The sequence below is a fragment of the Isoptericola halotolerans genome, assembly GCF_013149785.1.
Taxonomy (GTDB): Bacteria; Actinomycetota; Actinomycetes; order Actinomycetales; family Cellulomonadaceae; genus Isoptericola; species Isoptericola halotolerans.
On the sequence record NZ_JABEZU010000001.1, the window covers coordinates 1 to 221732 of the forward strand.

The 221732-nt window shown below is 73.0% G+C and carries 222 protein-coding genes and 5 pseudogenes (1 of these 227 running past the window's edge); 113 read left to right on the forward strand and 114 right to left on the reverse strand.

Going from position 1 to position 221732, the window contains the following annotated elements; all coding sequences use genetic code 11:
- Nucleotides 1–95: pseudogene (locus HDG69_RS18755) on the forward strand (superoxide dismutase); the annotation flags it as partial.
- Nucleotides 96–119: 24 nt separating this feature from the next.
- Here HDG69_RS18755 and HDG69_RS00010 read toward each other — a convergent pair.
- The 6 genes from HDG69_RS00010 to HDG69_RS00035 are packed head-to-tail and all read right to left on the reverse strand — an operon-like array spanning nucleotide 120 to nucleotide 6507.
- Nucleotides 120–1127: a bile acid:sodium symporter family protein gene (locus HDG69_RS00010; protein ID WP_343036181.1), complete on the reverse strand. Its 1008-nt coding sequence runs from the start codon at nucleotides 1125–1127 to the stop codon at nucleotides 120–122.
- Nucleotides 1124–2719 carry an AtzH-like domain-containing protein gene (locus tag HDG69_RS00015; protein WP_171781750.1) on the reverse strand — a complete coding sequence of 532 codons (1596 nt, stop codon included), beginning with the start codon at nucleotides 2717–2719 and terminating at the stop codon, nucleotides 1124–1126. The genes HDG69_RS00010 and HDG69_RS00015 overlap by 4 nt, the downstream gene beginning before the upstream one ends.
- Nucleotides 2716–3843: an acetamidase/formamidase family protein gene (locus HDG69_RS00020; RefSeq protein WP_171781751.1), complete on the reverse strand. Its 1128-nt coding sequence runs from the start codon at nucleotides 3841–3843 to the stop codon at nucleotides 2716–2718. Before HDG69_RS00020 ends, HDG69_RS00015 begins: the two co-directional genes overlap by 4 nt.
- Nucleotides 3840–4628: an ABC transporter ATP-binding protein gene (locus HDG69_RS00025; protein ID WP_171781752.1), complete on the reverse strand. Its 789-nt coding sequence runs from the start codon at nucleotides 4626–4628 to the stop codon at nucleotides 3840–3842. Before HDG69_RS00025 ends, HDG69_RS00020 begins: the two co-directional genes overlap by 4 nt.
- The gene (locus HDG69_RS18760; RefSeq protein ID WP_216645119.1) at nucleotides 4625–5557 is read right to left on the reverse strand and encodes an ABC transporter permease subunit; all 933 of its coding nucleotides are present in this window, start codon (nucleotides 5555–5557) and stop codon (nucleotides 4625–4627) included. Before HDG69_RS18760 ends, HDG69_RS00025 begins: the two co-directional genes overlap by 4 nt.
- Nucleotides 5554–6507 carry an ABC transporter substrate-binding protein gene (locus HDG69_RS00035; protein ID WP_171781753.1) on the reverse strand — a complete coding sequence of 318 codons (954 nt, stop codon included), beginning with the start codon at nucleotides 6505–6507 and terminating at the stop codon, nucleotides 5554–5556. Before HDG69_RS00035 ends, HDG69_RS18760 begins: the two co-directional genes overlap by 4 nt.
- Before the next feature lie 217 nt (nucleotides 6508–6724).
- On the opposite strand from HDG69_RS00035, the gene HDG69_RS00040 reads away from it, so the two are divergent.
- The 3 genes from HDG69_RS00040 to HDG69_RS00050 all read left to right on the forward strand — a co-directional run bounded on the left by HDG69_RS00040 (nucleotide 6725) and on the right by HDG69_RS00050 (nucleotide 9041).
- Complete coding sequence (locus HDG69_RS00040; RefSeq protein ID WP_171781754.1) at nucleotides 6725–7429, forward strand: FadR/GntR family transcriptional regulator; 705 nt, start codon at nucleotides 6725–6727, stop codon at nucleotides 7427–7429.
- 229 nt (nucleotides 7430–7658) lie between these two features.
- A complete protein-coding gene (locus HDG69_RS00045; protein ID WP_216645120.1) occupies nucleotides 7659–8273 on the forward strand; it encodes a TetR/AcrR family transcriptional regulator in 615 nt (204 codons plus the stop codon).
- A 60-nt stretch (nucleotides 8274–8333) separates the two neighbouring features.
- Nucleotides 8334–9041, forward strand: coding sequence for an NADPH-dependent F420 reductase (locus HDG69_RS00050; protein ID WP_171781755.1), 708 nt, complete (start codon nucleotides 8334–8336; stop codon nucleotides 9039–9041).
- 150 nt (nucleotides 9042–9191) lie between these two features.
- Here HDG69_RS00050 and HDG69_RS00055 read toward each other — a convergent pair whose 3' ends face one another.
- The 6 genes from HDG69_RS00055 to HDG69_RS00080 all read right to left on the reverse strand — a co-directional run bounded on the left by HDG69_RS00055 (nucleotide 9192) and on the right by HDG69_RS00080 (nucleotide 14530).
- The gene (locus HDG69_RS00055; protein ID WP_171781756.1) at nucleotides 9192–10349 is read right to left on the reverse strand and encodes a ThuA domain-containing protein; all 1158 of its coding nucleotides are present in this window, start codon (nucleotides 10347–10349) and stop codon (nucleotides 9192–9194) included.
- Between the two features lie 109 nt (nucleotides 10350–10458).
- Complete coding sequence (locus tag HDG69_RS00060; protein ID WP_171781757.1) at nucleotides 10459–11220, reverse strand: ABC transporter permease; 762 nt, start codon at nucleotides 11218–11220, stop codon at nucleotides 10459–10461.
- Nucleotides 11220–12002 (reverse strand): ABC transporter ATP-binding protein, encoded by a 783-nt coding sequence (locus HDG69_RS00065; RefSeq protein WP_171781758.1) that lies wholly within the window; start codon nucleotides 12000–12002, stop codon nucleotides 11220–11222. Before HDG69_RS00065 ends, HDG69_RS00060 begins: the two co-directional genes overlap by 1 nt.
- Before the next feature lie 28 nt (nucleotides 12003–12030).
- Nucleotides 12031–12873, reverse strand: a complete 843-nt coding sequence (locus HDG69_RS00070) for a DUF4097 family beta strand repeat-containing protein (protein ID WP_171781759.1) — start codon at nucleotides 12871–12873, stop codon at nucleotides 12031–12033.
- A 73-nt stretch (nucleotides 12874–12946) separates the two neighbouring features.
- Nucleotides 12947–13450, reverse strand: a complete 504-nt coding sequence (locus tag HDG69_RS00075) for a toxin-antitoxin system HicB family antitoxin (RefSeq protein WP_171781760.1) — start codon at nucleotides 13448–13450, stop codon at nucleotides 12947–12949.
- A 69-nt stretch (nucleotides 13451–13519) separates the two neighbouring features.
- A complete protein-coding gene (locus HDG69_RS00080; RefSeq protein ID WP_171781761.1) occupies nucleotides 13520–14530 on the reverse strand; it encodes a LacI family DNA-binding transcriptional regulator in 1011 nt (336 codons plus the stop codon).
- 122 nt (nucleotides 14531–14652) lie between these two features.
- On the opposite strand from HDG69_RS00080, the gene HDG69_RS00085 reads away from it, so the two are divergent.
- The 5 genes from HDG69_RS00085 to HDG69_RS00105 are packed head-to-tail and all read left to right on the forward strand — an operon-like array spanning nucleotide 14653 to nucleotide 22028.
- Nucleotides 14653–16701 (forward strand): beta-galactosidase, encoded by a 2049-nt coding sequence (locus HDG69_RS00085; RefSeq protein WP_343036182.1) that lies wholly within the window; start codon nucleotides 14653–14655, stop codon nucleotides 16699–16701.
- Nucleotides 16698–17621, forward strand: a complete 924-nt coding sequence (locus HDG69_RS00090; RefSeq protein ID WP_246255931.1) for a carbohydrate ABC transporter permease — start codon at nucleotides 16698–16700, stop codon at nucleotides 17619–17621. Before HDG69_RS00085 ends, HDG69_RS00090 begins: the two co-directional genes overlap by 4 nt.
- On the forward strand, nucleotides 17618–18520 hold the full coding sequence (locus HDG69_RS00095; protein WP_425483996.1) for a carbohydrate ABC transporter permease: 903 nt from the start codon (nucleotides 17618–17620) through the stop codon (nucleotides 18518–18520). Before HDG69_RS00090 ends, HDG69_RS00095 begins: the two co-directional genes overlap by 4 nt.
- Before the next feature lie 50 nt (nucleotides 18521–18570).
- A complete protein-coding gene (locus tag HDG69_RS00100; RefSeq protein ID WP_171781762.1) occupies nucleotides 18571–19908 on the forward strand; it encodes an ABC transporter substrate-binding protein in 1338 nt (445 codons plus the stop codon).
- Nucleotides 19909–19919: 11 nt separating this feature from the next.
- Entirely contained in the window at nucleotides 19920–22028 is a 2109-nt protein-coding gene (locus HDG69_RS00105; protein WP_343036183.1) for an alpha-galactosidase, read from the forward strand.
- A 3-nt stretch (nucleotides 22029–22031) separates the two neighbouring features.
- On the opposite strand, the gene HDG69_RS00110 is transcribed toward HDG69_RS00105, so the two are convergent.
- From HDG69_RS00110 to HDG69_RS00130, 5 genes and pseudogenes are all read right to left on the reverse strand, one after another.
- On the reverse strand, nucleotides 22032–22493 hold the full coding sequence (locus tag HDG69_RS00110; RefSeq protein ID WP_171781763.1) for a PIN domain-containing protein: 462 nt from the start codon (nucleotides 22491–22493) through the stop codon (nucleotides 22032–22034).
- Nucleotides 22490–22759, reverse strand: coding sequence for a hypothetical protein (locus HDG69_RS00115; RefSeq protein WP_171781764.1), 270 nt, complete (start codon nucleotides 22757–22759; stop codon nucleotides 22490–22492). The genes HDG69_RS00110 and HDG69_RS00115 overlap by 4 nt, the downstream gene beginning before the upstream one ends.
- A gap of 95 nt (nucleotides 22760–22854) precedes the next feature.
- Nucleotides 22855–23180, reverse strand: a pseudogene (locus HDG69_RS19260) (response regulator transcription factor); the annotation flags it as partial.
- A gap of 362 nt (nucleotides 23181–23542) precedes the next feature.
- Nucleotides 23543–24091 carry a hypothetical protein gene (locus HDG69_RS00125; protein ID WP_171781765.1) on the reverse strand — a complete coding sequence of 183 codons (549 nt, stop codon included), beginning with the start codon at nucleotides 24089–24091 and terminating at the stop codon, nucleotides 23543–23545.
- Between the two features lie 11 nt (nucleotides 24092–24102).
- The gene (locus tag HDG69_RS00130) at nucleotides 24103–25239 is read right to left on the reverse strand and encodes a hypothetical protein (RefSeq protein WP_171781766.1); all 1137 of its coding nucleotides are present in this window, start codon (nucleotides 25237–25239) and stop codon (nucleotides 24103–24105) included.
- Nucleotides 25240–25925: 686 nt separating this feature from the next.
- Here HDG69_RS00130 and HDG69_RS00135 point away from each other — a divergent pair.
- The 3 genes from HDG69_RS00135 to HDG69_RS18765 are packed head-to-tail and all read left to right on the forward strand — an operon-like array spanning nucleotide 25926 to nucleotide 28624.
- Complete coding sequence (locus HDG69_RS00135) at nucleotides 25926–26726, forward strand: SDR family oxidoreductase (RefSeq protein ID WP_171781767.1); 801 nt, start codon at nucleotides 25926–25928, stop codon at nucleotides 26724–26726.
- Nucleotides 26727–26736: 10 nt separating this feature from the next.
- Nucleotides 26737–28011, forward strand: a complete 1275-nt coding sequence (locus HDG69_RS00140; protein WP_171781768.1) for an NAD(P)/FAD-dependent oxidoreductase — start codon at nucleotides 26737–26739, stop codon at nucleotides 28009–28011.
- Between the two features lie 43 nt (nucleotides 28012–28054).
- Entirely contained in the window at nucleotides 28055–28624 is a 570-nt protein-coding gene (locus HDG69_RS18765) for a DUF2087 domain-containing protein (protein WP_246255932.1), read from the forward strand.
- Between the two features lie 24 nt (nucleotides 28625–28648).
- Here the strand turns inward: HDG69_RS18765 and rbsD are convergent, their stop codons facing one another.
- The 8 genes from rbsD to HDG69_RS00185 form a co-directional block, all read right to left on the reverse strand.
- Complete coding sequence (rbsD, locus tag HDG69_RS00150) at nucleotides 28649–29032, reverse strand: D-ribose pyranase (RefSeq protein ID WP_171781769.1); 384 nt, start codon at nucleotides 29030–29032, stop codon at nucleotides 28649–28651.
- On the reverse strand, nucleotides 29029–30012 hold the full coding sequence (locus HDG69_RS00155; RefSeq protein WP_343036184.1) for a ribokinase: 984 nt from the start codon (nucleotides 30010–30012) through the stop codon (nucleotides 29029–29031). Before HDG69_RS00155 ends, rbsD begins: the two co-directional genes overlap by 4 nt.
- Entirely contained in the window at nucleotides 30009–30965 is a 957-nt protein-coding gene (locus HDG69_RS00160) for a substrate-binding domain-containing protein (protein ID WP_171781770.1), read from the reverse strand. The genes HDG69_RS00155 and HDG69_RS00160 overlap by 4 nt, the downstream gene beginning before the upstream one ends.
- Nucleotides 30966–31024: 59 nt before the next feature.
- Entirely contained in the window at nucleotides 31025–32014 is a 990-nt protein-coding gene (locus HDG69_RS00165) for an ABC transporter permease (protein ID WP_171781771.1), read from the reverse strand.
- On the reverse strand, nucleotides 32011–33555 hold the full coding sequence (locus HDG69_RS00170) for a sugar ABC transporter ATP-binding protein (protein WP_171781772.1): 1545 nt from the start codon (nucleotides 33553–33555) through the stop codon (nucleotides 32011–32013). The genes HDG69_RS00165 and HDG69_RS00170 overlap by 4 nt, the downstream gene beginning before the upstream one ends.
- Nucleotides 33552–34568 carry a LacI family DNA-binding transcriptional regulator gene (locus HDG69_RS00175; protein ID WP_171781773.1) on the reverse strand — a complete coding sequence of 339 codons (1017 nt, stop codon included), beginning with the start codon at nucleotides 34566–34568 and terminating at the stop codon, nucleotides 33552–33554. Before HDG69_RS00175 ends, HDG69_RS00170 begins: the two co-directional genes overlap by 4 nt.
- A gap of 166 nt (nucleotides 34569–34734) precedes the next feature.
- Entirely contained in the window at nucleotides 34735–35880 is a 1146-nt protein-coding gene (locus HDG69_RS00180; RefSeq protein WP_171781774.1) for an RDD family protein, read from the reverse strand.
- 67 nt (nucleotides 35881–35947) lie between these two features.
- Nucleotides 35948–36532, reverse strand: a complete 585-nt coding sequence (locus HDG69_RS00185) for a TetR family transcriptional regulator (RefSeq protein ID WP_171781775.1) — start codon at nucleotides 36530–36532, stop codon at nucleotides 35948–35950.
- A gap of 80 nt (nucleotides 36533–36612) precedes the next feature.
- Here HDG69_RS00185 and HDG69_RS00190 point away from each other — a divergent pair, with 80 nt between their 5' ends.
- Nucleotides 36613–37803 (forward strand): MFS transporter, encoded by a 1191-nt coding sequence (locus HDG69_RS00190; protein ID WP_171781776.1) that lies wholly within the window; start codon nucleotides 36613–36615, stop codon nucleotides 37801–37803.
- Nucleotides 37804–37833: 30 nt separating this feature from the next.
- Here HDG69_RS00190 and HDG69_RS00195 read toward each other — a convergent pair whose 3' ends face one another.
- Entirely contained in the window at nucleotides 37834–38907 is a 1074-nt protein-coding gene (locus tag HDG69_RS00195; RefSeq protein WP_171781777.1) for a YihY/virulence factor BrkB family protein, read from the reverse strand.
- A gap of 282 nt (nucleotides 38908–39189) precedes the next feature.
- On the opposite strand from HDG69_RS00195, the gene HDG69_RS19480 reads away from it, so the two are divergent.
- Nucleotides 39190–40851, forward strand: a complete 1662-nt coding sequence (locus tag HDG69_RS19480) for an ATP-binding cassette domain-containing protein (protein WP_171781778.1) — start codon at nucleotides 39190–39192, stop codon at nucleotides 40849–40851.
- Here HDG69_RS19480 and HDG69_RS00205 read toward each other — a convergent pair.
- On the reverse strand, nucleotides 40790–41386 hold the full coding sequence (locus tag HDG69_RS00205) for a MarR family winged helix-turn-helix transcriptional regulator (RefSeq protein ID WP_171781779.1): 597 nt from the start codon (nucleotides 41384–41386) through the stop codon (nucleotides 40790–40792). The two genes, HDG69_RS19480 and HDG69_RS00205, sit on opposite strands and share 62 nt — an antisense overlap.
- A gap of 60 nt (nucleotides 41387–41446) precedes the next feature.
- Between HDG69_RS00205 and HDG69_RS00210 the strand changes: the two genes are divergently transcribed.
- Nucleotides 41447–41902, forward strand: coding sequence for an SRPBCC family protein (locus tag HDG69_RS00210; RefSeq protein ID WP_171781780.1), 456 nt, complete (start codon nucleotides 41447–41449; stop codon nucleotides 41900–41902).
- Here HDG69_RS00210 and HDG69_RS00215 read toward each other — a convergent pair.
- A complete protein-coding gene (locus HDG69_RS00215) occupies nucleotides 41886–42236 on the reverse strand; it encodes a VOC family protein (RefSeq protein WP_171781781.1) in 351 nt (116 codons plus the stop codon). The two genes, HDG69_RS00210 and HDG69_RS00215, sit on opposite strands and share 17 nt — an antisense overlap.
- A 46-nt stretch (nucleotides 42237–42282) precedes the next feature.
- The gene (locus HDG69_RS00220) at nucleotides 42283–43071 is read right to left on the reverse strand and encodes an AraC family transcriptional regulator (RefSeq protein ID WP_171781782.1); all 789 of its coding nucleotides are present in this window, start codon (nucleotides 43069–43071) and stop codon (nucleotides 42283–42285) included.
- A gap of 169 nt (nucleotides 43072–43240) precedes the next feature.
- On the opposite strand from HDG69_RS00220, the gene helR reads away from it, so the two are divergent.
- A complete protein-coding gene (gene helR / locus HDG69_RS00225) occupies nucleotides 43241–45532 on the forward strand; it encodes an RNA polymerase recycling motor ATPase HelR (protein ID WP_171781783.1) in 2292 nt (763 codons plus the stop codon).
- On the opposite strand, the gene HDG69_RS00230 is transcribed toward helR, so the two are convergent.
- Both HDG69_RS00230 and HDG69_RS00235 read right to left on the reverse strand, forming a co-directional pair.
- On the reverse strand, nucleotides 45522–46742 hold the full coding sequence (locus HDG69_RS00230; protein WP_171781784.1) for an alkaline phosphatase family protein: 1221 nt from the start codon (nucleotides 46740–46742) through the stop codon (nucleotides 45522–45524). The two genes, helR and HDG69_RS00230, sit on opposite strands and share 11 nt — an antisense overlap.
- A gap of 42 nt (nucleotides 46743–46784) precedes the next feature.
- On the reverse strand, nucleotides 46785–47195 hold the full coding sequence (locus tag HDG69_RS00235) for a hypothetical protein (RefSeq protein ID WP_171781785.1): 411 nt from the start codon (nucleotides 47193–47195) through the stop codon (nucleotides 46785–46787).
- 97 nt (nucleotides 47196–47292) lie between these two features.
- On the opposite strand from HDG69_RS00235, the gene HDG69_RS00240 reads away from it, so the two are divergent.
- Both HDG69_RS00240 and HDG69_RS00245 read left to right on the forward strand, forming a co-directional pair.
- Nucleotides 47293–47850, forward strand: a complete 558-nt coding sequence (locus tag HDG69_RS00240) for a TetR/AcrR family transcriptional regulator (protein ID WP_171781786.1) — start codon at nucleotides 47293–47295, stop codon at nucleotides 47848–47850.
- 73 nt (nucleotides 47851–47923) lie between these two features.
- A complete protein-coding gene (locus tag HDG69_RS00245) occupies nucleotides 47924–48556 on the forward strand; it encodes a hypothetical protein (protein WP_171781787.1) in 633 nt (210 codons plus the stop codon).
- Between the two features lie 49 nt (nucleotides 48557–48605).
- On the opposite strand, the gene HDG69_RS00250 is transcribed toward HDG69_RS00245, so the two are convergent.
- Together HDG69_RS00250 and HDG69_RS00255 are read right to left on the reverse strand one after the other, a co-directional pair.
- Nucleotides 48606–49346: a cation efflux transmembrane domain-containing protein gene (locus HDG69_RS00250; protein ID WP_171781788.1), complete on the reverse strand. Its 741-nt coding sequence runs from the start codon at nucleotides 49344–49346 to the stop codon at nucleotides 48606–48608.
- Nucleotides 49343–49675, reverse strand: coding sequence for an ArsR/SmtB family transcription factor (locus HDG69_RS00255; protein ID WP_171781789.1), 333 nt, complete (start codon nucleotides 49673–49675; stop codon nucleotides 49343–49345). The genes HDG69_RS00250 and HDG69_RS00255 overlap by 4 nt, the downstream gene beginning before the upstream one ends.
- A 129-nt stretch (nucleotides 49676–49804) precedes the next feature.
- Here HDG69_RS00255 and HDG69_RS00260 point away from each other — a divergent pair, with 129 nt between their 5' ends.
- The 3 genes from HDG69_RS00260 (at nucleotide 49805) to HDG69_RS00270 (ending at nucleotide 51718) form a co-directional block, all read left to right on the forward strand.
- Nucleotides 49805–50824: a CobW family GTP-binding protein gene (locus HDG69_RS00260; RefSeq protein ID WP_171781790.1), complete on the forward strand. Its 1020-nt coding sequence runs from the start codon at nucleotides 49805–49807 to the stop codon at nucleotides 50822–50824.
- Nucleotides 50825–50927: 103 nt separating this feature from the next.
- On the forward strand, nucleotides 50928–51242 hold the full coding sequence (locus tag HDG69_RS00265) for an STAS domain-containing protein (RefSeq protein WP_171781791.1): 315 nt from the start codon (nucleotides 50928–50930) through the stop codon (nucleotides 51240–51242).
- 62 nt (nucleotides 51243–51304) lie between these two features.
- Nucleotides 51305–51718, forward strand: a complete 414-nt coding sequence (locus tag HDG69_RS00270; RefSeq protein WP_171781792.1) for an ATP-binding protein — start codon at nucleotides 51305–51307, stop codon at nucleotides 51716–51718.
- Nucleotides 51719–51730: 12 nt separating this feature from the next.
- Here HDG69_RS00270 and HDG69_RS00275 read toward each other — a convergent pair whose 3' ends face one another.
- Together HDG69_RS00275 and HDG69_RS00280 are read right to left on the reverse strand one after the other, a co-directional pair.
- Nucleotides 51731–53983 carry a SpoIIE family protein phosphatase gene (locus HDG69_RS00275; protein WP_171781793.1) on the reverse strand — a complete coding sequence of 751 codons (2253 nt, stop codon included), beginning with the start codon at nucleotides 53981–53983 and terminating at the stop codon, nucleotides 51731–51733.
- A gap of 104 nt (nucleotides 53984–54087) precedes the next feature.
- Entirely contained in the window at nucleotides 54088–55032 is a 945-nt protein-coding gene (locus HDG69_RS00280) for an alpha/beta hydrolase family protein (protein WP_171781794.1), read from the reverse strand.
- Nucleotides 55033–55152: 120 nt separating this feature from the next.
- On the opposite strand from HDG69_RS00280, the gene HDG69_RS00285 reads away from it, so the two are divergent.
- From HDG69_RS00285 to HDG69_RS00295, 3 genes are read left to right on the forward strand one after another with little or no spacing between them, the layout of a single operon-like run.
- Nucleotides 55153–55749 carry a TetR/AcrR family transcriptional regulator gene (locus tag HDG69_RS00285; RefSeq protein WP_216645122.1) on the forward strand — a complete coding sequence of 199 codons (597 nt, stop codon included), beginning with the start codon at nucleotides 55153–55155 and terminating at the stop codon, nucleotides 55747–55749.
- Between the two features lie 55 nt (nucleotides 55750–55804).
- Entirely contained in the window at nucleotides 55805–56122 is a 318-nt protein-coding gene (locus HDG69_RS00290) for a DUF4235 domain-containing protein (protein ID WP_171781796.1), read from the forward strand.
- Nucleotides 56123–56169: 47 nt separating this feature from the next.
- The gene (locus tag HDG69_RS00295) at nucleotides 56170–57393 is read left to right on the forward strand and encodes an MFS transporter (protein ID WP_171781797.1); all 1224 of its coding nucleotides are present in this window, start codon (nucleotides 56170–56172) and stop codon (nucleotides 57391–57393) included.
- Nucleotides 57394–57411: 18 nt separating this feature from the next.
- Here HDG69_RS00295 and HDG69_RS00300 read toward each other — a convergent pair whose 3' ends face one another.
- Nucleotides 57412–58158, reverse strand: a complete 747-nt coding sequence (locus HDG69_RS00300) for a class I SAM-dependent methyltransferase (protein ID WP_171781798.1) — start codon at nucleotides 58156–58158, stop codon at nucleotides 57412–57414.
- Nucleotides 58159–58219: 61 nt separating this feature from the next.
- Nucleotides 58220–59368, reverse strand: coding sequence for a GTP-binding protein (locus HDG69_RS00305; protein ID WP_343036186.1), 1149 nt, complete (start codon nucleotides 59366–59368; stop codon nucleotides 58220–58222).
- 112 nt (nucleotides 59369–59480) lie between these two features.
- Between HDG69_RS00305 and rpmB the strand changes: the two genes are divergently transcribed.
- From rpmB to HDG69_RS00340, 7 genes and pseudogenes are all read left to right on the forward strand, one after another.
- On the forward strand, nucleotides 59481–59717 hold the full coding sequence (gene rpmB, locus HDG69_RS00310) for a 50S ribosomal protein L28 (protein ID WP_171781800.1): 237 nt from the start codon (nucleotides 59481–59483) through the stop codon (nucleotides 59715–59717).
- Entirely contained in the window at nucleotides 59717–59884 is a 168-nt protein-coding gene (rpmG, locus tag HDG69_RS00315; RefSeq protein WP_171781801.1) for a 50S ribosomal protein L33, read from the forward strand. The genes rpmB and rpmG overlap by 1 nt, the downstream gene beginning before the upstream one ends.
- Entirely contained in the window at nucleotides 59884–60189 is a 306-nt protein-coding gene (rpsN, locus tag HDG69_RS00320; protein ID WP_171781802.1) for a 30S ribosomal protein S14, read from the forward strand. Before rpmG ends, rpsN begins: the two co-directional genes overlap by 1 nt.
- A gap of 7 nt (nucleotides 60190–60196) precedes the next feature.
- Nucleotides 60197–60523 (forward strand): type B 50S ribosomal protein L31, encoded by a 327-nt coding sequence (locus HDG69_RS00325; RefSeq protein ID WP_171781803.1) that lies wholly within the window; start codon nucleotides 60197–60199, stop codon nucleotides 60521–60523.
- A complete protein-coding gene (gene ykgO / locus HDG69_RS00330; protein ID WP_171781804.1) occupies nucleotides 60520–60642 on the forward strand; it encodes a type B 50S ribosomal protein L36 in 123 nt (40 codons plus the stop codon). Before HDG69_RS00325 ends, ykgO begins: the two co-directional genes overlap by 4 nt.
- Nucleotides 60643–60651: 9 nt before the next feature.
- Complete coding sequence (gene rpmF, locus HDG69_RS00335; protein WP_171781805.1) at nucleotides 60652–60819, forward strand: 50S ribosomal protein L32; 168 nt, start codon at nucleotides 60652–60654, stop codon at nucleotides 60817–60819.
- A gap of 119 nt (nucleotides 60820–60938) precedes the next feature.
- A pseudogene (locus tag HDG69_RS00340) lies at nucleotides 60939–61280 on the forward strand (SRPBCC domain-containing protein); the annotation flags it as partial.
- A gap of 63 nt (nucleotides 61281–61343) precedes the next feature.
- Here HDG69_RS00340 and HDG69_RS00345 read toward each other — a convergent pair.
- The 8 genes from HDG69_RS00345 to HDG69_RS00380 form a co-directional block, all read right to left on the reverse strand.
- Complete coding sequence (locus tag HDG69_RS00345; RefSeq protein WP_171781806.1) at nucleotides 61344–62006, reverse strand: hypothetical protein; 663 nt, start codon at nucleotides 62004–62006, stop codon at nucleotides 61344–61346.
- 75 nt (nucleotides 62007–62081) lie between these two features.
- Nucleotides 62082–62612, reverse strand: a complete 531-nt coding sequence (locus tag HDG69_RS00350) for a hypothetical protein (protein WP_171781807.1) — start codon at nucleotides 62610–62612, stop codon at nucleotides 62082–62084.
- 134 nt (nucleotides 62613–62746) lie between these two features.
- Entirely contained in the window at nucleotides 62747–63427 is a 681-nt protein-coding gene (locus HDG69_RS00355; RefSeq protein WP_171781808.1) for an HAD family hydrolase, read from the reverse strand.
- A gap of 88 nt (nucleotides 63428–63515) precedes the next feature.
- Entirely contained in the window at nucleotides 63516–64004 is a 489-nt protein-coding gene (locus HDG69_RS00360) for a P-loop nucleotide/nucleoside kinase family protein (RefSeq protein ID WP_171781809.1), read from the reverse strand.
- A gap of 37 nt (nucleotides 64005–64041) precedes the next feature.
- Nucleotides 64042–65577 carry an HNH endonuclease signature motif containing protein gene (locus HDG69_RS00365; protein ID WP_216645123.1) on the reverse strand — a complete coding sequence of 512 codons (1536 nt, stop codon included), beginning with the start codon at nucleotides 65575–65577 and terminating at the stop codon, nucleotides 64042–64044.
- Nucleotides 65578–65821: 244 nt separating this feature from the next.
- A complete protein-coding gene (locus tag HDG69_RS00370; protein WP_171781810.1) occupies nucleotides 65822–66274 on the reverse strand; it encodes a nitroreductase/quinone reductase family protein in 453 nt (150 codons plus the stop codon).
- 70 nt (nucleotides 66275–66344) lie between these two features.
- A complete protein-coding gene (locus tag HDG69_RS00375) occupies nucleotides 66345–67241 on the reverse strand; it encodes an SDR family oxidoreductase (protein ID WP_171781811.1) in 897 nt (298 codons plus the stop codon).
- A 94-nt stretch (nucleotides 67242–67335) separates the two neighbouring features.
- Nucleotides 67336–68313, reverse strand: a complete 978-nt coding sequence (locus HDG69_RS00380; RefSeq protein ID WP_171781812.1) for a DUF5937 family protein — start codon at nucleotides 68311–68313, stop codon at nucleotides 67336–67338.
- Between the two features lie 88 nt (nucleotides 68314–68401).
- Between HDG69_RS00380 and HDG69_RS00385 the strand changes: the two genes are divergently transcribed.
- Nucleotides 68402–68737: a cupin domain-containing protein gene (locus HDG69_RS00385; protein ID WP_171781813.1), complete on the forward strand. Its 336-nt coding sequence runs from the start codon at nucleotides 68402–68404 to the stop codon at nucleotides 68735–68737.
- Nucleotides 68737–69030, forward strand: coding sequence for a DUF4287 domain-containing protein (locus HDG69_RS00390; RefSeq protein ID WP_171781814.1), 294 nt, complete (start codon nucleotides 68737–68739; stop codon nucleotides 69028–69030). The genes HDG69_RS00385 and HDG69_RS00390 overlap by 1 nt, the downstream gene beginning before the upstream one ends.
- A 62-nt stretch (nucleotides 69031–69092) precedes the next feature.
- Here the strand turns inward: HDG69_RS00390 and HDG69_RS00395 are convergent, their stop codons facing one another.
- Genes HDG69_RS00395 through HDG69_RS00405 form a run of 3 tightly spaced genes read right to left on the reverse strand, consistent with a single transcriptional unit; the run spans nucleotide 69093 to nucleotide 70937 of the window.
- Nucleotides 69093–70256 carry an NAD(P)/FAD-dependent oxidoreductase gene (locus tag HDG69_RS00395; protein ID WP_171781815.1) on the reverse strand — a complete coding sequence of 388 codons (1164 nt, stop codon included), beginning with the start codon at nucleotides 70254–70256 and terminating at the stop codon, nucleotides 69093–69095.
- A complete protein-coding gene (locus HDG69_RS00400) occupies nucleotides 70246–70458 on the reverse strand; it encodes a helix-turn-helix domain-containing protein (protein WP_171781816.1) in 213 nt (70 codons plus the stop codon). The genes HDG69_RS00395 and HDG69_RS00400 overlap by 11 nt, the downstream gene beginning before the upstream one ends.
- Entirely contained in the window at nucleotides 70458–70937 is a 480-nt protein-coding gene (locus HDG69_RS00405; RefSeq protein ID WP_171781817.1) for a DUF2975 domain-containing protein, read from the reverse strand. Before HDG69_RS00405 ends, HDG69_RS00400 begins: the two co-directional genes overlap by 1 nt.
- Nucleotides 70938–71104: 167 nt before the next feature.
- Here HDG69_RS00405 and HDG69_RS00410 point away from each other — a divergent pair, with 167 nt between their 5' ends.
- The 4 genes and pseudogenes from HDG69_RS00410 to HDG69_RS00420 all read left to right on the forward strand — a co-directional run bounded on the left by HDG69_RS00410 (nucleotide 71105) and on the right by HDG69_RS00420 (nucleotide 73352).
- Complete coding sequence (locus tag HDG69_RS00410) at nucleotides 71105–71566, forward strand: DUF6653 family protein (RefSeq protein WP_171781818.1); 462 nt, start codon at nucleotides 71105–71107, stop codon at nucleotides 71564–71566.
- 92 nt (nucleotides 71567–71658) lie between these two features.
- Complete coding sequence (locus tag HDG69_RS00415) at nucleotides 71659–72435, forward strand: tetratricopeptide repeat protein (protein WP_171781819.1); 777 nt, start codon at nucleotides 71659–71661, stop codon at nucleotides 72433–72435.
- 57 nt (nucleotides 72436–72492) lie between these two features.
- Nucleotides 72493–72702, forward strand: a pseudogene (locus HDG69_RS19485) (PhzF family phenazine biosynthesis protein); the annotation flags it as partial.
- 89 nt (nucleotides 72703–72791) lie between these two features.
- Nucleotides 72792–73352: a PhzF family phenazine biosynthesis protein gene (locus HDG69_RS00420; RefSeq protein ID WP_343036187.1), complete on the forward strand. Its 561-nt coding sequence runs from the start codon at nucleotides 72792–72794 to the stop codon at nucleotides 73350–73352.
- 331 nt (nucleotides 73353–73683) lie between these two features.
- On the opposite strand, the gene HDG69_RS00425 is transcribed toward HDG69_RS00420, so the two are convergent.
- Both HDG69_RS00425 and HDG69_RS00430 read right to left on the reverse strand, forming a co-directional pair.
- On the reverse strand, nucleotides 73684–74334 hold the full coding sequence (locus tag HDG69_RS00425; RefSeq protein ID WP_171781820.1) for an NAD(P)-dependent oxidoreductase: 651 nt from the start codon (nucleotides 74332–74334) through the stop codon (nucleotides 73684–73686).
- Between the two features lie 47 nt (nucleotides 74335–74381).
- The gene (locus HDG69_RS00430; RefSeq protein ID WP_171781821.1) at nucleotides 74382–75014 is read right to left on the reverse strand and encodes a DsbA family protein; all 633 of its coding nucleotides are present in this window, start codon (nucleotides 75012–75014) and stop codon (nucleotides 74382–74384) included.
- Nucleotides 75015–75232: 218 nt separating this feature from the next.
- Here HDG69_RS00430 and HDG69_RS00435 point away from each other — a divergent pair, with 218 nt between their 5' ends.
- Complete coding sequence (locus HDG69_RS00435; RefSeq protein WP_216645124.1) at nucleotides 75233–76111, forward strand: helix-turn-helix domain-containing protein; 879 nt, start codon at nucleotides 75233–75235, stop codon at nucleotides 76109–76111.
- Between the two features lie 436 nt (nucleotides 76112–76547).
- Here HDG69_RS00435 and HDG69_RS18770 read toward each other — a convergent pair.
- The 4 genes and pseudogenes from HDG69_RS18770 to HDG69_RS00455 all read right to left on the reverse strand — a co-directional run.
- Nucleotides 76548–76904, reverse strand: a pseudogene (locus tag HDG69_RS18770) (TraG/TraD/VirD4 family protein); the annotation flags it as partial.
- A gap of 29 nt (nucleotides 76905–76933) precedes the next feature.
- Nucleotides 76934–77893 carry an LLM class flavin-dependent oxidoreductase gene (locus tag HDG69_RS00445; protein ID WP_171781823.1) on the reverse strand — a complete coding sequence of 320 codons (960 nt, stop codon included), beginning with the start codon at nucleotides 77891–77893 and terminating at the stop codon, nucleotides 76934–76936.
- Nucleotides 77894–77936: 43 nt separating this feature from the next.
- Complete coding sequence (locus HDG69_RS00450; RefSeq protein ID WP_171781824.1) at nucleotides 77937–78767, reverse strand: aldo/keto reductase; 831 nt, start codon at nucleotides 78765–78767, stop codon at nucleotides 77937–77939.
- Between the two features lie 71 nt (nucleotides 78768–78838).
- Entirely contained in the window at nucleotides 78839–79612 is a 774-nt protein-coding gene (locus tag HDG69_RS00455) for a thioesterase family protein (RefSeq protein WP_171781825.1), read from the reverse strand.
- Nucleotides 79613–79711: 99 nt separating this feature from the next.
- On the opposite strand from HDG69_RS00455, the gene HDG69_RS00460 reads away from it, so the two are divergent.
- Nucleotides 79712–80797 (forward strand): PQQ-dependent sugar dehydrogenase, encoded by a 1086-nt coding sequence (locus HDG69_RS00460; protein ID WP_171781826.1) that lies wholly within the window; start codon nucleotides 79712–79714, stop codon nucleotides 80795–80797.
- A 4-nt stretch (nucleotides 80798–80801) separates the two neighbouring features.
- On the opposite strand, the gene HDG69_RS00465 is transcribed toward HDG69_RS00460, so the two are convergent.
- Both HDG69_RS00465 and HDG69_RS00470 read right to left on the reverse strand, forming a co-directional pair.
- Nucleotides 80802–82397, reverse strand: a complete 1596-nt coding sequence (locus tag HDG69_RS00465; protein ID WP_171781827.1) for a LuxR family transcriptional regulator — start codon at nucleotides 82395–82397, stop codon at nucleotides 80802–80804.
- 38 nt (nucleotides 82398–82435) lie between these two features.
- Complete coding sequence (locus HDG69_RS00470; RefSeq protein ID WP_171781828.1) at nucleotides 82436–82666, reverse strand: tautomerase family protein; 231 nt, start codon at nucleotides 82664–82666, stop codon at nucleotides 82436–82438.
- A 172-nt stretch (nucleotides 82667–82838) separates the two neighbouring features.
- Between HDG69_RS00470 and HDG69_RS00475 the strand changes: the two genes are divergently transcribed.
- Nucleotides 82839–85166 carry a beta-galactosidase gene (locus HDG69_RS00475; RefSeq protein ID WP_171781829.1) on the forward strand — a complete coding sequence of 776 codons (2328 nt, stop codon included), beginning with the start codon at nucleotides 82839–82841 and terminating at the stop codon, nucleotides 85164–85166.
- Here the strand turns inward: HDG69_RS00475 and HDG69_RS00480 are convergent.
- Entirely contained in the window at nucleotides 85123–86127 is a 1005-nt protein-coding gene (locus HDG69_RS00480) for a LacI family DNA-binding transcriptional regulator (protein ID WP_171781830.1), read from the reverse strand. The genes HDG69_RS00475 and HDG69_RS00480 overlap by 44 nt on opposite strands.
- A gap of 84 nt (nucleotides 86128–86211) precedes the next feature.
- Here HDG69_RS00480 and HDG69_RS00485 point away from each other — a divergent pair, with 84 nt between their 5' ends.
- A complete protein-coding gene (locus tag HDG69_RS00485) occupies nucleotides 86212–87411 on the forward strand; it encodes a Gfo/Idh/MocA family protein (RefSeq protein WP_171781831.1) in 1200 nt (399 codons plus the stop codon).
- Nucleotides 87408–88481 (forward strand): Gfo/Idh/MocA family protein, encoded by a 1074-nt coding sequence (locus tag HDG69_RS00490; protein WP_171781832.1) that lies wholly within the window; start codon nucleotides 87408–87410, stop codon nucleotides 88479–88481. The genes HDG69_RS00485 and HDG69_RS00490 overlap by 4 nt, the downstream gene beginning before the upstream one ends.
- A 27-nt stretch (nucleotides 88482–88508) precedes the next feature.
- Here HDG69_RS00490 and HDG69_RS00495 read toward each other — a convergent pair whose 3' ends face one another.
- The 5 genes from HDG69_RS00495 to HDG69_RS00515 all read right to left on the reverse strand — a co-directional run bounded on the left by HDG69_RS00495 (nucleotide 88509) and on the right by HDG69_RS00515 (nucleotide 92911).
- On the reverse strand, nucleotides 88509–89075 hold the full coding sequence (locus tag HDG69_RS00495; protein WP_171781833.1) for a DJ-1/PfpI/YhbO family deglycase/protease: 567 nt from the start codon (nucleotides 89073–89075) through the stop codon (nucleotides 88509–88511).
- A 92-nt stretch (nucleotides 89076–89167) separates the two neighbouring features.
- Nucleotides 89168–89782, reverse strand: a complete 615-nt coding sequence (locus tag HDG69_RS00500; protein ID WP_171781834.1) for a DUF1775 domain-containing protein — start codon at nucleotides 89780–89782, stop codon at nucleotides 89168–89170.
- A complete protein-coding gene (locus tag HDG69_RS00505; RefSeq protein ID WP_171781835.1) occupies nucleotides 89779–91497 on the reverse strand; it encodes a copper resistance CopC/CopD family protein in 1719 nt (572 codons plus the stop codon). Before HDG69_RS00505 ends, HDG69_RS00500 begins: the two co-directional genes overlap by 4 nt.
- Before the next feature lie 7 nt (nucleotides 91498–91504).
- Complete coding sequence (locus HDG69_RS00510; protein ID WP_171781836.1) at nucleotides 91505–92263, reverse strand: YcnI family copper-binding membrane protein; 759 nt, start codon at nucleotides 92261–92263, stop codon at nucleotides 91505–91507.
- Between the two features lie 99 nt (nucleotides 92264–92362).
- Nucleotides 92363–92911: a hypothetical protein gene (locus tag HDG69_RS00515; RefSeq protein WP_171781837.1), complete on the reverse strand. Its 549-nt coding sequence runs from the start codon at nucleotides 92909–92911 to the stop codon at nucleotides 92363–92365.
- A gap of 122 nt (nucleotides 92912–93033) precedes the next feature.
- Here HDG69_RS00515 and HDG69_RS00520 point away from each other — a divergent pair, with 122 nt between their 5' ends.
- Complete coding sequence (locus HDG69_RS00520) at nucleotides 93034–93342, forward strand: DUF5808 domain-containing protein (protein WP_171781838.1); 309 nt, start codon at nucleotides 93034–93036, stop codon at nucleotides 93340–93342.
- Nucleotides 93343–93382: 40 nt separating this feature from the next.
- A complete protein-coding gene (locus tag HDG69_RS00525; protein WP_216645125.1) occupies nucleotides 93383–94918 on the forward strand; it encodes an L-lactate permease in 1536 nt (511 codons plus the stop codon).
- Nucleotides 94919–94945: 27 nt separating this feature from the next.
- On the opposite strand, the gene HDG69_RS00530 is transcribed toward HDG69_RS00525, so the two are convergent.
- Complete coding sequence (locus tag HDG69_RS00530; protein ID WP_171781839.1) at nucleotides 94946–95374, reverse strand: hypothetical protein; 429 nt, start codon at nucleotides 95372–95374, stop codon at nucleotides 94946–94948.
- Nucleotides 95375–95461: 87 nt separating this feature from the next.
- Between HDG69_RS00530 and uxuA the strand changes: the two genes are divergently transcribed.
- The gene (gene uxuA / locus HDG69_RS00535; protein WP_246255936.1) at nucleotides 95462–96688 is read left to right on the forward strand and encodes a mannonate dehydratase; all 1227 of its coding nucleotides are present in this window, start codon (nucleotides 95462–95464) and stop codon (nucleotides 96686–96688) included.
- Between the two features lie 9 nt (nucleotides 96689–96697).
- Here the strand turns inward: uxuA and HDG69_RS00540 are convergent, their stop codons facing one another.
- The gene (locus HDG69_RS00540) at nucleotides 96698–98209 is read right to left on the reverse strand and encodes a carboxylesterase/lipase family protein (protein WP_171781840.1); all 1512 of its coding nucleotides are present in this window, start codon (nucleotides 98207–98209) and stop codon (nucleotides 96698–96700) included.
- Nucleotides 98210–98317: 108 nt separating this feature from the next.
- On the opposite strand from HDG69_RS00540, the gene HDG69_RS00545 reads away from it, so the two are divergent.
- Together HDG69_RS00545 and HDG69_RS00550 are read left to right on the forward strand one after the other, a co-directional pair.
- Nucleotides 98318–99559, forward strand: a complete 1242-nt coding sequence (locus HDG69_RS00545; RefSeq protein WP_171781841.1) for an MFS transporter — start codon at nucleotides 98318–98320, stop codon at nucleotides 99557–99559.
- Nucleotides 99556–100542: an adenosine deaminase gene (locus HDG69_RS00550; protein WP_171781842.1), complete on the forward strand. Its 987-nt coding sequence runs from the start codon at nucleotides 99556–99558 to the stop codon at nucleotides 100540–100542. The genes HDG69_RS00545 and HDG69_RS00550 overlap by 4 nt, the downstream gene beginning before the upstream one ends.
- A 12-nt stretch (nucleotides 100543–100554) precedes the next feature.
- Here HDG69_RS00550 and HDG69_RS00555 read toward each other — a convergent pair whose 3' ends face one another.
- The 5 genes from HDG69_RS00555 to HDG69_RS00575 are packed head-to-tail and all read right to left on the reverse strand — an operon-like array spanning nucleotide 100555 to nucleotide 104227.
- Complete coding sequence (locus HDG69_RS00555) at nucleotides 100555–100716, reverse strand: hypothetical protein (RefSeq protein WP_171781843.1); 162 nt, start codon at nucleotides 100714–100716, stop codon at nucleotides 100555–100557.
- A gap of 15 nt (nucleotides 100717–100731) precedes the next feature.
- On the reverse strand, nucleotides 100732–101004 hold the full coding sequence (locus HDG69_RS00560; RefSeq protein WP_171781844.1) for a metal-sensitive transcriptional regulator: 273 nt from the start codon (nucleotides 101002–101004) through the stop codon (nucleotides 100732–100734).
- Between the two features lie 20 nt (nucleotides 101005–101024).
- On the reverse strand, nucleotides 101025–102716 hold the full coding sequence (locus HDG69_RS00565; RefSeq protein WP_171781845.1) for an FAD-dependent oxidoreductase: 1692 nt from the start codon (nucleotides 102714–102716) through the stop codon (nucleotides 101025–101027).
- A 45-nt stretch (nucleotides 102717–102761) separates the two neighbouring features.
- The gene (locus HDG69_RS00570) at nucleotides 102762–103778 is read right to left on the reverse strand and encodes an NADP-dependent oxidoreductase (RefSeq protein WP_171781846.1); all 1017 of its coding nucleotides are present in this window, start codon (nucleotides 103776–103778) and stop codon (nucleotides 102762–102764) included.
- A 50-nt stretch (nucleotides 103779–103828) separates the two neighbouring features.
- Nucleotides 103829–104227 carry a DUF1304 family protein gene (locus tag HDG69_RS00575; protein ID WP_171781847.1) on the reverse strand — a complete coding sequence of 133 codons (399 nt, stop codon included), beginning with the start codon at nucleotides 104225–104227 and terminating at the stop codon, nucleotides 103829–103831.
- Between the two features lie 86 nt (nucleotides 104228–104313).
- On the opposite strand from HDG69_RS00575, the gene HDG69_RS00580 reads away from it, so the two are divergent.
- From HDG69_RS00580 to HDG69_RS00605, 6 genes are all read left to right on the forward strand, one after another.
- Nucleotides 104314–104892, forward strand: coding sequence for a TetR/AcrR family transcriptional regulator (locus tag HDG69_RS00580; RefSeq protein WP_171781848.1), 579 nt, complete (start codon nucleotides 104314–104316; stop codon nucleotides 104890–104892).
- Between the two features lie 178 nt (nucleotides 104893–105070).
- A complete protein-coding gene (locus HDG69_RS00585) occupies nucleotides 105071–105331 on the forward strand; it encodes a hypothetical protein (protein WP_171781849.1) in 261 nt (86 codons plus the stop codon).
- 66 nt (nucleotides 105332–105397) lie between these two features.
- Nucleotides 105398–107236: a glutamine--fructose-6-phosphate transaminase (isomerizing) gene (gene glmS / locus HDG69_RS00590; protein WP_171781850.1), complete on the forward strand. Its 1839-nt coding sequence runs from the start codon at nucleotides 105398–105400 to the stop codon at nucleotides 107234–107236.
- A gap of 79 nt (nucleotides 107237–107315) precedes the next feature.
- On the forward strand, nucleotides 107316–108260 hold the full coding sequence (locus tag HDG69_RS00595; protein ID WP_171781851.1) for a metal ABC transporter substrate-binding protein: 945 nt from the start codon (nucleotides 107316–107318) through the stop codon (nucleotides 108258–108260).
- Nucleotides 108257–109024: a metal ABC transporter ATP-binding protein gene (locus HDG69_RS00600; protein WP_343036188.1), complete on the forward strand. Its 768-nt coding sequence runs from the start codon at nucleotides 108257–108259 to the stop codon at nucleotides 109022–109024. The genes HDG69_RS00595 and HDG69_RS00600 overlap by 4 nt, the downstream gene beginning before the upstream one ends.
- Before the next feature lie 41 nt (nucleotides 109025–109065).
- Nucleotides 109066–109875: a metal ABC transporter permease gene (locus HDG69_RS00605; RefSeq protein ID WP_216645185.1), complete on the forward strand. Its 810-nt coding sequence runs from the start codon at nucleotides 109066–109068 to the stop codon at nucleotides 109873–109875.
- Here the strand turns inward: HDG69_RS00605 and HDG69_RS00610 are convergent.
- On the reverse strand, nucleotides 109872–110420 hold the full coding sequence (locus tag HDG69_RS00610; RefSeq protein WP_171781853.1) for a TetR/AcrR family transcriptional regulator: 549 nt from the start codon (nucleotides 110418–110420) through the stop codon (nucleotides 109872–109874). The genes HDG69_RS00605 and HDG69_RS00610 overlap by 4 nt on opposite strands.
- Nucleotides 110421–110494: 74 nt before the next feature.
- On the opposite strand from HDG69_RS00610, the gene HDG69_RS00615 reads away from it, so the two are divergent.
- The 3 genes from HDG69_RS00615 to HDG69_RS00625 all read left to right on the forward strand — a co-directional run bounded on the left by HDG69_RS00615 (nucleotide 110495) and on the right by HDG69_RS00625 (nucleotide 113708).
- Nucleotides 110495–110902 carry a hypothetical protein gene (locus HDG69_RS00615; RefSeq protein ID WP_171781854.1) on the forward strand — a complete coding sequence of 136 codons (408 nt, stop codon included), beginning with the start codon at nucleotides 110495–110497 and terminating at the stop codon, nucleotides 110900–110902.
- A 93-nt stretch (nucleotides 110903–110995) separates the two neighbouring features.
- Entirely contained in the window at nucleotides 110996–112441 is a 1446-nt protein-coding gene (locus HDG69_RS00620) for a basic amino acid/polyamine antiporter (protein WP_171781855.1), read from the forward strand.
- A 13-nt stretch (nucleotides 112442–112454) separates the two neighbouring features.
- A complete protein-coding gene (locus HDG69_RS00625; RefSeq protein ID WP_171781856.1) occupies nucleotides 112455–113708 on the forward strand; it encodes an arginine deiminase in 1254 nt (417 codons plus the stop codon).
- A 16-nt stretch (nucleotides 113709–113724) separates the two neighbouring features.
- On the opposite strand, the gene HDG69_RS00630 is transcribed toward HDG69_RS00625, so the two are convergent.
- On the reverse strand, nucleotides 113725–114129 hold the full coding sequence (locus HDG69_RS00630; RefSeq protein ID WP_171781857.1) for a VOC family protein: 405 nt from the start codon (nucleotides 114127–114129) through the stop codon (nucleotides 113725–113727).
- Nucleotides 114130–114219: 90 nt separating this feature from the next.
- Between HDG69_RS00630 and HDG69_RS00635 the strand changes: the two genes are divergently transcribed.
- The 10 genes from HDG69_RS00635 (at nucleotide 114220) to HDG69_RS00680 (ending at nucleotide 124137) form a co-directional block, all read left to right on the forward strand.
- Entirely contained in the window at nucleotides 114220–114795 is a 576-nt protein-coding gene (locus HDG69_RS00635; RefSeq protein WP_171781858.1) for a TetR/AcrR family transcriptional regulator, read from the forward strand.
- Nucleotides 114796–115008: 213 nt separating this feature from the next.
- Nucleotides 115009–116298, forward strand: a complete 1290-nt coding sequence (locus tag HDG69_RS00640) for a hypothetical protein (RefSeq protein ID WP_171781859.1) — start codon at nucleotides 115009–115011, stop codon at nucleotides 116296–116298.
- Nucleotides 116299–116342: 44 nt separating this feature from the next.
- Nucleotides 116343–116528, forward strand: coding sequence for a hypothetical protein (locus HDG69_RS00645; RefSeq protein ID WP_171781860.1), 186 nt, complete (start codon nucleotides 116343–116345; stop codon nucleotides 116526–116528).
- Nucleotides 116529–117042: 514 nt separating this feature from the next.
- Nucleotides 117043–118233 (forward strand): inositol-3-phosphate synthase, encoded by a 1191-nt coding sequence (locus HDG69_RS00650; protein WP_171781861.1) that lies wholly within the window; start codon nucleotides 117043–117045, stop codon nucleotides 118231–118233.
- Nucleotides 118230–119117 (forward strand): SCO3242 family prenyltransferase, encoded by an 888-nt coding sequence (locus HDG69_RS00655; RefSeq protein WP_171781862.1) that lies wholly within the window; start codon nucleotides 118230–118232, stop codon nucleotides 119115–119117. The genes HDG69_RS00650 and HDG69_RS00655 overlap by 4 nt, the downstream gene beginning before the upstream one ends.
- Nucleotides 119114–119992, forward strand: a complete 879-nt coding sequence (locus tag HDG69_RS00660) for a sugar phosphate isomerase/epimerase family protein (RefSeq protein WP_343036189.1) — start codon at nucleotides 119114–119116, stop codon at nucleotides 119990–119992. Before HDG69_RS00655 ends, HDG69_RS00660 begins: the two co-directional genes overlap by 4 nt.
- Complete coding sequence (locus tag HDG69_RS00665) at nucleotides 119989–120597, forward strand: EboA domain-containing protein (protein WP_171781863.1); 609 nt, start codon at nucleotides 119989–119991, stop codon at nucleotides 120595–120597. Before HDG69_RS00660 ends, HDG69_RS00665 begins: the two co-directional genes overlap by 4 nt.
- A 77-nt stretch (nucleotides 120598–120674) precedes the next feature.
- Nucleotides 120675–121556, forward strand: coding sequence for a TatD family hydrolase (locus tag HDG69_RS00670; protein ID WP_171781864.1), 882 nt, complete (start codon nucleotides 120675–120677; stop codon nucleotides 121554–121556).
- Nucleotides 121556–122758 carry a metabolite traffic protein EboE gene (eboE, locus tag HDG69_RS00675; RefSeq protein WP_171781865.1) on the forward strand — a complete coding sequence of 401 codons (1203 nt, stop codon included), beginning with the start codon at nucleotides 121556–121558 and terminating at the stop codon, nucleotides 122756–122758. Before HDG69_RS00670 ends, eboE begins: the two co-directional genes overlap by 1 nt.
- A 5-nt stretch (nucleotides 122759–122763) precedes the next feature.
- The gene (locus HDG69_RS00680; RefSeq protein ID WP_171783106.1) at nucleotides 122764–124137 is read left to right on the forward strand and encodes an alkaline phosphatase family protein; all 1374 of its coding nucleotides are present in this window, start codon (nucleotides 122764–122766) and stop codon (nucleotides 124135–124137) included.
- Here the strand turns inward: HDG69_RS00680 and HDG69_RS00685 are convergent.
- A complete protein-coding gene (locus tag HDG69_RS00685) occupies nucleotides 124103–125320 on the reverse strand; it encodes an ROK family transcriptional regulator (RefSeq protein ID WP_171781866.1) in 1218 nt (405 codons plus the stop codon). The genes HDG69_RS00680 and HDG69_RS00685 overlap by 35 nt on opposite strands.
- A gap of 411 nt (nucleotides 125321–125731) precedes the next feature.
- Between HDG69_RS00685 and HDG69_RS00690 the strand changes: the two genes are divergently transcribed.
- The 3 genes from HDG69_RS00690 to HDG69_RS00700 all read left to right on the forward strand — a co-directional run bounded on the left by HDG69_RS00690 (nucleotide 125732) and on the right by HDG69_RS00700 (nucleotide 130765).
- Nucleotides 125732–129049, forward strand: coding sequence for a PQQ-dependent sugar dehydrogenase (locus HDG69_RS00690; RefSeq protein ID WP_171781867.1), 3318 nt, complete (start codon nucleotides 125732–125734; stop codon nucleotides 129047–129049).
- A gap of 99 nt (nucleotides 129050–129148) precedes the next feature.
- A complete protein-coding gene (locus HDG69_RS00695) occupies nucleotides 129149–130087 on the forward strand; it encodes a TIM barrel protein (RefSeq protein ID WP_171781868.1) in 939 nt (312 codons plus the stop codon).
- A gap of 222 nt (nucleotides 130088–130309) precedes the next feature.
- Complete coding sequence (locus HDG69_RS00700; protein WP_171781869.1) at nucleotides 130310–130765, forward strand: DUF2255 family protein; 456 nt, start codon at nucleotides 130310–130312, stop codon at nucleotides 130763–130765.
- Between the two features lie 25 nt (nucleotides 130766–130790).
- Here the strand turns inward: HDG69_RS00700 and HDG69_RS00705 are convergent, their stop codons facing one another.
- From HDG69_RS00705 to HDG69_RS00715, 3 genes are all read right to left on the reverse strand, one after another.
- A complete protein-coding gene (locus HDG69_RS00705; RefSeq protein WP_171781870.1) occupies nucleotides 130791–131936 on the reverse strand; it encodes a DNA glycosylase AlkZ-like family protein in 1146 nt (381 codons plus the stop codon).
- Between the two features lie 69 nt (nucleotides 131937–132005).
- The gene (nhaA, locus tag HDG69_RS00710) at nucleotides 132006–133829 is read right to left on the reverse strand and encodes a Na+/H+ antiporter NhaA (RefSeq protein ID WP_171781871.1); all 1824 of its coding nucleotides are present in this window, start codon (nucleotides 133827–133829) and stop codon (nucleotides 132006–132008) included.
- A gap of 57 nt (nucleotides 133830–133886) precedes the next feature.
- Nucleotides 133887–134561, reverse strand: a complete 675-nt coding sequence (locus HDG69_RS00715; protein WP_171781872.1) for a DUF6226 family protein — start codon at nucleotides 134559–134561, stop codon at nucleotides 133887–133889.
- Between the two features lie 101 nt (nucleotides 134562–134662).
- Between HDG69_RS00715 and HDG69_RS00720 the strand changes: the two genes are divergently transcribed.
- On the forward strand, nucleotides 134663–134926 hold the full coding sequence (locus HDG69_RS00720; RefSeq protein WP_171781873.1) for a GlsB/YeaQ/YmgE family stress response membrane protein: 264 nt from the start codon (nucleotides 134663–134665) through the stop codon (nucleotides 134924–134926).
- Nucleotides 134927–135050: 124 nt separating this feature from the next.
- On the opposite strand, the gene HDG69_RS00725 is transcribed toward HDG69_RS00720, so the two are convergent.
- A complete protein-coding gene (locus HDG69_RS00725; protein WP_216645126.1) occupies nucleotides 135051–135887 on the reverse strand; it encodes a Cof-type HAD-IIB family hydrolase in 837 nt (278 codons plus the stop codon).
- Between the two features lie 104 nt (nucleotides 135888–135991).
- Here HDG69_RS00725 and HDG69_RS00730 point away from each other — a divergent pair, with 104 nt between their 5' ends.
- Nucleotides 135992–138394 (forward strand): beta-L-arabinofuranosidase domain-containing protein, encoded by a 2403-nt coding sequence (locus tag HDG69_RS00730; protein WP_171781875.1) that lies wholly within the window; start codon nucleotides 135992–135994, stop codon nucleotides 138392–138394.
- A gap of 5 nt (nucleotides 138395–138399) precedes the next feature.
- On the opposite strand, the gene HDG69_RS00735 is transcribed toward HDG69_RS00730, so the two are convergent.
- The 6 genes from HDG69_RS00735 to HDG69_RS00760 form a co-directional block, all read right to left on the reverse strand.
- Nucleotides 138400–139845, reverse strand: coding sequence for a family 43 glycosylhydrolase (locus tag HDG69_RS00735; RefSeq protein ID WP_343036190.1), 1446 nt, complete (start codon nucleotides 139843–139845; stop codon nucleotides 138400–138402).
- A gap of 181 nt (nucleotides 139846–140026) precedes the next feature.
- Nucleotides 140027–141712 carry a ribonuclease J gene (locus HDG69_RS00740; protein WP_171781877.1) on the reverse strand — a complete coding sequence of 562 codons (1686 nt, stop codon included), beginning with the start codon at nucleotides 141710–141712 and terminating at the stop codon, nucleotides 140027–140029.
- A gap of 109 nt (nucleotides 141713–141821) precedes the next feature.
- On the reverse strand, nucleotides 141822–143375 hold the full coding sequence (locus HDG69_RS00745) for a SulP family inorganic anion transporter (RefSeq protein WP_171783107.1): 1554 nt from the start codon (nucleotides 143373–143375) through the stop codon (nucleotides 141822–141824).
- Nucleotides 143376–143567: 192 nt separating this feature from the next.
- The gene (locus HDG69_RS00750; protein WP_171781878.1) at nucleotides 143568–144788 is read right to left on the reverse strand and encodes an MFS transporter; all 1221 of its coding nucleotides are present in this window, start codon (nucleotides 144786–144788) and stop codon (nucleotides 143568–143570) included.
- Between the two features lie 106 nt (nucleotides 144789–144894).
- Entirely contained in the window at nucleotides 144895–146490 is a 1596-nt protein-coding gene (locus tag HDG69_RS00755; protein WP_171781879.1) for a peptide chain release factor 3, read from the reverse strand.
- Nucleotides 146487–146900 (reverse strand): MerR family transcriptional regulator, encoded by a 414-nt coding sequence (locus HDG69_RS00760; protein ID WP_171781880.1) that lies wholly within the window; start codon nucleotides 146898–146900, stop codon nucleotides 146487–146489. Before HDG69_RS00760 ends, HDG69_RS00755 begins: the two co-directional genes overlap by 4 nt.
- 93 nt (nucleotides 146901–146993) lie before the next feature.
- Between HDG69_RS00760 and HDG69_RS00765 the strand changes: the two genes are divergently transcribed.
- The 5 genes from HDG69_RS00765 to HDG69_RS00785 all read left to right on the forward strand — a co-directional run bounded on the left by HDG69_RS00765 (nucleotide 146994) and on the right by HDG69_RS00785 (nucleotide 151770).
- Nucleotides 146994–147659 carry a pentapeptide repeat-containing protein gene (locus tag HDG69_RS00765; protein WP_171781881.1) on the forward strand — a complete coding sequence of 222 codons (666 nt, stop codon included), beginning with the start codon at nucleotides 146994–146996 and terminating at the stop codon, nucleotides 147657–147659.
- 112 nt (nucleotides 147660–147771) lie between these two features.
- Entirely contained in the window at nucleotides 147772–148689 is a 918-nt protein-coding gene (locus HDG69_RS00770) for an alpha/beta hydrolase (protein WP_171781882.1), read from the forward strand.
- Nucleotides 148690–148764: 75 nt separating this feature from the next.
- Nucleotides 148765–149442 (forward strand): response regulator, encoded by a 678-nt coding sequence (locus tag HDG69_RS00775; RefSeq protein WP_171781883.1) that lies wholly within the window; start codon nucleotides 148765–148767, stop codon nucleotides 149440–149442.
- 1 nt (nucleotide 149443) lies between these two features.
- Nucleotides 149444–150802 carry a sensor histidine kinase gene (locus HDG69_RS00780; protein ID WP_171781884.1) on the forward strand — a complete coding sequence of 453 codons (1359 nt, stop codon included), beginning with the start codon at nucleotides 149444–149446 and terminating at the stop codon, nucleotides 150800–150802.
- Nucleotides 150799–151770, forward strand: coding sequence for a TAXI family TRAP transporter solute-binding subunit (locus HDG69_RS00785; protein ID WP_171781885.1), 972 nt, complete (start codon nucleotides 150799–150801; stop codon nucleotides 151768–151770). Before HDG69_RS00780 ends, HDG69_RS00785 begins: the two co-directional genes overlap by 4 nt.
- Here the strand turns inward: HDG69_RS00785 and galE are convergent.
- Nucleotides 151749–152891 (reverse strand): UDP-glucose 4-epimerase GalE, encoded by a 1143-nt coding sequence (gene galE / locus HDG69_RS00790; RefSeq protein WP_171781886.1) that lies wholly within the window; start codon nucleotides 152889–152891, stop codon nucleotides 151749–151751. The genes HDG69_RS00785 and galE overlap by 22 nt on opposite strands.
- A 128-nt stretch (nucleotides 152892–153019) precedes the next feature.
- On the opposite strand from galE, the gene HDG69_RS00795 reads away from it, so the two are divergent.
- Nucleotides 153020–153445, forward strand: coding sequence for a hypothetical protein (locus tag HDG69_RS00795; protein ID WP_171781887.1), 426 nt, complete (start codon nucleotides 153020–153022; stop codon nucleotides 153443–153445).
- 16 nt (nucleotides 153446–153461) lie between these two features.
- Here the strand turns inward: HDG69_RS00795 and HDG69_RS00800 are convergent, their stop codons facing one another.
- A complete protein-coding gene (locus HDG69_RS00800) occupies nucleotides 153462–154445 on the reverse strand; it encodes a LacI family DNA-binding transcriptional regulator (protein WP_171783108.1) in 984 nt (327 codons plus the stop codon).
- A gap of 200 nt (nucleotides 154446–154645) precedes the next feature.
- Here HDG69_RS00800 and HDG69_RS00805 point away from each other — a divergent pair, with 200 nt between their 5' ends.
- The 7 genes from HDG69_RS00805 (at nucleotide 154646) to HDG69_RS00835 (ending at nucleotide 163470) form a co-directional block, all read left to right on the forward strand.
- Nucleotides 154646–155569, forward strand: coding sequence for a carbohydrate ABC transporter permease (locus HDG69_RS00805; RefSeq protein WP_171781888.1), 924 nt, complete (start codon nucleotides 154646–154648; stop codon nucleotides 155567–155569).
- A 38-nt stretch (nucleotides 155570–155607) separates the two neighbouring features.
- Nucleotides 155608–156486 carry a carbohydrate ABC transporter permease gene (locus tag HDG69_RS00810; RefSeq protein WP_216645190.1) on the forward strand — a complete coding sequence of 293 codons (879 nt, stop codon included), beginning with the start codon at nucleotides 155608–155610 and terminating at the stop codon, nucleotides 156484–156486.
- A gap of 59 nt (nucleotides 156487–156545) precedes the next feature.
- A complete protein-coding gene (locus HDG69_RS00815; protein WP_171781890.1) occupies nucleotides 156546–157883 on the forward strand; it encodes an ABC transporter substrate-binding protein in 1338 nt (445 codons plus the stop codon).
- A gap of 115 nt (nucleotides 157884–157998) precedes the next feature.
- Nucleotides 157999–160086: a beta-galactosidase gene (locus HDG69_RS00820; protein ID WP_171781891.1), complete on the forward strand. Its 2088-nt coding sequence runs from the start codon at nucleotides 157999–158001 to the stop codon at nucleotides 160084–160086.
- Nucleotides 160087–160174: 88 nt separating this feature from the next.
- Complete coding sequence (gene lhgO, locus HDG69_RS00825; protein ID WP_343036192.1) at nucleotides 160175–161410, forward strand: L-2-hydroxyglutarate oxidase; 1236 nt, start codon at nucleotides 160175–160177, stop codon at nucleotides 161408–161410.
- A gap of 54 nt (nucleotides 161411–161464) precedes the next feature.
- Nucleotides 161465–162430 carry an FUSC family protein gene (locus tag HDG69_RS00830; protein WP_171781893.1) on the forward strand — a complete coding sequence of 322 codons (966 nt, stop codon included), beginning with the start codon at nucleotides 161465–161467 and terminating at the stop codon, nucleotides 162428–162430.
- Nucleotides 162431–162462: 32 nt separating this feature from the next.
- Nucleotides 162463–163470, forward strand: a complete 1008-nt coding sequence (locus HDG69_RS00835; RefSeq protein WP_171781894.1) for a LacI family DNA-binding transcriptional regulator — start codon at nucleotides 162463–162465, stop codon at nucleotides 163468–163470.
- 21 nt (nucleotides 163471–163491) lie between these two features.
- Here the strand turns inward: HDG69_RS00835 and HDG69_RS00840 are convergent, their stop codons facing one another.
- The 4 genes from HDG69_RS00840 to HDG69_RS00855 all read right to left on the reverse strand — a co-directional run bounded on the left by HDG69_RS00840 (nucleotide 163492) and on the right by HDG69_RS00855 (nucleotide 166364).
- Nucleotides 163492–164049, reverse strand: coding sequence for an RNA polymerase sigma factor (locus HDG69_RS00840; protein WP_171781895.1), 558 nt, complete (start codon nucleotides 164047–164049; stop codon nucleotides 163492–163494).
- 103 nt (nucleotides 164050–164152) lie between these two features.
- Complete coding sequence (locus HDG69_RS00845) at nucleotides 164153–164749, reverse strand: ScbR family autoregulator-binding transcription factor (protein ID WP_171781896.1); 597 nt, start codon at nucleotides 164747–164749, stop codon at nucleotides 164153–164155.
- 192 nt (nucleotides 164750–164941) lie between these two features.
- Nucleotides 164942–165736, reverse strand: coding sequence for a hypothetical protein (locus tag HDG69_RS00850; protein ID WP_171781897.1), 795 nt, complete (start codon nucleotides 165734–165736; stop codon nucleotides 164942–164944).
- Nucleotides 165737–165803: 67 nt separating this feature from the next.
- Complete coding sequence (locus HDG69_RS00855) at nucleotides 165804–166364, reverse strand: TetR/AcrR family transcriptional regulator (protein WP_171781898.1); 561 nt, start codon at nucleotides 166362–166364, stop codon at nucleotides 165804–165806.
- Nucleotides 166365–166475: 111 nt separating this feature from the next.
- Between HDG69_RS00855 and HDG69_RS00860 the strand changes: the two genes are divergently transcribed.
- Nucleotides 166476–167318 (forward strand): alpha/beta fold hydrolase, encoded by an 843-nt coding sequence (locus HDG69_RS00860; RefSeq protein ID WP_171781899.1) that lies wholly within the window; start codon nucleotides 166476–166478, stop codon nucleotides 167316–167318.
- Between the two features lie 102 nt (nucleotides 167319–167420).
- Here the strand turns inward: HDG69_RS00860 and HDG69_RS00865 are convergent, their stop codons facing one another.
- Nucleotides 167421–168671, reverse strand: a complete 1251-nt coding sequence (locus HDG69_RS00865) for a histidine kinase (protein ID WP_343036193.1) — start codon at nucleotides 168669–168671, stop codon at nucleotides 167421–167423.
- A gap of 366 nt (nucleotides 168672–169037) precedes the next feature.
- Here HDG69_RS00865 and HDG69_RS00870 point away from each other — a divergent pair, with 366 nt between their 5' ends.
- The gene (locus HDG69_RS00870) at nucleotides 169038–170060 is read left to right on the forward strand and encodes a 1-aminocyclopropane-1-carboxylate deaminase (protein ID WP_171781900.1); all 1023 of its coding nucleotides are present in this window, start codon (nucleotides 169038–169040) and stop codon (nucleotides 170058–170060) included.
- Nucleotides 170061–170063: 3 nt separating this feature from the next.
- Here HDG69_RS00870 and HDG69_RS00875 read toward each other — a convergent pair whose 3' ends face one another.
- From HDG69_RS00875 to HDG69_RS00890, 4 genes are all read right to left on the reverse strand, one after another.
- Entirely contained in the window at nucleotides 170064–170870 is an 807-nt protein-coding gene (locus HDG69_RS00875; RefSeq protein WP_171781901.1) for a hypothetical protein, read from the reverse strand.
- Nucleotides 170867–172990: a hypothetical protein gene (locus HDG69_RS00880; RefSeq protein WP_171781902.1), complete on the reverse strand. Its 2124-nt coding sequence runs from the start codon at nucleotides 172988–172990 to the stop codon at nucleotides 170867–170869. Before HDG69_RS00880 ends, HDG69_RS00875 begins: the two co-directional genes overlap by 4 nt.
- On the reverse strand, nucleotides 172984–173334 hold the full coding sequence (locus HDG69_RS00885) for a hypothetical protein (protein WP_171781903.1): 351 nt from the start codon (nucleotides 173332–173334) through the stop codon (nucleotides 172984–172986). Before HDG69_RS00885 ends, HDG69_RS00880 begins: the two co-directional genes overlap by 7 nt.
- 75 nt (nucleotides 173335–173409) lie before the next feature.
- Nucleotides 173410–174090 carry a hypothetical protein gene (locus tag HDG69_RS00890; RefSeq protein WP_171781904.1) on the reverse strand — a complete coding sequence of 227 codons (681 nt, stop codon included), beginning with the start codon at nucleotides 174088–174090 and terminating at the stop codon, nucleotides 173410–173412.
- A gap of 210 nt (nucleotides 174091–174300) precedes the next feature.
- Between HDG69_RS00890 and HDG69_RS00895 the strand changes: the two genes are divergently transcribed.
- Together HDG69_RS00895 and HDG69_RS00900 are read left to right on the forward strand one after the other, a co-directional pair.
- Nucleotides 174301–174789: a hypothetical protein gene (locus HDG69_RS00895; RefSeq protein WP_171781905.1), complete on the forward strand. Its 489-nt coding sequence runs from the start codon at nucleotides 174301–174303 to the stop codon at nucleotides 174787–174789.
- 35 nt (nucleotides 174790–174824) lie between these two features.
- Nucleotides 174825–175703, forward strand: a complete 879-nt coding sequence (locus HDG69_RS00900) for an alpha/beta fold hydrolase (protein ID WP_171781906.1) — start codon at nucleotides 174825–174827, stop codon at nucleotides 175701–175703.
- Between the two features lie 7 nt (nucleotides 175704–175710).
- Here the strand turns inward: HDG69_RS00900 and gad are convergent, their stop codons facing one another.
- Complete coding sequence (gene gad, locus HDG69_RS00905) at nucleotides 175711–177084, reverse strand: glutamate decarboxylase (protein ID WP_171781907.1); 1374 nt, start codon at nucleotides 177082–177084, stop codon at nucleotides 175711–175713.
- A gap of 125 nt (nucleotides 177085–177209) precedes the next feature.
- On the opposite strand from gad, the gene HDG69_RS00910 reads away from it, so the two are divergent.
- The 4 genes from HDG69_RS00910 to HDG69_RS00925 all read left to right on the forward strand — a co-directional run bounded on the left by HDG69_RS00910 (nucleotide 177210) and on the right by HDG69_RS00925 (nucleotide 181074).
- The gene (locus tag HDG69_RS00910; RefSeq protein ID WP_171781908.1) at nucleotides 177210–178112 is read left to right on the forward strand and encodes a ribokinase; all 903 of its coding nucleotides are present in this window, start codon (nucleotides 177210–177212) and stop codon (nucleotides 178110–178112) included.
- 52 nt (nucleotides 178113–178164) lie between these two features.
- Nucleotides 178165–179052 carry an oxygenase MpaB family protein gene (locus tag HDG69_RS00915; RefSeq protein ID WP_171781909.1) on the forward strand — a complete coding sequence of 296 codons (888 nt, stop codon included), beginning with the start codon at nucleotides 178165–178167 and terminating at the stop codon, nucleotides 179050–179052.
- Nucleotides 179053–179167: 115 nt separating this feature from the next.
- Nucleotides 179168–180412, forward strand: a complete 1245-nt coding sequence (locus HDG69_RS00920) for a serine hydrolase (RefSeq protein WP_171781910.1) — start codon at nucleotides 179168–179170, stop codon at nucleotides 180410–180412.
- Between the two features lie 182 nt (nucleotides 180413–180594).
- On the forward strand, nucleotides 180595–181074 hold the full coding sequence (locus HDG69_RS00925) for a ribonuclease FAU-1 family protein (RefSeq protein ID WP_171781911.1): 480 nt from the start codon (nucleotides 180595–180597) through the stop codon (nucleotides 181072–181074).
- Here HDG69_RS00925 and HDG69_RS00930 read toward each other — a convergent pair.
- The gene (locus HDG69_RS00930) at nucleotides 181026–181679 is read right to left on the reverse strand and encodes a PepSY domain-containing protein (protein ID WP_171781912.1); all 654 of its coding nucleotides are present in this window, start codon (nucleotides 181677–181679) and stop codon (nucleotides 181026–181028) included. The two genes, HDG69_RS00925 and HDG69_RS00930, sit on opposite strands and share 49 nt — an antisense overlap.
- A gap of 110 nt (nucleotides 181680–181789) precedes the next feature.
- On the opposite strand from HDG69_RS00930, the gene HDG69_RS00935 reads away from it, so the two are divergent.
- Nucleotides 181790–182548, forward strand: coding sequence for a MerR family transcriptional regulator (locus tag HDG69_RS00935; RefSeq protein WP_171781913.1), 759 nt, complete (start codon nucleotides 181790–181792; stop codon nucleotides 182546–182548).
- Here HDG69_RS00935 and HDG69_RS00940 read toward each other — a convergent pair.
- On the reverse strand, nucleotides 182479–183786 hold the full coding sequence (locus HDG69_RS00940; protein ID WP_171781914.1) for a hypothetical protein: 1308 nt from the start codon (nucleotides 183784–183786) through the stop codon (nucleotides 182479–182481). The genes HDG69_RS00935 and HDG69_RS00940 overlap by 70 nt on opposite strands.
- 62 nt (nucleotides 183787–183848) lie before the next feature.
- On the opposite strand from HDG69_RS00940, the gene HDG69_RS00945 reads away from it, so the two are divergent.
- The gene (locus HDG69_RS00945) at nucleotides 183849–184274 is read left to right on the forward strand and encodes a hypothetical protein (protein ID WP_171781915.1); all 426 of its coding nucleotides are present in this window, start codon (nucleotides 183849–183851) and stop codon (nucleotides 184272–184274) included.
- Between the two features lie 117 nt (nucleotides 184275–184391).
- Here the strand turns inward: HDG69_RS00945 and HDG69_RS00950 are convergent, their stop codons facing one another.
- The 4 genes from HDG69_RS00950 to HDG69_RS00965 form a co-directional block, all read right to left on the reverse strand.
- Complete coding sequence (locus HDG69_RS00950; RefSeq protein WP_171781916.1) at nucleotides 184392–185375, reverse strand: hypothetical protein; 984 nt, start codon at nucleotides 185373–185375, stop codon at nucleotides 184392–184394.
- A complete protein-coding gene (locus tag HDG69_RS00955; RefSeq protein WP_171781917.1) occupies nucleotides 185372–186283 on the reverse strand; it encodes an FAD-dependent oxidoreductase in 912 nt (303 codons plus the stop codon). The genes HDG69_RS00950 and HDG69_RS00955 overlap by 4 nt, the downstream gene beginning before the upstream one ends.
- A gap of 32 nt (nucleotides 186284–186315) precedes the next feature.
- Complete coding sequence (locus tag HDG69_RS00960) at nucleotides 186316–190992, reverse strand: S8 family serine peptidase (RefSeq protein ID WP_171781918.1); 4677 nt, start codon at nucleotides 190990–190992, stop codon at nucleotides 186316–186318.
- A gap of 131 nt (nucleotides 190993–191123) precedes the next feature.
- Nucleotides 191124–192125, reverse strand: a complete 1002-nt coding sequence (locus tag HDG69_RS00965; protein ID WP_171781919.1) for a LuxR C-terminal-related transcriptional regulator — start codon at nucleotides 192123–192125, stop codon at nucleotides 191124–191126.
- Between the two features lie 175 nt (nucleotides 192126–192300).
- Between HDG69_RS00965 and HDG69_RS00970 the strand changes: the two genes are divergently transcribed.
- Nucleotides 192301–193392, forward strand: coding sequence for an extracellular catalytic domain type 1 short-chain-length polyhydroxyalkanoate depolymerase (locus tag HDG69_RS00970; RefSeq protein WP_171781920.1), 1092 nt, complete (start codon nucleotides 192301–192303; stop codon nucleotides 193390–193392).
- A gap of 30 nt (nucleotides 193393–193422) precedes the next feature.
- Here the strand turns inward: HDG69_RS00970 and HDG69_RS00975 are convergent, their stop codons facing one another.
- Genes HDG69_RS00975 through HDG69_RS00990 form a run of 4 tightly spaced genes read right to left on the reverse strand, consistent with a single transcriptional unit; the run spans nucleotide 193423 to nucleotide 197706 of the window.
- Nucleotides 193423–195015, reverse strand: coding sequence for an SLC13 family permease (locus HDG69_RS00975; protein WP_216645128.1), 1593 nt, complete (start codon nucleotides 195013–195015; stop codon nucleotides 193423–193425).
- 40 nt (nucleotides 195016–195055) lie between these two features.
- The gene (locus tag HDG69_RS00980; RefSeq protein WP_171781921.1) at nucleotides 195056–196207 is read right to left on the reverse strand and encodes an NAD(P)-binding domain-containing protein; all 1152 of its coding nucleotides are present in this window, start codon (nucleotides 196205–196207) and stop codon (nucleotides 195056–195058) included.
- A 24-nt stretch (nucleotides 196208–196231) separates the two neighbouring features.
- Entirely contained in the window at nucleotides 196232–197188 is a 957-nt protein-coding gene (locus HDG69_RS00985) for an NmrA family NAD(P)-binding protein (protein ID WP_171781922.1), read from the reverse strand.
- Entirely contained in the window at nucleotides 197185–197706 is a 522-nt protein-coding gene (locus HDG69_RS00990) for a MarR family winged helix-turn-helix transcriptional regulator (RefSeq protein ID WP_171781923.1), read from the reverse strand. Before HDG69_RS00990 ends, HDG69_RS00985 begins: the two co-directional genes overlap by 4 nt.
- Nucleotides 197707–197783: 77 nt before the next feature.
- Here HDG69_RS00990 and HDG69_RS00995 point away from each other — a divergent pair, with 77 nt between their 5' ends.
- The 4 genes from HDG69_RS00995 (at nucleotide 197784) to HDG69_RS01010 (ending at nucleotide 200262) form a co-directional block, all read left to right on the forward strand.
- Nucleotides 197784–198929 carry an LLM class flavin-dependent oxidoreductase gene (locus tag HDG69_RS00995; RefSeq protein ID WP_171781924.1) on the forward strand — a complete coding sequence of 382 codons (1146 nt, stop codon included), beginning with the start codon at nucleotides 197784–197786 and terminating at the stop codon, nucleotides 198927–198929.
- Nucleotides 198930–198974: 45 nt separating this feature from the next.
- The gene (locus tag HDG69_RS01000; RefSeq protein WP_171781925.1) at nucleotides 198975–199295 is read left to right on the forward strand and encodes a MoaF-related domain-containing protein; all 321 of its coding nucleotides are present in this window, start codon (nucleotides 198975–198977) and stop codon (nucleotides 199293–199295) included.
- Between the two features lie 2 nt (nucleotides 199296–199297).
- Nucleotides 199298–199693: a nuclear transport factor 2 family protein gene (locus HDG69_RS01005; RefSeq protein WP_216645129.1), complete on the forward strand. Its 396-nt coding sequence runs from the start codon at nucleotides 199298–199300 to the stop codon at nucleotides 199691–199693.
- Between the two features lie 62 nt (nucleotides 199694–199755).
- Nucleotides 199756–200262 carry a MarR family transcriptional regulator gene (locus HDG69_RS01010; RefSeq protein ID WP_171781927.1) on the forward strand — a complete coding sequence of 169 codons (507 nt, stop codon included), beginning with the start codon at nucleotides 199756–199758 and terminating at the stop codon, nucleotides 200260–200262.
- Between the two features lie 9 nt (nucleotides 200263–200271).
- Here the strand turns inward: HDG69_RS01010 and HDG69_RS01015 are convergent, their stop codons facing one another.
- The 3 genes from HDG69_RS01015 to HDG69_RS01025 form a co-directional block, all read right to left on the reverse strand.
- Nucleotides 200272–201057, reverse strand: coding sequence for an amino acid ABC transporter ATP-binding protein (locus HDG69_RS01015; RefSeq protein WP_281360114.1), 786 nt, complete (start codon nucleotides 201055–201057; stop codon nucleotides 200272–200274).
- A complete protein-coding gene (locus HDG69_RS01020; protein WP_171781928.1) occupies nucleotides 201050–201703 on the reverse strand; it encodes an amino acid ABC transporter permease in 654 nt (217 codons plus the stop codon). Before HDG69_RS01020 ends, HDG69_RS01015 begins: the two co-directional genes overlap by 8 nt.
- 112 nt (nucleotides 201704–201815) lie before the next feature.
- The gene (locus HDG69_RS01025; RefSeq protein WP_171781929.1) at nucleotides 201816–202625 is read right to left on the reverse strand and encodes an amino acid ABC transporter substrate-binding protein; all 810 of its coding nucleotides are present in this window, start codon (nucleotides 202623–202625) and stop codon (nucleotides 201816–201818) included.
- On the opposite strand from HDG69_RS01025, the gene HDG69_RS01030 reads away from it, so the two are divergent.
- The 4 genes from HDG69_RS01030 to HDG69_RS01045 are packed head-to-tail and all read left to right on the forward strand — an operon-like array spanning nucleotide 202624 to nucleotide 205194.
- Nucleotides 202624–202770 carry a hypothetical protein gene (locus HDG69_RS01030; protein ID WP_171781930.1) on the forward strand — a complete coding sequence of 49 codons (147 nt, stop codon included), beginning with the start codon at nucleotides 202624–202626 and terminating at the stop codon, nucleotides 202768–202770. The two genes, HDG69_RS01025 and HDG69_RS01030, sit on opposite strands and share 2 nt — an antisense overlap.
- A 48-nt stretch (nucleotides 202771–202818) precedes the next feature.
- Nucleotides 202819–203298 (forward strand): heme-degrading domain-containing protein, encoded by a 480-nt coding sequence (locus HDG69_RS01035; protein WP_171781931.1) that lies wholly within the window; start codon nucleotides 202819–202821, stop codon nucleotides 203296–203298.
- A gap of 29 nt (nucleotides 203299–203327) precedes the next feature.
- Nucleotides 203328–204824 (forward strand): amidohydrolase family protein, encoded by a 1497-nt coding sequence (locus HDG69_RS01040; protein ID WP_171781932.1) that lies wholly within the window; start codon nucleotides 203328–203330, stop codon nucleotides 204822–204824.
- Complete coding sequence (locus HDG69_RS01045) at nucleotides 204814–205194, forward strand: TraR/DksA family transcriptional regulator (protein WP_425483997.1); 381 nt, start codon at nucleotides 204814–204816, stop codon at nucleotides 205192–205194. The genes HDG69_RS01040 and HDG69_RS01045 overlap by 11 nt, the downstream gene beginning before the upstream one ends.
- A gap of 13 nt (nucleotides 205195–205207) precedes the next feature.
- Here HDG69_RS01045 and HDG69_RS01050 read toward each other — a convergent pair whose 3' ends face one another.
- The 6 genes from HDG69_RS01050 to phnD all read right to left on the reverse strand — a co-directional run bounded on the left by HDG69_RS01050 (nucleotide 205208) and on the right by phnD (nucleotide 210620).
- Nucleotides 205208–206485: an ATP-binding protein gene (locus HDG69_RS01050; protein WP_171781933.1), complete on the reverse strand. Its 1278-nt coding sequence runs from the start codon at nucleotides 206483–206485 to the stop codon at nucleotides 205208–205210.
- Nucleotides 206486–206611: 126 nt separating this feature from the next.
- Complete coding sequence (locus tag HDG69_RS01055; protein ID WP_171781934.1) at nucleotides 206612–207238, reverse strand: TetR/AcrR family transcriptional regulator; 627 nt, start codon at nucleotides 207236–207238, stop codon at nucleotides 206612–206614.
- The gene (locus HDG69_RS01060; protein WP_171781935.1) at nucleotides 207235–208023 is read right to left on the reverse strand and encodes a tyrosine-protein phosphatase; all 789 of its coding nucleotides are present in this window, start codon (nucleotides 208021–208023) and stop codon (nucleotides 207235–207237) included. The genes HDG69_RS01055 and HDG69_RS01060 overlap by 4 nt, the downstream gene beginning before the upstream one ends.
- Nucleotides 208020–208859: a phosphonate ABC transporter, permease protein PhnE gene (phnE, locus tag HDG69_RS01065; RefSeq protein ID WP_171781936.1), complete on the reverse strand. Its 840-nt coding sequence runs from the start codon at nucleotides 208857–208859 to the stop codon at nucleotides 208020–208022. The genes HDG69_RS01060 and phnE overlap by 4 nt, the downstream gene beginning before the upstream one ends.
- On the reverse strand, nucleotides 208846–209679 hold the full coding sequence (phnC, locus tag HDG69_RS01070) for a phosphonate ABC transporter ATP-binding protein (RefSeq protein ID WP_171781937.1): 834 nt from the start codon (nucleotides 209677–209679) through the stop codon (nucleotides 208846–208848). The genes phnE and phnC overlap by 14 nt, the downstream gene beginning before the upstream one ends.
- A 5-nt stretch (nucleotides 209680–209684) precedes the next feature.
- Complete coding sequence (phnD, locus tag HDG69_RS01075; protein WP_171781938.1) at nucleotides 209685–210620, reverse strand: phosphate/phosphite/phosphonate ABC transporter substrate-binding protein; 936 nt, start codon at nucleotides 210618–210620, stop codon at nucleotides 209685–209687.
- Between the two features lie 159 nt (nucleotides 210621–210779).
- On the opposite strand from phnD, the gene HDG69_RS01080 reads away from it, so the two are divergent.
- From HDG69_RS01080 to HDG69_RS01090, 3 genes are all read left to right on the forward strand, one after another.
- Nucleotides 210780–211400 carry a nucleoside/nucleotide kinase family protein gene (locus HDG69_RS01080; RefSeq protein WP_171781939.1) on the forward strand — a complete coding sequence of 207 codons (621 nt, stop codon included), beginning with the start codon at nucleotides 210780–210782 and terminating at the stop codon, nucleotides 211398–211400.
- 77 nt (nucleotides 211401–211477) lie between these two features.
- Complete coding sequence (locus tag HDG69_RS01085) at nucleotides 211478–212875, forward strand: class-II fumarase/aspartase family protein (protein ID WP_171781940.1); 1398 nt, start codon at nucleotides 211478–211480, stop codon at nucleotides 212873–212875.
- An 84-nt stretch (nucleotides 212876–212959) separates the two neighbouring features.
- The gene (locus HDG69_RS01090; RefSeq protein WP_171781941.1) at nucleotides 212960–215077 is read left to right on the forward strand and encodes a prolipoprotein diacylglyceryl transferase; all 2118 of its coding nucleotides are present in this window, start codon (nucleotides 212960–212962) and stop codon (nucleotides 215075–215077) included.
- Nucleotides 215078–215497: 420 nt separating this feature from the next.
- Here HDG69_RS01090 and HDG69_RS01095 read toward each other — a convergent pair whose 3' ends face one another.
- Entirely contained in the window at nucleotides 215498–215839 is a 342-nt protein-coding gene (locus tag HDG69_RS01095; RefSeq protein ID WP_171781942.1) for an ArsR/SmtB family transcription factor, read from the reverse strand.
- A 77-nt stretch (nucleotides 215840–215916) separates the two neighbouring features.
- Here HDG69_RS01095 and HDG69_RS01100 point away from each other — a divergent pair, with 77 nt between their 5' ends.
- The 7 genes from HDG69_RS01100 to HDG69_RS01130 form a co-directional block, all read left to right on the forward strand.
- Nucleotides 215917–217320 (forward strand): FAD-dependent oxidoreductase, encoded by a 1404-nt coding sequence (locus HDG69_RS01100; protein ID WP_171781943.1) that lies wholly within the window; start codon nucleotides 215917–215919, stop codon nucleotides 217318–217320.
- Nucleotides 217321–217376: 56 nt separating this feature from the next.
- Entirely contained in the window at nucleotides 217377–217703 is a 327-nt protein-coding gene (locus HDG69_RS01105; RefSeq protein WP_171781944.1) for a hypothetical protein, read from the forward strand.
- A gap of 147 nt (nucleotides 217704–217850) precedes the next feature.
- On the forward strand, nucleotides 217851–218837 hold the full coding sequence (locus HDG69_RS01110; protein ID WP_171781945.1) for a phosphate ABC transporter substrate-binding protein PstS family protein: 987 nt from the start codon (nucleotides 217851–217853) through the stop codon (nucleotides 218835–218837).
- A gap of 87 nt (nucleotides 218838–218924) precedes the next feature.
- Nucleotides 218925–219896 carry a phosphate ABC transporter permease subunit PstC gene (gene pstC / locus HDG69_RS01115; RefSeq protein ID WP_171781946.1) on the forward strand — a complete coding sequence of 324 codons (972 nt, stop codon included), beginning with the start codon at nucleotides 218925–218927 and terminating at the stop codon, nucleotides 219894–219896.
- Nucleotides 219893–220813, forward strand: a complete 921-nt coding sequence (gene pstA / locus HDG69_RS01120) for a phosphate ABC transporter permease PstA (protein ID WP_171781947.1) — start codon at nucleotides 219893–219895, stop codon at nucleotides 220811–220813. Before pstC ends, pstA begins: the two co-directional genes overlap by 4 nt.
- 117 nt (nucleotides 220814–220930) lie before the next feature.
- Nucleotides 220931–221704 (forward strand): phosphate ABC transporter ATP-binding protein PstB, encoded by a 774-nt coding sequence (pstB, locus tag HDG69_RS01125; protein ID WP_425484016.1) that lies wholly within the window; start codon nucleotides 220931–220933, stop codon nucleotides 221702–221704.
- Between the two features lie 5 nt (nucleotides 221705–221709).
- Nucleotides 221710–221732: the beginning of a winged helix-turn-helix domain-containing protein gene (locus tag HDG69_RS01130; RefSeq protein ID WP_171781949.1), read on the forward strand. Its footprint extends 694 nt past the window's final position; the window shows 23 of its 717 coding nt (coding positions 1–23); the start codon lies at nucleotides 221710–221712; its stop codon lies off the right edge, out of view.

Consider the following 221732-nt stretch of genomic DNA (forward strand, 5'->3'; position numbering starts at 1 on the left):
TCAAGGCGTTCTGGAACATCGCCAACTGGCGCGACGTCGCCGCCCGCCTCGAGCGCGCCCGCACCCAGACCGCCGGACTCATCGTCCCGGCCTGAGGCCTCTCGTGCGGCCGGGCGGGCTCACGCCTGCCCGGCCGCCGAGCGCCGGGCGATGATCGAGCACACCACGAGCTGGAGCTGGTGGTAGATCACGATCGGCACCGCGACGAGGCCGATGGTCGCTGCGGGGAGCAGCGCGGCGACGATCGGCAGCCCGGTGGCCAGCGACTTCATGGAGCCGCACAGCAGCAGCGTGATCCTGCGCTCGCGGTCCAGGCCGAGGGCGCGACCGCCCCACCAGGTCACCGCCAGCACGGCTGCCAGCAGCACGGCGCAGGCCCCGACCAGGGCCACCACCGACCACACCCCGAGTCCGCTCCACACCCCCTGGGCCGTGGCACCGCTCACCGCGGTGAGCACGATGAGCAGGATGGTCCCGCGGTCCACGAGCTGGGTGAGCCACCGCGTGCGCCGCACCCGCTCGCCCACCCACGGCTGGAGCAGCTGCCCGACGGCGAACGGCAGCAGCAGCCGCAGCAGCACCGTCTGCACGCCGCCCACGCCCGCGCCGTCGAGCCCGATGCCCGCCGATCCGGACATCAGCCCCAGCACCAGCAGCGGCGTGAGCACCAGCCCGACGACGTTCGAGACCGTCGCCCCGCTGATCGCACCGGCGACGTCACCGCGCGCCACCGAGGTGAACGCGATGGACGAGTTCACGGTCGACGGCAGCAGCGACAGGCACAGCAGCCCGGCGGCGATCCCCGGGCCGACCAGCGGGGTGGCGAGGAACGCCACCACCACGCCGAGCAGGGGGTAGACGACGAAGGTCGCGGCGAGCAGCCCGCCCTGGAGGCGCCAGTCCCGCAACGACCGGCCGACCTCACGGGTGGGCAGGCGTGCGCCGTAGAGCAGGAACAGCAGGCTGACGGCGAGGCTGGAGGCGGTGCCGAGCACGGCCTGCACCCCGTCCGGTATCGGGACGAGCACGCCGACGAGCAGCATCGCGAGGATGGCGAGGACGAACGGGTCGACCCATCCGCGCAGGCGGCGGGGCAGCCACGAGCGGCTGCCGGGGCGGCGGGTCACGAGGGCAGGTCCATCGACAGCGCCCTCGCGGCACGCACCAGGTCCAGGTCGCTGCCGGCCGCACCGATGAGCGACACGCCCACCGACCGTCGTCGGCGGCCGTCGCCCAGCGCCAGGGCGGGCACGGACAGGGCGGGCAGACCGCCGGCCCCGGCGAGCGTCGTGAGGCGCAGGGTGGCGCTCCGGGCGGCGTCGAGCGCGCCCGGGTCGGCGGTGCGGTCCGGGGGAGGGCCGGCGGTGGTCGGCAGGACCAGCAGGTCGCCGTCGAGCAGGTCCCGCAGCCGGCGCCGGGCGTCCTCGACGACCCCGCGTGCGGCGCGCTCCTCGTCGGCGGTGACGGCGGCGGCGGCGCGGAACCGGGCGGCCACGTCCGGGCCGAGGGTGTCGCCGTGCTCGCCGACGAATGTCCCGTGCGCCCGCCAGGCCTCGGCCGCCTGGACCACCCGGAACGCCTCCTGCAGCACCGCGAGGTCACCGACGTCGACGGCGGCGGTCGCCCACCCGGGACGCGCCGCGGCCGCCCCGGTCCAGCGCTCGAAGGCCTCGCGCACCGGGGTGTCGAGCCCGGCGACGACGGCGGAGGGGACCAGGAGCCGGGGTGCTCGGTCGCGGGGCCGGCCGTGCTGTCCGGTGAGCGCCGCCGTCGTCCAGGCGACGACGCGCTCGAGCGTGGTGCCGTCACGGGTCAGCCAGCCGACGGTGTCGAAGGTCGGCGCCAGCGGGAGGACCCCGTCGCGAGGAACGAGCCCGTGGGTGGTGCGCAGCCCCCACAGCCCCTGGTAGGACGCAGGGACCCGGACCGAGCCGGCCGTGTCCGTGGCCAGTCCGACGTCGGCCTGGCCGAGAGCGACCGCCGCCCCCACGCCGGACGAGGAGCCTCCCGGTATCGCCAGCGGGTCGTGGACGTTGGGCGGCGTGCCGTGGTGCGGGTTGACGCCGCTGATCGAGTAGGCCAGCTCGTCCGACGTGGCGATCCCCTGCACGACGGCGCCTCCTGCCCGCAGGCGGGCCACGGCCCAGGCGTCCTCCGTCTCGACAGGGACGGAAGCGAGCCGTGCCGGGTTGCCGGCGCCGACGCGGTGGCCCGCGACGGCGAAGACGTCCTTGACCGCGACGCGGAGCCCGGCCAGGGGGCCGGAGCCGGCCGACCCGCCGTCGTCGGAGGGCCCGACCAGGGGGTCGCCGACGACGCGCCACACGCTGCGGTCGACGGCTCGTGGGCGAGGGCTGACGTGGGCGACGGCGATCCGCCACCGCGCCCCGGCGGACGGCCGGGCCCAGAGCTGGGTCTGCAGGCCACGACCACCGTCGCGGAACGCGGAGACGGCGGTGACGAGCCAGGCGTCGTCGGTGACGCGCCGGTGCTCGACGTGCTCCAGGACCCTGGCGGGCGCTCCTCCCCGGCCGCGCCGGAACCGGGCGATCTCGTCGCTGCCGACGAGGAGCCCGGCGTCGTCCCCGCGCAGGGTGCCGGCGTCGTCGAGGAAGAAGTCGGCGAGCGCCCCGAGGTCGTCCGCAGCCAGCGCGGCCTCGTACGCCTCGACGGCCGCGGTGAGGTCGGCGGGCGGCGCGGCTGGTCCGGGCAGGGTCATGCGGTGGGCTCCTCGAAGTCGGCGAGACGGATCCGGGCATGGACTCCCTTGACCTGGTCCACGACCTGGGATATGTCGAAGTCCGTCGCGGCCGAGAGGTAGGCGTACGCGAGATGCTCGTCCATGCCCCATCGTGCCTGCAGCAGGTTCAGCGCGGCGCGGACGCAGTGCTGCACCGCGACGTCGAGGTCGGGGTCCATCCCCGTCGGGACGAGGTGCTCGGCGGTGCGGACCACGGGCCCGGAGATCTCGCCGAGCAGGGCGAGCGCCTCGTCGTGGGGCACGAGGTCGAGCCGCACCGTGGACCGCAGCGAGGCCTCCATCGCGGTGAGGGCCACCTCCCCGTTCCCCTGGGCGAAGTGCGGGTCGCCGGCGTAGAAGAGTGCTCCCGGCACGGCCACCGGCAGGTAGACGGTGCTTCCGGCCGTCGTCAGGGTGATGTCGATGTTGCCCCCGTGCCGGCCCGGCGGCACCGAGTGCGGGCGCTGCCCGCCGGGGGTCGCGACGCCCAGCACGCCGAGGAACTCGGCGAGGGGGAACCGGGTGCGACGCCGGTCGGCCGGGTCCGTGGTGAGCGGCAGGACGCCCCGGGCGTGCTCGCCGTCGTCCTCCACGGGGGCGAAGACGCTGACGGCCTCTCCCTCGCGCGGGAGCTCGGCGGGCAGGGCGCCGCGGCCGTGCCGGTTGGAGATCACGCCGTAGGGGACCCGGCGCCGGTGCTCCAGGAGCCGGACGGCGAGGACGTCGCCGGGCTGTGCGCCGACGACCTCGATCGGTCCGGTCACGACGTGCGGGCCGTCGTCGTCCCCCCGAGGGGTGGCGGCGGCGATCTCCACGACGTCGGTCAGGACGTCCTGGGGGGCGACACCGTGCCGGCCGAACCAGCGCACCGGGTCGCTGCCCTGGTCGGGGAGCATGCCCTCGTGGCTGACGGTGTCGATGGTGACGGTGGTCCCGGGGCGGACGGACAGGACCGGTGCGTCGGTCCCCGCGGGCAGCCGGCCCCACCGGACCGTACCCGGGGTCGAGGGCAGGTACTCCTCGCCGGGGACCGGGCCGGTCCCCGGTTGGAGGACGCGCGGCTGGAGGACGCGCGGTGCCCGGACTCCTGGCGGGGTCGTCATGCTGCGTCCTCCTGCTCGGGCAGCGGGCTGTGGACGTGGTCGCCGATCTGCTGCGCGAGGCCCTGGAAGTCCGGCGCGGCGGTGTCCCGCCGGTCGCCGAGGTCCACCGGGACGACGGCGCTGACCTGTCCGGGCACGCCGTGCGACGCGCCGCCCGCCATGACCACCACCCGGTCGGCCAGGTAGACCGCCTCCTCGATCGAGTGGGTGACCAGCACGAGGGTCGTCCCGACCCGTCGGCGGATAGCCACGAGCTCGTCCTGCATCTGACGACGGGTCAGGGCGTCGAGGGCACCCAGGGGCTCGTCCATGAGCAGCACCGACGGGTGCAGGGCAAGGACCCGGGCGATGCCGACCCGCTGCTGCATCCCGCCGGACAGGGTGTGCGGGTAGGCGTCGACGAACCGGCCGAGGCCCACCAGCTCGGCGTGCTCGGTGGCCTGCCGCAGCGCCTCCCGGCGGTGGACCCCGCGCTCCCGCAGCCCGTAGGCGATGTTCTCGCGCACCGAGAGCCAGGGGAACAGCCCGTAGTCCTGGAACACCACGCCCCGGTCGGGGCCGGGTCCGGTCACGGGGCGGCCGTCCAGCAGGACCCGCCCCTCGGTCGGCGTCTCGAAACCGGCGACGAGACGCAGCAGGGTCGACTTCCCGCACCCGCTGGCCCCGACGACGGCGATCGCCTCGCCGGGCGAGACCTCCAGCGTGACGTCCCGCATGGCGAACGTGTCGCCTCCGTAGTGCTTGCCGAGGCCGTCGATCGCGAGGTGTCCCGTTCCGGTGGTCATCCGTCCTCCTTGAGCAGCGGTCGCCCGTGGGCGATGACACGGACCAGCAGGACGAGCAGCCGGTCGGTGGCGAAGCCGAGCAGCCCGATCACGACCATGCCGGCCACGATGAGATCGGTCTGGGCGATGACCTTGGCCTCGGTGATCATGGCGCCGAGGCCCAGGTTGATCCCCGTCATCTCCCCGACGACGAGCAGCGCCCAGGCCAGGCCGAGCGAGACCCGCAGCCCGGAGACGATGCCGGGCACGGCGGCCGGCACCACCACGGTCCACAACCGCCGCCAGCGCGAGGTGCCGAGCATGGCGGCGGCCTCGAGCAGCCGCGGCGGCACCTGCTGCACCGCCACGACCGTGTTGACCAGCACCGGGAAGAACGCGGCGAGGAAGACCAGGAAGATCGCCTGGCTGTCGCCGATGCCGATCATGATCAGGGCCAGGGGGGCCCAGGCGGTCACCGGGATGGGCCGGACCAGGTTGAGGGTCGGTTCGAGGAGCCGCCTCAGGTGGGCCGACCGACCCATGAGGACGCCGAGCGGGATGGCGAGGGCGGCGGCCAGCACGAAGCCGGAGACGGCGCGCACCAGGCTCGCCCAGACGTGGCGCCAGAGCTGCGCGCTGAAGGAGTCGTCGACCAGGCCGCCCACCGTGAGGTCGACCAGCCGGACGAGCACGGCTCCCGGCGTCGGCAGGGCGGCCATGCGGATCCCGCCGGGGACGTCCCAGCCCTGCGCGACGCCGGTGTGCCACAGCAGCAGGACGAGGACCGGGACGGGTAGTGCCCACAGCACCGCGCTCGCCCGGCGCCCGGCGGGACCCTGACGGCGTCGGGCCTGACCGCCTGTGCGGGGCGCGGTCGGCGAGGAAGCGGGCGGTGACGTGGTGGCGGACGGCGCGGCCTCCGTGGGCCGGGCCGAGGCGACGCCGGTCACGGCGTCTCGGGGGCGAAGCCGTCGGCCACGACGTCGTCGACGTCCGGTGCCGCGTCGATGACGGCGAGCTTCTGCATCTCGCCGGCCAGGGCGTCCACCTGGTCGAGGTAGGTGGGGGAGAGGTCGGACCGCAGCCAGATGTTGTCCGCCGCCAGACCGAGCACCTCGGGGTCGAAGGAGAACCGGTCGGCCACGCCGGACATCCAGGTGGCGGGGTCCTCGGCCAGCGCCTCGGTGGCCGCGGCGTGGATGTCGACGACCTGCTGGACCAGCTCGGGGTCCTGCTCGGCACGGGTGGCGGTGGTGGCGAGCCCGATGTTGACCGGGCCGATCGCCGTCTCGTAGATGGAGGCGACCTCGTGCGCGCCCTCGAGCTGCGCCAGGGAGACGTTGACCTCCGCACCGGCGAACGCGTCGATGTCCCCGCGCCCGAGCGCGTCCGCCATGTCGGCGTAGCCCAGGCTCACCAGCTCGGTGTCCACGTCCGGGTCGAGACCGGCGGCCTCGAGGGTCAGCCGCAGCGCCATCTCCTGCGACGAACCGGGCACGATCCCGATCCGCGCGCCGGAGAGGTCCTCGACGGAGGTGACGGACGTCGACCCGACGAGGCCCGAGCCGCCGTCGGCCCCGGAGGCCACGAGCTGCACGTCCTTGCCCTGCGCCACGCCCGAGATGACCGTCGGCACCCCGAGGAGCGCGAAGTCCACGTCGCCGGTGAGCAGGGCGTTGAGCTCGTCGGTCGAGTTCGCCATGGGGACGACCTCGATGGTGACGCCGTCGGGGGCGTGGTCGGCGTAGACGTACGGCGCGTACAGGTGCGGCTGCCGTTGGGTGGCGATGCGGACGACCTCGCCGTCCTCGCCCGACGCGGAGGCCTCGCCGGTGCAGGCGGCCAGGGTCGCGGTCAGGGCGACGAGAGCGACGGGCAGCAGGGTCCGGGAGGGGGTCACGGAGCGATCCTTCCGATGGATGCGGAGGGCGAACCAAATGGTCCGACCAAGTGACCGTCACGCTATGACGGGCTCCACGGCGAAAGATAGCCGTTCAATGACCTGGTAACGCGCATTTTACGGCCCTGGAACATGCAGATCCAATTCTTATTGGTCTGATTGGTATACCTTGAGGATGTCTGTCGGCCGAGACCCGCCCGCCCCCAGGAGGAGCCGCATGTCCACTGTCGAGAGCTCCGCGACGACCGCGAGCAGGCAACCCATCGCGGTGGCGCTCGCCGCCGAGCTCGAACGGATGATCGCCACGGGAGAGCTCGGACCCGGGGCGCGGCTCCCGGCCGAGCGCGAGCTGGCACGTCAGCGCGGCGTCTCCCGCACCACGCTGCGCGAGGCGATGAACGCGCTCGAGGAGAAAGGGCTCGTCGAGCGGCGTCAGGGCCGGGGGACCCGGGTGGTCGACCGCCCGGACGAGGCGCGTCAGATCCTGGGGCTCCACCCGCCGGACGCCACCGAGAGCGTCACCGAGCTGCGCACCCTGGTCGAACCCTCGGTGGCGGCGCTCGCGGCGACGCGCGCCACACGGGCCAACCAGCTCCAGCTCGCCGACGTGCTGGCGCGCACCACCGCGGACCTCACGGCGCAGCAGTCGCTGGAGCGTGACACCGAGTTCCACCTGCTGCTCGCGCACGCCACCCTCAACCCGCTGGTGACCGCCCTGCACGGCCTGATGACGGAGTGGACGCTGCCTCAGCGCCGTCTGTCGCACGCCTCTCCCGCGGGGCGGGCGCTGTCGCTGCGCGGTCATCAGGAGATCCTCGCCGCCGTCGAGGCGCACGACGCCGACGGCGCCCACGACGCGATGCGGCGCCACCTCACCGACGTCGGCGCCTCGTGGGACGCCGAGGCGCTCGGTGATCCCTGACGGCGTGTGCACGCCGACCGGATGAGCGCTGACGAGGTGCCGGTCCTGGGCCGGGGTGCGATACGGCTCGCCTGGTCGCCACCAGCGTGTCCCGGTCGCGGTTCGCACCGGTCGTGCCGTGGGCGACGTGCATGCAGTGCGCCCAGGCGTTGACGTGCCCGCGTAGCGGACATAGTCTCCGCTAAGAACGATACGGAGACACTCTCCGCTAGATCGGCAGAGAGACGTGATGATGCAGAGAACGACGACGGACGGAGCTCGGGCCCCCCGGGCCGATGCCCAGCGCAACAGGGACCGCATCCTCGGTGCGGCAGAGCAGTACTTCTCCGAGCACGGAGTCACCGGCTCGCTCGACGCGATCGCCAAGCGGGCCGGGGTCGGGGCGGGCACCCTCTACCGGCACTTCCCGAACCGGGAGTCGTTGCTTGCCGCCCTGCTCGCCGCTCGCGACGACGCGCTGGTGGCTCGGCGCGACGACCTCCGCAGCGGATCGGTGAACGCGGCCGATGCGCTCGACGGGTGGCTCGACGCGATCACCGCGTGGGCGGGTGCGTTCGACGGGCTGCCCGAGCCGCTGCGGGCCGCGACGGCGACCAGCTCGTCCCCGCTGGCTATGACCTGCCAGGGGTTCATCACGACCACCGAGGAGTTCCTGCGAGCCGCGCAGGACGACGGGGGCGCGCGCCGCGACGTCCGGGCCCGGGACCTCTTCCTGGCCGCTCTGGCCAGGAGCTGGGTGCGCGGTGCGGCTCTGGCCGACGACGCGTCTGCTGCCGCTCTGGCCGAACTGACCAGGAACGGGTGGGCGACGACGAGCGCCGCACGAGCCGGCGACGGCCGGTAGCGCCGACGACCTCACCCGACCGACACGACATCGACCACCACACGAACATCAGGAGAGACCATGAACCGCATCGGCATCATCGGTAGCGGAGCCATCGGCAGCGCGATCGCCCGCCTGGCCGTCGCGGCCGACCACGAAGTCCTCGTCGCGAACTCACGAGGACCGGAGTCCCTGACCGGCCTGATCGATGAGCTCGGCCCCCTCGCACGGGCCGGTGACCCTCGAGCGGCTGCGGAGTTCGGCGACATCCCGGTACTGGCCGTGCCTCTGGGCGCCTACCCGGACCTGCCCGCCGATGCCCTGGCCGGGAAGACGATCCTCTCGACGGGCAACTACTACCCCCACCGTGACGGCCGCATCGAGGCGCTCGACACCCTCGAGTACACGACGGCCGAGTACGAGCAGGCACTCCTGCCCGACTCCGTCGTCGTCAAGGCCTTCAACAACATCGTCTCCCACCACATACCCCACCTCGCCCATTCCGACCCGCGGACCGCGCTGCTGGTCGCCGGTGACGACAGCGAGGCGAAGGCACGTGTCTCCCAGATCGTGAACACCCTCGGTTTCGACGCCGTCGACGCCGGGACGCTCGCCGAGTCGTCGCTCTTCGAGCCCGAGTCCGGGGCCTACACCCCGATCTACGCCGCCGATCTCGACGGCTTCGCGAAGAGCTACCTCGACGACCCGGGTGCACCCGTCCCCGCAGCCCGCCTCCGCGAGCTGCTCGCGTCGTCGCACCGCCCGGACGTCGCCGCCCGTCGATTCTGATCACGATCATGGGGGCCGAGGAGGCCCCCCGCGAGCTCCCGGTCTCCGAGGTCGACGCACCCGGCATCCCCTGACCGCGAGCGTCTCTGTCCGTCAGGAATCAGCCGCTGATTCCTGACGGACAGAGACGCTCGCGTGGGTGGGAGTCCGTCAGTGGCCGGCCTCGGCGACCCCCTGCTGCCACTCGATGAGGTCGTCGACCTTGTCCGCCAGCACCTGACCCGCGTCGTCGTCGCGCACCAGCGCGGCGGCGAGCTTCGCCGTCGGGCGCAGGATCCGGACGGCGCCCGCCTGGTCACCGGCGTCGGCAGCGGCCTGGGCCTGCCCGAGGCGGGTCTCCAGCTGCCGGACGGCGACCTTGTCACGCGCCGTGTCCTGCGGAAGCTCCTCGACGAGGGCGTCGACCTCGTTCCAGGTCACGCAGTCCCCGCCGCCGCTGACGGTGCCCGCGGTCCACTGGATGCCGCGCAGCACGCTGGTCAGGAAGACCGGGTCGGCCCAGGACTCCTCGACGTGACCGGCGCCCTGGTGCCAGGAGCGGCCGCCCTCGAAGTTCTGGCACCAGGCGATCGGGTGGTCGTCGCCCATCGTGCCGCCCTGGTAGGTGGACTCGTCCAGGGTCTGCAGCACGTGGACGGCGCCGCGCGGGTTGAGCGTGTAGTTGTACCACTCGTCCCAGCGCTCCCACGCCAGCGGGACGCCCTCCATCGAGGGGTGTGCGGAGTTCTCGACGCGCATGGTGGCGGTCTGCTGCTGCGGGTGGTTGGCAAACCGTGCCCCGCCGCCGATGAGCTGGGTGAACCAGCCCGAGGTGTGCATGGTGTCCGTGGCCGCGTGGATCCCGACGACGCCGCCGCCGTCGTGCACGTAGCCCTGCAGCGCGGCCAGCTCGGCGTCGTCGAGCAGGCGCGGCTGCGCGGGGTTGAGGTTGTTCGTGTTGTCGACGGGGGAGACGAAGACGATCGAGTCGTACTGCGCCAGGTCGTCCGCGGAGGTGAACGGGGTGGTGTCCATCGTGAGGTCGGGCTGCCCCGGGGAGCCGGGGCCCCACCAGCCGCCCGAGCTGTTCGGCGGGTCCCACACGTCGACGTCGAAGCCGTGCTCGGCGCCGAGGTCGACGAGTGCGTGGGTCGTCTCGTCGATGTGGGAGTGGCGGAACCCCAGGGTCTTGCCGACGACGAGGATGTCCTCGAGACCGTCGTCGGAGGCGGCCGTCGCCGGTGCGGCGGCGGCGACCAGGCCGAGAGTGGCGGCCGTGGCGGTGACCAGGCCGAGTGCACAACGGGTGCTGGACGTTCGGTTGCTCATGACGCTCCTTCGCGCATGGGTCCATTCGTTGACCCGTTCAACTTAACCCTGCGGGCGCCGTTCTGGCTAGGAATCGACAGAAGTCGTCCATTGAGCAGCAGAAGCGGGTTCAGCTGATCCTGCGGCGATAGGCCGCGAGCGCCGCGACGTAGCCGACCACCAGGATGCCGACCAGCCAGGCCAGGGCGATCCAGATGTCCTGGCCGACCGGCTGCTGGTCGAACAGGGCCCGCAGGGTGTTGACGACGGACGTGACCGGCTGGTTCTCGGCGAACCAGGCGACGGGCCCGGGCATGGTGTCGGTCGGCACGAACGCCGAGCTGATGAACGGCAGGAAGATCAGCGGGTAGCTGAAGGCGCTCGCACCGTCGACGGTCTTCGCCGAGAGCCCGGCGATGACGGCGAGCCAGGTCAGCGCCAGGGTGAACAGCGCCAGGATCCCGGCCACCGCGAACCAGGCGCCGACGGAGGCACCCGTGCGGAACCCCATGGCCAGGGCGACCCCGATGACGATCGCCACCGAGGTGAGGTTCGCGACGAGGGAGGTGAGCACATGGCCCCAGAGCACGCTCGACCTGCCGATCGGCATGGACTGGAAGCGCTCGAAGATCCCTCCCTGCAGGTCGAGGAACAGCCGGTAGGCGGTGTACGCGATGCCCGAGGCGATCGTGATGAGCAGGATGCCGGGCAGCAGGTAGTCGACGTAGCTCTCGGAACCGGTGTCGATGGCTCCGCCGAACACGTAGACGAACAGCAGCATGAGCGCGATCGGGGTGACCGCGGTGGTGATGATCGTGTCGGGGCTGCGGGAGATGTGACGCAGGGAGCGGCCGGTCAGGGCTCGGGTGTCGGCCAGGGCGTGGGTGGTCATCAGGACTCCTTGCGGGCAGAGGTGCCGACGAGGGACAGGAAGACGTCCTCGAGGGTGGGCTGCTTCTCGACGTACTCGACCTGGGCCGGCGGCAGGAGGGCCTCGAGCTCGGCGAGGGTCCCGTCCTGGATGATCGTGCCCTCGTGCAGGATGGCGATGCGGTCGGCGAGCTGTTCGGCCTCGTCGAGGTACTGGGTGGTCAGCAGCACGGTCGTGCCGCTCTCGGCCAGCTTCTTGACGCCCTTCCAGACGTCGATCCGGGCCTGCGGGTCCAGGCCGTTGGTGGGTTCGTCGAGGAAGACGATCGGCGGGTCGCCGACGAGGCTCATCGCGATGTCGAGGCGGCGTCGCATGCCGCCCGAGTACGTGGCGGCCCTGCGGCCGCCGGCCTCGGTGAGCGAGAACCGGGCGAGCAGCTCGTCGGCGACGGCGCCGGGATCCTTCAGGTGGCGCAGCCGGGCGACGAGGACCAGGTTCTCCCGGCCGGTGAGGATCTCGTCGACGGCCGCGAACTGGCCCGTCAGACTGATGGACTCGCGGACGGCGCCCGGTCTGGCGGCGACGTCGTGGCCGTGGACCGTCGCGGTACCCGCGTCGGCCTTCAGCAGCGTGGACAGGATCCGCACCAGCGTGGTCTTGCCGGCGCCGTTCGAGCCGAGCAGGGCGACGATGCTCCCTGCTTCGACGTCGAGGTCGACGCCGCGCAGCACCTGCAGGTCCTGGAAGGACTTCTGGATGCCCTGCACGCGGAGGGCGGGCTGGGCGGGCTGGTCGTGGGTCATCGTCGCTCTCCTTCTTGGGTCGGTGGTCTCACGGCCGGCGCACGACGATGTCGCCGAAGCCGGTGCGGGCGTGGATCTCGGCCGTCGACTCGTCGTCGACCGGGCCCTCGGTGGGCGTGAGCTGGTTGCGGACGGAGCCGTGCTCCGAGGTGACGTCGAGGTAGGCGGCGGTGCCCTCGGGCACGCCCACCTCGATCGAGCCGTAGGACGTGGCGAGCGTGACGTCCCCGGACTCGAGGGTGCCGACACGGACGTTCCCGTGGGCGCCCTTGGCCGTGAGGCTGCCGCGCACGCGGCGCACCTCGATGTCACCGTGCGCGCCGTGCACCTCCAGGCTGCCCGTCAGCACCCCGACGGCCGTGGTGCCGTTGCTCGCGCGCAGCACCCCGGTGCCGGCGACCTGGTCGACGCGTACCGACCCGGAGCCCACCTTGACGTTCAGCGCGTCGAGGACCGTTGCCGCGGAGACCGAACCCGCGGAGACCTTCAGGTCGAGCCGCGAGACGTCGTCCAGGCGGGCGTTGCCGGCGGAGAGAGTCATGTCGACGGTGTCGAGGGTGCCCTCGGCGTAGAGCGATCCGGTCTTGCCGCGGACGGTGGAGCCGGTGGGCAGCTCGATCGTGACGTCGGCGGTCCCTGCGGCGAAGGGCAGCACGAACTGCTTCCAGGAGCCCGGGTAGGTGAGGGTGATCGCATCACCCTGGCGTTCGACGCGCACCTCCTCCGCGGCACGCACGCTGCCGGACTTCGAGGGGTCGGTGGGCAGGACGGTGACGACGACGTCGTCACGATCGGAGGCGACGGCGTGCACCTGGGCGAAGGGCACCTCCACGACGACGGTGGCGGGGTGGGGGGCGGGGAAAGTGGGCATGACGGAGCTCCCAGGGTGGTGTCAGTCTGGTGTCAGGGCGATGCTGGCGGACAGGGGTGTGGTGGGAAGCGGGTCAGCGGACCCATCCGGTGGCGCGGCTGCCGCCGCGAGACGGCCGGCCCGCCGCGGGGCGGCCGGTGGACTGCTCCAGGGCAGCGGCGACCGCTCGCACGAGCCAGGTGTTGACCGACACGCCCTCCTGGGCGGCGGCGGTCTCGGCCTGCGTCTTGAGGTGGTCCGGGAGCCGCAGGGTGGTGCGCGTCGTGGCGCCGGCGTCGGCGTCGACGACCGGCGGGGCCGTCGGTGCTGGTGCCGGTGACGTGCCGTCGGATGCCACGGGGACGTCGACGACGAACTCGGGCGACCCGGCCCGCAGCCGGATGTCCACCGAGCCCGGGGCGATCTCCGCGGAGATCTCGCCGGCCGCGTCGGAGAGCGCCTCGAGCAGCACGAGGCGTGCTGCTGAGTCGAGCGGTGCGGTGAGCCGGTCGGCGAGTTCGCGGGCCTCGTCGCTGCCGGCGGAGGCGGCGGTGCGGAGCTGCTGCTGCAGCGAGTCCACGTAACGGGTCAAGTCCATGACTTCACTATGACACCACAATGGTGTCATTGCAAGAGGTGTGACACCACCCTCTTGTGCCGGCCGCGATCAGGCCGAGTCGCGCCAGACGACGTCGGTGGGCAGCGTGACGCTCTCGGGGGTGCGGCCCTCGAGCTGTTCGAGCACGAGCCGCGCGGCGGCGCGGCCCATCTCGGCGGCAGGCTGGTGGACCGTGGACAGCGGGGGGTTGCACCGCAGTGCCCAGGCGCTGTCGTCGAAGCCGACGACGCCGACGTCGTCGGGGACCGTGCGGCCGGCGGACCGCAGCGCCTCGATCGCTCCGGCGGCCACGGCGTCGGAGGCGGCGAACACCCCGTCGACGTCCGGCGCGCGCCGCAGCAGCTCGGTCATGGTGCTGACCCCGGCGTGGTACGAGTACAGCGGGTCGGCGACGACGAGGTGCTCGTCGAACCGGGGCCCGAGGGCGTCGCGGAACCCGGCGAGCCGGTCGGCGCCGGAGTCGCGGTCGAGGGCGCTGGCCAGCATGCCGATGCGCCGGCGGCCGGTGTCGCGCAGTCGGGTGGTGAGCGTGCGGGCTGCGGCGCGGTTGTCGATGCCGACGTAGGGGATCGCGGGGCGGCCCTCGGGGTGCCCGACGAACGCGGCGGGCAGGCGGATCTCCTCGACGGCGTCGGCGACCTGGTCGTGCGAGCGGGCCGAGACGAGGACGGCGCCGTCGACGAACCCTCCGCGCAGGTAGCTCGAGACGCGGGCGGCGTCGTCGTCGGAGTCGACGACGAGCACCACGAGCTGGTGGTCGGCCTCGGCGACGACGGCGTTGGTGCCGAGGAGGATCCCGCCGATGTTGGGGTCCTCGAGGAACAGCTGGTGCGGTTCGTGGACGACGAACCCGATGGCCCACGTCTTGCGCATGACGAGGTTGCGGGCGGCGTTGTTGCGCACGTACCCGACCTCGGCGATGGCGGCCTCGATGCGGGCGCGGGCCTCGGCGGAGACGTAGCCGGTGCCGTTGAGCGCGCGGGACACGGTGCCGCGGGACACGCCGGCGTGGGCCGCGACGTCGTGCACCGTCGCTCGGACGCGCCCTGGTGAGGTCATGGGCACAGCGTATCCATCAGGACACGATTGTGTGCACGTGTACACACCGGGCGCCACATGGGGTACTCTCCCAATGTGTGCACGTGCACACACCCCTTCAAGGATGAGGATCGGTCGTCGACGTGGACCCCAGAACGAGCCGAGGGCGGCTCCCGCTCCCGCAGCGCGGCATCGCGTTCGGCGGTGACTACAACCCCGAGCAGTGGCCCCGCGAGACGTGGGCGGAGGACGTCCGCCTCATGCGCGAGGCCGGGGTCGACCTGGTCGCCGTCAACGTCTTCGGATGGGCCGAGATCGAGCGAGCCCCCGGCGAGTACCGCTTCGAGGACCTCGACCACGTCATGGACCTGCTGCACGAGCACGGCATCGCCGTGAACCTCGGCACCGGCACCTCGACCCCGCCCCCCTGGCTCACCACCCGGCACCCCGAGATCCTGCCCGTCACCCGTGACGGCGGCACCGTCAGCCCGGGCGGACGGCAGGCCTGGTGCCCCAGCTCGCCCGTGCTGCGCGACCACGCCGAACGCCTCGTGCGCACGGTCGCGGAGCGCTACGGCGAGCACCCCGCGCTCGCGCTGTGGCACGTGTCCAACGAGCTCGGCTGCCACAACGCGCTGTGCTACTGCGACGAGTCGGCCGCGGCGTTCCGCCGCTGGCTCGCCCAGCGGTACGGCACCGTCGACGCGCTCAACGCGGCCTGGGGGACCAGCTTCTGGAGCCAGCGGTACGGGTCCTTCGAGGAGGTCCTGCCACCGCGGGCGACCGCCTCGCCGGAGAACCCCACCCAGGTCCTCGACTTCCGCCGCTTCAGCTCCGACGCCCTGCTCGACTGGTACCACGCCGAGGCGGCGATCCTGCGCGCGACCACCACCACGCCGGTGACCACCAACTTCATGGTCACCGCGCACATCGCCACCCAGGACTACCGGGCCTGGGCCCCGCACATGGACGTCGTCGCGAACGATCACTACCTCGACCACCGGCTGCCCGACCCCTGGGCCGAGCTCGCCTTCGCCGCCGACGCCACCCGCGGCCTGGCCGACGGTGCCCCGTGGATGCTCATGGAGGCCTCGCACGGAGCGGTGAACTGGCAGCCGCGCAACATCGCCAAGCGTCCGGGCGAGCTCGAGCGCATGGTCCTGACCCACGTCGCCCGCGGCGCCGACGCCGTGTGCTTCTTCCAGTGGCGGGCCTCGCGCGCCGGCGCCGAGCAGTTCCACTCCGCGCTGCTGCCGCACGCCGGCACCGAGTCCACCCAGTGGCGGGCGACCCTGCGCCTCGGCGCCCTGCTGGACTCCCTCGACGACGTCGCGGGCAGCACCGTCACCAGCGACGTCGCGCTGCTGTTCGACTGGCAGGCCTGGTGGGCCACCGACGCGCCCGGCCACCCCACCCAGGACGTGCGCTACCTCGACGAGGTGCACGCGATGCACGCCGCGCTCCGCCGGAGCGGAGCTGGAGTCGACGTCGTGGCGCCGGGCGCCGACCTGTCCGGCTACCGGCTCGTCGTCGTGCCCACGCTCTTCCTCGTCGCCGACGAGGCGGCCGCGGCGCTCGAGCGGTACGTGGACGCCGGCGGGCACCTGCTGGTCACCTACTTCTCCGGGATCGTCGACGAGCACGACCACGTCCGTACCGGCGGCTACCCCGGTGCGTTCCGGGACGTGCTCGGGCTGCGCACCGACGAGTTCTTCCCGCTCGACGCCGGTCAGCGGGTCGCGCTGGACGACGGCGGCACCGGGCAGGTGTGGACCGAGCGCGTCGAGACCCGCGGCGCGACGGTCGAGAGCCGCTTCACGGACGGCCCCGTCGCCGGGCTGCCGGCCGTGACGCGGCACGAGCACGGCGCGGGCGTCGCCCGGTACGTCGCGACCCGCCTGGACACGCCGGACCGGGACGGCCTGGCGGCCCGGGCGCTCGCCGACGCAGGCGTCGAGCCGGTCCTGGCCGGCGCACCGGCGACGGTCGACGCCGTCCGGCGTCGAGACGAGGCGTCGTCCTACCTGTTCGTCGTCAACCACGGGAGCGAACCGTTCGTCGCGCACGCGCCGGGCGTGGAGCTCCTGTCGGGCCGGACGGCGGACACGCACGAGGTGCCGGGCGGCGGCGTCGCCGTCGTCCGCGAGCAGTCGACGACGGACCGACGGTCCGGGCAGGAGGCGACAGCATGAGCACGGTCACCGCAGGCAGGCGCGCACCCCGCAGGTCGGGGTCACCACCGCGCGGACGGACGCACCACGCCGGGGCGCTGGCGATCCTCGTCGTGCCGTTCTTCGTCCTGTTCACGATGTTCTACCTGGTGCCCATCGGCTACGCGGTGTTCCGGTCGTTCCGCACCGTGGAGCGCGAGGGGACCTTCGGGCCCGCCACGGAGGTGTTCGGCGGCCTGACCCAGTACGAGCAGGTCTTCGCCTCCGACGCCTTCTGGGCCTCCCTCGGCCGGGTGCTGCTCTTCGGCGCGGTGCAGGTGCCCGTCATGCTCGGCCTCGCGCTGGTGCTGGCCCTGCTCATCGACTCCCCGCTCGTGCGGGGCAAGAAGTTCTACCGGCTGGCGTTCTTCGCGCCGTACGCCGTGCCCGGCGTCATCGCCGCCATCATGTGGGGCTTCCTGTACTCGCCGAGCCTGTCGCCGTTCAGCGCCGTGACCAGCAGCGTGCCCCTCCTCGGCGGCGGGCTGGTGCTGTGGGCGATCGCGAACGTCGTCACGTGGGTCTACGCGGGCTACAACATGCTCATCATCTACTCCGCGCTGCAGGCCATCCCCGGGGAGATCTACGAGGCGGCGCGCATCGACGGCGCCGGACAGCTCCGCATCGCCTGGTCGGTGAAGATCCCGCTCGTGGTGCCCGCGCTCGTGCTGACCGGGGTGTTCTCGATCATCGGCACGCTGCAGCTGCTCACCGAGCCGCAGGTGTTCCGCACGTTCACCACCTCGGTCAGCTCCACCTTCACCCCGAACCTCGTGGTGTACACGACCTCCACGGTGCCGAACTTCAACCTGGCCGCCGCGTTCTCCGTGGTGCTGGCGCTGCTGACGTTCGTGCTGTCGTTCGTGTTCCTGCGCCTGACGCAGAGGAAGGCCTTCCAGTGAGCATCCTGACGAGGACCGACGGCTACGGCCCGACGACGGCCCGCGACGGGGGCAAGGTCCGCGAGCGCCCCATGTCCCGCCTCGTGGCGTTCGTCATCATGGGTGCCTTCACCCTGTACTTCCTGGTGCCCATCTGGTGGCTGGCGGTGGCCTCCACCAAGTCGCGCGGGCAGTTCTCCTCCACGGCCGGGCTGTGGTTCGCGGACTTCCACCTGTGGGACAACCTCACGTACCTGTTCACCTACGACGGCGGCGTCTACCTGCGCTGGCTCGGCAACGCCGTGCTCTACGCCGGGGTGGGCGCGGTGCTGGGCACGCTGCTCGCGTCGATGTGCGGGTACGCCCTGGCGAAGTACGCGTTCCGTGGCCGCGACCTGCTGTTCAACATCATCCTCGGCGGGGTGCTGGTCCCGGTCACGGCGCTCGCGCTGCCGCTGTTCCTCATCTTCAGCGCCGTGGACATGACCAACACGTACTGGTCGGTGTTCCTGCCCAGCCTCGTCAGTCCGTTCGGGGTGTACCTCGCGCGGATCTACGCCGCGGCCAGCGTGCCCGACGAGCTGCTCGAGGCGGCCCGCCTGGACGGCTCGGGCGAGGTGCGCACCTTCTTCACCGTCTCGGTGCGGCTCATGGCACCGGCCCTGGTGACGATCTTCCTGTTCCAGTTCGTCACCATCTGGAACAACTTCTTCCTGCCCCTGGTGATGCTCTCGGACGACAAGCTCTACCCCGTGACGCTCGGGCTGTACGCGTGGAACTCCCAGACGAACGCCGTCCCGGAGCTGCGCACCGCCGTCATCGTCGGCGCCTTCGTCGCGATCGTCCCCCTGATCCTCGCCTTCCTGGGGCTGCAGCGCTTCTGGCGCGGCGGCCTCGCCGCCGGCGGTGTCAAGGCATGACACCCGCCCTCCCGACCTGCTCGACCCCGCCCCGTTCAAGGAGGAACACCATGCATCGCCACACTCTCGCCCGTTCGGGCGCCGCCGTCGTCGCCGGCGCCGTCCTGCTCGCCGGTTGCTCCGGCTCGTCCGACGACGGCGCCACCGAGGGCGCCGACGCCCCGGCGTGTGCGCCGTCCGAGGGGCCCGTGGAGCTGACGTACACCGGCTGGGTCCCCGGGATGGAGGACGCCGTCGCCCTGTGGAACGAGGCCAACCCCGACATCCAGGTCACCTACAACACGGGTCCGTCCGGCAACGCCGGGACCTACCAGGACTTCTTCAACCAGCTCGAGGCCGGGCAGGCGCCGGACCTGGGCCAGATCGAGTTCGACACGCTGCCGAACTTCCGGGTGCAGGATGGTCTGGTGAACATCGCCGACTGCGAGGGCGTGCTCGAGGCCGGGGACCAGTTCGTCGACTGGACCTGGCAGCAGGTGACGTTCGGCGAGGAGGGTTCCGTCTTCGCGATCCCGCAGGACACCGGCCCGATGGCGATGTTCTACCGGGCGGACCTCTTCGAGGAGGCCGGCATCGACGTGCCCACCACCTGGGACGAGTACGCCGACGCCGCGGCCGCCATCCGCGACGAGGGCGCCTACATCACGCACTTCCCGCGCACGGACGTCAACTGGTTCGCCGGGCTCGTGTGGCAGGCGGAGGGTCGGTGGTTCGAGAACGACGGCGAGCAGTGGACGGTGGACCTCACCGGTCCGCAGTCGACCGAGGTGGCCGACTACTGGCAGGGCCTGATCGACGAGGGCCTGGTCAAGGACACCGCCGGGTTCTCCGACGAGTGGAACAACGAGCTCAACACCGGTGAGCTGTGGACCTGGGTCAGCGCCGTGTGGGGCAGCAACTCCATCTCCTCGGGCGCCCCGGACACCGCGGGTGACTGGGCCGTCGCGCCGATGCCGCAGTGGGAGCCGGGTGCCGACGCGGCCGGCAACTGGGGCGGTTCGAGCGTCGCCGTGCTGAAGGGCACCGATCACCCGTACGAGGCGGCGCAGTTCGCCCTCTGGCTCAACACCTCCGAGGAGTCGCTGACGGCGCTCAACGAGGGTGGCGGCCTGTACCCCGCGACCACCGCGGGCCTGGAGCTCCCCGCGCTGAAGGAAGGACTGGAGTTCTACGGCGACCAGCCGATCTTCGACGTCTTCGCCGAGGCCGCTGCCGCGACGGACCCCAGCTTCACCTGGGGCCCGACGATGGCGCAGACCTACAACGACGTCGCGGACGGGTTCGGCGCGGCGCTGAGCGGTTCGGGCACCCTGCTCGAGGCCCTGCAGGCCGGTCAGGACGCCACGATCCGCACCCTGGAGTCGCAGTCCATCCCGGTGGCCGAGTGACGTCGTCGTCGGTGAACCACCTCCGTGCCGCGGGCTCGAGCCTCGTGCTCGACGCCCGCGGCACGGGCGTGCCCGTGATCGTCCACTGGGGTGCCGACCTGGGGGCGCTCGGTCCGGCCGCGCTCGGGGCGCTCGCGGACAGCCAGGTCCCTGCCGTCACGGCCAGCTCCCCGGACGTGCCGGTGCGCGCCACGGTGCTGCCCCTCGCGGCGGACGGTTGGTCCGGTCGCTCCGGCCTCGCCGGCTGGCGCCCCACCCGGCCCGACGACGGCGCGGCGCGCCGCCCGGCGCCCCGACCGGTCCGCACGACGGCGGACGGCGACTCCCTGCAGGTCCTGCTGGTCGACCCGGCCGCCGGCCTGGAGGTCGTCGTGCGCCTGACGCTGCACGCGCAGGGCGTCCTCGAGAGCCGCACGGACGTCGCCAACACCGGCACCACGCCCTACGCCCTGGACCGCGTGACGTCCACGCTGCCGGTGCCCGCCCGCGCGACCGAGCTGCTCGACCTGTCGGGACGCTGGGCGGGGGAGCGGCGACCGCAGCGCGCGCCCCTGCGCGACGGGCTGTGGGAGCGCGAGACCCGGCACGGGCGACCCGGGCACGACGCCCCCTTCGCCACCGTGGTCGGCACCCCAGGTTTCGCGTTCCGTACCGGGGAGGTCTGGGCCGTCCACCACGCCTGGAGCGGCGACACCTCCGTGCGGGTCGAGCGACTGGCCTCCGGGCACGTCGTCGTCGGCGCGGGAGAGCTGTGGGGGTCGGGTGACGTCGTCCTCGCCCCCGGCGAGACCTACTCCTCGCCGCGCACTCTCGCCGGCTGGTCCGACGACGGCCTCGACGGCCTCTCTGAGCGCTTCCACGCCTGGGTGCGCGACCGTCCCGGGCGTGCCGCGCGCCCGCGCCCCGTCACGCTCAACACCTGGGAGGCGGTCTACTTCGAGCACGACCTGGACCGGCTGCGGGCGCTCGCCGACGCCGCCGCCCGCGTCGGCGTCGAGCGGTTCGTGCTCGACGACGGCTGGTTCCGCGGGCGGCGCGACGACCGCCGCGGGCTGGGCGACTGGACCGTGGACGACGGCGTCTGGCCCGACGGCCTGCACCCGCTCGTGCAGCACGTGACCGGCCTGGGCATGGAGTTCGGCCTGTGGGTGGAGCCGGAGATGGTCAACGCGGACTCCGACGTCGCGCGCCGCCACCCGGACTGGGTGCTGCGGGCGACCCCGGGCCGCGACCCGCTGCCGTGGCGCCACCAGCAGGTCCTGGACCTCGCGAACCCGGACGCGTACGCCCACGTGCGCGACGCCGTCGTCGCCCTGCTGGAGGAGTACCCGATCGGCTACCTCAAGTGGGACCAGAACCGCGACGTGCTCGACGCGCCGTCCCGCCCGCAGGTCCTCGCCACCCGGCGGCTCATGGACGAGCTGCGGGCCCGGTTCCCCGGGCTGGAGATCGAGTCGTGCTCCTCCGGCGGGGGCAAGGTCGACCTCGACGTCCTCGACCGGACGGACCGGGTGTGGGCCTCGGACACCAACGACGCCCTGGAACGGCAGGCCGTGCAGCGCTGGACGGGGCTGCTCGTGCCGCCCGAGCTGGTCGGCTCCCACGTCGGCGACGCGCGATCGCACACCACGGGTCGCACCCACGACCTGTCGCTGCGGCTCGTCACCGCGGTGTTCGGGCACAGCGGCATCGAGGCGGACCTCACTCGCATGACGGGCGGCGACCTCGAGGCCGTCACCCGGTGGGTGCGGTTCGTCCAGGAGGTCCGCCCGCTCGTCGCCACCGGCACCACCGTGCGCGCCGACACCGACGACGACTGCTGGGTCCACGGGCTCGTCGCCCCCGACGCCCGCGAGGCGATCTTCGCCGTCGTCACCCGGGCTGCCTCCGCCGCCGCGGTCCCGGCCCCCTTGCTGTTGCCGGGCCTCGACCCGGGGACCACCTACCGGGTGGAACGCGTCGACCTGGCCGGGGCTCCGCTCGTGGTCGGCGACGCCCCGCCGTCCTGGTGGGAGGCGGGGTCCGTCGAGCTGCCCGGCGCGGTGCTCGCCGAGGTGGGGCTGCCGCTGCCGCCGCTCGCCCCCGAGCAGGGGGTGCTGCTGCGGGCCACGCGGGTGTGAAGGTCAGGGAGTGGACAAGGGCATGTCGACGACGTCCATGTCCAGCGTCACCGCAGCGTTGGACAGCCGCTTGTCCAGCGTCAGCACGGCGGCTCGCGTGTGGTGGGCCAGGGCCAGGACGCACGCGTCCGGCATCTTGACGTGCTCGGCGTACCTCGCCAGGGACAACACTTCCTCGTGGCGATCCTCGACAGGCCTGGCGACGATGCCGACCTGCGGGCTCTCGACCAGCTCCAGCACCCGTTGCCGAGATGCGGCGGTGTACCCGCGCAGCACCTCGGCCATGTTCAGCGGATGCACGTACGCGATCACCGGACGCTGCGTGTGCGTCGTGGGGTCGATCGAGGTCACCGGGATGACGTGGTCCAGAGCCTGCTGCACCGCCTCGTGGTGGACGTGCGTGGGGTCCAGGAGGGCGATCAGGATGTTGGCGTCCGCGACGACCGGGCCGGGGATCGCCGTCACTCGGCCCAGTCCTGTTCCCGCACGGCGTCCAGGTAGCCCGGCCCCTGCGGCCACGGGTGCTCCTGGTGAAGCTCGGACAGCGCGCGGCGGCGCAGCTCCGCGCGAATCCTTGGGTTCTCCAGCAGTCGGTGCTGCCCCTCCACGACCAGGCGTGTCAGGAGCTTGGACGGGGACGTCTCGTTCGGCCAGGCGGCGCGCGCGATCTCCAGTGCCTCGTGCACCGTCTCGGTCTCCGTCACCTGGTGGCGAGGGTGGGTCGTGGGCATGCTCCTAGTGTTGCACCGTCGTCAAGAAGGTGCATCACCACGGTCCAGCGGCGAGGTCAGCACGACTGGTGCCAGGTCAGGGCCCCGCTGTGCCGTCAGCTGACCAGCCCGGACTCGTACGCGGCGATGACGAGCTGCACCCGGCCACGGCACGACAGCTTGCGCAGCACCTCGGACACGTGCGACTTGACCGTCTGCTCGCCGATGAACAGCGCCTCGGCGATCTCGGCGTTGGACAGCCCGCGGGCGACGGCGCGCAGGACGTCGGTCTCGCGCGGCGTCAGCGCAGCGAGCGCCGGGGAGCTCGGTGCCGCGGGCCGGCGCCGGTGACTTCCTTGAGCAGGAACCCGCTCGCACCGGCGTGCAGCGCGTCGTAGACGTACCCGTCGAGGTCGAACGTTGTGACCGCTACACCCTCAGCTGCGTTGAGCCCTTGGACCTCACCGAGACGCCGCGCTCCGAGCCTGACGCGCCATCCCCGGCCGCGACCGTCGAGGAACGCACCCACCGTTCCAGTTCTGCTTGGGCACCATCACGCAGAATCAGTGCTGGAGCAGGTTGATTCGTCATGCCCCTTGATCTCGGACATCAATCAGAAGTTATCCATCACACGCGCCACCCGTTGCCGTCGAGGGAGTTCTCGACGTGTCTTCCGGACACCCCCTCGACGGCAGAGCATCCTCCTTCGAGGCCGGAGTAGCAGATTCGGCAATCGGCGTTGAACCGGTAGCCAAGCTGTCGACCGAAGTCCAGCTGCCGAATCGATCGAAGTGCTCAGCGACGTCAGGTCGAGCGATGCTGTTCGCGTCGAAAACGTGCTCCGACCGATTCGATCCGTTCGAGAACCGGGGTCTCGTCGCTGCCGATTCGCAGGGCGACCCAAGAAAAGTAGCGCTTGGCTTCGTGGAGGACTCCTGGGATGAACTCTTCGGGATCGACGGTCACCGATTTTTCGTGCACGCGAAAGACCGCCGATCGCCCGTGAGACTTTAGTTCGATGCCGACGGGCTGGTCGGGGAACAGGTCGCTCCCTGTTCCGGTGGCCAAGAAATCGTCAATGATCTCAACCAGCGAGTGCCAGATGCCGTACACCTCGTCCCAGAGCTCCGGCGCCATCAGTTCTTGGCCGTGATACCTCAGGTCGAGGAAACCTTCACTGCCGTATGGATTGTCCCTGAGTCTTTCGTGCCACAAGGAAACGGCGCGTTCGGGCTCGGCATCGATACTGACGAGATAGCGCTCGTGGTGCGCTGAGAAGTCCTCGAGGTCGGTGACGGTATGCGGAACCAGAATGAATGATTCGGCTGTGACGGCACGTGGCGTGTTTCCCATGCTATCCCTCTTCAACGCGGGTAGAATTGGACGACTCGGCCCTTGTCAATTACCATCTTGTACTTGACGCCGTCGTAGGTTCCGCTGAGCGAAATGCGCTGATTTGTTCCGCGGCTCTTGAGCGTGGCCGGCCACTGCTTCATCGCGCCGTGCACGAGACTTCGAACCTGAGTGACCGACATGTTCGGGTTGAAGAACGTCTGCGTGGCCTTCGATCCCCCGGTCCAGTACTTCGGGTGGTGGCGTGTGAGAATATGCTTCATTCCGCTCTTGTCGAGCTTGAACGTGTGCGCACCAGTCTTGAAGGAGAGCGTCTTGTAGGACGAAAGTGCATTGGCGGCCCTTGAGGCGGGGGCCTTAGCGTACTTGACAGTCTTGGAACCCACCTTGATGGTCACGCTGGCGACGCGGAGAGCGACGACGATGGCGGGGATCCAGAACGGATCGGCAACCACGGGGTAGGCTGTGTCGACACCATGATCGACAACCTGGACCAACGACCCCCCGTCCAGTTCGTACCAGGTATCAATAGGCGTCCCGCTCGCGTCGATCGCCCACGGGGTCTCGAAGCGCCCGACCAGAACCTGTGCAGGTTCATCAGCGAAGACCTCGAACACGTCAACGCCACCGTCATCCGCTATCTCGGCGTGCGTACCCTCGCTGAAGGTGATGTCGTATGCAATTTCGCGCGGCGCTGCCGGGCCCCGGATAATGGTCTCGGCGCGGAATGAGCCGTCCTCGAATGCCGCCAGCGCATGGTCAATGTCGTCACCTTCGTAGAGGATAGTGCCGTCCTCGAGGATGCCGCTCATTTGGTCCAGAGAATGGTCCACGGCTTCAAGCGTCACTACGTCGCCGCTGACGACCGCCGTCTCATCGAGAACGTGAGCGCTACCCACGCCTGTCGCTACTTTCGTGCCAGCTTGAGCTGGCGCTGTACCGGTTGACCGGAACTGACTATCGTTAAATTCTTTAATCGCCTGTCGTGCTCGGTCGAGAACAACCTCGGCTTCGTCGGCTGATCGCTCAGTAGCGGTCGTCGAGGCAGAGGCCGTGCCGCCGATGCTCACGATGAGAGCTGTGATCACAGTGGCCGCGATCGCGGACACCGGCCGATGCAGACTTCGTGCCGATGAGGTCGGATTCATACAGAGCTCCCTGTGTAGTTGACCACTGCGGGGGCCGTAGTGATCAGCCTGATCTTGATGTCTCGTCGCGACCTCCGCGGGATGCCACGCCGACCGACGTCCGAAGTCTGCTGTCGCGTGTCCGAGTTCGTGGGAAACCGGGTCATCACACACGGGATGCTGGGTTGGCAGCCGGACGGTCGGCCCGCCACGGCGTCGAACGCCGTCTCGCTCGACCACCCACGACGACGAGCTCACGTCACCGCCACGACGTCGTCATGCTCAGCCTGCATCACCTGGACCCACCTGGAGGAGTCAGGCCCTTGGTGTGCCGGGCTGCCTCGATCACCTCGAGGATCGCGGTCCAGTTGTCCCCTGCTGTGACCGGCGGAGATCGCCCGCTCGTCGGGGGGATCGCGCGGGGGAGCACGGTGTCGACACCCATTTCCTCGCTCGCCCCGAGGAGGTGCGCGGTGGTCGCGCGCATCGTCGTGGCCGTGCTGAGGACGGGGCCAGGCCGCGCTCGTCGAGCGCGGGACCGGGTCGTGGTGCGTCATGACGGTGATCATGTCGGTCCGCCACCGCCGCCCACCACCCCCACGGGAGGGAGCCGTCCTCCCTCCCGCGGTCTCCTCGTGCGAGCCCACGGGCTCCTGGGCACGATGACGGCGCGCCGGACCTGGCGCACCGGAACGAGGGGAGCACCTGTGGACCTGGGTATCGAAGGCCGCGTCGCGGTCGTCACCGGGGCGGACTCGGGCATCGGCCTGGCGTCCGCGCTCGAGCTGTTGCGCGAGGGCGCGCGCGTCGTCCTCACCGACACCGACGAGGCGGCGGTCCGCGCGGCGGCCGAGTCGCTGGGCGCACCGGCCGGGAGCTGGGCCGCCGTCGGCGCGGACCTCACGCGGCCCGACGACGTCGCCCACCTGGTGCGTGCCACCGAGGAGGCGTTCGGTCCGGCGGGCATCCTCGTGCACGCGGCCGGGATCCACGGGGCGCAGGGCCTGTTCCACGAGATCGACGACGACGGCTGGCTCGAGACGCTGCAGGTGGACCTGCTCGCCGCGGTGCGCACGGTGCGCGCCCTGCTGCCGGGGATGCGGGCCGCCGGGTGGGGCCGCATCGTGCTGATCTCCTCGGAGAACGGCCTGCAGCCCTACGTCGACGAGCTGCCGTACAACGCGTCGAAGGCCGCGCTGCTCAACCTGACCAAGGGCCTGTCGAAGACGTACGGCAGCGAGGGTGTCCTGGTGAACGCCGTCTCGCCCGCCTTCGTCGAGACGCCCATGACCGACGAGATGATGGACGCCCGCGCCGCGGAGCTCGGCGTCGACCGTGACGAGGCGGTCCGCAGCTTCCTCGCCGAGGAGCGGCCGTTCATCGAGACGGACCGCCGTGGCAGGCCCGAGGAGGTCGCCGCGGTGGTCGCCCTGCTCTGCTCCGCCCGCGCGAGCTACGTCATCGGCTCGAACTACCGGGTCGACGGCGGCTCGGTCGCCACGATCTGAGGAGGCCTCCATGGTGAACGACCACTACGACTACCTGCTGCTCGGCGCCGGGATGGCGTCCGACGCCGCCGCGCGCGGCATCCGCGAGGTCGACCCCACCGGCAGCATCGGGATCGTCGGCCGCGAGCAGACCGAGCCCGTGACACGCCCGGCGCTGTCCAAGAAGCTGTGGACGGACCCGGACTTCACGTTCGACCAGGTGTGGACGGGGACGGCCGAGGACACCGGGGCGGACCTGCTGCTCGGCGAGACCGTCGTCGCGCTCGACACGGACCGCCGCACGGTGAGCACGGCGTCGGGCCGGGAGATCGGCTACGGCAAAGCCCTGGTGGCCACCAGCGGCACACCCGGCTCGGCCGACGTCGACGACTCGCACGGCACGGGCCGCGTCATCCCGTTCCGCAGCGTGCGCGACTACGAGCGGCTGCGCGGGCTCACCTCGCACGGCAGTCCGCACGTCGTGGTGGTGGGCGGCAGCTACATCGCCACCGAGCTGGCGGCCGGGCTCACCGAGACCGACGCGCAGGTGACCCTCGTGTTCACGCAGGACACTCTCCTGGACCAGATGCTGCCCGCCGACCTCGCCGGGCGTGTGGAGCTGCCGTTCCGCACCCACGGGGTGGAGCTCGTGCGCGGTACCGGGGCGACGGGAGGCGAGGTGCGGGGTCCCGACGGGCCGGTCCACCTGGCGCTCTCGTCGGGCGAGCAGGTCGAGGCCGACGTCGTCGTGCTGGGGCTGGGGATCTCGCTCGAGACCGGGTTCGCCGCCGAGGCCGGGCTGGAGACGGTCGACGACGGCGGCATCGTCGTGGACGAGCACCTGCGGTCGAGCGACCCCGCGGTATGGGCCGCCGGGGACGTGGCGCACTACCCGGACCGGGTGCTCGGTGCGCGGCGGGTCGAGCACGTGGACCACGCGACGTCGTCGGGCCGGGCGGCCGGGCGGGACATGGCAGGCGCCGACGAGCCGTACGCGCACACGCCCTTCTACTACTCGGTGCTGTTCGGCGTGCGCTACGAGGCGGTGGGCACTCTCGACGCCTCCCTCGAGATCGTCGAGGACCGCCAGGGCCCCGCCGACGACCCGCTCGCGCAGGTCGTGGCCTACTACGTCGAACCGGCCGACGACGGCACGGACGCGGTCCGGGTGCACGGCGTGCTGCTCTGGGGCGTCGACGAGGGCACCGAGGCGCCGGACGCGGCCCGCGAGGTGCTGGCGGCCGGTCCGACGGACCCGGCGTCGCTGCGCGGTCGGATCGTGCTGGGCGAGCTCGGCGAGGCCTGACAGCGCGTCGGCCGACCGGTCGCGTCCGTCCTACGCTCGTGCCATGAGCAACGAGTGGCGGCAGGTGGTGGCCGCGCTGGCGGACGAGGACAGGCTGCGGCTGTTCGCGCGGATCGTCGAGGGCGGCCCGGGGCGCGGTGATGCCGGTGCCCCGACGGCCGAGGTGCTGATTGTCGACGCCCTGACCGCGGACGACCGCCGCCGGCTGAGCACCCTGTGCGACGCGGGGCTCGTGTCCGTGCAGGACGGGACCCCGCGAGCGGCGCCCGGGCGGTTCCGGGAGCTCCTCACCGCCGCCGCGTCGGCCGAGCCGGCGCCACCCTCCGGCCCGGAACGTCTCCTCACCGACGGACGGCTCCAGGGGATGCCGCGGCGCCAGCGGGACCGGCAGGAGGTCGTGCGCTACCTCGCCACGCAGGTGCTGGCGCTGCACGAGCCCGTCAGCGAGCGCACGCTGACCGACCGGCTGCGCCGGCGCACGGCCGACCCGGTCGGGCTGCGCCGCGCCCTGGTCGACGCCGGGCTCGTCACCCGCACGCGCGACGGCGCGGAGTACTGGCGCACGACGGTCACCGAGTTCGACAGCGAGTCGGACGGGGCCTCGCCGCCCTGACGCGCACGGTCACCGGCCGCACCGTCAGAACGGCACACCGCAGCGCAGCACCACGTTCGCGTAAGACGTCGCCTCGCCGGTGCGCACCACGAGCGCCGCGGAGGTGAGCAGCTCCTTGAGCTCGTCGTGGGGCACGAGCTCCGGGGCGAGGCCGCGCTCGTCGAGCCAGGTGCTCACCAACGTGCCGCTGCTCTCGGTCGCGGCCACGCTGCCCTCGACGACGATCTCCTCGAGGACGGCGTCGAGCACCTGGGTGAAGCGGGGCACCCCGTGCACGACGGCGAGGTCGACCACGGGCGCCGACGGCGGCAGGGGCAGCCCGCAGTCGGCCACGACGACGAGGTGCCCGTGGCCGAGGCGGGCGAGCCCTTCGGCCAGGGCGGGGTTGAGCACTCCGGTGCGCCTCACGCGGTGACCTCGGGCAGCTCGTCCCCGAGGCCGGGGTAGGACGACTGCGCGCCGACCGACCGCACGGCGTACGCGCCCACGCGCGCCGCGAGGCGGGCGGCGGTCACGAGGTCGTCGCCGCCGGCGAGACCGTGCGCGAGCGCCCCGACGAACGCGTCGCCCGCCCCGGTCGTGTCCACGGCGTCGACGCGTGGCGTCGGCACCTGCTCCAGGAGGTCCCCGGCGCCGACGAGCGCGCCCCGCGCGCCGAGCGTCATGACGACCGACGGCACCCCGCGGGCGAGCAGTGCGGTCACGACGGCCTCGTCCGAGCCGTCCTCGGCCGCCGGAGCCGCCGCACCGTTCCCGGAGCCGTCCGCTGCGCCGAGCGCGTGCGCGACGAGCGCGGCCTCGTGCTCGTTGACCACGAGCGGGTCCGCCGCGAGGAGCACCTCGGTGTCGACGTCGATGACGGGCGCGAGGTTCACGACGAGCCGGCCGCGGGCCGCACGCGCCGCCTCCTCGATCCCTGCGCGCGGGATCTCGCCCTGCAGCACCACGACCGCGGCACGGCCGATGACGTCGTGGTGCGCCCGGACGGCGTCGGCGTCCACCGTGGCGTTGACCCCGGGGATGACGACGATCGAGTTCTCCCCGTCGGCCGAGACGGACACGAGCGCGACGCCCGTGCGGCCCGTCCGCACGGCGAGCGCCGACAGGTCCACCCCCGCCTCCCGCAGACCCGCCAGGGCAGGCTCGGCGAACGCGTCGTCCCCGACGGCCCCGACCAGGGCGGTCGGGGAACCGAGCCGCGCGGCGGCGACGGCCTGGTTGGCCCCCTTGCCGCCGGGCAGGACGTCCAGCCTCTCACCGAGGATCGTCTCGCCCGGGGCGGGGTGCGCGGCCACACGGGCGAGGAGGTCGGCGTTCGTCGAGCCGACGACGACGACGCGGGCGTGCGGGCCGTCGTGCGGCAGGGAGGAGGGGGTGGGTGCGGTCACTGCAGGAAGTCTCCGACGTTCTCGGTGGTCACGGTCTGGACGGGCACGGGGATCTCGGCGTCGACGGCCTCGCCGGCGAGCACGCGGGACATGACCTCGACGGCCTGGCGGCCGAGCTCGGTGGGCTGCTGGGCGATGGTCGCGACCAGGGTCCCGGCCTCCACCGCGGCGAGACCGTCGTCGGTGCCGTCGAAGCCGACGACCATGACGTCGTCACCGGCGCGGTCGCCGAGGGCCTGGAGCGCACCGAGCGCCATCTCGTCGTTCTCGGCGAAGATCCCCACGGTGTCCGGGTGCGACTGCAGCAGGTTGGTGGCGACGTCGAGCGCCTGCGCGCGGTCGAAGTTCGCGGTCTGGGTGGCGACGACCTCGATGTCGCCGAACTCGGCGATGCCGTCGGCGAAGCCCTGGCCGCGGTCGCGGCTCGCGGAGGTCCCGGCGACGCCCTGCAGGACGATCACCGTGCCCTCCTCGCCGATCGCGGCGGCGAGCGCCTCGGCCGCCTGGCGGCCGCCGGCGACGTTGTCGCTCGAGACCAGGGAGGTGATGTCGGCGCCCTCGACGGCCCGGTCGACGCCGACGACGGGCAGGTCGGTGGCGAGCGCCGGTTGCACGGCGGCACCCGCGGCGTCGGAGTCGACGGGGTTGATGACGACGCCGTCGGCGCCACCGGTGACGGCGTTGGCGATCTGGTTGGCCTGGGTGGTGCTGTCGTTCTGCGCGTCGACGACCTCCAGGTCGACGCCGAGCTCGTCGGCAGCCGCCTGGGCACCGTCGCGCACGTCGACGAAGAACGGGTTGTTCAGCGTCGACAGCGACAGGGTCACGCTCTGTCCGGCGGCGTCGCCGCCCTGGGGGTCGTCGCCGTCGCGTCCGCACGCGGCGGTGGTGGCGACCAGCGCGAGGCTGATCGTGACGGCGGTGGTGAGTCGTCCTCGGGTGGAGAACTTCATCGTTCGCTCCTTCGTCGTGGGCACGGTGCCCGGGGTGCCTGGGGGTCAGGCGGGGATGGTCAGTGGCGGGTGTTCTTGCGGCGCAGCACGTCGATGCCGACGGCGACGGCGATGACGAGCCCGATGACGACCTGCTGCCAGAACGAGCTGACGTTGAGCAGGTTGAGCCCGTTGCGGATGACGGCGAGGATCAGCGCGCCGACCAGCGTGCCGGACACGCGGCCGACGCCGCCGGCGAGCGACGCGCCGCCGATGACGACGGCGGCGATGGCGTCGAGCTCGTAGCCCGCCGCGGCCTGGGGCTGGGCCGAGTTGAGCCGTCCGGCCAGCAGCATCCCGGCGAGCGCGGCGTACACCCCGGCGAGGGCGAAGACGGTCACCAGCACCCGCTTGACCGGGATGCCGGAGAGGCGGGCCGCCTCGGCGTTGCCGCCGACGGCGTACATGGAGCGGCCGACGACGGTGCGGTTGAGGATGAACGCGGCGACCAGCCCGGCGACGGCGAGCACGAGGATCGGCACCGGGATGCCGAACAGGGTGCCGCCCAGGAACGACACGGCGGGCGAGGTGGCGATCGGGCGGCCGTCGGACAGCACGAGGGTGAGTCCGCGGGCGACGCTGAGCATCGCCAGGGTGGCGATGAACGACGGCAGGCGACCGAAGGCGATGGCGATGCCGCTGATCGCGCCGAGCGCGGCGCCGGTGGCGAGCCCGGCCAGCAGGGACAACCCGCCGGGCAGGCCGGCCGCCGAGTACACCCAGGCGGAGGCCATCGCGCTGAGCGCCGCGACGGAGCCGACCGACAGGTCGATCCCGCCGGCGACGATCACGAACGTCATGCCGAAGGCGAGCACCGCGATCGTGGACGCCTGGATGCCGATGTTGAGCAGGTTCGGCCCGGTGAGAAAGTTCGGGGTGGCGATGAACAGTGCCAGGCACAGGGCGACGAGCCCCACGAGGGCGCCGTTGTTCGCCAGGAACGTGCCCGCCCCGGTCCGCAGCCGCGACGCCGGCGTGGGCGAGGGGGTCGATGTGGTCGGTGTGCTCATGCGCTCGTTCCTTCGCTGTGGTCTTCGGCGTCGCGGTCGACGTCGCGCACGGCCAGGGCCATGACGCGGTCCTCGGTGGCGTCCTCGCCCTCGAGCTCCCCGGCGACGTGCCCCCCGCTCATCACGAGGATGCGGTCGCTCATGCCGAGGACCTCGGGCAGGTCGCTGGAGACCATGACGACCGCTCCGCCGTCGGCGGTGATGGCGTTGATGAACTCGTAGATCTCGACGCGGGCCCCGACGTCGACGCCGCGGGTGGGCTCGTCGAGGAGGAGGACCTGGGACCCGGCGAGCACCCAGCGGGCGAAGACGATCTTCTGCTGGTTGCCGCCGGACAGGTCGCGTGCGGTCTGGTCGATGTCGCGCATCCGGATGCGCAACCGGTCGGCGACGTCCTGGGCGCGACGGCGCTGGCCCGGGCGGTCGACGAGCCCCAGGCGGGCCGTGGACCGCAGCGTCGCGTAGCCGATGTTCTCGTTGACCGACGCCCCGAGCACGAGGCCCTGCGACTTGCGGTCCTCGGGGACGTGCCCGACGCCGGCGGCGATCGCGCTGCCGACGTCCTTCGCGGGCAGCGCGCCCCCGCGCACGGTGACGGTGCCGGCGTCATAGGGGTCGGCGCCCGCGACCGCCCGCAGCAGCTCGGTGCGCCCGGCCCCGACGAGCCCGGCGATGCCGAGGACCTCGCCGGCGCGCACCTGGAAGCTGATGTCGTCGACCACCCCGTGCCGCGACAGGTGCTGCACGTCGAGGAGCACCTCGTCAGGGCCGGTGTACTCGCGCCGGCGCGGGTGGTGGTCGGCGATGTCGCGTCCCACCATGTGCCGCACGAGCTCGTCCTCGTCGGTCGAGGCGGGCACCTCCGCCACGAGGGAGCCGTCGCGCAGCACGCTGACGTCGTCGCCGATCCGGGCGATCTCCTCCAGGTGGTGACTGATGAAGACCATGCCCACGCCGTCGGCCCGCAGGTCCTCGACGACGCCGAACAGGGCGTCGATCTCCCCGTGGGTGAGCGCCGCCGTCGGCTCGTCGAGGATCAGCATGCGGGCGTCCAGGCTGAGGGCCTTGGCGATCTCCACGAGCTGCTGGCGGGCCACACCCAGCTCGCCCACGGGCTGGTCGACGTCGACGTCGAGACCGATGCGGTCGAGGGCCCGGCGGGCCGTGGTGCGCATCGCGCGCTTGTCGAGCAGGCCGGCACGCGACGGCAGCCGACCCATGAGCACGTTCTCCGCGACCGACATGGTCGGCACGAGGTTGAGCTCCTGGTGGATCGTCGCGATGCCGTGGGACTCCGCGGCGCGCACGCCGTCGAGGACGACGGGCCCGCCGTCGACCAGGATGCGTCCGCCGTCGGGCTGGTAGATGCCCGACATCATCTTGATGAGCGTGGACTTGCCGGCGCCGTTCTCGCCGAGGAGCACCTGGACGTGCCCGCGCCGGACGTGCACCGTGACGTCGTCGATGACCCGTACGGGGCCGAACGACTTCGAGACGTTCTCCAGGGTGAGCAGCGGCGCGTCGGCCGAGGGGGTGCTCATGAGGTCCTCCGCGGGTCGGGGGAGCCGGTCGAGCCGCGCACGACGAGGGTCGTCGGGAGGACGGCCGGGGTGACGGGCTCGTCGGCGAGCACGTCGCGGATCATCTCCACCGCCAGCGAGCCCATCCGGGCGGCGTCGTGGGCGATGACGGTGAGGGCCGGGCTGACCAGGCGGAAGGCGTCGATGTCGTCGTAGCCGACGAGCGACAGCTCGGAGCCGATCTGCACCCCGCGGTCCTGGCAGACCTGCAGGACGCCGAACGTCATGAGGCTGTCCGCCGCGAGGATCGCCGTCGGCGGTTCGTCCAGGCCGAGGAGGAGCTCGGCACCCTCGACGCCGCTGGCCACCTGGAAGTCTCCCTGGTGGACGAGTCGCGGGTCGGGATCGAACCCGTGGGTGGCGACGGCGTCACGGTAGGCCTCCAGGCGCTCGCGACCGGTGGACGTCTCCTGGGGGCCGGCGACGTATCCGACCCGCCGGTGGCCCAGCTCGGCGAGGTGCCGGGCGGCGTCGGCGATGCCGGTGCGGTTGTCCGAGGTGACGCTCGGGACGTCCACGCCGTCGATGGTGCGGTCGACGAACACGACCGGCATGCCCAGGGTGAGGACCTCGCGCAGGCTGCCGCTGCCGTCGCCCTGCGGGGCGACGATCATGCCGTCGACGCGCTGGGAGACGAGCAGGTCCAGGCAGAGGTCCTGCTGGTCGGTGCTCTCGTTGGCGTTGCACAGCAGGGTGGCCATGCCGGTGGCCAGGGCGCTCTGCTCGACGGTGTGCGCGATCTCCGCGAAGAACGGGTTGCGCACGTCGGAGACGAGCACCCCGATCGTGTTGGTGCGGGTCTTGCGCAGCGAGCGGGCCTGCGCGTTGGGGCGGAAGCCGAGCTCGCGGGCGGCGTCGTCGACGCGGCGCCGGGAGTCCGCCGAGGTGGCGGGGTGGCCGGACAGCACGCGGGACGCCGTCGCCACCGACACCCCGGCTCGCGCCGCGACGTCGCGGATGGTCACCGACTGCATCGCAGCCTCCTCGCTGGGTCGAACGTCGTTGGTCTGTGTCGTGTAACCGATTCCATGGAACCGATTACACGGAGAGTACGTCGCGAGGCAGCGGCGCGCAAGGATGCGTGACGAGGGCATCTACCCACCCTGGCGAGCTCGGGTCCAGGGATCCGGTGACGCCGGGCTACGGCTCCCGCGGCCAGGCCTCGACCGCCGGGACGGCAGCCGAGCACTCGGCGACCACGGCGCCGTCGTCGCCGAGAAGGGTGGCCGTGGCCGTCCAGCCCGAGACGTCCTCCGGCGTCTCGACGCTCGCCCAGGCGAGCAGCTCCGGCACCGTCCACCACAGGTCGTCGTCGGCATCGAGGTCTGGCGCGTCGTCCCACGCGCCGTGCGCGTCGTCGTGCGACGTCGCGGTCTGCGAGGAGTAGCGCCGCCCGTCGGGCGAGCGCACGGTCAGCGTGGCGTCCGCGGCATCGAGCGGACGGTTGCCGCCGTCGTCGGCCGCGAGCCCGGTCGACCAGGCGGCGACCACCTGCCACGACTCCGTGGCCAACCGGTGGATCCCGAGCCGGGACTCCCACGAGGCCGACGCGGCGCTGTCGATCATCGCCGTCGCCACGAAGTCACCGGTGCTGGTGCAGGAGGTCCCGTCGGACGACGAGTGCCAGGCGCCGCCGCTGCTCTGCGTCAGGCTCGTCGCCGCCGCGGCAGCGCACACGACGAGCGCGACGGCGCTCGTGACGATCGGTGGCCAGCGCAGGCGTGGTGCGCGGTCGTCGCGCTGACGGCGCAGCCACGCCACCCACGGGTGCGGGGCGGGCCGGGTGCTGAGCACGGCGACGGTGCCGAGCAACGAGTCCGCGAAGGTGCGGCCCTGCGGGTGCCAGGCGGCGCGCAGGTAGCCGATCATCAGGACGGCGTCGAGCAGGTGCGCGAACCATCGCAGCACGGTCCCCGCGAACCCGATCGGTCGACCGGTCCGGTCGTCGACCACGGACACGCCCGTCACGCGCTTGCCCGGCGTCATCCCCGTGTAGGCCTGCAGCACCGCGAGCGAGACGAGGGAGCCTGCGGTCCAGACGAAGGTCGCGGAGGCTAGGGGAGGGTCCTCGCCGCCGTCCAGCAGCGGCAGCGTCGCGAACGACGGGGCCTCGCCGGTGGCGAGCCACGCGACCGAGGCCACGAGCGCCGAGTCCAGGAGCACCGCCAGTGCACGGTGGAGCCAGCCGGCCTTCGCGTGGCCTCCGACGAGCGGGTGCGGTCCGCTCGGCAGGTCGTCGGACGGCGGCGGGGTGGGGGGTGCGTGCGCCGGGACCGTCGTCGTCATGGGGGGATGGTTCCACGGACGGCAGCGCAGGTCATGCTCTCGGCTCGGCCCGCGAGAGTCCTGATCGTCACGCCCGTCCGGCCGGCGCCGCGCCTCCCAGGCCGGTCACGACGGCGTGGACCGTGGCGGCGACGAGGTCACGGTCCAGCGGCGCGTCGTCGAAGGACCGGTGCATGGGCCAGCCCTCGACGAGGGCGTCGAGGGCGCGGCAGACGTGCTCCGGGAAGTGCAGGCCCAGGCTCTCGCGGCTGCGCAGGAGCCAGGTGTGCATGGTGGAGCGCACCTCGGGGTGGTGGTTGGCGTAGGCGTACATCTCGAAGATGAGCGTCAGCTCGCGATGTGTCGCGTAGGCCTGGCCGCAGATCAGGTCGACGACGGCGGTCTCCGCCTCCGCGGTGTCGGCCGCGTCCTCCAACATCCGGCGGTACTGGAGGGACATGGTGTCGGCGAGGCGCGCGAACGCCTGGGCCAGCAGGTCGCTCATCCCGTCGAAGTAGTAGGTCATCGAGCCCAGCGGTACCTCGGCGGCCGCGGCGATCCGGCGGTGGGTGGTGCCGTGCACGCCGTCCCGCGCCACGACCTCCAGGGTCGCGTCGAGGATCCGGTCCTTGCGCCCCGGGTCGTTGGGCGCCTGACGACGTGTGCCGCTCACGGCAGCCAATCTGCCAGGGTTCCGCCGTCCAACCAAGTGTGTACGCTTGTACAACCTTCGTCCTGAACGGGAGCCCCCTTGTGACCGCCAGCCTCCGCGCGCGCCGGAACGCCCTGTTCGCGCTGTTCTTCCTGCCCGGGATCACCATCGCGTCCTGGGTGACGCGCACCCCGGACATCCGTGACCTCGTCGGCGCCTCGACCGCGCAGATGGGGCTCATCCTCTTCGGTCTCTCCGCGGGCTCGATGATCGGCATCCTGTCCTCCGGGCCGCTGGTGGCACGGTGGGGCGCACGCCCGGTGATGGCGGCCGGCACGGTCTCGGTGGCGGTGGGAGCGGCCGTCATCGGCGTCGGCGCGGCACTCGGCAACGGTGCCGTCGTCGCCCTGGGCCTGGGCCTGTTCGGCTGCGGGATGGGTGGCGGCGAGGTCGCCCTCAACGTCGAGGGCGCCGAGGTCGAGCGGCTGCTGGGGCGCTCCACACTGCCCGCCCTGCACGGGTTCTTCAGTCTCGGCACCGTGGTCGGAGCCGTCGCGGGCATGGTCCTCACGGCCGTCCGGTTCCCGGTCCTCGCTCATCTCCTGGTCGTCGCCGGGGTGGTGCTGGTGACGCTCTCCGTCGCGATCCGCGACGTGCCCGCCGCCGTGGGAAGGAGCGTCGCCGAAGCTCAGGAGCACACGGGTCCGCGCCCTGCGGTGTGGAAGGACTCCCGGCTGCTGCTCGTCGGGATCATCATCCTGGCGCTCGCGATGGCGGAGGGGACGGCGAACGACTGGCTCCCGCTCATCATGGTCGACGGCCACGGGTTCGACGCCGCCCTCGGCTCGGCCGTGTACGCGGTCTTCGCCGCGGCGATGACGGTCGGCCGGTTCCTCGGCGGAGGTCTCGTGGACCGGTTCGGCCGCGCCGCCGTGCTGGGTGCCAGCGCCGTCATCGGCGCCGTCGGTCTCGCGATGGTGAGCCTGGTCGACCACCAGTGGGTCGCGGCGGCGGCGGCGATCCTGTGGGGTCTCGGCACGTCGCTCGGGTTCCCTGTCGCTCTGTCGGCCGCCGGGGCCTCGGGTCCGAACCCGGCGGCGCGAGTCTCCCTCGCGGCGACCATCGGCTACGTGGCGTTCCTCGTCGGGCCACCGGTGCTGGGGTTCCTCGGCGAGGCCCATGGCCTGCGGTCCGCCCTGCTGGTGGTGGTCGTCCTGCTCGTCGGGGCGGCGTTCGTGACCCCTGCTGCTCGCCCGCGCGAGGTCCGGCCGGCGGTGGCCGAGCGCGTGTGACGCGCTCGGCCATGCCGACCGGTGCGGGCGCTACGTCCGGTCCGCGTGCCGAGGTTCCGGCGCGTCGGCGGGCGTGCCGGCACCCCGCAGCGCTCGCGCCTCGGCGACGGCGTCGGCCCGCTTGGCGGCCTTCTTGTCGCTGGCACGGGTGTCGCGCGGCGGGAGCTGGATCGCCTCCTCGGCGGCGATGCCGCCCTGCAGCTCGCGGCTGCGCTCCAGCTCGGCGTCGAGCTCCGCCCCGAACAGCAGCGCGAGGTTCGTGATCCACAGCCACAGCAGGAACACGATGACACCGCCGAGGGTGCCGTACGTCGACCCGTAGCTGCCGAACTGGGTGACGTAGAACCCGAACGCGGCGGAAGCCACCACCCACACGAGGATCGCCACGGCCGCCCCGATGCTGATCCACCGGAACTTCGGCTGCTTGACGTTGGGCGTGAGGTGGTAGAGCAGCGCGACGACGACCACCACGAGGAGCAGCGCGACCGGCCACTTGGCGATCTGCCAGACGGTGAGCGCGGTGCCGCCGAGCCCGACGGCGCTGCCCACGGCCTCGGCGACCGGTCCGGACAGCACCAGGTTGGCGACCACCAGGGCCGCGAGGACCACTGTGATGACGGTGACCACCAGCATGATCGGGCGCAGCTTCCAGAACGGGCGTCCCTCCTCGACCTCGTAGATGCGGTTCATCGCTCGGCTGAACGCGGTGACGTACCCGGAGGCCGACCACAGGGCGACCACCAGACCGAGGACGAGGGCCAGGCCCGCACCGGTCGAGCTCGCGGCGTTCTCGACGAGCGGTTCGATGATCGCCAGGGTCTCGGCGGGCAGGAAGTCCGAGACGGTGTCCGTCACCGAGTCGACCGCGGCCTCGGCGTCGGCGACGAGACCGAGGACGGAGATCAGAGCCAGCAGCGCCGGCGCGGACGCGAGCACGGCGAAGAACGTGAGCGCGGCGGCGAGGTCGATGCACTGGTCGTCGCCGAACTCGCGGAAGGCTCCCTTGATCGCCCGCTTCCAGTGCGGCCCGTGCAGGTCGGGCGGCGAGTCGGGCGTGGAGTCACGGTGCGTCTCGCGCGTGCGCGGCTCGTCGGTGTCAGCCATCGGCCCTCCAGGTGTCGTCGAGACCATCACCAGGCTCTGCGTGGAAGGCGATGCCCGCAACGCGAGCCGGGGCCGTCCAGAAATCCCGTGCGTCCGAGGCAAGGTGGCCGCTAGCCTCGGACGCATGGGAACACTGGTCTGAGCGCACGGGACGCCGCGTCGAGCACGCTCCGCGGCGGGTCCTTCGCACGCGTGCCGCCACGGCCCGCGTGAGACGACCATCCCTCATGCCCACCTCGGCCTGCGTCCGCACGGACGCGCCCGAGGAGATCGGAGTTCCCTGTGCGCACCTCCGCCTGTCCCGTCCAGTACCGGCTCGACGGCGTCGTCCGTCGTTTCGCCGACCGTCTCGTCCTCGACGAGGTCGACCTCACCCTGCGACCCGGCGAACGCGCCGGCGTCGTCGGTGACAACGGCTCCGGCAAGACCACCCTGCTGCGCGTCCTCGCGGGCGACCTCACCGTCGACGCGGGGGAGCGCGTCGTCGTCGCGCCCGGCGGCGTCGCCGTCGCCCACCAGCATCTCGGCCTGCCGCCGACGGCGTCGGTCGCGACGACGATCGACCACGTCCTGGCCCCGGTGCGGGCGATCGAGCGACGGCTGGGAGAGCTCGAGGCCGCGATCGGCACCGCGGGCGCCCACCGCCGGGCCGGGCTCCTCGCGGAGTACGCCGACGTGACGGCCGAGCTCGACGCCGTGGACGGCCGCACCGTCGACGTCCGCGTGGCCACCGGCCTCGCTGTCCTCGGCCTCGGCGGGCTCGACCGGTCGCGCCCGATCGGCACCCTCTCCGGCGGGGAGCGGCACCGCCTCGCCCTGGCGGCGGCCCTGGCCACGCCGTGCGACCTGCTGCTCCTGGACGAACCCACGAACGACCTCGACGACGGCGCGATCGCCTGGCTGGAGGACCGCCTCGACGCACACCGCGGCACCGTCGTCGCCGTCTCGCACGACCGCGCGTTCCTCGACCGGCTCACCTCGGTGATCCTCGAGGTCGACGACGGCCGCGTGCGGCGGTACGGCGGCGGGTACGCCGGCTACCTCGCGGCGAGGTCGGCCGAGCGGCAGCGCCGCGCGGCCGAGCACGAGCACTGGCGTGCCGAGCTGGCCCGGCAACGGCGGCTGATCGGCACGCACGCGGCACGGGTCGAGGCGGTCCCACGCAAGCTGGAGCTGGACGGGTTCGGGCACGGCGCCTTCCGGGCCCGGGCTCGTGGCCACGGCTCGATGAGCCGCGTCCGGGCGGCGAAGGAGCAGGTCGCGCGCCTGGAGGCGGCGCCGGCACCGGCACCCGCCGTGCCGCTGGCGTTCCGGCCCCGCCTCGCGGTGCCCGACGACGGCGCACCTGCCGGGGCGGGCCGCCCGCCGCGCGACGAGGTCTCGTCGCACGTGGTGAGCGTCGAGGGCCTGCGGGTCGCCGGTCGCCTCAGCCTGGAGGGCTTTCGGGTGGCGCCGGGCGAGCGGGTGCTCGTCACCGGGCCGAACGGTGCGGGCAAGAGCACCCTGCTCGGTGTGGTCGCCGGCGAGGTGACGCCCGACGCCGGGACCGTGGCGGTGCACGGGCGGGTCGCCCACCTGCGGCAGGAGGACCGCGCGGGGTCGGCGGGCGTGCCGTTGCTGCTCGCCTACGCCGAGGGCCGCGACGCGTCCCTCGACGAGCTGGCCGAGGAGCTCCTGGCGACCGGCCTGTTCCGCCCGGACGACCTGGCACGCCCGACGGGGGAGCTCTCCCAGGGTCAGCGTCGCCGGCTGGAGCTCGCCCGCGCCGTCGCGCAGCCCGCCGACCTGCTGCTCCTCGACGAGCCCACCAACCATCTGGTGCCGGAGCTGGTCGAGCAGCTGGAGGAGGCCCTCGTCGACTACCCGGGCGCCGTCGTCCTCGTCACGCACGACCGGCTGCTGCGGGCGCGCTTCCCGGGGCGCCACGTTCCGCTGGGCGGGTGACGGGCTCCCGACCCGGCGACGTGCTCCTCGCGTCGAGCCCGGCCAGCAGCTTGCGCAGGATCGTGTCGAAGGCCTGGGCCTCGCCCTCGGTGAGCAGGTCGAGGAGCCGGGTCTCGTTGCGGGCGTGGTCGGTGACGGCGGCGTCGACGACGGCGAGCCCGTCGGGGGTGAGGCCGACCAGCAGGCTCCGCCGGTCGTCGGGTGCGGAGCGTCGGGTGACGAGCCCGCGCCGCTCGAGGCGGTCGATGCGCTTGGTCATGCCGGCACGGGTGATGAGCAGGATGTCGGCGAGGTGGGACGGGCTGAGCTCGTAGGGGGCGCCCGTGCGCCGTAGCCCGGCGAGGACGTCGAACTCGCCACGGTCCAGGCCGTGGGCGGCGAACACCGCGTCCACGGCCCGGCCGCCCACGAGGTGCAGCCGGGCGAAGCGGGCCAGCGTGCCCATCGCGCGCAGGTCGAGGTCCGGACGTTCGCGCTGCCAGTGGGCGACGGCGATGTCGGCGAAGTCGGGTGTGCCGTCGGAGTGCTCGACCATGCCATCACGATACTCCACCGGTATATAGTCAACCAGGAAACCACTTGGGAGGCTGCTCTGATGAAACCTGTCCGCGTCCACACCTCGATCGACGTGGGCGTGCCTGCGGCCGTCGCGTGGGAGTACCTCAGCGTCTACGCGAACGACCTCGCCTGGCGCGCGGGCCTGGAGCAGATGACCCAGGAGCCGGCGGGACCGGTGCACGACGGCGCCCGGGTCACCGAGACCCTGCGCGTGCTCGGCCGGACCGTCGAGAGCGCGGTCGAGGTCTCCGACGTGCGCCCGGGCCGTTCGTTCCGCTGGCGGGTCGCCGACGGCACGGCCGAGGGCAGCCGGACGGTGACGCCGACAGCGGCGGGATCGTGCCGGGTCGACGTCGTCAAGGTGGTCACCCTCTCCGGGAGCGACCGTCTCCTGCGTCCGCTGGTGAGCGTCGTGATCACGCGCACCGAGCGTCAGGACCTCCGGCGGTTGCGCCGGACGCTGGAGCGTCTCGAGGTCATCGGGGCTGCTTGAGACCGATGACGACGCCGTGGGGATCCTTGACGTACCCGACCCGCCCTTCACCGGGCAGGTCGAGGATCTCGCCTGCCGAGGCTCCGCCGGCCGTCTCGACGGACGCGACCGCGGCGTCGATGTCGGGTACCTCGATCCAGACGATGGTGCTCTGCGACTGGTACCGGCTGCTCATGACGGCGGCGTCGACGCCGCTGCCGTCCCCGGTGCGGGCGACGAGGTAGTCCGGGACGTGGGGAGAGGCGGTGGACTCCCAGCCGAAGGCACGGGCGTAGAAGTCCGCGGTCTTCTCGGGGGAGGTGCTGGTCAGCTCGACGTGGATGATTGTTCCCATGCCCCCACGCTAGGGACGCCGGGGGTGCCGGGCTTGAAGGAATCGGTCAGCCTGCGGACCGTGCCATGAGACGGGCGATGCCGTCGTAGGTGTCGCGGAACGTCGTCGCCGTCATCCCTGTGAAGCGGGTGAAGTCGCGCGAGGCGTGCGACTGGTCGGCGTACCCGGCCAGCGCCGCGAGCAGGGCCGTCGGCAGGCCACCCGCCTCCGCGAGCAGCGCGTCGGTGAAGGCTCGGTGCCGCATGACCTGGAGGTACTGCTTCGGGGACAGCCCGATCCCGCGACGGAACGCCCGGTAGAGGGTCGAGGGGGCGACGGCGAGCTCGGCGGACAGCGAACCGACGTCGACGGCGGACGGCGCGGCGTCGATCCGAGCCGTCGCCTGCGCGAGGAGCTCGTGCGAGGCGGTCCGCCGCCCGGGAAGGAACCCGTCGAGCCAGCGGTCGAGCTCAGGGGCAGGATCCTCGGCGAGGGATCCCTTGCCGGGCAACGGTCCGATCGCGTCGACCACCTGCGCCGGCTGGTCCGGAGCCCGGGGGAACAGTGCGCGGCCTCCCCAGGGCGTGAACTGGATGCCGACGTAGTGGGAGGGCCCCTCCTGCGCGATGACCATCGGCGCGGTGCCGGTCGGGAGGTAGACGTCCGCGTTCTCCCGGTCGGGCCCGTCCGCGGAGAAGCGGCGCCCCGGACGGCCCAGGCAGAACTGGACGGTGCCGCGCCCGTTCGGCACGAGCACGGCACGCAGCGGCTCTGGAGGTGCGGGGGAGACCACCGACCAGTAGTGCTCGACGAGTCCCGTGAAGCGCGACGCCGGGGCGTGGCGACGGTAGTCCAACGCGGGCTCCTGTCCGGGCCGGGCCTGCGACAGCGCGGCCGCCGGAGACCGTGCACCGGCTGCCCTTTCCAAGGTATAGCGCACGGGGGGTCTTGCGGCAAGACCCCCTGCGAGGCGCAGAATCTCGAGTCTCCGCCCCTGCCGCCCCGGGGCCTCGCGACCGGAGCTGATGCCCGTGACCTCCCGTTCCTCGAGCGCCTTCGCCCTGCCCGTCTCCCGTGCCGCCAAGTCCGACGACGCCCTGATCGCCGCCGACGAGCGGCACTTCGCCGCGATCGCCGCCAGCATCGCGGCGTCGACGGCGGACCTCACCGCACGTCTCGACGTCGCCCGTCGTGCCCCGGCCGGTTCCGGCCAGGCGGCCCTCGACCGCGACCAGGAGGTCCACCGGCTCACCGCGCGCCTGCGCACCCTGCGACGCTTCGGCCTGGACCTCTGCCTCGGCCGCATGGTCCCGGCCGACGGCGGTGAGCCCGTCTACGTGGGCAGGCTCGGCCTGACCGACGGCGACGGCGCGCGCCTGCTCGTCGACTGGCGCTCGCCCGCCGCCGAGCCGTTCTTCGGGGCGACGCACGCCGACCCCATGGGCCTGGCGAGCCGCCGCCGCTTCCACTGGTCCGACGGGCGGGTGAGCGACTACTGGGACGAGGTCTTCGTCACCGACGCGCTGCGGGGCGCCCACGGGACCGACGGGCTGGACCAGCACCCGGCCCTCGACGACCAGTCCGCCTTCGTCGCGAGCCTCGGCGCCGAGCGCTCGGACCGGGTGCGAGACGTCCTCGGCACCATCCAGGCCGACCAGGACGCCATCATCCGCGCCGGGTCGCAGGGCACCCTGGTGGTCGACGGCGGTCCGGGCACCGGCAAGACGGTCGTCGCCCTGCACCGCACGGCGTACCTGCTGTACTCCGACCCGCGCCTGGGCCACCGCCGTGGGGGCGTGCTGTTCGTCGGTCCGCACCGGCCGTACCTGGCCTATGTCTCCGACGTCCTGCCGAGCCTCGGGGAGGAGGGTGTGCAGACCTGCGTCCTGGCGGACCTCGTCCCGGAGGGCGCGACCGCGGCTCCCGAGCCGGACCCGCAGGTGGCGCACCTGAAGGCCGATGCCCGCCTGGTCGGTGCGATCGAGCCCGCCGTGCGGATCTCCGAGCAGCCGCCGACCGAGGGGCTGCTCGTCGAGACGCCCTCGGCGGACGTGTGGATCGGCGCCGACGACTGGGCCGAGGCGTTCGGCGCGGCCGAGCCCGGCACCCCGCACAACGACGCGCGGGACCAGGTGTGGGAGGCGCTGCTGCGGATCGGCGTCGACAAGCTGCGCGACGAGCTCGAGGCGCCCGGTGAGCTCGACGGGCCGGACGCGCTGGACGGGGCCGACGAGCACGGCGGAGCCTGGGACGAGGACGGTCGCGAGGACGAGTTCGACGCCTACGGGCGCGCCGCCGTCGACCCGGACGCCGCCTCGCGCGAGGCGCTCGCGGGGAGCCGCGAGCTGCGGCGGGCGTTCGACCGGGCCTGGCCGCTGCTGGAGCCGGCGGACGTGGTCGCCGACCTGTGGGAGGTCCCCGCCTACCTGCGCCTGTGCGCGCCGTGGTTGGCCCCCGGGGAGGTGGCGGCGCTGCAGCGCACCGACCCGCGGGCCTGGACCGAGGCCGACCTGCCGCTGCTGGACACCGCGTACCGCCGCGTCGGGGACCCGGACGCGGCCCGCCGTCGTCGGCGGCAGGCGGCCGCCGCCGCGACCGAGCGGGCGCGGATGGCCGACGTGGTCGACGACCTGATCGCCACCGACGACTCCGACCTGGGCGTGATGTCCATGCTGCGCGGCCAGGACCTGCGGGCGGCGCTCGTGGACACCTCGGCGGTGCCGGCCGCCGAGCCGGACGCCCTGGCCGGGCCGTTCGCGCACGTGGTGGTCGACGAGGCGCAGGAGCTGACCGACGCGCAGTGGCAGATGCTGCTGGCCCGCTGTCCGTCGCGGAGCCTGACGGTGGTGGGGGACCGGGCGCAGGCCCGGCACGGCTTCACCGAGTCGTGGACGCACCGCCTGGGACGGGTCGGCCTGAACCGTGTCGACGTCGCCTCGCTGACGATCAACTACCGCACGCCCCGCGAGGTGATGGCCGAGGCCGAGCCGGTGATCCGGGCCGCGATCCCCGACGCGAACGTGCCGACCTCGGTGCGCTCCGCAGGACCGGTGCGGCACGGGACGACGGCGGAGCTCGACCGAGTGCTGGACGGCTGGCTCGCCGAGCACCTCGGCACGGCCTGCGTGGTCGGCGCGCCGGACGTCGCCCCGCGGGACCGGGTGCGGGTGCTGGACCCCGAGCTGGTCAAGGGCCTCGAGTTCGACCTGGTGGTGCTCGTGGAGCCGCAGCGGTTCGGCGACGGGATCGAAGGGGCCGTGGACCGCTACGTCGCGATGACCCGCGCGACGCAGCGGCTCGTGGTGCTCACGGGCTGAGGCCGCCGACTGCCAGGGCCTCGGTGAGCACGCGCCCCTGGCAGCCGGCCGGCGGGTCGATGCCGAGCAGCGCGGCGATGGTCGGCGCGACGTCGACGTGCCGGGGGCCCGACGGCGGACGGCCCGGAGCGACGCCGGCACCCGCCAGGAGGAAGGCGACCTCGAGCTCGGTGGACGCTCCGTGCCGACCGGCCGGGCGGCGGGGTGCCCGGCCGAAGGACCAGCCGGGCTCGGGCTCGGCGACGAGCTCGCCGAGCAGCGGGCTCATGTGCCTCGCGGCCTGCTCCTCCTTGCCGTGGACGACGCGGACCTGGGGAAGGGCCTCGATCGCCCGCCGGACCGCCCCGAGGGCCCGGGGGTCGCCGGCCGCCCGTCCCACCAGGTGCAGGCTCGCCACTCCTCCGACGACCACCACCACGTCGGTGCGCCGGCCGGGCGAATCGCCCGGACGCAGCATCTCTGCCCGGTAGCCGGCGCGGGCGATCGCCCGACGGACGGCGCGGCCGCAGCCGCGGTCGAAGGTCGTCATGCCGTGGTCGCCGAGCAGGACGAAGGCGGTGCGGTCGGTGATCCCGGCCCCCGCGACCGCGTCGACGAGGCGGCCCACCTGGGTGTCGATCTCCTGCAGGGCGGCGGGGATGCCGGGGTGCCGGTCGCCCCCGGCGTGCCCGAGCGCGTCGAGGGTGTCGCAGTACACGGCGAGCAGTCGGGGCAGGCGGCTGGTCGCGACGGGGCGGCCAGCGCTGACCACGGGCTCGCCGCGCAGCACGGCGACCGCGTCGTCCACCCGTCGTGAGCAGTCGCCACCTGGTTGGGTGTACAGGCCGTCGGGGTCCCCGAAGGAGACCCCGTGGTCCTGCAGCACCGACCACTGGGCCGAGAAGACGATGCCGCCCTGCTGCCGGACGGCCTCGGCGAGGGTGGGCACGGCGATCTCGCGCCGCTGGCCCTGCGCGGTGCGGGTCGACGGGTCGTACCAGAACGCCGTGTTGCGGTGCTGCGCGGGCCAGGCGCCGGTGGCGATCGAGGTCCACGAGGGGTTGGTGATGCTCGGCAGCACCCCGGTGCCCGTGGTCAGGCTGCCGCGGCGCGCGAGAGCGTCCAGGTGCGGGGTCGGCAGGTCCTCGAGCAGGCGGAGGTAGCCGGCGTCGAACCCGTCGAGCGCCACGAGGACGACGTGGTCGGCCGGGGGTGCGGCGTCGGGCGGCATGCTGTCCATGGTCGCCGCAGCGGCGCTCGCCGGCACGGCGGCTCAGGCGGTGAGCAGCCCGATGCCGCAGGCGGCCAGCCCGGCGACCAGGAACGCCGCCCCGCCCCAGAGCAGCACGACGAACCGGTTGGGTCGGGTGCGGCCGGCGCCGACGGCGGACAGGAAGAATCCGGCCGGCATGAGGATCGCCGCGACCAGCACCCCGGACCGGGAGAGCCACTGCCAGCCGCCGGTCAGCGAGGACGCCTCGGTGAGCAGCAGGCAGACCAGGCCGAGGATGATCAGCACCCCGGCGTGGGCGTGGCCGGCACGGAAGAACGCCTGCTGGAACGGAGTGACGGGGACGGTGCCGCTGGCGACCTTGGTGAGGAACAAGCCGCCGCTGGCGACGGCGATGGTGGCGAGCAGGACGATGCCTGCGGTGAGACGGGCGGGATCGGACAGTTCGAGCACGGGTGCCTCCGGTGGCGGGAAGGTCGTCTGCGGTTGTTTTCTAACACTGTTATCTAACAGTGTGAGGAAACTGCGCGCAAGGCCTTACGATGCCGACATGCCCCGACCGAGAGTTCACGACGAGGCCGTTCGCCGACGTCTGCTGGAGGCTGCGTCCGCCGCCGTGGCCGAGCGCGGCGCCGCCGGGCTGTCGCTGCGTTCCGTCGCGACGGCGGCGGGCACCACCACGGCCGCCGTCTACGCGCTGTTCGGCGGTCGGGACGAGCTCGTCCAGGCGGTGGTCGACGAGGGCTTCCGCCGGTTCGCCGCCCATCTGGCCGCCGTCCGCCGCACCGACGACCCGGCGGCCGACCTCCTCACCCTGGGGCAGGCCTACCGGGCCAACGCCCGGGAGAACCCGCACTACTACCGGGTGATGTTCGGCGCGCGTCCCGAGGGCGCACGGCCGGCCGAACCCACCTTCCAGGTCCTCGTGGCGGGCGTCGCGCGCGCCACGGGGTCGGCCCCCGAGGAGGCCGAGGTCCGGGCGGGGCGGCTCTGGGCCTACGTGCACGGCCTCGTCATGCTGGAGCTGGGCGGCTTCCTGCCCGGCGCCGCCGGCGACGACGCCTTCACGGCCGCGCTGCGGGCGAGCCGCTCGATCATCGAGGGCTGAGGCCGCCCTCCGGGGCGGCTCGGGGGGTCAGCGGCTCAGGCAGCCGTGCGCCGGCTGCGCTAGGTTCACGCACGTGACGGACGACGGGGTCGAGGTGAGGTGGCGGTTCCGACGCCGGACGGCGCGGATCGCGGGCGTGGGTGCCGGCGTGGTCGTGCTCGTCGGGGTGTGGTGGGCGGTCTCCTCGCAGGGCGTCGTGGAGACGGGGTCGTCCAGCTGGTCGCCCGGGTATCGCGATGAATGTGCGTACCCCGACGAGGACGTCTGGGCCCTGTACGCGGCCGACGAGGACGTCGTCGCCGTGCAGACCGTCCGGAACTCGTCGCCGTGGCCCGTCGAGGTCGTCAGCGACCGACCCGACGTGTTCCGGTTCGGAGCGATCTATGACGAGCTGGCGATGTTCCCGTCCGTCGACGGCGTGGTGCCCCCGCCCGACGGGACGACCGACCGGGCCGTCGTGCCGGCGGGGGAGGAGATCGTGATGTGGATCGTGGAACCGTTCCCCGAGGACGGGCCGATGCCCCACGGGTCGGAAGTGCTCTCCGGTCGCCAGGGCATCGGCGGTGCCGACGTCCGGATCTGGTCGCTCGGGCTCCCTCACGACGCCCACGTCGCGTTCCATGGCTCCCTCTGGCAGAGCGGGCTCACCTCCGACTCCGCCGCCTTCCAGCGCGAGCTCGGCGAGATGTGCCTCGTCGACGAGTGACGCGGGTCCAGGTGGGTCCGACCCCGCCGCCCACGACGCGGTGCGCGACCTACGGCGTCGGGGCCGGGCCGCAGCAGCCGTCGCGGCACCCGTCCGCATCGTCAACAGGGTCGGCGCCGGCCTCGGCACCGCCGTCGCCGCCCCGCAAGGCGTGCACCGGCGAGCAGCACGTGTCGCCGCGCCATGCCTCGAGGCCCTCTCGCACGGCGACGGCGGCGATGACGAGGGCGGCGAGCGGGTCGGCCCAGGTCCAGCCGAGGGTCGAGTTGAGGACGAGGCCGACGAGCAGCACGGCGGAGAGATAGGTGCACAGCAGGGTCTGCTTCGAGTCGGCGACGGCCGTCGCCGACCCCAGCTCACGGCCCGTTCGCCGCTCGAACCACGACAGGATGGGCATGGTCGCCAGGCTGACCGCCGCGAGGACGATCCCCACGGTGGAGTGGTGTGGCTCCGAGGCGCCGGCGAGGGTGCGCAGGGCGTCGACGGTGACGAACAGGGCCAGCCCGAAGAACGACACGGCGATGAGGCGGACGGCGGTGCGCTCCCGATCGCGCGGGTCGGGTGCGGCGAACTGCCAGGCCACCGCCGCGGCGGACAGCACCTCGACGAGCGAGTCGAGGCCGAAGCCGACCAGCGCCGCCGAGGAGGCGATGCGTCCCGCGGTGAGGGCGACGGCCGCCTCGACGAGGTTGTAGCTGATCGTGGCGGCGACGATCCAGCGCACCCGACGTTCCAGGACGCCGCGCCGGGCGAGGCTCAGCGGGCGGGGTCCGAGGGAGGCGGTCGTCATGAGCAGGTGCACCCCGTGGCGGAGCAGCAGGTGGGGTCCACGTCGACGACCAGCCGCAGCAGGTCGTCGAGCGCGGGGGCGAGGTGCGGGTCGGCGAGCCGGTACCAGGTACGCCGCCCCTCCGGGACGGCCGTGACCAGGCCGCAGCCGCGCAGGCATGACAGCTGGTTCGACATCACCTGCCGGGAGACGCCGAGGGCGTCGGCGAGGTCCGAGGGGAACGCGGGCGCTTCGCGGAGGGTCAGCAGGATGCGTGTCCGGGTCTCGTCGGACAGCGCGTAGCCGAGCCGTGCGAGGGCCGCGGTGTGCGACAGGGTGACGGTCTCCATGCGACGGACGATACACGAATCGCTGTACTGTCGACCGGGTTCGCGCAACGGCCGGGCCGCGGCGTGGCAGGATGAGAATCCTTCTCATTCCGGCCCCGCGCGGGTGCTACCCGACCACGAAGGGACCTGATGCGCAGCGACCCCCGCAAGGTGCCCGTCGTCGTCCTCGCCGGACACCTGGGCGCCGGCAAGACCACCCTGCTCAACCACCTGCTGACACGGCCCGGCGCGCGCGTCGGGGTGGTCGTCAACGACTTCGGGGACATCGACGTCGACGCCGGGCTGGTCACCGGTCAGATCGACGAGCCGGCGGCGATCTCCGGCGGCTGCCTGTGCTGCCTGCCGGACGCCGGCGGCCTCGACGACGCGCTGGAGGTCCTCACCGCGCCGCGGCGCGGGCTCGACGTCGTCCTCGTCGAGGCGAGCGGGATCGCCGACCCGGTGACCCTCGCCCGGCTCGTCCGCTTCAGCGGCGTCGAGCGCGTGCGCCCCGGGGGAGTGGTCGACGTGATCGACGCCGGCGAGCACTTCGAGACCGTCGACACCGGTGCGGACCCGCCGGTCCGGCACGCGGCGGCGTCCCTCGTGGTGGTCAACAAGCTCGACCTGCTGGCACCGGACGAACGGGAGGCCACGTTCGCCCGCATCGGCGAGCGGGTGCGCGGGCGCAACCCCCGGGCGCACGTGGTGGCGACGGACCACGGCCGGATCGACCCCGACCTGGTCTACGACGCCGCCCTGGACGAGGACCCGCCCGACCAGCTGCCGCTCGCTGCCCTGCTGCGCGAGGAGCGCACGCAGCACCATGTGCACGCCGACGCCGTCAGCGTCCCGGCACAGGGCCCGGTCAGCCCGAGCCGGCTCGTCGACCTGCTGGAGGATCCGCCCCCGGGGGTCTACCGGATGAAGGGGCACGTCGCGGTGCGCACGACCCGCGGCGTGCGCACCTACCTGGTGAACGTCGTCGGGCGGTCGGTGCACGTCGCGAGCGCGGCGGCGCCGCCCGCCGGGGAGGGTGTCGTCGCGATCGGCATGCACCTGGACACCACCGCCGTCCGGGAGCAGGTCGCGGATGCGCTGGCGACACGTGACGTCCCTGACGCCCGCGGCTTCTCCCGCCTGCAGCGTCACCGACGGCTGAGCCGCTGACCGACCCCTGAACCTCACGATGCTGCACCTGCTGCGCGCGTCGGGCAAGATATGACAGGTCGTGAAGCAGCCGCGACCGCTCGAGCAGGCAGCGAAGGTGATCGTGAACGACCAACTGACTCATGGCGGCGTGCGTATCGACCCGTCCCGCGCCCACTGGGCGATGTGGGGCGAGGTGGACGGCGCCGTGCAGAAGCGGGTGCAGGCCGACCTGGCCGAGCACCTCCGTCGGACGGGCGAGGAGCCCCTCACGGTGGACCTCGCCGAGGTGACCTTCATCGACTCGGGGGGCCTGCGGCTTCTCTACACCGCGGCGGAGACGAAGCCGACCCCGCCGCGCCTCGTCGACGCGCCGGGCAAGGTCCTCGACCTGCTGAGGATCAGCGGGGTCGATACGATGTTCGTCCTCGACAACTGAGGAGGACGAACTTGGTGGATCAGACGCTTCCCCAGGCGCGAGCTCCCCGAGGTTTCCGCGAGGTGCGTTCCTGGCCTCTGCTGGAGGTCGACGAGCTGGCCGTGCTCCGTGACGACCTCGGCTCCGTGATGCCGGGGCGCCCGGGCGCGAGGCTCGAGGACGTCCCGGAGTCCGTGATCCTGGTCGCCAGCGAGCTGGCGACCAACGCCCTGAGCTACGCCGGCGGACCGGCGATCGTCCGGCTGTCGGCGCGCGACGGCGAGTACCTGCTCGAGGTGGTCGACCGCGCCCCCGACCGCGTGCCCGAGCGGGTCGCCGACCGTCCCACGGGCCAGGGTGGCTTCGGCCTCCTGCTCGCGGCACGGCTCGCCGACGAGGTCGGGTGGTGCCGCACCGAGAACGCGAAGCACGTGTGGGCCCGGTTCACCGTGAGCTCCGGCGTGCACACCCGGGACCAGGCCGGCCTGGCCGTCTGACCGGCCGGGCCGTCAGTCGCGACGCAGCACCAGCAGGGTCGCGTCGTCGTCCGAGCCCGGGTCCCGCACCAGCTCCAGGAGGCGGGCGGCCCGGGTGGTCTGCCCGGTGGTGGCGCGCAGCCGCTCCAGCGAGTCGACGATCGACTCGTCGCGGCGCTCGACCAGCCCGTCGCTGTAGAGCACCAGGGCACCGCCGCGCTCGACGGTCGCCGACCCGGAGCGGTCGTCCCGGGTGCCGACCCCCAGCGGCGGCGCACCCAGCACCGGCACCGTCGAGGCGCCGTCGGGCCCGACGACGACGGGCGGCGGGTGGCCCGCTGTGACGTACTCGACCGCGCCCGACGCCGTGTCGACGACGGCGACGACCACCGTGGCGACCTGCCCCGGCAGGGTGGCGCGCACCAGCTGGTCGACCTGGCCGACGGCACGCACGGCGGGGCTGCCGGTGAGCATCAGGGCCCGCAGCGCGTTGCGGAGCTGGCCCATCGTGGCGGCTGCCGTCAGGCCGTGGCCGGAGACGTCGCCGACGACGAGCGCCAGCCGGTCGCCGTCCAGGGGCAGCGCGTCGTACCAGTCGCCGCCGGCCAGGCCGCCGCCGGTCGGCTCGTACAGCGCCTCCAGCGTCCAGCCGTCGATCTGCGGCAGCTCCGTCGGCAGCAGGCTCCGCTGCAGCGTGGCGGCTGCCCGGATGTCGCGACGACCGCGCAGCAGCAACCCCTCGGCGAGGTAGGAGCGCAGCGAGGTGGCGACGTCGACCTGGTCGTCCGTCCACGGTTCGCTCGTGCCGCGCACGACCTCCCGCCACCGTGCGAACGACTTGCGGGGGGAGAGCCGGACGGAGTCGCCCTCCCGGTGCGCGATCGCCTTGTTGTGGGGGTCTCCACCCCAGTCCACGCTCCGCACGACCTCGTCGCGCAGCCAGACCGTCACGCTGCCACCGGGCACGACGAGCGCCAGGAGTCCCGCCGAGGCCGGCACGAGGCCCGCCACGTCGGGGACGTCCCGGGCGAGCCGGTGGGAGACCAGGACCTCGTCGACCTGCGCGGCGAGCGCGCGAGCGATGCGTTCGCACGTCTCGTCGTCGGGGGCGGACCCCTCACGGCCCACGCGTCCTTCCGCGACGACGAACGCGCCGTCGGCCGGGACCAGGTCGAGCAGCCCGGGCTCACCGGTCAGGGCGTCGGCGAGCGGGACGTCGTCGTCACGCGTCAGCGCGACGAGGCGGGCGAGGACGCCGTCCGACCGGCGCGACGCCGAGGCGCGGTCGTCCTCGGCCTGCGTCACGAGCCGCCCGGACAGCGTCGATCCGAGGAACTCCGCCGCGGCGCGGGCGGCGTACGACGGCGCGTGCGGGCCGGCGTAGTGGTGGCAGGCGACGAGGCCCCACAGCCGCCCGTCACGCAGCAGGGAGATGGACATCGACGCGCGCACACCCATGTTCTGCAGGTACTCGACATGGATCGGCGAGACGCTGCGCAGCGTGCCGTAGGTGAGGTCGAGGGGCTGCGCGGTGACCGGGTCGTCGGTGGGCACGATCGGGGCGGGCACGTAGTCCACGTCCGAGATGAGCCGTATCCAGTTCTTCTCGTACAGGGCGCGCGCTTGTGGCGGGATGTCCGACGCCGGGTAGTGCAGCCCGAGGAACGGGTTGAGGTCGTCGCGGCGCGCCTCGGAGACCACCTCGCCGTTGTCCTCGGCGTCGAAGCGGTAGAGCATCACGCGGTCGAACCCGGTCAGACGGCGCACCTGTCGGACCGCGACGTCGTACAGCTCCGCGAGCGACGCGGTGCGGTCGAGCTCGGTCAGGGCGTCCCGGACCGGCTCGAAGGTGCTGGAATAGGTCAGTCGGGGGTGGCTGGAGAACGGTTCGAGCTCGACGACCAGCACCGGGGGGCGCGCGTCGGCGGCTGTGGCCGGGACGTGGTGCAGCACCGCCTCGAAGCGTTCCACGGCGCCACGCACGGTGACCTCGAGGTCGAGGGGGTTGCGCAGCCGGGGGTCGTCGACCTGTGTCACGTGGGTGAGCACCGCCGTGGCGGCGCCGTCGCCGAGCACCTCCGCGAGGGTGGAGCCGAGGACGGCCTGCGGCTCTCGGCCGAGGACCGCGAGAGTGCTCTCGGAGCACTGGGTGACGACGCCGTCGTCCGTGCGCAGCGCCAGCAGGGCCCCCCGCGGCTGGACACTGCCCGGGACGTGGATGGGCTCGCGGGCGCAGTTGTCCAGGTCGATGGCTTCCCCGGGGGCGAGGAAAGCGCTGTCGGCCATAGCGTCTCCCGGTCTGGTGTGCACGATAGGGGCAGGATACGGGCGTGATGGTGACCGAGTCGCCGTCCTCGTCGTCGTGCTCGCTGTCGGGGCCCGGCCTCGGGCTACCTGCTCTCGACGAGGCCGATCGGTGCGGCGCTCGCGTTGAAGGCCCCGCGAGCAGCGGGCCAGCTGTTCCCCTCGACGTGCAGCGCGGTGCGGAGGTACGCGGTGCTCAGCCGCTGGACGACGGCCACCCGCTCGGGGTCCTCGTCGGTGGTCTCGGCGACCTCGTACCCGACGATCCCGCCGAGCGCGTGCTCGGCACCGTGGAGGGTCAGGAGGTCGGTCGCCCCGGGGCTGAACCGGTAGGCGTCCGTGAACCAGTCGGGTCCGCGGCTCGACATCATGGACTGGTCCTGGTCGCCCGCGACCACGAGCGTCGGCGTGGTCAGCTCCTGGAACGAGGGGTGCATGAAGGGGAAGTTCTCCTGCGCGAACGGGTGCAGGTCGTCGCCGGCCACGCCGGTGGCGGCGAACAGGATGCCCGCGCCGACGCGACCGTCGGACAGGTCCTCGCCGACGCGACCCGCCTCGTCGAGGATCCGCGCGCCGAGGAGCGCCTGGGCGGTCTGCCCGCCCCAGGAGTGACCGGTGGCGGCGACGCGGCTGCGGTCGACACGGCCGGCGAGCCCCGGCACGGCGGCCTCGACGGTGTCGAGCTGGTCGAGGGTGCGTGTCAGGTCCGCGATCCGTTCGGTCCAGATCGTCGGGAACACCGGGTGGTCGAACCCGAAGCCGTTCCGGCGTGAGTCCAGGTGCGTGGGCTGGATGACGACGAACCCGCGGGAGGCCCAGAACGCCGTGAGCGGTGCGTACCCGTCGAGGTTCCACCCGTTGCCGTGGGAGAACAGCACGACGGGGAGGTTCGTGCCGGTCACCGGGGCCGAGACGCGCACCTCCAGCGGGACCGGTCGGCCGGGGGCGGTCAGCCCGACGGGAGCGACGGAGACGACCGGGGTGCCGGCCCCGACGACGTCGTCCAGCGTGCCGACGATCGATGAGCTCATGACGTTCCTTCCTGGGAGGGGTGGCGCTCTGCGATACTCGTTATCGGAGCGCTGTTCCGGTACATTACGGAACGCTGCTCCGTAATGCAAGCACGTGCCGAGGAGCTCGAGGAGAAGCGCATGGCTGAAGCCCAGGGGCAGCGCCCGCCCGGGCCGCGGTCCCCGCAGGTGGGCCGTCCACGCCGGAGTCGGCAGGCCCTGCTCGACGCCGCGGCGGAGGTCTTCGTCTCGTCCGGGGTGGACGCCCCGGTGCGGGAGATCGCGGCGCGGGCCGGCGTCGGCGTGGGGACGATCTACCGGCACTTCCCGACGCGTCCGGAGCTGGTGGTCGCGGTCTACCGTCACCAGGTCGAGGCCTGCGCGGAGGCCGGGCCGCGGCTGCTCGCGCAGTGCGCGACGCCCGAGGAGGCTCTGCGGGCCTGGGTGGAGCTGTTCGTGGAGTTCCTGGTCACCAAGCACGGGCTGGCCGACGTGCTGCGCGGAGACAGCGCCGGGTCCGACGCCCTGCACGCCTTCTTCGTCGACCGCCTGGTCCCCGTGTGCGGCTCGCTCCTCGACGCCGCGTTCGCGGAGGCGGGCACGGCTCCGCCGATCGACGCCTACAACGTGCTCAAGGGCATCGGCAACCTCTGCATCGGCGCGGAGGCCGACACCCGCTACGAGGCCGTGGGCCTCGTGCAGCTCCTCGTCACGGGCGTGCTCACCGGCAGGTCGTGACGCCCCGCTCGTCCGTGCGGCTGCGTGCTCGGGCGACCCGTCCTAGCGTCGAAGGATGAGCCAGAAGAACGACCGTGACCGTCGCGAGGCGGCGGGCAGCACCAGCGCGAAGATCCTCTACCGGCCCTTCGGCCTGGTGAGCTCGATCGTGGGCGGCGTCGTGGCGGGCCAGGTGTTCCGCCAGGTCTACAAGAGGGTCGCACCGGGCCACCCGGACGACCCGCCCAAGCCGCTCGAGTCCGAGTACGGCCTGAAGGAGATCCTGCTCGCCTCGCTGCTGCAGGGAGCGATCTTCTCCCTGGTCAAGGCGTTGATCGATCGTGGAGGCGCCCGGATGTTCCAGCGCTGGACGGGGGAGTGGCCGGGCGACTGAGCCGCATCCCGCCCCGGCCGTGGCGGCACCGGGATATGTTGCCCAGGATGCGCCGCCCCGTCCCCTCGTCCTCCGCCCCGATCACCCAGGTCCCGGGGATGTGGTCCCTGCTGACCCTGTCCGCCCTCGGGTTCGCGGGCTATGCGCTGCTGCTGCCCGTCGCGCCGCTGTGGGCGGTGCAGGGTGGTGCCGGGTCCGGCGGAGCCGGCCTGATCAACGCCGTGCTCATGCTCGCGACCGTCGTCACCCAGACCAGCATGCCGACGGTGCTGCGACGCATCGGCTGGCGGCCCACGATGGTCGCCGGGGTGCTGCTCCTGGGGCTGCCGTCGGCGCTGTTCGTGCTGACGGACGCGCTGCCCTGGCTGCTCGTGCTCTCCGCCGTCCGCGGCATGGGGTTCGCCGTGCTGACGGTGTGCGGGTCGAGCGCGGTGGCGGCGCTGGTCGACGGCCCGCGGCACGGGCGCGCGATCGGCGTGTACGGGCTCTCGATCGCCGTCCCCCAGCTCCTGCTGGTGCCGAGCGCCGCCTGGATCGCCGAGACCCTCGACTTCCGGGTGGTGTTCGCCCTGGGGGCGCTGCCGGCGCTCGCGGTGCCGTTCGCGGCCGTGCTCGGCCGCCGGCTCGACGGCATCGCGTCCGAGGACGCCCGGACCGCCCCTGACCCCACGGAGGACCGCCCGGCGCGCGGCCGGCTGCTGCTCGCGCTCGTGATGCCGTCGCTGGTGCTCCTCGTGGTCACGACGCCGGGTGGGGCGCTGCTGACGTTCACACCGCAGTTCGCCGGCAGCGCGACGCTCGCGATGGTCGCGCTGCTCGGTTTCACCGCGGCGACGGCCCTCTCGCGCTGGGCGGTGGGCGGCCCGGCCGACCGGTACGGCGCCCGGGTGTTCATGGCCCCGCTGCTGGTGCTGTGCGCCGGCGGGCTGGCGCTGAGCGCGTGGGCGATCGCCGACGGCGGCACGTGGGCGGTCGGGCTCGTGGTGGGCATGACGATCGTCGGGATCTCGTACGGCAGCCTGCAGAACCTCACGCTCGTCGAGGCGTTCGCCGCCGTGCCCCGCCGCTCGCACCCGACGGCCAGCACCGTGTGGAACATCGGGTTCGACGCCGGCACCGGGCTGGGCTCGCTGGTGGTCGGGTTCATCGCAGCGGGGGCGAGCTTCGCCGCCGGCCTGGCCACCACCGCCGTCGTCTGCGTCGTGGCGGCGGCCGCCCTGCTGGTGACGGGCCGGTTCTCGGCCGCCGGTGGCGCGGCCTCGGACCGGTAGACGGTCAGGGACAGGCCCTCAGCGGTGGGCCTCGACGAGGTGTCTCGTCGAGTGCGCGACGAAGGGTTCGCCCGCCCGCAGGCGCGCGTCGAGGTCTCGCAGGCTGCTCTCGTACCGGGCCACCGAGAAGTCGGGGACCCACCACACGCACTTGCGCAGGACCCAGACCACCGCCCCGACGTCGAAGAGCTCCACCCGGCACCGGGTCGTCCGCACCCGATCGACGGTCAGGCCGGCTGCTTCCGCGGCGGCGGCCTCCCGCCGGGGGTCGCGCTCGCTGCGCTCCGCCGTCAGGGGCCCGACGAAGTGCTCGATGAGCTCGAACGCCGACGCCGGGCCGACGTGCTGGGCGAGGTACCGACCGCCCGGCGCGAGCACCCGGCGGATCTCCTCCCAGTCCGGCCGGACCGGGTGCCGTGACGTCACCAGCTCGAACGACCCCTCCGCGAAGGGCAGTGCGCTGCTGTCCGCCTGGACCACCCGGACGCCTCGCGGGCCGAGCACCTCGCGGGCACGTCGGACGTTCGGCGGCCAGCTCTCGGTCACCACCATGCCGGCCGGGAGGACGGGCGCCTCGGCGACGACCTCGCCGCCGCCGGTGTCGACGTCGAGCGCGGAGCCCACCTGCCCCAGACGGTCGGCCAGCAGCCGCGCGTAGCCCCAGGGCGGCCGCTCCTCGGTGGCCCGTCCGTCGAGCCATCCGAAACCCCAGCCGCTGACGTCGGCGACCTCGGCCTCGCTCACCAGCTCCTCGAACGGTCTCATGAGGGCGACGCTACGCAGGGAACCGGCGGGAGTCCTCCTCATACCGGTCCCTGCGGCCACCTCACAGGGCGCGCGCGCCGAGCCAGGGCTCGAGGACGTCCTCGCTGCCGAGCCAGCGCAGGCCGCCGTCGCCGACCTCCTCTCCGGTGGCGAGCGCCTCGCCGAACGCGTCGAGGATCCGGTCGCGGATCATCCGGGACTCGTCCGGGTCGCCAGCGCCGACGACGAGGATGCGCGTGACGGGTGGCCGGTTGCCGGCGACCTCCTGCCAGGTGCCGAGGTCGGCGACGCACAGGGCGCCGCCGGCGCCGTCCCACAGGCAGACGGAGTCCGGGCGGTCGGGGACGTGGAACACGCCGCGGCTGCGGACGGGGCCGGTGCCCAGGTGCTCGATCTGCTCCAGGAGGCGCTCGGGGTGGAAGGGGCGGCGGGACTTCAGCAGCAGGCTCCAGCTGCGGTCCTGCGGGTCCTTCGCCGCCTGGCGTCCGCCGCGGGCACCGAGCGGGTGGGCCCGGCCCTCGGCGGCGACGGTGTCGTGGCTGCGGGCGGCGAGCTGGGCGACGTCGAGCTCGTGCAGGCCGTCGATGCGCTGGCTGTCGCCGGCGCGCAGGCGGTCGACCAGCCCGGCGCCGGTGGGGTCGTCGCCCGTGGTGACGACCACGTCGACCTGCTCGAGCTGGGCGGCGAGCGCCTCCCCGAGCGGGCGCTCGTCGTCGTCGGTCAGGGCGAGGCCGCGCTCGTCGACGAGGTCGTTGCCGAGGAGGTCGGACTCCACCCGGTCGAGGTCGACGACGGCGGTCGTGGCGGTGAAGCGCACCGACTCCAGGACCTCGCCGTGGGCGGTGTACGTGGCCAGCGCGCGCGCGACGGGCAGCGGTTCGGCCGTGACCGGCAGGGCGAGGACCAGGTCCGTCCAGCGACCGGTCTCGGCGAGCCGGGCGAGGGTGGGCACGGCGTCCTCGCGGACGCTGCAGGACACGCAGGCGTGCTCCAGCTCCACGGTCACGTCCTCGACCACGCCGGTCGAGTCGACGACCACGCGACGCAGCGCGCCGTCGTCGGGCAGCAGGTCGTGACGGACGACGACGGCGCCCGGCGACGTGAGCGTGAGGCTCGCGGCGGTGGTGTCGCGCAGGACGGGGTCGGTGCTGACGAGCACGCTGAGCGCGGGCAGGTGGGCGTTCGCGGGCTGGTCCGGTCGGGAATGCACAGCGCCTCCTCGTGTTGAGAATGATAATCGTCTCTGGCACACTCTAGCCCCTAGATGAGAAGTGTTCTCAAAGCGCCGCCCTGTCGCAGGACGTCGCGCCGGAAAGGAAGCCATGTCCGCCCGCTGTCAGGTGCTCGGCACCGTCCCGGGGTTCGGCCACTCGATCTCGCACTCGCACGTGCGGACCAAGCGGCGGTTCAACCCCAACATCCAGAAGAAGCGCTACTGGGTCCCGTCCCTCGGTCGCACCGTCACCCTGCGCGTGAGCGCCAAGGGCATCAAGACGATCGACCGTGACGGCATCGACGTCGTCGTCGCTCGGATCCTGGCACGAGGGGAGAAGGTCTGATGGCATCCAAGGCTGACCTGCGTCCGATCATCAAGCTGCGCTCCACCGCGGGCACCGGCTTCACCTACGTGACGCGCAAGAACCGCCGCAACAGCCCCGACCGGCTGACGCTGCGCAAGTACGACCCGGTCGTGCGCAAGCACGTCGAGTTCAAGGAGACCCGCTGATGGCCAAGAAGTCGAAGATCGCCGCGAACGAGCGCCGCCGTGAGGTCGTCGCCCGGTACGCCGAGCGTCGGGCCGAGCTGAAGCGGGTCATCGCGTCGCCGTCGTCCACCCACGAGGAGCGCGCCGGCGCCGTCCTGGAGCTGCAGCGCCAGCCCCGCGACGCCAGCGCCACCCGGGTGCGCAACCGCGACGCCGCCGACGGCCGCCCCCGCGGCTACGTCGGCAAGTTCGGGCTCTCCCGCATCCGGATGCGCCAGATGGCGCACCGCGGCGAGCTGCCCGGCGTGACGAAGTCGAGCTGGTGAGGAGATCATGAAGAAGGACATCCACCCGACCTACGGGCCGGTCGTGTTCCGTGACAACAGTGCCGGGTTCGCGTTCCTGACGCGTTCCACGTTGGCCGGCGAGACCCACTCCGGGCCCGGCCGCCCCACGCGCACCGTCGAGTGGGAGGACGGCAACACCTACCCGGTGATCGACGTCGACATCTCGAGCGCGAGCCACCCCTTCTGGACCGGCGCCGCGCGCGTCGTGGACACCGCGGGTCGCGTCGAGAAGTTCCGCCGCCGCTACGGGGCCGGTTCTGCCGCCGGTGCCGGTGCCGGTGCCGGTGCCGCTGCGAGCGGGGGAGCGCGATGAAGGTTCGTGCCTCCCTGCGGTCGCTGAAGGACAAGCCGGGCGCCAAGGTCGTCCGGCGTCGCGGCAAGACCTACGTCATCAACAAGCAGAACCCGCGCTGGAAGGCGCGCCAAGGCTGAGGAGCAACCATGGCAGTCCCCAAGCGGAAGATGTCCCGCTCGCGCACCCGCAGCCGGCGCGCGCAGTGGAAGGCCGTCGAGCCGGCCCTCGTGCCGGTCACGGTCGGCGGCGAGACCGTCCAGGTCCCGCCGCGGCTGGCCCGCGCGGTGCGCGAGGGTCGCATCGACGTCCGCTGACGACCGGCATCCCGACGGCCCCCTGACACCGGTCAGGGGGCCGTCGTCGTGTCGTCGCCGTCGACCCGGCCGCCGCCTACGCCCTCTTCGTCAGAGAACTCGGCACGTGGTGGCCGCTCGAGAGATTCAGCTGCTTCGGGGCCGGAGGCTCGGTCCGGCACGACGGCGACCGCCTCCTCGAGACCGGCCCCGACGGGCAGGCCGCCGTCTGGGGAACGATCGTCCAGCGCGACGAGCCACGCTCGCTCGCCTTCACCTGGCACCCGGGGCGCGCCCCCGAAGACGCCACCCGGGTTACCGTGACGTTCGAGCCGGCCGAGGACGACGCCGCCACCCTGGTCCCGCTCGAGCACTCCGGGTGGGAGGCGTACCCCGATCCCACGGCTGCTCGCGCCGACGACGCCGACGGCTGGGCCGACGTGCTCGGCAGGTACGCGCGGGCCACCGACGGCGAGGGCTGAGCACGTCGCACGTCGCACCGCGTACGTCGCCCGGCGCATGTGCCGCCGCCGACGGCTCCGTGCTCAGGTCTCGCCCTCGAAGAGGCCGCCGTCCAGCAACCAGTGGTAGCGCAGGCGCAGGGCGCGCTCGGTGCTGGCCAGGAGGGCGGCCATGAAGAGCCCGACGTTGAGCCACGCGGGGAGCTGGATCGGTGAGGTGAACGTGCCCACGTGCTCGGCGACCGGAGGGATCCGCGTGATCTCCTCCGCGATCTGCGGGAGGCCGAGGACGAGGGCGACGAGGAGGACGGCGAGGGATACGGCGCCGAGGGCCTGGTCTGCGGCAGGGTGGTCCCGCTCCAGGCGCGCGCGACGGCCCTCCGCGGAGGCCGGGTCCGGCACGAGCTGCCGTTCCGTCCCGTCGTCGGCGACGTAGTGGCAGCGTCGCAGACCGTATCCGCTCGCCGCCACCTCCACGGTGCCGCCGGGCACGGGGAACGCCGCCGGCAGCTTGGACGACGCGTGGTGGTGGCCGTCCCGGTAGAGGTGCGCGAGGACCTCACCGTTCGAGTCCCCCCAGAGCTTGACGTCGACCGACCAGGTGTGCAACTGACCGCCCTCGCCGTCGAGATGAAGGTGCAGCAGGGCGCGGGAGAACGGCTGCCACCACCGGAAGCGTGGGAGCGGATGCCCGGCCCCGGGCTTGACCTTGCGTGCGGCACGCCGCCGCCGTCCGTCCGAGAACACACAGGCCACCGTAGCGACCCGCGACCCGTCGTGCGCGGCACTCGATCAGGCCTTCGGGCTGCTGCAGTTCACCAGCTACAGGCTGCTGAAGATCCAGGTGGACGGCGCGTCGTATCCCGTGAGCCCACCCGGCTGGTTGCACGCCCCCAGGTCGAGCGACGCGAACGTGACCACCTGCGTGAGCGTCGAGCCCGCAAGCGCCCCGCTGGTGATCGGCCCAGTGACGGTCAGCACGTAGGTGCCGTTGACCGTCGTCGAGGTCGAGAACCACGACCAGGCGCTCGTGACGGTCGAGCCTCCGTTCCAGAAGATGGTCTGTGTCCCGCTTCCTCCGCCGAACAGCGTGGTGCGCGACTTCGTGACCTCGCCGCTGTAGTCCGCGGTGAACGACGTGAGCGTCGGGTGGGTCAGGCTCACGCAGGACGCTTGGTCGTGGCCCGTGACCTCCAGGGTCTGGACGACGTTCGTGACTCCGGGGTCGTACGTGCCGACCGAGTCGCCGACGCAGTTGACCACGGTCAGACTCGCTGCGGCTGGTGGCGCCGCGAGCAGGCCGGCGGCGGCCAGGAGTGCCGTGCTGGCGATGGCGTAGAGGTACCTCTTCATGGCTCACTCCCCAGGTGGCGAGCCGGCCCCGGTCGACACCGAGATGATGGCCCCGACTCGCCCATCCTCGGAGCGTCAGCCCGATCGCGCAGCCATGCAGTTCCCAGCATCAGGGGTCGCCGGTGCGTGCCTGCCTAGCCCGAGAAGACCGCCGCCAGCGCGCTGCCGTCCAGGTCGGCGAGGAGCTCGGCGACATCGGTGTAGGTCTCGACGGCACCGGCCTCGGTGAGCTCGTGCGCACCGACCCCGCCGCTGAGGACGCCGACGCACGGCACGCCGGCCCGCTCGGCGGCGACGGCGTCCCACACCGAGTCCCCCAGGAAGACGGCCTGCGAGGCCTCGACACCTGCGGCCTCGAGCGCCACCTGCACGAGCTCGGGTTCCGGCTTGGACTCCTCGACGTCCTGCGCCGACGTCACGGCGTGCAGCAGGTCGTCCACGTCGAGCACCTCGCGCAGGCGTTCGAGCATCTCGGGGGACGCCGACGTCGCGAGCACCGGTCGCGCACCTCGTTCGCTGATGGTGCGCACGAGCTCTCGTGCGCCGTCGAACGCTCGCAGCAGGTGGGCGGACTCCGCCGCGTGCCGGGAGTGGTGCTCCTTGACCTGCTCCGCCGTCTCGTCCGACAGCTCCGCGCCGCTGAGCTCCGCCACGCGGGTCACCAGCTGTGGCCCGGCCATGCCGAGGGTCCGGTGCACGCGCCAGGCGTCGATCTCGATCCCGACGTCGCGAAAGGCGTGGACCCACGCGTCGACCTGCATGTAGTTCGAGTCGACCAGCGTCCCGTCGACGTCCAGCAGCACCGCGCCCGTCATGCGGGCCGCCGGTGCGGGGACACGGTCTGTGCGTCAGGAGTCATCTGTCGATCCTGCGGGCAGAGCCGCTATCCCGCCACCTCGGCGCTCAGGCGGGAGCGGCCGGGCCCAGGTGGTGCTCCAGCACCTCGAGAGGACCCTCGTCCGGCGTCGGAGGCTCGAAGGCGTCGAGGTAGCGCAGCGCGGTCTCGCGGGTGACCAGCACGTCGTCGGGCCCGGAGCCGGTACGGCGGGCGAGGCGCTCGAGGACGACCTCGCGCGGCGCAGGCAGGTAGATCGTCACCGGGACCACTCCGAGGGGGCGCAGCAGGTCCCGGTACTCGTCGCGCATGGCGCGCGACCAGAACGACAGGTCGACGACGATGTCGCATCCTGCTCTCACGAGGTCCACGCACTCGCGCTGCAGCTCCGCCTTCAGCCGGTCGGTGACGTCGTCGGGCAGGGGGTGATCCCGGAAGCCCTCGCGCCAGGCGGCGACGTCGAGGGACAGGCGTGCCCAGCCCTGGGCCTCCAGTGCGCGGGCGCGCGTGGACTTGCCGAACCCGGCGGGACCGCACAGCAGGAACACCCGGCTCATGCGCCGAGGCTAGCGCGCCGGGCGCGGGCTGCCGCGATCATGCGGCTTCTCGGTGCTCTCGGTGTCCTGCACGGGCTGGCTCCCGGAGATCGTCGAACGCGTCGCCGCGGGTCCCGTCGGTGTCGCCGATCGGGTTGCCGTGCCGGTCGCGGAACTCCCAGCAACCCTCTCGCCAGCGCATCGTGACGCCCTGTCCGTCGACCCGGTCGTGGTGGTGCCAGCACAGCAGCGCCCCGTTGTCGACGCTGGTGCTTCCGCCGTCGGCCCAGTGCGTGACGGCGTGGTGGACCTCGCACCGGCTCGGTGGTTCCTGGCATCCGGGCCAGGTGCAGTACCGGTCTCGCGCGATCACGGCCCGACGCAGCTGTCCGGTGACGGTCCGGCGACTTCGACCGACGTCCAGGACCTGACTGTCCGGTCCGAAGACGATCCGGGACATCTCGCTGTCACAGGCGAGCCGGCGCAGGAGCGACGACGGCAGCGGGCCGCGTCCGTCCGCGAAGACCGGGAGGTCGTTGCCGGCGAGATGGTCGTCGTCTGTCCCGTCGCGCCTCCCGTCCTCTGTGCCATCACCGGCGTGGGCGTCAAGGACCCGGTGCGGACCGACGCCGGAGGTTCCCGCCGCCGTGCGGGCGGCGTCGGCGGCTGTCGTCGTGGAGGCGTGGTCCGTGGAGGCGAGCGCCCTGCGCAGCTCGCCGAGGCCGACGGTGACGTTCAGGTGGGGGCGGACCGACGCACCGGTGCCCACGGAGGCGTTGTCGAGGGCGATCCGGGCGAGGTCGGCGATGCCCTGGGCCCTGCGCTGCGTGGAGGTCCGGGTGTCCGCAGCAGCGGGCGCCCCGACGACGCTGTCGAGCGCGGCGCGCAGTACCTGCCCGTGCTCCTCGGTGAGGAACCCCGCCACGTGGTAGCCGTCCCAGGTGGGCGAGATCTCGAAGAACTCCTTCTCGCGGGAGCGGGCGTACCCGCGCTCGTCGGACTCGGGGTCGGCGACGTGCGCGAACCGTCGCAGCATGCGACGGAAGGGGCCGACCGGGTAGCGCGTCGCGAGACCGATCAGGAACTCCTCACCGGTCGGTGGTACCTGGTCATCGGACGTCGCAGCCGCTCCTGGCTCGTTCGCACCGGGCGCCTCCACCGGAGCCGCCAGGGCCTCACGGCGGGCCCGAGACGTCGGGGCGACGTCCACCATCGCCCGCACGTGGTCCGCGCCGACGGTCCCTCGAGCGGCCGCGAGGGCCGTGGCGGGCAGCACGTCGCGAAGGGTCTTCGCCGTTCGCACCTCGCGGCGCGCGGTGGCCAGTGTGACGTCCTGCGTCCGGGACAGCCAGTGCGCGAACGACCGGGACCCGTCGAGAGCCCACGCCCCGGCGTCGTCGAGCTCCGCGAGCCACCGCAGACGGACGGCGTCGAGTCGCTCCTCGATCGTCCGGAGCCTCGCGGTCAGCCCGGCCAGGGCGCCGACGTCGTCGCCCTGCGTTGCGGCGGCCAGGCCGTCGGCGGCCAGGCCGTCGGCTGCCAGGGCGTCGACGGCGGAGTCGAGCGCGGCGAGCGCGTCCTGCGGCGTCGTCATCGTCCCCCCTGGTCGTCGCGGCGGGCACTTCGGCTCCGCCTGCACGCCGATCTTATCGAACAGACGTTCGAACTACCAGGTCAGCAGGGGTATTCTTCGAATCTGTGGACGGCATGACGGTCCACAGGCGCGGCCGTGGCCTCCAGGCCTTGCAACGGCTGACGGGTGACCGGCGTGGGCGGGCCGCGGCGTCCGCTCGAGCGCACCCGGCGCACGCTGGAGCGCATCCGGCGGGACGACCAGGTCAGCGCCGCGTCAGCCGCACCACGGGGATCTGGCGGTCCGTCTTGCGTTCGTAGCCCGCGAACTGCTTCGCCTCGGCCTTGATCCGCTCCCACGCGACGGTGCGGCCCTCGCCCTGCAGCTCGGTGGCGGAGACGGGGATCGTCTCGCCGGCGAGCTCGATGGTGACCGCGTCGGGGTGGGCGGCCAGGTTGCGGTACCAGCCGGGGTTCGCCGCGTCGCCGCCGGAGGACGCCACGACCAGCCAGGCGTCGCCGTCGGGGAACCACGCCAGCGGGGTGGAGCGCGGCTGCCCGCTCGTGCGGCCCGTCGTGGTCAGCACCAGCAGCCTGACGCCCAGCGTGCTGCCCCGCGCGCGGCGGGCACGCCAGGACGCGATCCTGTTGGCCCACTTCATGAGCGGGCCACCGGGTATGCCGGCGCCGTACGTGCCCTGCGGGTGACTGAAGGGCATGGATGGGTTCTCCCTGGTCGGCGGTGACGTGCTGCTCCGACGAGGCTACGCGGCCGGGGCAGAGCCACCGTCACTGCAGCCCGAAGCCACCGTCCGTCGTCAGCCGCTGACCCACCATCCACGACCCGGCCGGGCTCACGAGCCAGCCGATGAGCCGGGCGGGGTCGGTCGGCTCGCCCCAGCGGCCGAACGGCGTCGCCGCGCGCAGCTCCTCGAGCTCTGCCAGGGGCCGGTCGGTGGTGCCAGGGTCGAGGTAGCCGGTGTTCACCGGTCCCGGGTTCACGGTGTTGAGGACGATGCCCAGCTCGAGCAGCTCGGCCGCCACGGTCGCGGTCACCCCGGCCAGTGCCGCCTTGGAGGTCGCGTAGGCGACCTCGCCGCGCATCGGCCCGGCCTCCTGTCCCGAGGTCATCCACACCACCTTCGGCGCGGTCGCCGGGTCCGACGGCGCAGCAGGGTCCGACGGCGCGGCGCGGCCCAGGCGTTCGCCGGGACGCGACGTCGTGCCCGGCTCGTCCCGGCGAGACTGCTGGGCGAAGCGGCGGGTCAGGAGCAGCGTGGAGCGGGTGTTCGTCGCCCAGAACGCGTCCAGGGCGGCCGCGGACATGTCGAGGATCGACCCGTCACCGCCGCTGCGGGCGTGGTTGCACACCAGGATCTCGACCGTTCCGGTGAGCGCTCGCGCATCGTCGAAGAGCTCGTCGACCTGGGCGGGGTCGCGCAGGTCCCCGCCCTGCGCACCGCAGACGGCGTCGCCCCGCAGCGCCTCGCGGACACCATGCTCGACCGCGTCGAGGTCGTCGGCGCCCCACGGCTGGTCGGCGTCGTGCGGGGCGTAGTGGTGGGTGAACACGTTCGCGCCGAGCCCTGCGAGCTCGCGGGCCACGGCGTAGCCGATGCCCTGGCGTCGCGAGACACCCGTGACGAGCGCGGTGCGGCCGGCGAGGGGAAGGTCGTGGTGGGTCATGCCGGTGACCGTAGCGACGAGGCCGCCGCGCGGCCGAGCGGATATCCGACCCGGGTGGCGCGCCGTTCGCCGCACCTCGGCCCCGCCGAGCACCTCACCCCCCGACGAGCGCCTCGCCCAGCGGGGTGCGCACGTGCACCACGCGCGCACCCTCGCGGTGGGAGTCGACGAGCCGGGCGGCGCGCAGCCGGGACAGGTGGTGGGACGCGGTGGAGATCGCGAGCCCTTCGGCGGCGGCGACCTCGCTGGTGGACAGTGGCGCTCGCAGCGCGAGGAGCACGCCGGCCCGGCCGGCGCCCAGGACGCCGGCCAGCGCGTCCGGCGTGCCGGTCGGTTCGTCCGCCCATCGTTCGGAGATCCCGAGCGCCGGGTAGAAGAGTGTCGGCTGGGCCGGAGGTTCGGTCACGACGGCGCAGCGCGGGGCCATGACCGACGGCGCCAGGACGAGGCCGCTGCCCGCGCAGTCCAGCACCTCGCCGTGCAGCCGCAGCCGCACGTGCACCGCGTCCGTCCCCCAGGTGACGGCCTCGTGCAACGTGTCGACCATCGCGCCCAGGCCGTGCGTCGTCGTGCGGCGCGAGCGCGTACCGACGTCGGCGCGCAGGAGGCGCTCGAGCTGCAGCCAGTACGGGGCCAGGACGGCGTCCCACACCTGCTGCCAGGCGTCGGCGACGGCGGCCCGTGTCCCGACCAGGTCGTCCGCCAGGGCCTGTAGGAGCCGTTGCTCGGCGCCGCTGGTGCGGGCGACGCGCTTGAGCAGGTCCACCCGCATCGGCTCCAGGGCGGTCTCACGGAGCCGTTCGACCTCCTCGTCGGGGTCGAGGTCCCAGCCGGGCGTGGAGGTGAGGAAGTCCGGGACGTACCCGTCGGGGCCGACCAGGAGCCGCAGGAGCCCGAGGGCGCGCGACGGGACGTCGTGGCGCGACCGTCGCACCCAGCCCCAGTGCAGCGGGTGGTACTCCGGGCGGCCGAGCACCCGGACCGCGTGCGCGAGCTCGTGACCGGGGGAGATCCCGAACCGGATGGCGGAGAGGTCGCCCGGCGTGAGCCGGAACTCGACGTTTCGATGCACATCGAAACTCTAGGCACCGGGCGGGGCGCTCGCCAGGCTTGTCCCACCCCGGCCGCACGGACCGGGAGCAGCAGCACCTGGAGGAGCCATGACCTCGGTCGTCACCGCGGACGCGATCCGCATCCCGGGCTCGCGCACCCTGCGCTTCGAGGGGCGTGACCACGGGTCGGAGGTCTCGTTCTTCCTCGTCACGAACGAGCCGGGGCAGGGACCAGGGCCGCACCGTCACCCCTATACCGAGACGTGGTCCGTGCTCGAGGGCGAGGCCACGATCACCGTCGGCGACGAGACCGTCGTCGCCCGGGCCGGGGACACCGCCGTCGTGCAGCCCGGCGTCTGGCACGGCTTCACCAGCACCGGGGCCGGCACCCTGCGCATGATCTGCATCCACGCGTCCGCCACCATGATCCAGGAGAACCGCTGATGTCCTTCCAGGCCTACCTCGACGCCGTCGAGACCAAGACCGGGCTCACCCCGCGCCAGCTCGTCGACGCCGCCACCGAGCAGGGGTTCGGCACCGGCAGCAAGGCGACCCCCGTGGCGACGTGGCTCAAGGAGACGTACGGGATCGGCCACGGCCACGCGATGGCCATGACCCACGTGATCACCAAGGGTGACCGGATCAGCAGCAAGCACGTCGGCTCCGACGGCGCGCACCGCGACGCGAGCGACCGGCTGTGGCTCGACGGGAAGGACTCGCGGCCCGACGACTGGTGAGGGACCGGTCAGGCGTCGGCCCCGAGCCGGTCCTCCACCTCGAGCCCCGCGCTGTGCGGCAGTCACGGGTCGGGGAACGACCCGCTCCCGAACAGGATCCGGCGCGCGGCGGCCCGCCCGGGCGGCGTCCGCAGCAGCGCGATCCCCGCCGCCGCGGCCGCCGGCGTGCGCACCATCGACAGCCCCCGCCGCATCGTCAGCCGGCCGCGGAAGCGTGCCCGCAGCGCGGCGCCGTCGTAGCGACGCAGCACGTCCCGGCGTCCCGTGCGCAGGGCGTCGTCGAGGACGTCGACGGCGTGCTCGGACAGCCGCAGGCACGGGTCCAGCCCGCCGGCGGTCAGCGGCGAGACGGCCCCCGCCGCGTCCCCGACGAGCAGCCCGTGCGGGCTCGCGATCCGGCGCAGCAGCCCGCCGACGGGGATCGGTCCGCCCCGGCGCTCCAGCTGCGCCCCCGGCCCGACGGCGGCAGGCCCGGTACCGTCACCTGCCGTCGCGGCGTGGCCCGGACGCGGCACGCCGTCGAGACCCGGTGCCGTGGCCGCGAACTCCCGCAGCGCCCGCCTCATCCCGCGGGGGTAGCGCTCGGCGTAGCCGGCGACGCCCACGTGGACCTGGTGGCCGTCGTCGAGCACCCAGGCGAGGTAGCCCGGCGCGAGGCGGGGGTCGACGACGCAGTGGAACGCGGGCACGACGTCTCGGCGGGGCGCGGCGTAGACCTCTTCGGCCCCGACGAGCATCTCGGTGTTGCGGCCCAGGCCGAGCTCACGGGCGACCGCCGACCGTGCGCCGTCGGCCCCCACGACGAACCGTGCGTGCACCCCCGCCGGGCCGTCCGGGCCGTGCAGCACGTGGCGCCCGTCGCGGCGTCCGGCGTACCGGGTGCCGAGCAGGATGCGCACGCCGGCCGCCGCTGCCGCGCGCGCCTGGGTGACGTAGAGCGGTGCCATGTCACCCACGCGGTACTCGTCGTGGGCGCTGTCGAGGACGACGGGGCGACGGTGCGACGGCGGGTAGAGCACCATGCGGCGGATCGGCGGGCCGAGATGCTCGGGCGGCAGGTCGAAGTCCTCCAGGGTGCGGCGCACGAAGATCCCCGTCGTCCGCACGGTGCCGTCGAGGCGGGTGCGGCGCTCGGCGAGCACGACGTCGTGGCCGCGCCGGGCGAGCGCGGTGGCGGTGTGCAGCCCGGCCAGGCCGGCACCGACGACGAGCACGTCAGTCCGCATCCTCGACCCACTCGAGCAGGTCACCGGGCTGGCAGTCGAGCACGCGGCACATGGCCTCGAGCGTGGAGAAGCGCACGGCCTTCGCGCGGCCGTTCTTCAGCACGGCCACGTTCGCGGGGGTGAGGCCGACGCGTTCGGCGAACTCGCCGACGCTCATCTTGCGGCGGGCGAGCTCGACGTCGAGGCGGACGACGATCGGCATCAGATCACCCCGTCCAGGTCGGTGCGCAGCGCGGTCGCCTGCACGAGCAGGGCGCGCAGCACCACCATGAGCAGCCCGACGGCGGCGCCCACGAGCAGCGCCACCAGGAGCAGGGCGGCGGTGCCGGACAGGCCTTCGGCGGCGGCGACCAGCGCGCACGCGACGAGGACCAGCACCCAGGCCAGACCGACCGCCGCGAGGATGGCGTCGACCCAACGTCGCGAGCGTTCGGAGAAGATCTCGTCGTCGCGGACCATCGTCAGCAACCGCCAGGTGCACACGAGCACCACCTGCACGCAGGCGAGGACGACGACGGCGAGGGCCAGCAGGGGCCACCGGTACGGGGCGAGGTCGGGGTTCTGCTCGGCCGTGCGACCGAGGATCGCCGGGAGCGCGGCGACCTGCGTCGTGACCAGGGTGGCGAGCACGGCGGCGAGCAGGACGCGGAGCGGGACCACGAGGCGGGATGTGCGGGACATAGAGGGAGACTTGCGGGCTCGACTATCGAAAGTCAATAGGTAGTGACCGTTTCTCGATATCTTCACGAGGGTGACACCGGACCCGTCGCTCCCGATCAGCTCTGCGAAGAGACGCAGAGGGAGCAGAATCGAGAGGAGTGCGTTCAGCAGAGGCGAAGGAGCCGTCGATGGAGGACTGGCGCAAGGTCAAGCGGCTGGTGTTTGCGCGCCACAGCAACCCGTGGAGCATGTGGACGAGGTGGGCGAGCACCCCGCTGATGCTCGTCCCGGTGTGGCGACGCAGCCCGCGCGACGCCGCGCTGGTCGGCCTGTGGATGGCGGTCAACCCGGTGGTGTTCCGCGAACCCGCGCACGACCGGGCATGGGCGACCCGGGCGGCGCTCGGCGAGGAGCAGTGGATCGCCGAGCGCCCGATGGACACCGCGATGGCGGTCGACGTCGCCGCGACCGCCGCCTTGCTGGCCGCGATGGTCGCCGCCCATCGACGCCGCGCGGTGCCGGCCGCGGCCGCGACAGCACTGGGGATGGGGCTGCTGATGGCGTACTGGGAGCTGATGGCCCGCTACTACGACCGTCTGCTCGATGAGAAGGCCGCCGGCATGGAGGAGCACCTGGACCCGGCCACCTGACGACGACCCCGCTGTGCTTCTCCGGCGAGGGCCACCCGGGGACCGTGGCTGGGTAGCATGGCGCCCCGCACGAGATCGACAGGACCGGGACGATGACCGACGAACCAGAGCACCTCGTGCGGGACATCCGGGAGGCGTTGGAGGGCCTGCCTTCCCAGCTCGCCGCCGCGCTCTTCGACGTCGCCAACGACCTGAGACGGCTCGACGTGCGCCCCGACGTGGTGGAAGCCTTCTACCTGGCCGCCATCCACCACGGGGAGAACGACTCGTACCTCAATCTCGGCAACCTCTACGCGGAGAACGACGACCACGCGAAGGCGCTGGAGGCGTATCGGGCGTCGTGGCGGCACGGCGACGCCAAGGGCGCCTTCATGGCGGCGCAGGCGCTGGAGTCGGAGGGCTCGCTCGAGGAAGCGCGAGATGCCTACACCTTCGCGGCAGTTCAGTTTCCCGAGGCGAGCTACCGGCTGGCGCGGGTTCTCGACGCGATGGGTGAGCACGAGCGGGCGGCCGAGGTGCTCGAAGGCTCCGCGGAGAGCAGCTGGGAGTCGGCGGTGGACCTGGCCCTGGGCGCCTCGAAGCCGGTCGAGGAGGCGATCGCCCTGCTGGAACGGCACCGTGACCGGGGTGAGTCGGAGGTCGCCGTCACGCTCGGGCTGCTGTACGAGCGCGCCGGTCGCGACGCCGACGCCAGGGAGACGTGGCGCCGCGCCGCCGAGACAGGAGATGCTTTCGCGGCGACCAACCTGGGACTGGCTCTCGACGACGACGGTGACCGTACCGAGGCGGTCACCTGGTGGAGGTTCGCGGCGCAGCGCGGGGACGAGAAGGCCGCTGAGCTCTTGGAGGACCTCGCCACGACCGACTGATGCTGTCTCCGCCGCCGCCGGGCCCGACCCCGGTGGCACCCGGGCTACTCTGCGCGGATGGAGCGCAGATTCCGGCAGGTGGACGTCTTCGGCCAGGCCCCGTGCACGGGCAACCCCGTCGCGGTGGTGCTCGACGCCGACGGCCTCGACGACGAGGCGCTGCGACGGTTCTCGGTGTGGACGAACCTCTCGGAGTGCACGTTCGTGCTGCCACCGACGGTGCCCGGTGCCGACTACCGGGTGCGGATCTTCAGCCTGCGCACCGAGCTGCCGTTCGCCGGGCACCCCACCCTGGGCACCGCGCGGGCCTGGCTGGACGCCGGCGGCACCCCGGCGGCACCCCGGCGGCACCCGGCGTGGTGGTCCAGGAGTGCGGTGCGGGACTGGTGCCGGTGCGTCTCGACGGCGACCGGCTGGCCTTCGCCGCGCCACCGCGGCTGCACTCCGGCTCGGTCGACCCCGAGCTGCTCGACACGCTGGTGCAGATCCTCGGGATCGGGCGTGAGCAGGTGTTGGACGCCGAACGGCTCGACAACGGGCCCGGCTGGGTGGGCCTGCTGCTCGACGGCGCGAGCACCGTCCTCGACCTGCACCCGGACGCCTCCGCGCACCCGGGAAGGTGGGACATCGGGGTGATCGGTGCGCACGACCCGGGCTCTGAGTCGGCGTTCGAGCTGCGGGCGTTCTTCACCGAGGGGGACGAACCCCTGCGTGAGGACCCCGTGACGGGCAGCCTGAACGCGGCAGCGGCACAGTGGCTCCTCGCGACCGGGCGTGCGAGGGCGCCCTACGTCGCCGCCCAGGGCACCGCGATGGGACGCCGGGGCCGCGTCCACGTCGACACCGAGGACGGGCGGATCTGGGTCGGCGGCCGCGCCGAGGTGGTCCTGTCCGGCACGGCCGCGCTGCCGGCCTGAGCCTGCCGCTGGTTGCCGAATCCAGCGCGAGCACCCGATGCACGATGCTGTCGGAACTGACTGCTGCCAACAGCTGTCCGCGGTCGACGGGCAGGCCGACGCGTGCGTAGCTGATCTGCATCGAGGGGGCGGCCCCGGTGGAAGCGGGAGACGTGGAGCGCCCGGCTGCTCGGTCCAGCAGATCGCTGCCTCCATCAGCTCCGGCGAGCGATCCGACCACAGCTTCAGAAACGATCGTTTCTGGCGCGGTGCCGGGATCTGGCTGGAGTTGTCAGCGATCCCCGACATCCGCCCTGTGGCACCGGGCAGGTCGCCCTGCCCGGTAGCCGCGTCAGTAAGCGACGGCGAAGCGCTGCATCCGGTGCCGGGGCGTCTCGATCTCGTCGACGATCGCCAAGGCGTAGTCCTCGACCGAGATGGTGCTCTCGCCCTCGTCGTCGACGAGGAGGTCGTCGAGGGAGGTGCGGTAGGCGCCCGTGCGCTCACCGGGAGCGATGCTCGCGGCCGGGCTGACGTTGACCCAGTCCAGGTCGGTCACGGAGCGGTAGTGCTCCAGAGCGGCGCCGTGGGCGTGCATGATCTTCAGGAGGTCCTCCGGCAGCCCGGGGTTGTCCTGGACGAGCGCGCCGTCCGGGGTGCGCAGGGTGCCGGCGCCGCCCACGGCGATGAGCCGCGGTGCCTGGCCCCCGAGCGCCCGCAGGCCTTCGGTGAGAGCCTTGGCGGAGGGCTCGATCGTCGCGAGGTGGCCCTGGCCGTCGCGGCCGCCGACCGCGCTGACGAGCACGTCCTGGCCGGTTGCGGCCGAGCTGACCGACTGCGGATCCAGGACGTCACCGGGGGTGACGCTCAGGCGGGGGTGCTGGACGGTGACCTTCGCGGGATCGCGGACGACGGCGGTGACAGTGTGGCCCCGCTCGAGGGCCTCGCGGACGATGGCGGAGCCGAGGGTGCCGTTGGCGCCGAAGACGGTGATGTCTGACAAGGTGTAACTCCTTGGAGTGGTGGGGTCAGTGGTGGGTGTGAGGTGGGTCAGGCGGCGCGGTCGAGGTGCCGATCGAGCGCCTCGGTGAGCGCGGCGGCGCTGGAGACGGGACCGCCGAGACGGTGGGTGCCCGTCTCCGTGTGCAGCAGCAGGGTCGGGTAACCCTCGACGCCGAGGCGGCGGAGCTCGCGGAATTCCTCTTCAGCCTCGGCACGGGCGTCCGTCGAGCGGAACGCCTCGACGGCCGCGTCGGCATCCAGCCCGTGCTCCTCGGCGATGTCGCGGACGACCTCGACGTCGGAGAGGCTACGGCCGTCGATGTACCAGGCACGCTGCAGCGCGCTGGCGAGCACGAGAGCATTCTCCGGGGCCTGGCGGCGCAGTGCGACGAGCGCGGTGGCGGCGTCGGCCGAGTCCATGTGGGTCGTGCCCCCCTCCAGCATGCGCTGGTAGTCCTCGCCGAAGGTCACGCCGGTGAGATCGGCGATGCGCTGGTTGGCCCCCGGGATGTGGGGGTAGGCGCTGATCGGGCCCGCCTTGGCACCGGTGAACAGCCCGCCGGAGCGGACCTCGAGCGTGATGCGGTTGATGTTGTCGGCGGCGAACTGCCGCACGGCGGGGCCGAAGCCGTAGCACCAGCCGCAGTAGGCGTCGAACGCGTAGGTGAGCTTGGTGGTCATCGCTTCTCTTCTGGTCGAAGTCGGTCACGGTGGGTGTCGCCGGGTGTGGAAGAACTGTTGGCCCGTTCCTCACTGGCTGCTCCGTGATGACAACTACTCTGTGCCGGTCCGCGATGCTGGGAAAGGTGAGCTACGGTCCGGTTATGGTGAAAAACGGTCATGAGGCGGTGGTGCCGGTCCGTTATGCGCCACCGGGGACCGAGGCAGCCGGGGTCGAAGTGCTCTCGCTCGGCGTGCTGCACGACCGCCTGCGCAATCTTCACCGCGACAGCGGGACCGCGGGCCCCGGGCGAGGGGGACGCGTCGAGCGCCTGGAGTTCCACCTCCTACTCGCGCTCGACACGGGACTGCTGTGGCACATGGTCGACTTCTCCGACTTCGCCCTCGCCCCGGGGACCTGGCTCTGGGTTAGGCCGGGGCAGGTGCAGCAGTTCAGCGACTTGAGCGAGGCGCAGGGCACGGCCGTACTGTTCCAGGCCGACCTCCTCGACCGCATCGTCGCCGCGCAGGTACGGCTCGACGACCCCTTCGCGCCGACCGTGTGGCCGGTGGCAGGAGCCTCCGGAGCCGCGGTGACCCGCATCCTGAACGAGCTGGGACGCGCCCACCGCGACGTCGGTCTGACCGCGTCGACCCGGTCGGCGATCCTCCGGCACTTGCTGAGCGCGCTCCTCCTCCGCCTCACCGATCGCAACGTGCCGGTGGGCACGGTCGCCCCGGAGCACACCGAGACCTTCCAGCGCTTCCGTGCCGCCGTCGAGAAGGACTTCGCGCGGGCCCGCGACGTCGGCCACTACGCCCATCACCTGGGGTACGCGCCGCGCACCCTGACCCGGGCGTCCCAGGCGGCCGCGGGGGTGGGGGCGAAGGCGTTCATCGACCGCCGGGTCATCCTGGAGGCGAGGCGCCTCCTCGCACATGGGGAGGATCCCGTCGTCGTCATCGCGTATCGACTGGGATTCCCGGACGCGAGCAGCTTCGGGAAGTTCTTCACCCAGCGCACGGGCAGCACGCCCGCCGCCTTCCGCCACCGGTTCCGTACCGGCCGCCGCCCTCGGCCACGGCGCGGAGGGGGCACCGAGACGGCCGGCGAATAGGCGCGATGTTCTCGGAAGCCCGGAGCGACGCCCGTGACTCGTCACGGTGTGAGCCCGGCACCCCCACCGCGGTCGTGGTCATAGAAGCTAGGAGTGCGAGCCAGGGTGCGAGCGCTTCGCCCGTGGCAAGAGGGTTCCTCCTGCGAAGCATGCCGGCAGGTGTTCTCGGGGACTTCCGCCATGTGGCGGAGCACCCCCGCTCCGCCCGAGAAGCGTGAGTGCCCGATGGACGCCCAGCGGAAAGGCGTGAGGGGAACAGGCCCACCATCGCCGTCCGTGCCATTCGTCACGAACAAGACCCGCACACCTCGAAGTTACCTCGCTCACCGATCCCCATTCGGACGCGGCGACAGCCCTATGCAGAGGACTTCGACCACCCGTGCAGCCGACTTCGGACCTTGACAGGGGTGGCCGCGTGCGGGCCGGCCATCCACGGCACGGTGCGCTGCCCGCGCCCGTAGGAGGTCGAGGACGACAGCCGGTCGTAGTCCCCGATCAGCTTGGACAGAGACTAGAGGAACGCCACTTCGGAGACGCCGCCGCCGTAGACCTTGACGTTCGACGCGCTCCACAGCTTCTTCATCCCGGACTCGCCCCAGACCTCGACGCCCTGGGACCAGGACTGCAGGATCGTCATCGGCACGATCCCGCGCGAGCCGTAGTGCGAGTACAGGTTCGGCAGCTCGCGCCACCGGCAGACGTTGGCGGCCTCGTCGAGCACCCCGAGCAGCGGGGTGGCCAGGCGCCCGCCGGCAGACCGGGCGGCGAGCTCCTCAGCGGCCTCGACCACGGCGGGTCACACCGCTGGCGCGCCCCACCGGTTCACAGCACCGTCGCGAGCTGTTCCAGCGCGGCGAGCGGGTCGGGGCCGGCGGGCATCAGCACGTTCGACGTGACCCCCGCCGCCGTCAGCTCGTCGATCCGTGCACGGACCTGGGCGGGCGTCCCGGCGAGCGCGAGCTGCTGCACCCACTCCGCGGGCAGTCGCTCGGTGAACTCCTGTCGCGTGGCGCAGTCGGCGCGCAAGGCCGCGAACTCCGCCGCGAACGGCAGCGGGGCCAGGTGCGGTGCCCAGTCCGGTTCCCCGATCCACTCGAGACCCGGCCGCGCCGTGGTGACGGCGGCGTTCGGGTCCTGGTCGACGGCAGCCAGGTTGTAGGCGACGACCCGGTGCGCGCCCGGGGCCGCGATCTGCTCGCGCGCCGCGACCACGTACTCGGGGGTGACCGGCTCGGCCAGCACCGTCCCGTCCGCCACCCGCCCCGAGACTGCGAGGGACCGCGGCCCCCGGACGCCGAGCAGGAGCGGCGGCGAGGTCTCGGGCAGCGACGACGGTTCCAGCCGCAGGTCCTCGAGGCTCGCCCCCGCGACCGTGCCGGTCAGGGTGTCTCCCGCAAGGAGCGCGCGCACCCCTTGGGTGTACTCGTTCAGGAACGTCAGCGGCCGTTCCGGCCAGCACCCTGCCTGCCGCATCCAGCCCGGCATGCCGTGCCCGATCCCGACGACGACCCTCCCGGGGAAGAGCTGGCCGAGCGTCGCGATCTCCATCGCCGCGAAGGCGACGTTGCGCGACGCCGCGGGCAGGATCCCGATACCGACACCGATGCGCTCGGTGCTGGCCAGCACCGCCGCGGCCTGCGCGAAGCCACCACGGAAACCGAGGTCCTCGACGACCCACAGCTCGTCGAACCCGGTGCGCTCGGCCGTCCGGGCGTAGTCCAGCACCTGGTGCGCGGGCAGGTCACGCGGCAGCATCACACTGATGCTCGGGGTAGCAGTCATGGATAACTTCTATCAGAGTGCTGGTGGACGAGCCGCCCAGGTCTCAGAACTCCTCGTAGACCGCCGGGTCCTGGTCGTTGTTGCGCCCGTCGGGCCGGGCGAGCGCGGCGATGGCGTCGACGTCGTCGTCGGTGAGCTCCAGGTCGATCGCGGCGAGGTTCTGCCGCTGGCGTTCCGGGGCGGTGGCCTTGGGCAGCGGCACGACGTCGAGGTGGGCGTGCCACGCGAGGATCACCTCGGGGACGCTCAGGCCCCGGGCGTCGGCGATCCGCGCCAGCACCGGGTCCTGCAGCATCTCGTTCGCCCGTCCGATCGGGCTCCAGGCCTCGGTGACGATGCCGCGCTTGGCGTCGTAGGACCGTTGCTCCGCCTGCGGGAAGTACGGGTGCAGCTCGACCTGGTTGACCGCGGGCACGACGCCGGTCTCCTCCAGGAGCCGGTCGATGTGCTCCGGCAGGAAGTTCGACACGCCGATTGCGCGGACCAGGCCGCGCTCGCGCGCCTCGACGAGGGCCTGCCACGCCTCGACGTACCGGCGCTGGGCCGGGTTGGGCCAGTGGATCAGGTACAGGTCGAGGTGGTCCAGGCCCGTGCGGTAGACGCTCTCCTCGATCGCGGTGACCGCCGCGTCGTAGGTGTGGTGCCGGCCGGGCAGCTTCGAGGTGACGATCACCTCGTCGCGCGGCACGCCGCTCGCGCGGACCGCGGCGCCGACCGTGCCCTCGTTCTCATAGTTGAACGCCGAGTCGATCAGCCGGTAGCCCGCCCGCAGCGCGTTCTCGATGACCTCCGCACCGTGCCGTCCCTTGAGACTGGCGGTGCCGAACCCGATGCGGGGCAGGGTCAGGGCGCGGGTGGACGTGTACTCGGACATCGGTCCTCCTCGTGCGTGGGCGGTACGGCTCCGACAGCGACCGTACGCGCGGTCGACTCCCGTCGCTCGCCTCAGCTCAGCCGCCGCACCACCAGGGACTGCGCCAGCCGGCCGAACGACCCGGCCTCGTCGTGCAGGACGGCGGAGGTCACCCCGGCCCCGTCGGGACCGAACGTGACGGTGGTGTCCAGCCCCAGCCAGCCGCCGGCGGGCCGGCGGAACAGGTGCGCGGTGAGGTCGACGTTCGGGAAGGCCACCTCGCGCGGGTCGCTCCGCACGGTCATCCCGTTGGCCAGGTCCAGGAGACCGACGGTCCGGGCCAGCGTGCCGACGTCCTCGCCGTCGAGCAGCGGGACCCCGGTGCGTGCCCACACCCGCCCCCGGCCGGGGTTCTCCAGGGCGCGGCGGACCTCGATCGAGGCGACGAACCCGCCCGGCCAGTCCGCCGTGGGGTCCCACGCCGGGGTGTCCTGCGGGCCGGGCACGGCGGCCGGTGCGCCCGCCTCCAGCGTCGACGAGTCTCCCGTGGCCGTGAGCCAGGCCCGCAGCGTCACCACGCGGCGAGCACCGCAGTGCACCTCGGCCTCGACGAGCTCGACGCCGCGTCCCGGCCGCAGCACGCGCACCGCGGTGTCCATGACCTCCAGCGGGTAGGGGCCCCAGACGTCGAACGACAGGCGCGTCACGGCCAGGTCGTCGCGCCCCCGCGCGATCCGGTCGGTCTCGACGAGGTGGGCCAGGAGGCCGAACGTCGGCGCGACGTGCTGCTCGGCGGTGTTCCAGGCGCCGCCGACGGCGGAGGTCGGGTCGAACGTCGTGGCGCCGGTGCGTCGGAAGTAGCTCATGGCCGCCATCCTGGCAGGACGGATCCCGTGCTCGCGCGCACCCTCGCCCCGTCGTGGGAGGCTCGAGGAGCGACCGGCCCGCGACGATCGAGGAGCCTGATGACCCTGCGCCCTGCCGCTGCCCGGGTGGCGACCGCCTCCCTGGCACTGTTCCTGATGACCGGCTGCGCCGCGGACCCCGGTCCTGGACCCGCGTCCCCCGAGCCTGCCTCTCCGGCGGCAGCCGACCCGACGGGCACCCCCACCCCGGTCGCGACCGGCCTGGACGCACCCTGGTCGGTCGTCCTGCTCGACGGCACCGCCCTCGTCAGCGAGCGGGACAGCGCCCGGATCGTGGAGCTGGCCGACGACGGTTCGCACCGTGAGGTCGGCGTCGTCGCCGACGTCGAGCCCGCCGGGGAGGGAGGTCTGCTCGGCCTCGCCGTCGACGACGACCGCCGCCTCTACGTCTACTCGACCGGTCCGGGGGGCAACCGCATCGAGCGCTACGAGCTGACCGGCGAGCCGGGCGCGCTGGGCCTCGGGGCGCCCACCACCCTCCTCGACGGGCTGCCGTCGGCCCGCGTCCACGACGGTGGACGCCTCGCCGTCGGCCCGGACGGGATGCTGTACGCCGCGGTCGGCGACGCGGGAGAGCCGGGCCTCGCCCAGGACCTCGACTCCCTCGGCGGCAAGATCCTGCGGATGACGCTCGACGGCGAGGTGCCCGCCGACAACCCCTTCGAGGGGTCCCTGGTCCACAGCTACGGCCACCGCAACGTGCAGGGCATGGCGTGGGCCGACGACGGCACGATGTTCGCCACGGAGTTCGGCCAGAACACCTGGGACGAGCTCAACGTCATCACCGCGGGCGCCAACTACGGCTGGCCGGAGGTCGAGGGGATCGCCGAGCAGGAGGGGTTCGTCGACCCGGTCCAGCAGTGGGAGCCGTCGCAGGCGAGCCCGAGCGGCATGGCGCACGTCGACGGCACGCTGTTCGTCGCGAACCTGCGCGGCCAGGTCCTGCGGGCGGTCCCCGTCGACGAGCCCGGCACCTCGACCGATCTCTTCGAGGGGGAGCACGGGCGGCTGCGGGACGTCCTGCCCGGGCCGGACGGCGGGCTCTGGTTCGTCACGAACAACACCGACGGGCGGGGAGACCCGGGCGCGGACGACGACCAGGTCCTCACCGTCGACCTCCCGTGAGACGTCACCGCAGGCCCCGGCCGGCGGCGTAGGTCGCGGCGGCCGCGCGCGAGCGCAGGCCGAGGGTCAGGTAGATGTTGGCGACGTGCCGGTGGACCGTGTGCTCGCTCAGCTGCAGTGCCACGGCGATCTCGGCGTTGGTGAGCCCGCGCGCGAGCAGGCGGAGCACCTCGGACTGCCGGGGCGTGAGCGGGTCGGAGCGTGCGCCGAGGATCGCCCGTGCTCTGTCGAGCGCGGGGCCGGACTGCAGCGTCTCCAGCGTCGTCAGGGCAGCGGCGGCGTGACGGCGCGCGGCGGACGTGTCGCCGAGCGCGAGCAGGGTCTCCGCGAGGTCGAGGCGGCACTCGGCCTCGTCGAGGGGGAGCCGGGCGTCGTGGAGGTGGCGCACCGCGGCCTGCTGGTGGGGCAGCGCCTCGACGGGCTCGCAGAGCCGGGCCTCCGCCGCGGCGGAGGTGCCTCGCAGGAAGTCCGTGCCGACCGTCGCGGCGAGCGCACGGAGCCGGGCGGCGGCCTCGCGTGCCTCGTCGTGGTGGCCGGCGGCGATGCCCGCGGCCACGGCCACGGCCAGGACGTCGACCTTCTCCCACGGGTGCCCGGGCGCACGGAGCAGCTCGCTGATGATCGACCAGGCTCCGTCGGCGTCGCCGGCCGCGAGCCGGACCTGCGCGAGGCCGGTCATGGCGCCGGGGTAGGAGGACGCCTGCTGCAGCAGCATCTCGGCCTCGGCGAGCCGGCCCTGACGGCGGCGGAGCTCACCCAGCAGCCGGACCGCCTCGTCCCGGGTCTCCCGACGGGAGTGCTCGAGCCGGTCGAGCACTCGCGTCAGGCTCGCCTCGGCCTCGGAGATCTCTCCCTGGGCCAGCAGGACGGAGGCGTAGCGGGTGCGGCAGACGAGGAAGAGGGGCTCGAGGTCGCGCCGTTCGCAGATCTCCGCGACCCGGACGCACCACTCGCGGGCGCGGTCCAGGTCGTGGGCCTCCTGGCAGGCGGTGATGAGCCAGCAGCACACCTTGCCCATCCACATCAGGTCCTCGACGTCCCCCGCGGTGGCGGCCGCCGACGCCGCGTCGAGCAGCTCCATCCCGGCCGTCACCTCCCCGCGTCCGACGCGAGCGAGCCCGGCCAGCGCCTGCGCGACGACGACCAGGTCGCCGTCCGCCGTGCGCGTGCCGATCTGCTGCGCCGTCGTCGCGGCGTCGAGCGCCGCATCGGGGTCGTGGTCGAGCGCGAGCGCCAGCTCGGCCCGGCGGACCGCCAGCCAGCCGGCCTCGGGGACGTCCGTGCGGCCGCCGAGCAGGTCGGTGGCTCGCGCCAGCCATCCGCGCCCGACGGCGACGCCCGCGCCGAAGAGGACCGAGTCGTGCGCCAGGGCGGCGGCGGCGCGGGCCGCGCCCCGGACGTCGCCCGAGGTGCGGTAGCTGCGGTAGGCGGCCTCGCGCGCGCTGAGCGCGAGCTCGGCGTCGTCCAGCCACCAGGCGGCCTGCGCGAGCCCTTCGTGATCCTCGGCGGTGGCGTCCCCCGCCGTCAGCGCGGCGAAGCCGGTCGCTGCCTCGCGCCAGCGACCGGCCCTCAGCGCTGATCTGGCGCCGACGGGGTCCATCTCGTCAGCCTGTGCCCCGTCGGCGGGCTTGGCAACCCTCAGGCGTCGGCCCGGGCGCCGCGGGCGAGGGCGTGCACGTCCGCGGTCGTGAGCGGGTTGCCCGCGATGCCCCAGTCACCGCTGGTCACCTCGTGGACGACGCACCACGTGACCGGGCGCATCGCCTCGCCCTCGACGCTCACCATCGCGTCGGTGAGGCGGCTGATGATCTCCTGCTTCTGACGGGGGGTGAAGACGTCCTTGATGACGTCGACCTGGACGAGAGGCATGGTTCGTTCCTTTCTCGGGTGCCGCTCCCGGGGTGGGATCGACTGGGTCCAGGTTCTGTCGCGAGACCCTGCGGGCGCTTCGACCGGACGGGCCAACTTCGCAGGACGGTCGCGGTGGCCCGATCGGGCCACCGACGAGATCGGCACCGCCCGGACCACGTACGGTCGGTGCGTGCCACATGCAGACCACATCGACGTCGCCCTTGCCTGGATCGGACGAGCAGGCCGCCCCTGGTTCCCTGTCACGGGAGAGGTCCACTACGCCCGGCTCCCGCGCGAGCGCTGGTCCGAGGTGCTGGGCCACGCCCGCGCCGGCGGGCTGACCTCGGTGGCCACCTACGTGTTCTGGCAGGCTCACGAGCCCACGCCGGGCGAGCTCCGCTGGGACGGGAACCTGGACCTGCGCGCCTTCGTCGAGCTGGCGGGCCGGCACGGGCTCGAGGTCGTGGTCCGGCTGGGGCCGTGGGCGCACGGGGAGGCCCGCTACGGCGGGTTCCCGGACTGGCTCGTCGAGAGCGACCTCGCGCTGCGCACGGACGACCCGGGCTACCTCGCGCTGGTGCGGCGGTTCTACGGTGCGACGATCGACCAGCTCGCCGGCCTGACGCACGCGGACGGCGGCCCGGTGGTCGGTGCGCAGATCGAGAACGAGCTGTACGACCAGCCCGAGCACCTGGCCACGCTGCGCAAGATCGCCGAGGAGGCCGGCCTGCACCTGCCGCTGTGGACGGCGACAGGGTGGGGTGGCGCACTTGTACCAGAGGGCCTGCTGCCGGTGTACAGCGCGTACGCCGACGGGTTCTGGGCCGAGGCCGACGAGGAGTGGCCGTCCTGGTCGCAGGTGCACTTCCGCTACTCCCCGGTGCGCGACGACCTGGGCACCGGCGCGGACGTGCGCGAGGCCCTCGACGGAGTCGTGACGGACGGCGGCGTCACGGTGGACGACGGCGGGGCAGCGGGCGAGGTGCAGGACCCGGGCACCCCGTTCATCACCTGCGAGCTCGGCGGGGGCATGCACGTCGCCTACCACCGCCGCCCGCTCGTGCAGCCCGCGGACGTGGCCGCGCTCGCCCTGGCGAAGATCGGCAGCGGGTCCGTCTGGCAGGGCTACTACGTGTACGCCGGCGGCACGCAGCGGGTCGGGGCGCACGGCACGGAGCAGGAGTCGCAGGCCACCGGGTACCCGAACGACGTCCCGACGCTCTCCTACGACTTCGGGGCTCCCGTGGGGGAGCACGGGCAGGTGCGCCCCCACCACCACCTCCTGCGCCGCCAGCACCTGTGGCTGGCCTGCGACGGCGAGGCGCTCGCCGCGATGCCCGCCACCGTGGGCGGTGGCAGCGACGACCCGGCGGAGCTGCGGTGGGCAGTGCGGTCGGACGGACGGCGCGGCTACCTGTTCGTCACCACCTACCAACCCGCTCGTGCGCCCCTGCCGGCGCAACCTGGTGTGCAGCTCACGGTCGACCTGGACGACGGCCCGGTCATCGTCCCGACCGCGCCGGTGGACCTCCCCGCCGGGGTCTCGGTCGCCTGGCCGTTGCGCTACCCGCTCGCCGACGGGGTGGTGCTGCGCAGCGCGACGGCCCAGCTCGTCACCCGGCTCGACGACGTCGTCGTCCTCGCCGCGACCGAGGGGGTGCCGGTCGAGCTGGTCCTCGACGGCGAGGTCGCCGTCGGCGGTCCCGTCACCACGCGGGCCGCCGACGGCGCCACCGTCGTCACGCTCGACGTGCCGCCCGGCCCGGGGACGGTCGTCGAGCTGCCGGGCGTGCGGGTCATGGTGCTCGACGACGTGACCGCCGACCGGCTCTACCGGCTGGAGCTTGCCGGCCGCGAGCGCCTGGCGCTCGCCGATGCCCCGGTCTACGCGCTGGACGGAGAGCTGGTGGTGCACGGTGACCGGCCGCAGGCCGAGGTGTCACTCTTGCCCGGTACCGACGTCGCCGTGGCAGGGGCCCGCGGCGCCGCACGCGGCGGCGGCTGGGTCACCTGGGAGGTGCACCTGCCCGGGGCCGGCACGCACGAGCTGGAGGTCGACCCTCGCCCGGTGGCGCCCGCCCCGCCGGAACCGACCCGCGGCGGGCCGATGGACCGGCTGAGCGCACCCACCGACTTCTCGGGGGCGGCCCGCGTGCACCTGGAGGTCCCGGCCGAGGCGCTGGCCGGCGTCGACCGGGCGCTGCTGCGCCTGGACTGGACCGGCGACGTCGGACGTGCCCTGGTCGGCGACGAGGTGGTCGGCGACCACTTCTGGCACGGCCCGGACTGGGACGTCGACCTGACTCCCTGGCGCGAGGAGGTCGCCCGCGACGGGCTGACCCTCGAGCTGCTGCCCTGGCGGCGGGACACCGGCGTGTGGGTCGACCTGTCGGTGCGGGACGTGCCCGACGGGATCGCGGTCCGCTCGGCGAGCGTCGTGAGGGTGGCTCGGGCAGTGGTGGAGGTCGCAGCGGTCAGTCGAGCGGGGCGACAGGCCCGGTCGACTCGCGCCACATGATGCGCTGCAAGGGGGACTCGGACGCCGGCGGGTCCTCGTCGCGCAGCGTGGCGAGCAGGAGCCGCATGGCCCGGCGGCCTCCCTCGCGGAAGTCCACGTCGATCGTCGTGAGCGACGGCATCGTGTACTCCCCGAAGTCGGCGTTGTCCCAGCCCGTCAGCACCAGGTCGCCGGGCACCGTCCAGCCCCTCTCGGCCGCCCCGCGCAGCACGCCGACGGCGAGGTGGTCGTTCGCGGCGATCACCGCCAGCGGCGGCGCGTCGTCCGGCAGCGCCAGCACGGCTTGACGGCCGGTCTCCGCGGGCCACTCGCCACCGACGACGCCGAGCGACTCGACCCCGAGACGCTCGACCGCCGCGAGGTACGTCTCGCGCCGTGCGCGTGCGGAGGCGTAGTGGTCCGGCCCCGCGACGTGCAGGAACCGACGGTGCCCCGCTTCGGCCAGCGTCGACACGAAGACGTCGAGCAGGCTGGCGTCGGCGAGCTCGCCGGTGCTGTGCATGTTCTCGTCGAAGGCGGTCGCGGCGAGCACCGGCGTCGTGCTCCGGTCGCTCGAGAGGGCAGAGGGCAGCACCGGGACGAACGTGAGGATGCCCTCGTACTGGCCGCCGACCGCCAGCTCGAGCGTGCGGTCGGTGCGCTCGGCGACGGTCTCGTCGATGCTGTGGGTCTCCGTGACGTACCCGGCGGCGTGGGCGACCTCGCTCGCACCCTGCACCATCGCGAGCTGGTTGTCGAACGTCATGCCGGTGATCACCGCGAGCCGTCCGGAACGGCGCGTGCGCATGGACCGGGCGGCGAGGTTCGGCCGGTACCCGATGGACTCGGCGACCTCCATCACGCGCTGGCGGGTGCTGGCCGAGACCGCTCCCTTGCCGGTGAGGGCGTAGGACACGGTCGTCTGCGAGACGCCGGCGATGCGCGCGACGTCGCGACTGGTCGGCGGGGTCGAGCCACCCATCGTCGGCCTCCCTCTCTTGACAGTCGATGAGTCTTTCATAGACGCTGATACGTATCACTGATACGTATCAACAGTGGGGGAACCATGCTCAGGATCGGCATCATCGGCACCGGCGGGATCGCCGGTGCGCACCTCGACGGCTATCGGCGTTTCGCCGACGAGTGCGAGGTCGTCGCCCTGTGCGACGCCGTGCCCGGCAGGGCCGCCGCGGTGCGCGACGACAACGGACTCACGTCCGCCCGGGCGTACGAGCGGGTCGAGGACCTCCTCGACGCCGAGGACCTCGACCTCGTCAGCATCACCACGCCACCGTCCACGCACGCCGAGCTGACCGTCGCCGCCCTGCGGGCCGGCGTCGACGTGCTCGTGGAGAAGCCGATGGCGCCGTCGCTCGAGGAGTGCGACGCCATGCTCGCCGCGGCCGCCGAGAACGACAGGCTCCTGTCCGTCGTGGCCCAGAACCGGTTCCGTGACGACATGGCGACCCTGAAGGAGGTGCTCGAGTCGGGCCTCGTCGGCCCCGTCGCGCACGCGCAGGTCAGCTCGGCCTGGTGGCGCGGGACCGAGTACTACGACCTGTGGTGGAGGGGGACGTGGGAGTCCGAGGGTGGTGGGTGCACCCTCAACCACGCCATCCACCACCTGGACCTCACGCTGTGGATGCTCGGCGCACCTCGCGCGGTGACCTCGGTGCTGACCAACGCCCAGCACGAGAACTCCGAGGTCGAGGACCTGTCGGTGGCCGTCCTGCAGTACGAACGAGCCGTCGCCGAGGTGACCAGCTCGGTGGTGCACCACGGGGAGGAGCAGGCGATCGTCGTCCACGGGCGGCACGCCCGGGTCTCCCAGCCGTGGAAGGTCGCGGCGGACGTCGCGGGCCCCAACGGCTTCCCTCTCCCTGGCGGTGACGTCGCGCGGGTCGCCGAGATCGAGGAGCTCGCGGCGTCGCACCGCCCGTTGGATCACGTGGGGCACGCCGGACAGGTCGGAGACATGCTCGGCGCGGTGCGCGACCGCCGTCGGCCGGCCGTGGACGGCACCGACGGACGCCGCGCCGTCGAGCTGGTGACCGCGATCTACCGGGCGGGGATCGAGCGGCGCACCGTGGACCTCCCCCTCGGTCCCGACGACCCGTACTACCGCGCGGGCACGCTCGTCGAGCGCGCCCCGCACTTCTTCGAGAAGACGGCGTCGGTGGCCGACCTGCCCGGCGGGATCACCGTCGGCGCCACCGCCACCGCCACCGACGACCGACGCGACACCACGGACGAGAGGAACGGATGACGATGATCAGCGGAGCGGCCTACGCGCCGGAACCGAGACCAGCACCGGTCGTGGGACCAGGGGACTTCGTCTTCGGTGCGGCGCGACTCGACCACGGGCACATCTACGGGATGTGCGAAGGGCTTGCCGCCGCCGGCGGGACGCTGAGATGGGTGTACGACCCGGACCCGGCGAAGGTCGAGGCGTTCCGGGCACGGTTCCCCGACGTGCGTGTCGCCCGCAGCGAGGACGAGGTGCTGGACGATGACGAGGTCCGTCTCGTCGCAGGTGCGGCGGTCACCTCGGAGCGGTGCGCGCTCGGCCTGCGGGTCATCGAGGCAGGCAAGGACTACTTCACCGACAAGGCGCCGCTGACCACCCTCGAGCAGCTCGAGGCGGCTCGTGAGGCGACCGCGAGGACGGGGCTCAAGTACGCCGTCTACTACTCCGAGCGGATCCACGTCGAGGCCGCCGTCCTGGCCGGGCAGCTCATCGACGCCGGCGCGATCGGCCGCGTGCTGCAGGTCATGGGACTCGGTCCGCACCGCCTGGGTACCGGCCGCCCGGACTGGTTCTTCGAGAAGGAGAAGTACGGCGGCATCCTGTGCGACATCGGCAGCCACAACTTCGAGCAGATGCTGCACTACGCCGGCGCCCAGGACGCCGAGGTCACGCACGCGGCCGTCGCCAACTACAACAACCCCGAGCACCCTGGTCTGGACGACTTCGGCGAGGCCGGCATCGTGATGGACAACGGCGCGACCGGGTACTGCCGGGTCGACTGGTTCACCCCCGACGGCCTGAGCACCTGGGGTGACGGACGCACGTTCGTCCTGGGTACGGAGGGCTATCTGGAGATGCGCAAGTACGTCGACGTCGGCACCGGCAGGGGTGGAGGCCATGTCTTCCTCGTCGACGGCGAGGGTGAGCACCATCTCGTCACGCAGGGGGACGTGGGCTATCCGTACTTCGGCCGGCTCATCGTCGACTGCCTCGAACGCACGGAGACGGCGATGACGCAGGAGCATGCGTTCAAGGCCGCCGAGCTGAGCGTCCGGGCGCAGCAGACGGCGAGGATCCTCACGCCGTAGTCACCGGGGCAGGCCACGGTGCGGACCTCAGCCTGCGGTGAGCGCCTCGTCGATCGCGCGGCCGAAGGCGTCGAGGTCGCCCGGGTTGCGAGAGGTGATGAGCCGCCACCCCTCGGCGTCGTCGACGACGACGGCCTCGTCGCGCCAGTCCGCCGCGCCGGCGTTGCGCAGGTCGGTGCGCAGGGACGGGTACGAGGTGAGGGTCTTGCCGGCCACCACCCCGGCCTCGACCAGCGCCCACGGACCGTGGCAGATCGCCGCGACCGGGCGTCCGGAGCCGGTGAAGGACCGCACGATGCGCGAGGAGGCGTCCTGCAGCCGCAGCGTGTCGGCGTTGAGGGTGCCGCCGGGGACCAGCAGCAGGTCGAACCCGGCGGGGTCGACGTCGTCGAGCGCGACGTCCACGGGGACGGAGCGGCCAGGATCCTTGTCACCCACGAGGGTGGCGACGTCGTCGGTGGTGGTCGCGGCGATCGTCACGACGGCCCCGCGGTCACGCAGGTGCTCGACCGGGACGACGAGCTCGTCCTGCTCGACGCCGTAGTTCGTCACGATGACCAGGACGGTGCGTCCGGCGAGGTCGGTGTCAGCCATGGTCGTTCCTTTCCGTCGGGGTCTTCCGTCGGGCCGCCCACGGTAGGCACGCCCCGGGCCCGACGCACGCCGGGCCCGGGGCGGGGCATCGCTCAGGTCCGGCGCCGGTGCCGTGCCGCACCCCACGCCCCGACGCCCCCGGCGACCGCCGACACCGCGACCAGCACCGCGGCCAGCGGACCCAGCGGGACCGACGGCGGCGCCACGGGAGCAGGCGAGGCGGCGAGCACCGTCGCCGTGGCCACCAGGGTCGGCGCGGGGTAGGCCCCCGACGGGTCGGTGTCGGCCCAGGCGTACCCGTCGCCCGAGGTGCACTCCTGGACCGCCGGGAACACGAAGGACTGGCCGGGGGTGCCCACCATCTCGACGTCCACGGTGAGCTCGGTGACCTCCCCGTCCGGGATCGGTTCGCCCTCCCAACGGACCTGGTCCGACGTGACCTCGGCGGACCAGCCGTCGGGCGCACCGGCGGCGAGGGCCTCGACGCCGTCCGGCAGGGTGATCCGGACGGCGTCCGTCGGCGAGCCGTCGCAGCCGTGGTCGAAGGTGAACGTGACCGCCGCCGTACCGTCGCCGTGAGGCTCGGCCCGGTCGACGATGACGTGCGCCGCGGCCGGGCCGGCGGGTGCCAGCATCACGGCCGCCACCACGGCGGCCCACGAGGCGCGGCGCAGGACCGGGCGGGCGGTGGCGCTCGTGACGCTCATGACGTCACCTCCACGGGGATCTCGACGATCGGGTTGGAGAACTTCGAGGTCCGCACGCTCAGCTCGAGGACCCACTCGCCCTCGAGCGGCAGGTCGACCGTGGCCTCGTACGTCCCGGGGCCGGCGCCGACCAGGGTCTGCTCCAGCGGCCCCACGGACGGCTGGGTGAGCCTGGCGGACAGCTCCGGGTCGGTGTCCAGCGCCCACGGTGCCCCGTCGGCGTCGAGGAGCTCCAGCTGCACGGAGTTGACGCCCACCCGACCCGGGGTCACCTGGGCGCGGAGAGTGCCGTCCTCGAGGTCCCGGGTGACCTCGGTGGGCGAAGCGGGCGCCGTCGAGTCCGCAGCGCCTGGCGGGGCGGCGGACGAGGGCTCGGGGGACAGGGACACCAGGAGAGCCGTCACGCCCAGGACGAGCCCGAGGAGCGCGGCCTCCGCCGTGACCATCCGGCGCAGCTGGCGTCTGACGGCGTCGTCCCCGCCGTGGCCCGCGCGGTCCCGGACGATGCCCGGGACGAGCCGGTAGTGGTTCCAGGTGGCGATCATGACGACGTACAGCACGATCACCGTCTTGGTCAGCAGCGCGACGCCGTACGACGTCGTCCACAGGGCGTCGAGCGTGCCGAGGACGCGCCAGGCGAGGAGGATGCCGGTCAGGGCGACGGCGACCAGGAGGGTGGCGCCCAGGGCCGAGAAGCGGGCGACCGTCCGCGCGGCACGGCGCGGGTCCACCTGGCTGGAGGGCATCAGGACGAGGGCCAGCCCCACGACGCCACCCAGCCACACCGCCCCGGCGAGCACGTGCAGCACGTCCGCGGAGACCACGAGCCACAGCGGCGTCGCGGTCCGCGTGTGCCCGACCAGTGCCAGGGCTCCCAGTGCCAGGGTCGCTCCGCCGAGCGAGACGCCGGCGGGCCAGAGAGCCCGCCGGTCACGCCCTGCCCGGGCGGCGAAGGCCGTCGCGAGGACCAGACCTGCGACGCCGATCAGGCCCGCGACCGCCGTGTCCGACGTCGCGGAGGCGGTCCACGTGCCGGCCGTGGCCAGGGCGTCCGTCCCCGCCCCGGCCTGCCACCCCTCGGTGGCCGGGGCGAGCACCACGGCCCCGACGACGGCGGCACCCAGCGCGACGTACCGCGTGCGTTGCAGGCGACGACGCAGCACGGGGGCCGCTCCCGGCGAGACGTGCAGCACGAGCAGCTCGAAGGCGACCAGCCCCGCGACGAGGAACGTCCCGGCGTAGACCGTCACCTGGGCGGCCGTGCGGACGCCGGCCAGGTCGAGCGCGGAGGCCCGCTCGCCCGGCGCGGGCCCGACCGGTTCGGCCGTCGCGCTGGGCTCGCCGACCGAGAAGGAGAACGCGCCGGCCACCGGGTGGGTGTCCAGCGAGATGACGCGCCAGCTCACGACGTACGTGCCGTCCTCGAGCTCGGCGCCGGGGGTGACGACGAGCGTGCTGTCGGTGGCCGCGACCTCCACGTCCACGGGCAGCCCGTCCGGGGACAGCAGCGTGGTGGCCTCGGGAACCGCCTGGACGGGCTCGTTGAAGTCGAGCGTCAGGCGTTCGGGCGGGGCGTCGAGCACGGCGCCGTCCCGAGGGTCGGTCTCCTCGAGGACGGCGTGCGCCGCGGCCGGGCCGCTCGCGAGGAACGCGAGCAGGATCCCGGCCGCGGCGCCCAGCACGACCGACCGCACCCGTCGTGACGAAGGGTGCATGATCGGCTCAGGCCTGGCGGGACCGGGTGCGCAGCAGCGCGACGAGCCCGAGCACGGCGCCGACCGCGCCGAGGCCGAGCGCGGTCCACGTCACCGCCGAGGTGCCGGACGAGTCGGTCGACGACGCCGACGCCGACGAATCCGTGGAGCTCGCCGTGTCGGCCCCGGTCGTCGAGGTGTCCGCTGTGTCCTCTGCCGTCTCGTCCCCGGCCTCGTCGTGCGCGTGGTCGGGCCCGTCCCCGGCTGTCACCTCGAAGGACGGCGCCGGCAGGTCGAGGTCGTGCGGGTCCTGACCGTCCTGAGCGACCTGGACCCAGGCGCTCTCGCCCTCGGTGCACGTCTGGACCGCGGGGAAGATCAGCTCGCCGGGCTCGTCCGGGAGCTTGACCGACAGCTCGAAGGCGTCGCGCAGGTCGGCGGGCAGCGGCGAGCCCGTCGTGTAGACGACCTCGGCGACCCGCTCGGTGCGCTGGCCGCCGTGACCGTCGTCCTGCGGCTCGTCGAGGTCCTCCATGACCTTCTCGACCTCCCAGCCCGCCTGGACCGACGGGGTCACCGTGGCGATCTCCTCGGGGATCTGGATGGCGACCTCGGTGGTGGGGGAGGTGCCGCAGCCGTGCGGGACGCCGAACGTCAGCAGGGCGTACGACCCGGCCGACGTCGTGTCGGGGGTGACGGAGACGTGGGCGGACGCAGCGCCCGCACCGGCCAGGACGAGGCCGGAGGCCAGGGTGAGTGCGCCGACGGCGCGGAGGTTCTTTCGCATGTCATGCCTTTCGCCAAGAGGGGTGCGCGCCGTACGAGGGCACGACGACGTGCCGCGGGCGCGCGGGAGCGGGACGCCGGGCCGGGCGTCCGAGGGATCTCAGGCGATGACAGGCGGGGCGCGCCCCTGGGCGGGGCTGTGGCGCCGGGAGCATGCCGGGACGGGCAGGTCCCGGACGGCACGCCGGGCCGCGCCGACCACCCCGAGGACGCGGTCGGTGGTGGGGATGCGGTGGGACCACCACCGCCACCACCGCCACAGCAGCGACTCGCCGTAGCGGAGCCCGAGCGCGATCACGACGTCGGCGAGGACGTGGGCAGCGAGCATCACCAGGGGCGCCGCGGGGTCGTCGTGCACATGCCCGTGGTGGTGTGCGGGGTGCGCGGTGAGGGCGGCGCCCTGCTCGAAGCCGACGTGCAGCAGGACCTGGCCGACGCCCAGCCCGGCGAGCATCCACGGCAGGCGGACCTCACGCCGGCAGAGGGGGCGGACGATCACGGCCGTCAGGGCGAGGGCCACCAGGAGAGGGACAGCCCCCGGGATGGAGCCTCCCGCCAGCACGTGGGCGCCGAGGGAGGGCAGCACGATCGCGGCGGCGAGGAGAAGTGCCCGCACCTCGCGCAGCAGTCCCGTGCCAGGCGATCTCACGGAGGCGATCCTAGCGGCGGCGCGTCGGCCGCGGCAGAGCCGTCGTGCCGGTCCACCGGTGCTGTGGACCGCGGTGCCCGAGCACGGCAGGATGGAGAGGCACCCGACGAGCGGAGAACTTGATGGGAACACCGAAGAAGACCCGCACGAAGCGCGGGGGCCCGCCCTCGCTGTTCAAGATGGTGATGTTCGCCCTCGTCGTGGCGGCCGTCACCAAGGAGCTGCAGAAGGACCCGGAGGACCGGGAGTGGCACGGCACCGTCGCCGGGTTCGTGCCGTACGAGTTCCGCGTCCCGACCCTCCAGCGCATCAAGGAGCGCGTGTGGGACCCCGCGGGGGAGCACTTCCTGAGCCCTCACGTGTTCGGGGTCGGCTGGACGGTCAACGTCGGTCGCATCGTCGCCGTCGTGCGGGAGAAGGTGACCGACTGACGCTCGGCCCGCTGACGCCCGGCCGCCGGGCGGAGCGGCCGTGCTGACGTTCCTCGCCGCGCTGCCGATCGCCGTGATCCTCGTGCTCATGGTGGCAGCGCGGTGGTCCGCCGCGGCCGCGGGCGCGACGGCTGCCGTCGGCACGCTGGCGCTGGCGCTGACGGTGTTCGGCTACGGCGGTCAGGAGTTCCCGTTCGGGCCGGTCGAGGGTGTCGTCGGGGTGCTGGTCCGGGCCGCCTGGGTGGCCCTGACGGTCATGCTGATCATCGGCCCGGCCCTCGGCATCCATCACCTGCAGCAGCGCACCGGTGCCACCTCGGCCCTGGAGGCCGGGCTCGCGCGCATCACCCCGGACCCGCGGGTCGCCGCGCTGCTCATCGTGTGGTTCTTCTGCCTGCTCATCGAGGGCGCGGCCGGGTTCGGCACGCCCGTGGCGCTCGCGGCACCCTTCCTGGTGGCGGCGGGCTTCCGGCCGGTGACCGCCGTCGTCGGCGCGATGGTCGGGCACGCCTCGGCCGTGCCGTTCGCCGCCGTCGGGACGCCCACGCTCGCGCAGCTCGCGATCGTGGACTACCCGGCGCGCGAGCTGGCCTGGGCCGTCGCGCCGTACACGGCGGTGGCGGGGCTCGTGCTGGCGTTCGTCGTCGCGCGGCTGGTCGGGACACTGGTGCCCACGGCAGGGCCGCCGTACGGGTGGATGGCCGTCGCGTACGTCGCGTTCTTCGCACCGAACCTGCTCATCGCCCGGTTCGTCGGTCCCGAGCTGCCGTCGCTGGTCGGGGCGATCGTCGGCGCGGGGGCCTTCGTGCTCGCGGTGAGGGCCGTCGTCCGACGCCGGTCGCCCGCACCCGCGGAGACCACCGCGCCCCCCGTCGAGGTGCCCGTGCGCGCGGCACCGACGATGAGCTTCCTCGCGGCGACCGCGCCCTACCTCGTGCTCGTGGTGCTGGTGCTGCTCACCCGCCTGGTGGTGCCGGTGCGCGAGGCGGCCCGGTCCGTGGTGTGGGAGTGGGAGGTCTTCGGCCACTTCTCCGAGAGCATCGAGCCCCTCTACCACCCGGGCCTGCTGCTGGCGCTGGCCTTCGTCGCCGGGGCCCTGTGGCAGCGCGCGGCCGTCGCCGACATGGGGCTGGCCTTCCGGCGCGCGACGCTCCAGGTGGTGCCCGTCTTCGTCGCCCTGCTGGCGATGGTGACCGTGGCGTTCACGATGTCCGAGGCGGGGATGACCACCCAGCTCGCGGTCGCGGCGGCCGGCGCCGGTGCGCTGTGGCCCGTGCTCTCGCCCTTCGTCGGCGCGCTCGGCACGTTCATGACCGGCTCGGCCACGGCGTCGAACATCCTGTTCACCGAGTTCCAGGACCAGACGGCGCTCGCGGCGGACCTGGACCCCGTGCCGCTGCTCGGCGCGCAGGGCGCGGGAGCCGCGATCGGCAACATCATCTGCCCGCACAACGTGGTCGCGGCCGCAGCGACCGTGGGGCTCGGCGGGCGCGAGGGTCAGGTGCTGCAGAAGGCGCTGCCCGTCGCGGCGGTCTGCCTCGTGCTCATCGGCGCGATGGCCTGGCTGATCGTCTGAGGCCGGTCGAGCCCGCGCGGCGAGACCCTACTCGTCGATCGCGAGAGGGGCGGAGGTCAGCGTCGGGCCGTCGGTGACGGTGAGCTCAGCGGTCACCACGGTGCCGGCGGACAGGTCCGGGGGCAGGGCGACCTGCATGTCGAGGACGCCGGACTCGGACGTGAGGACGGTGCCGTCGGCGATGGCCGGGGGCGGCCCGGCGGGCTCGCCGTCGGCGAGCAGGGCGAGCCCGGTCACGTCGAGCGGCTCCATCGTCTCGCCCTGGCCGTCGTCGCAGCCGGACAGCAGGTTCTCCCCGTGCAGGGTGACGAGGTCACCGGCCGAGGCCGAGTCGACGGCCCAGCGCAGCTCGGGCGCCGCGCAGGCGGCCGAGCCTCCGGCGTCCTCGGCCGCGCACCCCGTCAGGGGCATCGCGAGGAGGGCGGCCAGGGCGAGGAAGGCTCTGCGGCGTGTCATGTCTCGAGCGTAGGAGGTCGACGCCTCGGAATGGCAAACGTTTGCTGGTTCAGCAGTGCATGGCTCCTTGACCGTTGTGCAGCAGCCATGACAACGTTTGCCATCGACGACGGAGCGACACGGAGGACGACGATGGAGCACACCTGGCGCTGGTTCGGACCCCAGGACCCGATCACGCTGGCGGACGTCCGACAGACCGGCGCGACCGGCGTCGTCACCGCCCTGCACCACGTCCCCAACGGCGAGGTGTGGACCGTCGAGGAGATCACCGAGCGCCGCGAGATGATCGAGGCGGCGGGCCTGCGCTGGTCGGTGGTGGAGAGCATCCCCGTGCACGACGACGTCAAGCGCCGTGCGCCCGGGTACGAGCGGTGGCTCGAGACCTACGCGCAGAGCGTGCGCAACGTCGCCGCGTGCGGCATCGACGTCATCTGCTACAACTTCATGCCGGTGCTGGACTGGGTGCGCACCGACCTCGCCTACCCGCTGCCGGACGGGGCGCTGGCGCTGCGGTTCGACCAGGACGCCTTCGCCGCCTTCGACCTCTTCCTGCTGGAGCGCCCCGGCGCCGAGGGCGACTACTCCGACGCGGAGATCGAGCGGGCCCGCCGCCACCTGGACGCGATGACGCCGCCCGAGGTCGACCGGCTCGTCGCCACCGTCTCCGCGGGCCTGCCCGGGTCGGAGGAGACCTGGACCCTCGACGGGCTGCGCGCCGAGCTCGCGGCCTACGCCGAGGTGGACGACGCCGCGCTGCGGTCCGCGCTGGTCGAGTTCCTCGAGGCGATCGTCCCCGTGGCCGAGGAGTGCGGCGTGCGGCTCGGCATCCACCCGGACGACCCGCCGCGCCCCGTGCTCGGGCTGCCGCGGATCATGTCCACCGCGGCCGACGCGCGCTGGCTGCTCGACGCCGTGCCCAGCCCCACCAGCGGGCTGACCTTCTGCACCGGCTCCTTCGGCGTGCTGCCGGAGAACGACCTCGTCGCGATGGTCGACGAGCTCGCGCCGCGCATCCACTTCGCGCACCTGCGCTCCACCCGTCGCGAGTCCGACCCGCGCACCTTCCACGAGGCTGCGCACCTGGGCGGCGACGTCGACATGGTGGGCGTGATCGACGCCCTCGTGCGCGAGGAGCTGCGTCGCGAGGAGCACGGCGGGGCGCGGATCCCGATGCGCCCGGACCACGGGCACCTGCTGCTCGCCGAGCAGACCTCCGAGCGGGCCTCCGCCGTCCCTGGCTACTCGCTGGTCGGGCGGCTCAAGGGGCTGGCCGAGCTGCGCGGCGTCGAGCTGGCGGTGCGGCAGCGACGCTGACCGGCGCCGTCAGCCGGACCGTCGGGGCGCGCGGACCAGCGGCTCGACGCTCGCGTAGCCGTCGTCCAGGTCGGTGGGACCGCCGGCGTCCCAGGCCCGCGTGGCGCCCGGGTCGTCGGTCCAAGCCGTCCACCCCGGGTCGAGCGTCGTGACGAACCTCGACGCCGCACCGTGCACGTCGTCCGCCAGGCGCTGCGGCGGGTCGTCCCCGGCGAGCCGACGCACCCCGGGCGCGTCGAGGACGTCGAAGAAGAACGGCACGTCGAGGCAGTGCAGCGCGATGCCGTGCGTCGGCGAGGGCCAGGTGAACCGGTACGCCCAGGTCCGGGCGGGCCCCTGCGCAGCGTCACGAGCGCTGGCGACCTCCACCACCGTGCGCCGGAAGACCATGTCGGTGACGTACCTGCCCAGCAACCGGGCGGTGCCCTGCGCGCGGAGCCCGGCGTTCGCCGCGAGGTAGGCGCGGCGACGGGAGCGCGGCACCCTGAGCGCCGCCAGCGCGAGGGTCGGCGGCACCCACCGGAGTGCTCGAGCGGCACCGTCGAGCACCATCGAGAACTCGTCGTCGGCCGTGCCGAGCACGAGCGGCTTGTCCGCGCCCGCCCCGGCGCGGAGCGACGCGACCGTCGGGCGGAGCAGCAGCTCGCCGTCGACGACGGGCCCGAGCGTCGCGCCGTGCGTCAGCTGGTCGACGGCGGCGGTGAGGCGCCCGCGTCCTGGAGGCCTGGTCGCGTCCTGCTGCAGCGCGAGCAGGCGTCCCTCGGGCACGCGTCGGAACCCGTCGACCGTGGCGTCGACGCCGGCAGCGCTCGCCAGGCGTCGCGCCACCTGGCGGGCACGGATCTCGGGAACGTCCCCGAGCGCGCCGGACAGGCACCACACGGCACGGAACAGGTGATGGGCGGCGGGCATCCCCAGCAGGGTGAGCACCGCCCCGCCGCCGGCCGACTGCCCGGCGATCGTCACCCGGTCCGGGTCGCCGCCGAACGCCGTGATGTTCTCCTGGACCCACTCCAGCGCGAGGAGCCAGTCCCGCACGCCCCGGTTCGACGGTGCGCCGTCGACCCACCCGAAGCCGTCGAAGCCCAGCCGGTACGACAGGGTGACGGTGACGACGCCGTCGCGCGCGAACGCCGCGCCGTCGTACCAGGGGCTCGCGGGCGACCCGGAGGTGTAGCCACCGCCGTGGACGTAGACGAGGACGGGAAGCCGGGCGGTGCTGACAGGTGCGGGAGTGAAGACGTTGACGTTCAGCGTCGCGTCGCCCGGGACGGACGGCTCCGGGATGAGGGTGATGCCGGCGTCGCCCCGCTGCGGCGTCGGGCCGAAGGTACCGGTGTCGCGGACGCCGTCCCACCGTGCGTGCGGCACGGGTGCGGCGAAGCGGCGATCGCCCGTGGGGGGTTCGGCATAGGGGATACCGAGGAACACCGCCGCCGACGGCGACGCGGCCGACGCCTCGCTCCAGGTGCCTCGCGCCCGGCCGGCACGAGTGCGGACCTCGGGGCGGTTGCCCTGCATCTCCGCCCACCTCCTCGGCCCGGTAGGGCAAGGGTGCACCGCGCCCTGGAGGGTCGCAACGGCGCCTGGTGCTGACCGGCGGGCACGGTTGCGCGAGGATGGCTGGCGATGAGCACCGAGATCACGCCGGGTGGCCCGGACCGGACGGCCCGCCGAGCGCGGGCCGCCGTCGCCGCGCTCTTCCTGACGAACGGCGCTCTCTTCGCCAACCTGCTGCCCCGCTACCCGGAGATCAAGGCCTCCCTCGAGCTCAGCAACACGGTCTACGGTCTCGCGGTCGTCGCCTTCCCCGCGGGCGCGATGATCTCGGGGTTCGCCACCGGTGCCGCCGTCCGCCGGTTCGGGTCGGCGCGGATCGCCGCCGTCGGCACGGTCCTGACCTCTGTGGGGGTGCTGTGCGCGGGCGCCGCCCCGGTGCTGTGGGTCTTCGTCGCCGCGCTGCTGTTCGCCGGAGCGTCGGACGCCTTCACCGACGTCGGGCAGAACGCCCACGGGCTGCGGGTCCAGCGCCGCTACGGGCGATCGATCTTCAACTCCTTCCACGCCCTGTGGTCCGTCGGCAGCGTCGTGGGCGGGGCGATGTCTGCCGGTGCGATCGCCCTCGAGGTCCCGCTCGGGGTGCACCTGGCCGTCTCGGGCACGCTGTTCTCCGCGGTGGCGCTCGTCGCGCTGCGCTTCTGTCTGCCCGGCTCCGACGGCGAGGAGCGCGCCGCGGCCCACGCTGCGGCGCCACCGGCCGGTGTCGCGTCGTCGACGGTCGGGGGTCGCCGACCGAGCGGCCGGACGGTGTTCCTGCTGGTGGCGTTCGTCGTGGTCGCGATCTCCGGGACCGTGGTGGAGGAGGCCACGAACTCCTGGGCGGCCGTCTACCTGTCCGGGTCGCTGGACACCTCGGGCGCCGTGGCCGCCACCGCGTTCATCGCGTTCATGGCCGCCGAGTTCGTCGGACGGGCCACCGGTGACCGGTTCGTCGACCGGTTCGGCCAGCGGGCCGTCGCCCGTGCCGGTGGGCTGCTGGTGGCGGCGGCGATGGGCCTGGCGCTCGCCTTCCCGTCCGTGCCGGGCACCGTCGCCGGGTTCGCCGTCGCCGGCTTCGGGGTCGCGACGGTGATCCCCGCCGCGATGCACGCGGCCGACGAGCTGCCGGGCCTGCGCCCCGGCACCGGGTTGATGGTCGTCACGTGGCTGATGCGCCTCGGGTTCCTCCTGACGCCGCCGGTCGTCGGGCTGGTCTCCGACGGGAGCAGCCTGCGCGTCGGCCTGCTGGTCGTTCCCCTGGCCGGGGTGGCGATCGTCCTGGCCGGAGTGCTCCTGCAAGGCCGCCGCACGACCCCGAGGATCGACCTATGACCCACCTGCCGTTCGCCGAGCTGCACCTGCACCTCGAGGGGACGCTGGAGCCGGAGCTCGTGATGGAGCTCGCCCGGCGCAACGACGTGACCCTCCCGTACCGCGACGTCGAGGAGCTGCGGGCGGCCTACGCGTTCCGTGACCTGCAGTCGTTCCTGGACCTCTACTACGCGAACATGGCCGTGCTGCGGACCCGGCAGGACTTCGCCGACATGACCGCCGCCTACCTCGCCCGCGCGGCGACGGCAGGGGTGCGGCACGCGGAGATCATGTTCGACCCCCAGGCGCACCTGGTCCGCGGCGTCCCGCTGGAGGTGGTCGTCGAGGGGATCGCCTCGGTGCTCGCCACCAGCGAGGACGACCACGGGGTCTCCACGCTGCTCATCGCGGCGTTCCTGCGGGACCGACCGGAGGACGAGGCGCTCGACGTGCTCGACCGGTTGCTGGCCCGGGGGGCCCCGATCGCCGGGATCGGGCTGGACTCCGCGGAGGTGGGCAACCCGCCGGCGAGGTTCGCCCGCCTCTTCGCCCGCGCGCGGGAGGCCGGGCTGCACCTCGTGGCGCACGCGGGGGAGGAGGGACCGGCGTCGTACGTCACGGACGCGCTCGACGTGCTGGGGGTGGAACGCATCGACCACGGCATCCGCTCGCTGGACGACGACGCGCTCGTGGCCCGGCTGGTCGCCGAGCAGGTGCCGATGACGGTGTGCCCGCTGTCGAACGTCGCCCTGCGGGCGGTCGACACGCTCGCCGACCACCCGGTCGTGGAGATGCTGGAGCGTGGGCTGAACGTCTCGGTGCACTCCGACGACCCCGCGTACTTCGGCGGCTACCTCGACGACAACCTCGACGCGCTCGGCTCCTCGCTCGGGCTCACGCGCGAGCAGCGGATCCGGCTCGCGGAGAACTCCGTGCGGTCGTCGTTCCTGCCCGCCGACCGGCGTGAGGAGCTGCTCGCGCAGATCGCCGCGGCGTCGGCCTGACCGCCGTCCGGCTCAGCGCCCGAACAGCCGGGCGAGGAACCCTCCGCTCGGTGCGTCGTCGTGCCCGCTGCACCACTGCGCGGCGGGGACGTGGCGGCGCACCTCCTCGACGTGCTGCCCGCAGCCGCTCCAGGTCGTCTTGCTGCAGGTCCGGCAGGTGGTGGGGTGACACATGGTGCTGCTCCTTCGTCAGGCGAGGGTGAGGAAGAGCTTCTCGAGCTCGGCGGCCGTCAGGCCGTCCTCGGTGGTCTGGTCGGGGTCGGACAGGCAGTCCTGCATCGCGGTGGAGATGACGGCGTAGCCGGCGCGGTCGAGGGCGCTGGAGACGGCCGAGAGCTGGGTGACGACGTCGCGGCAGGGCTTGCCGTCCTCGACGGCGGTGATGAGGGCGTCGAGCTGGCCGCGGGCACGCTTCAGCCGGTTGGCGATCTTGCGCTGGGCCGCGGGGTCCGGGGTGGCCATGGGGGGTCCTTCCTGAGGGTTCAGCCGGCGAGCGCCGGGTCGTGGGTCGTGAGCAGCTCGTCGGCGACGGGGCCGAGCCCGGCGCGCAGGGTGAGCATCCCGCCGGAGAGGGACGCGGAGTCGAAGCCCGCCTGGGCCAGGACGCGGTGTGCGATGTGCGACCGGACGCCCGAGCCGCACAGGGCGCGGACCGGTCGACCGGCGGCGGCCCCCCGGACCTCGGCGAGTCGCCCGCGCAGCTCGGTGTGCGGGACGTTCACGGACCCGGGGACGTGGCCGGTGGCGAACTCGGCTCGGCTACGGACGTCCAGCACGAGGGCCTGGGCCCGCAGGCTGTCGAGCTCCTCGGCGTGCCAGATCCGCAGCGTGCCGTCGAGCACGTTGCTCGCGGCCATCCCGGCGAGGTTGACCGGGTCCTTGGCGGCCCCGTACGGCGGGGCGTAGGCGAGGTCCAGGTCGATGAGGTCGCCCACCTCCATCCCGGCACGGATCGCGGTCGCGAGCACGTCGATGCGCTTGTCGACCCCGGCGCGGCCGACGGCCTGCGCGCCGAGGAGGAGGCCGTCGTCGGCCCGGAAGTGGATCACGAGGTGGATCTGCTCGGCACCGGGGAACCAGCCCGCGTGGTGGCTCGGGTGCAGGTGCAGGGTGTGGAAGGCGATGCCCCCGGCGCGCAGCGCGGCACGGTTCGCGCCCGTGGTCGCGGCGGTGAGCTCACCGACGCGCACGACGGCGGTACCGACGGTCGCCGGGACGGGACGCGCCGAGCCGGGGCGCAGGATGTCGTCGGCGACGAGGCGGCCGGCGCGGTTGGCAGGCCCGGCCAGCGCGACCGGCCGGCGTGCGCCGGTGACGGCGTCGGTGCTGATGGTCGCGTCCCCGACCGCCCAGACACCGTCGGCGCTCGTGCGCCCGTGCGCGTCGACGACGATCGCGCCGCGCTCGGTCTCGATCCCGGCCGCGGCGAAGACCTCGGTGTCAGGGCGCACCCCGACGGACAGCACCACGAGGTCGGCGGGCAGCCGGGACCCGTCGGCGAGGACCACGACGTCGTCCGTGTCCCCTGCCTCGACCGCGGTGGCGGCGACGCCCGTGCGCACGGTGACACCGAGCCGTTCGAGCTCGGCGGTGACCAGGGCCGCCACCTCGCGCTCCAGCGGGGGGAGCACGTGGTCGGCGAGCTCCACGACGGTCACCGCCAAGCCTTGCCGGGCCAGCGCCTCGGCGGCCTCCAGCCCGATGAACCCGGCGCCGAGCACGACGGCGTGACCGGCGCCGTCGTCGACCCGCTGCCGCAGCGCCGTCGCGTCGGCGACCGTGCGCAGGGTGCGCGCGCGGGGAGAGTCGAGGCCGGGGATCGGCGGCCGGACGGCCCGGGCACCGGGGGAGAGGACGAGGGCGTCGTAGCCGACGGTCTCGGTGGCCGCCGCCGACCGGACGGTGAGGGTCTGCGCGGCGGTGTCGAGGCCGATGACCTCGTGCCCGGTCCGCACGTCGAGGTCCAGGGCGGCGCGCAGGGACTCGGGAGTCTGGACGAGGAGGTCGTCGGCTTCTTCGATCTCCCCGCCGAGGTGGTACGGCAGCCCGCACCCGGCGAACGACACGTGCTCACCCCGGTCGAGGACGATGATCTCGGCGCTCTCGTCGAGCCGCCGTGCCCGGGCGGCGGCGCTCATGCCGCCGCCGACCCCACCCACGATGACGATTCTCATGCGGCCGACGCTAATACCCCCGGGGGTATTTGTCGAACCGCGTGGTCAGGCCCCGGTGCGCACCACCATCTTGCCGACGTTGCCGCCCCGCATCATGTCCAGGAAGGCCTGCGGGGTGTTCTCGATGCCGTCGACGACGGTCTCGTCGTAGGCGATCTCGCCCGCGGCGAACCAGCCGGTCATCAGCTCGCGGAACCGCTCGGCGTGGTCCATGTAGCTCGGCAGCGTGAAGCCCTTGAGCATCAGGCCGCGGGTCACCGCGTTGGCGAGGTTGTCCGGCCCGGGCGTGCGCTCGGTGTCGTTGTACTGGGAGATCGCCCCGCACAGGGCGATGCGCCCGCCGGTGTTCATGCGGTCCAGCGCGGCCTCCAGGTGGTCGCCACCCACGTTGTCGAAGAACACGTCGACGCCGTCGGGGGTGACCTCGCGGAGCTGGCGGCGCACGGGAGCGTCCTTGTAGTTGAACGCGGCGTCGTACCCGTACCGGTCGGTGAGCAGCGCGACCTTCTCGGCCGACCCGGCGGACCCGACGACGCGCCCCGCCCCGAGCAGGCGGGCGATCTGTCCGGTGGCGGTACCGACGGCACCGGCCGCGCCGGAGACGAACACCGTGTCGCCCTCGTGGAGGTCGGCGACGGCGGTCAGCCCGACGTAGGCGGTCAGGCCGGTCAGCCCGAAGATGCCGAGGTAGAGGGACAGGGGAGCCCCGGGGATCTCCGGCACGACCTGGAAGCCACGGGCGTCCTCCTGGGCGACGTCGCGCCAGCCGTGCTGGTGCAGGACCGCCGCGCCCACCGGGACGTCGTCGGACGCGGACTCGACGACGCGGCCGACGGCGCCGCCGGTCATGGTCTCGCCGAGCGCGAAGGGCGGCACATAGCTCTTGACGTCGTTCATGCGGCCGCGCATGTACGGGTCGACCGAGACGAACTCGTTGACGACGCGGACCTGACCGGGTGCGAGGTCGCCGTAGGTGACCTCGACGGTGCGGAACGTGTCCTCGGTGGGCCAGCCGGTGGGGCGTTCGGCGAGCTGGACCTGGGTGGAGACGACGTCGGACATGAAGGGACCTGCCTTGGTTCGGTGCGGGATCTGGATCGGTGGAGCGAGGTTCAGACGAAGAGCCCGACGACGAGGACGACGACGGCGAGCAGCGGCACGACGCCCTGCTTCAGCGCCGCGCCGCGCTTGTCGGGCGACGAGGCGAACAGCACGAGGGCGGCGGCGACCATCGAGCCGGTACCGGCGAGGGCGAGGGCGGTGCCCGCTGCGGCGAGCGCCGAGCCGGCGGTGCCGGCTGCGGTCAGGACGATGCCGATGGCCGCGACGATCGCGAGAAAGAGGTTGTAGAAGCCCTGGTTGAACGCCATCTCGCGCGTCGACTCGGCCTCCTGCTCGGTGGTGCCGAAGACGGCGCGGGCGCGCGTGGTCCAGACGACCGACTCCAGCCAGAAGATGTAGACGTGGAGCGCGGCGGCCAGGCCGGCGAGGACGAGTCCGGTGGCGATCACGGGGGCTCCAAGTGGTGGTGCGGCGTATTGCAACGGTCGTTGCACAACCTATACTGGAACGACCGTTGCAACAACTGGGGGCAGGCATGGGCAGGACGCGGACCTTCGAGGCCGACCGTGTGGTGCGGGCGGCACTCGGCGTGTTTTGGCGCTCCGGCTACGAGGGTGCCTCCGTGCCCGCCCTGGAGGCGGCGACCGGGCTGAACCGGTCGAGCATCTATCACTCGTTCGGGTCCAAGCGGGGGCTCTTCGACGCCGCCGTCCAGACCTACCTCGACGACGTCGTCCGGCCCCGGCTCCGCCCGCTGCTCGCCGAACCGGTCTCGCCCGACGCCGTCGTCGACTACCTCGCCGGGCTGCGCGACGCGCTCGCGCGCACCGGCGAGATCCAGGCCGACAGCGGGTGCCTGCTCGTCAACACTTCGGTGGCGCCGATCGCCCGGGACGAGGCCGTGCGCCAGACGGTTGCGGACTACCGGGCCGAGCTGCGCGCGGCGCTCGGCCGCGGCGTCGACGCCCGGTTCTCCGGTCGTGCGCAGGCGGAGCGGGACCAGTTGGCGGACCTGTGCACGTCGCTGGTGGTCAGCGCCTTCGCGCTGGTGCGCGTCGACCCGCCCAGTGCCGTGGGATCGCTCGACAGCGCACTGGTGCTGCTCAAGGGCTGAGTGAGAGCCGCCAGCGACTCTGTTCATCAGGAATGCGCGCCTGGATCCTGACGAACAGAGACGCTCGCATCTGTTGTCTCGTTGCGCTATCGATGCGGATCGAACTAGGGGGCGACGAGATCTGCCCGAATCCGGGCAGATTCTGGACACTCGTGCTCCTGGAGCGCATGATGAGTCGGTGACCGATGCCGACCTCGTCTCCCGCGTGGCCCTGACGACGGGCCTGAGCCCGTCCGAGGCCGCGCGCGTGGTCGACGACGTCCTCGCCTGGTACTCCGAGCCGGTGGAGGCCTACGTCCGACGCCGGCACGCCGCCCTGCAGACGGCGGGCCACCGGAACGAGGAGATCTACGGGCGCATCGTCGCCGAGCTGCGCGACCGTGTCGTCGCGGCCCCGGACCTCACCGAGCGCCAGGTCCGCCGGATCGTCTACGGCTAGAGCGCGAGCAGTCCAGTCGCGCCCCCAGCACCCTTCACCACCCTCACCCTCCAGGAGCAAGAGCCCATGTGCGGAATCGTCGGCTACGTCGGCCCCCAGCAGGCAGCACCCGTCCTCGTCGAGGGCCTGACGCGCCTGGAGTACCGCGGCTACGACTCGGCGGGCATCGCCGTGCTGAACCCGCGCTCGAAGGCCAACCCGTCGCGCGTGGTCCGCGCCCAGGGCCGTGTCCGTGAGCTCGAGGCCGCCCTCCCGGCGCGCCTCGCGGGCACCACGGGCATCGGCCACACCCGTTGGGCGACCCACGGCGAGCCGAGCGAGCGCAACGCCCACCCGCACACCTCGGGCGACGGCCGCGTGCACGTGGTGCACAACGGGATCATCGACAACTTCGCGACGCTGCGCAGCCGGCTCTCCGAGGAGGGCGTCGAGCTCACCTCCGACACCGACACCGAGGTCGTCGCGCACCTCGTCGCACGCGAGCTCGAGACCGGGTCGAGCCTGGAGGACGCGGTCCTCGCCGCCGTCGGGCAGATCGTCGGCACCTACGCCCTGGCCGTGCTCGACGTCCAGGCCCCCGGGCGCGTGGTCGTGGCGCGCAACGGTTCCCCGCTGCTGCTCGGCGTCGGCGACGGCGAGATGTTCGTCGCGTCCGACCCGGCGGCGATCGTGCGGCACACCAGCCAGGTCGTGCTGCTCGACGACGGCGACTTCGCCTCCGTCACGGCCGACGGCTTCCACAGCTTCACCGCCGGCGAGAAGAAGACGGCGCGGGCCGCGGTCACGCTCGACCTGACGGTCGAGGAGCTGGAGCTCGGCGGCCACGACCACTTCATGCACAAGGAGATCCACGAGCAGCCGGAGTCCGTGGAGCGGATGCTCACCGGGCGCCTCGACGACCGGTTCGGCACGGCCAAGCTGGCCGGGCTCAACCTCGAGCCGCGCGACCTGCGCCGCTTCGAGCGGGTCAAGGTGCTCGGGTGCGGGTCGGCCTACTACGTCGGCCAGCTCGGCGCGTCGATGATCGAGGACCTCGCGCGCATCCCCGCCGACGCCGAGCCCGCCAGCGAGTTCCGGTACCGCAACCCCATCATCGAGCCGAGCACGCTCTACGTGGTGGTCAGCCAGTCCGGGGAGACCGCGGACACGCTCTTCGCGGTCCGTGAGGTCCAGCGCAAGGGCGGCACCGTCGTCGGGCTCGTCAACGCGGTCGGGTCGTCCATCGCCCGCGAGGTCGACGGCGGCATTTACCTGCACGCCGGGCCCGAGGTGGCCGTGGCCTCCACCAAGGCGCTGACGCACATGTCGATCGGCTTCGCGCTGCTGGCGCTGGCACTCGGCCGCGTCCACGACCTGTCCTTCGCCGACGGCCAGCGCATCATCGCGGGCTTGCGGGCGCTCCCGGCGCAGATCGCCGAGATCCTCGCGGGCGAGGAGGCGCTCGCCGCCGCGGCAGAGGAGCTCGCGACCGCGCCGAGCCTGTTCTTCGTCGGCCGTGTCCGGGGCTACCCGGTCGCCCGCGAGGGCGCGCAGAAGTTCAAGGAGATCACCTACCGGCACGCTGAGGCATACCCGACCAGCGAGCTCAAGCACGGGCCGCTCGCGCTGATCAGCCCGGAGCTGCCGTCGGTGGCGATCATCCCCGAGGACGACCTGGTCGAGCGGAACATCACCGCCGCCCAGGAGATCCGTGCCCGCGGTGGTGCCGTCGTCGCGATCACGCACCCGGGCGTCGAGCTGGGGGACGCGGCGACGTCGCGCATCGAGGTGCCGCGCAACGAGGTCGAGCTCGACCCGATCCTGCTGACCATCCCCACCCAGCTCCTCGGCTACCACGCGGCCGTCGCGCTGGGCGAGGACGTCGACCGGCCGCGCAACCTCGCGAAGTCCGTCACCGTGGAGTGAGCGGGCCGGGGCGCCCTGACCTGCGGGCCAGGGCGCCCCGACCCTGGTCTTCGGGGCACTCCGCAGCTATGGTTTCGGTATGCCGAAACCTTGGACACGGATCGCCGGATCGATGCTGGCCGGCGCGCTCCTCCTCGCCGGGTGCGCGCCGTCGGCGGGTAACGAGGCCACGGACGACCGCCCCGTCGTCCTGACCACCTTCACCGTGCTGGCCGACGTCGCCGAGAACGTCGCGGGCGACCACCTGCGCGTGGAGTCGATCACCAAGGTCGGCTCGGAGATCCACGGCTACGAACCGACTCCCGGCGACGTCCGGCGTGCCGCCGACGCGGACCTCGTCCTCGACAACGGCCTGGGGCTCGAGGCGTGGTTCTCCCGGTTCGTCCAGGACTCCGGGGCCGAGCACGTGGTCGTCTCCGACGGCGTCGAGGTCATCGACATCGCCGAGGACGCGTACGCCGGGACACCGAACCCGCACGCCTGGATGAGCCCGCTGAACGTGCAGGTCTACGTGGACAACATGGTCGAGGCGTTCTCCGCGCTCGACCCCGAGCACGCCGACGACTTCGCGGCCAACGGGGAGGCCTACGCGGCCGAGCTGCAGGCCGTGCAGGACGACCTCGTCGCCGAGCTCGAGACCCTGCCCGCCGAGCAGCGAGCCCTGGTCACCTGCGAGGGGGCGTTCTCCTACCTCGCCCGCGACGCCGGACTCACCGAGCAGTACCTCTGGGCCGTCAACGCCGAGCAGCAGGCCACCCCGCAGCAGGTCGCCGGGGTGATCGCGTTCGTCGAGGAGAACACCGTGCCGGCCGTGTTCTGCGAGTCCACGGTGTCCGACGCCGCGATGCAGCAGGTCGTGGACGCCACCGGCGCGCAGTTCGGCGGCACGCTGTACGTGGACTCGCTCTCGGAGCCCGACGGCCCGGTGCCCACCTACCTGGACCTCGTCCGGCACGACGCCGACCTGATCGTCGCGGGGCTCACGGGCCGCTCGCCCGAGGTCGGGGCCGGGGCCGACCCGTGAGCGCCGACGCCTTCCGAGGCCCGGCGGTGGACCCCGCGATCGAGGCCGACGGCCTCACCGTGCGGTACGGCGAGGTGCTCGCCCTGGACGGGGTCTCCCTGAGCATCGGCGCCGGAACCGTCTGCGGGCTGGTCGGCATGAACGGCTCCGGCAAGTCCACCCTGTTCAAGGCGCTCCTCGGCCTGGTCGACGTGACCCACGGCAGCGTGCGGGTCGACGGCGGCACCCCGGCCCGCGCCCGGCGCCGCGGCACGGTGGGGTACGTCCCGCAGACCGAGACCGTCGACTGGGGCTTCCCCGTGTCGGTGCGCGACGTGGTGACGATGGGACGCTACGGCCACCTGGGCACCACCCGCCGACTGCGCCCCGCGGACCGGGACGCCGTCGACGCCGCGCTGGAGCGCGTCGGGCTCACCGACCTGGCCGACCGCCAGATCGGCAGGCTCTCCGGCGGGCAGCGCAAGCGGGCCTTCGTCGCCCGCGGGATCGCGCAGGACGCCCGCACCCTGCTGCTCGACGAGCCGTTCGCCGGGGTCGACAAGCGCTCCGAGGCCACCCTGGTCCGGCTGCTGCGTGAGCTCGCCGCCGACGGCCGCACCGTCCTGGTCTCCACCCACGACCTGCATGCGTTGCCGCAGCTCGCCGACGAGGCCGTCCTGCTGCTGCACCGCGTGCTCTTCCACGGGCCGGTCGCCGAGGCGCTGACGCCGGACAACCTGGCACGCACCTTCGGCCTGGACGTGTCCGGCGGCGATGCCGCGTGAACCTCCTCGACCTGATCCTCGAACCGTTGTCCTACGACTTCATGGTGCGCGCCTTCGTCACGACGACGATCGCCGCCGTGGTGGCCGCGCTGCTGTCCTGCTGGCTGGTGCTCATCGGCTGGTCGCTCCTGGGCGACGCCGTCTCGCACGCGGTGCTGCCCGGTGTCGTGCTCGCCTACGTGGTCGGGGCGCCGTTCGCCCTGGGCGCCCTGGTGTTCGGCGGGCTGGCCGTGGTGCTCATCGGGGCGGTGCGCGAGTCCGGGCGCGTCAAGGAGGATGCGGCGATCGGCATCGTCTTCACCACGCTCTTCGCGCTCGGGCTCGTGCTCGTCTCGGTGACCCCGAGCCAGACCGACCTCAGCCACATCATCTTCGGCAACGTCCTGGGCGTGTCGCGGGCCGAGATGGTGCAGGTGGCCGTGCTCGCCGTCGTCGGCTCCACGGTGCTGCTGGTCAAGCGTCGCGACCTCGTGCTCTTCGCCTTCGACCCCACCCACGCCCACGCCATCGGGCTGTCGACCCGACGGCTGAGCGCGCTGCTGCTGGGCGTGCTCGCGCTCACCGCTGTGGTGACGTTGCAGGTCGTCGGGGTGATCCTCGTGGTGGCGATGCTCATCATCCCGGGGGCGACGGCGTCGCTGCTGACCGACCGGTTCGGCAGGATGCTCGTGCTGGCGCCGGTGATCTCCGCCGTGTGCTCCGTCGTCGGGATCTACCTGTCGTACTGGCTCGACGCCGCGCCGGGCGGGCTGGTCGTGCTGGTGCAGGGCACCGTGTTCGCCGTCGTGCTGCTGACGAGCCCGCGGTACGGGCCGCTGCGGCGCGTCGTGCGGGCCGGCCGGTATTCCTAGTCCAGGCAGGCGCGGACGGCACGCTCGACGACGGGGCGGACCGGTGCCTCGGGGTCGACGGTGAGACGGTGGAAGACCAGCCCGTTGCCGCAGGCGAGCAGCGTGCGGGCCGCCTCGGCGGGATGGCGTGCCCCGACCTGTGCGAGGAGCGCCGTCGTCCAGGTGACGAAGGCCGCGCGCTGCTCGTGCAGGGGCGCGAGGAGCTCGTCGTCGTGCGCGGCGTCGAGGAACAGGGTGAGGCGCACGCGGGTCCGGCGGGCGTGCTCCCCGGTGAGGGCCTCGATCGTGGCGGTGAGGGTGTCGACGAGGGCGTCGGGGCTGGTGATCTGCTCGGCGGCCCGGGTCGGGGCGGTGGTGCGCTCGCTCGCGGCGATGTGCTCGACGAGCCCGGCGAGGAGGGCTGAGCGGGTACGGAACCAGTTGGACGTCGACCCGGGGGGAAGGCCGGCGCGGCGGTCCACGCGGGTGTGGGTCAGGGCGCGGATGCCGTGGTCGGCGACCTCGTCGACGGCAGCGTGCAGTGCTCGTTCCCGGGTGCTGGCCACGCGCGCACCCTAGCCGGAAACAGTCTACTACGAAAGTAGTGACACGGCACTACGTCAGTAGTACGGTGGGAGACATGGCATTCGTCGTGCTCGGTGTCTGGCTCGTGCAGACGGCGGCCGGTGCAGCGCTCGTCCTGCGGGCCCGGCGCGCGTCCCCCGGCGCGTCCGCACCGCTCACGCACGTCGCGTGCGCCGTCGTCGGCCTCGCGCTCTGGACCGGGTTCCTCGCCACCGGGGCGGTGCTCTGGGCCTGGGCGGCACTGGTGGCTCTGACCGTCGGGAACGTCCTCGGCGACCGGATGCTGATCCAGCGGCACCGGCGGATGAGCGGCACCGCTGGCCTCTGGCGGGACTACGGCGGTGCGATCGGCGATACCGTGCACGGCCGGGTGCCTCCGATCGTCGCCTTCCACGCGTGGTTCGCCGGCGTCGTCTACTTCCTGTGCCTCGGTGTCGCGCTCGCCGCGACACTCTCCGGGTAGCGGCGCGGTCGTCTCGAAGGTTCCGGGTGCGCCACCCGACGCCTGCTGCAAAGATCGCCGGGACGGCGACATCGGCGCTGGTGGAGGCGCGACATGGCGGATCAGGTCGGCTCGACGAGCCCGTCCAGAGCGCCCAAGGTCAACGTCCTGACGTTGACCGCCATGGTGGTCGGCTCGATGGTCGGCGCCGGGGTGTTCTCGCTCCCTCGGCGCTTCGCGCAAGAGACCGGCGTGGCCGGTGCGCTGGTCGCCTGGCTGATCGCGGGGAGCGGGATGCTCATGCTCGCTCTCGTCTTCCAGCGGCTGGCGGTCCGCAAGCCCGAGCTCGACGCCGGGGTGTACGCGTACGCCAAGGCCGGGTTCGGCGAGTACACGGGGTTCTTCTCGGCCGCGGGCTACTGGGCCAGCGCCTGCGTCGGGAACGTCACCTACTGGGTGCTCATCACGTCGACGCTCGGGGCCTGGGTCCCGGCTCTCGGCGAGGGGGACACGCTCGTCGCCGTCGTCGTGTCCTCGGTCGGGCTGTGGCTGTTCTTCCTGCTCGTGCGGAGAGGGATCAAGGAGGCGACGGCGATCAACCGGGTCGTCACGATCGCCAAGCTCATCCCCATCATCGTCTTCGTGCTGCTGGCACTGTTCGCGCTCGATCCCGAGGTCTTCGCCGCCAACTGGGGTGGCGAGAGCTACGGCTCGCTCTTCGACCAGGTGCGGGCCACCATGCTCATCACCGTCTTCGTGTTCCTCGGCGTCGAGGGTGCCAGCGTGTACTCCCGGCACGCCCGACGGCGGGAGGACGTCGGGCGGGCGACGGTGCTGGGGTTCCTCAGCGTCCTGGCGGTCTTCGCGTCGGTGACGATCGTGTCGTATGGCATCGTGCCTGCCGAGGACCTGGCGGACCTCCGCCAGCCGTCCATGGCGGGGGTGCTCGAGGCGGCGGTCGGCACATGGGGCTCGGCGTTCGTCAGCCTCGGGCTGATCGTCTCCGTGCTCGGCGCCTACCTCGCCTGGACGCTCATGGCGGCCGAGGTCCTGTTCGTGGCGGCCAAGGACCGGGACCTGCCGCGCTTCCTGGCCAGGTCGACGTCCGACGACGTGCCCGTGAACGCGCTGCTGCTCACCACGATGCTGTCGCAGGTCGTGCTGGTCGTGACACTGTTCTCGGCCGACGCGTTCGACTTCGCGCTCGACCTCACGGCGGCGATGTCGGTGATCCCGTTCCTGCTGGCCGCCGCCTACGCCCTCAAGCTCCGGGCGACGGGCGAGACGTACGCCGGGGCGCGGGCCGCCACGCTGCGCGGCGACCTGGCGATCACGGTCCTGGCGACGATCTACACGCTCTTCCTGGTCTTCGCGGCAGGACTGGAGTTCCTGCTCGTCTCACTCATCTTCTACGCCCCCGCCACGATCCTGTTCGCCATGACCCGTCGGGAGCAGGGCCGTCGCGTGTTCGATCCCGGCGAGCTCGTGCTGTTCGCCGCGGTCGCCGCCGGTGCGGTGGTCGGCGTCGTCGGGCTCGCCACCGGTTGGATCACCCTGTGAGAAGAGGAGAGACATGGTTGCCGACGTGACAGGGAACCCCCATGGCGTCCACTCGGAGGTGGGCCGTCTGCGCAAGGTGCTGGTGTGCTCACCCGGTCTGGCGCACGAGCGCCTCACCCCCACCAACTCGGGCGACCTGCTGTTCGACGACGTGATGTGGGTGGAGGCGGCGCAGCGCGACCATCTCGACTTCGTCAACAAGCTCGTGAACCGTGGGGTGGAGGTCGTCGAGCTGCACGACCTCCTGGCGGAGACGTTGGCGATCCCCGAGGCTCGGGACTGGCTGCTGGACCGCAAGCTCGTGCCGAACCGGGTGGGGCTGGGCCTGGTCGACGGGACACGGGCCTACCTGGACACCCTGACGCCGCGCGAGCTGGCCCGTTTCCTCGTCGGGGGACTGTCCACCGTGGACCTGCCGGGCGAGTACCGCACGGGATACCTCGCCCTGGCGCGCGAGGCGAGGGGGCAGGTCGAGTACCTGCTGCCGCCGCTGCCCAACACCCTGTACACGCGCGACACCACGTGCTGGGTCTACGGAGGGCTCACGCTCAACCCGCTGTACTGGCCGGCACGCAAGGACGAGACCCTGCTGATGAAGGCGATCTACGGGCACCACCCGGACTACGCAGGATCGACGGTGTGGTGGGGCGATCCCGAGCAGGAGTGGGGTCAGGCCAGCATCGAGGGCGGTGACGTCATGCCCGTGGGGCGCGGCGTCGTCCTGATCGGGATGAGCGAGCGCACCTCACGGCAGGGCATCACCCAGCTCGCCCGGGCCTTGTTCGACGCCGGAGCGGCTGAGCACGTCGTCGTCGGCGTGATGCCGCGCCTGCGGGCGGCGATGCACCTCGACACGGTGTTCACCTTCGCGGACCGGGACCTCGTCACCGTGCACCCGGGGATCGTGGACGGCATGCGTGCGGTGTCGCTGCGGCCGTCGGACAAGGCGCCCGGCATCGAGGTCACGGACGAGGGAGATACCCCCTTCGTGGACGTGGTCGCGCGCGCGATGGGGCTGGACCGGCTGCGCGTGGTGGAGACCGCTGGCGACGTCTACGCCTCGGAACGTCAGCAGTGGGACTCGGGCAACAACGCCGTCGCGCTGGAGCCGGGCGTCGTGTTCACCTACGACCGGAACACCCAGACGAACGCCGCGCTGCGCCGCGAGGGCGTGGAGGTCATCACCATCGTCGGCGCCGAGCTCGGCCGCGGGCGCGGGGGAGGGCACTGCATGACGTGCCCGATCGCCCGGGACCCGCTCGACTGATCGGTCCGGGCGCGCCTCACTGCTGGAAGGCCGCCGCGAACTCCGCCGAGGGCTCGATCGGCTGGATGACGTCGACGAGGACGCCGTCGGGGGCCTCGACGATGAAGTGCCGCTGCCCGAAGTCCTCGTCGCGCAGCGACAGCACGGGCTCCAGCCCGTGCTCCTCGACGAGTCGTCGGTGCTCGGCGTCGGCGTCGTCGACCTCGAGGTTGAGCAGCAGGCCCTGGACCGGTCGGCCGAACCCGGCCGGGACCGTCGGGTGCGAGGGGTCGAGCAGGGCGAGCTCGAAGGTGCCTCGGCGCAGGCTCACGTACCAGTCCGCCTCGAACGTGGTCTCGAAGCCGAGAGCCCGGCGGTAGAAGTCGGCGGCAACGCCGACGTCGGTGGACATCAGGACGGGGTAGAAGCTGGTGGCGGTCATGGTTCCTCCGTGGGCTGGTTGGCCGGCTGGGCGATACATACACTGCGTATGCCAACCACTATACATACGCTGTGTATGTCAGGAGGAGCCATGCCCCGCGCCACCGCCGAGGCCGCCGCCGAGACCGCCCGCCGCCTCGTGGAGATCGCCGCCGACCTCTTCGCCGAGCGGGGGTACGCCGCCGTCGCGCTCGACGACGTCGCCACCGCGGGCGGGGTCACCCGCGGCGCCGTCTACCACCACTACGGCAGCAAGAAGGGGCTGTTCCGGGCCGTGACCGCGCACCTGCAGCAGCAGGTCGCAGCCACCCTCGTCGCGGCCGCGGGGGCCGCAGACGGGCCGCACGACAGGCTGCGTGCCGGGAGCCATGCGTTCCTCGACGCCGTCACCTCGCCACGCACCGTGCGCATCCTGCTCGTCGACGCCCCCGCCGTCATCGGCTGGCAGGAGTGGCGTGCCCTGGACGCCGACTCCTCGGCGGTGCACCTGCGCGAGGCGCTCGCCGAGGCCGGCGTCGCCCCGGAGCTGCTCGACGCGCTGACCGCCCAGCTCTCCGGAGCCATGAACGAGGCAGCCCTGTGGATCGTCGACCGTGACGGCGAGCCCGGCGCGCGCGAGGCTGCGCACCGGGCGCTGGACGTGCTGCTGGAGGCGGTGACGGGCTAGACGTCGGTAGGCATGCTAGCGCTCAGCATCTTCGCGTGGCTCGAGATCAACGTTGCGGCGGAGACGACGAGCGTGAATGTTGCGCAGCCCAGTTCGCACTGTTGCATTGACGGTGGGCTCCACTTTCGCCCCCCAGGGTTCTTGGAGCCTCGTGCCTGCTGTGGGAGATTGGGATCAGCAAACAGCCGCGACTTCGAAGGTGTGTCGGCGCAGATGAACCTTGCAGCGAACGAAGCGGGTCTAGCCGGACTCCGCCTTCTCCTCGACTCCCAGACTTGGCGGCTGCGCAGAGTGGACAGCGTCCGGCTTGATACCGGCAACCTGGCGCGCTGGAAGGCATCGATCGACTGCCGACCGCCGTCCGATTCGGTCATCTCGTATGGCCGCGACCAAGTCGTGCTGCCGCTGACGACGATCGCCAAACAACCGATGCGCGACCTTGACGTTACGAATGCAGCCGGTGAATCGCTGGTGATCTTGACCGCGCGCGAGGACTCCGAACTTGCGACTGCGATCCTGCGTCAGGTGTTCCGCATCGAGAACGTTCCGGACGACACCGTTGGATCCCTCCGCGAGACGCTTGAGTACCTCGTGAGCGGACCTACAAAGGCGAGTGACGTCAAGCTGGGGAAGGGCGCTGCTGTGGTTGCAGAAGAGTTGCTACGCCGCCCGACGGGCCCACTTGCGGGCCTGAGCGACGCCGCGGCCGCCGTCGTCAACTTGTTTGCTCAGAATTTCATATTGGGCGTTGTAGTGCCGCGGGCGCAACTTGGGACCCGTCAGATTTTCAAACTCGGTTGGTACAGTGAGTCCTTGGTTCCGCACAACAATGTGCGCCGCGGGTGGCGCGCGGCGATTCGCGCGACTTGGCGGGGAGTGGTCTTCGAGCTTCCAGTTCCACAGGTTGGCGATGCAGGATCGTTCCACCTCGAAGCTCACCCGCCCGCGGGAATCGTCAGCAAGGGCCTGGCACTCCCGCTCGATCCGAACGATCCGAACGACAACGTTTCCCGGGTCGACCTCACGACGACGCACGTGGCCCATGCGCATGGGCGCTACCCACTGCTACCGGAAGGTAACGACGCACTGCCAGTTGCACGCCTTCGTCTTCTGCTCCCTTGGGGGCTTCAACACACGATCACGCTGATGCTCAGCGTGTACACCCTTGCGTTCCTCTCCCTCGGACTGGTCCTGCCAGGGGCCATGGGCGTGCTGCGTGGCAGCGGTGATGACGGGCCTGACCCAAGCACGCTGTTGCTCACTCTTCCCGGTGTAGTGATCGGGTTCTTGATCACCGCTCAGGAGCATGCCCTCGTCGCGAGACTCTTGTTGCCGGTGCGGTACGCGGCGGGAGCGTGTGGGGCCATGCTCCTAATTACGGCCGCCTCCCTAGCGTTCGAACTGCACACGATCCCGTTGATGGTCCTATGGGTGAGTTCCCTGGCCATCTCTCTGTTTGTAGCTGCCGCGCTGCTCATCGGCAGGCTCGTCAGGCCCGTCTAGTAGGAAGAGGGCTATCGTGGAGTCAACGCGCAAGGAGGGACGACATGACCACGGACAAGCGCTTGGTGCGCCTCCTCGAGCTTCCCGCCTACAGGCGCACCACCACGTTGCAGGGGCCCCGCCCGACCATCGTGCATCGCGAGGCGTTCGCCAAGAGCCTTGAGGCGCTGCGCGAGGGCGCGCGCAAGGCGTCCACGCCTGAGCCGCCTCCAGCACGCGCGAAGCGCTGACCAGCCCGCCAGCGGTCAAGGCGCCACGCGCCCACCAGTCTCGGCGGGACCGCACCTAACGGCCATCTCCGTGCTCGCGCGCCAGTTTGCGGGCGTGGCGGCGGGCTTTCGCGCCGCTGCCGGTGTCGTCGCGGCGGGTGTCGCGCCACCGTGTGGCTCTGATGATGAGGCAGGGAGCGCGTTGGCCTCGGCGCCGTTCCTCGAGCGTGTTTCCCGATGACTTGGTGCCGCTGCCCTCACCGAGTCCAGGTGCCACATGAGCGCGGCGACCGTGGGCGGCACGAACCGGAACGTGCCCGTGTAGGGCGTCGAGCCTCTACTGACAGCGACTTCGCGCAGGGCGGCGAACAGCCCGGGGGCCGAGAGGGTTGTGGTCAGCGTCAGCAGCACCTGTAGGGCTGGCCGTCAAGGGCAGCGCAGCGCGCCGAGCACGCCGCCCCGTCGTCTCCCCGATAGAGCAGAAGGTCCCCAACATTTGCTTGACAGCAAACAAAAGTCGCGTAGTGTGCGCGATATGGTCAATGATGACACTGCCCGTGGACCACGGCGTACCGGCATCTGGTTCATCGGCGCCCGGGGCTCGGTCGCCACCACCGCCACGATCGGCGCGCTCGCCCTGGCACGGGGCGCCGCACCCGTGACCGGTCTGGTCACCGAGCTCGACGAGATCGCCCAGGCGGACCTGCCGCCGATCGACGGCTTCGTCATCGGCGGGCACGACCTCGCCGGGAGCATGGTCGAGCGGGCCCAGGAGCTCGCGGGCTCCGGGGTGGTCCCCGCCGCGACCGTCGCCGCCGTGCTCGACGACCTCGCCGTGGTCGACTCCCGGGTCCGCCCTGGCGCCGACACCACCGACGGTCTCGCCGACCGCTCCACCACGGACCGTCTGGAGCGGGACCTGCGCGCCTTCCGCGTGGAGAACGATCTCGACCGCGTCGTCGTCGTCGACGTCTCCAGCACCGAGCCGCCGTCCCCCGAGGCCGCGCGCCTCGGCACCCTCGACGAGCTCGACCGCGCGCTCGACGCCGGGACCGCGCCGCTCCCGCCGTCGTCCCTCTACGCCTACGCCGCGTTCCGCGCGGAGTGCCCGTTCGTCGAGTTCACCCCGTCGACCGGGCCCGTCGTCCCCGCGCTGGAGGAGCTCGCCAAGTCGCAGCACCTGCCGTGGGCCGGGCGCGACGGCAAGACCGGCGAGACCCTGCTGAAGACGGCCCTCGCCCCGATGTTCGCCACGCGGGCGCTCGCGGTCCGCTCCTGGTCGGCGTTCAACATCCTCGGCGGCGGCGACGGGCGCACCCTGGCGGACCCGGCGGCAGCCGCCAGCAAGACGGCCACCAAGGCGATGGCGCTCGAGGCGATCCTCGGCTACCCGGTCGAGGGTCCGGTGCGCATCGATCACGTCGCCGACATGGGCGACTGGAAGACCGCCTGGGACCACGTGTCCTTCGAGGGGTTCCTCGGCACCCGCATGCGCATGCAGGTCACCTGGGAGGGCTGCGACTCGGCGCTCGCCGCGCCGCTGGTCCTCGACCTCGCCCGGCTCGTCGCCCGGGCGCACGAGGTCGGCCACAGCGGCCCCGTCGCTGAGCTCGGGTTCTTCTTCAAGGAGCCCCTCGGCGGCACCACCCACGCGCTGGGTGACCAGTGGCAGGCGCTGGTGCGCTGGTGCGCGACGCTGGGCGAGACCCCCGGCAGCGCCGCATGAGATGGCGTGACCTCGCCGAGCTCGTCCGGCTCCCGGCCGCCCTCACCGTGCCCGGGGACACGCTGGTCGGGGCGGCCGCCGCCGGGTGGCCGAGCGGTCGGCGCACCGCCGCGCTGCCGTTCGCCTCGGCGGCCCTGTACTGGGCGGGCATGGCCCTCAACGACTGGTCCGACCGAGAGCTGGACGCCGTGGAACGCCCGGAGCGACCCATCCCGTCGGGCCGCGTGCAGCCCGACGAGGCGCTGGCCGTCGCCGCGGGCCTCACCGGTGCCGGCCTCGCCTGCGCCGCCGTCGCCGGGCGCCGACCGCTCGCCGTCGCCACCGCGCTGGCGGCTGCCGTGTGGACGTACGACGTCGTGGCCAAGTCGACGCCGGCCGGGCCGGTCGTCATGGCCTCGACCCGGTTCCTCGACGTCATGATGGGCGCGGGCGGACGGCGTGAGGCCCTCGGACCGGCCGCGGCCCTCGGCGCTCACACCCTCGCGGTCACCGCCGTCTCCCGTGGCGAGGTGAACGGCTCGACCACCGGAACGGCCCGGGCCGCCGCAGCCACCACCGGCGCCGTCACGCTCGCCGTCGCGGCCGACGCTCTCCTGGGGGCACCGCGCCGTGCGGCACCCACCGGAGCCTGCGCCTGGCCGCAGCAGGTCGCCGGCCCGGTGCTCGCGGCGTCGTACGCGGCGGCGGTGCTGCCCGCCCAGCTCGACGTCGTCCGTGAGCCCGACGCCGGCAACGCCCGCCGTGCGACCGGCGTCGGCATCCGGGGGATGGTCCCGCTGCAGGCTGCGCTGCTCGCCGGGCGGGGCGCCGTCGTCGGCGCGCTCGGGGTGCTGGCGATCGGCCCGCTCGCCAAGCTCGGCGCCCGGGTGGTGAGCCCCACGTGATCACCCTGGCCTACGGCACCAACGGGCTCGCCGACCACCGGCTCGAGGACGCCCTCGCCCTGCTGGCCGACCACGGCTACGGCGGTGTGGCGCTGACACTCGACCACATGCACCTGGACCCGCTGGCCCCCGGGCTGGCGGCCCGCACGGCGCGGGTGCGCGGGATGCTCGAACGCCACGACCTGCAGGTGGTCGTCGAGACCGGGGCCCGCTACGTGCTCGACCCACGTCGCAAGCACGAACCCACCCTGCTGTCCGACGACGGGCACGAACGCCGCCTCGACCTGCTGCGCACCGCCGTCGACGCCGCCGTGGACCTGGGCGGGTCGGTCGTCCACCTGTGGTCCGGGGTGCTCCCTGCCGGGACGACGCCCGAGGTCGGGCGGGAACGGTTGCGGTCCGGGCTGGAGAAACTGCTCCCCGTCGCCGAGGCCGCGGGCGTGGTGCTGGCCTTCGAGCCGGAGCCCGGCATGCTCGTCGAGCGTGTCGACGACCTGGTGGACCTGCGCTGTGGGCTCGGGGACCCGGCGGCGCTGCGGCTCACCGTCGACGTGGGGCACCTGACCTGCGTGGAGGACGAGCCCGGGCCCGAGGTGATCCGACGCGTGGGTGACCTGATCGCCCACGTCCAGGTGGACGACATGGTCCGCGGCGTGCACGAGCACCTCGAGCTCGGCACCGGGACCGTCGACCTGCCCGGCGTCCTCGCTGCCCTGCACGAGACGGGCTTCGACGGTCTTGCGGCCGTGGAGCTGCCGCGCCACTCGCACGCCGGCGCGCGGCTCGTCGCCTCGAGCGCGGCGGCGATCCGTGCCGCCGCCCGCACCGCCGACATCCCCCTCGCGCCGTCGACCAGGAGGTTGGTCCCGCAATGATCGCTGATATCGACGCCAAGCTCCTGCTCGGCACCGACCAGGAGGAACGGCTCGCCCCGCTGCTGACCGAGGTCCGCCGCGACCCCGCCACGCTGACCCGGCACGTCGCCCGGGCCGCCCGCGTCGTCGGCCGCGGCCCAGGCCCGTACGGTCACCGCGTCGAGGACGTCGCCCGCGCCCGGTTGCTGCTCGCCGCCTGCGAGACGCTCGGCCCGCAGGCGGCCGCCGACGTCGTCGCGGAGCAGTACGGCAGCGGGGACGCCGACGAACGGCGTGCCGTGCTGATCGCCCTGCCCGCCCTGGACGCCGGACCCGAGGGCATCGGGGACGCCGCCGTCCCCGTCGTCCTCGACGCGCTGCGCACCAACGACACCCGTCTGGTCGCCGCGGCCATGGGGCCGTACGCCGCCGAGCACCTGCCCGACGACGCCTGGCGTCACGGGGTGCTCAAGTGCCTGTTCACCGGTGTGCCGCTGGCGGCCGTCGCCCACCTCGAGGCCCGCCGCGACGCCGAGCTCGACCGCATGGTCCGCGCCCTCGCCGACGAACGACGGGCGGCAGGTCGCGACGTCCCCGACGACGCCACCCGGCTCCTCGCCCGCTGACCCGCACCGGCTGCGCCCGACCTCGCCCGACTGAAAACCCCTCCGCACCGCCGCGGACCGACCCCGAGGAGAGCCCCGTGCGCATCTTCGACCCGCACATCCACATGACCTCCCGGACCACCGACGACTACGAGGCGATGTACGCCGCCGGGGTGCGCGCCGTCGTCGAGCCCGCGTTCTGGCTCGGCCAGCCCCGCACCTCCGTCGGGTCCTTCGTCGACTACTTCGACGGCCTGCTCGGCTGGGAGAGGTTCCGCGCGAGCCAGTTCGGCATCGCGCACCACGCCACCATCGCCCTCAACCCCAAGGAGGCGAACGACCCGCGGTGCCTCGGGGTGCTCGACGTCCTGCCGCGATACCTGGAGAAGGACGGCGTCGTGGCCGTCGGCGAGATCGGGTTCGACTCGATGACCGACGCCGAGGAGACCGTCATGGTGCGCCAGCTCGAGCTCGCCGGGGAGCACGACCTGCCGGTCATGGTGCACACCCCGCACCGCGACAAGGTGGCCGGTACGCGCCGCACCCTCGAGATCGTGCAGCAGGTCGGCCTGCCCCCCGAGCGGGTGCTCGTGGACCACCTCAACGAGAAGACCGTCGACCTGGTCGACGACGCCGGGTGCTGGGCCGGGTTCTCGGTGTACCCCGACACGAAGATGGACGAGGACCGCATGGTCGCGATCCTGGAGCGTCGCGGCCTGGACCGGGTGCTCGTCAACTCCGCCGCCGACTGGGGCCGCTCCGACCCGCTGAAGACCTACCGCACCGGGCAGGCGATGCTCGCCGGCGGGTACACCGACGACGACGTCGATCGCGTGCTGTGGCGCAACCCGGTCGCCTTCTACGGACAGAGCGGCCGGTTGCTGCTCGACGACGGCTCCCTCGATGCCACCGTCGGTGCCTCCGCCGCGGACTTCGAGGGCAACACGCTGCAGCGCGGCGAACCGGTGGGGCTGGCCTGATGCGGTTCCGTCACCCCGACGGCACCGTCCTGCACGTCTCCTACGGCACCAACGTCCACCCGGCGCAGGATGTGGACGGCCTGGTCGACCAGCTCCGCCGGTTCGCCGGCCCCGTGCGGCGGCGCCTCGGCGCGGACCGGCTCGGCCTGGGGCTGTGGCTGCCCGCCGAGGCCACGCACCGGCTCGCCGCCGACCCCTCCGCCGTCGGTCTGCTGCGCAAGGCGCTCGAGCACGAGGGCCTGGAGGTCGTCACCGTCAACGCCTTCCCCTACGGCAACTTCCACGCGCCGGTAGTGAAGAAGGCCGTCTACCGGCCGGACTGGACGCAGGACGCCCGCCTGGACTACACGCTCGACTGCGCACAGGTGCTCACCGAGCTGCTGCCCGACGACGTCGCGCGCGGCAGCATCAGCACGTTGCCGCTGGGGTGGCGCGAGCCTTGGGATGCCACCCGGTCCGCTGCCGCCCGCGACCGGCTCGACCGCCTCGCGGACGGGCTCGGGGTGCTCGAGGACCGGACCGGCCGGACGGTGCGCGTCGCGTTCGAGCCCGAGCCGGGCTGCCTCGCCGAGACGGCCACCGGCCTCGCGGACCACCTGCGCGGCGTCGACACCGACCGCCTGGGCGCCTGCGTCGACCTGTGCCACCTCGCCACGGAGTTCGAGGAGCCGACGGCGGCGCTCGCGGCGCTCCGCGGGGCCGGCCTGCCCGTGGTCAAGACGCAGGTCTCGGCCGCGCTGCACTGCGAGGACCCGCGTGACCCGGCGGCGCTGGAGGCCCTGGAGGAGTTCGCCGAGGCGCGGTTCCTGCACCAGGTGCGCGAGCGGCACGTGACCGGATCGGCCGGCACCGGTGGTACCGCCGTCGAGCGTCGCGACGACCTGCCGGACGCGCTGGGCCGGGTGGACGGCACACCCGGCCTGCCCGGAGACGGCCCCTGGCGGGTGCACGTGCACGTCCCGCTGCACGCCACCCCGCGCCCGCCGCTGCGGAGCACCCGGGACGTGCTGACCGACGCGTTGGACCTGCTCGTCGGCGGCCCGCACCCCGTGGTGGACCACCTGGAGACCGAGACGTACACCTGGTCGGTGCTGCCCGCCCACCTGCGCCCGCGGGACGACGACGGCCTCGTGGCCGGTATCGCCGCCGAGCTGGCGTGGACCCGCGGACAGCTCGTCGACCGAGGGATGGGGGCGCTGTGAACCGGATGCTGGTGCTCGACGTGGTCGGGCTGACCCCGCGCCTGCTGGCGCACATGCCGCGCCTGCGGGCGTTCGCCGACGGCGGGAGCCGGGCCGAGCTCGGCACCGTGCTGCCCGCCGTGACGTGCACGGTGCAGTCGACGTTCCTCACCGGCCTGCCGCCGTCGGAGCACGGCATCGTGGCGAACGGCTGGTTCTTCCGCGACCTGGGGGAGCCGCTGCTGTGGCGCCAGCACCACCGGCTGGTCGGCGGGGAGAAGGTGTGGGAGACGATCCGTCGCGAGCGCCCGGGGTACCGCGTGGCGAACGTGTGCTGGTGGTACGCGATGGGTTCGACGGCGGACACGACGATCACCCCGCGGCCCGTCTACCACGCCGACGGGCGCAAGGACCCGGACTGCTGGACGTGGCCCCCGGAGCTGCACGACGAGCTGGAGGCCGAGATCGGGCCGTTCCCGCTGTTCACCTACTGGGGCCCGACGGCGGGCATCGCCTCCTCGCGGTGGATCGTCGCCGCGGCACGCAGGCTCCTGCCCGAGCACGACATGACGCTCGTGTACGTGCCGCACCTGGACTACGACCTGCAGCGGTTCGGACCGGACGGCCCGGAGGCGGTGGCAGCGGCACGCGCGGTGGACGAGGTGCTGGCGCCGCTGCTGGACGACGCCGAGCGGTCGGGGACCACCGTCGTCGCGCTGAGCGAGTACGGCATCACGGCCGCGCGCCGACCGGTGGACGTGAACCGCGCACTGCGCCGGGCGGGCCTGCTGCACGTGCACACCAACGCCACGGGCGAGCTGCTGGACCCGTGGACGTCGCGGGCCTTCGCGGTGGCGGACCACCAGGTGGCGCACGTCTACGTGCACGACCCGGCCGACGTGCCCGCGGTGGCGGAGCTCCTCGGCGGTCTGCCCGGCGTCGCCGAGGTGCTGGACTCCGTAGGGAAGGCGGCCCACGACCTGGACCACGAGCGGTCCGGGGACCTGGTGCTGGTCGCGGAGCCGGACGCCTGGTTCACGTACTACTACTGGCTCGACGACGAGCGCGCACCGGACTTCGCGCGGTCGGTGGAGATCCACAAGAAGCCGGGGTTCGACCCGGCGGAGCTGTTCTGGGACCCGCAGGACCGTTGGGTGAAGGGCCGGGCGCTGCTGCACGTGCTGCGCAAGAAGACGGGGCTGCGCTCGACGATGCGGGTGGTGCCGCTGGACCCGTCCCCGGTGGGCGGGACGCACGGGCGGCTGCCGGCCGACCCGGCGGACGGTCCGGTGCTGCTGTGCTCGGAGCCGGACGCGCTGCCGGGCGAGAGCCGGGTGGAGGCGACCGAGGTGCGCGACCTGCTGCTCAGGCTGTCGCGGCAGCCGAGCCCGGTGCGGTGAGGGAGCCCGGTGCGGTGGCCTCCCTGACCAGCAGGGACGGTTCGGCGAACGCGTGCTCGACGGCGGCGTGGGCACCCCCGAGCACGCCCGCCCGTGCTCCGGCGAGGCTGGTGACGACCCGCAGGTGCTGGGTCGCCAGCGGCAGCGAGCGGGAGTAGACGACCTCGCGGATCCCGGCGATCAGGTGCTCGCCGGCCCGGGACATGGATCCGCCGATGACGATGGCGGACGGGTTGAGCAGGCTGACGCAGCCGGCCAGGACGGCGCCGATCGAGCGGCCGGCGTCGCGGACGGCTGCGGCGGCGCGCAGGTCGCCGTGGCGGACCAGCTCGACGACGTCGCTGGTGGTCCGGGCGGGGACGCCTCGCTCGGTGAGCCGGGCCGCGACGGCCGCGCCGCCGGCGATCGCCTCGAGACAGCCGGTGTTGCCGCAGGTGCACCGCACGGGCTCGGCACCGGGGACGGCGATGTGGCCGAGGTCCCCGGCGCTGCCCTGGGCGCCTCGGTGGATGCGGCCCTCGGCGACGATCCCCGAGCCGATGCCGGTCGCCACCTTGACGAACAGCAGGTGGCCGACGTCGGGCAGGGCGGTGGCGTGCTCGCCCAGGGCCATGAGGTTGACGTCGTTGTCGACCAGGACGGCGACGTCGCCGAGGCGGTGTCGGAGCGCTCCCACGACGTCGCTGCCGTCCCAGCCGGGCATGATCGGCGGTTTCGTCGGCCGCCCGGTGGCGTGGTCGACGGGGCCGGGGAGCCCGACGCCGACGCCGACGACGTCGCTCAGGGGGCGGCCGAGGTCGCCGGCGAGCCGGCTCACGAGGGCGGCGACACGGTCGAGGACGACGTCCGGCCCGTCGGCGATGCTCAGCGACTCCAGGTGTCCGGCGAGCTCTCGGCCGGCGAGGTCGGTGAGCGCGACCCGCGCGTGGGTGGCGCCGAGGTCGACACCCGCGACCAGGCGGGCGCCGGGGGAGAGCGCGAACATCGCGGCGGGGCGGCCGCCGGTGGACTCGGCGCCTCCGACGGGGGCCACCAGGCCGAGTCGCAGCAGCTCGTCGATGCGCGTCGCGATGGTGGACCGGGAGAGCCCCGCGGTCCGGGCGAGCTCCGCGCGGGTGCGATACCGCCCGTCACGCAGCAGGTGCAGGACGGCACCGAGCTCGGGTGCCGGAACGGTGGCCATCCTCCGAGTCAACCACAGTTCAGGTAGGCGCTGCAGGAAGTTGTGGCTCTGATCGCCATCTTTTGCTTGACGGATGGCAGAAGTGGGCTAGGGTCGTGCCATGGTCAGGGAGGACCCCGCAGCACTGTCGCTGCCGAACAGACATCGCGAGCCCGGATGGCCGGGTGTCGCGACTCATCGCGGGTGGACGGGCACCGTCCGCGACGCGTCGAGCCCCACGGAGCGCAGGGCGCACCCCGGTGACGGGTGTCAGGGCTCGATGCCCGTCACCACCTCCCGCAGCACGGGACGGCAGTCCGTCCGCTGCGGGTCCCGGACGTGAGGAACCCCGCCAGGACCCGGTTCCGTCGTGCCAGCGACGGGGGTGCACGGCGGGGCACTCACGCACCTCATCCACAGAAGGGAAGTGCGATGGTCAAGTCTAGACGTCCACGGTTCACCGTGGCGCTGGCGGCGGTGTTCGCGCTGGCACTGCCAGCGGTGGCCGCGGCCCACGACGGCGTCGATCACGGCGCGGAGGAGGGCGCCGACGCGGCGCTCGACTGGTCGAACTACGAGAAGATCCTGCTCACCAAGGACGTGGGCGAGCCCATCGGGCTCTCGGTCATGCCGGACGGCAGCGTGCTCCACAGCGCGCGCACCGGCGAGATCCGGCACACCGACCCGTCGACCGGCGTCACGCGCGTGACGAACACGATCGACGTGTACGCCAACTCCGAGGACGGCATGCAGGGCCTCGCCCTGGCTCCGGACTTCGAGGAGACCGGCTGGGTCTACCTCTTCTACGCACCGCGGGTGATGGAGGGCGACGCCTACCCGACCACGACGCCCACCGGCTCCGCACCCAACCAGCTGCCGGCCGGTGAGGACGAGTCCTACTGGGACCGGTGGCTCGGCTACAACCAGCTCACCCGCGCGCAGTGGGACGCCGACGCCGGTGCGCTCGACCTGAGCACCGAGCAGAAGATCCTCGAGGTCGAGGTGCAGCGCGGGCAGTGCTGCCACGTCGGCGGAGACATCGACTTCGACGCCGACGGCAACGTGTACCTCGCCACCGGGGACAACACCCCGGCAGGTACACCGGGTGCCAACGGGTACGCGCCGAACAACAACGCACCGCGCATGAACCCCGGCTTCGACGCCCGGCGCGGCGCCGGCAGCACCAACGACCTGCGCGGCGCGATCCTGCGGATCAGCGTCGAGGAGGACGGCAGCTACACCATCCCCGAGGGCAACCTCTTCGAGCCGGGGACGGAGGCGACGCGGCCCGAGATCTTCGCGATGGGCCTGCGCAACCCCTTCCGCATGAACGTCGACGAGGTCACCGGCGCGGTGAGCTGGGGCGAGTACGGCCCGGACGCGGGGACCGCCGACCCGGACCGCGGACCGATGGGCTACGTGGAGTGGCAGAGCACCACGGTGCCGCTCAACGGCGGCTGGCCGTTCTGCCACGGACCGAACACCAACTACAACGACTGGGACTTCGCGACCTCCACTCCCGGTGACTGGTTCGACTGCGACGCCGGTGCCGTGAACACCTCGACGTGGAACACCGGTCTCGAGGTCCTGCCGCCCGCGACCGCACCGCAGGTCTACTACGGCGACAACCCGGGGGACCAGCCGTTCGACGAGTTCGTGGAGTTCGAGGCGCGGGGTGGCCAGGGTCCGATGGGCGGGCCGGCCTTCCACTTCGACCCGGACGGCCCCGACTCCCAGTGGCCCGAGTACTGGGACGGCAAGACGTTCTTCTACGAGTTCTCCCAGGACTACCTCGCCGCGCTGACCGTCCCGGACCCGGACGGCCCCGTCACGCACGTCGAGCACGTGCTGCCGAACGCCGCGCTGACCGCCAACATCCAGGAGGTGACCTCCGGTCCGATCGACATGGAGTTCGGCCCGGACGGATCGATGTACCTGCTCGACTACGGCAAGGGCTTCTTCCGGCAGAACCCGGAGGCGGGTCTGTACCGCATCGACTACGCCGAGGGGAACAAGACCCCGACCGCCCGGATCGCGGTCGACCAGGACTCCTCCTCCGAGGCGCCCCTGACCGTGACGCTGGACGGCTCCGGCTCGACCGACCCCGAGGGTGAGGCGCTCACCTACGAGTGGGACCTCAACGGTGACGGCACGTTCGACGAGACCGGCGTCGAGGTCACCACCACCTACACCGAGCTCGGCCAGTACACGGTCCGGTTGCGGGTCACCGACCCTGGTGGGCGGTTCGGCCTCACGTCGCGGGCGATCACCGTCGGCAACATGGCGCCGACGCTCACCGCGGAGGCTCCGGCCGACGGCGGGTTCTTCGCGTGGGGCGACGCCGTGCCGTACACGTTCAGCACCACCGACCCCGAGGACGGGGACGAGACGGTGTGCTCGAACCTGTCGTGGACGTTCGGGCTCGGGCACGACGACCACGCCCACCCCGAGGTGCTCGGCAGCGGGTGCTCCGGTGCCTGGGCCACGCCGGTGGACGCCCCGGAGCACGGCGAGACCGAGAAGCTGTTCGGCGTCGTCGTCGCGACCTACACCGACCAGGGCAACGGCGACATCCCGCCGGCACAGGCCGAGGTCTCCCTCGTCCTCAACACGTTCGTCCAGGAGGCGCAGCACGCCGACACCCTGCAGGGCGTCGAGGTCGTCCAGGACGCGACGGCGGGTGGCCTGTCCAAGGTCACGTCGTTCGACCCCGGTGACCACCTCGCCTGGGACCCGGTGAACTTCACCGGGATCGACGGTCTCGAGGTCCGCGGCGCGGGCACCGGCACCATCGAGCTGCGCTGGGGCGCGGCCGACGCCGAGCCGTTCGCCACGGCGGACCTGGACTCCACGGACTGGTCCACGGTGACCGCGGACGTGACCGCGTTCCCCGAGGGCACCGGCGAGCTGTTCGTCACCTCCACCGGCGGCGTCGAGCTCGACACGCTGGTCTTCGACGGCCCGGGCGTCACCGACGTCACCCCGCCGGAGGTCACGGCCACGCTCGACCCGGCCGAGCCGACGGGTGAGAACGGCTGGTACACCGGCCCGGTCACGCTGCGGCTCGCGGCGACGGACGACGGCCAGGTCGGCGACGGCGAGGTCTCGTACGACGACGGCGAGACCTGGCAGAGCGTGCGGCACCCGTGGACGGGGGCGCTCCAGCCGGTCACCCTCTCGGAGGACGGCGTGCACGAGGTGCTCTACCGCGCGACCGACACCGGGGGCAACGTCTCCGAGGTCGGGACGGTGACCGTGCCGATCGACGCCACGGCGCCCGAGGTGGCGGTGAGCGGCGTCGAGGACGGCGACGAGCCGGGCTCGTCGCAGACCCTCGAGATCGACCTCGAGGCGACCGACGCGACGTCGGGCGTGGCGTCGTCGGGCCTCACGCTCGACGGTGAGCCGGTCGCGGCCGGCGCGCTCGACCTGTGGTCGATCGATCTCGGCGAGCACGAGCTCGTCGCGACCGCCACGGACGAGGCCGGGCACACGACTGAGGTGACCGTGACGTTCACGGTGACCACCTCGTTCGCCGACCTCGGCGTCCACGTCCAGCGGCTCGCCGACGAAGGTTCCCTCAGCCGGCCGGAGGTGGCACGGCTCGATGCCGCGCTCACCCAGGCCGAGCGGCACGCCGACGCGGGTCGCGTCGCCCAGGCGCTCCGCGCGCTCGAGCGGTTCTCCGCCGCCACCGACGAGGAGGTGCTGATCCGCGACGCCGAGGCGCTCGCGACCCAGCTCGGCTGATCCACCTGGTGGGGCGCGTCCCGCGCCCCACCAGGACGCCACGTGTGGCGTCCGTCAGACCCTGCGACACAGAGGTCGCAGTCGACCCAGGAGGTTCCTGTGAAGCGCACGACCATTCTCCGCCGTCTGGCCGCTGGTGCGGCCACCGCCGCGCTGCTGGCCGGCGGTGCCGCGACCGCCACGTCGGCGACCGCCGCGCCGAGCGACAAGGCGAGCGACAAGGCGAGCTCCGCCGCGCAGTGCGCGGGGCGGGGCGTCCCGGCCAGCAAGATCTCGATCCAGCTCTTCTCCTACTGGGGGTGGCAGAACCAGATCGGCGTCGAGGGGCTGCTCGAGGAGCTCGCCGACATCGGCTACAAGAACGTCGAGCCGTTCGGTGCCTCCTACGGCAGCTACTCGCCCTCGGAGTACCGCGACCTGCTGAAGTCGTACAAGCTGAAGAGCCCCACGGCCCACGGCAGCACCGACGAGGCGACCTTCGACCAGACCCTGGCCGACGCCAAGGACCGCGGACAGAAGTACGTCGGTTCGGGCGGCTTCGCCTCGCCGGGCATCGGCAGCTACGAGAACGTGCTGGCCACCGCCGAGACGATGAACCGTCTCGGCGAGCGCTCGGTGAAGAACGGCACGGGCAAGTTCTTCGGCCACAACCACCAGTCGGAGTTCACGACCACCTACACCGACCCCGCCACGGGCGAGACGAAGAGCGCGTGGGAGATCCTCGTCGAGAACACCGACCCGCGGTACGTCACGTTCCAGCTCGACGTGTTCTGGGCCGCCGACGCCGGCGTGGACGTCGTCGACCTGATCAAGAAGCACAAGAAGCGCATCGAGCTGCTCCACATCAAGGACGGCGACCTGAACGGCGACGCCCGGGGCATCCCCGGCAACGTCGGCCAGGGTGACATCGAGTGGGAGCCGATCCTGCAGGCGGCCCACGGCAGCGTGAAGTACTACGTGGTCGAGCGGGACGGCGCGCCGGCGAACGCCGACTTCGCCCAGGAGAGCTTCGACTACCTCACCTGCGTCACGTACTGACCACGTCCGCCGACCCAACGGTCCGGAGGTAGCGAGCAGCAGGATCAGGAGGCCCTGACGGTCCCGCAGGACCGTCAGGGCCTCCTGTCGTCCGTGCGGGTGGAATACGTCCTCCGGTGACCGGGTTGCCAACGGACGAGCACCAGCCCCGATCGAAGGACAGCGCACATCCACCCCACCCGGTCCCGCACCACCCTGCCCGCCGTCCGCGAGGAGATGCCCATGCCCCGCCCCGGACTCGACGCCCTCGCGGCCCTGCCCGTCGCCCAGCTCCTCACGAACGACGCCGGTCCCGCCACCCCGGCCTGGGTCGTGTCCGTGGGCCGTGAGCTCTACGTGCGGCCCGGCCCCGGCGGGGAGGCGCTCGGGCTCGGCGGCGGACGGGCGCGTGTACGGACCGCGGACGGCGTGCACCACGTGACGCTCGCCGAGGTGGCGCCGGAGGTCCATGCGGTCCTCGACGACGCCTACCGGGCCAAGTACGGACGTTGCGGCCCGGAGAAGGTCTCGGCCCTGGTCTCCGACGTCGCGGCGGCGGCGACCTTCCGGCTCGGATCCCGGCGCCCCTCGCTGTGGGAGCGCACGGTGCCGCTGCTGGACAGGGCGGCGACCTGGTGGGAGCGGGTGCGCGCGCCGCGCGGTGCCCGGGCCACCCGGGTGCCCTGCCCGAGCTGCTGAGACGTCGGCAGCGCCGACCGGCCGGTCAGCCCGCGAGGCGCCGGACGTCGCCACGCGGCAGCCTGTCCCACCAGTGGCGGTATCGCCCGTAGACGACCGGCTCCCGCTCGGCCAGGAACGCCCGCAACGCCGCGGCCTCCGTCTCCAGCGCGGACCACGCACCCGGGGCGATCGGCTCGAACGCCGCCGCCTCGACGCCGTCGGCCGTGGCGCGCCAGACACCGACCACCCGTCCGTCCACGAGCACGGTGGGCAGCGTGTCCCCGTTGCGCCGGATGACGTGCGACCGGTGCTCGTCGGCGATGACGCGGCGCCGGTCCCGGTGCGCGAGCACGATGCTCTCCCACATGCCGAGGAGCCGCGGAGGGACCGGCGTGCCGGGGTCCGGGCGAGGGGCATCGGGCAGGTCGAGCAGCTCGGCGCCCCCCGGCCCCTCCACGACCACGAGCTCGTCGCGCAGGGCCGCGACGGCGGGGCCGGTGAACCTCCGACGCAGCATCGTGAACTGCGCGAAGTCCGCCTCCGACGCCGGCCCGAACGCGGCGAGGTAGCGCCGCAGCAGGTGCACGGTGGCGGGGTCGTCGCCCGGTGGGGCGCTGTCGGGCGCGGTCGGGGCTCCGGCCCGGTAACGGCGGGCCCGTGGCGAGTAGGACCACGGGGGCCCGGTCGGCACGTGGTGCAGGGGTGCCAGGGTGCGCAGCGCGAACCAGGCCGCCGGTGCGCGCTCGCCGTCGAGGACCCGGGCGAGCTCCGCGAGGATCTCGTCCTGCGTCCGCGGCTCGGCGGCGAACGCCAGCAGCGTGTCACGGACCTCGTCGGCCTCCGCCGTCGTGAGCCGTGCCGGGGCGAACCGCCGGTCGCCCAGCCGCGAGCGTCGCAACGGGTCGGTGACGGCGCGGTGGAACGGTGCCCAGTCCTCGCGGTGGACGGCGTGCAGGGTGATGCGCATCAGCGTGGCGCGCACGACATCGCCGTCGGCGAAGGCTCGGTCGAGCTCGGCCGGGTCGAACCCCGCCACCCGGTTCCAGAGCGCGAGGTACGGCGACGCCGGCTCCTGCGCCTGGAGCGCCCCGACCCGCCGCACCGCGTCCGGCACCGCCACCTCCTCGCGGGCGAGCAGGAGCTGGCGGGCGAGGGTCGCGCGACCGAGCGCGGCGTCGGTCAGGCGCACACCCCGAGCATGGCGCCCGCCCGCCGGGCCGGCAAGACCTGGGACGACGGTGCCACGCGGGTCCCGCCGTCAGGGCCGCTCGGCGGCCGGGCCGTCGGTGCCCAGGGCCTCCAGCGCGGCGATGAGCGTCGCGGCGTCGTGGGGTCCGAGGTGCCGGGTGCCGTCCAGGAAGAACGTCGGTGTCCCGCGGGCGCCGCTGGCCGCGGCACTGACGGCATGGTCCCGGACACGGGCGTGCAGCGCCTCGTCGCCGAGGTCGGCGTCGAACTGGTCCAGGTCGAGCCCGACCGCGGCGGCGTGCCGGCGCAGGTCCTCGGCCTCGAGCTCGGACTGGTGGGCGAACAACCGGTCGTGCATCTCCCAGAACCTGCCCTGACGGTCCGCGGCCTCGGCCGCGACGGCGGCCAGGTGCGCGTGCGGGTGGACGTCGTCCAGCGGCAGGTGCCGGACCACGTACCGGATCCGGTCGCCGAGATGGTCGCGCAGGTCGCGCCACATCCCGGTCGTCCGCGCGCAGAACGGGCACTCGAAGTCGAAGTACTCCACGACGGTGTGCGGGGCGTCGAGGTTGCCTCGTACGTGGTCGTGACGCGGGTCGACCGGCGGGTCGAGCGCCAGGGGCAGGTCCGCGCTCTCCTCGCCCCAGCGCACCCGCGCCGTGGCGAAGAGCCCCCAGGACACCACCGAGGCGACGATCAGGGCGAGCAGCACGCCGACGGTGGCGGCCTGGGCGTGCGCGGCGTCGTCGAAGGCCAGGTCGACGACGAGCAGCGAGACGGTGAACCCGATGCCCGACAGGGCCGCGCCACCCAGCACGCTGCCGGGCCCCACGCCGTCGGGCAGGGTGCCCAGCCGTAGCCGGAGCGCCACCCAGGTGCCGACACCGACCCCGACCAGCTTGCCGAGGACCAGCCCGGCGACCACGCCCCACGTGACCGACGAGCCGAGCGCCTCGGCCAGGGCGCCGCCGCGCAGGTCGATGCCGGCGTTGGCGAGGGCGAAGAGCGGCACGACGACGAGGGTCACGGGGGACCCCAGCGCCTGGTGCAGGCGGTGGTTCACCGAGATGGAGCGCGAGAGCCCGTGCTGCACGTCGCGGGCCACGCCGGCGCTGGGGGACTGCCAGTAGGCCCGGTAGAGGGACTTGGTGCGCACGACGTCGTCACGCCGGGTGAGCGCGGCCGGCACCAGGAGGCCGGCCAGCATCCCGGCGATCGAGGGGTGGATGCCGGCCTGCACGGTCGCACCCCAGAGCGCGACGACGATCAGCACGTACGGCGTGCTGCGCCACTCGCGCAGGCGCCCCAGCGCCCACAGCGCACCCAGACAGGTGAGGGCGACGAGCAGCGGCCCGACGCGTACCTCGTCGGAGTAGACGACGCCGATGATCGTCACCGCGAGGAAGTCGTCCACCACGGACAGGGTGAGGAGGAAGACGCGCAGCTGGTTCGACATCGCCGGGCCGACCAGGGCGAGCACGCCCAGCAGGAACGCGGTGTCGGTGCCGACGACGACGCCCCACCCCTCGGGCGCCTCCCGGCCGGCGACCGCCAGGTAGACCAGGGCGGGGACCGCGACGCCGGCGGTGCCGGCGACGAGCGGGACCAGGCGTTGGCTGCGGCGGCGCAGCGAGCCGATCGAGAGCTCTTGGCGCACCTCGAGGCCGACGACGAAGAAGAACAGCACCATCAGCCCGTCGTTGACCCAGTGGTGCAGGTCCATGTCGAACCTCAGGTCGCCGATGTCGACGGCCACGGGCGTCTCCCACAGGTCCACGTAGAGGCTCGACAGCGGGGAGTTGGCCCAGACCAGTGCGAGCGCGGTGACGCCCAGGAGCAGCACGGCGGCGCCCGGTTCGGTGCGCAGCCGTTCGACGAGCGAGGCGCGGGACATGTCCAGGACCTCCGGTGGTGGGCAGGGCACCACTGTCCGCGTTCGAGGGCGCGGCGTCTACCCGGCGTCGTCGAACCACGGCGCGTTGACCCAGGCCTCGCCGCCGGCGGGTACCGCGCTCGCGTCGCCGGACGCCAGCCGGCGGCAGCGGGCCATCAGGTCGTCGAAGGTTCTCTCGTCCCCGGACGCGCCACCGCCCCCGGGGTGCCAGTACGCGAACGAGCCGAGGCCCCGGAGCATCACGTACGGTCCGCGGAGCAGCTCCGTCAGGGTGTCGTCGAGGGCGGTGAGGAGCTCCTCGGACCCGAGGTCGCAGGCGTCGCAGCCACAGTCGGGCAGGAGCGCGACCTCCAGCTCCGGGCGCAGCAGGCTGACCTGCAGGACTGGTACCAGGCCGCGCTCCCCGAAACGCCCGCCGTCCCCTTCGAGCAGGAGCACGGGCAGCGTGCCGGGGCGGTCGCAGGTGAGCCGCACCCCTCGGTCGAAGCGCCCGACCAGTCCAGGTCCGACGAGGTCCGCGTCCCAGAGCCGTTCCACCGTGATGCCGGGCAGCTCGCCCAGCACGTCGGCCCATGCGAGACCCCGGCTGTGGACGATGCCGTAGCGGTCGGGGTCGCTCACCCGCGAGTACTCCTCCTCACGGGCCTCCTCGCCGTCCGGGCGCGGCGAGGGCCATGAGGGGAGCCCGAGCGGGTCGTAGCGCTCGGTCACGCGCCGCACCAGATCGTCCATGCCGTGAGGATAGGGCGGTCGCCTCGCCGTGCGCCGAGCCGGGTCCGGGCCTACATTCGTCGGGACATCAGCACGATAAGGGACGACGAGGGAGAAATGTCATGACCATCAGCGGCATCATCACCGCGATCGTCATCGGAGCGATCATCGGCGCCCTGGGGCGGCTGGTCCTCAAGGGCAAGCAGAACATCTCGATCATCGCCACGATCCTGGTCGGTATCGTGGCGGCGCTCATCGGCACCTGGTTGGCGAGCCTGCTCGGCGTCGCGGACACCGGCGGGATCGACTGGATCGAGCTGGCTCTGCAGATCGGGCTCGCCGCGGTCGGGGTCTCGATCGTGGCCGGGAGCTCGCGCCGTCGCTGACCCGCCCGCTGCTCTCGCGCAGCGTCGTGCGGAGCGCTAGCGTCAACGCCACACGGCGCGTACGGCGAGCTCGCAAGGGGGCGGACCGGAAGGACTGGTGGCGCTCGTGCTCGGCCTCGCCCGCTCAGGCGTCGAGCATCGCGGCGAGCACCTGGACGACGCCGTGCTCGGCGTTGCTCGGGGCGGTGTACCGGGCGCGCGCGAGCACATCGGGGTGCGCCCCGGCCATGGCGTAGGACCAGTCCGCGGCGTCGAGCATCTCGACGTCGTTGAGGTAGTCGCCGAACACCATCGTCTGCGCGGGGGTGATGCTGAGCTCGGCCTGGAGCCGGCGCAGCCCGCGCCCCTTGTCGACGCCCAGGGGCATCACGTCGATCCAGTGCGGGCTGGACACCACGACCTGGTGGGCGGGGCGCAGGTGCACGAGCGCCGGCAGGGTGCCGGTGGCGGAGTCGAGGTCGTCGTAGACGGCGACCTTGAGCACCTCGTCGTCGACGGCGAGCAGGTCGCCCACGACCTCGAGGCGCCGGTAGTAGGTGCGGATGTGGTCGACGAAGTCCTGGTCGCCGCGCTCGACGTACGCGCCGCGCTTGCCGGCCAGCACGGCACCACCGTTGCGGCGGCTGCCCAGCCCGCGCACGGCGTGCACGGCGGAGGCGACGGCGTCGTCCGGGAGCGTCTCGGAGGAGATCTCGACGCCGCCACGGGTGACGAGGGTGCCGTTCTCGGCGATGATCACGAGCTCGTCGTGCCCTGGGGTCGTGTCGGACGGGAAGGACGCCGCGATGGTGGCGTGCTGGCGTCCCGAGGCCGGGACGAACGCGATGCCGGCGTCGTGCATCCGTGCGAGCAGGGGCCACAGGCCGTCGGGCACCTCGCCGGCGGGGTCCAGCAGGGTGCCGTCCATGTCGGTCACGACGAGTCGGATCTCGCTCGGGCGGGGGAGGGGGAGGTCACGCATGCGTCCCATGATCGTTCCGCCACCGGGACGCGTGCACGACCGTCCGTGTGTGATCGCTAACATCGGAGGGCCCGGGATCCCGACCTCCGGGCAGAGGAGCCCTCATGACCGCCGTCCTGCGGACCCCCGAGCTCGCCGACGTCCGGCTCGACGACCCGCGTCTGGTCGCCGCCACCGATCGTGGTCGCGGCTACCTGCTCAGCCTGAGCGCCGAGCGGTTCCTGCACGAGTTCTACCGCGTCGCCGGCCTCGAACCGACCACGCCCGAGGGCTACGGCGGCTGGGAGCGCAGCGACGCGGTGAACTTCCGCGGGCACACCCTGGGGCACTACCTGTCGGCGCTCGCGGCCTCCTGGGCGTCGTGCACCGACGAGACCTCGGCCGCGGCGCTGCGGGCCGAGGTCCGGGCCGGGGTGGTCGGCCTCGAGCGCTGCCAGGAGGCCTACGCCGCCGAGCACCCCCGCTCGGCGGGCTACGTCTCGGCCTTCCGTGAGTCGGTCCTGGACCAGGTCCAGGGCACCGGGGACTCCGACGAGAACGTCCTGGTGCCCTGGTACGACCTGCACAAGGTGCTCGCCGGGCTGCTGGACGTCCACGCGTACCTCGGGGGGCGGCTCGGGACCCGCGCGCTCGGCGTCGCGGTCCGCTTCGGCCGGGCCGTGCACCGTCGGGTCGCGGCACTGGCCAGCACCGAGGTGCTCCTCCGCACCGAGTACGGCGGCATGAACGAGGCGCTCTACCGGCTCCTCGCCGTGACGGGGGACCCCCGGTTCCGCGAGGCTGCCGAGGCCTTCGACGAGGTGGAGCTCTTCCGGGAGCTGGCGGCCGGCCGCGACGTGCTGCCGGGCCGGCACGCCAACACCACCATCCCCAAGCTGCTCGGGGCTCTCGCCCGCTACCGGGTGCTCACCGAGCGACCTGAGACGCAGGTGGGCCTGACCGCCGAGCAGCGGGCCGACCTCGGCACGTACCGGCGGGCCGCCGAGCAGTTCTTCGACATCGTCCTGCGCGACCACACGTACGTGACCGGGGCGAACAGCCAGGCCGAGCACTTCCACGCACCGGGCACGCTGTCCGAGCGGGCGGCCCGTCAGGGCGTGCGGGGCAACGCGGAGACTGCCGAGACCTGCAACACGTACAACATGCGACGTCTCGCCCGCGGGCTGTACGAGCTGAGCGGAGACTACCGCTACGCCGACTACGACGAGCTCGCCCTGCGCAGCCACGTGCTCGCCTCTCAGCACCCCGAGCGGGGGACCACCACCTACTTCAACGCGATGGCGCCGGGTTACCACAAGGTGGTCCACACCCCCGACACAGAGTTCTGGTGCTGCACGGGCACCGGCATGGAGAGCTTCGCGAGCCTCGGCCGCACCCTGTACGCGGTCCACGACGGCGCCCCCGTCGTGACCGTCGACGGGTTCCACGCCTCGGCGCTCACCCACGACGGGCTCCGCATCGTCCAGGAGGGCGACGTGCCGGCGTCGGACACGGTGACGCTGCGGGGCGAGGCGGTCGACCCTGCCGCGCCGCCGGAGCCGGTCACGCTGCGGCTGCGCCTGCCCGGGTGGGCCGGCGAGCCGTCCCTCGAGGTGGACGGCCGGCCGGTGGCGATCGAGCGCGACGGCGGGCACGCCGTCGTCCCCGGGTTCACGGAGGGTTCCATCCTGCGCTACCGCCTGCCCGCCCGGGTGACGGCGCACCCGACGCCGGACGACCCGGGCTTCGTCGCCTTCCGCCACGGCCCCGAGGCGCTCTCGGCCGGTCTGGGGCCGGCCGACACGGACGCCGGCGAACCGACCGGCATCCTGGTGCGCATCTCCGACCACGACCCGGCCGCCCAGGGGGTCGTGACGACGCCGGCCGGCACCCCGGTCGACGAGTTCCTGGCGACAGACCCCTGGGAACGGCTGCCCGACGCCGACGACGGCTCGGCCCGCTTCGCGCTGCGGGGCACGCTCGACGCCGACCACCTGGAGTGGGCGCCGCACCGCCTGCGGTGGGACGAGCGGTACGCGATCTACGTGCACGTCGAGGAGGCCGGTTCGCCGCAGGCCCTCGCCCGTGCCGAGCGGGCCGAGGCCGAGCAGGCCCGCGCGGCCGCCACCGTGGACGAGCTGACGACGTTCGACGGCAACAACTTCGAGAACGCGAAGAACGTGCGCACGGAGCGCTCGGACGTGCGCACCCACGCCGGTCGCACCGGACGGGGAGCGGCGCAGGGTGGCTGGTTCTCGGTGGACCTGGCCGTCGAGCCGGCCGGCACCGACCTGGTGGTCACCCACCACCGGGACGACGCCGGTCGTCGGGCCGAGGTGTCGGTGACGGGCGCCGGTCAGGACCTGGTCACCGTGCTGGAGGTCGCCGGCGACGGCGCGGACGTCGACGGGTTCGTCGAGAGAATCGTGCCGCTCCCCGCGGGCGAGGGCACGGTCACCGTGCGCTTCGCCGCGCCGGACGGCCCGCTCCCGGTCGTCTACGGGGTGCGGACCGTCCGGCGCGGCTGACGGCCTCAGTACACGTACGGCCAGCCGTCACCGTCGTAGCCGAGCAGGTTGATGCCCAGCAGCGAGGCACCCGAGCCCGTGTAGTAGTGGTACATCAGCACGTCGGCGTCGGTGTCGCTGAAGACGGTCTGGTGTCCCGGCCCGTGGATCGAGCCGTGGCTGCCCAGGATCTGGGTGCCGCCGCCGTCCATGAGAGGCACCCCGGCCCGGTCGACGTACGGTCCGGTGACCGACGTCGAGCGTCCCACCATGATCCGGTAGGTGCTGTCGGCCCCCTGGCAGCAGGAGTCGAACGACGTGTACAGGTAGTAGTACCCGTTGGCCCGGTGGATCGTCGGCGCCTCGATCGCCCCGCCGCCGCGACTGGCCAGGGAGTGGAAGGCGGTGCCCGACCGCAGTCCGGTGCTCGGGTCGAGGCGGATCATCTTGATGCCCGACCAGAAGGAACCGAAGCTCATCCACCAGGCGCCGTTCTCGTCGACCACGAGGGCCGGGTCGATGGCGTTGAAGTCGTTCGTCGGGAAGGACTCGACGACCAGGCCGCGGTGGGTCCAGGAGCCGGAGGCGCCGGTGGGGCTGGTCGCCAGGAAGATGGCCGACCGGTTCGAGCCGAACGTCGAGGCCGAGTACCAGAGGTAGTACTGGCCGTTCGCGTGGTGGATCTCCGGGGCCCACAGGTGGGTGCTGCCGTCCGTGTACGGGTCGGCCCACGGGGTGCCGCCGGGGAACGCCGAGCCGGCGTCGGTCCAGTGGGTGCGGTCGGCGGACGTCTTGAGGGGCACGCCCGGACCGGTGCTGGCGACGAGGTATCCGCCGCCTGGTCGTTGGACGACCTCGGGGTCGTGCAGGCCGGTGTTCCCGGTGACGGGACCCGGTCCCGGGTAGCTCGCGGGGGTCCCTGCCTCGACGGGGGTGAGCCGCCACTGCTGGTTCGCCCCGCCGGTGTCGCTGAACTGCGAGACGCGGGCGCCGTCGGCGGTCGACCACTCCCACACCTCCAGCGCCTTGCCGCTGTGGCGGTTGATCAGCCGGACCGCCCCGCCCGGGGAGTCGGCGAGGCGGAACTGCTGGTTCGCGGCCCCGGTGTCGCGCCACTGCACGCCGTCGGCGCCGTCGGCGGTGGAGCGTCCGGAGACGTCCACGACCTTGCCGCTGTGCCGGGACTGGAGCCGGTACCAGCCGTCCCCGGAGTCGAGGAAGCGCCACTGCTGCCAGGCGCCGTCGTTGCGGGACCACTGGCCGATCCGGGCGCCGTCGGCGGTCGAGGTCTCGTAGACGTCCATGGCCTTGCCGCTGTGCACGTTGGTCAGGACGTACCAGGTGCCGGTGTCGACGGTGGCGGCGCGCGCCGGCGCCGCGAGCGACTGGGCGAGGACGAGCGCTGCGGCGACCAGGAGGGTCAGCAGGGCGCGGGGGCGGATGTCGGGGATGGTGCTCGATCGTGCTGTCACGGGACTCCTCCACGTTGAGGGTGCGTTGTGAGCGCTCACATGAGCTCGACCGAGTATTCCATCGTTGTAGATGGGGTGGCAAGTACCCCGGGGCAACATCCCAGAACGCCGAACATCCAGGTCAGGCCCGACATGGGGTGCCATGCCGGGCCGGACCTGGATGTTCGGCCGACGCGGAGGGTCAGGCGTCGAGCACCAGGGCGATGACGACCGGCTCGCGACGCGAGGTGCGGGCCAGGGACCGCCCGACGGCGCCCGCGAGCCGCTTCTCCAGCTCCTCGCCCTCGGTGATGCCGCGCTCGGCAGCATCCACGAGCGCCTTCTTCAGCGCGTTGGTCGCCGCCTCGAGGCTCTCGGGGCTCTGCACGAACCCGCGGTGCAGGTACTCCGGCGGCTCGGCGAGCTCGGTAGTGCCCGGCTTGAGCAGGACGAGGACCGTCAGCACCCCGCCCGCGCTGAGCTGGCGGCGCTCGGCCAGGGTCTCCTCGGTGGCGTGGCCCACGGTCTGGCCGTCGACGTAGACGAGGTCCGCCTGCACCTGCCCGACGATCTTGGCCGTGCCGTCCTTGAGGTCGACGACGGCGCCGTCGCGCGTGATGAGGACCTGGTCCGGGTTCACGCCGGTCTTCTCGGCGAGGGCACCGTTGGCGTGCAGGTGCTTGGGCTCGCCGTGCACCGGCATGACGTTGCGGGGCTTGAGGATGTTGTAGCAGTAGACGAGCTCGCCGGCGCTGGCGTGGCCCGAGACGTGCACCCGGGCGTTGCCCTTGTGCACCACGTTGGCCCCCAGGTCGGTGAGCTTGTTGATGATCCCGTAGATCGCGTTCTCGTTGCCCGGGATGAGCGAGCTGGCGAGCAGCACCGTGTCACCCTCGCTGACGCGGACCTCGTGGGACTCGTTGGCCATCCGGGACAGGGCGGCCATCGGCTCGCCCTGCGACCCCGTGCAGATCAGGGTGACCGTCTCGGGGGCCATGCCACGGGTCTTCTTGTAGTCGATCACCAGGCCGCGCGGCACGGTGAGGTACCCCAGGTCCCGGGCGATCCGCATGTTGCGGATCATCGACCGGCCCACGAAGGCCACCTTGCGTCCCCGGGCGTGCGAGGCGTCCAGCACCTGCTGGATGCGGTGCACGTGGCTGGCGAAGCTGGAGACGATGACGCGTCCCGGCGTGGTGGCGAAGACCTGCTCGATCGCGGGGACCAGGTCGCTCTCGGAGATCGTGAAGCCGGGGACCTCGGCGTTGGTCGAGTCGACCAGCAGCAGGTCCAGGCCCTCGTCACCGAGGCGCCCGAAGGCCCGCAGGTCGGTGAGCCGACCGTCGAGCGGGAACTGGTCCATCCGGAAGTCGCCCGTGTGGAGCAGGGTTCCCGCCTTGGTGCGGACCACCACGGCCAGCCCGTCCGGGATGGAGTGGTTGACCGCGATGAACTCGAGGTCGAACGGGCCGGCGCTGTACTTCTCGGTCGCCTCGACGCGGCGCAGCACCGGCTTGATGCCGTGCTCCTTGAGCTTGGCGTCGATGAACGCCAGTGTCAGCTCGGACCCGACGACGGGGATGTCCGGGCGGTGCTTGAGCAGGTAGGGCACGCCGCCGATGTGGTCCTCGTGGCCGTGCGTCAGCACGATCGCCTCGATGTCGTCCATCCGGTCGGCGATGCTCGTGAAGTCCGGCAGGATGACGTCCACGCCGGGCTGGTGGTCCTCGGGGAACAGCACGCCGCAGTCGATGACGAGGAGGCGGCCGTCCTGCTCGAAGACCGTCATGTTGCGGCCGATCTCCCCGATGCCGCCCAGTGGCGTGATGCGCAGGGCACCTCGCGCGAGTCGAGGGGGGCGGCCGAGGTCGCGGGGCGCAGTGTGCATGTCGTCCTTCCGCACGGTGGTCCGTGTCGATGGTCCGGTCCGCCGCGTCGCGGCGTGCGCGCCGCGACGGACCGGTGTGGTGCGGACCCTCGTGAGAGGTGTCCTGAGATCAGTGTCCCCCGCCGAGCCGTCCGGCGAGCAGGTCGAGCCGCGCCATGGTGTCCGCGTTGGCTCCGACGATCGTGACCGACTTGCCCCTGGCCTCGTACTTGGTGCGAACGGCGTCGAGGCTGGCGACCGTCGATGCGTCCCACACGTGGGCCTTGGTCATGTCGATGACGATGTTGCGCGGGTCGCCCGAGTAGTCGAACTGGTAGACCAGGTCGTTCGAGGAGGCGAAGAACAGCTCGCCCTCCACAGCGTAGACCCGCTGGTCGTCCTCGTCGGAGGCATCGAGACGGGTCACGGTGGTGAAGTGTGCCACGCGGTTGGCGAAGAGCACCATCGCGACGAGCACGCCGACGCCGACGCCGTACGCCAGGTTGTGGGTCCAGACGGTGACGATCACCGTCGAGAGCATCACCGCGGTCTCCGACTTGGGCATGCGGCGCAGGGTGTCGAGCCGCACGGAGTGCCAGTCGAAGGTGCCGACGGACACCATGATCATGACGGCGACGAGGGCGGCCATGGGGATGACGGCGACGACGTCCCCGAGCCCGACCACCAGGATCAGCAGGAAGACGCCGGCGAGGAACGTCGAGATCCGGGTACGGGCCCCGGAGGCCTTGACGTTGATCATCGTCTGGCCGATCATCGCGCAGCCGCCCATGCCGCCGAAGAACCCGGTGATGACGTTGGCGGCGCCCTGGCCCCAGGCCTCGCGCGTCTTGTTCGAGTGGGTATCGGTGACGTCGTCGACCAGCTTGGCGGTCAGCAGCGACTCCAGGATGCCCACCAGCGCCATGGCGAGGGCGAACGGGGCGATGATCTGGAACGTCTCGAGGGTGAACGGGACGTCCGGGACGAACAGCGACGGCAGCGACTCGGGCAGGTCGCCCTCGTCACCGACGGTGGGGACGTTCAGCGCCGCGACCACCGTGGCGGTGGTCAGCAGCACGATCGCGACCAGGGGCGCCGGGACGATCTTGGTCCAGCGCGGCAGGAGCACCATGATGACCAGGCCGATGATCACCAGTGCGTAGATCCACCACCGGTTGCCGGCGTTCACCTTGTCGCCGAACAGGTGCGGGAGCTGGGAGGTGAAGATGAGGATCGCCAGGGCGTTGACGAAGCCGACCATCACCGAGCGCGGGATGAAGCGCATGAGCTTGGCCACGCCGAGCACGCCGAGCACCACCTGGAACACCCCCGCGAGGATGACGGTGGCGATGAAGTAGTCGACGCCGTAGTCACGGGCGACCGGGGCGATGACGAGGGCGATGGCCCCGGTGGCCGCGGAGATCATGGCGGGACGCCCGCCGAGGAACGCGATGGAGACCGCCATGGTGAACGAGGCGAAGAGGCCGATCCGGGGGTCCACGCCCGCGATGATCGAGAAGGCGATCGCCTCGGGGATGAGCGCCAGGGCGACGACGAGGCCGGCGAGGACCTCCGTCTTGAGGATGCGGGGCGACTTCAGGGCTGCCATGACGGAGTAGGTCTGGCTCGCCTCCGGCGCGCCGGAGACCGGCTGGGGCGTCGGCGCGGGATCGGGCAGGGGCATGCGGGAGTCGTTCGACACGCAGCTTCCTTCGGTTCGGCGGGCGCGTGCGCCCGGGACCAGGTCACGGGACTCGGTCGGTGTGGACAGGACTGAGGCACGCGACGCTGCGTACGAGCAAGAGGTGGGTGGCGTCGGCCCTCCGTGGGCGTGGGCACACCGGAGGGCCGAGCCGTGCAGAACTCTACCCTAACGTCAAGGCAGGTTTGTCTCGTCCCGAGTGCTGGACGGCGGGGTGGCCGGTGGTGGGTCGAGGAGGTCGGGGTCGGGCTCCGGAGCGAGGGCCGCCCAGACCGCCATGGCGACCGGGACGATCGCGCTGGCCAGCAGCACCGGGGCGTAGGTGCCGACCTGGTCGAAGACCGCGGCGAAGAGCAGCGGGCCGCACGCGGTGCCTCCCACGCTGATGGAGGCGACGAGCCCGCGGATCGAGCCGATGTGGCGTGTGCCGAAGTAGCGCGGCAGGGTCGCGGCCTCCACCGTGCGGATCGTGTTGGCGGCGATGCCGAGCAGCGCCCCGAAGACGATCGCCCCCCAGCCCGGTGTCACCTGGGTGCCCCACGCCAGGGCGGCGGCCAGCGAGAGCATCGAGGCGACGGTCATCCAGCGCGGTGGGAACCGGTCGATGAGGTACCCGGTGGCCAGGGTGGCCAGCAGGCCGGCGACCGTCTGCGGGACGAAGTTCGCCGCTGCCTCGGCCGCGGTGAGGCCGCGGGCGGTGAGCAGGCTGATCTGGTGGAACGCGACGGCCGTGGTGAGCAGGCCGGAGACGGCGACCGCCCCGGCGATCAGCCAGAACGCCGGATGGCGGACGACCTGTGACCGGGTCAGGCCCCCGGGGCGCGGGGGAGCGCTCCCGTCGGCGGGCGGGGCGGCGCCGTCGGGGCGCTGGCCCAGTCGCTCGGGGCGGTCGCGCAGCGCGAACAGGGCCAGGGGCAGCACGACGGCCCACACGGCGAGCCCTTCGATCAGCCAGGCCGTGCGCCAGCCGTGCTGCGCGATCAGTCCCTCGAGAAGCAGCGGGGTCAGGGAGATGCCGACGGCGCCGACGGCGGAGACCATGCCCGTCGCCAGGCCGCGCCGACGGTCGAACCACAGGGCCACCACGGTCGTCGCGGTGAGGCCGAGCGCTCCCTGGCCGGCCATCCGGACACCGACGAACCCGGCGGTGAGGCCGACGATCGAGCTGACGACGGACAGGGCGACGAGGACGCCACCGAACACGAGGCCCACCACCGCCATGGTGCGCCGGACGCCGAAGCGGTCGACGGCCCGGCCGATCCACGGCAGGGCCACCGCTCCGGCGAGCGTGCCGATCAGGTAGGCGGTCGAGACCGCCGAGCGGGACATCCCGAGCTCGGCGATCAGCGGGTCGATGAACAGCGAGATACCGACGGTCTGCCCGGGGCCGGTCATGGCCAGGGCGAGCGCGGCGTACGCGGCGACGTGCCAGCCGTAGAACCCGCCCGGGGACAGCGGGCCCGGGCGGGTGGGACGTGATCTCAGGAGGGCTCCGGGCGGGTCAGGCGTCGCCGCCGCCGACGAGCGGCACGAGGGCGACGTCCGGGTGGGAACGCTCGAAGGCGCGGGCGTGCCACACGTCGCGCAGCAGGGCGAGGCGTTCCCCGTCGCGACGACGGGCGACCTCCGCGCCCGTGTAGCTCGCCACGGCCGGGGCGTCGTCGGGCTCGATGTGGCGCGCGACCGACAGGGGGAGCGTCTCGAGGGTCATCGGGGCGGAGAACTCGTGCTCCATGCGGAAGCTCGCCACCTCGAACTGCAGCGGACCGACGGCGGCCAGCACCGGGCTGGCGTCTCCGCGCAGGTCGGAGACCAGCACCTGGACCACGCCCTCCTGCTCCAGCTGGGCCATGCCCTTGCGGAACTGCTTGGACTTTCCGGGGTCGGTGGCGCGGGCCACGGCGAAGTGCTCGGGCTCGAACGCCGGCATCGGGGGGAACCGCACGGCGGGCCCCTCGGGCTCGTACACCGTGTCGCCGACGGCGAGGGCGCCGGCGTTCACCAGCCCGACGACGTCGCCCGGGTAGGCGTCCTCGACCGTCGAGCGCTCCCGGCCGAAGACCGACAGCGCGTACTTGGTGGCGAACGGACGCTTCGTGCGCTCGTGGACCACCGTCATGCCGCGCTCGAACCGGCCGGAGCACACTCGCAGGTAGGCGACGTGGTCACGGTGCTTCGGGTCCATGCCGGCCTGCATCTTGAAGACGAACCCGCTGAAGGGGGCGTCGACCGGGCGTGCGCCGCCGTCGACGGTGGGCCGGGCGCCGGGGGCCGGCGCCAGGTCGACGACGGCGTCCAGGAGGCGTCGGACGCCGATGTTGGCCAGGGCCGCGCCGAAGAGCAGCGGGGTGCTCTCGCCGCTGGCGAACGTCTCGGGGTCGACGGCGTCGAGCAGCCCGGCGCCCTCGACCGCCTCGGTGTAGTCGGCCTCGAGCTCGGCGGCCGCCTGCTCCGCGTCGAGGGTGCGCTCCTCGGCGATCGTCGCGCCGCCGGGGGCGCGACGGTAGGTCGTCACGTGGTCGTCCTCGCGGTCCAGCAGGCCCACGAACCGGCCGGCCTCGCCCACGGGCCAGTTCACGGGGGTGGGCCGCAGGTCGATCCGTTCGACCAGCTCGTCGCAGAGGTCCAGGACCTCGCGCCCGGGGCGGTCCCACTTGTTGACGAACGTGATGACGGGCACGCCGCGGCGCCGGCAGACCTCGAAGAGCTTGAGGGTCTGGGGCTCGAGGCCCTTGGCGGCGTCGAGCAGCATCACGGCGGCGTCGACGGCGGTGAGCACCCGGTAGGTGTCCTCCGAGAAGTCCGCGTGCCCGGGGGTGTCGAGCAGGTTGATCACCACGTCGCGGTACACGAACTGCAGCGCCGCGGAGGTGATCGAGATGCCGCGCTTCTGCTCCATCTCGAGCCAGTCGGAGACGACGCCGGCCCGGTTGCCCTTGCCGTGCACCGCCCCGGCCTGGTCGATGGCGTGGGCGTGCAGGGCCAGGGCCTCGGTGAGGGTCGACTTGCCGGCGTCGGGGTGGGAGATCACGGCGATGCTGCGACGGCGGGCGGCCTGCGTGGTGACCGAGGTGCTCTCGGAGGTCAGCGCGGTCATCGGGGCGTCACCGCCCGGCGCTGGCTGCGGATCTCACGACGCAGGTCGGAGGCGAACTCCTCGGCGCTCTCCAGCCGCTCGCGCAGGCTCCGGCAGCGTTCCTCGGCGGCGGCCTCGAACATCGCGAGCCGTCCGAGGATCTCCTCGCGGCGGTCGGGCTCGAGGCCGTCCTGCTCGAGATCGTCGAGACCGGCGAGCAGCTCGCGCATCTCGTCGAGGGAGAAGTCCAGCGGCTTCATGCGCTTGACGAGCATGAGCCGGGCGATGTCCGACTCGGTGTAGAGACGGAAACCGCCGTGCGAGCGCGCGGACGGGATGACGAGGCCGACCTCCTCGTAGTAGCGGATCGTGCGCAGCGAGAGACCGGTGCGCTCCGCCACCTCACCGATCTGCTTGTGGTTCAGGCCCATGACTCTCCGTTCGACCGGTCTACCCTACCGCCGCGGGAGGGTGTGGAGGTCCGCCGGCAGCGCCCCTGTCGGTCCGCCGCCTAAGGTGTGGGCGTGCCCCCGCGCCTGAGACAGCCCTCCCGCCCCGTCGTGGACCCCGTCGTCCTGGACGACCTGAGACCGGGGGCGGCGTCGGACCTCGTCCCGGGCGCCGACCTCGACGGCGTCGAGCTCACCGACGTCCGGCTCGACCGGGTGGAGCTGCGCGGCGCCCGGGCCGACGGCTCACGCCTCGACGGGTTGCGTGCCCCCGAGGCCGACCTGCGCCACCTCGCCCTCACCGAGGTGGTGCTGTCGCGGGTGGACGTCCCCGTCGTGCAGGGCGTGCGGACCCGGTGGCGCGACGTCGAGGTGCACGACGCCCGCATCGGCTCGGCGGAGCTGTACGAGTCGGCGTGGCAGTCCGTCCGGTTCGTCGGCTGCAAGCTGGGCTTCGTGAACCTGCGCGGCGCCACCCTGCGGGACGTCGTGCTCACCGACTGCGTCGTCGACGAGCTGGACCTCGTGCAGGCGCAGGCCACCCGGGTCTCCTTCGAGGGCACCCGGGTGCGCCGCCTCGACGTGCAGGCCTCCAGCCTGCAGGACGTGGACCTGCGGGGCGCGGAGCTCACCGAGCTGGTCGGGACGGACGCCCTGCGCGGCAGCACGATCACCCCGGCGCAGCTCGGGCAGCTCGCCCCGGCCCTCGCCGCCAACCTGGGGATCGACGTTGTCGACTGAGCCGAAGGCGCAGCGGAGGGTGGGGGCCGAGGAACGAGGCGCACGCCCGGAGCGGAGACGCAGGTTCAGGCGACAGGGCTCGACCGACCGCCGGCGCCCCGCCCTGCGCACCGTGGCCGTCCGGGTCGTCGCGGTGGCCGCGCTCCTGGTGGTGGCGTGGGCCGCCCTGACCGCGTGGGGCGCCGTCGTGCAGGGGAACCCGGCGTACGCGGTGCTGCTCGGCGGGACCGCCCTGGTGAGCCTCGCCGTCCTGTGGCGGTCGCGGCGGCCGGCCGCGCCGCGCCGGGGGTGGCGAGGCGCCGGCGGGATCGTCCTGGTCGTCGCGGCCGCCGTCTGGATCGGTGTCCTCGGGTGGCTGCGACCCTTCACGGCGGTGGAGCCGGCGCTGGCGGCGATGCGTTCCGACGACGCGGTCACGGTGACCGAGACGGCCACGCGGGTCGTCCTCGCCCCGGCCGGGGAGGCGTCCGGCACCGCGGTGTTCTTCCAGCCCGGCGCGCGGGTCGACCCGCGCGCCTACGCCGCGGTCCTGCGCCCCCTGGCCGAGGCCGGCCACCCCGTCGTCGTCGCCAAGCAGCCGCTCGGGATCGGCTTCCTCGCGCTCGGGGCGTTCGACGCGGCCCGGGGCGCGCACCCCGAGGTCGAGCAGTGGGTCGTGGGCGGGCACTCCCTCGGCGGCACGGTCGCCGCTATCCAGGCGGACGACGCCGACGACGCCGCGACCGCCCCCGCCGTCGGGCTGCTGCTCTACGCCTCGTACCCCGCGGACGACGTCAGCCGCTCGCTCACCGCCACGGTGGCGTCCGTCTCCGGCACCCGGGACAGGCTGGCGACGCCGGCCGACATCGAGGCCTCCCGGGCAGACCTGCCGCCCGGCACCGACTTCACGGTCGTGGAGGGCGCCTCGCACGCCCAGTTCGGCGACTACGGTCCGCAGCCGGGAGACGGCGTCGCCACGATCTCGGACGACGACGCCCGCGCGCAGATCACCGCGGCCAGCCTGCGGTTCCTGGCCGGGCTCACGCCCTGATCTCACCCGCTGCGGGGCCGGTCCGGAACGCGGTCCTGTCTATCGGTCGGGCGTCGGCTCGGCTACCGTCGGACCGTGCAGCTGCTGGTCGTGGAGGACAACGAGCACGTCGCCGGTGCGCTCGTCTCCGTGCTGAGCAAGCACGGGTACGAGGTGATCCGGGCGGGTGACGGTGCGAGCGCGCTCGACGCCCTGAGCCCGCGCACCGACCTCGTGCTGCTCGACCTCGCCCTGCCGGACATGGACGGGTTCGAGGTCTGCCAGCGGATCCGCAAGGTCTCGGACACCCCGATCATCATGGTCACGGCCCGCACGCAGCTCGAGTCGCGGGTGCGCGGGCTGGAGCTCGGCGCCGACGACTACGTCACCAAGCCCTACGACATCCGCGAGGTGCTGGCCCGGATCGACGCGGTGCTGCGCCGGGGCAGGTCGCGCGAGTGGGACGGCAGGGCCGACGTCGCGCGCATCGACGTGGGGGAGGTCCAGGTGGACCTCGCGGCCCGGGTGGTCCGGCGCACCGGGGGGTCCGTCGTCTCCCTGACCCGCAAGGAGTACGACCTCCTGGCCCTGCTGGTGCGGCACCGGGGTACCGTCCTGGCGCGCGAGCGCATCCTGCGGGAGGTGTGGGGCTCGAGCTGGAAGGGGCTCGGCCGCACCCTCGAGGTCCACGTCGCCTCCCTGCGTCGCAAGCTCGGTGAGCCGCCCGTCGTCGAGACGGTCCGTGGCGTCGGGTACCGCGTCGGGCAGCAGTGAGATGCGCGGGCGCCTCGCTGCCATCGTGTACGTCCCGCTCGTCCTGGTGATCGTGGTCCTCGGCGCGGTCTCGGCGGGAAGCATCACGCGGGCGCACCAGCAGGAGGTCCTCCTGGAGCGGCTGCGTGACGTGACCTATCTGGTGCTCCCCGCCCGGCAGGCCGTCCTCGCGGACGACCCGTCGCTGGTGGCCGGCGACCTGCAGCGCTACCGGGAGGTCTACGGGATCGGCGCGGCGGTCGTGGACCAGGCGGGCTCCACGCTCGTGGCCGAGGGACTCGACGTGGAGGACTACGACGAGCGGCACGCGGCGCTCGCCGGGCGGCGCGCCGAGATGCGCGAGGCGTTCTGGCCCTGGGACGCTCAGAGGATCGTGGTCGCCGAGCCGCTGTTCGACGGGGGAGACGTGGTGGGGGCGCTCGTGACGTCCTCGGACGCCGCGGGCGTGCAGCGGGCGATCTGGACCAGCTGGGCGCTGCTCGGCACGGGCGGTGTGGTGATCGCGCTGCTGGCCCTGGTGCTGGCCGACCGGACGGCGGGCTGGTTGCTGCGGCCGGTCCGTGCCGTCGACCAGGCGATGGAGAAGATGGGCGGGGGGCGCCTGGACGAACGCATCCCGCCGTCGACGGGCCCGCCGGAGCTGCGGCAGGTGGTGAGCCGCTTCAACGAGATGGCCGAGCAGGTGGAGCACCTGATGCGCCGCCAGCAGGAGTTCGTGGCGAACGCCTCCCACGAGCTGCGCAACCCGCTCAACGCGCTGATGCTGCGCATCGAGTCGCTCGCCCTCACCGTCCCGCCCGAGGAGGCCGAGGAGGTGGCCCACGTGCGGGCCGAGGCCGAGCGCATGGCGCAGATCCTCGACGCGCTGCTCCTGCTCGCGGACGGCGGCACCATGGGCGCCGCCCAGCCGGTCGACGTGGCCGAGGTGGTCGCACGGAGGGTGGAGGGGCGGCGGCTGCTCGACCCCGACCGGGAGATCCGGCTCACGGTGCCCGGCGGCGAGGTGCTCGGGCACGTCACGCCGACCGCGTTGGAGAGCGCGTTCGACACGGTCGTCGACAACGCGCTGAAGTTCGCCCCGGCCTCCGAGCCGGTGGACGTGGCGGTGGTCCGTGACGCCGGGATCGTGGAGGTGGTGGTGCGCGACCGGGGGCCCGGCGTCCCGGCCGACCAGCTCGAGCGTCTCACCGAACGCTTCTGGCGCAGCCCGGGGCACAGCTCGGTACGGGGTTCGGGTCTCGGGCTCGCCATCGCGTCCGAGCTGCTCTCCGCGGCCGGGGGCGGCTTGCGGGCGGACCTGCCCGACGGCGGGGGCCTGCGCGTGTTCCTGGGCGTCCCGGCCGGGCAGGACCAGCCATGAGCCGGGTGGGTGCAGCGGCCGTGTCGCTCCTGGTCGCGGTCGCGCTGCTCGCGGGGTGTGTCGGCAACCAGCCCTGGGAGCCGGACCCCTGGCAGGGCGAACGTCCGGACCGGCTGACGATCGCCACCGGCGGCACCAGCGGGATCTACCACGGCTATGGCCAGGAGCTCGCCGAGGTGCTGACCGAGCGGTACGGCATCGAGACGGAGGTTCTCGCCACCGGCGGCTCGGTGGACAACCTGCAGCTGCTCGCCGCTGGCGAGGCGGACGTGGCGTTCAGCGCGGCGGACGCGGTGGCGGACGCCGTCGACGGCGAGGGTGACTTCGACGTACCGGTCGAGGTGCACGCGCTCGCTCGGGTCTACGACGACTTCGCCCACCTGGTGGTACCCGCCGACTCCGACGTGGAGGAGCTGGCGGACCTGCGCGGCCTGCGGGTGTCGGTCGGGGCGCCGCGCTCGGGCACGTCGCTCATCGCGGGACGGGTGCTGAAGGCCGCGGGCGTCCCGATGAGCGACCTGCGGGTCGCGGAGCTCGGCATCACCGAGTCGGTCGACGCGCTGCGCGGGGGAAGCCTCGACGCGGTGTTCTGGTCGGGCGGCCTGAAGACCCCGGGCCTCGTCGAGCTGTCCGCCGAGGTGCCGCTGCGACTGGTTCCCCTCGACGTCGTCGTCGACCAGCTCCGTCGGGAGCACGGGCCCGGCTACCGCCACGGGGTCGTGCCCCAGGGCGTCTACGGGGTCACCGCGGACGTGGGGACGCTGGCCGTCCCCAACATCCTCGTGGCGGGCCCGGGTCTGCCGGATGCCGTCGCGCAGGGTCTGGTGGCGACGTTGTTCGACGCGCGCACGGAGATCGCGGCCCAGGTGCCCTCGGCGGCGTTGCTGGACCGGTCGCGGGCCATCTACACCGACCCGGCAGAGCTGCAGCCCGGTGCCCTGCGGTACTACCGGGCGGTCAAGCCGTGACGGGTGGCGGGCATCAGCGGGGAGACCGCGGCGGACAGGGGCGGCACCAGCCGTAGCCGGTGCCCGACGCCGCCGCGCCACGGGGTCTCCGGGGTGAGGGTCGAGGGGTAGCCGCGCGGGTGCTGCTCCTGCCAGCGCCAGTGGTCGCGGCAGATCTCCGCGAGGTCGCGCGTGGCCGTCCAGCCCAGGGAGGCCGTGGTGCGCTCGGTGTCGGCGACCGCCCCCGCCGTCGTCCCCGGGGGTGCGGGCCGCCGGCGGTGCGGCACGCAGTGGCCGGTGACCTCCTGGAACGTCGACAGCACGTCGAGGACGCTGGTGGCCTGCCCGGTGCCGAGGTTCCAGGCCTGCACCGCCCGACCTGACGGCTCGTCGAGGGACGCCAGGGCGGCGACGTGCCCGGCAGCCACGTCCGTGACGTGCACGTAGTCCCGGACGGCGGTGCCGTCCGGGGTGCCGAGCCCGTCGAAGACCTCCAGGTGCTCACGGCGCCCGAGGGCCACGTCGCCGATCCGTGTCAGCAGGCTGGGCGGAGCCCCGGTGCGGTCCTCCCCGAGCCGTCCGGAGGAGTGCGCGCCGACGGTGGTGAAGCAGCGCACGACGGCGGCACGCAGGGCGGCGCCGGCGCCGGCCACGTCCTGCAGGACGTGCTCGCCGGTCGCCAGGGTGCGGCCGAGGGGAGAGGCGGGGGCGAGGGCGCGGTCCTCGGTCAGCCGGGTGCCGGCGTCGTCGACGGTGCCGTAGACGGCGGCGGTGGAGGACAGCACGAGGCGGCCGACGCCGTACCAGGTCATGCAGCGCAGCAGCGTGAACAGGGTGGTCAGGTTGGTCTCGTAGGCGTCGAGGGGCCGGTGGACGCTCTCGGTGGCCGAGCGCAGCCCGGCCAGGTGGACGACCGCGTCGACGTCCGAGCAGGCGAAGACCCGCTCCATCGCGTCGATGTCGGCCACGTCGGCGGTGTGCGTGCCCACCCGCCGGCCGGAGGTGATCTCGGCGCGGGCGAGGGAGGCAGGCGTGCCGCGCGAGAAGTCGTCGACGACGTCGACCTCGTGGCCCGACTCGAGCAGGGCCAGCACGACGTGGGAACCGAGGTAGCCGGCACCACCGGTGACCAGGACCCGCATGTTGCCCACCCCGCACGACGTCGTTGACGACGCCCATGATCGTGCTGCCGGGGGTCGGGGGCCAGGTCAGTTGAGGTAGTCAAGAGGAATCCCGCGCGCGCCGGTGTGACCTGTGCCACGCTGCTGCCATGCTGAGACTGCTGGCTCGGACCGCCGTCCTCCTGCTCGCCGTGGCCGTGGGGCTGCTGCTGACCGACTGGGCGTTCGCGGCCCTCGGCTGGGAGACCTTCGAGATCGTCTGGAGCAACCCGCTCGCGTTCGTGGTCGCCGTCGTCGTGTTCGCGGTCGCCCAGGCGGTGCTCACGCCGTTCTTCGCCAAGGTGGCCCGCAACAACGCGCCGGCGATGCTGAGCGCGGTGGGCCTGGTCACCACGTACGTGGCGCTGCTCATCGCGGTGCTCGTCGCTCCCGACGGCCTGGAGATCTCGGGCTGGCCGGGCTGGTTGGTCGGACCGATCATCGTGTGGATCGTGACCCTGCTGGCGAACTTCCTCCTGCCGGCGCTGCTGCTGAAGAACGCGGTCGAGAAGCGTCGCGAGGGCGCCGACGGCTGACGCGGCGCGGTCGACGTCAGCGCGCCGGCGCCGCCGTGCTCGCCCGCTCGACCAGGCGGGTCGGGACGAGGGTGCGCCCGCGCGGCAAGGTGTGGTCCGCCATCTGGCGCAGCACACCGGCGACGCACAGCCGTCCCACCTCGGCGAAGTCCTGGTGCACGGTGGTCAGCGGCGGCATGTAGGCGACGGCGTCGGGCAGGTCGTCGAACCCGACGACGCTGACGTCCCCGGGGACCGGCCGTCCCGCCTCGTCGAGGGCGCGGAGCAGGCCCAGGGCCATCTGGTCGTTCGCGGCGAACACGGCGGTCGCGTCGCTGCGGGCGATCCTGCGTCCGGCCTCGTAGCCGGAGGCGGCCGACCAGTCGCCCCGGTGCACCTCGGGCACCTCGCGCCCGGCGTCGAGCAGCGTGCGTCGCCAGGCGTCCTCGCGGCGCTGGGCGGAGAACGACTCGGACGGGCCGGCGAGGTGCACCACGGTGCGGTGCCCGAGGCCGAGGAGGTGCTCGACGGCGGCACGCGAGCCCGCAGCCTGGTCGGTGTCCACCACGGGGTAGCGGTCGCCGGCGTCGGAGTCGGCGACGACGACGGGCACGTCGGTGGGCAGGGAGATGCTGGCGGCGTCCAGCAGGTGGACCTCCATGAGCAGGATCACGGCGTCCACGGCGAGCTCGCCCATCCGGGTGAAGGCGCCGTTGACGCCGTCCTGCGTGGGCGCAGCGACGGGGATGACGGTGATGGCGTACCCCTCGGCCGCGGCCGACGTCGCGATCGCGTCCAGGGTGCGGACGTTCCCGGTGGTGGACAGCGAGAAGAGGATGACCCCGATGGTGCGGAACCGGCCCGAGCGCAGGGCGCGGGCCGCGCTGTTGGGCCGGTAGCCGAGCTCGCGCATGGCGGCCAGCACCTGGTCCCGCGTGGAGTCGACGACGCCGGGGTGGCCGTTCGACACCCGCGAGACGGTCTGGGACGAGACGCCGGCGAGCCGTGCGACGTCGGCCATCGAGACGCGCTGGGGTCGCCCCGCCGGGCTGCGGTCGGCCACGGGTCCTCCGATCAGGTCACGGTTCGGTCTCGGCAGCTGTCGGGGTTGACGTATGCGAGCGGCCGATGCACGATCACCCTAGTCCATGTTTACGTAAACATCGGTGGTCGCGGCCATCCATGTTGACGTGAACATCCCCGTGAGCCCAAGGAAGAAGCATGACGACGACGTCTCCTCCGGTGGCGACGACCCCACCGTCGACCGCCGCCCGGCGCCCCAGCCGGCGGCGATGGACGGGCTGGATGTTCGTGGGCCCCTTCATGCTCGTGTTCGCGCTGGTGTTCCTCGCCCCGATCGCCTACTCGCTGTACCTGTCGGTGTTCCGCACCCAGATGGTCGGCGGCACCACGTTCGTGGGCCTGGACAACTACGCCCGTGCGATGCAGGACCCCCAGTTCTGGGAAGGGCTGTGGCGGGTCAGCCTCTTCCTCGTGGTGCAGGTGCCGATCATGCTCGGCATCGCCCTGCTCGTGGCCCTGGCCATCGACTCCGGGCGTCTCTACGGCAAGAGCTTCTTCCGGATCTCGATCTTCATGCCCTACGCGGTGCCCGCCGTCGTCGCCTCGCTGATGTGGGGCTTCATGTACGGCACGCGGTTCGGCCTGGTGGGCAACCTCAACGACGCGCTCGGCATCTCGCTGCCCGACCCGCTCTCGCCCGACCTCGTGCTGGCGTCGATCGCCAACATCGTCACCTGGGAGTTCGTCGGCTACAACATGCTCATCTTCTACGCGGCGCTGCGCGTCGTGCCGCACACGCTGTACGAGGCCGCCGAGATCGACGGCGCCTCCCAGTGGCAGGTGGTCCGGGCGATCAAGCTCCCCGCGATCCGCGGCGCACTGGTCATCGCCACGATCTTCTCGATCATCGGCAGCTTCCAGCTCTTCAACGAGCCCAGCATCCTGCAGTCCCTGGCACCGAACGCCATCACGACGTCGTTCACCCCGAACCTGTACGCCTACTCGCTGTCCTTCTCCGGCCAGCAGTACAACTACTCCGCGACCGTCGCCATCATCATGGGCCTGATCACCATGGTGATCGCCTACGTGGTGCAGCTGCGCGGCATGCGCAAGGAGGCGTGACCACCGTGAGCACCGCGACCTCCGTCCGGGGCCCCCGCCTGCGGACGCGGACCGTCAACAAGCACAGCGTCGACCGGCCCCGCCGCAGCCCGCTGCTGACGGCGCTCACCGCCGTCGTCCTGCTGTACTCCCTCGTCCCGCTCGTCTGGCTCGTCGTCAACTCCACCAAGACCCAGGCCGACCTGTTCACCTCGTTCGGGCTGTGGTTCGGCGGCTCGTTCGCCCTCTGGGACAACGTCGTCGCGACCCTCACCTACGACGGCGGGGTGTTCGTCCGCTGGCTCGGCAACACCGTGCTGTACGTCGTCCTGGGTGCCGGCGGCGCCACGTTCCTGGCGATCCTCGGGGGCTACGCCCTGGCCAAGTTCGACTTCCCCGGCAAGCGCGGAGTGTTCGCCGTCGTCATCGGCGCCGTGGCGGTGCCCGGCACCGCGCTCGCCGTGCCGACCTTCTTGCTGTTCAGCCAGATGGGTCTGACGAACACGCCCTGGGCCGTGATCATCCCGTCGCTGATCTCCCCGTTCGGGCTCTATCTCATGTGGACGTTCGCGGCCGAGGCCATCCCCACCGAGCTGCTCGAGGCCGCGCGGATCGACGGCGCGGGCGAGTTCCGCACGTTCTTCCGCGTCAGCCTGCCGCTGCTCGCCCCGGGGATCGTCACCGTGCTGCTGTTCACGATGGTGGCCACCTGGAACAACTACTTCCTGCCGCTGATCATGCTGCGGGACTCGTCGTGGTACCCGCTCACGCTCGGGCTCAACGCCTGGAACGCGCAGGCGGCCACCGCCGGCGGCGAGGCCATCTTCCACCTCGTCATCACCGGCTCCCTGCTCACCATCCTGCCCCTCGTCGCGGCCTTCCTGCTGCTGCAGCGGTACTGGCAGTCCGGGCTCGCCGCCGGGAGCGTCAAGGAATGACCCGCTCCACAGCCCCGACGACATCGATCGACCGTTCCGACAACGAAGTGAGGACTGACATGACCGCACGACCCGACCTTTCACGCCGCGTGCTGCGCGGCACCGCCGCCGCCGGCGTCCTGGCCCTGGCCCTGACCGCCTGCGGGGGCGGCGAGACCGAGTCCGGCGAGGCCGCCCAGGACGCCGACGCCGCGCTGGCAGAAGGCGGCGAGATCACCGTCTGGGCCTGGGACCCCACGCTCGCGTCGGTGGCCGCCGACTTCGAGGCGGAGAACCCGGGCGTCACCGTCACGCTGGAGAACGTCGGCACCGGCAACGACCAGTACACGGCGCTGCAGAACGCCATCGCCGCCGGCGACGGCGTGCCCGACGTCGCGCAGGTCGAGTTCTACGCCCTGCCGCAGTTCGCGCTGTCCGAGGCGATGACGGACCTGACCGCCTACGGTGCCGACCAGCTCGACGGCACCTTCACCCCCGGCCCGTGGGGCGCCGTGCAGCAGGAGGGTGGCGTCTACGCCCTGCCCACCGACTCCGGCCCGATGGCCCTGTTCTACAACCAGCGTGTCTTCGACGAGCACGGCATCGACGTCCCCACCACCTGGGAGGAGTACGTCGAGGCCGCCCGCACCCTCCACGAGGCCGACCCGGACGCCTACCTCACCAACGACGTCGGCGACGCCGGGTTCACGACCTCGCTGATCTGGCAGGCCGGTGGCCGGCCCTACCAGGTGGACGGCACCGAGGTGACCGTCGACTTCTCCGACGCCGGCACCCAGCAGTTCACCTCCACCTGGCAGACGATGCTCGACGAGGACCTCGTGGCCCCCGTCGGTTCCTGGAGCGACGAGTGGTACCAGGGCCTGTCCGACGGGTCGATCGCCTCGCTGGTCATCGGCGCCTGGATGCGTGGCAACCTCGAGTCCTCCGTGCCCGGCGCGGCAGGTGACTGGGCCGTCGCCCCGATGCCGCAGTGGGAGAGCGGTGCGGAGGTCACCGCGGAGAACGGCGGCAGCTCCCTCGCCATCCCCGCGGCGAGCGAGAACGCCGACCTCGCCTGGGCGTTCCTCGAGTACGCGACCGTCGGTGACGGCATCGCCACCCGCGTCGCCGAGGGTGCCTTCCCCGCCACCGTCGCCGAGCTGGAGGACCCCACGTTCCGCGAGGAGGAGTTCGACTACTTCGGCGGCCAGGCCGTGAACGAGGTGCTGGCCGACTCGGCGTCCCAGGTCGCCGAGGGGTGGCAGTACCTGCCCTTCCAGGTGTACGCCAACTCGATCTTCAACGACACGGTCGGTCAGGCGTACGTCACCGACACCACCCTGACCGACGGTCTGGCGACCTGGCAGGACCAGACCATCGCCTACGGCGAGGACCAGGGCTTCACCGTCGACCCGTGACGCCCGCTCCCTGAGCACCGGTGGGGACGGCCGCCCGCCGTCCCCACCGGCGCTCGGGCCCGCAGCACGGCATCCGCAGCACCACGTACACATCCCCGTTCGTCCAGGAGCACCCATGACCGACGTCTCCCGCCTGCTCGCAGGTCCCGAGTCGACCCGTCCTGCCCGCCTCGGGTACGGCGCCGACTACAACCCGGACCAGTGGCCCCGTGAGGTGTGGGCCGACGACGCCCGGCTCATGCAGGCCGCCGGCGTCAACGTCGTCTCCGTCGCGATCTTCTCCTGGGCCCGGCTCCAGCCCGCACCCGACCGGTGGGACTTCGACTGGCTCGACGAGGTCATGGACCTCATGCACGCCCACGGCATCTCCGTGGACCTCGCCACCGCCACCGCGTCCCCGCCGCCGTGGTTGACCACCCTGCACCCCGAGATCCTGCCCGTCACGCGCACCGGGGAGACGCTGTGGCCCGGCGGACGTCAGCAGTGGCGCCCCACCTCACCGGTGTTCCGCCGCTACGCCCTCGCTCTCGTCGAGGCCATGGCCGAGCGCTACGCGCAGCACCCGGCGCTCGCTGCCTGGCACGTCAGCAACGAGCTCGGCTGCCACAACGTCGAGGACTACTCCGACGACGCCGCCCGCGCGTTCCGCACCTGGCTCACCGCGCGGTACGGCACGCTCGACCGGCTCAACGAGGCCTGGGGCACCGCCTTCTGGTCGCAGCGGTACACCGACTGGGACCAGATCCTGCCGCCGCGGCTGGCGGCCTCGTACCCCAACCCCACCCAACAGCTCGACTTCAAGCGGTTCTCCTCCGACGCCCTGGTCGACCACCTGCGCGCCGAGCGCGACGTGCTGCGCCGGATCACGCCGGACGTCCCCGTCACCACGAACTTCATGGTGATGGGTGAGACGAAGGGCATGGACTACGCCTCCTGGGCGCCCGAGATCGACTTCGTCTCCAACGACCACTACCTGCAGCCCGGCCCGCAGGGCCGCGAGGAGATGTCCTTCTCCGCGAACCTCACCAGCGGCGTGGCGGGCGGGCGCCCCTGGTTCCTCATGGAGCACTCCACCAGCGCCGTCAACTGGCAGCCGGTCAACGTCCCCAAGCGGCCGGGCGAGCTCGCCCGCGACTCCCTGACGCACGTCGCCCACGGCGCCGACGCCGTCTGCTTCTTCCAGTGGCGCCAGTCCGCTGCCGGTGCCGAGAAGTACCACTCGGCGATGGTCCCGCACGCCGGGGAGGACTCCGCGCTGTTCCGCGACGTCGTCGCCCTCGGCCGGACGCTCGCCGACCTCGCCCCCGTCGTCGGGGCGGAGCGTGCACCCGCCCGCGCCGCGATCCTCTTCGACTGGGACTCCTGGTGGACGTCCGAGCTGGACTCGCACCCCACCGAACAGCTCCGCTATCGCGCCGAGGCGCTGGACTGGTACCAGGCGTTCCTGGACGCCGGCGTGCGCGCCGATGTCGTGCCCGTGGCCGGCCTGGACGACGGCCGCACGGACCTCGCCGACTACGACGTCGTCGTCGCGCCGGTGCTGCACGTCGTCCCGGCGGCGCTCGCGGACCGGCTGACCCGTTGGGTGGAGGCCGGCGGCCACCTCGTCACCACGTACTTCTCCGGCATCGTCGACGCCGACGACCACGTGTGGCTCGGCGGCTACCCCGGGGCGCTGCGCGACCTGCTGGGCCTGCGCATCGAGGAGCTCAACCCCCTGCGCGACGGCGAGAGCGTACGCCTCGACGACGGGTCCACCGGCACGCTGTGGACCGACCGCATCGACGTGCTCCCGGGCACGCAGGTGCTGGCGCGCTACCTCGACGGTCAGCAGGCGGGACGGGCCGCCGTGACCCGCCGGGCCGTCGGGCAGGGATCGGCCGCCTACGTCTCGACCCGGCTCGGGGCCGCGGGCCTGCGCCCGCTGCTCGAGAAGCTCCTCGGTGCCGCCGGCGTGCGCAGCGAGCTGCCCGCACCGTTGCGGGGCCGCGTCGAGCTCACCGTGCGCCGCGCCGCCCACGAGGAGTTCTGGTTCCTCGTGAACCGCACCGACGAGACCCTCGGGCTCTCCGGCCTCGACGGGAAGGTGCTCGTGGCCACGACGCCCGACGACGGTGCGCACCCGACGCCCGCCGACCGGCCGGGCTCCTTCGACGAGTTCGCCCCCCGCGGTGTCGTCGTCCTGCGACGCCCCCGCCCCTGACCACCCTCGTCGCCGAACAGGAAGCTGGTCCCGTTTTCACCTCGGAAAGCGGGACCAACTTCCTGTTCGGCGTCGGTACGCTCGCCGTGTGAGCTCCACCGGGGCGGCCGAGACCGTCGGGATCGTCGGCGGCGGCATCGTGGGCCTGGCCGTGGCCCGCGAGGTGCTGCGCCGCCGTCCCGGCACGCGGGTGCTCGTCCTGGAGGCCGAGGACCGCCTGGGCGCGCACCAGACGGGCCACAACTCCGGCGTCGTGCACGCCGGGATCTACTACCGGCCCGGCAGCCTCAAGGCGCGGCTGTGCACCCGCGGCCGGCACCTGCTGCGGGACTACTGCGCCGAGCACGACCTGCCGTACGAGGAGGTCGGCAAGCTGGTCGTCGCCGTGTCCCCGTCCGAGCAGGGCCGGTTCGACGCCCTGGAGCGGACCGCACGCGAGAACGGGGTGCCCGGGCTCCGGCGGCTGGGCGCCGGCGAGATCCGCGACGTCGAGCCGCACGCCGTCGGGCTCGCCGCCCTGCACTCCCCGCGGACGGCCGTCACCGACTTCGTCGCCGTGTGCGCCCGGCTCGGCCGCGACGTCGAGGCGGGCGGCGGCCGGGTGCTGCTCGGTGCGCGGGTGACCGGCGTCGAGCGTTCCGGCGGCCGGGTGGTCGTCAGCTGCGGAGACGCCCGGCACCCGGGGGACCGGCACCCGGGGGACCGACACGCCGTGGACCGCCTCGTGGTGTGCGGCGGTCTGCAGTCCGACCGGCTCGCGGCGCTCGTCGGCGGGGACCCCGGCCCGGCGATCGTCCCGTTCCGCGGCGAGTACCTGACGGTCCGCCCGGCGAAGCAGGACCTGGTGCGCGGCATGGTCTACCCCGTGCCCGACCCGCGGTACCCGTTCCTGGGCGTGCACTTCACGCGCACCGTGGCCGGCGGTCTCGAGGTGGGCCCGAACGCCGTCCTCGCCCTGGACCGGAGTAGCTACCGTCGCCTCGCGATGAGCCCGCGGGACACCGCGGCGGTGCTCGGCTGGCCGGGGTTCTGGCGGATGGCCGCCCGGCACTGGCGCACGGGGCTGCGCGAGGTCTACGGCTCGGCCGTGACGGCGGCGTACCTGGCCACCGCGCGACGCTACGTCCCCGCGATCGGCAGCGCCGACGTCGTACGCGGGCGTACGGGGCTGCGTGCACAGGCCGTCGCGCGCGACGGTTCTCTCGTGGACGACTTCGTCGTCGAGACGTCCGACGGCGTCACCTGCGTGCGCAACGCGCCCTCGCCCGCCGCGACGTCGAGCCTCGCGATCGCCGAGCACGTCGTCGACACCGTCTACGGGTGAGGGCACGCGGCTGTCGAGGTGCACCGGTCGTCACGGGTCGGCAAGGTGGGCCCTATGAGTCCTGCCCGGCGTCGCCTCCTGATCGCGGCGCTCGTCGCGCTCGCTCCCCTCGTGCTCCTCGGCGCCCTCGCCCCGGAGCTCGCGATGCCGTACTACCTCGGCATGCTGCCCGCCACGATCGCGGCCGTCGCCTCGTGGCGGCGCGCCTGGGTGGTGGCGCTGCTCACCGGGTCTCTCGCGCTGGTGGCGCCGCTCGCCGGGGCGCAGGCCTGGTCGGCGACGCTGCTGATGTCGGCCGTGGCGTGCGGGCTCGGCCTCGCGGCGCACCGGGGGTGGTCGTCCGGCGGGGCGCCGGCCGCCGCCACCCTGGCCGCGCTCACGATCGCGCCTCCTGCTCTGACGGCTGCCGACCCGCGCACCCTGGCCGGGTCGTGGCCGGTCGCCGCGGTCGTCCTGCTCGGCGGTCTGTGTGCGGCCGCCACGGCGACGCTCTTCACCCGGGACGTGCGGCGGCGCCCGCACGAGCCGCTCGTCGGGACGGAGTCGACCTTCTACACCACGGCGCTCGTGGTCTTCACGGCTGTCGGGACCTGGTGGGCGGCGGTCTACTTCCCGGACACCCACTCCTGGTGGCTGCTGCTGACCTTCTACATGGTGATGGTGCCGCGGACCGGTGACATCACCGCGCGGGCGCTCGAGCGGGCGGGGGGCACGGTGCTCGGTGGGCTGGTGATCGTGCTCCTGGTCGCGCTGGACGTGCCCCACGCCGTCCTGACCGCGGTCCTCGTCGCCGGGGCCGTGGGCTGCGCGGTGACGTATCTCGCTGCGCCCTACTGGGTGTACGCGGCCTTCCTGACGCTGACCGTGATCGGGCTCTCGGCGGGGGACGCTCCCGTGGCGGGGGCCCTGGAGCGGGTCGCGCTCACGCTGCTCGGGGCCGGGGCGGCCGCGGGGATCCTGCTGCTCGCCCGTGCCGTCGCCTCGCGCGGCGCGCGCTCCCACGACTGTGCCGACGCCTGAGCGGCGCTGCTAGCCTCCCGGTGTGATGAACCATGCGTGAGTCGTCGGTGACGATCCATGACGTCGCGCGCCACGCAGGGGTGTCGGCCGCGACGGTGTCGAACTTCTTCAACTGGCCGGACAAGCTGTCCGAGCGCATGAGGTCCCGGGTCGAGACCTCGGTGACGGAGCTGGGCTTCGTGCCGAACATGCCGGCCCGGCAGCTGCGCCGTCAGCGCAGCGGGATCGTGGGCCTGAGCGTGGTCAACGCCTCGAACCCGTTCTTCGCCGGTATCGCGACGGCGGTGGAGCAGGTCGCCGAGGACGCCGGGCTGTCGGTGGTGGTGGGCTCCTCGCACGAGTCGGCCGACCGGCAGGAGAAGTTCCTGACGCTGTTCGAGCAGCTCCGGTTCGACGGCGTCGTGGTGGCACCGTCGGACGACGAGCTGGAACCGCTGCGCCAGCGCCGCGACCGCGGCACGCCGGTGGTGCTCGTGGACCACGAGGACCCGGACGGTCGCCTGTCCTCGGTGTCCCTGGACCACCGGGAGGGGGGCCGGATCGCCGCGGAGCACCTCGTCACCGCCGGGCGGACCCGGCTGCTCTTCGCGGGCGGCCCCGAGGGGGTGCGTCAGGTGGCCCGACGCCTGGAGGGTTGCCGGGAGGTCGTCTCCGGCATCGCCGGCACGCGCCTCGAGGTCGCCCGGTCGGCGGACCTGGACCTCACCGACGGCGAGGAGATGGGCCGGTGGATCGCGGGCCTCGACCAGGACGAGCGCCCGGACGCCGTGTTCGCGGGCAACGACCTCCATGCCATCGGGCTCGTGAACGCGCTGGTCGCGCAGGGCGTGCAGGTTCCCGACGAGGTCGCCGTGGTGGGCTACGACGACATCCCGTTCGCGGCGCGGGCCGCCGTCCCGCTGACGACGGTGCGCCAGCCGATCGCCGAGATGGGCCGGGCGGCTGCCCGGCTCCTCCTCGACGAGATCTCCGAGCCCGGTCGCGAGCCGCGCGACGTCGTGTTCCCGCCGGAGCTCGTGGTGCGGGCCTCGGCGCCCTGACGGCTGCGGCGGGCCGACGCCCTATCTCGGTGCGTGCCGGAGGTGGCGTCCCAGGTCTCGACGGGCGCGGTGCAGACGCGACTTGACGGTCCCGACCGGCACCCGCAGGCGGAGCGCGACCTCGGCCGCGGGCAGGTCGTCGACCAACGCCAGGTGTGCGACCTGCCGCTCGACCGGGCCCAGCGTGGCCAGCGCCGCGGCGATCGCGAGCCGGTCGGCGACGGCGGGGGCGTGGTCGGGGTCGACGGTCGCACCGGGGCCGGCGGCCGTCGTGACACGGTGCAGCAGGCGGTCCTGACGCAGGCAGCGTCGTCGTTCGTTGGCGCACAGGCGGGTCGCGACGGAGCGGAGCCACGGCCAGGCGGTGGTCTCGACGCGTGCGGTGCGTCGCCGTCGCCAGACGGTGTGGAAGACGTCGCCGGCGACGGCGGACGGGTCGGCGCGGGCGACGCCGCGCAGCTGCCCGGTCACGCAGTGCAGGACACGGTGGTGGTAGCGGGTGAAGAGCGCGGCGAAGGCCTGCTCGTCGTCGGTGCGGACCCGCGCCCACAGCTCGGGGTCCGTCGTCCGTGAGCCCATGGTGGACCTCCTGCCGGCGACTCGCTCGCGATCGTCTGCAGCCCCAGCCTGCCGGGTGCGGGCGACGTTGGCAAGAGTTTCACTGACCTACTGGTAGGTCAGTTTACGCCGGCGGCGGGCGAAGGTCGTCGAGGAGGAGCGTCCAGTGCTGGTCGACACGTTCGACCGGGTCCGGCGGACCGGGGGCCCGCCGTGCCAGCTCCTGGGTCCCCAGGAAGGCGGCGGCCAGGTGCCAGGCGAGCTCGTCGACGTCCGTCCCGGCGCGCAGCTCGCCCGCGCCGACCGCGCGGTCGAGGCAGCGTCGGACGACGTCGATCCAGCCGGCGAACGGGTCCGGCAGGCCGTCGGTGGGGCCGTCGCCGGTGAGCCGTGCGGCGGCGCGCAGGGTGACGTCGTCGCGAAAGCGCCGGGCAGCCTCGGCAGAGAGGCGGCGCAGCGCATCCAGACCGGTGACGCCCTCGCCGTCCATCTCGCGCAGGACAGGTTCCCAGACGACCGAACCGGCGCGCACGACCTCGGCGGCGAGCTCGGCCTTCGACGGGAAATGGAAGTAGACGGAGCCTTTGGTGAGTCCGAGGCGATCGGCGATCTGCGCGACAGAGGTCGCGGAATATCCTCGTGCGTCGAACTCCTCGGCGGCTGTCCTCAGGATCGCCGCCCGGGTCGCCGCCTTCTGTTGTTGTCGCGAAGTTTCGGCCACCGATGATTCCTTTGCTGCCGGCCGGTGCCGGAACGCCCGACATCGCGGCGTTCCTCACTGGACGGTAGCGCGATACCCGAGGAGCGCTCTCCTGGGCACGCGGGCCGCGCCGGATCGTTCCGCAAAGGGTGGCAGGAATGACGAGCGCGAATGAGGCGCCTGGGAAACTTCATTGACTGTACAGAAGGTCAGTCAATTCTCGAGATGCACTTCGCCCTGAGCGACGACCAGCCTGTTCTGCAGCACGGAGACCTCGACCGCTCGGTGCGTCGCGGTCGCGTAGACCTCCGGCCGTGGCGTGTACTCCACGAACCGGTCGATCGCCATCGACACGGCGATCACCGTGCGCCGCGCGCGCAGCAGCGTCGCGGCGTGCAGCGCCGCCGCGACGAGCGCGTGCCCCGAGAGCCGGTCGAGCGTCGGGTCGACCTGGCGGGGGTCGTCGCAGTCCCAGCCCATGCGGCCGAGCAGCCGGTCGCCGTGCTGCTGCAGGACGCTGAGCGGCTCGCTGTCGTGCCGGACCGGCGCCGGACGCGGCGCGCCACCGCGGACCAGCCGGTACGTGGCGGGGTCGATGCACTGCACGGTCCCGCTGCCGTGCGCGATCTCCCGCGAGCCCGCGCGGACCGTCACGGACGCCTCGAAGGCCGCGACCGACCCACGGCGCTCGCGACGGGCGTGCACCTGGACGAACGCCGTCGCGCCGAGAGTCCCCGACTCGGGGAGGAGCGGAGCGCGTCCCGTCCACCGGAACGCCACGCGGCGCATGCTCAGGTGGTGGTCCGCGCCGACGCCCAGGCACTGCCTCGCCACCACCACCCCCACCCGGCGCACGACCTCCAGGCCGACCAGGACGGGTACCGGGGCTGCCGTCGTCAGCCCCGGCTGGGAGGAGATCCGCACGGCGAGGTGCCAGGCGTCCGTCCCTGCCGCTGCCGCGTCCCCCACGTGGACGCCGTCCGAACCGCTCCCTGCACCGTCCGACATGCTCAAGATCCCCATGCCCTGGGATGTCCGGCCGGGCCGGATCGGTTCGCGCCGGGGGCGGGTCCCGTCACCCGCCGGCTGCGTCGAGGAGGGTCTCGGCGGCCGCGCGCGCGTGCCGGGCCGTGCTGGTGTCACCCGAGATGGCGGCCGTGGTCTGGGCGCCCTCGGCCAGGATCGCGATCTGCGGAGCGAGCCGTGCGGGGGCGCCGGCCTCGGCCACGAGCCGGGCCACGTGGTCGCGGAAGGCTTGCTTCTGCTCGCGGACGACGTCCGCTGCCGGGGCGGACGCGGGACCGACCTCGCCGAAGGTGTTGATGAAGGCGCAGCCCCGGAACGTGGGTTCGTGGAACCAGTCGTCGAGGAAGTCGAAGATCGCGAGGATCTGCTCCCGGGGCGTGGTCGCCCGGTCGCCGGCGGCGGCGAGGCCGGCGTCCCAGGTCTCTCGTCTCTGCTGGAGCACCGTCACGAGCAGGTCTTCCTTGGACCCGAACATCGCGTAGATGCGCTTGAGCGGGACTCCCGCCGCCTCGCGCACGGCGTCCATGCCCACGGCCTGGACCCCCCGGGCGTAGAAGAGCTCGTCGGCGGCCTCGACCACCCGTTCGCGCGGCGTTCGCTCGTCAGTCATGCCTGTCCCTCCTGCACTTCAGTCCGCGCCACTTGCGCGGAGAACGATCGTTCTCTACTATAGCCGACAGAGGGAGAACGATCGTTCTCCCATCATCGAAAGGTGTGGATCATGGGCTACGTCAACGTCGGGCGCGAGAACACCACCGACATCGAGATCTACTACGAGGACCACGGCAGCGGGCAGCCCGTCGTCCTCATCCACGGCTACCCGCTCGACGGCAACAGCTGGGAGCTGCAGACCCGCGAGCTCGTCGACGCGGGCTACCGCGTCATCACCTATGACCGCCGCGGCTTCGGCCGGTCCAGCAAGGTCGGCTCCGGCTACGACTACGACACCTTCGCGGCGGACCTCGACGCCGTCCTCGAGACGCTCGACCTGCGGGACGTCATTCTCGTCGGCTTCTCCATGGGCACCGGCGAGCTGGCCCGCTACGTCACCCGTCACGGTCACGAGCGAGTCGCCAAGCTCGCCTTCCTCGCCGCGCTCGAGCCGTTCCTCGTCGAGACCGGCGACAACCCGGGTGGTGTCCCGCAGTCCGTCTTCGACGGCATCGCCGACGCCGCCCGCAGCGACCGGTACGCCTGGTTCACGCAGTTCTACCAGGACTTCTACAACCTCGACGAGACGCTCGGCTCGCGCATCAGCCAGGAGGTCGTCACCGCGAGCTGGAACACCGCGACGGGCAGCGCACCCGTCGCCGCCTACGCCGTCGTCCCGGCCTGGATCGAGGACTTCCGCGAGGACGTGAAGGCGGTCCGCGCCGCCGGCAAGCCGTCGCTGATCCTGCACGGCACCGCCGACCGGATCCTGCCGGTCGACGCGACGGGTCGGCCCTTCCACGAGGCCTTCCCGGAGGCCGAGTACGTCGAGATCGACGGTGCCCCGCACGGCCTGCTGTGGACCCACGCCGCCGAGGTGAACGAGGCCCTGCTCCGCTTCGTCCGGGCCTGAGCCGGGGTGCGTCCCGGGGGCTGCTCAGCCGCCGGGACGCACCAGCCCCGACACGACGGCCCGCATGACGGTGGCGGTCACCGCCGGGCCGGGACGCCGCGCTCAGCCCTCCAGGCGCGTGGGCAGCTCGGCCACCACCCGGAACCCGCCGTCCGGACCGGCCCCCGCGGTCAGGGTGCCCCCCAGCAGGGCGGCACGCTCGGACATCCCCGCGATCCCCGCACCCGCCGGCAGCGGGGCTCCCGCCCCCGTGCCGTCGTCGGACACCGTGATGCGCAGCCGGCCGTCCGCCACGGAGAGTCGCACGAGCGCCGCCCGGGCCCGCGAGTGCCGCAGCACGTTCGTCAACGACTCCTGCACGATCCGGTAGGCCGCGGCGTCCACCGTGGCGTCGATCGACCCCGCCGGCACCTCGACCCGCGTCGAGACCTGCACCCCGCTCGCGCGCACCGGCTCCACGAGCGCGGCCAGGCCCGCCGGCCCGGTCGCCGCGGGCAGGACGTCACGGTGGTGGGCGCCCGGCGTCTCCGGGTCGGGGAGGCCGGTGGGGTGCAGCGGGCGCCGCAGCACCCGGACCGTCGCGCGCAGCTCGTGCAGCGTCCCCGAGGTCGCCTCGCGCACGTGCCGCAACGCCGTGCGCGCGGCGTCGTCGTCACGCCCCACCGCCTCGGTGGCGACACCGGTGTGCAGGGCGACGATGGACAGGTTGTGCCCGACGACGTCGTGCAGGTCCCGAGCGATGCGCATCCGTTCGTGCTGCAGGCGCTGGTCCGCGGCTCGCGACCGCTCCGCCTCCGTCAGCGCGCGCACCTCCTCGGTGTGCCGCCGCGCCGCCCGCGTGAGGCGCACCGCCGTCCCGAGCGCGACCGCGGCCGCCACGAGCGCGACGTTGGTGACCAGGTCGTCGACCGTCAGCGCGGCCGACGGGTCGTCGTCCGTCACCCGGATGGACGTGCCCACCACGATCAGCACGGTGCCGGCACCGACGGCCCAGCGCATGCGGCCCAGCTCGGCCGCGAAGTAGAGCGCCGCCACGGCCGGCAGCGCCATGCCGATCGGCGCGTGGCCGAGCAGGTGGTACGCGAAGATCGCCAGCACGGTCGCCACCAGCATCAGCACCGGCGCGCGACGCCGGAGCAGCACCAGGGCGCCGACGCCGGCGGCGAAGAGGTACGCGCCCGGACCGTGACCGGTCGCGGCTCCGGCGCCGAGGGTCCCCGCGGCATCGGCCGCGACGACGACGGCGAGCACCAGCGTCATGGCCAGGGCGAGCAGGACGTCGGCCACCCACGGGGACGGCGTCGTGGTGCGGACACCAGCGACGTCGTCGACCGCGGGGGAGAGCCTGGGCACGAGGCCCAGGGTAGGTCGCGCGGGCGCGGCTCGCTCTGCTCGCGGTGCGCTGCGTCCGTGACCGCCCAGGGACGCTCAGGGTCGAGCTGACGCCTCGGGGCCGATGTGGGCGAGCAGGTCCGGACGCGACCGTGGTAGACGGCGACCCACCACGCTCCCGGAGCGGATCCGCTGGGAGCTCGTGCACCCACAGCGGCTGGGTGGTGGCAGGCACGGCCTGGGACCATCACGGCGTGCCCAGCCTCACCGGTCCCGCGGCTGAGGCCCTGGCACCGACGAGTGGCACGACACGCACCAGCACGTCCGATGCGCCGGACCACCGCGCGCCGTGACGTGCGCGAGACAGAGTCGGTGAACAATCGCCGGATGGCGCTCGCAGACTTCCCCCGGCACCCGTTGACCTTCGGCCCCAGCCCGATCCACCCCGTGGACCGGCTGAGCGACCACCTCGGTGGCGCCCGCCTGTGGATGAAGCGCGAGGACGTCTCCAGCGGCCTCGCCTACGGCGGCAACAAGGTCCGCAAGCTGGAGTACCTCGTGCCGGAGGCGCTGGCCCAGGGCGCGGACACGCTGGTCTCGATCGGCGGGGTGCAGTCCAACCACACGCGCCAGGTGGCCGCCGTCGCGGCACACCTGGGGATGCGGGCGGTGCTCGTGCAGGAGCACTGGGTGGACTGGCCGGACGCCGTCAACGACCGGGTCGGCAACATCATGCTGTCGCGGCTGATGGGCGCCGACGTCCGGCTCTCCCCGGCAGGCTTCGGCATCGGGTTCAAGGACTCGTGGCGTGAGGCGATCGCCGACGTCGAGGCCGGCGGCGGGACGCCCTACGCCATCCCGGCCGGGGCGTCCGACCACCCGCTGGGTGGCCTCGGCTTCGCCCGCTGGGCCCACGAGGTCGCAGAGCAGGAGCGTGAGCTGGGCGTCTTCTTCGACACGATCGTCGTGTGCGCGGTGACCGGGTCGACCCAGGCCGGGATGATCGCCGGGTTCGCGGACCTGGTGGAGAACTTCGGTGGCCGGCCGCGACGCGTCCTGGGCATCGACGCATCGGCGAAGATCACCGAGACCCGGGACCAGGTCGCGCGGATCGCGCGCCGCACGGCCGAGGCGATCGGGGTGGGACGCGATCTGCGCGACGACGAGATCACGGTGCTCGAGGGCTGGGCGGGCGACGAGTACGGCATCCCCGTGGAGTCCACCGACGAGGCGATGCACCTGGTCGGCAGGCTCGAGGGCGTCATCCTCGACCCGGTCTACGAGGGCAAGTCCATGGCCGGGCTGATCGACCTCGTCCGCCGCGGCGACATCCCTCGCGACTCGAACGTCCTGTACGCGCACCTGGGCGGGCAGCCTGCTCTCAACGCGTACAGCGGTCGCTACCACTGATGGTCAGTGGCGCTGCGGAGGAGCGGCCTCGATCTTCGTCGCGACCCGGTCGACGAGCGCGTCGATCTCCAGCTCCGCGGGCACGTCGGCGTGCGCCGGGGCGAGGGTCGCCACGAGGACGACCGCCCCGGACACCGCCGTCATCGCGACGGTGACGCGCTGCCGGGCACCGGTCGACGGATCGGTCTCGATCCCGGTGAAGCCCGCGTAGCCCTTCTCGTCCTCGGCGCGCTCGGTGTAGTCGTCCCAGCCGGGTGCCAGGTCGTCCCCGTCGTCGAGGGCGTGCTCGCCGATCCGCTGCGGGGAGCTCAGCGTGACCCCCGCGTCGGCGGCCTGCTCCATCACCCCCTCCGGCCAGGTGCGCTCCGTGAGCGACCCGGCGTAGACGTCGCCGACGGGGTGCGACGCCGGGTACCACGACGCGTGCGCGATCACGCTGGTGTAGACCGACACCGAGCCGTGCCGCACACCGGAGACGGCGGTGACCCCCGGGGTCCCCGTGACGGGCATCCAGCGGCGGACCAGGTCAGGGCTGTGGAGGTAGCGCAGACCCGGCAGGCGCCAGGGCGCCGGCTCGTGCGGCGGGACGGTCGAGACCCACTCGGGCTCCACGGGCAGCCGTTCGGCCCCGGCAGGCAGGTCGGACTCCGTCAGGGCCCAGGGGCCGGGTTGCCACCTCTCGCGCAACGCCCGTTGGATCGGTTCCCCCCAGGTCAGCGAGCCGACCACGAGGGCGAACAGGAGCAGTGTGCCGACGGGCACGACGACGCCGCCGCGCCAGCCGCGGCGTCGTCTCGCGATGATCGTCATGTCAGGTCTCCCAGCTCTCGGCGTAGGTCGGCGTTGATCGCGAAGGTGTTGCCGAAGGTGTCCCGCAGGGTCTTCGAGTCGGGGTCGAGCCGTTCCGTCGCACGGTCGACCTCCTCGGCGGAGAACCCCTGGGCGGCGAGCTGGTCGCGCACCGCCTCGCCGAAACGCCCGGTCACCCAGGCCCGCAGCTCCGGCTCGGTCCGGAGCACCTCCCCGCGGGCGGCCTCGACGCCGTCGGGCAGGAGCGGAGGCAGGAGGGTGCTCACACCGGTCGCGGCCAGCGACGCCCCCGACGGTGACCTGGTGGTCGCGAGGCTGAGGCCGGAGGAGAACCAGCCGGCGGTCCTCGCGGTGGCCTCCTGGTCCGCGCGAGCGGCGACGATCGTCCCGGACGTGATCGACCCCAGGACCGCCGCGGCGTCCCGGGTGGCCCCCGCGGTGAGCGCCTCGGCGTCGGCGAGACCACGCCCGGGAGCCACGACCTCGGCCACGGCGTCGTCCAGGTACCTGTCGACCCGCTCCACCCAGTGGCCCGACGCCGTCTCCGTGCTCGACGTCGCGGCGACCACGTCGCGGAACGCGAAGGCGTCCAGGAGCGGCTGGACGACCGGGGCGTACACCCCGGTCCCCTCGGCGAGCTGGGGCCTGCCCGCCACCCCCGGCTCGGGCTGCGGCATGTCGTGGAGCTGCTGGTGGACGGTGTCACCGGCCGAGACCAGGTACGGCGCGTAGGCGTCGGCGACGTTCCGGCCGGCCTCGTCCGAGACGGGGTACGGGCCGGCCAGCAGGCCGTGGTCGGTGACGAGCTCTCGGGTCGCGGTCGAGACGAGCAGCGCGGACCGGCTCTGCTGGTCGACGTCGTCGCTCCCGGTGCCCGCAGCGACCGCGGCCGCGAGCAGGCCCGTGACGGCGGCGCCGCCGTCGGGCCAGCCGTCGGTCGGGGCGGTGCCGAACCAGTGGTCCACCATCGCGGGGATCTCCTCGTCCGACGGGGCGAGGTGGTCCAGCGCGGCCTGCGGACGCGCGGCGAGCCCGTCGGCGACCGCGACCGACACGGCGCCCGTGGCGAGCAGGTCGGCGTCGTCCCCCTGCCGCTGCCGGCGTTCGACCAGCGCGTCGGCCGCCCCGACGTGGACCCCGGCCGGCAGCATCGGTGCCAGCAGCGTCGCGGCCAGCCCCGCCCGGTCGCCGAGCTCGACGAACGACCCGGGCAGGTCGTCGACCAGGGAGTGGCCGAGGTCTCGGAGGGCACTCGGCGTGGCGCTCTCCGCCCAGGCGGCGAGCCCGTCGGCGAGCGCGAGGGCGGCGTCGTCGTCGACCGGGGTGACCCCGATCGCCGCGTAGAGCTCGGCCGGCGTGGTCGACTCCCAGAACGCCGTCCACAGGACGGGGTCGTCACCCGCCGCCACGACGGCGGCCAGGAGCTCGTCGCGCGCGGCGGAACGCGCCTCGCGGTCCAGGCCGGGGGCCACGGCCCGGACGAGACCGGACAGGTCCACCCCGCTTCGCCACGAGGTCGTGAACGCCGGGGGCGTGGTGCCGGCGCTCGTCGCGAGCCGCACGGCCCGCACGTGGGCGAGCCCGGCCAGTCGCGGCGCCGTGCTGCGGGAGCCGGTCACCTTGGCGTCCCGCGCGGCGCGCCACCGGGACTCGGCGGCGGTCACGTCGCTGCGCGCCGTCGCGCCGGCCAACCGCGCCTGCCAGGCCAGCTGGCTCCAGGAGGGGTGCCGGGGGTCGAAGGGGTCGAGAGCGACACGCCGCGCGTCCGCCTCGTCGTCCGCTGCCCGTGCCACCCGGACGTGTGCCTCGTCCCGGGCCAGGATCGCCCGGTGGGCGTCCTGCTGCTCGCCCGCCAGGCAGGCCGATCGCTCGGCCAGGGCGCGCGACGTCTCGGCGAGCACGTCGGCGCACAGCTCGGTCTCCGCCCGGAGCTCGGCGAGGAGCCGCCGGGCCCCGTCGACCGCGCCGGACACGTGCCCCTCCAGGTGTCGTGCCACCCGTGCCAGCCCGCTGGAGGTCTCGGCGAGGGCCCCGGCGGCGCGGGCTGCCGTCGCCGACAGGTCGGCGAGCCCACCGGGGGAGCCGGTCAGCGGCAGGTACTCCACGTCGTGCGTCAGCACGCCGCGTCCGCTCCGGTGCTCACCACCGCAGGCACCTCTCCCGTCCCGGTGAACGCCCGCGACAGGCCCGTCGCCGTCACCGTCTCCGCCGCCTCGAAGGTGGCGGCAGCCTGCGTCAGGCGGCGCGAGAGGATCTCCAGGGTCGCGACCAGCGTCCGGTGCGCCGGCAGCCATGCCTCGACGAGGGCGGCGAGAGCGTCCGCGAGGACGGGCTCGCCCGTGGCGCTCGCGGCGGAGCGGGTGTCCACGGGCAGGGCGGTCGCGCCGGCGAGCAGGTCCGAGGTGTCGCGGAGCTGTGCCGCGAGCGCCGCGAGGTCCGAGGGATCGAGATCGAGACGGGGCATGGCCACGCACGCTAGCGACGCGACCGCGCCTCACGCCGCCGCCGTCCCCAGGCTGTGGACAACCGTGGGGCCGTGTCAGTCCCACCACAGGCGGTACCAGTGGTCGTCGTCCGCCCCGGGGACCTCACGCCCCGCCAGTCCCCACCCCCACCATCGCGAGACCTCGTGCGGCGGCACGTCGGCGTCGTCCACCCCGAGGCCGACGGCATACCGGAAGAGCTCGTCGCCCTGGCACCCCGGGCCGTGGCGGGGCCCCACCGTGAACTCGTGGTCGCCGCGCACCAGCACCCCTTCGACGGTCAGTCGCTCGTCGCACCGTCCCGGACCCACCACGTACCCGTGGGCGCGGAGGCGGTCCGGGTGCGCGACGACGGCGCGCAGCACGGTGCCCAGGGTCGGCCCGTCGTTCTGCCGCTCGGTGGCGAGGTCCTCCGCGGGCACACGGTCCAGCAGACCGGCGGCGACCGTGGCGTCGAGGTCGACGAACCGGTAGAACGAGGCCGCGCCCGTCGAGTCGGGCAGCAGCGCCGGCTCGAGCACCCGGTCCAGGCCCGCGCGGAGCAACCAGCCGTGCCGGCCGTCGCACCAGAGATGAGCCGCCGTGGGAGCCGTGGCGAGGCGCTCCTCGAGCTGCCAGGCCGTGGTCAGGTCGACGAGCTCGGGGGAGGTGAAGCGACGTCGGGGAGGGGCGGGCCGGACGGGCGGCGGACCGGGCGGAACCGGCGGGTCGACAGGTGTCGAGGGCGCTGAGGGCATGAGGTCTCCAGGTGTCGTCCGGGCCCTGGCCGGGTCGTGGCCGGGCCCCGGGTCGGTGACGGACGGCCGCCACCCTGCCCCCGGAGAGCCCGCCGTCGTCGTGCGGACAGGCAGACCTGTGGAAATCTGAGACGGTGGTCGGCCGTGCCGCGTTGCGCCACGGGAGAACGACCGTGACAACGAGCCCAGGAAGGCGCATCCTCGACACTGATGAGCGACACCACCGTGCGGCCCGAGCCGCGTACCTACCCGCAGACCCCGACGGACGAGCCGGTCAGCGACGAGATCCTGGTGGTCCACCTCAAGCGCGGCCACGAGGTCCGCCGGGAGTACTTCCGGCCGCCCGAGCTGGAGGGCCACGAGGTCGGCGACGGCGTGCTCGCCGTGACGCTCGCGGCGGACGGCGACGCCCCGCGCCGGACCCGCCACTTCCCGCTGACGGAGATCGCCGAGTACGTCCTGGAGGCACCCAGCGCCGCGTACGAGCAGGCGTTCGACGCGTGGACCCGGTCGAAGTTCGGCGTCGACGCCGGCACCTACCGCTCGATGCGCGACACCTCCAAGGGGGTGACCATGGCGGAGAACATGCGCCGCCAGATCGCCGAGGGGCTCGGCGTCGACCCTGACGCGGTGCACTTCGGCGGGTCCTTCACCATCGACGACGACGAGGACTGGGAAGGCTCGCCCGACGACGAGTAGCGATGAGTTCGGGCGCGCCGCCCCGTCTACCCGGCATGACGACCAGCACCCGAACCCTGCCCGTGCCCGGCTCCGTCCTGACGTTCGACGTCCACGTCCCCCCGACCGACGGCGGGTGCCCGCCCCTGTTCGTGGTCGGCAACCCGATGGAGGCCGACGGCTTCTCCCAGCTCGTGGCCGAGGCGGGCGACCGGACCGTGGTCACCTACGACCCGCGCGGCACGGCCCGCTCCACGCTGGACGACGACGGCGGTGTGCGCGTCGAGGACCACGCCGACGACCTGCACGCGGTCGCCGGTGCGGTCGGCGCCGGACCGTACGACGTCCTCGGGTCCTCGGGGGGTGCGGTCACCGCGCTCGCCTGGGCGGCGGCCCACCCCGGTGACGTGCGGTGCCTCGTCGCGCACGAGCCGCCGCTGACCGCGCTGCTGGAGGACCGGGACGTCGCGGTGCGCGCCCAGGCCGACATCGTCGCGACGTACGAGTCGTCGGGGTTCGGCCCGGCGATGGCGAAGTTCCTCCGGCTGGTCTTCGCCACGGAGCCCCTCACGGAGGAGTTCCTGGCCCAGCCGGACCCCGACCCGGCACAGCTCGGCCTGCCGACCGAGGACGACGGCCGCCGCGACGACCTCATGCTCGGCAGGTCGCTGGCCACGATGCCGCTGTGGGAGCCGCCCGTGACCACGCTGCGGGCACTGCTGCACGACGGCGCCCTGCGGGTGCTGCCCGCCGTCGGCGCGTCGTCGCCGCCCGGCGCGCTCGCCAGCCGGGGTGCCGCCGCGCTGGCGCGGGCGCTCGGCACCCAGCCCGTGGTGTTCCCCGGCGACCACGGCGGCTTCGCGAGGACCGAGTGGAACCCGGACAACGACCCGGCGGCGTTCTGGGCGCGGCTGCGCGACGTGCTGGCCTGCTGAGACCCGCTCAGGTGTGGCTGAAGCCGCCGGACGCCGGTCGGCGCGGCGGGTCGGCGCGCAGGCGCTCCACCGCGGTGCGGACGTCCTCGAGCAACGACGCGGCGAGGTCCAGCGTGAACGCCTCGCGGACGACGATGCGCAGGACGGCCACCTTCTCGGCGTCGGCGGGCATCGTGTAGGCCGGGACCTGCCAGCCGGACCGGCGCAGCTCGTCCGAGAGGTGGAACACGGTGAACGGTCCGTCCGGGTCGCGCAGCCGGAACGCGACGACCGGGATGGCGGACCCGTCCGCCACGACGTCGAACGGGCCCATCGCGCCGAGCTGGGCCGACATGTGCATGGCGGTCTCGCGCAGCCGCTCCATGATCTTGGTGTACCCGTCGCGTCCCAGCCGGACGAAGTTGTAGTACTGGGCGATCACCTGGTTGCCGGGGCGGGAGAAGTTCAGCGTGAACGTCGGCATGTCGCCGCCGAGGTAGTTCACGTGGAAGACGAGGTCGTCGGGCAGGTCGTCGGCCCCGCGCCAGACCACGAACCCGACACCCGGGTACGTCAGGCCGTACTTGTGACCCGAGACGTTGATCGACCTCACCTGCGGCAGCCGGAAGTCCCACTCGAGGTCCGGGTAGAGGAACGGGGCCACGAACCCACCGCTCGCCGCGTCGACGTGCAGCGGGATGTCCGTGCCGTGCTCGGCGTTGTAGGCGACCACGCGGTCGTGGATCTCCGCGATCGGCTCGTACTCGCCGGTGTAGGTGGTCCCCAGGATCGGGACCACCCCGATGGTGTTCTCGTCCAGGCGGGCGACGACGTCGTCGGGGTCCACCACGAACCGGTCCTCGGTCACCGGGACGTAGCGTGGTTCGACGTCCCAGTAGCGGCAGAACTTCTCCCAGACCACCTGCACGTTCGACCCGAGCACGAGGTTCGGGCGCGTCCCGTCGAGGCCGGCCTCCTCGCGACGGCGACGCCATCGCCACTTCATGGCCAGACCGCCCAGCATGACGGCCTCGCTGGACCCGATCGTCGAGACGCCCACCGCGTCGCCCTGGGCCGGGGCATGGAAGAGGTCGGCGACGATGTTGACGCACCGGCGCTCGATCTCCGCGGTCTGCGGGTACTCGTCCTTGTCGATCATGTTCTTGTCGAACGTCTCGGCCATCAGCCGGTCGGCCTCCGGCTCCATCCACGTCGTCACGAACGTCGCCATGTTCAGGCGCGAGCTGCCGTCCAGCAGCAGCTCGTCGTGGATGAACCGGTAGACCGCCTCCGGGGTCGCCGACTCGTCCGGCAGGCGGTTCTTCGGCACCCGTCGCCGGCTGAAGCGGCCCGCGTAGGCCGGCTCGACGTACGCCTCGGAGGCGTCGTGCTCGTGGATCATCCTGGGCTCCGATCGGTGCGAAGGGTCCTGTGCACCTTGCACCCGCGCGGTGCCACCCGCGACCGGGGCCGGATGCGGGATCATGGGGAGCCCGCCGTCACGACTCCCTGGAGGTGGCCCGACGCATGACCGCGATCGTGGTCGTCGGCTCCGTCAACGCCGACCTCGTCACGCGCGTCCCCGCGCACCCTGCCCCCGGCGAGACCGTGCTCGCCGACGGCATGACCGTGCTGCCCGGCGGCAAGGGAGCCAACCAGGCGGTGGTCGCGGCCCGCCTCGGCGGCGACGTCGCGCTCGTCGGCGCCGTGGGCACCGACGCCTTCGCCGCCGCCGCGCTCCCCGGCCTGCGCCGCGCCGGGGTCGACCTGTCCGCCCTGGCCACCGTGCCGGGGCCCACGGGTGTCGCCCTCGTGTCCGTGGACGACGACGGCGAGAACGCGATCGTCGTCGTCCCCGGTGCGAACGGGTCGGTCGACGCCACCACCGTCGCCCGCCACACCGAGCTGGTGGCGGGAGCCGCCGTCGTCGTCGTCCAGGGCGAGATCCCCGTGGCCGGGACCGACACCGCCGCCCGCGCGGCGACCGGGCGGGTGCTGCTCAACCTGGCCCCCGTGGTCCCGGTCGGGCGCGGGACGCTGGCGCTCGCCGACCCGCTGGTCGTCAACGCCGGCGAGGCGTGGCGGCTGCTCACGGAGGCCGGGCGCCCGGTCCCGGAGGGCGAACCCTTCGCCGTGGTCACCGAGCTGCGCGACCTCGGACCCCGCTCGGTCGTGCTCACGCTCGGTGGGGCGGGCGCCGTGGCGTTGGACGACGACGGCGCACCGGTCGTCGTGCCGGCACCCGTGGTGCAGGCCGTGGACACCACGGGCGCCGGGGACGCGTTCGTCGGAGCGTTGGCCTGGCGGCTCGCCGAGGGCGACGCCCTGGTGGACGCCGTGCGGACCGCCGTCCGCGTCGGGGCGTTCTCCGTCACCGCGCACGGCGCGCAGCCGTCGTTCCCCACCGCGGGCGACGAGCTGCCCGTCTGAGCCTGGTGCTCGGTGACGGCACATCGGCGGGGACATCGGGGATACTGGCCGCATGGCCACGGCTGCGCACCCGGTCGAGCGGCTGCGGGCCCGGGTCGGCGACGCCCTGTTCCTCAAGGTCGCCGGTCCGGACGGGCACGCCGCTCGGGACCGCATCCACCTGACCCCCGGCCCGCGATGGTTCGCCCCGGGGAGCCCGATGCGGCGCGTCCACGCCGACGCGGCGACGTTCGTCGGTGGGCTGCGGGCCCTGCTGCTGCAGTCGCTGCACCCGCTCGCCATGGCGGGGGTCGCCGGGCACTCGGGATACCGCGGCGACCCGTGGGGGCGGCTGGCCAGGACGTCGACGTTCCTGGCCACGACGACGTTCGCCCCGGCCGCCGACGCCCAGGAGATCGTCGACCGTGTGCGCGCGGTGCACGAGCGGGTCCGGGGCCGCGCGCCGGACGGGCGGCCGTACCGTGCGAGCGACCCGCACCTGCTGACCTGGGTGCATGTCGCCGAGGCGGACTCGTTCCTCGCTGCCCACCAGCGCTACGGCGAGCGACGCCTCACGGCGTCGGAGGCCGACGAGTACGTGGCGCAGTCGGGCCGGGTCGCGCGAGCGCTCGGGGCCGTCGTCGTGCCGGAGACGGTGGCCGAGCTGCATGACGTGCTGGAGGGGTACCGCCCGGAGCTGACGGCCGGCGCGGAGGCGCTCGACACCGCCCGGTTCCTGCTGCGCGAGCCGCCGTTGCCGTGGCTGGTGCGACCTCCGTACCGGTTGCTCGCGGCCGGTGCGGTGTCGCTGCTGCCCGTCTGGGCGCGGGACGAGCTCCGCCTCGGCACCTGGTTCGACCGTGCGTGCGGGGGTCCGGCGGGAAGCGTGGCCGTGCGGGCGATCCGCTGGGGACTGGGCCCGGCGGACAGCCGCGACCGCCTGGGCGAGCAGACCTCCTGACCCGAGCCTGCCACCGGTCTCCACCTGCCGACGGAGCCGAGATCTCCTGCTCGCGACGGATCCGTGCCGGGGGCAACTACAGGCACGATGGTGCTTCCCGACGAAGGAGACTCCTGTGCGACGTCGCACCCGATCCGCCATCGCCCTCGCCACCGCCGCCCTCGTGGCCACCCCGCTGCTGTCGGCCCCGGCGCACGCCTCGACGGACGGCCCGTTGCCCGGGCCGTCGCGCGAGGCCCTCGTCGACGCGCTGTCCGTCGCCCGGCAGGACGCGCAGCCGCGCACGGACGCCACGGCGCCGGCCGCACCGGCGTGGGGCGCCGTCCTCGACGCCACGCTCGACGAGGTCGTGGCCGGCCCCGTGGTGGGTGTGACGGCCCGCCTCGAGACCCCGGACCTGACCTGGCGGGGGTCGGCCGGGGCGCGGGAGCACGAGCGTGCGGCCCCGGCCCGCCCGCAGGACCGGTTCCGGGCGTCCAGCATCACCAAGCCGATGATCGCGACGCTCGTGCTGCAGGAGGTCGAGGCCGGCACCTGGTCCCTGGACACCACGGTCGACGAGGTGCTGCCCGGTCTGCTCGAGGTCGACGTGACCATCGAGCAGCTGCTGTCCCACCGTTCGGGTCTGCCCGAGCACCTGGGTGCGCTCCTCCAGAGCCGCCTGACCGACCCCGACGACTTCGACGAGCAGTGGCAGGCCGTGGGACAGGTGTACCCGGTGGCCGATCACCTCGCGGTGATCCGGGCCCTGGCGCGGGAGTTCGAGCCCGGGGCAGACTTCCACTACTCGAACGCCGGCTACGTCGTGCTGCGCCTCCTGCTGGAGGAGGTCACCGGCGAGGAGGTCGACGACCTGCTGGAGAAGCGGGTCTTCAAGCCCGCCGGCATGCGCCACACCGACTACCCGCAGAAGCCGGGGGCTCGGGGCCCCTACCTCGCGGGCGCGGCCTACACCGGCGAGCTCGGCGCCGGCACGTACTCGTTGCCCCACTTCCACCCGAGCTTCTTCGACGCGGCCGGTGCCGTGACGACCACCACGGCCGACCTGCACGCGTTCACCGAGGCGCTGCTCGGCGGCGAGCTGCTCGCCCCGGCCACCGTCGCGGACATGATCGACCCGCGCTCGGACGACTTCTACGGCCTGGGGATCTACCGGCTGCCGGACCCGTGCGTCCCGGGCGAGCACCTCTACGGGCACGACGGCGCCGGGATCGGGTCGCTGTCGATGGTGCTGGCGTCGCTCGACGGCGAGCGCCGGTTCTCCTACGGGCTGACGGGCCGGGACTACACGGTCCCGCCGGGCCAGATGCAGGACGGTGCCGCCGCGGTGCTGAACACCCTGGCGGCCGCGACCTGCTGACGGTCTGCCGCGGGTGACGCCCGCGCGACGCAGGGCCGCGCCGTCCACCTCCCGTTCACGCAGGTGTCGGGTGATCGTCACCGGCGAGCCGCGTCGACGCCATGCGGTGCCACGAGGATCGGGGGACCTCGGGCCCGGGAGACAGAGGGCCCGAGGTCCGCCGACGTCGTGGGGGAGGGGCCGTGGTCACCGTCCGGGTCGAGAAGCGCAAGCCCTGCGGGCGCGTGCGCCGCACGTGGTCGGCGCAGACGCTCGGTGCCGACGTGTGGGGCGACTGGTTCTCGGTGCCGGACGACGGCGGCGTCCTGCTCCTGCCCGTCGCCGACCCGTGGGTCGCCTGGTTCCGCACCGACGGCTCCGTCCGGGTGGACATCGCCACGACCGTGGTGGCCGCTTCCCCTGTGTGCTCGTTCGTGGACCTGGACGTCGACGTCGAGCGGGATGCCGACGGCACGGTGCGGCTGCTCGACGCCGACGACCTGCTGGAACGCGGTCCGTCCTACCCGCGGGCGTGGGTGGAGCTGGCGTGGGAGGCATGGCGTGAGGTCGGGCAGGAGGTCATGTCCCGTGCCGAGCCGTTCGGGACGGCGTCGGTCGCCTGGCTGGGCACGTCTCAGTCGTCGTCGCGGGTGATGTCGCCGGACTGCGGGTCGACGCGGTAGTCCACGTCGTCGCCCTGCTCGTCCACCGTCACGGACCAGTACCAGCGACCGTCGTCCTCGTCGATCTCGGCGTCGTCGAAGGTGCCGTCGGACTGCGCCATGACCTGCTCCACGGCGTCCGCGAGCATGATCGCGGCGGCGTCGAGGGCGCTCCGGTCGTCGCTGTCGAGGTCGTCGTCCTCGGTGCCCACCACGGCGCCGACGGCGTCGACCTCGACCTCGACCGTCCGGTCCTCGACCGCCACGTCGACCTCCCAGGTGGCGTCGTCGTCGGCGTCGTCGATGGCGTACGCGGTGCCGCCCGCGTGCTCCTCCGCCACGGTGATCGCGAGCAGCGCGGCGGCGGTGGCGTCACCCGACTCGGCCCCGCCGTCCGTGTCGTCCGTGTCGTCCATGGGGTCGCTGGTCTCGGTGCCGTCCTCGCCGGTGCCGTCCTCGCCGGCGGCGTCGTCGTCGGGAGCGCTCGACTGCCCGGGGCTGCCGGCCAGGAACTCGTCGTCGCCCGGGGTGGCAGGGTTGTCGTCCCCGCCGCCGCAGGCCGTGAGGGCCAGCGCGAGCGTCAGGGTGAGGGCCGGTGCTGCCGTGCGGCGCATGAGGTTGCTCATGTCTCGATCCTGCGTCGATCACCTTGTTCTCGCATGAGCCCACGATGAGAGGTCCCTCATCCAGGTCCGCCCTTGCGCTTGACGCGACGTCAACCTCTAGCGTCGTGGACATGACCCGTTCCATCCAGGACGTCGCCCGCCTCGCCGGTGTCTCGAGCCGCACCCTGCGTCACTACGACCAGATCGGTCTCCTGCCGCCGTCGAGCACGGGAGCCGGTGGGCTGCGCCACTACGACGACGGAGCGATCCGCCGTCTGCAGCGCATCCTGCTGCTGCGCGAGGTCGGCCTCCCGCTGACCGAGATCGCCGACGTCCTGGACGCCCAGACCGATGAGGCCGCGGCCCTGCGGGGCCACCTCGACGTGCTGCGGGACGAGCGCGGCCGGATCGACCGGCAGATCGCCTCGGTGGAACGGACACTGACCGCACTGGAGAAGAGGAGGCCGATCATGGCCGAGGAGATGCTCGACGGGTTCGACCACACGCAGTACCAGGAGGAGGTGACCGCTCGCTGGGGCGCCGACGCCTACGCGGCGTCGGACGCCTGGTGGCGAGGGCTCGGCGCCGAGGGGCAGGCCGAGTGGAAGGCGCGTCTCGACGCGCTGAACGCCGACTGGGTCGACGCCGCCGGACGGGACGTCGACCCGACGTCCCACGAGGCGCAGGAGCTCGCCGCGCGCCACGTCCAGTGGCTGGGCTCGGTCCCGGGCACGCCCCGGGCCGACGACGGGGGCCCGCTGCGGGACTACGTCGTCGGGCTCGCCGAGATGTACGTCGCCGACCCGCGGTTCGCCGCGAACTACGGCGGCGGGGACGGCGCGGCGTTCGTCCGCGACGCGCTGCTCGCCTTCGCCGAGCGGGAGCTGTAGGCGTCGACCACCTGGTGGCCGCTGTGCTGCTGGAACGCCTCGACGAGGCGGTCCGGGTCCGCGACCTGGTCGAGCCGGATCACCACGGGTGACCCGTGCCGCTCGTGCTGCTCCCGCGCCGCGGCCTCGGCGTCGCCGGAGTACATCCGGCGCACCGAGGTCGTCGCCCGTGCGGCGACCTCGCGCGGGTCGCGCAGCCGGACCACGAGGAGCCGGGCACCGTCCTGCTGGTCGAGGCGCAGCCCCAGGACCTCGGCCCAGCGCACCCGGCCGACGTCGACGGCGGAGGTGCGTTCCCGGAACCCGGACGCGTCGACCACCGCGGCCGGGCCAGGCCCCAGCCGGTGGTGCGGCATGGCCTCCCGTCCGTGGGTCAGCCATCCCACGCCGACGACCAGCAGGCACAGGAACGCGACCAACCAGTCTCCTGTGACGCTGCCCGTCACGAGGCTGTCGAGGTCGGCGATCACGGCGGTCAGCAGGACGGCCAGCACGAGGGAAGCCGCGACCGGCAGCGTCCACCCGACGACGGCGAGCGCCGTCCGCCGGACCGTGTGGTGCCACGGTCGGGCGGCGTGCAGGGTCTCGCCCGCACCACTGTCCGCCGTGGTCGCGCGGACCCCGAACCGGCCGAACGCCTCGACGAGCTCCTCTGCCGAGACCGCGAGGCGGGTCAGGTCGAGGAGCAGCGGCGTGCCGTGCTGCGCGATGCGGGAACGGGCCTCGGCCGCTTCGCGCTCGCCGCGCTGCGGGACGACCAGCCGCTGCGGGTCCTTGACGTGCACGGCCAGCCGCGGGCCGTCGTCGTGCACGACCTGGACCGAGGTGATCTGCTTCCAGCGCACCAGCTCGGTCTTGCCCCCGGGGCCGGGCCGGTGGTGGAGGCCGGTGCGGTCCAGCACGAGCGGGGTGTCGCGGGCGACGGCGCGCAGCAGGAGTCTGCGGACCACCAGCACGACGGCGCCGAGCACGAGCACGAGGGGGCCGGCCGCGAGCGCGAGGGTCAACGCCCACACCTCGTAGCGCCAGTAGGTGAAGGGCGTGCTGGTGCTGGCCGCGTAGTCGGCCCAGTCGCCTCGCAGGCCCCACGACCAGGTCGCGACGCTCGTCGCGACGACGAGGAGCGCGGGCAGCAGGAACGTCGGGACCACCCAGGGGGCGAGCGAGCGGCCCGCAGCTCGGCCGGTACGCCAGCCCACCGTGATCGCTTCGTCGTCGGACGTCGTCGGTGCACTCATCCCCCCATCATCGCCGCCCGGCCGCGGACGGCGGGCGGTGCGCGGCGTGTGAGACTGGCCGGGTGAGCGAGAACTGGGCCCAGCAGCGCACCGAGGCGGCTCGGGAGCACGCCGCTCGGCTGGCCGCCCGGCAGGACGCCGAGCACCGTCGCGCCGAGGCGATGCTCGCCGACTTCGTCCGGGCCGCGCGGACCGCCGGTCTCGAGCCCGAGCCGCTCCAGGTCAAGGGGTACGGCGGCCGGGGGACGGCCCGCACGTCGCTGCGCGGCTGGTACCTCCGGACCGACCGGACGGCAGCGGTGTCGACGGACGGTGACTTCTACGTGCTCACCGCTCCGCTGAGCCTGCTCGACCGGCTGCGTGGCGTGCGCCCGGAGCCGAAACGGCCCCCGCTCGTGCTCGGCGCGGGGGGCAAGGACGGGGACTCCATCGACCTCGACGTCGCCCTGGGGCGGTTGATGCCCGGGTGGGACGGGTCGCCCCGGTAGCACCAGGGCCTCACGCGAACGGCACCACGACGGTGACGGTGAGGATGCCGGGAAGGATCAGCAGGACCAGCAGGGGGAGCTGCATGAGTCCGGCGAGCAGGACGCGCGACGACGCCGTCACGGCGGTACGGGCGGTCCTTCGTCGCACGTCAGTGCGGGGCCGCCCCAGGCGTCGGCCACCACGGCGCCGAGCCCGGGCGTCGCCAGGTACCCGGTCCAGGTGCCGTCGACACCCTGGACCGCTGCGGCGTGACGCCACGGTGCGGGGTTCTCGACGTGCACGGCCCGCACCTGCCGCTCCCCGGGCAGCGGGAAGGTCGTGGGCGTCAGGTCGTGCAGCGCGAGGAGGTCCCGCGGGTCGCGCACGTCCACCCACCCTGCGGCGGCGGGCCAGGTGAGCGGGACCGCCAGCATCTCGCGCACGGCGCGCAGCGCCAGCGGGGACCCCACCGTGCACAGCAGCGGGACCTGCCACCGCTCGTCCGCGGAGCGCAGCACCTCGTAGGCGACGACCGCGCCGAGCGAGTGTGCGACGACGACGGCGGGCTCGTCGGTCGGGAGCGCCGCGGCCACGCCCTCGTCGATCGCCGCCCGCACCGCGGGCACGTGCAGGTAGGCGTGGACGTCGCGGGCGAGCAGCAGCACGACGGCGCCGCTGAGGCCGGGCACGAACCGGTCGACCGCGGCCAGCGCCGCGGCCAGGGCGCGGACGAGCGCGTCGGTCAGGTCCGAGGGGACGACGTCCGTCCGCTCCTCGGTGGAGGGGGCGGTGGCGGCGGTGGCGTCGGGCGGCACCCCGGCTCCGGCGAGCACCTCCCGCGCGAGCCGCAGGGCGAGGCCGAGCGCGCCGTCGGGCACGTCGGTGAGACGGTACCTCTCCACGGGCGGCGGCCCCGGCTCGTCGACGACCCCGTCGACGCCGCCGACCAGGGCGCCGAGGGTGTCGGCGTAGAAGACGAGGGTGGCGTCGTCGCCGGTCACCCGCACCGGTGAGCCGGCCGCACGGAACCCCTGGTCGAGGGCGGCCAGCCAGGCGGACTTGAGGGACGCGGCGTCCTGGCCCGCGGTGTCGCGGCCGTGCAGGAGCACCAGGCGGGTCACGAGGCCACCAGTCCGGCCACCTCGTCGGCGCACCCCCAGCTCAGGGTCACGCCGGCGCCGCCGTGGCCGTAGCAGTGCACCACGTGCCCCTCCCGTCCGACCCGCACCGTCGGCCGCGCCGGACGCAGCCCGACGGCGTGTCGCAGCACGCGTGCGTCCCGCACCGCGGGCACGAGCCGGGCGGCGCGCTCCAGGATGTCCGCGGCCGTGGCCGGCGACGCGTCGCGTCCCCACGCGCCGTCGTCGTCCGTGCCGCCCACCACCACCTCGCCCCGGCGGGGGACCACGTACGTCGGGCCGCTGGCGTCCAGCCACCAGCGGTCCAGGCCCCACTGCTCCAGCACGACGACCTGGCCGCGCACGGGACGCACGGTGTCGTCGCCGATCAGCTCCCGGGCGCCGAGGCCGGTGGTGTTGACGACGGTCCCGCCGTCGGGCAGGGCGTCGAGCGTGGCCACCGTGCGCCGCGTGAGGGTGCCGCCCAGCGCCGCCACCCGGTCGGCGAGCCAGCCGAGGTAGTGGGGCATGTCGACCACCGGTGCGGTGAAGGTCCAGCCCGCGGTGTACGACGGCGACACGTCGGCCGTGCGTGCCAGGTGCGGCACCGCGTCGCGCCACCACGGGTCGGGCGGGTTCTCGGCGAAGACCTCGGTGCCGGGCCGCATCCGCACGCCCGACTCGGGCCGCGACGCGGCGAGGCCGGCGAAGGCCTCGAAGGACCGGGCCGACCACGCGGTGACCCGGTCCTGGGGGAGGGCGAGGTACGGGTACCAGAGGGCCGCGGCGACCGTCGACGTGGTCTCCTGCGGCAGGTCCCGGGCGAGGACCTCGACGCGGTGCCCGGCCTCCAGCAGCCGGAGCGCGCACGTCAGACCCATCACACCGGCACCGACGACGATCACGTCCACGTCCCGGATTCTGGCACGGTCGGCGACAGCGATCACCGTCTCGGCTCTGCCACGAAGCGCGCCGTGGCCTCCGAGGAGGCGAACCCTCCGTCCGGCTCGTAGGTCGCGGTCACCACGTGCTCGCCGGTGCGCGTGACCGGCCGCAGGCGCACCTCTGCCTGGCCGTCGCGCAGGTCCACCGTGCGGGTCTGCGGGCGATGGTCCTTCTCGTGCACGACCGTGATGGTCACCGAGCCGCTCGGCTCCGCGTCGGAGGCCTTGACCGTCACACGCACCTCCGGCCGCTCCCCACGCTTGACGGTCTTCGGCACGGTGACGTGCGTCGAGGTCTCGACGAGCGAGCCCGCGGCCACGAGCGCCGCGATCGGCGTGCGGTGCACCCCGCCCTGGTCCGTCCCCGCGTACAGCCATCGCCCGTCGGCGGCCAGGGAGCGCACCGACATCGCGGAGAGACCGGCCGAGGCCGGGGCCCAGGTGGCTCCTTCGTCGAGGGAGACGAACACGCCTGCGCCGTTCGCGGCGAGGCCGTGCGGGCGCCAGCCGCCGGCACCGGCGACGAGCAGCTCCGTCCCCGCCGCGGGACCGTCCGGCACGGTGGCGGCCTCGATCGACGTGACGGCGGCTGCCTCGAGGCCCTCGCCCTCCGTGAACGACTTCCCGCCGTCCGTGCTGACGCGGGCGCCGGGCTGCTCTCCCACGACGACGTGACGCCCCTCTGGACCGACCCGCACCGAGAGCGCGTAGTCCTCGGTCAGTCGCGTGATCGTCCTCCCGAGGTCGTCGGAGCGGTAGAGCCCCGACGACGTCGCCAGCCACAGGCGATCCTTCCGCACCGGGTCCACGGCGATGTCCTGGATGCGCACCTCGTGCGCGTAGCTCGTCCAGGTGGTGAAGCCGTCGGTCGACACCATGAGGCCGGTGTCGACCTGGGAGGTGTACCCGACGGCGACCGTGCGCTCGGCATGCGGGCTGAGTGCCAGTGCTGTCGGCGCCCAGCCGCCGGTCGGGCCGATCTCGCGCAGCCCGGCATCGCCCTCGTCGGCACCTCCGACGACGAGGCGCGCCTGCCCCTGCGCCGTCGAACCGGCCGCCCACACGTCCCGGTCGCCGAGCGGCGACTGGGCCACCTCGGTGAGTCCGCGTCCGATGATCCCCTCCGCGCCGATGGAGCCCCAGTCGTGGTCGCCGGGATCGATCTCGGCGAGGGAGCGCTCGTGCAGCCCTTCGGCATCCACGACGCGCAGCAACGGCTCCCCCTCGGCGTCGACGCCGACATCGACACCGTGGACGTCGGTCCCGGAGACCCCGATCTTCGTCCACTCGTCCCCGTCCGTGGTCGCGTAGAACCCGGCCTGCTCCATCGCCATCACGATCTCGCCCGAGGGGCGCCCCGGCCAGTGGTCGACGTCGACGGGGAGGGGGCCGAGGACTGGTAGGTCGTGCGTCCGCCACGTCGAGCCGTTGTCGTCGGAGGTGCTGTAGGACGACAGGCCGGCGATGTAGACCGTGCCGTCGGCGATCTCCATGGCGGTGGTGTGGCCCTGACCGACGTCTCCGCTCTCGGCCCAGGTCAGGCCGCCGTCGGTCGAAGCCAGGACGATGCCGTCGCCGCGGACCATCATGGCGGAGGAACCGTCGGCGACGAGTCCTGCCGGGTACTCGTTCCACAGCTCCGGTGCGTAGGTCTGGACGACCTCGCGCCCCCCTGAGCGTGCATCGGCGATCCGGTAGACGCCGTCGTCCGTCGCGATCAGGAACGCGTCACCGGCGAAGGCGACGCCCGCGGGCTGACCCGTCCACGAGGACGCGACGTGCCGCCAGTCCTGCCCGCCGTCCTGGCTCAGGCGAAGACCGTCGCTGCTGAGGGCCGCGAGCGCGTCTCCGTCGGCGACGAGGTCCTGGATCGCGACGTCGGGGAACGGCAGCACGGTCCACGTCGCACCCGCGTCGGGCGTGTGCACGAGGCGCCCCTGGTAGCTGGGGTCGAGCACGATCGCGCCCGCCGAGCCGTTGAGCGCCAGGAAGAACCCGCCGGGGACCTGAGTGTCGGCTGCGGGGATGGCCACCCCGTCCGCGACGGGCACGCTGCGCACCCGGTCCCAGGTGACGCCGTAGTCCTTCGTGACGAACGGGTGCGCGCCGATCGAGGCGACCGCGAGTCCCGTCCCTGGCGCCGTGGGCGACGTGGCCAGCTCTCGGCCCGTCCCGGAGAGGCCCACGTGCTCCCACGCCCCCGGCTGCTCGGCGCCCTCGGCCTGCACGCTGCCGGTTCCTGTCACCGTCCGCCCGGCGATCGTCGCCCGGGCGTCGATCGTATGGACGCCCGCCTCGTCCAACGGAAGCTCTCCCCGGTACCAGCCCGGGTTCGCGCCGATGGCGGTCAGCGCCGTGGTGTACCGCTCTCCCGAGGGTGCCGTGGCATGCACGGTCGGGGTCGACTCGGGAGCCATCGGTGCGTGCACGAACACCGAGGTCTCCCCGGTGGCGATCGTCGGGGAGGTCTGCACCTGCAGCGGGCGCACGTACGACGCGTACGGAACACGCACGGTGGACCCGTCGGACACGGTGCCGACGACGACGCCGGAGGTCTCGGCATCGACGGCACCCACCGTGGGGGTGACGGTCAGCTCGACCGACGCGTCCCTGCCTGCCGGGATCCGCACGCTCCGTGCGGACAGGGAGACCTCACCCGCGCTGTGCGCGGAAGCCTCCACGGCGAGCTTCACCCGCACGGCCTGCGAACCCGCGTTGTGCAGCACGATCGTGCGGGTCCGCGCCGGGTCGGAGCCCATGTCGGCCAGTCCCAGCGACACCGCGTCCGGCGACGCCGTGACCTTCTGTCCGACCGCGGCGGCGACGTCGAGGGTTCCCGCTCCCTGCACGGAGGGCGAGGCGTCGCGGTCACGAGAGCCCAGCTCTCGAGCACTCCCGATCAGGGCGGAACGCAGCCGCGGACCGCTCTGTCGCGGGTGCGCCTGCACGAGGAGGGCGGCCGCCCCTGCCACGTGCGGTGCGGCCATCGACGTGCCCGACATCCGGTACTGGTCGCCCTCGACGCCGAACGATGCCGGGATGCTCGACATGATCTCGAAGCCCGGTGCGACGATCTCCGGCTTGAGGGTCGTCGCGTCGCTCGGGCCTCGCGAGCTGAACGACGCGATCTCGTCCGTGCGGTCCGTCGAGCCGACCTTCCCCGTGGCCCGACCGGCGAGCACCTGCTCCTTGACCGTCTGGTACTGCGCGGAGGAGATGCTCATCATGACCAGGCTCGCGCGGCGCAGGTCGTACCCGTCGGCTCGCAGGATCCGGACCGGACCGGGCATCGGCCCGTCGACGGGGTCGGAGCGAGGGTCGGTCGGGCTCGGCTCGTACAGCAGCGCACCGACGGCGCCGTGCTTCTCGGCGAGCTCGGCCTGCACCAGGTGCCAGTCCTGCACCTGCTCCAGCGAGGAGGCGTTCCGGCTCTCCATGACGACGATCGCACCGCGGACGTCCCCCGCCTGTGCGTAGTCCTCGTCGCTGAGGCCCTGGCCGACGTCGACCAGACGCGCGGTGAGATCCCGCTGGGGAGGGTTCGCCGACAGCGGGAAGCGCTCGACGTCCAGCGGGACGTGCTTCGACGCGGCCTCGCCCTGCACGTCCTTCGGGGCGTCCTTGCCCTTCGGCCGGACCAGGCTCAGCGTCGGGTCGATCACACCGGTGATACCGGCGCCGACGGCGAGCACGCCCTCCGCCGCCGCCGGTGAGCTGACGCTCTGGTCGCCCGGTCCGCTGTTGCCCGCCGCGGCCACGACCACGACGCCCTGCTGGGCGGCGGCCGTCGATGCTCGGCCGATGGGGTCCGTGCCGTCCCCGGCGGTGCCCAGGCTCATGTTGACGACGTCGGCGGGGTGGTCCCCGAGGGGGTCCGTCGCGGCCTCCAGCGCGAGGAGCAGGCCTGCGGTGGTGCCGCCGCCTCTCGCGTCCAGCGCCTTCCATGCGGTCAGCGTCACCTCCGGAGCCATCCCGGTGAGGTGCGACCCGCCTGCGCCGACGATCCCGGCGACGTGCGTGCCGTGCGAGTGATCGTCCATCGGGTCCGCGTCGTCGTTGACGAAGTCGTACCCGTCGACGACGCGATGGCCCGGGCCGAACCCGCCGCCGAGGTCGGGCAGCGTGTAGTCGATGCCGGTGTCGATGACGGCGACCGTCGCACCGCTGCCCTTCACCGGGAGGCCGGCGCCGTCGGTGCGTTCCCACACCCGCGGCGCGTTCGTGCTCGGGATGCTCGTCTCACCGAGAAGCTGCACGGGTGCCTCCTCGGTGACACGTGCCACACCGGGCGTCGCGCGCAGGCCCTCGAGATCTGCGACGTCCACGGTCGTGACCAGGGCGTCGAGAAGACCGGTGACCGACGTCGACTCGGCGAGCGTGATGCCCGCGCCGTCGAGCCGCGCGAGGACAGCCTCCTGCGCGTCCGCGACGGCTGTGACGGCGTCCTCGTAGTCGGAGGCGAACGCGCTCCGCGCGCCCGGCTCCGACGCACGTGCGGTGGCCATGTCCTCGGGCCCGATCAGCTCACCTGCGCTGGGGCCGTCGAACTCGATGATGACGCGGACGTCGTCACCCTCGTCGTCGGCGGCGGCGGCCGGGGGGACGATCATGGCGGTCGCGACGAACGCGCCGGTCAGGAGTGCGACCGCGCGTCGCAGAGGAGGCTGAAGGTGCATGGGGAGGTGTCTATCCGCCGGATTCTGGCGCCGCAACGCCCCAGAGCGCCGATACCGGCCACTGGCCGACACCGGCCACGAACGTTTACACGGCCGTCATCGGAGACCCGGTCCCGACGCGGGGGACGCCGTCAGATCCAGCCCCGCCGGGAGGCCTGCACGCCCGCCTGGAACCTGCTGCTCGCTCCCAGCCGCCGGAGGAGGTCGGAGGTGCGGCGCCGCAGGGTGCGGTCGGCGATGCCGAGCTCTCGCGCGATGGTCTCGTCCTTCGCTCCCGAGGCGAGCAGGGCGAGGAACACGAGGTCGTCGCGGGTCGGACCGCGACGGGGTGGCGCGGCGTCGTCGAGATCGTCGGACGTCGCCGGGATCTCGACGGCCTCGTCCCACACGGCCTCGAAGGCGGTGCACAGCACGTCGACGAGCGCGCGGTCCTCGATCACCAGGGCCGTCGGACGCCGGGGGTCGAGCGTGGGGCTGACCAGGGCGATACGGCGGTCGGCGATGGCGAGCTTGGTGGGCACGGTCCGGGCGATGCGGGCGCGCTCGCCCTGGGCCATGGCGTGCCGCATCTCGGTCCAGGCGCCGGGCCGTTCGAGTGCTTCGGTGGCATAGACGACGCGCCACACGACGCCGCGCGCCAGCACGTGAGGCTCCACAGGGTTCTCCTCGGCCAACACGTAGGGAGGGCGGTCGAACTGAAGGAACTCGCCGGTCACCTCGTGCTGGAGGCGCGTGTACCAGGCCCCGACGGGCGCCGCCCCCTGCACCACACGCACCTTCGCCGTCGGCACCGGAGCGCTCTCGGCCTGCTCGTACACCTCGGCGAGCTGGGGGATCGCCGAACGGACCCTGTCCAGGCGCGACGCCGTCCGGTCTGCCAGCGTCCGCACTGCCGTCCGCGGGTCGACCGCGGTGTACTGGTCTCCCGTCCGCGACCGACTGACCAGGCCCGCGGCACGCAGACGTTCGAGCGTCAGCAGGCTGTCCTCGCCCCCATGAGCGAGGTCGTTCGCGACATCGACGGGCCGGACCGTCCCCTTCGACAGCACGTAGCGGTAGGCGAGCTGCGCCGTCGTGTCGAGCCCCACGACGTCGAAGGCCGAGTCGAGCTGAGGCACGTCAGGATCCAGCACGGAGCAGACCTCCACGTCGAGCAGTCACGAGGCATCGCGAACAGTACTCTGACGATCTGCCGCGCGATGAGCCGTGAGTTCGCCGGGGCGGTCACCACGTTCCGGCCGAGTTGACCGTGTGGTCGGCACACACCCTTGGATCGGGTCGAGCACCACTGCCGAACGGAGCGCCACCATGACTGTTCCCGCACCCGAGACTGCTGAGCGGCCCGTGAAGCGCCGGCGCAGGTGGCCGTGGATCCTCGGCGGTGCCACGGCGTTCCTCGCGATCGCTGCCGTCGTCCTCACGCTCGTGTTCCAGTTCGGGCTGCCCTGGTGGAAGGGCGAGGGTGATCATCACCACGTCCACGTGTCCGCGGACGGCGCCCGCCAGCACTACCAGGTCCACCTCCCCCCGCAGCACGACGGGTCCACGGCGCTGCCGGTGATGATGGCGGTGCACGGCTGCGGCATGACCGGGTTCGGCTGGAACTCGATGAAGGCGTCGACGCAGTTCAACACCCTCGCAGACCGGGAGGGGTTCATCGTCGTCTACCCCACCCAGCGCCCCTTCCAGAGCAGCATCAACTGCTGGAACTCCGCGGACCCGCAGAACCAGGTCCGCGGAGCGGGCGAGCCGGCGCTCCTGGCCGGCGTGGCACGCGAGGTCGTCGAGAACTACGGTGCCGACGCTGATCGTGTCCATGTCGCGGGCGCCTCCTCGGGCGCCGGCACCGCGGTGATCCTCGGCGCGACCTACCCGGACGTCTTCGCGACCGTCACCTCGGTCGCCGGGGGCGAGTACGGCCTGAACCAGGTCGACCCGGACGACCCGGACGCCACGCCGCCGACCGCCACCGCACGTCAGGCGTGGGAGCAGATGGGCGACCGCGCGCGGCCGGTTCCCCTGTTGATCGTGCAGGGCGGTCAGGACGAGGTCGTGCCGCCGGTCGTCGGGGAGAGGCTGGTGGAGCACTGGAGCGCGGTGCTCGACCTCGTCGACGACGGGTCGCTCAACGACAGCCTGGGTCTCGTCGCCGAGACCGTCGTGCACGAGCCGACAGGCCAGCGGTACGGCTACGAGCAGACGACGTTCCGGACGCCCGCGGGCGCGACCCTCATCGAGTACGTCTTCGCGGCCGAGCTGGCGCACGCCTGGTCGAACCCCCAGAGCGAGGGGATCTTCACGGACGTCGCGGGCCCGGACGCCTCGGAGATCGCCTGGGCGTTCGCACAGCTCCACGACGCTGCGGCCGCGTCGGGCACCGGTGCGGGACCTGCAGGCTGACGCCGACGGCCGTCGAGAGGGCGTGCCTCCTCAGAACGCCCAGACGAGCGGTACGTACAGCACCGCGAAGGCGATGAAGACGAGGGCGAGCGGCAGGCCGAGGCGCCAGTAGTCCCCGAACCGGTACCCGCCCGGCTGCAGCACCATGAGGTTGACGGGTGTCGCGATCGGGGTGAGGAAGGACGCGGCGCCCACCACGGCGAGCGCCATCATGAACGGCTGCACGCTGACCTCGAGCGTCTGGGCGAAGGTCACCGCGATCGGCGCCATCACGAGCACCGTCGCGACGTTCGAGATGAACTGACCGAGGACGACCGCGAGCACGCACACCACGAGGAGCGCGAGGTGCGGGGAACCGCTGCCCGTGAGGCGCAGGACGACGGCGGCGATGGCGTCGGCCGCACCGGAGGACACGAACGCCGCCGACAGCGGGATGAGTGCACCGATGAGGACGACGGTGTTCCACGAGATCGCGCGGAACCCCTGAGGCACCGTGATCACTCCCAGGACGACGAGCGCCGCGGCCGCGAGCAGCCCCGTGATCACCGGGGGCACGGCGCCGGTCGCCAGCAGCACGATGGCGACGACCAGTACCGCGAGGCAGCGTCGCCAGCCTCGTCCCAGCGGCACGCCCCGCTGCAGGGTCTGCGACGGTTCGACGGCGATGACGTCGGGCGACTGCGTGTAGCGGTGCAGCGCGTGCCACGGGCCGCGCACCAGGACGGCATCACCGGGCAGCAGGCTGAGTGCGCCCGACGGCGTGGTCGCACCAGGATCGGTCGACGGGCTGCCACGGCGGAGGGCGACCACCACGAGGTTCTCGTCCCGCGTGGTCATGCCGGGGCACACTGTGCGCCCGATCAGCGTCGAGCGCGGGGCGACGAGGACCTCGACGACCCCTTCCGCGCCGTTGAACAGCCGCCCCGCGTCGAGGTCGGCCGCATAGCTCTCCTGCCAGGACCGGACTCGTTCGCGGGGGTCGGCCGCGGTGTCCGCGAGACGTTCGGGCGCACGGTCGGGCAGCAGGCGGTCGCCGAGCGTCACCACGAGGAGCGTCGTGACCAGGACGATCGGGAGACCCACCAGGGCGAACTCGAAGTAGCCGAACTCGCGGCCGCCGGCGCCGGCGGCGACGTCCGAGACGATGATGTTCACCGGTGTGCCGGTCAGGGTCAGCAGCGATCCGGCGCTCGCGGCGAAAGCCAACGGGATGAGCATGCGTGAGGGGACGATCCCTGCCCGGGCGGCTGCGACGACGACGACGGGAAGGAGCGCCGCGACCGCACCGTTGATGCTGATCACCGCCGAGAGCGCTGCGGCCGCGCCCATCACCGCCGTGAGCAGGCCGGCGCGGCCCAGCGACGAGCGGCGCTCGAGCTGTTTCCCGATCCACGCGGTGATCCCGGTGGCGTCGAGCGCGTCGCTGAGGACGAAGAGCGACGCGATGAACAGGACGATCGGGTCGCTGAAGCCGTCCAGGGCTTCACCGAGCGTGAGCACTCCCGTCGCCCACAGGGCGACGGGCACGAACAGGGCGACCACCACGAGGGGCACCCGGTTGGTCACGAAACCCACCACCGCCAGTGACAGGATCACGAACGTCGCGACCATCGGATCGATCATGGGCACTCCTTCGGAGGGTCGTGCGACGGTGGCCGGGCGTTCACGGGTGGACGGCGGTCGGACGGAGATGTCTGCTCAGCGCGCGGACGGCGTCGCGGCCTGCGCGGTTCGCCCCGATGGTGGACTGCGACGGGCCGATCCCGACGAGGTGTACCCGGGGCTCGGCGGCGACCTGCGTGCCGCGCATCGCGATCCCACCGCGATCGTTGCGCAGATCCAGCGGGTCGATGTGCCCCAGGGCCGCCCGGAACCCGGTCGCCCAGAGGATCGTGTCGACGGGGGTGAGCGTACCGTCCGCCTCGCGGACTCCCCGGGGCTCGATCCTGGTGAACATCGGCCGTCGGACGAGGGCGCCACGCTCCTTCGCGGCGAGCGCGTAGGGAGTCCAGATGAGGTGCGTGTAGGAGACGACGCTGCGCGAGGGGTTCCCGGCCTCGGCGTCGGCGGTGACCCGGGCGATCACGTCGCGCCCTTCGACCTCCGGCGTGAAGTCACCGTCGCGGAAGACCGGTTCTCGTCGCGTGTACCAGAACACCTCGGCGCCGCGGGAGATCTCCTCGAGCTGCTGGACCGCCGAGATCCCGCCGCCGACGATCGCGACCCGCTGCCCGGCGAGCTCTTCCGCCGTGGTGTAGTCACGGGTGTGGAGCTGGCGTCCGGCGAACGACTCCTGACCGGGGACGACGGGGACGAGCGGGTTCGTCCAGGTCCCCGTGGCGTTGATGACCGCTCGAGCCGCCCAGGTGCCGCTGTCCGAGTCGACCAGGAGGTCGCCCTCGGGGTCGTCGTCGGCGCGTGCCACCGAGGCGACGACGGTGGGTCGCACGATCGGCAGCTGCATCCGGTCCTCGAACGCCGCGAAGTAGGCGGGGACCGCCTGCCGCGCGGGTGCCTCCGCGTCGGCAGGCGGTCGGCGGAACCCCGGCAGGTCGAAGATGCCGTTGACCGTCGCCATCGTGAGCGAGTCCCACCGGTGCAGCCAGGCCCCGCCGGGCCTGTCCTCGGCGTCGAGCACCACGAAGCTGCGCTCGGCCGAGGGATCGGTGAGCGCGCTGGAGAACCCACGTCGGGTCAGGTGGTACGCGGCCGAGAGCCCCGCCTGTCCCGCGCCGATCACGACGACGGTCGCGCGACGGACGGGGCTCTGTTCGGCGGACGGGCTCTTCTCGAGACCGTCGATGTCGAGACGCATGCGGATGACCTCTCGTCCGGCTCGTCAGTTGATCGCGGCCTTCAGGGCCTCGGCGTTCGCGGCTGCCCAGGTGCGGAAGTCGCGCAGCGCGGGGTTGAGCAGGCGGAGCTCGTCGAGGTCGCGGGCGCCCGTGAACTGGGCGTCGAAGTCGCCGTAGTACTGGAACATGTTCGCGATCTCCTCCGCAGCGGGGACGGGAAGAGCTCGGAACGCGTCGTACGGGACGGCCTCGAACCGGACGGTCTCGTCGATGACCTCGCCGATGACCTCCGCGTAGTCGGCGCCCGTCAGGTGGTCGCCGGCCAGGCTGACCGTCTGCCCGACGTGCGTGTCTCCGGCGGCGAGGATGGCGAACGCGGTGCGGCCGATGTCGTCGACGTCGACGCCGGCGAGGAGCTTCCCGGGCTCGAGCGGCAGCGTGAGCGTGACCACGCCGTCCTCCGTGCGACGGGGCGCGAAGGGGCCGGCGAACCCTTGGAAGTAGTAGGTGGTGTTCAGGAACGTCGTGGGCACCCCGGCCTCGGTGAAGAGGCGGTTCCCCTCGCCCTTGGCGTCGAAGTGGGGCACGTTGTAGCTGTCCTGCAGGACGGGCATGCGAGGGTCGCTGACCGGGAGCAGGTCGCGGGTGTCCTCGAGCGTGGACCACACCACGTGGGAGAGGTTCGCGGAGGCTGCGGCCTCGGCGAGGTTCGCGATCTCCTGCGTCTCCTGGGCGGCGGAGAGGTGTGCCCAGAAGTTGGTGACGAGGAACGCCCCGTGGGCGCCCGCGAACGCTGCGTCGAGGGTGGCCGGGTCGGTGAAGTCGGCCTGGACGACCTCCACGCCCCGGGCGGCGAGAGCCTGTGCGGCCGGAGCCTGCGGGTCGCGGGTGATGGCGCGGACGGCGAAGCGCTGCTGGGGGTCCTCCAGGACTGCGGTGACCATGCCTCCGCCCTGAGACCCGGTGGCACCTGCGACGACGATGATCGGCTTGCTGGTCATGATGTTTCTCCTGTGGGTGAGTTCGGGACGTCGGAAGATCGGGGGCGGGGGGAGTCGAGGTCGAGATGTCGACGGACGGCGGCGGCGGTCTCGTCCAGGTCGGCGAGCTGCCGGGGAGTGAAGGCGTCGACGAAGATCTCCTTGATCGCCTGGAGGTGGGGAACGGTGCTGGCGCGAAAGGCGCGGGCGCCTTCGGCGGTCAGGAGCACGCGTGACCCGCGGGCGTCCTCCGCACAGGGTTCGCGGCGTACCAGTCCGCGCTTCTCCATCCGCCCGAGGTGACCTGACAGGCGGCTGCGTTCCCACTCGATGTGTGCGGCGAGCTCCGAGGACCGCACCGTGCTCCCGTCGGCCTCGCTCAGAGCGAGCAGCACGCGGTAGTCCCCGCTCGACAGCTTCGAGTCCTGGTGCAGGCGGGACTCGATGCGGGCGCGGACGATGTCGAAGGTCTCGACGTGCGCACGCCAGGTCGCGAGCTCCTCGCTCGTGGGGAGGTTCCGACGCCCTGCTGCACCCATCACTGCTCCTCGGTAGTTGACACGTGAATCATATGCACGGATGATTCACGTGTCAATCAACTGGTGGAGGTGGCGTGATGACCGAGACGACGGTGGCGCGAGGCTTGCAGCTCGGGCTGGGCACGTTCGGCGACGTGGCGAGCGACGGCGGGCGGGTGCTGGGTGACGCGGAGACCGTGCGACTGATCGTCGAGGAGGCGCAGCTCGCCGAGGCGGTCGGCCTCGACGTGTTCAGCGTGGGGGAGCACTACCGAGAGGGGCAGGTCGACTCGGCGACCTCCGTGCTGCTGGCGGCGGCTGCCCAGGCGACGAGCACGATCCGGCTGGGGACCGCGGTGACGGTGCTGTCCACGCAGGACCCGGTGCGGCTGTACCAGGAGTTCGCCACGGTGGACGCGATCTCCGAGGGGCGGACCGAGATGGTGCTCGGGCGTGGGTCCGCGACGGAGTCGTTCGGGCTGTTCGGCTTCGACATCGCGGAGTACGAGGGGCTCTTCGAGGAGAAGCTGGAGCTGTTCCTCCGTCTGATGCGCGAGGACCGCGTGACCTGGTCGGGCCGGTACCGGCCCGCGCTGGACGAGGTGCGGCTGCATCCGCGCATGCCCGACGGCGGCGTCCCGGCGTGGATGGGGGTCGGCGGCAGTCCCGGCTCGGTCCTGCGCGCGGCGCAGCACGGGCTGCCGTTGATGATGGCGATCATCGGCGGCCGACCGGAACGCTTCGCCGGGCACGCGGAGCTGTACCTGCGAGCACTGGGCCGGCTCGGGCGCCCCGAGCTGCCGATCGGGCAGCACTCTCTCGGGCTGGTCGCAGAGACCGACGAGCAGGCGCGGGAGGTGCACTGGCAGCACTGGGAGCCGGTGGTGACCCGGATCGGCCGAGAACGGGGCTTCTACGCGCCCACGTACGAGCGGTACCTGCAGGAGGTCGACGGGGGAGCGTTGTACGTCGGCGGGGTGGAGACGGTGGCGCAGAAGATCGCGCAGGTCGTCCGCGCCAACCATCTCTCCCGGTTCGACCTGAAGTACGACCTCCTGCACCTCCCGCGGGCGGCCAGGGAGCGGAGCATCCGCCTGTTCGGCGAGGAGGTCGCACCCCGGGTGCGTGAGCTGCTCGACGGCCTCGACGACACGTGGGACCTGACCGGCAGGAGCGTCGCGCAGATCACCTCGGACGGCGGGCCGGTCCGCGCCGGGGGGACCGGGAATAGATCTCTGAGTTGAGTGTTCAACTCAACACCCCTTCCGCCATCGAGAGGACCACACGTCATGACCACGCAACTGGCAGGCAAGAGCTTCAGGTTCGACCTGGGACCGCTGAAGGTGACGTTCACCTTCGACTCGACGTCGCAGGGCAGCTTCGTCGTCGAGGAGGGCGGAGGGCTCGCACCGGACGGCCACGCCGAGACCGTCGCGCTCGACCTCAAGGAGATCCGCGACGGCGTCTACCTGAACTCGTGGACCGAGGCGAGCGGCGCCACGGTGACCCACGTCGAGGACTTCGCCCGCGGGACGCTCTACTCCAACGTCACCGTCGACGGCACCCTCTACCACCTCGTCGGCACCATCACCGAGATCACGGAGGCATGACCATGACCGAGCACACCGTCCCCGCGGAGGACCAGGCCGCGCGCAACACCGAGATCGTCCTCACTGCGATGCGAGAGCTCTTCGTCGAGAAGGACCTCACCGCGCTCGAGCGGTACTGGGCCGAGCCCTACGTGCAGCACAGTCCTCAGATGCCCGACGGCCTGGACACGCTGCGCGCCGCGGTACCCGGTCTGCAGGGGTTCTCCTGGGAGCCCCGGCGCACCGCAGCCCAGGGTGACCTCGTGTTCACCCACAGCCTCGTGACCGGCTGGGCTCCCGGCCCGGTGGTGATCGTGGACATCTTCCGGTTGGAGAACGGGCGGATCGTCGAGCACTGGGACGTCGTGCAGGAGCTCACCCTGCCGGAGTCGTCCGCCAACGGGAACCCCATGGTGTGAGTCCCTTCCGGGAGGGCGGAGCAGCAGCTCCGCCCTCCCGAAGGCGGTGAGAGGATCGGACCGTGACGTCATCATCGGACGCCGAGCGCGACCTGCACGTGCCCGTCGACGGCGTCGACGAGCCCGGTGTCTGGCAGGACTTCATCCTTGCCGTCCACCTTCTCGAAGCGGCGCTCGAACGGCAGTCGCAGCGCGACGGGGGAATCTCCCACGGCCAGTTCAAGGTTCTCGTGCTCCTCAGCGCCGCCAAGGACCAGACGGTCGGGCTCAAGAGCCTGGCCGAGAGCCTCCGCTTCTCCCAGAGTCGCATCAGCCACGCCCTCACGACCCTCGAACGCCAGGGTCTCGTCGTGCGCCGCCCCACGACCGGCGGCCGGCGCGCGTCCGAAGCCACGTTGACCAACGACGGACGACGTCTCGTCGGCCGAGTGCTCCGAGCGCAGCGCCAGGAGATCCGCGACGCTCTCTTCGCCGGCCTCGGCACGCACGGCACCGCCGCGCTCGGCGACATCAGTGCACGCATCATCGAGATCCTCGACGACCAGACCACCGGCCCGTCGGAGAGCTGAGTCTTCGCCTCAGTCGAGCGGATGCAGGATCCGGTGCAGGAACTGCCGGGTGCGCTCCTCGCGGGGCGCGGAGAACAGCTGTGCCGGGGCGCCGCGCTCGGCGACCACGCCGCCGTCGAGGAACAGCACCTCGTCGGCCACGGAGCGGGCGAACTGCAGCTCGTGCGTCACCACGACCATCGTCCAGCCCTCGTCGGCGAGCCCCTTCATGACGCTCAGCACGTCACCGACGAGCTCAGGGTCGAGCGACGAGGTCGGCTCGTCGAAGAGCAGCAGGTCGGGCTCCAGCGCCAGCGCTCGCACGATCCCGACGCGCTGCTGCTGCCCGCCGGAGAGCTGGCGCGGGTAGGCGTCGGCCTTCTCGGCCAGCCCGACGCGGTCGAGCAGCGCCCGGCCGCGTTCCTCCGCCTGCGCGCGGGGCACCCGCTGCACCTGCACGGGTCCCTCGGTGACGTTCTGCAGCACCGTCTTGTGCGGGAACAGGTTGTGGTGCTGGAACACCATCGCGGACCGGTCGCGCAGCGCGGTGCGGCGTGCCTCGGCGGCCCGCCGGGCCCGGCCCGAGCGCGGGGCACCCTCGAACGTGACGGACGGGCCGCCGTCGAACGCGAGCGTTCCGGCGTCGGGCGTCTCGAGGCCGTTGAGCGAGCGCAGCATCGTCGTCTTGCCGGAGCCGCTGGGTCCGATCAGGGCGACGACCTGCCCCCGGCGGACCTCGAGGTCGATGCCGCGCAGCACGTGGTTGTCCCCGAACGACTTGTGGATACCGCGGGCGGTCAGCAGGGCGTCAGACATACTGCTCCAGCTTCTTCTCGATACGGTCCTGCCCGAACGACAGCACGGTGCAGAAGATCCAGTAGATGATCGCCGCCTCGAGGTACAGCAGCAGGAACTCGCTGGTGAAGTCCGCGATCTCCCGGGCCTTGCGGAACAGCTCGGTCACCAGGATGAGCGAGGCGAGCGAGGTGTCCTTGACCAGCGAGATGAAGGTGTTGGACAGCGGTGGCACGCTGACGCGGGCGGCCTGCGGCAGGATGATCCGCCGCAGCGTGCGCTGGCGTGACATCCCGACCACGTACCCGGCCTCCCACTGGCCCTGCGGGACGGAGAGGATCGCGGCGCGGATGACCTCGGCCGCGTACCCGCCCACGTTGAGCGAGAAGGCGACGATGGCGCTCGGCCACGGGTCGATCGTCACACCGAGGGTGGGCAGCCCGTAGAAGATGACGAAGAGCTGCACGAGCAGCGGGGTGCCGCGGATGACCGACACGTACACCCGCCCGGCGGCGCGCAGCGCCCGGTGGGTGGACAGCCGCAGCAGCGCGACCCCCAGGGCGATCACCAGCCCGATGGCGAACGACATCAGCGCCAGCGGGATCGTGCCCGTCAGGCCACCGAGGACGATCGGCCACCACGAGTCGAGAAACAGCTCCACGTCCATGTGCTCACCTCACCATTCACGCGCACGCGGACGACGGCGGCGCGCGGGGGACGTGCGAGAGCGTCGGCACCCGCTCGGGTGCCGACGCTCCACGCGTTTCGCTAGCGGTCGGTCACTCGGAGACGTCGGTCCCGAAGTACTTCTCCGACAGCTCGGTGAGCGTACCGTCGGTCCGCAGCTCGTCCAGCGCCCCGTCGATCGCCTCGGCCAGGGCCGCGCGCTCGGGGGTGACGACGAACCCGGACTCCGAGGTCTCGTCGGTCTCCGCAGCGATCTCGATCGGTGCGTCGGGGTGCTCGTTGAGGTAGTCGAGCACGGTGAGCGAGTCGTTGACGGTCGCGTCGACGCGCCCCTGCTCGATGAGCGCGACCGACTGGGCCCAGCCCTCGACGACCTCGATCTGCGCGCCGGACTCCTCCGCGAGCGTGCGCCAGTTGCTCGTCCCCGACTGCGCGGTGGTCTTGCCGTCCAGGTCGGCGAAGCTCGAGATCGCGGTGTCACCCTCGGCCACGACGACGACGCCGCGCGAGACGGTGTACGGCTGGGAGAACTCGTAGCTCTCCAGGCGCTCGGGGGTCATGGACACCTGGTTGGCGATGGTGTCGAAGCGCCCGGCGTCGAGCCCGGCGAAGATGCCGTCCCACTGGGTCTCGGCGAAGGAGACCTCGAGGCCGAGCTTGTCGGCGACGGCCTCGGCGACCTCCACGTCGTAGCCGACGAGGTCGCCGGTCGCGTCGTGGAAGGTGAACGGCCGGTAGGTGCCCTCGGTGGCGACGGTCAGGGTGCCGTCGGAGACCAGGTTGAGGTCCGACCCGGCCTCGGCGTCGGTGGTGCCGCCGTCGCCGGAACCCCCGCAGGCCGCGAGCGCCAGGGCGGTGAGCGTGGCGGTGGCGGTGGCGAGGATGGCGCGGTGGCGTCGCATGGAGGATCTCCTGTGTCGTGGTGCCCCGGCGGGTGCGCCGGTGGCATCGGGTACGTCCAATGCATCGAAGGTATCGATGCGTGCATCGATGATCACGATGCTGACGGTGGAACAGGATGGCACGGTGGTCGCATTCCCGCTGTGAGGCAGGACACGGCCCCGGGTCCCGGGGAACGCGTGGCAGGCTGGCCCGATGAGCACCGACGTCACCGCCCTGATCGCCGAGGTCGAGTCCACCGAGCGTGAGCTGGTCCTGCCGCGCTTCACCCACGACGACGCGTGGCGGCTCGGCTGCCTGCTGGTCGAGCTCGCCGGAGAGCGGGACCTGCCCGTGACGGTCGACGTGCGCAAGGGCACCCAGCAGGTGTTCCACGCGGCCCGTGAGGGCACGACGCCGGACAACGACTCGTGGGTGGAGCGCAAGGTGCGCGTGGTCTACCGCTTCGGGGCGTCGTCGTACCTGGTCGGGCTGCGTGCCCGGGCGCAGGGCCGCGACTTCAACGAGACCCACCAGCTGTCGCTGCAGGAGTACGCGGCGCACGGCGGGGCGTTCCCGCTCCGTGTCGACGGGGCGGGGATCGTGGGCGTGGTGACGGTCTCCGGACTCGCCCAGGCCGACGACCACGCGCTCGTGGTGGAGGCGCTGCGCACCTTCGCGCGCACACCTGCCTGAGGGCGCCGCCGCTCGCATACGGTGTGCGGGTGAGTCTGATCCTACGCAACGCCCGCCGTGCGGGCCGCTTCGAGGGCCTGGTCGACGTCGCGCTCGACGAGGGTCGGATCGCCGCGGTCGTGCCGGCCGGCGCGGACGTGCCCGACCGCCCGTCGGGCGCCCGGCAGAGCGTCGACCTCGAGGGCCGGGTCCTGATGCCCGGTCTGTGGGACGCGCACACCCACCTGACGCAGTGGGCGCTGGTGCGGCACCGGCTCGACGTCTCCGCGGCGACCAGCCCCGAGCACGCCGCGGCGCTCGTGCGGGCACGGGTGCACGGTGCGACGACGCCGACGCCGCAGGGCCAGCCGCTGGTGGGGTACGGGTTCCGGTGGGCGGGCTGGGAGCACGAGCCGACCGCCGCCGTGCTCGACGACGCCGTCGGCGACGTCCCCGTGATCCTGCTCTCCGGCGACCTGCACAGCGCGTGGGCGTCGAGCGCCGGGCTGCGCTACCTCGGTATCCATCACCACCCGACCGGGCTGCTGCGCGAGGAGGAGTGGATGGCCGCCAGCCCGCGGATCGTCACGGTGGACGACGACGTCGCGGACGAGCTCGTGGTCGACGCCGCCCGCGCCGCGGCCGAGCGCGGCGTCGTCGGCGTCGTCGACCTCGAGGTCGCGGACAACCTCGCGTCCTGGCGCCGGCGCGTCACGCGGGGATGGTCGGGGCTGCGGGTGCGCGCGGGGGTGTGGGAGCAGTACCTGGACGCCGTGCTGGACGAGGGCCTCACCGACGGCGATCCCTTGGTCGAGGGCGCCACCCTGGTGACGCAGGGCCCGCTGAAGGTGATCAGCGACGGCTCGCTGAACACGCTGACCGCCTACTGCTTCGACACGTACGCCGGGTCGACGGGTCAGGATGCGTACGGCATCCTCAACATCGCGACGGACCACCTCGTGCCGCTGATGGCCCGCGCGCACCGGGCGGGGCTGCGGTGCGCGATCCACGCGATCGGCGACCACGCGAACGCCCTCGCGCTCGACGCCTTCGCCGCCTCGGGGGCGCAGGGTTCGATCGAGCACGCGCAGCTGCTGCAGGCCGACGACGTCGCACGCTTCGCCGCGCTCGGCGTGACGGCGAGCGTCCAGCCGGAGCACGCCATGGACGACCGCGACCTCGCCGAGGAGCTGTGGCCGGACCGCACCGCCCGGGCGTTCCCGCTGGCGGACCTGCGCCGGGCCGGGGTGCCGCTCGCCCTCGGCTCGGACGCGCCGGTCGCCCCGCTCGACCCGTGGGTCGCGGTCGCGGCGGCGGTCACCCGGTCCCGTGACGGGCGCGAGCCCTGGCACCCCGAGCAGAGCCTGGACCTGCGCACCGCCCTCGAGGCGTCGGTGGACGGCCGGTCGCTCGACCTCGACGCCGGGGACCCGGCGGACCTCGCGGTCGTCGACGTCGACCCGTTCGCCGTCGACCCGGACGGCCTGCGCGAGATGCCGGTGGCGGGCACGCTGGTCGCCGGGGAGTGGACGCACCGTGCCTTCTGAGCCGGGCCCTGCGGCGCCGGGTGCCACGCCGGACGACGCCGGGCCCGAGGCGCGTCTGCACGCCCGGCTGGCGGAGGTCGAGGCCCGGATCGCCGCACAGCGCCGCCTCGTCGACGACATCGTCGGGGTGGTCCGCGACGAGAACGTCGACGACGAGCACGACCCGGAGGGCGCCACGCTCGCCTGGGAGCGGCAGCAGGCGGCGGCGCTCGCCGCGGAGGCCGCCGTCGAGCGTGACGAGCTGGTCGCCGCGCTCGACCGGGTGGCCGCCGGGACCTACGGCGTCTGTGCCGTGTGCGGGCGCCAGATCCCGACGGGGCGCCTGGAGGTCCGGCCGGCGGCGACCCGCTGCGTGGAGCACGCCGGCTGAGCGACAGCGAGGACTACGGTCCGAGCAGGGCGAGCGGCACGACGGCGACCCCGTCCTGGCGGCGGTAGGCATACGGCCCGGTCGTGATGACGACACGGTCGAGCACCCGATCGCCGAGCTGGTCGTGGAGCCAGTTCAGGTGGCGGACGTCCTTGTCACTCACGCTCCCGGACAGCTTGACCTCGATGGCGACGACCTTGTGGTCGGCGCGTTCGACGAGGATGTCGATCTCACGGTTCGTGTCCTTGGTGCGCAGGTGTCCGATGGTCGCGTCGGCGGCACCGGCATAGACCCTGACGGACTGGACGACGAGCGACTCGAAGAGTGCTCCGAGCCACGTGGCGGTCTCACGGCGCGCGGTGACGCGCTCGCCCTCTCCGCGGAGCAGTCCCTCTGGCGAGACACCCGCCAGGCGTGCGGCCAGTGCTGGGTCGACGAGGTGGTGCTTCGGTGTGCGAGTCAGACGCTTGAGCGGTGCGAACAACGGAAGCCAGGCGGGCACGGGATCGAGGATGAAGAGGCGAGTCAGGTGCTCGCGATAGATGTCGACCGTCTGCCGAACCGGCTTGTCGTCGTCACCAGGGGTCGCGGCGTCGAGGATGGTGCTGTAGGACGCATCCGTTGCCGTGGCGGCACCGTACGCAGCGAGCCATCCGGTCAGTGCGGCGGGCCGGCGGACGTGCACGCCGTTCTCCGGGAGCTCCCGCTCCACGATCCTCGCCAGGTAGCTGTCGAGCTGGTGTCGCCGGGCGGCTTCCGGGAGACCGCGGATGCCGGGGAAGCCGGATCGCAGGATCTCGTCGACGTACTGCGGCAACCCGACGCTCGACCCCCCGGTGACCGTCGGGAGCTGACCGTCCAGCAGCGCGCGCAACGAGACCGACGGAGTGCTGACCGCTCGCTCGGCGAACGAGAGTGGACGCATCCTGAACGAGACGATGCGCCCGGCGCCGGAGTGGATCCTGGTTCCGGGGGCAACCCCGGCCGACCCCGCCAGGAGGAAACGGCCGCCGGTGAGGTCGTCGTCGACGGCTCGCTTGACGCGATCCCAGACCTGCGGCTCGAGCTGCCACTCGTCGACGAGCACCGGTGGTGGCACCCGGGTGATCTGGTCGACGTCGGCGGCCAGCGTCTGTCGCAGCAGCTCGTTCGCAAGGTTGAACTCGGTCGTGGCCCGTTGTGTCGCCGTCGCGGTCTTGCCTACGCCCTTGGCGCCTTCCAGGGCGATGGCGGCGAGGTGGGGAAACAGACCGTCCAACGCCTGGTCGATCACTCGTCGCCGATAGGCCATGGCACCAATCTAACAGATGGCGACCCTTCTATCTAACAGATTGCCACGCTTCTGTCTGACAGATCGCGGTGCGTCTGTCAGGCAGACCGCCGCCCTACTCTCAGGCAGATGGCCACCTCGCGTCGGTCAGGGTGCCGCCAGCATGCCCCGCCACGCCGTGCGCACGGCCTCGCGGCACCGCTCGAGCGTGGCCGGCTCGGTCAGCGAGTCCCCGCGCACCACGTACTGGTAGTAGTAGACCCCGTTGACCAGGTCGATGCTCGCCTCGACGTCGAGGTCCGCGCGCAGCTCGCCACGCTCGATCCCGGCCCGCAGCAGGGCGACCAGCGCGGACCGCCGTCGGGCGACGTGGGAGCGCCAGTACGCCTGTGCGACCCGCCGGTCGGACATCGCCAGCCGCAACCGCAGACGGAACCGCCGCTCGGGGTAGTCGCGCCCGGCCGGGTGCGCGGACGGGGACAGCGCCGCCAGCAGGTTCGCCAGCAGGTCGCCCTCGGTGGAGATCTCGTACGGCTCGCGACCCTGGTCGAGCGCCGCCGCCACGAGGTCCGTCATCGACGGCCACCGCCGGTAGATCGCCGCGCGGCCGACACCGCTGGCCTCGACGACCCGGGCGACCGTGACGTCCTCGCCGCGCTCCAGCAGGTCCACGGCCGCCGCCAGGATGCGCTCGTCATGTCCCGCGGCCCGGGGTCGTCCCGGCCGACGGCCCGTCGCTTCCGACGGCGCGGGCCGGGTGCCCGGCGCCGTCATGCGGTGCCCGACGGTGCCAGGGCGCGTTCGCGGAGCCGGGCGACCAGCCCGTCGGTCAGCCCGGCGGCACGCAACGGGGCGAGCGGGTCGCCGTGCCGCTCGGCGAGAGCGGCCAGCAGCTCACGCATCGGGGTCTCGGAGAACCTGGTGCGGGCGGCGGCCCGCGCGGCGGCGTCCAGGTCGAGCCCGAACCGGGCCATCAGCGGTGCCATGACGGGGGCGAGCCGCCGCTGGATCGCGGCCGAGCTCTCGCCGGTGCGGGCGTAGTCCGCCACGATCGCCTCCGCGTCCGCGCCGAGAGTCAGCAGCAGTGCCGCGGCGAGCACGCCGGTGCGGTCCTGACCGGCCGCGCAGTGGAAGGCGACCGTGCCGGGGGAGTGCGCGACGATCGCCAGCGCCGTGACGACCTGTGCGGCCGCGCCCTCGTACATCCGCAGGTACATGGCCCCGAACCGCGACTGGTCGAGCATCGTGGCCGGGTCGGCGTCGCCCGCCGCGCGGCCGATGTCCGCCAGGAACGGCACGTGGTGGTAGCTGATCTCCGACCGTTCGCCGAGCACTCCGCGGCCGGTGAGGGCCACCTCGTCGGGCGAGCGCAGGTCGACGACGGCGCGCAGCCCGGCGCCGACCAGCTCGTCCGCGAAGGGGCGGTCCGTCGTGGACAGGTCGTCGGCGCGCAGCACGACGCCGGGACGGACGGCGCCGCCGGCGACCACGGTCCCGCCGAGGTCGCGCAGGTTCACCGGGGCGGAGAGCGGCAGCGGGGCGGTGTCGAGCGTGGTCACGTGATCTTCCTCCGGATGACGGCGCTGGCCTGGTCGATGACCGTGACCAGCACGATGATGCAGATGACGATCGCGGACAGGTGCCCGTAGTCGTACATCTTCATGGCGGTGGTGAGCTCGAGGCCGATGCCGCCCGCGCCGACCATCCCGAGGATGGTGGCGCCGCGCACGTTGCCCTCGAAGAGGAGCAACGAGTAGGACACGAGCAGGGGACCGGCCTGCGGCAGGACCCCGTACTGGACGACCTGCCGGCGCGAGGCGCCGACGGCTTCCATGGCGGTGACCGGGCCGGTGTCGACCGACTCCATCGCCTCGGCGAAGACCTTGCCGATGGAGCCCACCGAGCCGACCGTCATCGCGAGGATGCCGGCGAACGGGCCCAGGCCGACCGCCGAGACGAACATGAGGGCGAACACCAGGTCCGGCAGGGACCGGATGACGTTCATCGTCCAGCGGCACGGGTAGTACACCCAGCCCGGGGCGATGTTCGACGCCGCGCCGAACGCCATGAACAGCGACAGCACGGCCCCCAGGACGCTCCCGACGATCGCCATCTGCAGCGTCTCGACGAGCTGGGCGACGATCACGTCGAGCTTGTCCCACGACGGCGGGAACAGCCGGGTGAGGAAGTCGCCCATGTTGACCGCGCCCTCGCCGAGCTTGGCGACGTCGAAGTCCGCCCCGACCATCGACCAGTACAGGATCGCGAGTGCGACGGGCACGCCGAGCAGGAACCGGGCTCGGGGGACGGTGAACGCCCGCTCGAGCCGGGCGCGCTCGGCGGCATCGAGCGCGGTGGCGGAGTGCTCGCGGCGGATGCGCTCAGCGGTGGGCACCGTCGGCCTCCTCGGTGCCGTCGGCGTAGAGCACCTCGAGCCGGTCGGCGTCGAGGTCGGCGGTGGGCGCGGAGACGAGCATCCGGCCGTGCCGCAGCCCGACGATGCGGTCGGAGTGCTCGAGGGCGAGGGGGAGCACGTGCAGGCTCACGAGCACGGGGATGCCGTCCTCGCGGGCGATCTGGCGCAGCAGGTCGAGCACCGCGTGCGACATCTTCGGGTCGAGGGACGCCACGGGTTCGTCCGCGAGGACGACCTGCGGGCGCTGCATGAGCGCACGGGCGATGGCGACGCGCTGCTGCTGGCCGCCCGAGAGGGTGCGGGCCTGGACGGTCGCCTTGTGGGCGATGCCGACGCGGTCGAGCAGCTCCATCGCCCGGCGCCGGTCTGCGCTGGTGAAGCCTCCGACGGCGTTGATCGGGCCGGCGCGGTGCAGGGCGCCGGTGAGCACGTTCGTCAGCACCGACAGGCGACCGACGAGGTTGAACTGCTGGAAGACCTGGCCGACGCTCGCGCGGAGGTCGCGCAGCCGGCTCCTGCGCAGCGAGGTCAGCTCGTGACCGCTGACCTGCACGGTGCCGGAGCTGATGGGGGCGAACCCGGTCAGGCACCGCATGAGCGTCGACTTGCCGGACCCGGAGGAGCCGAGCAGCGCCACGGTCTCCCCGGGGTACAGGTCGAGGTCGACGCCGTCGAGCACGAGCGGGCCGGCGCCGTAGGAGACCTGGAGGTCGCGCACGGTGACGAGCGCGCCCGGCGTCGGGCCGGACGTCACAGGGCTCGATGTCGTGGTGCTCGTCGAGGCGGCGGTCACGGTCATCCCGATCAGCCCAGGTCCGAGATGTCGACGTCGGCGATCGCGGCGATGTCGACGAACGGCTGGAAGAGGTCGTCGGCAGGTTCGAGGATCGGCTCGGTGCCCTGCATCGCCTCGAACATCGCCCCGAGCTGCTCGGCGTTGGACTCGACGAAGACGGTCGGCAGCGCCTCGAGCAGCTCGGCCCGCTTGTCCTCGGCGAGCTGCTGGTCGGCGAGCACGGTGACGGCGACCGGCATGGAGCCGCTGACGCCGAGGGCTCTGGTCTCGCCCTCGTCGAACGGGAACATCGGGTTGTCCTGCCCGGCCATGGTCGGGAAGATCGTCGAGGTGCACGCGACGTCGATCTGGCCCTCGGCCAAAGCGATGAACGACATGTCGTGGCCGCCGGAGAACATCGAGGTGTAGTCGACGTCCTTCTCCAGCCCGGCGTCGTGCAGCATCGCCACCGGCATGAAGTACCCGGAGCTGGACGCCGGGTCGGCGAAGGCCACGACGGTGTCGGAGGTGATGTCCTCCAGGCTCCGCAACGGCGAGTCGTCCATCACCAGGCAGGTGGAGACCGGGTCGTCGTTGCCCGGCCACGCCACGAGCGAGTCCACCTCGCCGGTGTTCACCGCCAGCGCCGAGGGGAACCCGCTCATGAACCCGATGTCCACGTGGTGGTTGCGCAGCGCCTCCACGACGGCGGTGTAGTCGGGGACGTCGACGATCTCGACCTCCCGGCCGGTCTCGGCCGTGACCAGCTCGGCGAAGGCCTCGATGGGGTTCTCCGCGCCCGGGTCGTCGCCGAGCGGCGTGGTGGCGAAGGTGAGCGGTGCGTCGGGGTCGGCCGCCGCGGCTGCCGGGGCGGCGTCGCCGGCCTCCGCGGCGCCGGAGCAGCCGGTGAGGAGGGCGGCGCCGAGGCCGAGGACACCGAGAGCAGGAAGAGCGCGGACGCGCATGGTCGTTCCTTTCGGACGGGGTGCGGGTCGCCGGCAGGGGTTCCGTGACCGGCGATGCCGAGATCACACCGCGGCGAGGTGACGGCGAATTACGAGACCGCCGTACCTGGAACCGACGGAACGATGAACTTCCGGTGCACGGCGTGACAGCATGGACGGGTGCAGGTCCGGCCGACGACGCTCGACGGCGTGGTGGACCACGTCGTCGACCTGGTCCTGGCGCGACCCGGCGACCGGCCCGTGCGGCTGGTCGTGGACGGCCACCCGTCCACCCGGCCGGAGGTGCTCGCCGACGCGCTCGCCGAACCCCTGCGGACCGCAGGACGGCCCGTCGCCCGGGTCCGCGCACGCGACTTCTGGCGGGCGGCCTCGCTGCGCCTGGAACGCGGGCGCCGGGACCCCGACGCGCTGCTCGAGGACCGGGTCGACGTCGACGCGCTCAACCGGGAGGTCCTCACCTCCGTGGTGCGCCGGGGACGCTGGCTGCCCGCGCTGCGCGACCCGCGGACCGACCGGTCGACCCGGGCGGCCCCGGTCGACGCGCCACCCGGCACGGTCGTGGTGCTCGACGGCTCCCTCCTGCTGGGTCTACGCCTCGACGTCGACCTCACCGTGCACCTCGCGCTGCAGCCCGCCACCGAGACCCGGCGCACCGCCCTCGACGACGCCTGGACCCTCGTCGCGTACGGGCGGTACCGCCGTGAGGTCGCCCCCGGCCGCACCGCCGACGTCGTCGTCCGGTTCGACCACCCGGACCGCCCGGCGCTCGTCATCCGCTGACCGGACCGTGGCACGCACGAAACATCCGGGGTGGACAATGCCGGAAACGTCTCGCAGCTCGTCGGCAGGAGCCCGCCATGATCGTCGCCCCGTTCGGACGGTTCACCGAGGGCCGCGTCCCCGACCCGGGCATCGCCGCCCTGTTCACCCGCGAGAACCGCTGGCAGGCCCGGCTCGACGTCGAGGCGGCCCTGGCGCTCGCCGAGGCGGACGCCGGCCTCATCCCCAAGGAGTCCGCCCGCGCCATCGCGCTGACCGCCCGCATCGAGAAGCTCGACATCAAGCGGGTCCTGGCCGCGACGGCGGAGGCCAGCCACCCGTTGGTGCCGCTCATCGAGGAGTTCGCGCGCGCCGTCGGGTCCAAGCACGGCGGGTGGGTGCACTGGGGGGCGACCACCCAGAACATCACCCAGACCGCCGACGTGCTGGTCCTGCGGGACGCCCACCGGCTCCTGCTGCGACAGCTCTCGCGGGTGCTGCGCTCCGCGGCCGGGCTGGCGGAACGCTCTGCAGGGCTGCCGATGGCCGGGCGCACCCACTCCCAGCACGCGGTGCCGATCACCTTCGGCTTCAAGGTCGCCGTGTGGATCGACCAGCTCGTGGCGCACACCGAACGGCTGGAGCGTCTCGACGACCGGCTGTTCTGCGTCCTCATGGGTGGTGCTGCCGGGACCTTCGCCTCCTTCGGCGACGCCGGCCGCGTCATCGAGGCCGGGGTGGCTCACCGGCTCGGCCTGCACCCGATGCGCGTCCCGTCGCGGGCGATCAACGACGGGATCGTCGAGCTCGTGCTCGTCCTGGCCCAGCTCGCCGGCACGATCGGCAAGGTCGCCAAGGACGTCTACGCGCTCATGCAGCCCGAGTTCGCCGAGGCGTTCGAGCCGGTGCCCGAGGGCACCGTCGGCAGCTCGACCATGCCGCACAAGCGCAACCCGCAGCTCGCCCTCGACCTGCTCACCATGTCCGCCGAGCTGCGGGCGCTCGCGGCGCCGGCGCTGGAGTCGATGCTGCACGACCAGGAGGCCAACGGCGCGATGACCGCGTTGCTCGAGGACGTCGCGGCCTCGGCCGCCGTGCTGGCGGGGGACATGCTCGCCCGCCTCGAGGTGATCGTGGAGGGTCTCGTCCTCGATCCTGCTCGCATGCGCGACAACATCAGCCTGTCGGCGGGCATGATCGGCTCGGAGTCGCTGATGCTCGCCCTGGGGGAGAAGATCGGCCGGCAGAAGGCGCACGACGTCGTGTTCGAGGTGGCGCAGGCGACGGCGGGCGGCGACGTGCCGTTCGTCGAGAGGCTGCTCGACGAGCCCGTGGTCGCCGGGGCCTTCGACCGGGCCGAGCTGGGTGAGCTGATCGACCCGGCGGCCTACCTGGGCCTCAGCGCGCAGATCGCCGGGGATCTGGCGGCCTGCGCGACGGCGACGGCCGACCGGCTGGACGCCGTGCCGCCGCGGGCACCGCTCATGACACGCTGAGCCGTTGATGTTGCGCCGGGGCGTCCGTCACGCCAGAGTGGTGCAGGTCACAGGCGTCTGAGCGAGCAGGGGGCGGGGACACGGATGGTGCGTGTCAGCGGGTGCACGGAGGCGACGAGCCTCCGCCGCTGGACGCTGCGCGCCGCCGGCGTCGCCCTGGGCACGGCCCTCACCGGGTTCCTCCTCGCGAGCGGCGCGGCCGCCGACGACGGCGAGGACCGTTCCGGGAGAGGGCTTCTGACCGGGGTGGTGAAGACCACCACCGAGAAGGTCACGGACCCGCTGCTGGACGGTGTCACCAAGACCGTCGAGAAGACCGTCGGGACGGTGACGAAGCCTGTCTCCACGGCCGTGGAGAAGGCCACCGCGAAGCCCGAGGAGCCGGCAGTCGAAGAGCCTGCCTCGGAGCAGCCCGCAGCCGACGAGCCCGCACCCACCGAGCCGCCGGCCGAGAAGCCCGCGGCGAAGGCGTCCTCGACGGACGACCCGGCCCCGCGCGAGAACGAGGAGGGCTCCGGCGAGGAGGCCCGGCCCGCCGCTGCGGAGGAACCGGCTGCGGAGTCCGCGTCGGCGGACGCGCCGGGTCCCGAGAACCAGCAGGCGGACCCCGAGGAACCACAGTCCGAGCGACCCGCCGAGGCCGAGGCGCCGGAGGACGAGCCGACCGGGGAGCCCGAGAAGACCGACACGGTCGGCGGTTCCGCGGACGAGCCGGTCGAGGACGCTGCCGGGCAGGACTCCGAGGAAGCGGCCGACGAGGCTCGGGCCGACACGCAGCCCGACGAGGCTCCCGCACCGGACGTGGCGGCGTCCGAGTCCGAGGCCGGGGCCGCTGACGAGCCCATGGTGGACCCCGCCACCGGCGCGCCCGAGGAGGAGGCGGAGAGCGACGAGCGTCCGAGCGGCCCGGTGCTGGGTCTGCTGGACACGGTGACCGGCGACGTCCTCCTCCCGGTCACCAGCTCCGTCGGTGGTGTGCTCGAGGCGGTCCTCAGTCCCGTGACCGGCCGGCCGGAGCGTGTCGAGGACGACCTGCCCGACGAGACGCCGCCGGACGGCCAGCCCGCCGACCCGGCCGAGATCCCCACCGAGAGCGTGACTGACGGCCCGGTCGAGGGTGTGCTCGACGGCGTGGTCCGACCGGTGACGGACGGGCTGCGACCCGTGACCGATGCCGCCGGGAACGTCGTCGGAAGCGTCACCGGCCCGGTGCTCGAACCGGTCGCGCCCGTGACAGAGGCTGTCGGGGACGTCCTGCGGCCCGTCACCGAGGCGCTGTCCCCGGTGCTCGCGCCCGTCGGCTCGCTGGTGGGCTCCGTGACCACGACGCTCGCGCCGGTCGTCGACCCGGTCGCCGCCGTCGTCGAACCCGTCCTGGAGCCGGTCCGCGCGGTCACGGACCCCGTGGTCGGGAGCCTGACGCCCGTCGTCGACCTCGTCCAGCCCGTGCTGGACCCGGTCGTCCGCCCGGTCGTGGGCCTGGTCGAGCCCGTGCTGTCGCCGGTCACCGATGCCCTCGCTCCGGTGCTGTCGCCGGTCGTCGAGCTGGTCGACCCGGTCCTGCGCCCGGTGATCGACGTCGTCGACCCGGTGGTGGGCCCCGTGCTCGGACCCGTCGTGGACGAGCTCGTGCCGCCGTCGCTCGACCTGCCGATCGGTGGCACGGAGGACGTGCCGGGCACGATCCCGCCCGCTGCGCCGGCCCCGCCGGTTGCGATGCCGGTGGTCACGACCCCGGGCACCGCGACCCCGGGCTCCGCGAGCACCGGGACGCCGGACACGGCCGCCGCCCCCTCCGCGCCGACGACGGCAGCAGCGGCCGCGGACGCGCGTCCCGAGAACGACGACGCGCCACCCGCGCGCGCCGCCGTCGCCAGCCCGCCGGTCACGGCCGCGGTCAGCGTCCCGAGCGCAGTCGCCGGCTCCGGGTCGGCCGAGCCCTCGGTCCTGGACCAGGGCGCCGATGTCTCGTCCGAGGTGGCTGTCTCCAGCACGAGCGGCCCGACCGGCGCCCCCGCTGCGCTCACCGCCGTCGGCGGGTTCTCCTCCAGCTCCGCGCGTGGAGGTGCGAGCAGCGGTGACGTCGCCGCCCAGCTCGCCGCCGCGTCGCGCGCCGGCAGCAACCACTGGCTGCTGCCGGCCCCCGAAGCGTGCGCACCGCTGCCGGTGCCCGACTTCGACATCCCTGTCTCTCCTGCCTGACGTGGCCGCGTCGCGCCTCTGAGCGCGTCACGCCGCGGGTGGCCTCTGCCATCTGCTCCCACGTCATGGCAGGAGAACTCATGCGTACGAACGTGCGACGAGCACTGCGCCCAGCCCTCGTCACGGGCGCCCCGCGAGTGACCTCACCGCGCCGCACCACGGCTGACCCGATCTACCGCTGAGGCGGTGCGGTCGTGGGGCGTCGCAGGGGGACGGCCCACGACTGCGCTGCTCGCGGTCGGCAGGACCGGGAGCCCACGAGGCCGGGAGTCGGTGACGACTCCCGCCCCGTGCCCGGTCCGCTCGGGAGCGCGCGTCGACACGAGGTACGGGCGGGGGCCCGTGCAGTGGGGATGCGCCCTTCCGAGGGAGAGCCCGCACCCGCGCGGTGCAGGGCTCCCACAGGTGGGTGCGGTCCGATCAGACGAGGGCGCGCAGGTCGCCGGTGAGGTGGTCGATCGCGCCGGGAAGGAGGGCGTAGTAGGACCAGCGGCCTCGCTGGCTGCGGGTGAGCAGCCCGGCGTCGACGAGGATCTTCAGGTGGTGGCTGACGGTGGGCTGGCTGAGGCCCACGGGTGCGGTGAGGTCGCAGACGCAGGCCTCGCCGTCGGGGGAGGTCGCGACCGTGGACAGCAGCATGACGCGGGTCGGGTCGCCCAGCGCCTTGAAGATCCGCGCGAGCCGCTGCGCCTCGGTGGCGTCGACGGCGGCACGCAGGGGCGTGCAGCACGTCTCGGTCGCGAGGGGCAGGGTGTCCGTCATCCCTCCATCTTGCCACGCATCGAAGTTTGTGGATACGTTGGCACCGACACATTGAAGTTCGTCGATGAGGAGTGGGCATGACGACGACGGAGCACCCGGTCGTGGTGATCGGCGCAGGTCCCGTGGGCCTGGCGGCGGCGGCACACCTGCTGGAGCGAGGGCTCGAACCTCTCGTCCTCGAGGCCGGCAGCGGCCCGGGAGCAGCCGTCGCCGACTGGGGCCACGTGCGGTTGTTCTCCCCGTGGCGCTACTGCATCGATGCTGCCGCCCGCCGTCTCCTCGAGGCGGACGGCACCTGGGGTGCCCCGGACCTCGACGCGCTGCCGACCGGGGCGGACCTCGTGCGTGACTACCTCGTGCCGCTGTCGGCGGCGCCGGCCCTGCGCGAGCGGGTCCGCTACGGCACCCGGGTCTCCGCCGTCGCCCGCGACGGTGCGGACCGCACCCGCTCCCTCGGGCGCGAGCGCCGCCCGTGGCTCGTGCGGGCCGAGTCCGGCGGCGAGACCCGTGACCTCCGCGCGGCCGCCGTCATCGACGCCTCGGGCACCTACGGCCAGCCGAACCCGATGGGTGCCAGCGGCCTGCCCGCGATCGGTGAGGACGCGGCGGCGCCGTTCCTCGCCGGCCCCCTGCCCGACGTCCTGGGCCGTGACCGTGACCGGTTCGCGGGTCGCCGCACGCTCGTGGTCGGGATGGGCCACTCGGCCGCCAACACGCTGCTCGCCCTCACCCGTCTCGCCGAGGAGGAGCCTGGCACCGAGATCGTCTGGGCCATCCGCGGAGGCTCGCCCCGTCGGCTCTTCGGTGGCGGTACCGACGACGAGCTGCCGGCCCGCGGCCTGCTGGGCACCCGCCTGCGGGACGCGGTCGAGGCCGGTCGCCTCGAGCTGTGGACACGCGTCGGGATCGACCGCCTCGACGCGGTCGACGGCGGCGTGCGGGTCTCCGGGACCGGGCGGGCGCCCGGCGCGCGGGCCGAAGGGTCGTTCGACGCCGTCGTCGACGTCGTGTCGGCCGCCACCGGCTTCCGGCCGGACCTGGCCATGCTGCGCGAGGTGCGCCTCGACCTCGACGAGGTGGTGGAGGCCCCGGCGCGGCTGGCACCGCTCATCGACCCGAACCTGCACTCCTGCGGCACCGTCGAGCCGCACGGCGAGGGTGTCCTGGCGCACCCGGACGAGGGCTTCTACCTGGTCGGCATGAAGTCCTACGGCCGTGCCCCGACGTTCCTCCTCGCCACGGGCTACGAGCAGGTGCGGTCCGTGGCCGCCGCGCTGGCCGGCGACCGTGCGGCGGCCGACGCCGTCGAGCTGGAGCTGCCGGAGACCGGGGTGTGCTCGACCGACCTGGCCGACGAGGGCGGGGCCTGCTGCGGGGGACCCGCCGAGCCGCAGCTCGTCACCCTGGGGGTCGGCGCGCCGACGGGGGCGCCGGTCGGGTTCGCCACCGGCGTCCTGCACGGGCGCTCGGGGGACGACTGAGGCCGACGCCGTCGGGCGCCCGTGCAGGGCTCGGGCAGCGGTGCCACGATGACGGCATGGCACATCCGACCGGCTCCCGGTCCGTGCGGCGATGGACGACGGTGGCGCTCGGCGTCGCCGTCGTCCTCGTGCTGTCGGCCTGTGCGGCCGGGCCCAACCCGGGCCTCGACACGGCCCCCGCCGGCCTGTCGCAGCCGGCAGGATTCTGGCTCGGGCTCTGGCAGGGGATGATCCTGCCCGTCACCTTCGTGGTCTCGCTGTTCACCGACGCGGTCTCGGTGTACGAGGTGCGCAACAGCGGCAACTGGTACGACGTCGGCTACGTGCTCGGGATCTCCTTCGTCTTCGGAGGGCCGCTCGGCGCGAGCCGGGCTCGTCGCTGACCCCCGCCCTTCGATAGATCGTGATCGATTGGTCATGCTGCCGCGGGGTCGCGTTCACCCGTCGTTCACATAGACCGCGTTCTATCGATCTCGTCCGACAGGAAACCGGGCGGGTCGAGTCCCGCCCCAGCAGACGGGATCACTGACGTGCTCAAGAACCACAAGCGTGCCGCCGCCATCATCGGCGCGGCCGGCCTGGCGCTCTCGCTCGCCGCCTGCGGCGGGTCCGACACACCTGGTGACGAGACCGAGAACGGCACCGGAGCCGACGAGAGCGGCGAGACGCTGTCCGGCTCGGTCGTCATCGACGGTTCCTCGACCGTGGCGCCCAACACCGAGGTGGCTGCCGAGCTGTTCGGCGAGGAGCACCCCGACGTGCGCGTGTCGGTCGGTGTCTCCGGCACCGGCGGCGGTTTCGAGAAGTTCTGCAACGGCGAGACCGACATCTCCGAGGCCTCCCGTCCGATCAAGGACGAGGAGGCCGCGACGTGCGAGGAGAACGGCATCTCCTACGCCCAGCTCGGCATCGCCAACGACGGCCTCGCCGTCGCGGTCAACCCGGAGAACGATTGGGCGCAGTGCCTGTCGATCGAGGAGATCAGCTCGATGTGGCGGCCCGACGCCCCGGTCGACTCCTGGGCCGACGTGCGGGACGGGTTCCCCGACGAGCCTGTCACGCTGTTCGGTCCCGGCTCCGACTCCGGCACGTTCGACTTCTTCACCGAGGAGGTCAACGGCGAGAGCGGTGCCATCCGTGCCGACTACAACGACATCGGTGAGGACGACTTCGGTGCCGTCCAGGGTGTCGCCGGCGCGACCGGCGCGACGGCCTTCATCCCCCTCTCCTTCGTCGAGGAGTCCGCCGACATGGTCCAGCCGGTCGAGATCGTCAACGACGCCGGTGACTGCATCGCTCCGTCGCTCGATACCGTCATGGACGGGTCCTACAACCCGCTCGGCCGTCAGCTCTACGTCTACCCGAGCGACGCCGGCCTCGAGAAGCCCGAGGTCGTCGAGTTCGTGGAGTTCTACATCCTGAACCAGGCCCAGATCGCCGAGGAGGCGGGCTTCATCCCGCTGAACTCCGACCAGGAGCAGGTCGCGAACGACGCGCTGGCCGAGCTGGTCGGCTGACCCGGGTCCCCGGCCCGGCGCCGCACGCCGGGCCGGGGCGCCACCGCACCGCCCTTCGTCGACCCGCAGCAGGAAGTGCAGGCGTCCATGGCTCTCCTCACGGCCCCGACCGAGCCGTCCTCGGTCGGCCCTCCCCTCTCGCTCGAGCCCTCGAGCCGCCGCCTCGGTGAGAAGTTCATCGTGGCGCTCCTCTTCGGCGCCGCTGCCCTCGCCGTGCTCATCACGGTCGGCATCGTGCTGGCGATCGCCGGGCCGACGATCGAGTTCTTCCGCCAGGTCCCGTTCTCCCGCTTCTTCTCCACCGAGGCCTGGGCACCGAACTTCGTCCCCGACGGGTTCGGCGTGTACAACATCCTGGCGGGGACCGCTGCCATCGTCCTGTACTCCTGCATGATCGCGCTGCCGGCAGGCCTGGGGGCCGCGATCTACCTCAACGAGTACGCCAGCCATCGGGCCCGCAGGATCCTCAAGCCGGTGCTCGAGGTTCTCGAGGGCATCCCCACCGTCGTCTACGGACTGTTCGCTCTCGCCTTCGTCGCTCCGCTGCTGCAGGAGATCTGGCCCACGTTCGTGCCGGGCAAGCTCGGTGACCCTCCCGGTTTCCAGTTCGTGCTCTCCGCGGGCGTCGTGCTGGGGATCATGATCATCCCGACGGTCGCCTCGGTGTCCCAGGACGCCATGAGCGCCATCCCTCACGGCCTGCGCGAGGCCGCCTACGGCCTCGGCAGCACCAAGATGCAGGTCGCCACGAAGGTCGTCGTCCCCTCGGCGTTCTCCGGCATCGTCGCCTCGTTCGTCCTCGGGCTGTCCCGAGCGGTGGGGGAGACCATGGTCGTGCTCATGGCCGCCGGCGCGATCGCGAACCTGACCCTGTGGCCGAACGATCCGGTGCTGACGATGACCGCCTTCATCGGCCGTACAGCCACCGGTGACGTCGGCTTTGGCACCACGACCTACTACACGCTGTTCGCCGTCGCGGCCCTGCTGTTCGTCATCACGCTCGTGGTCAACATGATCAGCATCGCCCTCGTGCGCAAGTTCCGAGAGGTCTACGAATGAGACAGTCAGGTCGTACGCGGGTCGCGGTCGACGCGGCGCGAGCCAGCGCGTCGACGCTCGAGCGCCGCGGGATCGACGTCAAGGGCGAGCTCTTCCGGGCCGTGCTTCTCTTCTGCGTCGTCATCGGCGTCGTCATGCTCGCCACCCTGCTGATCTACGTGACCATCGCCGGCTGGCCCCGCCTCGACGTGAACCTGTTCACGCAGATGCCCTCGACGCGGGACCCGCAGACCTCGGGGTTCCTCCCGGCGATCGTCGGCACGATCTACGTCATGTTCGGCGTGCTGATCACCACCGTGCCGATCGGGGTCAGCGCGGCGATCTACCTCGAGGAGTACGCCGACGCGAGCAAGTGGTACAACCGCTTCATCGAGACCAACATCCAGAATCTCGCCGCCGTGCCTTCCATCGTCTTCGGCATCCTGGGCCTGGCGTTCATCGTCCGGGGACCGTGGGGTCTGGGGTTCGTGGCGTTCGCCGGCTCGCTGACCCTCATGATGATGGTGCTTCCCACGGTGATCATCGCCTCTCGGGAGGCCATCCGCGGGGTACCGAGCACGCTGCGCCAGGCCTCGCTCGGCCTGGGCGCGACCCGGTGGCAGACGGTCTCGCGGCAGGTGCTCCCGGTCGCCTTCCCCGGCGTCCTCACCGGCACGATCCTCGCGATGTCCCGGGCGATCGGGGAGACGGCCCCGCTGCTCCTCGTCGGGGCGACCACGTTCGTGCGGTTCCTGCCCGAGGGGCTGTTCGAGGGCGCGTACTCCGTGATGACCGTGCAGATCTTCCAGTGGGCGATGCGTCCCCAGGAAGAGTTCCGCACGCTGGCCGCGGCCGGTTCGATCGTGCTCGTCGCGCTGCTGCTGCTCATGAACTCCGTCGCGATCTGGCTGCGCAACAAGTACAGCCGCGAGTACTGACCCATGAACGCCCGGAAGAAGGACTCAGAGATGACCGACCAGGCAACCCGCGCCGCCGGCCCGGTGCCCAGCCCACAGCGTGCCGTGCGGGACGTCCCCGACGTCCCGAAGGAGCCGGTGTTCACCACCCAGGACCTCAACATCCACTACGGCGACTTCCACGCCGTGACCGATGTGTCCATGGAGTTCGGCAAGAACGAGATCACCGCCCTGATCGGCCCCTCCGGCTGCGGCAAGTCGACGGTGCTGCGGTGCCTCAACCGCATGAACGACCTGATCCCGACGGCGCGGGTGTCCGGCGAGGTCCGGTACCACGGCATCGAGCTGTACGGGCCGAAGATCGACCCGATCGAGGTGCGTCGCCGGATCGGCATGGTGTTCCAGAAGGCGAACCCGTTCCCCAAGTCCATCTACGACAACATCGCCTACGGGCCCCGCGTGACGGGGATGAAGGTCGACAGCATGGACGACCTCGTCGAGCAGACGCTGCGGCGCGCTGCGTTGTGGGACGAGGTCAAGGACAAGCTGAAGCAGAACGCCTACGGGCTCTCGGGCGGCCAGCAGCAGCGCCTGTGCATCGCCCGCGCCATCGCGACGAACCCCGATGTCGTCCTCATGGACGAGCCGTGCTCGGCGCTGGACCCGATCGCCACCCTGCGGATCGAGGAGCTCATGGCCGAGCTGCGGGAGAGCTACACGATCATCATCGTGACCCACAACATGCAGCAGGCGGCCCGGGTCTCCGACCGGACCGCGTTCTTCACGGTGAAGGTCAACGAGACGACCGGGGACAGGACCGGCGGTCTCGTCGAGTTCGACAGGACCACGACGATCTTCGAGAACCCGTCGGACCAGCGGACGGAAGGCTACATCTCCGGGCGGTTCGGGTGACCACCATGGCGGTCGCCGAGCTGCCCGT

Excerpts from the sequence above, each read along its gene's own strand:
- HDG69_RS00715 (WP_171781872.1), bottom strand. The coding sequence starts at position 134,561 with ATGGACGATCTGGTGCGGCGCGTGACCGAGCGCTACGACCCGCTCGGG.
- HDG69_RS00645 (WP_171781860.1), top strand. The coding sequence starts at position 116,343 with ATGACCACGGACAAGCGCTTGGTGCGCCTCCTCGAGCTTCCCGCCTAC.
- HDG69_RS00935 (WP_171781913.1), top strand. The coding sequence starts at position 181,790 with ATGACCCGTTCCATCCAGGACGTCGCCCGCCTCGCCGGTGTCTCGAGC.
- HDG69_RS00930 (WP_171781912.1), bottom strand. The coding sequence starts at position 181,679 with ATGAGCAACCTCATGCGCCGCACGGCAGCACCGGCCCTCACCCTGACG.
- HDG69_RS00725 (WP_216645126.1), bottom strand. The coding sequence starts at position 135,887 with ATGCGTGACCTCCCCCTCCCCCGCCCGAGCGAGATCCGACTCGTCGTG.
- HDG69_RS00500 (WP_171781834.1), bottom strand. The coding sequence starts at position 89,782 with ATGAGCGTCACGAGCGCCACCGCCCGCCCGGTCCTGCGCCGCGCCTCG.
- HDG69_RS00070 (WP_171781759.1), bottom strand. The coding sequence starts at position 12,873 with ATGCCCACTTTCCCCGCCCCCCACCCCGCCACCGTCGTCGTGGAGGTG.
- HDG69_RS00480 (WP_171781830.1), bottom strand. The coding sequence starts at position 86,127 with ATGGGTGGCTCGACCCCGCCGACCAGTCGCGACGTCGCGCGCATCGCC.
- HDG69_RS00835 (WP_171781894.1), top strand. The coding sequence starts at position 162,463 with ATGCGTGAGTCGTCGGTGACGATCCATGACGTCGCGCGCCACGCAGGG.
- nhaA (WP_171781871.1), bottom strand. The coding sequence starts at position 133,829 with ATGTCCCGCGCCTCGCTCGTCGAACGGCTGCGCACCGAACCGGGCGCC.
- HDG69_RS00170 (WP_171781772.1), bottom strand. The coding sequence starts at position 33,555 with ATGAGCACCCCCTCGGCCGACGCGCCGCTGCTCACCCTGGAGAACGTC.
- HDG69_RS00455 (WP_171781825.1), bottom strand. The coding sequence starts at position 79,612 with ATGAGCTACTTCCGACGCACCGGCGCCACGACGTTCGACCCGACCTCC.
- HDG69_RS00520 (WP_171781838.1), top strand. The coding sequence starts at position 93,034 with ATGGGAACACCGAAGAAGACCCGCACGAAGCGCGGGGGCCCGCCCTCG.
- rpmF (WP_171781805.1), top strand. The coding sequence starts at position 60,652 with ATGGCAGTCCCCAAGCGGAAGATGTCCCGCTCGCGCACCCGCAGCCGG.
- HDG69_RS00195 (WP_171781777.1), bottom strand. The coding sequence starts at position 38,907 with ATGGCTGACACCGACGAGCCGCGCACGCGCGAGACGCACCGTGACTCC.
- HDG69_RS00730 (WP_171781875.1), top strand. The coding sequence starts at position 135,992 with ATGACCGCCGTCCTGCGGACCCCCGAGCTCGCCGACGTCCGGCTCGAC.
- HDG69_RS01020 (WP_171781928.1), bottom strand. The coding sequence starts at position 201,703 with ATGGACGTGGAGCTGTTTCTCGACTCGTGGTGGCCGATCGTCCTCGGT.
- HDG69_RS00860 (WP_171781899.1), top strand. The coding sequence starts at position 166,476 with ATGGGCTACGTCAACGTCGGGCGCGAGAACACCACCGACATCGAGATC.
- HDG69_RS00680 (WP_171783106.1), top strand. The coding sequence starts at position 122,764 with ATGCTGGTGCTCGACGTGGTCGGGCTGACCCCGCGCCTGCTGGCGCAC.
- HDG69_RS00870 (WP_171781900.1), top strand. The coding sequence starts at position 169,038 with ATGGCGCTCGCAGACTTCCCCCGGCACCCGTTGACCTTCGGCCCCAGC.
- HDG69_RS00915 (WP_171781909.1), top strand. The coding sequence starts at position 178,165 with ATGGCCACGGCTGCGCACCCGGTCGAGCGGCTGCGGGCCCGGGTCGGC.
- HDG69_RS01025 (WP_171781929.1), bottom strand. The coding sequence starts at position 202,625 with ATGCGACGCCACCGCGCCATCCTCGCCACCGCCACCGCCACGCTCACC.
- HDG69_RS00210 (WP_171781780.1), top strand. The coding sequence starts at position 41,447 with ATGAAACCTGTCCGCGTCCACACCTCGATCGACGTGGGCGTGCCTGCG.
- HDG69_RS01050 (WP_171781933.1), bottom strand. The coding sequence starts at position 206,485 with ATGGCCTATCGGCGACGAGTGATCGACCAGGCGTTGGACGGTCTGTTT.
- HDG69_RS00050 (WP_171781755.1), top strand. The coding sequence starts at position 8,334 with ATGAACCGCATCGGCATCATCGGTAGCGGAGCCATCGGCAGCGCGATC.
- HDG69_RS00820 (WP_171781891.1), top strand. The coding sequence starts at position 157,999 with ATGACCGACGTCTCCCGCCTGCTCGCAGGTCCCGAGTCGACCCGTCCT.
- HDG69_RS00740 (WP_171781877.1), bottom strand. The coding sequence starts at position 141,712 with ATGCACACTGCGCCCCGCGACCTCGGCCGCCCCCCTCGACTCGCGCGA.
- HDG69_RS00175 (WP_171781773.1), bottom strand. The coding sequence starts at position 34,568 with ATGCAGTCGGTGACCATCCGCGACGTCGCGGCGCGAGCCGGGGTGTCG.
- HDG69_RS00160 (WP_171781770.1), bottom strand. The coding sequence starts at position 30,965 with ATGAAGTTCTCCACCCGAGGACGACTCACCACCGCCGTCACGATCAGC.
- HDG69_RS00350 (WP_171781807.1), bottom strand. The coding sequence starts at position 62,612 with ATGAAGAGGTACCTCTACGCCATCGCCAGCACGGCACTCCTGGCCGCC.
- HDG69_RS00650 (WP_171781861.1), top strand. The coding sequence starts at position 117,043 with ATGGTCAATGATGACACTGCCCGTGGACCACGGCGTACCGGCATCTGG.
- HDG69_RS00290 (WP_171781796.1), top strand. The coding sequence starts at position 55,805 with ATGAGCCAGAAGAACGACCGTGACCGTCGCGAGGCGGCGGGCAGCACC.
- HDG69_RS00605 (WP_216645185.1), top strand. The coding sequence starts at position 109,066 with ATGGTGCGCGCCTTCGTCACGACGACGATCGCCGCCGTGGTGGCCGCG.
- HDG69_RS00580 (WP_171781848.1), top strand. The coding sequence starts at position 104,314 with ATGGGCAGGACGCGGACCTTCGAGGCCGACCGTGTGGTGCGGGCGGCA.
- HDG69_RS00205 (WP_171781779.1), bottom strand. The coding sequence starts at position 41,386 with ATGGTCGAGCACTCCGACGGCACACCCGACTTCGCCGACATCGCCGTC.
- pstC (WP_171781946.1), top strand. The coding sequence starts at position 218,925 with ATGGCTCTCCTCACGGCCCCGACCGAGCCGTCCTCGGTCGGCCCTCCC.
- HDG69_RS00215 (WP_171781781.1), bottom strand. The coding sequence starts at position 42,236 with ATGGGAACAATCATCCACGTCGAGCTGACCAGCACCTCCCCCGAGAAG.
- HDG69_RS00690 (WP_171781867.1), top strand. The coding sequence starts at position 125,732 with ATGGTCAAGTCTAGACGTCCACGGTTCACCGTGGCGCTGGCGGCGGTG.
- HDG69_RS01015 (WP_281360114.1), bottom strand. The coding sequence starts at position 201,057 with ATGTCTGACGCCCTGCTGACCGCCCGCGGTATCCACAAGTCGTTCGGG.
- HDG69_RS00240 (WP_171781786.1), top strand. The coding sequence starts at position 47,293 with ATGCCCCGACCGAGAGTTCACGACGAGGCCGTTCGCCGACGTCTGCTG.
- HDG69_RS00255 (WP_171781789.1), bottom strand. The coding sequence starts at position 49,675 with ATGGAGACCGTCACCCTGTCGCACACCGCGGCCCTCGCACGGCTCGGC.
- HDG69_RS00485 (WP_171781831.1), top strand. The coding sequence starts at position 86,212 with ATGCTCAGGATCGGCATCATCGGCACCGGCGGGATCGCCGGTGCGCAC.
- phnD (WP_171781938.1), bottom strand. The coding sequence starts at position 210,620 with ATGCGCGTCCGCGCTCTTCCTGCTCTCGGTGTCCTCGGCCTCGGCGCC.
- HDG69_RS00815 (WP_171781890.1), top strand. The coding sequence starts at position 156,546 with ATGACCGCACGACCCGACCTTTCACGCCGCGTGCTGCGCGGCACCGCC.
- HDG69_RS00260 (WP_171781790.1), top strand. The coding sequence starts at position 49,805 with ATGCGCAGCGACCCCCGCAAGGTGCCCGTCGTCGTCCTCGCCGGACAC.
- HDG69_RS00800 (WP_171783108.1), bottom strand. The coding sequence starts at position 154,445 with ATGGCCGACGTCGCACGGCTCGCCGGCGTCTCGTCCCAGACCGTCTCG.
- HDG69_RS00545 (WP_171781841.1), top strand. The coding sequence starts at position 98,318 with ATGAGCACCGAGATCACGCCGGGTGGCCCGGACCGGACGGCCCGCCGA.
- HDG69_RS00995 (WP_171781924.1), top strand. The coding sequence starts at position 197,784 with ATGACCGAGACGACGGTGGCGCGAGGCTTGCAGCTCGGGCTGGGCACG.
- HDG69_RS00615 (WP_171781854.1), top strand. The coding sequence starts at position 110,495 with ATGGCATTCGTCGTGCTCGGTGTCTGGCTCGTGCAGACGGCGGCCGGT.
- HDG69_RS00555 (WP_171781843.1), bottom strand. The coding sequence starts at position 100,716 with ATGTGTCACCCCACCACCTGCCGGACCTGCAGCAAGACGACCTGGAGC.
- HDG69_RS00375 (WP_171781811.1), bottom strand. The coding sequence starts at position 67,241 with ATGACCCACCACGACCTTCCCCTCGCCGGCCGCACCGCGCTCGTCACG.
- HDG69_RS00075 (WP_171781760.1), bottom strand. The coding sequence starts at position 13,450 with ATGGACTTGACCCGTTACGTGGACTCGCTGCAGCAGCAGCTCCGCACC.
- HDG69_RS00540 (WP_171781840.1), bottom strand. The coding sequence starts at position 98,209 with ATGCAGGGCAACCGCCCCGAGGTCCGCACTCGTGCCGGCCGGGCGCGA.
- HDG69_RS00275 (WP_171781793.1), bottom strand. The coding sequence starts at position 53,983 with ATGGCCGACAGCGCTTTCCTCGCCCCCGGGGAAGCCATCGACCTGGAC.
- helR (WP_171781783.1), top strand. The coding sequence starts at position 43,241 with ATGCCCGTGACCTCCCGTTCCTCGAGCGCCTTCGCCCTGCCCGTCTCC.
- HDG69_RS00505 (WP_171781835.1), bottom strand. The coding sequence starts at position 91,497 with ATGCACCCTTCGTCACGACGGGTGCGGTCGGTCGTGCTGGGCGCCGCG.
- HDG69_RS00720 (WP_171781873.1), top strand. The coding sequence starts at position 134,663 with ATGACCATCAGCGGCATCATCACCGCGATCGTCATCGGAGCGATCATC.
- HDG69_RS00060 (WP_171781757.1), bottom strand. The coding sequence starts at position 11,220 with ATGACCACCCACGCCCTGGCCGACACCCGAGCCCTGACCGGCCGCTCC.
- HDG69_RS00985 (WP_171781922.1), bottom strand. The coding sequence starts at position 197,188 with ATGACCAGCAAGCCGATCATCGTCGTCGCAGGTGCCACCGGGTCTCAG.
- HDG69_RS01085 (WP_171781940.1), top strand. The coding sequence starts at position 211,478 with ATGATCGTCGCCCCGTTCGGACGGTTCACCGAGGGCCGCGTCCCCGAC.
- HDG69_RS00285 (WP_216645122.1), top strand. The coding sequence starts at position 55,153 with ATGGCTGAAGCCCAGGGGCAGCGCCCGCCCGGGCCGCGGTCCCCGCAG.
- HDG69_RS00910 (WP_171781908.1), top strand. The coding sequence starts at position 177,210 with ATGACCGCGATCGTGGTCGTCGGCTCCGTCAACGCCGACCTCGTCACG.
- HDG69_RS00250 (WP_171781788.1), bottom strand. The coding sequence starts at position 49,346 with ATGACGACCGCCTCCCTCGGACCCCGCCCGCTGAGCCTCGCCCGGCGC.
- HDG69_RS00595 (WP_171781851.1), top strand. The coding sequence starts at position 107,316 with ATGCCGAAACCTTGGACACGGATCGCCGGATCGATGCTGGCCGGCGCG.
- HDG69_RS00570 (WP_171781846.1), bottom strand. The coding sequence starts at position 103,778 with ATGTCCGACGTCGTCTCCACCCAGGTCCAGCTCGCCGAACGCCCCACC.
- HDG69_RS00530 (WP_171781839.1), bottom strand. The coding sequence starts at position 95,374 with ATGACACGCCGCAGAGCCTTCCTCGCCCTGGCCGCCCTCCTCGCGATG.
- HDG69_RS18765 (WP_246255932.1), top strand. The coding sequence starts at position 28,055 with ATGAGCAACGAGTGGCGGCAGGTGGTGGCCGCGCTGGCGGACGAGGAC.
- HDG69_RS00410 (WP_171781818.1), top strand. The coding sequence starts at position 71,105 with ATGGAGGACTGGCGCAAGGTCAAGCGGCTGGTGTTTGCGCGCCACAGC.
- galE (WP_171781886.1), bottom strand. The coding sequence starts at position 152,891 with ATGCGGGTCCTGGTCACCGGTGGTGCCGGCTACCTCGGTTCCCACGTC.
- glmS (WP_171781850.1), top strand. The coding sequence starts at position 105,398 with ATGTGCGGAATCGTCGGCTACGTCGGCCCCCAGCAGGCAGCACCCGTC.
- HDG69_RS00745 (WP_171783107.1), bottom strand. The coding sequence starts at position 143,375 with ATGCCCCTGCCCGATCCCGCGCCGACGCCCCAGCCGGTCTCCGGCGCG.
- HDG69_RS00685 (WP_171781866.1), bottom strand. The coding sequence starts at position 125,320 with ATGGCCACCGTTCCGGCACCCGAGCTCGGTGCCGTCCTGCACCTGCTG.
- HDG69_RS00855 (WP_171781898.1), bottom strand. The coding sequence starts at position 166,364 with ATGACTGACGAGCGAACGCCGCGCGAACGGGTGGTCGAGGCCGCCGAC.
- HDG69_RS00230 (WP_171781784.1), bottom strand. The coding sequence starts at position 46,742 with ATGCCGCCCGACGCCGCACCCCCGGCCGACCACGTCGTCCTCGTGGCG.
- HDG69_RS00625 (WP_171781856.1), top strand. The coding sequence starts at position 112,455 with ATGGTTGCCGACGTGACAGGGAACCCCCATGGCGTCCACTCGGAGGTG.
- HDG69_RS00665 (WP_171781863.1), top strand. The coding sequence starts at position 119,989 with ATGATCGCTGATATCGACGCCAAGCTCCTGCTCGGCACCGACCAGGAG.
- HDG69_RS00850 (WP_171781897.1), bottom strand. The coding sequence starts at position 165,736 with ATGTCGGACGGTGCAGGGAGCGGTTCGGACGGCGTCCACGTGGGGGAC.
- HDG69_RS00365 (WP_216645123.1), bottom strand. The coding sequence starts at position 65,577 with ATGACGACGCCGCAGGACGCGCTCGCCGCGCTCGACTCCGCCGTCGAC.
- HDG69_RS00795 (WP_171781887.1), top strand. The coding sequence starts at position 153,020 with ATGCTGAGACTGCTGGCTCGGACCGCCGTCCTCCTGCTCGCCGTGGCC.
- HDG69_RS00415 (WP_171781819.1), top strand. The coding sequence starts at position 71,659 with ATGACCGACGAACCAGAGCACCTCGTGCGGGACATCCGGGAGGCGTTG.
- HDG69_RS00980 (WP_171781921.1), bottom strand. The coding sequence starts at position 196,207 with ATGCGTCTCGACATCGACGGTCTCGAGAAGAGCCCGTCCGCCGAACAG.
- HDG69_RS00125 (WP_171781765.1), bottom strand. The coding sequence starts at position 24,091 with ATGGGAAACACGCCACGTGCCGTCACAGCCGAATCATTCATTCTGGTT.
- HDG69_RS00805 (WP_171781888.1), top strand. The coding sequence starts at position 154,646 with ATGACGACGACGTCTCCTCCGGTGGCGACGACCCCACCGTCGACCGCC.
- HDG69_RS00785 (WP_171781885.1), top strand. The coding sequence starts at position 150,799 with ATGAGCCGGGTGGGTGCAGCGGCCGTGTCGCTCCTGGTCGCGGTCGCG.
- uxuA (WP_246255936.1), top strand. The coding sequence starts at position 95,462 with ATGACAACGTTTGCCATCGACGACGGAGCGACACGGAGGACGACGATG.
- HDG69_RS00055 (WP_171781756.1), bottom strand. The coding sequence starts at position 10,349 with ATGAGCAACCGAACGTCCAGCACCCGTTGTGCACTCGGCCTGGTCACC.
- HDG69_RS00510 (WP_171781836.1), bottom strand. The coding sequence starts at position 92,263 with ATGCGAAAGAACCTCCGCGCCGTCGGCGCACTCACCCTGGCCTCCGGC.
- phnC (WP_171781937.1), bottom strand. The coding sequence starts at position 209,679 with ATGACCGTGACCGCCGCCTCGACGAGCACCACGACATCGAGCCCTGTG.
- HDG69_RS01035 (WP_171781931.1), top strand. The coding sequence starts at position 202,819 with ATGAGCACCGACGTCACCGCCCTGATCGCCGAGGTCGAGTCCACCGAG.
- HDG69_RS00940 (WP_171781914.1), bottom strand. The coding sequence starts at position 183,786 with ATGAGTGCACCGACGACGTCCGACGACGAAGCGATCACGGTGGGCTGG.
- HDG69_RS00140 (WP_171781768.1), top strand. The coding sequence starts at position 26,737 with ATGGTGAACGACCACTACGACTACCTGCTGCTCGGCGCCGGGATGGCG.
- HDG69_RS00875 (WP_171781901.1), bottom strand. The coding sequence starts at position 170,870 with ATGACGATCATCGCGAGACGACGCCGCGGCTGGCGCGGCGGCGTCGTC.
- HDG69_RS00355 (WP_171781808.1), bottom strand. The coding sequence starts at position 63,427 with ATGACGGGCGCGGTGCTGCTGGACGTCGACGGGACGCTGGTCGACTCG.
- HDG69_RS01005 (WP_216645129.1), top strand. The coding sequence starts at position 199,298 with ATGACCGAGCACACCGTCCCCGCGGAGGACCAGGCCGCGCGCAACACC.
- HDG69_RS00015 (WP_171781750.1), bottom strand. The coding sequence starts at position 2,719 with ATGACCCTGCCCGGACCAGCCGCGCCGCCCGCCGACCTCACCGCGGCC.
- HDG69_RS00040 (WP_171781754.1), top strand. The coding sequence starts at position 6,725 with ATGTCCACTGTCGAGAGCTCCGCGACGACCGCGAGCAGGCAACCCATC.
- HDG69_RS00560 (WP_171781844.1), bottom strand. The coding sequence starts at position 101,004 with ATGGCCACCCCGGACCCCGCGGCCCAGCGCAAGATCGCCAACCGGCTG.
- HDG69_RS01030 (WP_171781930.1), top strand. The coding sequence starts at position 202,624 with ATGGAGGATCTCCTGTGTCGTGGTGCCCCGGCGGGTGCGCCGGTGGCA.
- HDG69_RS00385 (WP_171781813.1), top strand. The coding sequence starts at position 68,402 with ATGACCTCGGTCGTCACCGCGGACGCGATCCGCATCCCGGGCTCGCGC.
- HDG69_RS00550 (WP_171781842.1), top strand. The coding sequence starts at position 99,556 with ATGACCCACCTGCCGTTCGCCGAGCTGCACCTGCACCTCGAGGGGACG.
- HDG69_RS01000 (WP_171781925.1), top strand. The coding sequence starts at position 198,975 with ATGACCACGCAACTGGCAGGCAAGAGCTTCAGGTTCGACCTGGGACCG.
- gad (WP_171781907.1), bottom strand. The coding sequence starts at position 177,084 with ATGATCCACGAGCACGACGCCTCCGAGGCGTACGTCGAGCCGGCCTAC.
- HDG69_RS00090 (WP_246255931.1), top strand. The coding sequence starts at position 16,698 with ATGAGCACGGTCACCGCAGGCAGGCGCGCACCCCGCAGGTCGGGGTCA.
- HDG69_RS00755 (WP_171781879.1), bottom strand. The coding sequence starts at position 146,490 with ATGACCGCGCTGACCTCCGAGAGCACCTCGGTCACCACGCAGGCCGCC.
- HDG69_RS00750 (WP_171781878.1), bottom strand. The coding sequence starts at position 144,788 with ATGACCGGCCCCGGGCAGACCGTCGGTATCTCGCTGTTCATCGACCCG.
- HDG69_RS00885 (WP_171781903.1), bottom strand. The coding sequence starts at position 173,334 with ATGCCCCGTCTCGATCTCGATCCCTCGGACCTCGCGGCGCTCGCGGCA.
- HDG69_RS00450 (WP_171781824.1), bottom strand. The coding sequence starts at position 78,767 with ATGTCCGAGTACACGTCCACCCGCGCCCTGACCCTGCCCCGCATCGGG.
- HDG69_RS00490 (WP_171781832.1), top strand. The coding sequence starts at position 87,408 with ATGACGATGATCAGCGGAGCGGCCTACGCGCCGGAACCGAGACCAGCA.
- HDG69_RS00635 (WP_171781858.1), top strand. The coding sequence starts at position 114,220 with ATGCCCCGCGCCACCGCCGAGGCCGCCGCCGAGACCGCCCGCCGCCTC.
- HDG69_RS00495 (WP_171781833.1), bottom strand. The coding sequence starts at position 89,075 with ATGGCTGACACCGACCTCGCCGGACGCACCGTCCTGGTCATCGTGACG.
- HDG69_RS01055 (WP_171781934.1), bottom strand. The coding sequence starts at position 207,238 with ATGACGGCGCCGGGCACCCGGCCCGCGCCGTCGGAAGCGACGGGCCGT.
- rpsN (WP_171781802.1), top strand. The coding sequence starts at position 59,884 with ATGGCCAAGAAGTCGAAGATCGCCGCGAACGAGCGCCGCCGTGAGGTC.
- rpmB (WP_171781800.1), top strand. The coding sequence starts at position 59,481 with ATGTCCGCCCGCTGTCAGGTGCTCGGCACCGTCCCGGGGTTCGGCCAC.
- HDG69_RS01100 (WP_171781943.1), top strand. The coding sequence starts at position 215,917 with ATGACGACGACGGAGCACCCGGTCGTGGTGATCGGCGCAGGTCCCGTG.
- HDG69_RS00395 (WP_171781815.1), bottom strand. The coding sequence starts at position 70,256 with ATGCGGACTGACGTGCTCGTCGTCGGTGCCGGCCTGGCCGGGCTGCAC.
- pstA (WP_171781947.1), top strand. The coding sequence starts at position 219,893 with ATGAGACAGTCAGGTCGTACGCGGGTCGCGGTCGACGCGGCGCGAGCC.
- HDG69_RS00890 (WP_171781904.1), bottom strand. The coding sequence starts at position 174,090 with ATGCCCTCAGCGCCCTCGACACCTGTCGACCCGCCGGTTCCGCCCGGT.
- HDG69_RS00700 (WP_171781869.1), top strand. The coding sequence starts at position 130,310 with ATGCCCCGCCCCGGACTCGACGCCCTCGCGGCCCTGCCCGTCGCCCAG.
- HDG69_RS01095 (WP_171781942.1), bottom strand. The coding sequence starts at position 215,839 with ATGACGGACACCCTGCCCCTCGCGACCGAGACGTGCTGCACGCCCCTG.
- HDG69_RS00300 (WP_171781798.1), bottom strand. The coding sequence starts at position 58,158 with ATGAGACCGTTCGAGGAGCTGGTGAGCGAGGCCGAGGTCGCCGACGTC.
- HDG69_RS00360 (WP_171781809.1), bottom strand. The coding sequence starts at position 64,004 with ATGAGCCGGGTGTTCCTGCTGTGCGGTCCCGCCGGGTTCGGCAAGTCC.
- rpmG (WP_171781801.1), top strand. The coding sequence starts at position 59,717 with ATGGCATCCAAGGCTGACCTGCGTCCGATCATCAAGCTGCGCTCCACC.
- HDG69_RS00080 (WP_171781761.1), bottom strand. The coding sequence starts at position 14,530 with ATGACCTCACCAGGGCGCGTCCGAGCGACGGTGCACGACGTCGCGGCC.
- HDG69_RS00840 (WP_171781895.1), bottom strand. The coding sequence starts at position 164,049 with ATGGGCTCACGGACGACGGACCCCGAGCTGTGGGCGCGGGTCCGCACC.
- HDG69_RS00325 (WP_171781803.1), top strand. The coding sequence starts at position 60,197 with ATGAAGAAGGACATCCACCCGACCTACGGGCCGGTCGTGTTCCGTGAC.
- HDG69_RS00655 (WP_171781862.1), top strand. The coding sequence starts at position 118,230 with ATGAGATGGCGTGACCTCGCCGAGCTCGTCCGGCTCCCGGCCGCCCTC.
- HDG69_RS00045 (WP_216645120.1), top strand. The coding sequence starts at position 7,659 with ATGATGCAGAGAACGACGACGGACGGAGCTCGGGCCCCCCGGGCCGAT.
- HDG69_RS00400 (WP_171781816.1), bottom strand. The coding sequence starts at position 70,458 with ATGCCGATCGTCGTCCGCCTCGACGTCGAGCTCGCCCGCCGCAAGATG.
- HDG69_RS00180 (WP_171781774.1), bottom strand. The coding sequence starts at position 35,880 with ATGACGACGACGGTCCCGGCGCACGCACCCCCCACCCCGCCGCCGTCC.
- HDG69_RS00895 (WP_171781905.1), top strand. The coding sequence starts at position 174,301 with ATGAGCGACACCACCGTGCGGCCCGAGCCGCGTACCTACCCGCAGACC.
- HDG69_RS00065 (WP_171781758.1), bottom strand. The coding sequence starts at position 12,002 with ATGACCCACGACCAGCCCGCCCAGCCCGCCCTCCGCGTGCAGGGCATC.
- HDG69_RS00830 (WP_171781893.1), top strand. The coding sequence starts at position 161,465 with ATGAGTCCTGCCCGGCGTCGCCTCCTGATCGCGGCGCTCGTCGCGCTC.
- HDG69_RS00130 (WP_171781766.1), bottom strand. The coding sequence starts at position 25,239 with ATGAATCCGACCTCATCGGCACGAAGTCTGCATCGGCCGGTGTCCGCG.
- HDG69_RS00115 (WP_171781764.1), bottom strand. The coding sequence starts at position 22,759 with ATGCCCACGACCCACCCTCGCCACCAGGTGACGGAGACCGAGACGGTG.
- HDG69_RS00465 (WP_171781827.1), bottom strand. The coding sequence starts at position 82,397 with ATGGACCCCGTCGGCGCCAGATCAGCGCTGAGGGCCGGTCGCTGGCGC.
- HDG69_RS00370 (WP_171781810.1), bottom strand. The coding sequence starts at position 66,274 with ATGCCCTTCAGTCACCCGCAGGGCACGTACGGCGCCGGCATACCCGGT.
- HDG69_RS00390 (WP_171781814.1), top strand. The coding sequence starts at position 68,737 with ATGTCCTTCCAGGCCTACCTCGACGCCGTCGAGACCAAGACCGGGCTC.
- HDG69_RS00100 (WP_171781762.1), top strand. The coding sequence starts at position 18,571 with ATGCATCGCCACACTCTCGCCCGTTCGGGCGCCGCCGTCGTCGCCGGC.
- HDG69_RS00760 (WP_171781880.1), bottom strand. The coding sequence starts at position 146,900 with ATGGGCCTGAACCACAAGCAGATCGGTGAGGTGGCGGAGCGCACCGGT.
- HDG69_RS00990 (WP_171781923.1), bottom strand. The coding sequence starts at position 197,706 with ATGGGTGCAGCAGGGCGTCGGAACCTCCCCACGAGCGAGGAGCTCGCG.
- eboE (WP_171781865.1), top strand. The coding sequence starts at position 121,556 with ATGCGGTTCCGTCACCCCGACGGCACCGTCCTGCACGTCTCCTACGGC.
- HDG69_RS00900 (WP_171781906.1), top strand. The coding sequence starts at position 174,825 with ATGACGACCAGCACCCGAACCCTGCCCGTGCCCGGCTCCGTCCTGACG.
- HDG69_RS00780 (WP_171781884.1), top strand. The coding sequence starts at position 149,444 with ATGCGCGGGCGCCTCGCTGCCATCGTGTACGTCCCGCTCGTCCTGGTG.
- HDG69_RS00630 (WP_171781857.1), bottom strand. The coding sequence starts at position 114,129 with ATGACCGCCACCAGCTTCTACCCCGTCCTGATGTCCACCGACGTCGGC.
- HDG69_RS00640 (WP_171781859.1), top strand. The coding sequence starts at position 115,009 with ATGAACCTTGCAGCGAACGAAGCGGGTCTAGCCGGACTCCGCCTTCTC.
- HDG69_RS00020 (WP_171781751.1), bottom strand. The coding sequence starts at position 3,843 with ATGACGACCCCGCCAGGAGTCCGGGCACCGCGCGTCCTCCAGCCGCGC.
- HDG69_RS00295 (WP_171781797.1), top strand. The coding sequence starts at position 56,170 with ATGCGCCGCCCCGTCCCCTCGTCCTCCGCCCCGATCACCCAGGTCCCG.
- HDG69_RS00970 (WP_171781920.1), top strand. The coding sequence starts at position 192,301 with ATGACTGTTCCCGCACCCGAGACTGCTGAGCGGCCCGTGAAGCGCCGG.
- HDG69_RS00405 (WP_171781817.1), bottom strand. The coding sequence starts at position 70,937 with ATGTCCCGCACATCCCGCCTCGTGGTCCCGCTCCGCGTCCTGCTCGCC.
- HDG69_RS01105 (WP_171781944.1), top strand. The coding sequence starts at position 217,377 with ATGGCACATCCGACCGGCTCCCGGTCCGTGCGGCGATGGACGACGGTG.
- HDG69_RS00280 (WP_171781794.1), bottom strand. The coding sequence starts at position 55,032 with ATGAGCTCATCGATCGTCGGCACGCTGGACGACGTCGTCGGGGCCGGC.
- HDG69_RS00445 (WP_171781823.1), bottom strand. The coding sequence starts at position 77,893 with ATGACTGCTACCCCGAGCATCAGTGTGATGCTGCCGCGTGACCTGCCC.
- HDG69_RS00565 (WP_171781845.1), bottom strand. The coding sequence starts at position 102,716 with ATGAGAATCGTCATCGTGGGTGGGGTCGGCGGCGGCATGAGCGCCGCC.
- HDG69_RS01090 (WP_171781941.1), top strand. The coding sequence starts at position 212,960 with ATGGTGCGTGTCAGCGGGTGCACGGAGGCGACGAGCCTCCGCCGCTGG.
- HDG69_RS00165 (WP_171781771.1), bottom strand. The coding sequence starts at position 32,014 with ATGAGCACACCGACCACATCGACCCCCTCGCCCACGCCGGCGTCGCGG.
- HDG69_RS00460 (WP_171781826.1), top strand. The coding sequence starts at position 79,712 with ATGACCCTGCGCCCTGCCGCTGCCCGGGTGGCGACCGCCTCCCTGGCA.
- HDG69_RS00620 (WP_171781855.1), top strand. The coding sequence starts at position 110,996 with ATGGCGGATCAGGTCGGCTCGACGAGCCCGTCCAGAGCGCCCAAGGTC.
- HDG69_RS00470 (WP_171781828.1), bottom strand. The coding sequence starts at position 82,666 with ATGCCTCTCGTCCAGGTCGACGTCATCAAGGACGTCTTCACCCCCCGT.
- HDG69_RS00430 (WP_171781821.1), bottom strand. The coding sequence starts at position 75,014 with ATGACCACCAAGCTCACCTACGCGTTCGACGCCTACTGCGGCTGGTGC.
- ykgO (WP_171781804.1), top strand. The coding sequence starts at position 60,520 with ATGAAGGTTCGTGCCTCCCTGCGGTCGCTGAAGGACAAGCCGGGCGCC.
- HDG69_RS00960 (WP_171781918.1), bottom strand. The coding sequence starts at position 190,992 with ATGCACCTTCAGCCTCCTCTGCGACGCGCGGTCGCACTCCTGACCGGC.
- HDG69_RS00025 (WP_171781752.1), bottom strand. The coding sequence starts at position 4,628 with ATGACCACCGGAACGGGACACCTCGCGATCGACGGCCTCGGCAAGCAC.
- HDG69_RS00975 (WP_216645128.1), bottom strand. The coding sequence starts at position 195,015 with ATGATCGATCCGATGGTCGCGACGTTCGTGATCCTGTCACTGGCGGTG.